This window comes from Inquilinus ginsengisoli, assembly GCF_050434925.1.
In the GTDB taxonomy this organism is placed as follows: Bacteria; Pseudomonadota; Alphaproteobacteria; order DSM-16000; family Inquilinaceae; genus Inquilinus; species Inquilinus ginsengisoli_B.
In genome coordinates this window covers 1,272,972-1,497,935 of record NZ_JBNDJK010000001.1, presented here as the reverse complement: position 1 = coordinate 1,497,935, position 224,964 = coordinate 1,272,972, and the positions used below count along the sequence as shown (strand labels likewise).

At 69.6% G+C, this 224,964-nt stretch carries 198 protein-coding genes, 1 riboswitch and 1 other annotated feature (2 of these 200 running past the window's edge); of the genes, 104 read left to right on the top strand and 94 right to left on the bottom strand.

From position 1 onward, the window contains the following. The 4 genes from QFZ27_RS07275 to QFZ27_RS07260 form a co-directional block, all read left to right on the top strand. Positions 1-236 carry the final stretch of an LON peptidase substrate-binding domain-containing protein gene (locus QFZ27_RS07275; RefSeq protein ID WP_429225428.1) on the top strand. The gene continues 424 nt to the left of window position 1, outside the view, so the window shows 236 of its 660 coding nt (coding positions 425-660); its start codon lies off the left edge, out of view; the stop codon is at positions 234-236. A gap of 123 nt (positions 237-359) precedes the next feature. After that, complete coding sequence (locus QFZ27_RS07270; protein WP_429232421.1) at positions 360-527, top strand: Trm112 family protein; 168 nt, start codon at positions 360-362, stop codon at positions 525-527. Positions 528-531: 4 nt separating this feature from the next. Continuing rightward, positions 532-921 carry a gamma-butyrobetaine hydroxylase family protein gene (locus QFZ27_RS07265; RefSeq protein WP_429225427.1) on the top strand — a complete coding sequence of 130 codons (390 nt, stop codon included), beginning with the start codon at positions 532-534 and terminating at the stop codon, positions 919-921. Then, positions 911-2,182, top strand: coding sequence for an adenylate/guanylate cyclase domain-containing protein (locus QFZ27_RS07260; RefSeq protein WP_429225426.1), 1,272 nt, complete (start codon positions 911-913; stop codon positions 2,180-2,182). The genes QFZ27_RS07265 and QFZ27_RS07260 overlap by 11 nt, the downstream gene beginning before the upstream one ends. Here the strand turns inward: QFZ27_RS07260 and QFZ27_RS07255 are convergent. Both QFZ27_RS07255 and QFZ27_RS07250 read right to left on the bottom strand, forming a co-directional pair. Continuing rightward, on the bottom strand, positions 2,169-2,981 hold the full coding sequence (locus tag QFZ27_RS07255; RefSeq protein WP_429225425.1) for a creatininase family protein: 813 nt from the start codon (positions 2,979-2,981) through the stop codon (positions 2,169-2,171). The two genes, QFZ27_RS07260 and QFZ27_RS07255, sit on opposite strands and share 14 nt — an antisense overlap. 12 nt (positions 2,982-2,993) lie before the next feature. Beyond that, a complete protein-coding gene (locus QFZ27_RS07250; RefSeq protein ID WP_429225424.1) occupies positions 2,994-3,386 on the bottom strand; it encodes a RidA family protein in 393 nt (130 codons plus the stop codon). A gap of 281 nt (positions 3,387-3,667) precedes the next feature. Between QFZ27_RS07250 and QFZ27_RS07245 the strand changes: the two genes are divergently transcribed. From QFZ27_RS07245 to QFZ27_RS07220, 6 genes are all read left to right on the top strand, one after another. Beyond that, on the top strand, positions 3,668-4,690 hold the full coding sequence (locus QFZ27_RS07245) for an ABC transporter substrate-binding protein (protein ID WP_429225423.1): 1,023 nt from the start codon (positions 3,668-3,670) through the stop codon (positions 4,688-4,690). Positions 4,691-4,706: 16 nt separating this feature from the next. After that, the gene (locus QFZ27_RS07240; protein WP_429225422.1) at positions 4,707-5,507 is read left to right on the top strand and encodes an ABC transporter ATP-binding protein; all 801 of its coding nucleotides are present in this window, start codon (positions 4,707-4,709) and stop codon (positions 5,505-5,507) included. After that, positions 5,504-6,361 (top strand): ABC transporter permease, encoded by an 858-nt coding sequence (locus QFZ27_RS07235; protein ID WP_429225421.1) that lies wholly within the window; start codon positions 5,504-5,506, stop codon positions 6,359-6,361. Before QFZ27_RS07240 ends, QFZ27_RS07235 begins: the two co-directional genes overlap by 4 nt. Before the next feature lies 1 nt (position 6,362). Continuing rightward, positions 6,363-7,703 (top strand): cytosine deaminase, encoded by a 1,341-nt coding sequence (locus QFZ27_RS07230; protein WP_429225420.1) that lies wholly within the window; start codon positions 6,363-6,365, stop codon positions 7,701-7,703. Continuing rightward, positions 7,700-9,106, top strand: coding sequence for an FAD-binding oxidoreductase (locus QFZ27_RS07225; protein ID WP_429225419.1), 1,407 nt, complete (start codon positions 7,700-7,702; stop codon positions 9,104-9,106). Before QFZ27_RS07230 ends, QFZ27_RS07225 begins: the two co-directional genes overlap by 4 nt. Before the next feature lie 293 nt (positions 9,107-9,399). Further along, positions 9,400-9,981, top strand: coding sequence for an NAD(P)H-dependent oxidoreductase (locus QFZ27_RS07220; RefSeq protein WP_429225418.1), 582 nt, complete (start codon positions 9,400-9,402; stop codon positions 9,979-9,981). Between the two features lie 81 nt (positions 9,982-10,062). Here QFZ27_RS07220 and QFZ27_RS07215 read toward each other — a convergent pair whose 3' ends face one another. Next, entirely contained in the window at positions 10,063-11,595 is a 1,533-nt protein-coding gene (locus QFZ27_RS07215) for a flavin-containing monooxygenase (RefSeq protein ID WP_429225417.1), read from the bottom strand. Between the two features lie 137 nt (positions 11,596-11,732). Here QFZ27_RS07215 and QFZ27_RS07210 point away from each other — a divergent pair, with 137 nt between their 5' ends. After that, positions 11,733-12,203 carry a pyridoxamine 5'-phosphate oxidase family protein gene (locus QFZ27_RS07210; RefSeq protein WP_429225416.1) on the top strand — a complete coding sequence of 157 codons (471 nt, stop codon included), beginning with the start codon at positions 11,733-11,735 and terminating at the stop codon, positions 12,201-12,203. After that, positions 12,200-13,531, top strand: a complete 1,332-nt coding sequence (locus tag QFZ27_RS07205; protein ID WP_429225415.1) for a GAF domain-containing protein — start codon at positions 12,200-12,202, stop codon at positions 13,529-13,531. Before QFZ27_RS07210 ends, QFZ27_RS07205 begins: the two co-directional genes overlap by 4 nt. Positions 13,532-13,611: 80 nt before the next feature. On the opposite strand, the gene QFZ27_RS07200 is transcribed toward QFZ27_RS07205, so the two are convergent. Both QFZ27_RS07200 and QFZ27_RS07195 read right to left on the bottom strand, forming a co-directional pair. Then, complete coding sequence (locus QFZ27_RS07200; RefSeq protein WP_429225414.1) at positions 13,612-14,685, bottom strand: FAD-binding oxidoreductase; 1,074 nt, start codon at positions 14,683-14,685, stop codon at positions 13,612-13,614. Between the two features lie 13 nt (positions 14,686-14,698). Further along, a complete protein-coding gene (locus QFZ27_RS07195; RefSeq protein ID WP_429225413.1) occupies positions 14,699-15,949 on the bottom strand; it encodes an aromatic ring-hydroxylating oxygenase subunit alpha in 1,251 nt (416 codons plus the stop codon). 111 nt (positions 15,950-16,060) lie between these two features. Next, a riboswitch (cobalamin riboswitch) is annotated at positions 16,061-16,274 on the bottom strand. A 178-nt stretch (positions 16,275-16,452) separates the two neighbouring features. On the opposite strand from QFZ27_RS07195, the gene QFZ27_RS07190 reads away from it, so the two are divergent. Together QFZ27_RS07190 and QFZ27_RS07185 are read left to right on the top strand one after the other, a co-directional pair. After that, complete coding sequence (locus QFZ27_RS07190) at positions 16,453-17,175, top strand: haloacid dehalogenase type II (protein ID WP_429225412.1); 723 nt, start codon at positions 16,453-16,455, stop codon at positions 17,173-17,175. A 29-nt stretch (positions 17,176-17,204) separates the two neighbouring features. Continuing rightward, positions 17,205-17,690 carry an Lrp/AsnC family transcriptional regulator gene (locus QFZ27_RS07185; protein WP_429225411.1) on the top strand — a complete coding sequence of 162 codons (486 nt, stop codon included), beginning with the start codon at positions 17,205-17,207 and terminating at the stop codon, positions 17,688-17,690. Positions 17,691-17,785: 95 nt separating this feature from the next. Here QFZ27_RS07185 and QFZ27_RS07180 read toward each other — a convergent pair whose 3' ends face one another. After that, complete coding sequence (locus QFZ27_RS07180) at positions 17,786-22,639, bottom strand: NAD-glutamate dehydrogenase (protein ID WP_429225410.1); 4,854 nt, start codon at positions 22,637-22,639, stop codon at positions 17,786-17,788. A 328-nt stretch (positions 22,640-22,967) separates the two neighbouring features. Between QFZ27_RS07180 and QFZ27_RS07175 the strand changes: the two genes are divergently transcribed. Both QFZ27_RS07175 and QFZ27_RS07170 read left to right on the top strand, forming a co-directional pair. Next, the gene (locus QFZ27_RS07175; protein ID WP_429225409.1) at positions 22,968-23,393 is read left to right on the top strand and encodes a hypothetical protein; all 426 of its coding nucleotides are present in this window, start codon (positions 22,968-22,970) and stop codon (positions 23,391-23,393) included. Between the two features lie 79 nt (positions 23,394-23,472). After that, positions 23,473-23,847, top strand: a complete 375-nt coding sequence (locus tag QFZ27_RS07170) for a YciI family protein (RefSeq protein WP_429225408.1) — start codon at positions 23,473-23,475, stop codon at positions 23,845-23,847. A gap of 6 nt (positions 23,848-23,853) precedes the next feature. Here the strand turns inward: QFZ27_RS07170 and QFZ27_RS07165 are convergent, their stop codons facing one another. Next, entirely contained in the window at positions 23,854-24,477 is a 624-nt protein-coding gene (locus tag QFZ27_RS07165; RefSeq protein WP_429225407.1) for a TetR/AcrR family transcriptional regulator, read from the bottom strand. 123 nt (positions 24,478-24,600) lie between these two features. Between QFZ27_RS07165 and gstA the strand changes: the two genes are divergently transcribed. The 10 genes from gstA (at position 24,601) to QFZ27_RS07115 (ending at position 34,932) form a co-directional block, all read left to right on the top strand. Next, positions 24,601-25,248 carry a glutathione transferase GstA gene (gstA, locus tag QFZ27_RS07160; protein WP_429225406.1) on the top strand — a complete coding sequence of 216 codons (648 nt, stop codon included), beginning with the start codon at positions 24,601-24,603 and terminating at the stop codon, positions 25,246-25,248. Beyond that, positions 25,248-25,628 (top strand): nuclear transport factor 2 family protein, encoded by a 381-nt coding sequence (locus QFZ27_RS07155; protein WP_429225405.1) that lies wholly within the window; start codon positions 25,248-25,250, stop codon positions 25,626-25,628. Before gstA ends, QFZ27_RS07155 begins: the two co-directional genes overlap by 1 nt. Positions 25,629-25,714: 86 nt before the next feature. Beyond that, complete coding sequence (locus tag QFZ27_RS07150; protein ID WP_429225404.1) at positions 25,715-26,467, top strand: ImuA family protein; 753 nt, start codon at positions 25,715-25,717, stop codon at positions 26,465-26,467. Beyond that, positions 26,382-27,917: a Y-family DNA polymerase gene (locus tag QFZ27_RS07145; protein ID WP_429225403.1), complete on the top strand. Its 1,536-nt coding sequence runs from the start codon at positions 26,382-26,384 to the stop codon at positions 27,915-27,917. Before QFZ27_RS07150 ends, QFZ27_RS07145 begins: the two co-directional genes overlap by 86 nt. A gap of 352 nt (positions 27,918-28,269) precedes the next feature. Further along, the gene (locus QFZ27_RS07140; protein ID WP_429225402.1) at positions 28,270-31,506 is read left to right on the top strand and encodes an error-prone DNA polymerase; all 3,237 of its coding nucleotides are present in this window, start codon (positions 28,270-28,272) and stop codon (positions 31,504-31,506) included. Positions 31,507-31,552: 46 nt separating this feature from the next. Further along, positions 31,553-33,103 carry a murein biosynthesis integral membrane protein MurJ gene (gene murJ / locus QFZ27_RS07135; protein WP_429225401.1) on the top strand — a complete coding sequence of 517 codons (1,551 nt, stop codon included), beginning with the start codon at positions 31,553-31,555 and terminating at the stop codon, positions 33,101-33,103. A 62-nt stretch (positions 33,104-33,165) separates the two neighbouring features. Then, entirely contained in the window at positions 33,166-34,170 is a 1,005-nt protein-coding gene (trpS, locus tag QFZ27_RS07130) for a tryptophan--tRNA ligase (protein WP_429225400.1), read from the top strand. After that, a complete protein-coding gene (locus tag QFZ27_RS07125) occupies positions 34,167-34,427 on the top strand; it encodes a TfoX/Sxy family protein (RefSeq protein WP_429225399.1) in 261 nt (86 codons plus the stop codon). Before trpS ends, QFZ27_RS07125 begins: the two co-directional genes overlap by 4 nt. A gap of 9 nt (positions 34,428-34,436) precedes the next feature. Beyond that, positions 34,437-34,676, top strand: a complete 240-nt coding sequence (relB, locus tag QFZ27_RS07120) for a type II toxin-antitoxin system RelB family antitoxin (protein ID WP_429225398.1) — start codon at positions 34,437-34,439, stop codon at positions 34,674-34,676. Beyond that, positions 34,651-34,932, top strand: coding sequence for a type II toxin-antitoxin system RelE/ParE family toxin (locus tag QFZ27_RS07115; protein WP_429225397.1), 282 nt, complete (start codon positions 34,651-34,653; stop codon positions 34,930-34,932). The genes relB and QFZ27_RS07115 overlap by 26 nt, the downstream gene beginning before the upstream one ends. A gap of 122 nt (positions 34,933-35,054) precedes the next feature. Here the strand turns inward: QFZ27_RS07115 and cysC are convergent, their stop codons facing one another. Genes cysC through QFZ27_RS07100 form a run of 3 tightly spaced genes read right to left on the bottom strand, consistent with a single transcriptional unit; the run spans position 35,055 to position 38,488 of the window. Beyond that, positions 35,055-36,950 carry an adenylyl-sulfate kinase gene (cysC, locus tag QFZ27_RS07110; RefSeq protein WP_429232420.1) on the bottom strand — a complete coding sequence of 632 codons (1,896 nt, stop codon included), beginning with the start codon at positions 36,948-36,950 and terminating at the stop codon, positions 35,055-35,057. Positions 36,951-36,952: 2 nt separating this feature from the next. Continuing rightward, the gene (cysD, locus tag QFZ27_RS07105; RefSeq protein WP_429225396.1) at positions 36,953-37,747 is read right to left on the bottom strand and encodes a sulfate adenylyltransferase subunit CysD; all 795 of its coding nucleotides are present in this window, start codon (positions 37,745-37,747) and stop codon (positions 36,953-36,955) included. Between the two features lie 3 nt (positions 37,748-37,750). Then, on the bottom strand, positions 37,751-38,488 hold the full coding sequence (locus QFZ27_RS07100; RefSeq protein WP_429225395.1) for a phosphoadenylyl-sulfate reductase: 738 nt from the start codon (positions 38,486-38,488) through the stop codon (positions 37,751-37,753). Between the two features lie 122 nt (positions 38,489-38,610). On the opposite strand from QFZ27_RS07100, the gene QFZ27_RS07095 reads away from it, so the two are divergent. Together QFZ27_RS07095 and QFZ27_RS07090 are read left to right on the top strand one after the other, a co-directional pair. Then, complete coding sequence (locus QFZ27_RS07095; protein WP_429225394.1) at positions 38,611-40,329, top strand: NADPH-dependent assimilatory sulfite reductase hemoprotein subunit; 1,719 nt, start codon at positions 38,611-38,613, stop codon at positions 40,327-40,329. Beyond that, positions 40,329-40,898 (top strand): precorrin-2 dehydrogenase/sirohydrochlorin ferrochelatase family protein, encoded by a 570-nt coding sequence (locus tag QFZ27_RS07090; protein WP_429225393.1) that lies wholly within the window; start codon positions 40,329-40,331, stop codon positions 40,896-40,898. Before QFZ27_RS07095 ends, QFZ27_RS07090 begins: the two co-directional genes overlap by 1 nt. 79 nt (positions 40,899-40,977) lie before the next feature. Here the strand turns inward: QFZ27_RS07090 and QFZ27_RS07085 are convergent, their stop codons facing one another. From QFZ27_RS07085 to QFZ27_RS07075, 3 genes are all read right to left on the bottom strand, one after another. Continuing rightward, a complete protein-coding gene (locus QFZ27_RS07085) occupies positions 40,978-42,459 on the bottom strand; it encodes a SulP family inorganic anion transporter (RefSeq protein ID WP_429225392.1) in 1,482 nt (493 codons plus the stop codon). Between the two features lie 67 nt (positions 42,460-42,526). Then, positions 42,527-42,582 (bottom strand) — a sequence feature (sul1 is cis-regulatory element that is thought to sense ions involved in sulfur or methionine metabolism; They are found in Alphaproteobacteria). 64 nt (positions 42,583-42,646) lie between these two features. Next, positions 42,647-43,096 carry a DMT family transporter gene (locus tag QFZ27_RS07080; RefSeq protein WP_429225391.1) on the bottom strand — a complete coding sequence of 150 codons (450 nt, stop codon included), beginning with the start codon at positions 43,094-43,096 and terminating at the stop codon, positions 42,647-42,649. After that, positions 43,096-43,617: a GNAT family N-acetyltransferase gene (locus QFZ27_RS07075; RefSeq protein ID WP_429225390.1), complete on the bottom strand. Its 522-nt coding sequence runs from the start codon at positions 43,615-43,617 to the stop codon at positions 43,096-43,098. The genes QFZ27_RS07080 and QFZ27_RS07075 overlap by 1 nt, the downstream gene beginning before the upstream one ends. Positions 43,618-43,719: 102 nt before the next feature. Here QFZ27_RS07075 and QFZ27_RS07070 point away from each other — a divergent pair, with 102 nt between their 5' ends. Then, the gene (locus QFZ27_RS07070) at positions 43,720-44,286 is read left to right on the top strand and encodes a helix-turn-helix domain-containing protein (RefSeq protein WP_429225389.1); all 567 of its coding nucleotides are present in this window, start codon (positions 43,720-43,722) and stop codon (positions 44,284-44,286) included. Positions 44,287-44,304: 18 nt separating this feature from the next. Here QFZ27_RS07070 and QFZ27_RS07065 read toward each other — a convergent pair whose 3' ends face one another. Further along, a complete protein-coding gene (locus QFZ27_RS07065) occupies positions 44,305-44,769 on the bottom strand; it encodes an Lrp/AsnC family transcriptional regulator (RefSeq protein WP_429225388.1) in 465 nt (154 codons plus the stop codon). Between the two features lie 132 nt (positions 44,770-44,901). Between QFZ27_RS07065 and QFZ27_RS07060 the strand changes: the two genes are divergently transcribed. After that, positions 44,902-45,330: a DUF2000 domain-containing protein gene (locus QFZ27_RS07060; protein WP_429225387.1), complete on the top strand. Its 429-nt coding sequence runs from the start codon at positions 44,902-44,904 to the stop codon at positions 45,328-45,330. Here the strand turns inward: QFZ27_RS07060 and QFZ27_RS07055 are convergent, their stop codons facing one another. Beyond that, positions 45,331-45,750, bottom strand: coding sequence for a lysozyme inhibitor LprI family protein (locus QFZ27_RS07055; protein ID WP_429225386.1), 420 nt, complete (start codon positions 45,748-45,750; stop codon positions 45,331-45,333). It abuts the gene before it with no gap. A 212-nt stretch (positions 45,751-45,962) separates the two neighbouring features. Here QFZ27_RS07055 and QFZ27_RS07050 point away from each other — a divergent pair, with 212 nt between their 5' ends. Next, positions 45,963-46,202: a YjiS-like domain-containing protein gene (locus QFZ27_RS07050; RefSeq protein ID WP_429225385.1), complete on the top strand. Its 240-nt coding sequence runs from the start codon at positions 45,963-45,965 to the stop codon at positions 46,200-46,202. A gap of 7 nt (positions 46,203-46,209) precedes the next feature. On the opposite strand, the gene QFZ27_RS07045 is transcribed toward QFZ27_RS07050, so the two are convergent. After that, the gene (locus QFZ27_RS07045; protein WP_429225384.1) at positions 46,210-48,168 is read right to left on the bottom strand and encodes a DUF5054 domain-containing protein; all 1,959 of its coding nucleotides are present in this window, start codon (positions 48,166-48,168) and stop codon (positions 46,210-46,212) included. Between the two features lie 26 nt (positions 48,169-48,194). Further along, positions 48,195-49,241: a LacI family DNA-binding transcriptional regulator gene (locus QFZ27_RS07040; RefSeq protein WP_429225383.1), complete on the bottom strand. Its 1,047-nt coding sequence runs from the start codon at positions 49,239-49,241 to the stop codon at positions 48,195-48,197. 223 nt (positions 49,242-49,464) lie between these two features. Here QFZ27_RS07040 and QFZ27_RS07035 point away from each other — a divergent pair, with 223 nt between their 5' ends. The 5 genes from QFZ27_RS07035 (at position 49,465) to QFZ27_RS07015 (ending at position 55,248) form a co-directional block, all read left to right on the top strand. Continuing rightward, positions 49,465-50,823 (top strand): extracellular solute-binding protein, encoded by a 1,359-nt coding sequence (locus QFZ27_RS07035; RefSeq protein ID WP_429225382.1) that lies wholly within the window; start codon positions 49,465-49,467, stop codon positions 50,821-50,823. A gap of 2 nt (positions 50,824-50,825) precedes the next feature. Continuing rightward, positions 50,826-51,758, top strand: coding sequence for a carbohydrate ABC transporter permease (locus QFZ27_RS07030; RefSeq protein ID WP_429225381.1), 933 nt, complete (start codon positions 50,826-50,828; stop codon positions 51,756-51,758). A 1-nt stretch (position 51,759) separates the two neighbouring features. Continuing rightward, a complete protein-coding gene (locus tag QFZ27_RS07025) occupies positions 51,760-52,584 on the top strand; it encodes a carbohydrate ABC transporter permease (protein WP_429225380.1) in 825 nt (274 codons plus the stop codon). Between the two features lie 160 nt (positions 52,585-52,744). Beyond that, on the top strand, positions 52,745-53,851 hold the full coding sequence (locus tag QFZ27_RS07020) for an ABC transporter ATP-binding protein (protein WP_429225379.1): 1,107 nt from the start codon (positions 52,745-52,747) through the stop codon (positions 53,849-53,851). Next, positions 53,848-55,248 (top strand): CehA/McbA family metallohydrolase, encoded by a 1,401-nt coding sequence (locus QFZ27_RS07015; protein ID WP_429225378.1) that lies wholly within the window; start codon positions 53,848-53,850, stop codon positions 55,246-55,248. The genes QFZ27_RS07020 and QFZ27_RS07015 overlap by 4 nt, the downstream gene beginning before the upstream one ends. 9 nt (positions 55,249-55,257) lie before the next feature. Here the strand turns inward: QFZ27_RS07015 and QFZ27_RS07010 are convergent, their stop codons facing one another. Next, the gene (locus QFZ27_RS07010; RefSeq protein ID WP_429225377.1) at positions 55,258-56,124 is read right to left on the bottom strand and encodes an alpha/beta fold hydrolase; all 867 of its coding nucleotides are present in this window, start codon (positions 56,122-56,124) and stop codon (positions 55,258-55,260) included. Positions 56,125-56,232: 108 nt separating this feature from the next. Between QFZ27_RS07010 and QFZ27_RS07005 the strand changes: the two genes are divergently transcribed. Beyond that, positions 56,233-56,682: a GNAT family N-acetyltransferase gene (locus QFZ27_RS07005; protein ID WP_429225376.1), complete on the top strand. Its 450-nt coding sequence runs from the start codon at positions 56,233-56,235 to the stop codon at positions 56,680-56,682. A 16-nt stretch (positions 56,683-56,698) separates the two neighbouring features. Here QFZ27_RS07005 and QFZ27_RS07000 read toward each other — a convergent pair whose 3' ends face one another. The 6 genes from QFZ27_RS07000 to QFZ27_RS06975 form a co-directional block, all read right to left on the bottom strand. Then, a complete protein-coding gene (locus tag QFZ27_RS07000; RefSeq protein ID WP_429225375.1) occupies positions 56,699-57,043 on the bottom strand; it encodes a hypothetical protein in 345 nt (114 codons plus the stop codon). Positions 57,044-57,055: 12 nt separating this feature from the next. Further along, positions 57,056-57,709, bottom strand: a complete 654-nt coding sequence (locus QFZ27_RS06995) for a hypothetical protein (protein WP_429225374.1) — start codon at positions 57,707-57,709, stop codon at positions 57,056-57,058. A 119-nt stretch (positions 57,710-57,828) separates the two neighbouring features. Continuing rightward, complete coding sequence (locus QFZ27_RS06990) at positions 57,829-58,458, bottom strand: DUF2272 domain-containing protein (RefSeq protein WP_429225373.1); 630 nt, start codon at positions 58,456-58,458, stop codon at positions 57,829-57,831. A gap of 12 nt (positions 58,459-58,470) precedes the next feature. After that, entirely contained in the window at positions 58,471-59,361 is an 891-nt protein-coding gene (locus QFZ27_RS06985; protein ID WP_429225372.1) for a hypothetical protein, read from the bottom strand. A gap of 343 nt (positions 59,362-59,704) precedes the next feature. Further along, the gene (locus tag QFZ27_RS06980; RefSeq protein ID WP_429225371.1) at positions 59,705-62,806 is read right to left on the bottom strand and encodes an efflux RND transporter permease subunit; all 3,102 of its coding nucleotides are present in this window, start codon (positions 62,804-62,806) and stop codon (positions 59,705-59,707) included. A gap of 23 nt (positions 62,807-62,829) precedes the next feature. Continuing rightward, positions 62,830-64,017: an efflux RND transporter periplasmic adaptor subunit gene (locus QFZ27_RS06975; protein ID WP_429225370.1), complete on the bottom strand. Its 1,188-nt coding sequence runs from the start codon at positions 64,015-64,017 to the stop codon at positions 62,830-62,832. Positions 64,018-64,256: 239 nt separating this feature from the next. On the opposite strand from QFZ27_RS06975, the gene QFZ27_RS06970 reads away from it, so the two are divergent. The 7 genes from QFZ27_RS06970 (at position 64,257) to QFZ27_RS06940 (ending at position 69,408) form a co-directional block, all read left to right on the top strand. Next, positions 64,257-65,177 (top strand): sulfite exporter TauE/SafE family protein, encoded by a 921-nt coding sequence (locus QFZ27_RS06970; RefSeq protein ID WP_429225369.1) that lies wholly within the window; start codon positions 64,257-64,259, stop codon positions 65,175-65,177. A gap of 3 nt (positions 65,178-65,180) precedes the next feature. Beyond that, on the top strand, positions 65,181-65,933 hold the full coding sequence (locus tag QFZ27_RS06965; protein ID WP_429225368.1) for a TIGR02186 family protein: 753 nt from the start codon (positions 65,181-65,183) through the stop codon (positions 65,931-65,933). A 25-nt stretch (positions 65,934-65,958) separates the two neighbouring features. Next, positions 65,959-66,462 (top strand): universal stress protein, encoded by a 504-nt coding sequence (locus tag QFZ27_RS06960; RefSeq protein WP_429225367.1) that lies wholly within the window; start codon positions 65,959-65,961, stop codon positions 66,460-66,462. 266 nt (positions 66,463-66,728) lie between these two features. Next, on the top strand, positions 66,729-67,706 hold the full coding sequence (locus tag QFZ27_RS06955; protein ID WP_429225366.1) for a magnesium transporter CorA family protein: 978 nt from the start codon (positions 66,729-66,731) through the stop codon (positions 67,704-67,706). A gap of 69 nt (positions 67,707-67,775) precedes the next feature. Beyond that, on the top strand, positions 67,776-68,048 hold the full coding sequence (locus QFZ27_RS06950; RefSeq protein WP_429225365.1) for an antitoxin: 273 nt from the start codon (positions 67,776-67,778) through the stop codon (positions 68,046-68,048). Next, the gene (locus QFZ27_RS06945; protein WP_429225364.1) at positions 68,045-68,452 is read left to right on the top strand and encodes a PIN domain-containing protein; all 408 of its coding nucleotides are present in this window, start codon (positions 68,045-68,047) and stop codon (positions 68,450-68,452) included. Before QFZ27_RS06950 ends, QFZ27_RS06945 begins: the two co-directional genes overlap by 4 nt. Positions 68,453-68,508: 56 nt before the next feature. Then, positions 68,509-69,408 carry a LysR family transcriptional regulator gene (locus tag QFZ27_RS06940; RefSeq protein WP_429225363.1) on the top strand — a complete coding sequence of 300 codons (900 nt, stop codon included), beginning with the start codon at positions 68,509-68,511 and terminating at the stop codon, positions 69,406-69,408. Here QFZ27_RS06940 and QFZ27_RS06935 read toward each other — a convergent pair. Continuing rightward, entirely contained in the window at positions 69,405-70,295 is an 891-nt protein-coding gene (locus QFZ27_RS06935) for a DMT family transporter (RefSeq protein WP_429225362.1), read from the bottom strand. The two genes, QFZ27_RS06940 and QFZ27_RS06935, sit on opposite strands and share 4 nt — an antisense overlap. Before the next feature lie 89 nt (positions 70,296-70,384). Here QFZ27_RS06935 and QFZ27_RS06930 point away from each other — a divergent pair, with 89 nt between their 5' ends. Then, positions 70,385-71,791 carry an aminotransferase-like domain-containing protein gene (locus tag QFZ27_RS06930; RefSeq protein ID WP_429225361.1) on the top strand — a complete coding sequence of 469 codons (1,407 nt, stop codon included), beginning with the start codon at positions 70,385-70,387 and terminating at the stop codon, positions 71,789-71,791. A 138-nt stretch (positions 71,792-71,929) separates the two neighbouring features. On the opposite strand, the gene clpA is transcribed toward QFZ27_RS06930, so the two are convergent. The 3 genes from clpA to QFZ27_RS06915 form a co-directional block, all read right to left on the bottom strand. After that, positions 71,930-74,269, bottom strand: a complete 2,340-nt coding sequence (gene clpA, locus QFZ27_RS06925; protein ID WP_429225360.1) for an ATP-dependent Clp protease ATP-binding subunit ClpA — start codon at positions 74,267-74,269, stop codon at positions 71,930-71,932. Between the two features lie 38 nt (positions 74,270-74,307). Continuing rightward, positions 74,308-74,646, bottom strand: a complete 339-nt coding sequence (gene clpS, locus QFZ27_RS06920; protein WP_429225359.1) for an ATP-dependent Clp protease adapter ClpS — start codon at positions 74,644-74,646, stop codon at positions 74,308-74,310. A gap of 169 nt (positions 74,647-74,815) precedes the next feature. Next, the gene (locus QFZ27_RS06915) at positions 74,816-75,349 is read right to left on the bottom strand and encodes a phasin family protein (protein WP_429225358.1); all 534 of its coding nucleotides are present in this window, start codon (positions 75,347-75,349) and stop codon (positions 74,816-74,818) included. A gap of 337 nt (positions 75,350-75,686) precedes the next feature. Between QFZ27_RS06915 and QFZ27_RS06910 the strand changes: the two genes are divergently transcribed. Continuing rightward, on the top strand, positions 75,687-76,790 hold the full coding sequence (locus tag QFZ27_RS06910; protein ID WP_429225357.1) for a D-alanyl-D-alanine carboxypeptidase family protein: 1,104 nt from the start codon (positions 75,687-75,689) through the stop codon (positions 76,788-76,790). Between the two features lie 140 nt (positions 76,791-76,930). Here QFZ27_RS06910 and pheT read toward each other — a convergent pair whose 3' ends face one another. The 4 genes from pheT to rpmI form a co-directional block, all read right to left on the bottom strand. Next, positions 76,931-79,333: a phenylalanine--tRNA ligase subunit beta gene (gene pheT / locus QFZ27_RS06905; protein WP_429225356.1), complete on the bottom strand. Its 2,403-nt coding sequence runs from the start codon at positions 79,331-79,333 to the stop codon at positions 76,931-76,933. A 26-nt stretch (positions 79,334-79,359) separates the two neighbouring features. Next, a complete protein-coding gene (pheS, locus tag QFZ27_RS06900; protein ID WP_429225355.1) occupies positions 79,360-80,436 on the bottom strand; it encodes a phenylalanine--tRNA ligase subunit alpha in 1,077 nt (358 codons plus the stop codon). 132 nt (positions 80,437-80,568) lie between these two features. Continuing rightward, positions 80,569-80,934, bottom strand: a complete 366-nt coding sequence (gene rplT / locus QFZ27_RS06895) for a 50S ribosomal protein L20 (RefSeq protein ID WP_309797710.1) — start codon at positions 80,932-80,934, stop codon at positions 80,569-80,571. Between the two features lie 18 nt (positions 80,935-80,952). Next, positions 80,953-81,153: a 50S ribosomal protein L35 gene (gene rpmI / locus QFZ27_RS06890; protein WP_342241424.1), complete on the bottom strand. Its 201-nt coding sequence runs from the start codon at positions 81,151-81,153 to the stop codon at positions 80,953-80,955. A 200-nt stretch (positions 81,154-81,353) separates the two neighbouring features. On the opposite strand from rpmI, the gene QFZ27_RS06885 reads away from it, so the two are divergent. The 8 genes from QFZ27_RS06885 to QFZ27_RS06850 all read left to right on the top strand — a co-directional run bounded on the left by QFZ27_RS06885 (position 81,354) and on the right by QFZ27_RS06850 (position 89,455). Then, the gene (locus tag QFZ27_RS06885) at positions 81,354-82,541 is read left to right on the top strand and encodes an aspartate aminotransferase family protein (protein ID WP_429225354.1); all 1,188 of its coding nucleotides are present in this window, start codon (positions 81,354-81,356) and stop codon (positions 82,539-82,541) included. Next, a complete protein-coding gene (argF, locus tag QFZ27_RS06880; RefSeq protein ID WP_429225353.1) occupies positions 82,534-83,451 on the top strand; it encodes an ornithine carbamoyltransferase in 918 nt (305 codons plus the stop codon). The genes QFZ27_RS06885 and argF overlap by 8 nt, the downstream gene beginning before the upstream one ends. Before the next feature lie 2 nt (positions 83,452-83,453). Continuing rightward, positions 83,454-84,362: an Hsp33 family molecular chaperone HslO gene (gene hslO, locus QFZ27_RS06875; protein WP_429225352.1), complete on the top strand. Its 909-nt coding sequence runs from the start codon at positions 83,454-83,456 to the stop codon at positions 84,360-84,362. 164 nt (positions 84,363-84,526) lie between these two features. Continuing rightward, positions 84,527-85,114, top strand: coding sequence for a hypothetical protein (locus QFZ27_RS06870; protein WP_429225351.1), 588 nt, complete (start codon positions 84,527-84,529; stop codon positions 85,112-85,114). A 99-nt stretch (positions 85,115-85,213) separates the two neighbouring features. Beyond that, the gene (gene galU, locus QFZ27_RS06865; RefSeq protein WP_429225350.1) at positions 85,214-86,083 is read left to right on the top strand and encodes a UTP--glucose-1-phosphate uridylyltransferase GalU; all 870 of its coding nucleotides are present in this window, start codon (positions 85,214-85,216) and stop codon (positions 86,081-86,083) included. Positions 86,084-86,125: 42 nt separating this feature from the next. After that, a complete protein-coding gene (locus tag QFZ27_RS06860; protein ID WP_429225349.1) occupies positions 86,126-87,448 on the top strand; it encodes a UDP-glucose dehydrogenase family protein in 1,323 nt (440 codons plus the stop codon). A gap of 35 nt (positions 87,449-87,483) precedes the next feature. Next, positions 87,484-88,875 carry a phosphoglucomutase/phosphomannomutase PgmG gene (gene pgmG, locus QFZ27_RS06855; protein WP_429225348.1) on the top strand — a complete coding sequence of 464 codons (1,392 nt, stop codon included), beginning with the start codon at positions 87,484-87,486 and terminating at the stop codon, positions 88,873-88,875. Between the two features lie 154 nt (positions 88,876-89,029). Further along, positions 89,030-89,455, top strand: a complete 426-nt coding sequence (locus QFZ27_RS06850) for a RidA family protein (protein WP_429225347.1) — start codon at positions 89,030-89,032, stop codon at positions 89,453-89,455. Between the two features lie 51 nt (positions 89,456-89,506). Here QFZ27_RS06850 and QFZ27_RS06845 read toward each other — a convergent pair whose 3' ends face one another. The 8 genes from QFZ27_RS06845 to QFZ27_RS06810 form a co-directional block, all read right to left on the bottom strand. Continuing rightward, entirely contained in the window at positions 89,507-89,656 is a 150-nt protein-coding gene (locus tag QFZ27_RS06845; protein WP_429225346.1) for a hypothetical protein, read from the bottom strand. Positions 89,657-89,791: 135 nt separating this feature from the next. Further along, positions 89,792-90,298 (bottom strand): GNAT family N-acetyltransferase, encoded by a 507-nt coding sequence (locus QFZ27_RS06840; RefSeq protein ID WP_429225345.1) that lies wholly within the window; start codon positions 90,296-90,298, stop codon positions 89,792-89,794. After that, positions 90,295-90,927, bottom strand: a complete 633-nt coding sequence (gene eda, locus QFZ27_RS06835) for a bifunctional 4-hydroxy-2-oxoglutarate aldolase/2-dehydro-3-deoxy-phosphogluconate aldolase (protein WP_429225344.1) — start codon at positions 90,925-90,927, stop codon at positions 90,295-90,297. The genes QFZ27_RS06840 and eda overlap by 4 nt, the downstream gene beginning before the upstream one ends. A 74-nt stretch (positions 90,928-91,001) precedes the next feature. Further along, positions 91,002-91,928 (bottom strand): sugar kinase, encoded by a 927-nt coding sequence (locus QFZ27_RS06830; RefSeq protein WP_429225343.1) that lies wholly within the window; start codon positions 91,926-91,928, stop codon positions 91,002-91,004. Positions 91,929-91,961: 33 nt separating this feature from the next. Continuing rightward, on the bottom strand, positions 91,962-92,981 hold the full coding sequence (locus tag QFZ27_RS06825; RefSeq protein WP_429225342.1) for an aldo/keto reductase: 1,020 nt from the start codon (positions 92,979-92,981) through the stop codon (positions 91,962-91,964). A 22-nt stretch (positions 92,982-93,003) separates the two neighbouring features. Beyond that, positions 93,004-94,002, bottom strand: a complete 999-nt coding sequence (locus tag QFZ27_RS06820; protein WP_429225341.1) for a Bug family tripartite tricarboxylate transporter substrate binding protein — start codon at positions 94,000-94,002, stop codon at positions 93,004-93,006. A gap of 130 nt (positions 94,003-94,132) precedes the next feature. Continuing rightward, entirely contained in the window at positions 94,133-94,870 is a 738-nt protein-coding gene (locus tag QFZ27_RS06815) for a FadR/GntR family transcriptional regulator (RefSeq protein ID WP_429225340.1), read from the bottom strand. An 86-nt stretch (positions 94,871-94,956) separates the two neighbouring features. Beyond that, positions 94,957-95,709 (bottom strand): SDR family oxidoreductase, encoded by a 753-nt coding sequence (locus QFZ27_RS06810; protein ID WP_429225339.1) that lies wholly within the window; start codon positions 95,707-95,709, stop codon positions 94,957-94,959. Positions 95,710-95,776: 67 nt separating this feature from the next. Between QFZ27_RS06810 and QFZ27_RS06805 the strand changes: the two genes are divergently transcribed. Further along, positions 95,777-96,553: a 2-keto-4-pentenoate hydratase gene (locus QFZ27_RS06805; protein WP_429225338.1), complete on the top strand. Its 777-nt coding sequence runs from the start codon at positions 95,777-95,779 to the stop codon at positions 96,551-96,553. A gap of 100 nt (positions 96,554-96,653) precedes the next feature. Continuing rightward, complete coding sequence (locus QFZ27_RS06800) at positions 96,654-97,724, top strand: linear amide C-N hydrolase (RefSeq protein WP_429225337.1); 1,071 nt, start codon at positions 96,654-96,656, stop codon at positions 97,722-97,724. Here QFZ27_RS06800 and QFZ27_RS06795 read toward each other — a convergent pair. After that, positions 97,721-100,141, bottom strand: a complete 2,421-nt coding sequence (locus tag QFZ27_RS06795) for a transketolase (protein ID WP_429225336.1) — start codon at positions 100,139-100,141, stop codon at positions 97,721-97,723. The genes QFZ27_RS06800 and QFZ27_RS06795 overlap by 4 nt on opposite strands. 167 nt (positions 100,142-100,308) lie before the next feature. On the opposite strand from QFZ27_RS06795, the gene QFZ27_RS06790 reads away from it, so the two are divergent. Both QFZ27_RS06790 and QFZ27_RS06785 read left to right on the top strand, forming a co-directional pair. Next, positions 100,309-101,628, top strand: a complete 1,320-nt coding sequence (locus QFZ27_RS06790; RefSeq protein ID WP_429225335.1) for a DUF1800 domain-containing protein — start codon at positions 100,309-100,311, stop codon at positions 101,626-101,628. Positions 101,629-101,632: 4 nt separating this feature from the next. Beyond that, positions 101,633-102,883, top strand: coding sequence for a DUF1501 domain-containing protein (locus tag QFZ27_RS06785; RefSeq protein WP_429225334.1), 1,251 nt, complete (start codon positions 101,633-101,635; stop codon positions 102,881-102,883). 14 nt (positions 102,884-102,897) lie between these two features. Here QFZ27_RS06785 and QFZ27_RS06780 read toward each other — a convergent pair whose 3' ends face one another. Beyond that, positions 102,898-103,104: a hypothetical protein gene (locus QFZ27_RS06780; RefSeq protein ID WP_429225333.1), complete on the bottom strand. Its 207-nt coding sequence runs from the start codon at positions 103,102-103,104 to the stop codon at positions 102,898-102,900. A gap of 165 nt (positions 103,105-103,269) precedes the next feature. On the opposite strand from QFZ27_RS06780, the gene QFZ27_RS06775 reads away from it, so the two are divergent. Beyond that, positions 103,270-104,793, top strand: a complete 1,524-nt coding sequence (locus tag QFZ27_RS06775; RefSeq protein ID WP_429225332.1) for a serine hydrolase — start codon at positions 103,270-103,272, stop codon at positions 104,791-104,793. Positions 104,794-104,848: 55 nt separating this feature from the next. On the opposite strand, the gene leuA is transcribed toward QFZ27_RS06775, so the two are convergent. The 5 genes from leuA to QFZ27_RS06750 all read right to left on the bottom strand — a co-directional run bounded on the left by leuA (position 104,849) and on the right by QFZ27_RS06750 (position 110,394). Further along, the gene (gene leuA, locus QFZ27_RS06770; protein WP_429225331.1) at positions 104,849-106,537 is read right to left on the bottom strand and encodes a 2-isopropylmalate synthase; all 1,689 of its coding nucleotides are present in this window, start codon (positions 106,535-106,537) and stop codon (positions 104,849-104,851) included. 291 nt (positions 106,538-106,828) lie between these two features. Beyond that, complete coding sequence (locus QFZ27_RS06765; protein WP_429225330.1) at positions 106,829-107,731, bottom strand: CE1 family esterase; 903 nt, start codon at positions 107,729-107,731, stop codon at positions 106,829-106,831. 2 nt (positions 107,732-107,733) lie between these two features. Then, complete coding sequence (gene moaB, locus QFZ27_RS06760; RefSeq protein WP_429225329.1) at positions 107,734-108,267, bottom strand: molybdenum cofactor biosynthesis protein B; 534 nt, start codon at positions 108,265-108,267, stop codon at positions 107,734-107,736. 159 nt (positions 108,268-108,426) lie between these two features. Continuing rightward, a complete protein-coding gene (locus QFZ27_RS06755) occupies positions 108,427-109,521 on the bottom strand; it encodes an acyltransferase family protein (RefSeq protein WP_429225328.1) in 1,095 nt (364 codons plus the stop codon). A gap of 18 nt (positions 109,522-109,539) precedes the next feature. Then, a complete protein-coding gene (locus QFZ27_RS06750) occupies positions 109,540-110,394 on the bottom strand; it encodes a uracil-DNA glycosylase (RefSeq protein ID WP_429225327.1) in 855 nt (284 codons plus the stop codon). 174 nt (positions 110,395-110,568) lie between these two features. On the opposite strand from QFZ27_RS06750, the gene QFZ27_RS06745 reads away from it, so the two are divergent. The 3 genes from QFZ27_RS06745 to QFZ27_RS06735 all read left to right on the top strand — a co-directional run bounded on the left by QFZ27_RS06745 (position 110,569) and on the right by QFZ27_RS06735 (position 113,143). Then, positions 110,569-112,215: an electron transfer flavoprotein-ubiquinone oxidoreductase gene (locus QFZ27_RS06745; protein WP_429225326.1), complete on the top strand. Its 1,647-nt coding sequence runs from the start codon at positions 110,569-110,571 to the stop codon at positions 112,213-112,215. Between the two features lie 84 nt (positions 112,216-112,299). Then, on the top strand, positions 112,300-112,713 hold the full coding sequence (irrA, locus tag QFZ27_RS06740; RefSeq protein ID WP_429225325.1) for an iron response transcriptional regulator IrrA: 414 nt from the start codon (positions 112,300-112,302) through the stop codon (positions 112,711-112,713). Further along, a complete protein-coding gene (locus tag QFZ27_RS06735; RefSeq protein ID WP_429225324.1) occupies positions 112,706-113,143 on the top strand; it encodes a VOC family protein in 438 nt (145 codons plus the stop codon). Before irrA ends, QFZ27_RS06735 begins: the two co-directional genes overlap by 8 nt. A 149-nt stretch (positions 113,144-113,292) precedes the next feature. On the opposite strand, the gene QFZ27_RS06730 is transcribed toward QFZ27_RS06735, so the two are convergent. After that, positions 113,293-113,763, bottom strand: coding sequence for a phosphatase PAP2 family protein (locus QFZ27_RS06730; RefSeq protein WP_429225323.1), 471 nt, complete (start codon positions 113,761-113,763; stop codon positions 113,293-113,295). Between the two features lie 171 nt (positions 113,764-113,934). On the opposite strand from QFZ27_RS06730, the gene QFZ27_RS06725 reads away from it, so the two are divergent. Next, the gene (locus QFZ27_RS06725) at positions 113,935-116,511 is read left to right on the top strand and encodes a penicillin-binding protein 1A (protein ID WP_429225322.1); all 2,577 of its coding nucleotides are present in this window, start codon (positions 113,935-113,937) and stop codon (positions 116,509-116,511) included. 331 nt (positions 116,512-116,842) lie between these two features. Here the strand turns inward: QFZ27_RS06725 and QFZ27_RS06720 are convergent, their stop codons facing one another. Next, positions 116,843-117,466: a hypothetical protein gene (locus QFZ27_RS06720; RefSeq protein ID WP_429225321.1), complete on the bottom strand. Its 624-nt coding sequence runs from the start codon at positions 117,464-117,466 to the stop codon at positions 116,843-116,845. Positions 117,467-117,639: 173 nt separating this feature from the next. Next, positions 117,640-118,935, bottom strand: a complete 1,296-nt coding sequence (glcF, locus tag QFZ27_RS06715) for a glycolate oxidase subunit GlcF (protein WP_429225320.1) — start codon at positions 118,933-118,935, stop codon at positions 117,640-117,642. A gap of 398 nt (positions 118,936-119,333) precedes the next feature. On the opposite strand from glcF, the gene QFZ27_RS06710 reads away from it, so the two are divergent. Continuing rightward, positions 119,334-119,978: a hypothetical protein gene (locus QFZ27_RS06710; protein WP_429225319.1), complete on the top strand. Its 645-nt coding sequence runs from the start codon at positions 119,334-119,336 to the stop codon at positions 119,976-119,978. A 37-nt stretch (positions 119,979-120,015) separates the two neighbouring features. Here the strand turns inward: QFZ27_RS06710 and QFZ27_RS06705 are convergent, their stop codons facing one another. From QFZ27_RS06705 to ykgO, 5 genes are all read right to left on the bottom strand, one after another. Further along, positions 120,016-120,270 (bottom strand): GlsB/YeaQ/YmgE family stress response membrane protein, encoded by a 255-nt coding sequence (locus QFZ27_RS06705; protein ID WP_429225318.1) that lies wholly within the window; start codon positions 120,268-120,270, stop codon positions 120,016-120,018. 70 nt (positions 120,271-120,340) lie between these two features. Next, positions 120,341-121,516, bottom strand: coding sequence for a glycolate oxidase subunit GlcE (glcE, locus tag QFZ27_RS06700; RefSeq protein WP_429225317.1), 1,176 nt, complete (start codon positions 121,514-121,516; stop codon positions 120,341-120,343). A gap of 28 nt (positions 121,517-121,544) precedes the next feature. Next, positions 121,545-121,877 (bottom strand): DHCW motif cupin fold protein, encoded by a 333-nt coding sequence (locus QFZ27_RS06695; RefSeq protein ID WP_429225316.1) that lies wholly within the window; start codon positions 121,875-121,877, stop codon positions 121,545-121,547. A gap of 16 nt (positions 121,878-121,893) precedes the next feature. Beyond that, positions 121,894-123,381 carry an FAD-linked oxidase C-terminal domain-containing protein gene (locus QFZ27_RS06690; RefSeq protein ID WP_429225315.1) on the bottom strand — a complete coding sequence of 496 codons (1,488 nt, stop codon included), beginning with the start codon at positions 123,379-123,381 and terminating at the stop codon, positions 121,894-121,896. A 134-nt stretch (positions 123,382-123,515) separates the two neighbouring features. Then, a complete protein-coding gene (gene ykgO / locus QFZ27_RS06685; protein ID WP_138893229.1) occupies positions 123,516-123,641 on the bottom strand; it encodes a type B 50S ribosomal protein L36 in 126 nt (41 codons plus the stop codon). Between the two features lie 251 nt (positions 123,642-123,892). Here ykgO and QFZ27_RS06680 point away from each other — a divergent pair, with 251 nt between their 5' ends. Further along, a complete protein-coding gene (locus QFZ27_RS06680) occupies positions 123,893-124,351 on the top strand; it encodes a c-type cytochrome (protein WP_429225314.1) in 459 nt (152 codons plus the stop codon). A gap of 52 nt (positions 124,352-124,403) precedes the next feature. On the opposite strand, the gene QFZ27_RS06675 is transcribed toward QFZ27_RS06680, so the two are convergent. From QFZ27_RS06675 to QFZ27_RS06655, 5 genes are all read right to left on the bottom strand, one after another. Beyond that, positions 124,404-125,576: a serine hydrolase domain-containing protein gene (locus QFZ27_RS06675; RefSeq protein WP_429225313.1), complete on the bottom strand. Its 1,173-nt coding sequence runs from the start codon at positions 125,574-125,576 to the stop codon at positions 124,404-124,406. Between the two features lie 100 nt (positions 125,577-125,676). Beyond that, positions 125,677-127,752, bottom strand: coding sequence for a calcium-binding protein (locus QFZ27_RS06670; protein WP_429225312.1), 2,076 nt, complete (start codon positions 127,750-127,752; stop codon positions 125,677-125,679). A 217-nt stretch (positions 127,753-127,969) separates the two neighbouring features. Next, positions 127,970-128,881, bottom strand: coding sequence for a c-type cytochrome (locus QFZ27_RS06665; RefSeq protein ID WP_429225311.1), 912 nt, complete (start codon positions 128,879-128,881; stop codon positions 127,970-127,972). A gap of 74 nt (positions 128,882-128,955) precedes the next feature. Then, on the bottom strand, positions 128,956-130,095 hold the full coding sequence (locus tag QFZ27_RS06660) for an alpha-D-ribose 1-methylphosphonate 5-triphosphate diphosphatase (protein WP_429225310.1): 1,140 nt from the start codon (positions 130,093-130,095) through the stop codon (positions 128,956-128,958). A gap of 109 nt (positions 130,096-130,204) precedes the next feature. Beyond that, positions 130,205-131,458, bottom strand: a complete 1,254-nt coding sequence (locus QFZ27_RS06655) for a winged helix-turn-helix domain-containing protein (RefSeq protein WP_429225309.1) — start codon at positions 131,456-131,458, stop codon at positions 130,205-130,207. Between the two features lie 104 nt (positions 131,459-131,562). On the opposite strand from QFZ27_RS06655, the gene QFZ27_RS06650 reads away from it, so the two are divergent. Next, positions 131,563-132,024 carry a GNAT family N-acetyltransferase gene (locus QFZ27_RS06650; protein WP_429225308.1) on the top strand — a complete coding sequence of 154 codons (462 nt, stop codon included), beginning with the start codon at positions 131,563-131,565 and terminating at the stop codon, positions 132,022-132,024. 31 nt (positions 132,025-132,055) lie between these two features. On the opposite strand, the gene aqpZ is transcribed toward QFZ27_RS06650, so the two are convergent. Beyond that, complete coding sequence (gene aqpZ, locus QFZ27_RS06645; protein ID WP_429225307.1) at positions 132,056-132,778, bottom strand: aquaporin Z; 723 nt, start codon at positions 132,776-132,778, stop codon at positions 132,056-132,058. Positions 132,779-133,381: 603 nt separating this feature from the next. On the opposite strand from aqpZ, the gene QFZ27_RS06640 reads away from it, so the two are divergent. From QFZ27_RS06640 to QFZ27_RS06630, 3 genes are read left to right on the top strand one after another with little or no spacing between them, the layout of a single operon-like run. Next, positions 133,382-134,179: a hypothetical protein gene (locus QFZ27_RS06640; RefSeq protein ID WP_429225306.1), complete on the top strand. Its 798-nt coding sequence runs from the start codon at positions 133,382-133,384 to the stop codon at positions 134,177-134,179. A 60-nt stretch (positions 134,180-134,239) separates the two neighbouring features. Next, on the top strand, positions 134,240-137,683 hold the full coding sequence (locus tag QFZ27_RS06635) for a DUF4781 domain-containing protein (protein ID WP_429225305.1): 3,444 nt from the start codon (positions 134,240-134,242) through the stop codon (positions 137,681-137,683). A gap of 2 nt (positions 137,684-137,685) precedes the next feature. Continuing rightward, the gene (locus QFZ27_RS06630) at positions 137,686-138,573 is read left to right on the top strand and encodes an immunity 49 family protein (RefSeq protein ID WP_429225304.1); all 888 of its coding nucleotides are present in this window, start codon (positions 137,686-137,688) and stop codon (positions 138,571-138,573) included. A gap of 118 nt (positions 138,574-138,691) precedes the next feature. On the opposite strand, the gene QFZ27_RS06625 is transcribed toward QFZ27_RS06630, so the two are convergent. Then, positions 138,692-138,886: a DUF4170 domain-containing protein gene (locus QFZ27_RS06625; protein WP_429225303.1), complete on the bottom strand. Its 195-nt coding sequence runs from the start codon at positions 138,884-138,886 to the stop codon at positions 138,692-138,694. 43 nt (positions 138,887-138,929) lie between these two features. Continuing rightward, positions 138,930-140,207 (bottom strand): isocitrate lyase, encoded by a 1,278-nt coding sequence (aceA, locus tag QFZ27_RS06620; protein WP_429225302.1) that lies wholly within the window; start codon positions 140,205-140,207, stop codon positions 138,930-138,932. A 163-nt stretch (positions 140,208-140,370) separates the two neighbouring features. On the opposite strand from aceA, the gene QFZ27_RS06615 reads away from it, so the two are divergent. The 3 genes from QFZ27_RS06615 (at position 140,371) to QFZ27_RS06605 (ending at position 144,363) form a co-directional block, all read left to right on the top strand. Then, a complete protein-coding gene (locus tag QFZ27_RS06615) occupies positions 140,371-141,819 on the top strand; it encodes a helix-turn-helix domain-containing protein (protein WP_429225301.1) in 1,449 nt (482 codons plus the stop codon). Positions 141,820-142,082: 263 nt separating this feature from the next. Next, positions 142,083-142,265, top strand: coding sequence for a YegP family protein (locus tag QFZ27_RS06610; RefSeq protein ID WP_429225300.1), 183 nt, complete (start codon positions 142,083-142,085; stop codon positions 142,263-142,265). A 148-nt stretch (positions 142,266-142,413) separates the two neighbouring features. Beyond that, positions 142,414-144,363 carry a bifunctional 2',3'-cyclic-nucleotide 2'-phosphodiesterase/3'-nucleotidase gene (locus QFZ27_RS06605; RefSeq protein ID WP_429225299.1) on the top strand — a complete coding sequence of 650 codons (1,950 nt, stop codon included), beginning with the start codon at positions 142,414-142,416 and terminating at the stop codon, positions 144,361-144,363. Between the two features lie 140 nt (positions 144,364-144,503). On the opposite strand, the gene QFZ27_RS06600 is transcribed toward QFZ27_RS06605, so the two are convergent. Continuing rightward, entirely contained in the window at positions 144,504-144,770 is a 267-nt protein-coding gene (locus tag QFZ27_RS06600; RefSeq protein WP_429225298.1) for a ribbon-helix-helix domain-containing protein, read from the bottom strand. Positions 144,771-144,823: 53 nt separating this feature from the next. On the opposite strand from QFZ27_RS06600, the gene QFZ27_RS06595 reads away from it, so the two are divergent. Next, a complete protein-coding gene (locus QFZ27_RS06595; RefSeq protein WP_429225297.1) occupies positions 144,824-145,450 on the top strand; it encodes a macro domain-containing protein in 627 nt (208 codons plus the stop codon). 85 nt (positions 145,451-145,535) lie between these two features. On the opposite strand, the gene QFZ27_RS06590 is transcribed toward QFZ27_RS06595, so the two are convergent. The 8 genes from QFZ27_RS06590 to pbpC all read right to left on the bottom strand — a co-directional run bounded on the left by QFZ27_RS06590 (position 145,536) and on the right by pbpC (position 152,902). Next, positions 145,536-146,078 (bottom strand): hypothetical protein, encoded by a 543-nt coding sequence (locus QFZ27_RS06590; RefSeq protein WP_429225296.1) that lies wholly within the window; start codon positions 146,076-146,078, stop codon positions 145,536-145,538. A gap of 9 nt (positions 146,079-146,087) precedes the next feature. Then, a complete protein-coding gene (locus tag QFZ27_RS06585; RefSeq protein WP_429225295.1) occupies positions 146,088-146,624 on the bottom strand; it encodes a hypothetical protein in 537 nt (178 codons plus the stop codon). Between the two features lie 6 nt (positions 146,625-146,630). After that, positions 146,631-147,170, bottom strand: coding sequence for a hypothetical protein (locus tag QFZ27_RS06580; protein WP_429225294.1), 540 nt, complete (start codon positions 147,168-147,170; stop codon positions 146,631-146,633). Then, complete coding sequence (locus tag QFZ27_RS06575) at positions 147,167-147,394, bottom strand: hypothetical protein (protein ID WP_429225293.1); 228 nt, start codon at positions 147,392-147,394, stop codon at positions 147,167-147,169. The genes QFZ27_RS06580 and QFZ27_RS06575 overlap by 4 nt, the downstream gene beginning before the upstream one ends. A 116-nt stretch (positions 147,395-147,510) precedes the next feature. Then, on the bottom strand, positions 147,511-149,040 hold the full coding sequence (locus QFZ27_RS06570) for a DHA2 family efflux MFS transporter permease subunit (RefSeq protein WP_429225292.1): 1,530 nt from the start codon (positions 149,038-149,040) through the stop codon (positions 147,511-147,513). Position 149,041: 1 nt separating this feature from the next. After that, positions 149,042-150,172 (bottom strand): HlyD family secretion protein, encoded by a 1,131-nt coding sequence (locus QFZ27_RS06565; protein ID WP_429225291.1) that lies wholly within the window; start codon positions 150,170-150,172, stop codon positions 149,042-149,044. Position 150,173: 1 nt separating this feature from the next. Further along, positions 150,174-150,650 carry a MarR family winged helix-turn-helix transcriptional regulator gene (locus QFZ27_RS06560; RefSeq protein WP_429225290.1) on the bottom strand — a complete coding sequence of 159 codons (477 nt, stop codon included), beginning with the start codon at positions 150,648-150,650 and terminating at the stop codon, positions 150,174-150,176. A gap of 128 nt (positions 150,651-150,778) precedes the next feature. Further along, the gene (gene pbpC, locus QFZ27_RS06555; RefSeq protein WP_429225289.1) at positions 150,779-152,902 is read right to left on the bottom strand and encodes a penicillin-binding protein 1C; all 2,124 of its coding nucleotides are present in this window, start codon (positions 152,900-152,902) and stop codon (positions 150,779-150,781) included. Between the two features lie 231 nt (positions 152,903-153,133). Here pbpC and QFZ27_RS06550 point away from each other — a divergent pair, with 231 nt between their 5' ends. After that, positions 153,134-155,125, top strand: coding sequence for a PAS domain-containing sensor histidine kinase (locus QFZ27_RS06550; RefSeq protein WP_429225288.1), 1,992 nt, complete (start codon positions 153,134-153,136; stop codon positions 155,123-155,125). A gap of 136 nt (positions 155,126-155,261) precedes the next feature. Next, the gene (locus QFZ27_RS06545; protein WP_429225287.1) at positions 155,262-155,648 is read left to right on the top strand and encodes a response regulator; all 387 of its coding nucleotides are present in this window, start codon (positions 155,262-155,264) and stop codon (positions 155,646-155,648) included. A 130-nt stretch (positions 155,649-155,778) separates the two neighbouring features. Here QFZ27_RS06545 and QFZ27_RS06540 read toward each other — a convergent pair whose 3' ends face one another. Genes QFZ27_RS06540 through QFZ27_RS06530 form a run of 3 tightly spaced genes read right to left on the bottom strand, consistent with a single transcriptional unit; the run spans position 155,779 to position 157,502 of the window. Further along, entirely contained in the window at positions 155,779-156,291 is a 513-nt protein-coding gene (locus tag QFZ27_RS06540) for a cupin domain-containing protein (protein ID WP_429225286.1), read from the bottom strand. Positions 156,292-156,308: 17 nt separating this feature from the next. Then, positions 156,309-157,040, bottom strand: coding sequence for an NAD-dependent epimerase/dehydratase family protein (locus QFZ27_RS06535; protein WP_429225285.1), 732 nt, complete (start codon positions 157,038-157,040; stop codon positions 156,309-156,311). A 15-nt stretch (positions 157,041-157,055) separates the two neighbouring features. Then, positions 157,056-157,502 (bottom strand): GNAT family N-acetyltransferase, encoded by a 447-nt coding sequence (locus tag QFZ27_RS06530; RefSeq protein ID WP_429225284.1) that lies wholly within the window; start codon positions 157,500-157,502, stop codon positions 157,056-157,058. A 68-nt stretch (positions 157,503-157,570) separates the two neighbouring features. On the opposite strand from QFZ27_RS06530, the gene QFZ27_RS06525 reads away from it, so the two are divergent. Further along, positions 157,571-158,050 carry a MarR family winged helix-turn-helix transcriptional regulator gene (locus tag QFZ27_RS06525; RefSeq protein WP_429225283.1) on the top strand — a complete coding sequence of 160 codons (480 nt, stop codon included), beginning with the start codon at positions 157,571-157,573 and terminating at the stop codon, positions 158,048-158,050. Here the strand turns inward: QFZ27_RS06525 and QFZ27_RS06520 are convergent. Beyond that, positions 158,047-158,670, bottom strand: a complete 624-nt coding sequence (locus QFZ27_RS06520; protein WP_429225282.1) for a hypothetical protein — start codon at positions 158,668-158,670, stop codon at positions 158,047-158,049. The genes QFZ27_RS06525 and QFZ27_RS06520 overlap by 4 nt on opposite strands. A gap of 117 nt (positions 158,671-158,787) precedes the next feature. On the opposite strand from QFZ27_RS06520, the gene sugE reads away from it, so the two are divergent. From sugE to QFZ27_RS06470, 10 genes are all read left to right on the top strand, one after another. Then, a complete protein-coding gene (sugE, locus tag QFZ27_RS06515; RefSeq protein WP_429225281.1) occupies positions 158,788-159,108 on the top strand; it encodes a quaternary ammonium compound efflux SMR transporter SugE in 321 nt (106 codons plus the stop codon). A 73-nt stretch (positions 159,109-159,181) separates the two neighbouring features. Continuing rightward, the gene (pseI, locus tag QFZ27_RS06510) at positions 159,182-160,228 is read left to right on the top strand and encodes a pseudaminic acid synthase (RefSeq protein ID WP_429225280.1); all 1,047 of its coding nucleotides are present in this window, start codon (positions 159,182-159,184) and stop codon (positions 160,226-160,228) included. A 7-nt stretch (positions 160,229-160,235) separates the two neighbouring features. Continuing rightward, entirely contained in the window at positions 160,236-161,627 is a 1,392-nt protein-coding gene (locus tag QFZ27_RS06505) for an FGGY-family carbohydrate kinase (RefSeq protein WP_429225279.1), read from the top strand. Between the two features lie 47 nt (positions 161,628-161,674). Beyond that, positions 161,675-162,373 (top strand): class II aldolase/adducin family protein, encoded by a 699-nt coding sequence (locus tag QFZ27_RS06500; protein WP_429225278.1) that lies wholly within the window; start codon positions 161,675-161,677, stop codon positions 162,371-162,373. 16 nt (positions 162,374-162,389) lie between these two features. Next, entirely contained in the window at positions 162,390-163,133 is a 744-nt protein-coding gene (locus QFZ27_RS06495; protein ID WP_429225277.1) for a lysozyme inhibitor LprI family protein, read from the top strand. After that, positions 163,130-163,837, top strand: coding sequence for a hypothetical protein (locus tag QFZ27_RS06490; protein ID WP_429225276.1), 708 nt, complete (start codon positions 163,130-163,132; stop codon positions 163,835-163,837). The genes QFZ27_RS06495 and QFZ27_RS06490 overlap by 4 nt, the downstream gene beginning before the upstream one ends. 105 nt (positions 163,838-163,942) lie before the next feature. Further along, positions 163,943-164,404: a PRC-barrel domain-containing protein gene (locus QFZ27_RS06485; RefSeq protein WP_429225275.1), complete on the top strand. Its 462-nt coding sequence runs from the start codon at positions 163,943-163,945 to the stop codon at positions 164,402-164,404. Positions 164,405-164,611: 207 nt separating this feature from the next. After that, a complete protein-coding gene (gene hpnI, locus QFZ27_RS06480; protein WP_429225274.1) occupies positions 164,612-165,760 on the top strand; it encodes a bacteriohopanetetrol glucosamine biosynthesis glycosyltransferase HpnI in 1,149 nt (382 codons plus the stop codon). Beyond that, positions 165,757-167,184 carry a hopanoid biosynthesis associated radical SAM protein HpnJ gene (hpnJ, locus tag QFZ27_RS06475; protein WP_429225273.1) on the top strand — a complete coding sequence of 476 codons (1,428 nt, stop codon included), beginning with the start codon at positions 165,757-165,759 and terminating at the stop codon, positions 167,182-167,184. Before hpnI ends, hpnJ begins: the two co-directional genes overlap by 4 nt. A gap of 430 nt (positions 167,185-167,614) precedes the next feature. Then, positions 167,615-168,934 (top strand): IS4 family transposase, encoded by a 1,320-nt coding sequence (locus QFZ27_RS06470; RefSeq protein WP_429225272.1) that lies wholly within the window; start codon positions 167,615-167,617, stop codon positions 168,932-168,934. Between the two features lie 101 nt (positions 168,935-169,035). Here QFZ27_RS06470 and QFZ27_RS06465 read toward each other — a convergent pair whose 3' ends face one another. Next, a complete protein-coding gene (locus QFZ27_RS06465) occupies positions 169,036-169,668 on the bottom strand; it encodes a hypothetical protein (protein WP_429225271.1) in 633 nt (210 codons plus the stop codon). A 335-nt stretch (positions 169,669-170,003) separates the two neighbouring features. Here QFZ27_RS06465 and QFZ27_RS06460 point away from each other — a divergent pair, with 335 nt between their 5' ends. Beyond that, complete coding sequence (locus QFZ27_RS06460; protein WP_429225270.1) at positions 170,004-171,413, top strand: PBSX family phage terminase large subunit; 1,410 nt, start codon at positions 170,004-170,006, stop codon at positions 171,411-171,413. 339 nt (positions 171,414-171,752) lie between these two features. On the opposite strand, the gene QFZ27_RS06455 is transcribed toward QFZ27_RS06460, so the two are convergent. The 4 genes from QFZ27_RS06455 to QFZ27_RS06440 form a co-directional block, all read right to left on the bottom strand. Further along, positions 171,753-173,990, bottom strand: a complete 2,238-nt coding sequence (locus QFZ27_RS06455; protein ID WP_429225269.1) for a calcium-binding protein — start codon at positions 173,988-173,990, stop codon at positions 171,753-171,755. 799 nt (positions 173,991-174,789) lie between these two features. After that, entirely contained in the window at positions 174,790-175,290 is a 501-nt protein-coding gene (locus QFZ27_RS06450; RefSeq protein ID WP_429225268.1) for a hypothetical protein, read from the bottom strand. A gap of 156 nt (positions 175,291-175,446) precedes the next feature. Further along, positions 175,447-176,643: a Tle-like phospholipase domain-containing protein gene (locus QFZ27_RS06445; protein ID WP_429225267.1), complete on the bottom strand. Its 1,197-nt coding sequence runs from the start codon at positions 176,641-176,643 to the stop codon at positions 175,447-175,449. 111 nt (positions 176,644-176,754) lie between these two features. After that, complete coding sequence (locus QFZ27_RS06440; RefSeq protein ID WP_429225266.1) at positions 176,755-178,266, bottom strand: cyclic nucleotide-binding domain-containing protein; 1,512 nt, start codon at positions 178,264-178,266, stop codon at positions 176,755-176,757. 397 nt (positions 178,267-178,663) lie between these two features. Here QFZ27_RS06440 and QFZ27_RS06435 point away from each other — a divergent pair, with 397 nt between their 5' ends. Both QFZ27_RS06435 and QFZ27_RS06430 read left to right on the top strand, forming a co-directional pair. Continuing rightward, positions 178,664-179,746, top strand: coding sequence for an LLM class flavin-dependent oxidoreductase (locus QFZ27_RS06435; RefSeq protein WP_429225265.1), 1,083 nt, complete (start codon positions 178,664-178,666; stop codon positions 179,744-179,746). A 152-nt stretch (positions 179,747-179,898) separates the two neighbouring features. Then, a complete protein-coding gene (locus QFZ27_RS06430; protein ID WP_429225264.1) occupies positions 179,899-180,153 on the top strand; it encodes a hypothetical protein in 255 nt (84 codons plus the stop codon). Between the two features lie 230 nt (positions 180,154-180,383). Here the strand turns inward: QFZ27_RS06430 and QFZ27_RS06425 are convergent, their stop codons facing one another. From QFZ27_RS06425 to QFZ27_RS06415, 3 genes are read right to left on the bottom strand one after another with little or no spacing between them, the layout of a single operon-like run. Continuing rightward, a complete protein-coding gene (locus tag QFZ27_RS06425) occupies positions 180,384-181,166 on the bottom strand; it encodes a 3-hydroxybutyrate dehydrogenase (RefSeq protein ID WP_429225263.1) in 783 nt (260 codons plus the stop codon). Positions 181,167-181,210: 44 nt separating this feature from the next. Continuing rightward, a complete protein-coding gene (locus tag QFZ27_RS06420) occupies positions 181,211-182,392 on the bottom strand; it encodes a DUF3734 domain-containing protein (protein WP_429225262.1) in 1,182 nt (393 codons plus the stop codon). 16 nt (positions 182,393-182,408) lie between these two features. Next, a complete protein-coding gene (locus tag QFZ27_RS06415) occupies positions 182,409-183,146 on the bottom strand; it encodes an acetoacetate decarboxylase (RefSeq protein ID WP_429225261.1) in 738 nt (245 codons plus the stop codon). A 376-nt stretch (positions 183,147-183,522) separates the two neighbouring features. Here QFZ27_RS06415 and QFZ27_RS06410 point away from each other — a divergent pair, with 376 nt between their 5' ends. The 4 genes from QFZ27_RS06410 (at position 183,523) to QFZ27_RS06395 (ending at position 187,844) form a co-directional block, all read left to right on the top strand. Continuing rightward, entirely contained in the window at positions 183,523-184,488 is a 966-nt protein-coding gene (locus QFZ27_RS06410; protein ID WP_429225260.1) for an amidoligase family protein, read from the top strand. Positions 184,489-184,881: 393 nt separating this feature from the next. Further along, on the top strand, positions 184,882-185,652 hold the full coding sequence (locus tag QFZ27_RS06405; protein WP_429225259.1) for an SH3 domain-containing protein: 771 nt from the start codon (positions 184,882-184,884) through the stop codon (positions 185,650-185,652). Positions 185,653-185,691: 39 nt separating this feature from the next. Next, on the top strand, positions 185,692-186,642 hold the full coding sequence (locus tag QFZ27_RS06400; protein WP_429225258.1) for an SH3 domain-containing protein: 951 nt from the start codon (positions 185,692-185,694) through the stop codon (positions 186,640-186,642). Positions 186,643-186,779: 137 nt separating this feature from the next. Further along, complete coding sequence (locus tag QFZ27_RS06395) at positions 186,780-187,844, top strand: DUF3616 domain-containing protein (RefSeq protein WP_429225257.1); 1,065 nt, start codon at positions 186,780-186,782, stop codon at positions 187,842-187,844. Between the two features lie 14 nt (positions 187,845-187,858). Here QFZ27_RS06395 and gshB read toward each other — a convergent pair whose 3' ends face one another. The 4 genes from gshB to rsmI all read right to left on the bottom strand — a co-directional run bounded on the left by gshB (position 187,859) and on the right by rsmI (position 191,189). Next, positions 187,859-188,812, bottom strand: a complete 954-nt coding sequence (gshB, locus tag QFZ27_RS06390) for a glutathione synthase (protein ID WP_429225256.1) — start codon at positions 188,810-188,812, stop codon at positions 187,859-187,861. Positions 188,813-188,820: 8 nt separating this feature from the next. Then, complete coding sequence (locus QFZ27_RS06385) at positions 188,821-189,639, bottom strand: SirB1 family protein (protein ID WP_429225255.1); 819 nt, start codon at positions 189,637-189,639, stop codon at positions 188,821-188,823. A gap of 211 nt (positions 189,640-189,850) precedes the next feature. Then, entirely contained in the window at positions 189,851-190,237 is a 387-nt protein-coding gene (locus QFZ27_RS06380; RefSeq protein WP_429225254.1) for a YraN family protein, read from the bottom strand. Continuing rightward, positions 190,227-191,189, bottom strand: a complete 963-nt coding sequence (gene rsmI, locus QFZ27_RS06375; protein ID WP_429225253.1) for a 16S rRNA (cytidine(1402)-2'-O)-methyltransferase — start codon at positions 191,187-191,189, stop codon at positions 190,227-190,229. Before rsmI ends, QFZ27_RS06380 begins: the two co-directional genes overlap by 11 nt. Before the next feature lie 59 nt (positions 191,190-191,248). On the opposite strand from rsmI, the gene QFZ27_RS06370 reads away from it, so the two are divergent. From QFZ27_RS06370 to QFZ27_RS06360, 3 genes are all read left to right on the top strand, one after another. Further along, a complete protein-coding gene (locus tag QFZ27_RS06370) occupies positions 191,249-192,388 on the top strand; it encodes a penicillin-binding protein activator (protein ID WP_429225252.1) in 1,140 nt (379 codons plus the stop codon). A gap of 84 nt (positions 192,389-192,472) precedes the next feature. Further along, positions 192,473-194,068 (top strand): CYTH and CHAD domain-containing protein, encoded by a 1,596-nt coding sequence (locus QFZ27_RS06365; protein ID WP_429225251.1) that lies wholly within the window; start codon positions 192,473-192,475, stop codon positions 194,066-194,068. A gap of 163 nt (positions 194,069-194,231) precedes the next feature. Beyond that, positions 194,232-194,864 (top strand): nucleotide-binding protein, encoded by a 633-nt coding sequence (locus QFZ27_RS06360; protein ID WP_429225250.1) that lies wholly within the window; start codon positions 194,232-194,234, stop codon positions 194,862-194,864. 261 nt (positions 194,865-195,125) lie between these two features. On the opposite strand, the gene QFZ27_RS06355 is transcribed toward QFZ27_RS06360, so the two are convergent. Both QFZ27_RS06355 and QFZ27_RS06350 read right to left on the bottom strand, forming a co-directional pair. Then, the gene (locus QFZ27_RS06355; RefSeq protein ID WP_429225249.1) at positions 195,126-195,515 is read right to left on the bottom strand and encodes a RidA family protein; all 390 of its coding nucleotides are present in this window, start codon (positions 195,513-195,515) and stop codon (positions 195,126-195,128) included. 21 nt (positions 195,516-195,536) lie between these two features. Continuing rightward, a complete protein-coding gene (locus QFZ27_RS06350; protein WP_429225248.1) occupies positions 195,537-196,421 on the bottom strand; it encodes a PhzF family phenazine biosynthesis protein in 885 nt (294 codons plus the stop codon). 257 nt (positions 196,422-196,678) lie between these two features. On the opposite strand from QFZ27_RS06350, the gene QFZ27_RS06345 reads away from it, so the two are divergent. Then, complete coding sequence (locus QFZ27_RS06345) at positions 196,679-197,575, top strand: LysR substrate-binding domain-containing protein (RefSeq protein WP_429225247.1); 897 nt, start codon at positions 196,679-196,681, stop codon at positions 197,573-197,575. A 143-nt stretch (positions 197,576-197,718) separates the two neighbouring features. Beyond that, the gene (locus QFZ27_RS06340; protein WP_429225246.1) at positions 197,719-198,492 is read left to right on the top strand and encodes a winged helix-turn-helix domain-containing protein; all 774 of its coding nucleotides are present in this window, start codon (positions 197,719-197,721) and stop codon (positions 198,490-198,492) included. A gap of 12 nt (positions 198,493-198,504) precedes the next feature. On the opposite strand, the gene QFZ27_RS06335 is transcribed toward QFZ27_RS06340, so the two are convergent. The 3 genes from QFZ27_RS06335 to QFZ27_RS06325 all read right to left on the bottom strand — a co-directional run bounded on the left by QFZ27_RS06335 (position 198,505) and on the right by QFZ27_RS06325 (position 200,233). Then, positions 198,505-199,245 (bottom strand): SDR family oxidoreductase, encoded by a 741-nt coding sequence (locus QFZ27_RS06335; protein WP_429225245.1) that lies wholly within the window; start codon positions 199,243-199,245, stop codon positions 198,505-198,507. 70 nt (positions 199,246-199,315) lie between these two features. After that, entirely contained in the window at positions 199,316-199,900 is a 585-nt protein-coding gene (locus QFZ27_RS06330) for a TetR/AcrR family transcriptional regulator (protein WP_429225244.1), read from the bottom strand. A gap of 57 nt (positions 199,901-199,957) precedes the next feature. Further along, entirely contained in the window at positions 199,958-200,233 is a 276-nt protein-coding gene (locus QFZ27_RS06325) for a hypothetical protein (RefSeq protein ID WP_429225243.1), read from the bottom strand. A gap of 647 nt (positions 200,234-200,880) precedes the next feature. Here QFZ27_RS06325 and QFZ27_RS06320 point away from each other — a divergent pair. The 4 genes from QFZ27_RS06320 to QFZ27_RS06305 all read left to right on the top strand — a co-directional run bounded on the left by QFZ27_RS06320 (position 200,881) and on the right by QFZ27_RS06305 (position 221,974). Continuing rightward, the gene (locus tag QFZ27_RS06320; RefSeq protein ID WP_429225242.1) at positions 200,881-206,859 is read left to right on the top strand and encodes a hypothetical protein; all 5,979 of its coding nucleotides are present in this window, start codon (positions 200,881-200,883) and stop codon (positions 206,857-206,859) included. Between the two features lie 567 nt (positions 206,860-207,426). After that, positions 207,427-213,432, top strand: coding sequence for a hypothetical protein (locus tag QFZ27_RS06315; protein WP_429225241.1), 6,006 nt, complete (start codon positions 207,427-207,429; stop codon positions 213,430-213,432). A gap of 484 nt (positions 213,433-213,916) precedes the next feature. Then, complete coding sequence (locus QFZ27_RS06310; protein ID WP_429225240.1) at positions 213,917-220,903, top strand: hypothetical protein; 6,987 nt, start codon at positions 213,917-213,919, stop codon at positions 220,901-220,903. Between the two features lie 165 nt (positions 220,904-221,068). Further along, entirely contained in the window at positions 221,069-221,974 is a 906-nt protein-coding gene (locus tag QFZ27_RS06305; protein WP_429225239.1) for an MBL fold metallo-hydrolase, read from the top strand. 136 nt (positions 221,975-222,110) lie between these two features. Here QFZ27_RS06305 and QFZ27_RS06300 read toward each other — a convergent pair whose 3' ends face one another. After that, on the bottom strand, positions 222,111-222,446 hold the full coding sequence (locus QFZ27_RS06300; protein WP_429225238.1) for a cupin domain-containing protein: 336 nt from the start codon (positions 222,444-222,446) through the stop codon (positions 222,111-222,113). Positions 222,447-222,752: 306 nt separating this feature from the next. Here QFZ27_RS06300 and QFZ27_RS06295 point away from each other — a divergent pair, with 306 nt between their 5' ends. Together QFZ27_RS06295 and QFZ27_RS06290 are read left to right on the top strand one after the other, a co-directional pair. Continuing rightward, complete coding sequence (locus tag QFZ27_RS06295; RefSeq protein WP_429225237.1) at positions 222,753-223,292, top strand: MarR family winged helix-turn-helix transcriptional regulator; 540 nt, start codon at positions 222,753-222,755, stop codon at positions 223,290-223,292. A 105-nt stretch (positions 223,293-223,397) separates the two neighbouring features. Continuing rightward, positions 223,398-224,964, top strand: the 5' portion of a protein-coding gene (locus tag QFZ27_RS06290; RefSeq protein WP_429225236.1) for a calcium-binding protein. Its footprint extends 152 nt past the window's final position; only the first 1,567 of its 1,719 coding nucleotides appear in the window; its start codon is at positions 223,398-223,400; its stop codon lies beyond the right edge, outside the window.

The following is a 224,964-nucleotide window of genomic DNA, read 5'->3' as shown; positions in this document are numbered from 1 at the left end:
TGGACCATGCCCTGACCGAGTATTTCCGCATCGCCGGCCTGTCCGCCGATTGGGAGGCGATCGGCCAGACGCCGGATGAGCGCCTGGTCACCTCGCTGGCCATGATCTGCCCGTTCGAGCCGCAGGAGAAGCAGGCGCTGCTCGAGGCGAAGGATCTCTGCGAGCGCACCCGAGTCATGCTATCGATCATCCGGATGGCGATCCATGGCGGCCATGCCGGCCGCGTGCGCCACTGACGGCCCCTGTTCCCGGACCCCCCTGCCATGACCGATATCCCCGATTCCGACAGCACCGCTGCCCCCGGCAGCCCGGCCCCCACCAGCCCCACCCCAACTGGCTTCACGGGGGTCGACCCGCGACTGCTGGAGATGCTGGTTTGCCCGCTGACCAAGTCGCTGCTGCGCTACGACGCCAAGGCGCAGGAGTTGATCTCGGACCAGGCGCGGCTGGCCTATCCGATCCGCGACGGCATCCCGATCATGCTGGTCGACGAGGCCCGGCCGCTCGACCCCGACGCGCGGCGCTGACCCCATGAGCTCGATGGGCAGCCCGCCCCTGACGGGCAGCGCCGCCCGGCCGGTCGAGATCCGGCTGAAGCGGGCCGAGCGCGTGTTGGAGCTGCGCTTCGACGACGGGCTGCACGTCACCCTGTCGGCCGAGCTGCTGCGTGTCGAGAGCCCGTCGGCCGAGGTGCAGGGCCACGGCCCGTCGCAGAAGACCATCGTCGGCGGCAAGCGCAACGTCGCGATCACGGCGGTCGAGCCGGTCGGCCACTACGCGGTGCGGCTGGTGTTCGACGACGGCCACGACACCGGCCTCTATTCCTGGACCTGGCTGCACGAGCTGGCGACCCGGCAGGACGAACTGTGGCGCGCCTATCTCGCCGCGCTGGAGGCGCGCGGCCTGTCGCGTGACCGATAAGGCCGGCGCCCTGCCCGCCGCGACCGCCGCCGCCCTGGCCGGGCTGCGGCGCTGGCTGGGCAACCAGGCGCTGATGGCCGGGGTGGTGCAGGATGTCGCCTGCGGCTTCGCCGACGGCCTGCTGGCCGCCGGCATTCCGCTGTGGCGGGCCTATCTCTCGGCCACCACCCTGCATCCGGAGATGGAGGCGTTCGGGCTGCTCTGGACCCGTGACGGCGGCCGGGAGCGGGAGGAGTATAGCCACGGCTCCTGGGGCCAGATCTCGAGCCCCAGCCCGATCTACGAGGCGGTGCTGGCCGCCCGGGAGGCCGCCGCCACAGATCCCGCCGGCGCCCAGGCCGAGGACATCGTGCGGCTGACCCGCTATCGGCTGGAGCGGGGCGAGGGGGTGGACCGCTACCCGATCCTGGCCGAGATCCACGCCGCCGGCGCCACCGACTATCTCTGCTTCATCCTGCCCTTCTCGTTCGACGGCACGCTGCACCCGCTGCGCACCGGCGCCTCGGTCACCCTGGCGACCGACCGGCCGGGCGGCTTCACCGCGGCGGAGGTGCAGGCGATCAGCGATCTGATCCCCGGCTTCGGCGCCGCCATCCGCATTGGCGTCGACCTCGCCGCCTTCCGCACCGTGCTGGGCACCTATCTCGGCCGCGACGTCGGCCGGCGGGTGCTGCATGGCGAGATCCGCCGCGGCTCGGTCGAGACCATCTCGGCCGCGATCCTGGTCGGCGACCTGCGCGGCTTCACTGCCCTGGCCGACGCCCTGCCGCAGGACCAGCTGGTCAGCATGCTGGACGATTATCTCGACGCGTTGGCGACGCCGGTCGAGGGCCATGGCGGCCAGGTGCTGAAATTCATGGGCGACGGCCTGCTGGCCACCTTTGCCTTCGCCGAGGGCGATCCGGCCGAGACCTGCGGCCAGGCCCTGGCCGCCGCGGTCGAAGCGCTGGACCGGATCGCCGCGATCAACCTCCGCCGGGCCGCCGAGGGAGTACCGGTGATGACGCTGGACGTGGCGCTGCATGTCGGCGACGTGCTGTACGGCAATGTCGGCTCGGGCCAGCGGCTGGACTTCACCATCATCGGCCCGGCGGTGAACGAGGCCGCCCGGCTGGAGAATCTGTGCGGCGTGCTGGGCGTGCCGATGGTGGTCAGCCGCCGCTTCGTCGAAGCCCTGGCGGCGCCGGAACGCTTCCGCTGCCTCGGCCTGCAGACCCTGCGCGGCGTGAGAGTCCCGGTCGAGGTGTTCACGCCGGCTTAGACTCGGCCTCCCACAGCCGCCCCAAATCGAAGCCGTGCACGTCGCGGCACAGAGCGACGAAGGCGGCGGCCTGGTGGTCGACCACCTGCCGCCCCTTCTCCGCCGTGGCATTGCCGGCATTGCCGACCGCGCCGCCGGGGTTCAGGTCCTGCGCCATCCAGCCGAACTGCGACACGCCATGCGCCCGCAGATGCGCGAACTCCTGGATGAACTCCAGCTGGGTCGACCGGAAATCCCCGGCCAGCTCCATCTTCACCAGGCCGGGGCGCAGATGCAGCATCACCGAGGTCTCCATGTCGCCGCCATGGATGCCGTAGGCCGCCTCCTCCGCCGGGAACAGCCCGTCCGGGTTGCCGAAGCGCGACCAGGCCGAATGCACCGCCAGCATGCCGTGCCGGACCCGCAGCTCGCGCGCTACCACGTCGAGGATCGGCACGTTGCCGCCATGCGAGTTGATCAGGATCAGCTTGGCGACCCCGGCCCGCCGCACGCTTTCTCCGATCTCGACCAGGTATTGCGTCAGCGTCTCCCAGGACAGGGTCAGGGTGCCGGGCGAGGCGATGTGCTCGTTCGACTTGCCGACCGCCTGGGTCGGCAGGAAGGTGACCGGCAGCTCTTCCGGCAGCAGCTCCAGCACCCGCCGCACCATGCCCTCGGCGATGCAGGTGTCGGTGTAGACCGGCAGGTGCGGCCCGTGCTGCTCGATGGCGCAGACCGGCTGCACCGCGATCCAGCCCTCTGCTCCCCCGTCGCGGAAGTCGAGCGTCGTCATCTCGTGCCAGTAGCGCTTCGGCAGCATCCGTAGGTCCTTTCAGGCGGCAGGGCCGGCAGCGATCACTTCCACCTCGACCAGGAACTCCGGCCTGGAGAAGCCGGAGACGATCATCAGGGTCGAGGCCGGGGGCGGGCCGGCGACGATTCGGTCGCGCACCGCCATGTAGCCCTTGAGATGCTCCCGCCCGGTGACGAAGGCGTTGATCCGGATGATGTGCGACAGATCCATCCCCGCCGCCGCCAGGATCGCCCGGATGTTGTCGAAGCACAGCTCGGCCTGGCCCTCGACCGTGGCCGGCACCGCCTCGTCCGGGCCGATGCCGAGCTGGCCGGAGCAGACCACCAGGCGACTGCCCGCCGGCACCTCGACGGCATGGCTGTAGCGGGCGAAGGGCGGCCGGATTCCGGCGGGGGTGATGGGGCGCGACAAGGGGATTCGTCTCCCGCAAAAGGCCAGGAACCGTAGGACTCCAGCCGGCCGGTGACAAGGTTGCCGGGTGCAAGAAATCTGGACTAGGCTGCCCAGTTGTTGGGCACCGGAGGGAAGGGCGTCGGCCGCGGCGCGCCGCCATCCGGGCGCTCGACGGGACCAATCTCCCGCGGATCGCAGGCTGGCCGCGGCAGCCCCAGGCCCTGGGGGTGGATGGCACGGCCGTTGCATCCTGTCGTCTTTGGCGCTGCGGCATAAAAAACGACATAGGGATCGGCTTCATGCAACTTTTCGGACGAGTCCTCGCTCTCGCCGTCGGCCTGGCGGCGGGAATGGCAGCCGGCGCGGCCTCCGCGGCCGACAAGGTCAGCTTCGGCACCAACTGGCTGGCCCAGGCCGAGCACGGCGGCTACTACCAGGCGGTGGCGGACGGCACCTACGCCAAATACGGCCTGGACGTCACCATCGTCATGGGCGGGCCGCAGGCCGCCAACCGGGCGCGCCTCGTCGCCGGCCAGATCGACTTCTTCATGGGCGGCACGCTGGACGCCTTCGATTCGGTCAAGGAAGGGGTGCCGGTGATCAACATCGCCGCCATCTTCCAGAAGGACCCGCAGGTGCTGATGGCCCATCCCGACCAGGGCATCGAGACCATCGCTGACCTGGCGAAGCTGGACACGCTGTTCCTGTCCGGCGAGGGCTACGACACCTATTACCGCTGGCTGAAATCGGCCTATCCCGGCTTCCGGGACGAGCAGTACAAGCCCTACACCTTCAACCCCGCCCCCTTCATCGCCGACCCGAAATCCGGCCAGCAGGGCTATCTGACGTCCGAGCCGCGGGACATCGAGAAGCAGGCCGGCTGGAAGCCCAAGGTCTTCCTGCTCGCCGACAACGGCTACGAGGCCTACTCCACCACCATCGCGGCGCAGCAGGCGATGATCGACCAGAACCCGGACTTGGTGCAGCGCTTCGTCGATGCCTCGATCATCGGCTGGTACAATTATCTCTACGGCGACAACAGCGCGGCCAACGCCCTGATCAAGAAGGACAATCCGGAGATGACGGACGAGCAGCTGGCCTATGGGCTCGAGCAGCTCAAGGCCCAGCACATCATCATCGCCGACGAGGCCGAGACCCAGGGCATCGGCTGCATGAGCGGGGACCGCTACCAGCGCTTCTACGACAGCATGGTCAAGGCCGGGGTGCTGGATGCCGGGCTGGATGTCAGCAAGGCCTTCACCAACCGCTTCGTGTGCAAGGGCGTCGGCCTCGATGTCTACAAGAAGCTGGCCGGCGGCTGAGGTGGATGCGGTCGCCTTGACCACGCCCGGGAACGGCGCCGCCGACGGGGTGCTGGTGTCGCTGGACGGGGTGTCGAAGCGCTTCGCCAGCGGCACCCTCGCCCTGTCCGCCCTGTCGCTCGACATCCGGGAGGGGGAGTTCGTCAGCCTGCTCGGCCCTTCGGGCTGCGGCAAGTCGACGGCGCTGCGGCTGATCGCCGGGCTGGGCGCCCCCTCCGCCGGCGCCATCCGCTGGCCGGGCGGCGGCGAGGGCGCGCCGGAGGGCGAGGTCGGCTTCGTGTTCCAGGAGCCGACGCTGATGCCCTGGGCCACGGTGTTCAAGAATGTCTGGCTGCCGCTGCGGCTGAAGGGCCTGTCGCGGGCGGTTTCGCGCGACCGGGTGATGGAGGCGCTGGCGATGGTCGGCCTCGACCGCTTCGCCGACGCCTATCCGCGCGAGCTGTCGGGCGGCATGAAGATGCGGGTGTCGATCGCCCGCGCCTTGGTCACCCGGCCCAAGCTTCTCCTGATGGACGAGCCCTTCGCGGCGCTGGACGAGATCACCCGGATCAAGCTGAACGACGACCTGCTGCGGCTGTGGCAGGGGCAGAACTGGACCATCGTCTTCGTCACCCATTCGGTGTTCGAATCCGTCTACCTGTCCAGCCGGATCGTGGTGATGGCGGCGCGGCCGGGCCGGGTGATCGAGGAGGTGGCGGTCGATGCCCCCTATCCGCGCGGCAACGAGTACCGGATGTCCACGCCTTACAACGAGCGCTGCCGCACCGTGTCGGACGCGCTGATGCGGGCGATCATGGTGGCGGCGGAGCAGCGATGACACAGATCGGGTTACAGGCCGAGGACGAGGCCGCCATCGCCGAGGCCCGGCGGGCCGAGCCCGGCCACATCCGGGCGCTGGCGGCGCGGATCGCGGTGCCGGTGATCGCCTTCGCCGCCTTCATCGCGCTGTGGCAATGGTACGTCGTGGCCTATCAGGTGCCGCGCTACATCCTGCCGGCGCCGACCGAGGTGGCGGCCACCATGGTCGGCGACTGGCCGATCCTGTCCTCGGCCCTGGCGGTGACGCTGACCATCACCTTCGCCGCCCTGGCCGCGGCCCTGGTGGGCGGCGTGACACTGGCCATCCTGTTCATCCAGTCGCGCTGGCTGGAGCTGGCCTTCTACCCCTATGCCGTGGTGCTGCAGGTAACGCCGATCGTGGCGATCGCGCCGCTGATCATCATCTACGCGCCGTCGACCGAATCGGTGCTGCTGATCTGCGCCTTCATCGTCGCCTTCTTCCCGATCCTGTCGAACATGACCCAGGGGCTGAAGAGCACCGACCACAACCTGTTGAATCTGTTCGAGCTGTACGGCGCCTCGCGCTGGCAGTCGCTGCTGCATCTGCGCATCCCGTCCGCCCTGCCCTATTTCGCCACCGGCCTGCGCATCGGCGGCGGGCTGGCGCTGATCGGGTCGGTGGTGGCAGAGTTCGCGGCCGGGTCGGCCGGCGCCCAGTCCGGCCTAGCCTTCCGCATCCTCGAGGCCGGGCGGCGGCTGAACGTGCCGCGGCTGTTTGCGGCGCTGATCCTGATCACCCTGACCGGCCTGGCGATCTTCGCCCTGACCAGCCTGGTGTCGCATCTGCTGCTGCGGCGCTGGCACGAAAGCGCCATCCGGCGGGAGAACTGAGATGGGCTTCTCCACGCTGCCCGAGGCCCGGCGCTACCGGCTGACCAACGCCACCGTGCCGGCCTGCCTGACCGAGGCTGCGGATCTGGTTCCCGACTCCGAGGGGCTGGCGCTGGCCGACCTGACAATCGACGGCGGCATCCTGGCCGCGATCCGCCCGGCCGGCCGCCCGGATCCGGAGAGTGACCCGAAGGGTCTGCCGGCGCTGGACCTCGATCGCGGCATGGTGTGGCCGGCCTTCGTCGAGGCGCACACCCATCTCGACAAGGGCCATATCTGGCCGCGCGCGCCGAACCCGGATGGCAGCTTCGACGGCGCGCTCACCGCCGTGCGAGGGGACCGGGCAGCGCACTGGTCGGCGGCGGATGTGCGCGCCCGCATGGAGTTCAGCCTGCGCTGCGCCTTCGCCCATGGTACGCGGCTGATCCGCACCCATATCGACAGCGACCCGCCGCAGCACCGCGTCTCCTGGCCGGTCTTCGCCGAGCTGCGCAAGGACTGGGCCGGACGGGTCGAGCTGCAGGGCTCGGCCCTGGTCGGCATCGACCGGGTGTTGGAAGACCCTTATTTCGACGATCTCAGCCATACAGTCCGCGCCCATGGCGGCATCCTCGGCGCCGTCACCTATCCGGTGGCGGGGCTGGAGGCCGGGATCGACCGGATGTTCCGCCATGCCATTGAGCACGGCCTGGACCTCGACTTCCACGCCGACGAAACCGGCGACCCGTCGGTGCGCTCGCTGGCGCTGATCGCCGAGGCCGCCATCCGCCACCGCTTCCGCGGCCGGGTTCTGGTCGGCCATTGCTGCTCCCTGGCCCGGCAGCCCGAGGACGTGATCGACCGCACGCTGGACCTGGTGGCCGAGGCCGGCTTGGCCGTGGTGTCGCTGCCGATGTGCAACTTGTACCTGCAGGACCGCCGCGCCGGGGCCACGCCGCGCTGGCGCGGGGTGACGCTGCTGCACGAGATGAAGGCCCGCGGCATCCCGGTGATGGTGTCCTCCGACAACACCCGCGACCCGTTCTACGCCTATGGCGATCTCGACGCGCTCGAGGTCTATGCCCAGGCGACGCGCATTCTGCATCTCGACCACCCGGTCGGCGACTGGCCGCGGGCGGTCGCGGCCACCCCGGCCGAGGTGCTGTGCCGGCCGGAGTTCGGCCGCCTGGCCGCGGGCGGCGGCGCCGATCTGGTGCTGCTGCGCGCCCGCAGCTGGACCGAGCTCCTGTCCCGTCCCCAGGCCGACCGGATCGTGGTCCGCGCCGGCCGCGCCGTCGACACCACCCCGCCGGATTATCGCGAGCTGGACGCGCTGCTGGCGCCCCAAGGAGAGCAGGCATGACCGATCTCGCCGCGCTGAAGCGCGACCTGGAGGGGCTGCGGGTCACCGACGACCCGGTGCTGGTGAAGCAGAAGAGCCAGGATTTCTTCTGGTACTCGCCGGTGCTGAAGCGGCAGTTGGAGCATGTCACCGGCGACCTCGTCGTCTCGCCGACCTCGGAGGCCGAGGTGGTGCAGGCGCTGAAGGCGGCTTATGCCCACGGCGTGCCGGTGACGCCGCGCGGCGCCGGCACCGGCAATTACGGCCAGGCCATGCCGCTGTCCGGCGGCATGGTCTTGAACCTGGCGCGGATGAACCGGGTGACGGCGATCCGCCCCGGCGCGGTGGCGGCCGAGGCCGGCGCCGTCCTGGCCCAGATGGATACGCAGACCCGGGCCAAGGTCGGGCAGGAGATGCGGCTGTTTCCGTCGACCTACCGGATGGCGACGATCGGCGGCTTCCTGGCCGGCGGCTCCGGCGGCGTCGGCTCGATCCGCTGGGGCGGCCTGCGCAACCTCGGCAACGTCATGCGGGTGCGGCTGGTGACGATGGAGGCGGAGCCGCGCATCCTCGACCTGACCGGCGAGGACCTGCTGAAGGCGCTGCACGCATACGGCACCAACGGCATCATCACCGAGGTCGAGATCCCGCTGGCGGCGGCGCCGGACTGGGTCGACGTCGTCGTCGGCTTCGACGACTGGATGGATGCGGTCCGCTTCGGCGAGGAGATCGGCCGGGCCGACGGCCTGCTGGTCAAGGAGATCGCGCCGGTCGCCGCGCCGGTGCCGCACGAGTATTTCCTCAAGCACCGGAAGTTCGTGCGCCCGGACCAGTCGGTGGTGCTGCTGATGGTGGCCGACTTCGCCATGGGCGGCTTCGAGGCCTTCATGAAGCGGTCGAAGGGCGAGGTGCTGTTCCGCGCCGACACCGCGACCGACGAGGAAAGGAAGGGCCTGCCGCCGCTGTACGAGCTGACCTGGAACCACACCACGCTGCGGGCGATCAAGATCGACCCGACCATCACCTACCTGCAGGTGCTGTACCCCTTCCCCGACCATCTGCGGTTGGTCGAGGAGATGACGAAGATATTCGGCGACGAGGTACCCGGGCATCTCGAGGTGATCCGCTTCGACGGCAACGTCACCTGCTCCGGCCTGCCGATCGTGCGCTTCACCACCGAGGAGCGCCTCGACGAGATCATCCGCATCCATGAGGACCATGGCTGCCTGATCTTCAACCCGCACCGCTACACCCTGGAGGAGGGCGGGATGAAGCGCACCGACGCGGTGCAGTTGGAGTTCAAGCGCGAGACCGACCCGCGCGGCCTGTTGAACCCCGGCAAGATGATCGGCTGGGACAACCCCGGCTACGACCTGAACTCCGGCCGCATCTACCTGTTCCCAGGCCTGCAGGCGACGGCGTGAGGATGGTCGACGGCTTACTCTCGGAAATAGATCGCTTTAAGTCCCCCCTCCCCTTGCGGGAGGGCGGCAGGGGGAGGGGCCTGCGCGCGTCCGCGCGCGAATGCGCAGGGCACCGAATTCGCCGTCCGTGCCGGTTTGCGACAGTCTGGGCCGGCTCGGGCCGAGAGAACCCCCTCCCCCTAGACCCCTCCCGCGAGGGGAGGGGGGCCTCAGAAGAGGCGGTGCGTGAAAGTCGCACAGCGATTTCGGGTGAGGGAGGGGCCCCGGCTTCCCCGCCAGGCGGCACCTGACCCATGCGCGTCCTGGTGCTGTTCGCGCATCCGGTCGAGATCAGCTTCCACGCCGCGCTGCACCGGGCGATGGTCGACGCGCTGCGCCGGGCCGGGCACGAGGTCGACGACTGCGACCTCTACGCCGAGGGCTTCGACCCGATCCTGACCCGAGAGGAGCGGCTGCAGTACCACGACCTGTCGGTCAACCGCCGTCCGGTGGAATCCTATGTCGACCGCCTGCTGCGGGCCGAGGCGCTGGTGATCATGGCGCCGGTGTGGAACTTCGGCTTCCCGGCGATCCTGAAGGGCTGGTTCGACCGGGTGATGCTGCCCGGCGTCTCCTTCGTGATGAAGGACGGAAGGGCCACTCCGAACCTGCAGCACATCCGGTCCTTGACCGCGGTCGTCTCCTATGGCGGCACGCGCTGGGCCTCGCTGCTGATGGGCGATCCGCCGCGCAAGCTGGTGCAGCGCTGGCTGCGCGGCCTGATCCGCCCCTGGGCGCCGGTGCGCTACCTCGCCCTCTACGGCATGAACCGCGCCACCGACGCCGACCGCGATGTCTTCCTGGCACGGGTGGTCGGGGCAGCGCAGCGACTCTAGGCTGGTGTCAGACCTCGACCGGCACGGTCTCGGGCTAGGAGGAGCAGGCGAAGATCCAGCCTTCGGCGATCTTCATTGGCCCTAGCGCGCGGCCTTTCTGATGAGATCCCGGAAGTCCCGTTCCTCTCTCGTCATCTCGGGCGAGCGGATCGCGCCGAACGCGGCCGCGGCCGCCCCAGCCCGCACCGGCGCGTCCTCGAGACTGTCCGGACCGGCCAAGCGGAAGGAAATCGGCGACAGCGGGCCGAAGAGCAGGGCCCGCTCAAGATCCGGATGGCGCTCGAGGTCAGGCTCCACCCCCGCGCGCCGGGCGAAGAGAATCGCCAGATCATGCATGCCGACGCTCTGCGGGCCGCCGCGCCTGGCTTGGCAGAGGGCGAGACCCGCTGCCAGCGCCTGCCGGCTCGGCGCTGGCACAATTCCGGCCCACGCATAGGCGACCCAGCGGGCTTGCAGCTCGATCACCGGATAGGCCGGCCCGATGATGTCGTAGAAGCCGACGCAGGCGAGGCCGTCGAGATCCGGATGGAATGTGTGGTCGCAGAGATCGATATGCGTGTCGTCGAGCCCCAGGCTGGCGACAATATCCGGTGCCAGGAAAGGCAGCGAAAGACGGTAGCCCGTGCCGAACAGGATCGCGTCGAAGCCCCTCGTGCTGCCGTCGGCGAACCGCACCTTGCGCCCGTCGATACCGTCGATCCAGGGACGGACCTCGATCCGGCCCTCCGCCACCAGCGGCAGGAAGCTTTGCGACTGGGAGATCCCGGCGGCAAAGACGTTCTCGTCGGGCGTCATTGCGCCGTACTGCTCGGGACTGCCGGCGACACGCATGATCGTCGTCTTCAGCCCAGCGGCGAGCGCGTGAGGCGGCAGGCTTTCGTCAGCGAGGGCCGCGGCCCGCGTGAACACCACGTGGTCGGCCGGCACGCCCGCCAGGAGTTTCGGCACAATGTAGCGCTGACGGCGGCAGCAGGCGGTGACGCTGTGGGCGCCGGAAAGGGCGATATCGGACGCGATCTCGAGGGCACTGATCGAGCAGCCGGCGACCAGGACGTCCTTGCCCCGATAAGCGAGCCCGCCGTCATACTGGCTTGAATGGGCCACGCCGAGCGCGCCCGCGAAGCCATCGAGCCCCGGCACCGGAGGGATGCTCGACGCCACATAGCGTCCGGTGGCGACGACAACCCGGATATAGCGCTCCGTCCGGACCTCGCCCTCATGGTTCGACCGGACACGCCAGCCGCCGCCCTCGGCCTTCCCCACCTCCTCGACCCGGGTCCGGAAGCGGATCCGGGTGGTCAGCCCGAACCGCTCGGCGTAGCGCTCCAGGTAAGCTTGCACGTCCTCCCGCCCCGGATAGACGGGGGTGCCTTCGACATAATCGAGATCCGAAAAGCTCGTCATGACGCGGCTGGTGTTGGTGCACATTCCCGGCCAGGTAGCGCTGAGCGGCGAGGTTGCGCTCCATTGGCCGCCGAGCCGGTCGGCTACTTCGAACAGAACGGGCTCGAAACCATGGGCCGAGAGCCAGCGTGCGACTGCAAGACCGGCCGGCCCGGCACCAATCACGGCGACAGCGCGAGGATCACTATCGCAGGCAGCGGTATCGTACATGGCGTATCTCCTTGAGCTCGATGCCCGGTGCTTACGCTCCCTCCGCCGTCTGAATTTCCTAAATCCTTCCTAAGTGCGGCGCGTGTTCCCCAAATGGCCGCCGACCGTCTATTCTCACCCTCCTGGGGGTCATTGGAATGAGCTTCGACCAGGATCTCGCCGTCTTCATGGTCAGCCCGGTAATGATCATCCTGGGCACCTGCGACGGCGCGCATTCACCGGACATCGGCCGGGCGGTCGGTGCCATGGCCAACCCCGCCAAGGGGCGGATCGACCTGGTGATTTCCCAATGGCAATGGCCAAAGACGGTGGCGAACATCCGCGAGACCGGGCGGTTGTCGGCCACCTTCGCCCGGCCATCGGACTATGCCTCCTACCAGGCCAAGGGGCGGGCTTCGGTCGTTCCTGCCACGCCGGAGCACCTCAGACACTCGGCGAGGTATGTCGAGGCCATGACGGCGACGTTGGAGGGCCTTGGCCTCGACCGATGGACGGTTGCACCATGGTTTGTCATCCGCGATCCGGTGGCACTCGCCTTCTCGGTCGAGGCCGTCTTCGTGCAGACCCCGGGCGCGCAAGCCGGGCAGTTGCTCGAACCGCAGCGATGATTCGGCTACGCGATCTCTCGGCCTGCTTCGAAGGCGTCATTCCGTCCATCATCGCCACTGCGGCAGCGGACGGCACGCCGAACATCTCCTATCTCTCGCACGTGACGCTCGTGGATGATGAACGGGTGGCCCTTTCGAACCAGTTCTTTTCGAAGACTGTCGCGAATGTGCAGGCAAACCCGGCGGCGGGTCTGCTTCTCGTCGACCCGCGCGATGGCGGGCAGTACCGACTGGACGTGATCTTCGAATGCTCGCTCAAGACCGGCGAGCTCTTCGAGGACATGGCGAGCCAGCTCCGTGCCACCAGCGCCCAGATCGGCATGGCGGAGGTGATGCGGCTCCGCAGCGTCGACGTGTATCGCGTGAGGTCCATCCGCGCCGTGGCGTTCCCCGCCACGGCCGCTGCCGCCCCGCTGTTGTCGGAGGCCAGCCCGCGGCTTACCGCCGCTGCCGCGATCATCCGCAGGATCTCCTTGGAGGCCGACCTCGGCTCCGTCATCGACGCGATCCTGGACGGGCTGCGCGACCTCACGGGCTGCGGCAATGGCATGGTGCTGCTGAAGGATCCTGCCGGCGATAAACTCGTCACGATTGGCAGTCGAGGCTACGAACGGACGGGTATCGGCTCGGAGGTTCCGCTCGGCGAAGGGGTCATCGGCATGGCGGCGACCGGACGCCGGCCCGTCCGGATCAGCGACATGAGCCGGGCTCGCCGATTCGGCTCCGCGATCCGAGCTTCATCCACGGATGAGAACCGCACGCGCATCATCCCGCTTCCCGGAATGCCGGACGCGATGAGCCATATCGCTCTGCCGATGATTGCACAAGGCGCGCTGCGGGGCGTGCTCTTTCTGGAAAGCGCCGAGCGGCTTGCCTTCACGAGGGAGGACGAGGCCGCGCTGGCCGTCGTCGCCGCCTGTGGTGCAGCCGCGCTCGCCCTCTCGGAAAGCGAGGGCGGGGACGGGCTGTCCAGCGCGGCACCGGCGGCAGGGAAGCCGACAGCGACGGGACGCCCTTTCCGCATCGTCCATCATGCCTATGATGACAGCGTCTTCATCGATAACGAGTACCTGATCAAGGGTGTCCCAGGGCGCCTGCTCGTTTACCTGCTCCGCCTGCATCTTCGTGACGGGCGCAGCGACTTCAGCAATCGCGAAATCCGCCTGGCGGACGAGTTGCGCCTGCCCGAGTTCAAGGACAACCTTGAGACCCGCCTGCTCCTGCTCCGACGACGGCTCGACGAGAAGGCGGCGCCTATTCGGCTGGTGCGTACCGGCCGCGGCCGGTTCAAGCTCGACCTCGCCGGGCCGCCGCACCTGGTCGAATAAGGGGCCATGGGTCTACACCGTCCGGCCCGCGCCGTGGAATCGGTGATCCGGTCGCTGCGGCTGGCTGGCGCCCGCCGCCCTTATACCTCCACCTCGACCAGCGCCGTCTCGGGCTGGGAGCAGCAGGCGAGAATCCAGCCTTCGGCGATCTCGTCGTCGGCGATGCCGCCATTGTGCTCCATCCGCACCTCGCCCTTCAGCTTGCGCACCAGGCAGGTGCCGCAGAGGCCCTGGCGGCAGGCGGTCGGGATGCGCAGGCCGCAGCCTTCCGCCGCCTCCAGCACGGTCTGGCCCGGCAGCACCGTGGCCTTGCGGCCGGAGCGGGTGAAGGCGACCTGCATCCCGTCCCCTGCAATCTCCGGCGGCGGCGCGATCGGGGCCGCGACCGGCACCGGCGCCGGGGTGGCACCGAAGCTCTCCTCATGCCAGCGCGCGCTGGGCACGCCGAGCGCGCCGGCCACATGCCGGGCCGCGTCCATGAACCGGTCCGGACCGCAGCAGAACACCGTCCGCCCGGCCAAGTCCGGGCACAAGGCGGACAGCAGAGCCTGCTCCAGCCGGCCGCTGGCCCAGCCTTCGCCCGCCGGCGCGCCGGTCACCACGAAGCGCAGCCGCAGGCCGGACGCCACCTCGGCCATGTAGCCCAGCTCCGACCGGAACAGCAGGTCCTGTGGCCGCCGGGCGAAATGGACATAGACCACATCGGTCTGCGGCGCGGTGTCGAACAGCCAGCGCGCCATCGACATCATCGGCGTGGCGCCGCTTCCGGCCGACAGGAACAGGTAGCGCTCGGCCGGGTGGTCGAGCAGCGAAAAGCGGCCGGTGGGGCCGTGCGCCGTCAGCGCGTCGCCGACCTTGAGCCTGTCGAACAGCCAGCGGGTGGCGACGCTGCCCGGCTGCACCTTGGCGGTGATCTTGGCGTGGTGCGGCCGCGACGGGGTGGAGGCCAGGGTGTAGGTGCGCAGCACCGGCTCCGGCCCCACCGGCAGCTCCAGCGTCACGAACTGGCCGGGGCGGTAGGAGAACCAGCTGCCGTCCTCCGCCTCGAAGCGGAAGGTGCGGACGTCGGGCGCCTCCTCGCGGATGCCGATGCAGCGCAGCCGCGCAGTCTTCGCGTTCCACAGCGCCGGCGTCGCGGTCAGAGGGCCTGGCACGTGCCTACGCCCCCTACGCCACGTCGCGGATCGAGGTGGCGCCGGTGCCGCCGCCGAGCCGGTGGGTGAGGGTGTCGGCGTACCAGTCGACAAACTGGATCACCGCGCCCTCATGCATCTTCGAATACGGCCCGGGCTCATAGGCCGGGGACAGGATGCCGCGCTGGTTCTCCTCGACGATGCGGCGATCCTCGTCATTGGTCGCGGACCACACCTCGGTCAGGGCCCTGAGGTCGTAGTCGACGCCCTCGACCGCGTCCTTGTGCACCAGCCATTTGGTGGTGACCTCGGTCTCGGTCGGGCTGATCGGCAGGATGCGGAAGCTCAGCGCATGGTCGGCCAGCAGATGGTTCCAGCTGTTCGGATAGTGGTACAGCAGCATCGAGCCGAGCTTGGTGGTCGGGAACTCGGCCAGCAGGCGGTTCACCGCGGGCTGGCCGCTCATGGTCATCGAATGGGCGTCGTTGATGAACGGCACCCGCATCACCCGGTACTGCATGTCGTCCGAGATCTGGTAACGGCTGGGCAGGCCGATCGCCTCGCAGCTCTGCCAGTGCTCGAGGATCTCGGGGTTCTCCTCCATCCCTTTCTGGCCGCTGGTCAGGGTCGGCTGGTCGGAGAAGACGCGGCACAGCTCCGGATGGTTGCCGGAGCAGTGGTAGCATTCGCGGTTGTTCTCCATCACCAGCTTCCAGTTGCCGCGCTCGATGATGGTTGAGCTGTGGGCGACCTTGGCCTCGGCCAGGAAATGCGGCGCCATATAGGGCTCGACCATGCGCCGGAACGGCTCGAAGTCGCGCGGCTGCTCGGCCAGCGAGATGAAGATCCAGCCGCCGACCTCGTGGCAGGCCACCGGCTTCAGCCCGAACTGCGCCGGGTCGATGTCGTTCATCATGTCGCGGGCGAAGATCAGCTTGCCCTCGAGGTCGTAGGTCCACTGGTGATAGGGGCAGACCAGCCGCGGGCGCGAGCCGCGCTCGTCGGTGCAGAGGCGCGAGCCGCGGTGGCGGCAGACATTGTGGAAGGCGCGGATGGCGCGGTCGCGGCCGCGCACCACCAGCACCGGATACTCGCCGATCTGCACGGTCAGGAAATCGCCCGGCCGCGTCACCTCGCAGGCATGGCCGATAAACAGCCAGTCCTGGTAGAAGATGTGCTCCAGATCCAGCGCGAGATAGGCGGGGCTGGTGTAGAAATCCCGCTTCAGGCTGAAGCCCGGTGCGCGGGACAGCAGATCCATCAACATGGCCGAACGCGCTTCCATACCCGACCCTCTCCTCTGGGCACGGTCGCAGATGTGGCATCCGGGTACGCGCGCTCGGAGACCGGACCGGCCCTTCGCGAACATGCCCGCCGACCGCCCACCGCGATCACCGAGACAAACTCCTTCGAGGCTGGTTTCCGGGCTCCGGCGGGCTTCTTGGCCGGTGCGGCGCCTTCCCGGATCGCTCCAGTGGCCCCTGCCGCACCTTACACCGCCGTTACCGTTGCGGGGGCAAGCGCCGGGTTCACACCGGCTTCCCAATTCTCCGATCCGCCGCTGCTCTGTTCCACAGCATCGGACCGGCACCTCTTGGCGGCGATCATGGCGCGACTCCGCGGCCCCGCACGCTCCAGAGCCGACACGCCATGACGCGGCTGCGACACGGCATTTTCTGCTGCGGCATGGCCGCGCTGCGCCAGCCTCTGCCGCCGCCGGATGCGAATGCGCAGCCCCTGCCGGCGTCGCCGGCGGATAATCGGGAGACCGGAACCGGAGGACGCACCATGACGCTGACCGATTTCAAGATCCTGACCTTCGACTGCTACGGCACGCTGATCGACTGGGAGACCGGCATGGTCAACGCGCTGGCGCCGCTGACCGCCCGCGCCAGGCAGCACCTGACCCGCGACCGGATCCTGGAGGCCCATGCCCGCCATGAATCGGCGCAGCAGCGCTGGACCCCGGCGCGGCGCTACAGCGAGCTGCTGGCGATCGTCTACAAGCGCCTGGCCGAGGAGTGGGGCGTGGCGGCGAGCTGGGAGGAGGCGCTGGCCTATGGCCGCTCGATCAAGGACTGGCCGGCCTTCGCCGACACCGCCGGCGCGCTGCAGTACCTGAAGAAGTACTACAAGCTGGCGATCCTCTCGAATGTCGACAATGCCAGCTTCGCCCTCAGCAACGTGCGGCTGCAGGTCGAGTTCGACGCCGTCTTCACCGCCGAGGACATCGGCAGCTACAAGCCCGCGGCCCGAAATTTCGACTACATGCTGGAGAAGCTTGGCGGCCTGGGCATCGCGCCAGGCGAGATCCTGCACACGGCGGAGAGCCTGTTCCACGACCACGAGCCGGCGACGGCGGCGGGCCTGGCCACCTGCTGGATCCACCGCCGCCACGCCGAGGGCGGCTTCGGCGCCACCATGAAGCCGGCGACCGAACCCAAGGTCGATTTCCGCTTCACCAGCATGGCGGAACTGGCAAAAGCTCACCAGGAAGCCTTGCGCGGTTAAATCCCGCGGCCGATCGGACGAGGGGAAGGATGGCGCCGAAGCTGGACCGGATCGACATCGCCATCCTGGCCCGGCTACAGGCCGACGGGCGGATCACCAACGCCGCGCTGGCCGAGGCGGTCGGCCTGTCACCCAGCCCCTGCCTGCAGCGGGTGAAGCGGCTGGAGGCGGCGGGCTACATCGCCGGCTACGGCGCCCGCATCGCGCTGGCGAAGCTGACCGAGACCGTGACCGTGTTCACCGAGGTGACGCTGAGCGACCACCGGCGCGAGGACTTCATCCGTTTCGAGGCCGGCCTCGCCATGGTGGAGGAACTGCTGGAGTGCCACATGGTCAGCGGCGGCTACGACTATCTGCTGCGCTTCCTGACCCGCAGCATCGCCCACTACCAGCAGGTGATGGAGGCGCTGCTGGACCGACGCCTCGGCATTGAGAAGTATTTCAGCTACATCGTCATCAAGTCACCGATCCTGCGCCAGGCCGCCCCGCTGCAGAAGCTGCTGCGGGGGGAGTGAGGGGCAACTGGCTTTGCGGAGAGCTGCCTTGCCCTTTTCCATCCTCCCCCTCCCCTTGCGGGAGGGGGAGGATGGAAAGGGCGGGCTGGAAAGACTCACCCCGTCGCCAAACCGCGCAAATTGCGGTTGGCGACGGCCAGCATCGACAGGTCGACCTGGTCCAGCGCCTTGAGCTCGGACACCAGCTGGTCGATCCGGTCGACCGGGGCGCGGCGGTGCCCGACCCAGGCCTCCACGACATCGGCCCCCGCCGCGCCCGCCGGCGCGTCCTGCAGCGCCCGCACCGCCAGGTCGGCCTGCAGCGTGTACAGGTCGTCGACGATCGCCCCGACCGCTTGCTTCTGCCAATGGTTGCTGGCCGGCATCCGGCTGGCGCCGTCGCGCAGCCAGGCCAGGCCCAGCCGGCGGCCGGTCTCGAAATAGACCGACGCCACCTCGCCGACGCCGCGCCCGGCCTGGTCGGCGATGCGGATGATGTCCATCCCCGCCGCCCACAGGTTCAACCGGGCGACACGGCGCGCCAGATCCTCCGGGAAGCCGGCATCGACGAAGCTCTGGGCGCGGGCGTCGATCACGGTGCGGGCGTCGTCGAAGATCGCGGCGTCCAGCTGACTCTCCAGCTCGGCCAGACCGGGCTTGAGATGCGCCACGTCCTGGCTGATGTTCAGGCCGCGACCCTGCTGGCGCAGGATCCAGGCGACGCTGCGCTCGATCAGCCGCCGCGTCGCCAGCATGGCGCGGATCTGGGCCTGGGCCTGGGCCTCGTTGTCCAGCGCCTCGACCGCCGCCCAGATGTCGCGCAGGCCGAAGCCGTCGCGCACGATCAGATAGGCGCGGGCGATGTCGGCCACGCCCATGCCCGTCTTGTCGACCAGCTCGGAGACGAAGGTGGCGCCGACCCGGTTCACCATGCTGTTGGTGACATGGGTGGCGACGATCTCGCGCCGCAGCCGATGCTGCGCGATGGCGTCCTTGAAGCGCTCGCGCAGTGCCGTCGGGAAGTACAGCACCAGGTCGTCGACCAGAGCCGGGTCGTCCGGCAGGTCGCTGGCCAGCAGCGCGTCGTAGATGTTGATCTTGGCATAGGCCAGGATCACCGCCTGCTCCGGCCGGGTCAGCCCCTCGCGGTTGCCTGAGCGCTGGGTCAGTTCCTCGTCGGTCGGCAGCATCTCGATCACCCGGTCGAGCTTGCCGGCCTTCTCCAGCCCGCGCATGAAGCGGGCCTGCTGGTCCAGCAGCTCGAAGCCTTCGCCGACAGCCAGCGACAGCGCCTGGCTCTGCAGGTAGTTGTCGCGCAGCACCAGGTGGCCGACCTCCTCGGTCATGCTCTCCAGCACCACGTTGCGCTGCTTCAGCGTCAGGTCGCCGGCCTGGACCACGGCGCCCAGCAGGATCTTGATGTTGACCTCGTGGTCCGAGGTGTCGACGCCGGCCGAGTTGTCGATGAAGTCGGTGTTCAGCTTGCCGCCCGCGCCGCCGGCGCCGATCCGGGCGAATTCGATGCGGCCGAACTGGGTGACGCCGAGATTGGCGCCCTCGCCGATCACCCGGGCGCGGACGTCGCGGCCGTTGATACGCAGCGCGTCATTCGCCTTGTCGCCGACATCGGCGTGGCTTTCGCGGCTGCTCTTCACATAGGTGCCGATGCCGCCAAAGAACAGCAGGTCGACCTGGGCCTTCAGCATCGTCTGCATCAGCTCGTTCGGCGTCACCGTCTCGCGCTCGATGCCGAAGCGGACGCGGATCTCGGGCGACAGCTTGACCGACTTCGCCTTCCGCTCGAACACGGCGCCGCCGGGCGACAGCTTCGCCTGGTCGTACTGGTCCCAGGAGCCGCGGCCGAGCTCGAACAGCCGCTTACGCTCGGCGAAGCTGGTCGCCGCGTCCGGATCCGGGTCGACGAAGATGTGCAGGTGGTTGAAGGCGCCCAGCAGGCGGGTGTGCTCGGACAGGATCATGCCGTTGCCGAACACGTCGCCCGACATGTCGCCGACGCCGACGCAGGTGAAGTCCTGGGCCTGGATGTCGGTGCCGAGCTCGCGGAAATGCCGCTTCACCGATTCCCAGGCGCCGCGGGCAGTGATGCCCATCTTCTTGTGGTCGTAGCCGGCCGAGCCGCCGGAGGCGAAGGCGTCGTCCAGCCAGAAGCCGTAATCCTGGCTCACCCCGTTGGCGATGTCGGAGAAGGTGGCGGTGCCCTTGTCGGCCGCGACCACGAGATACGGATCGTCCTCGTCATGCCGGACCACGCGCTCGGGATGCGTGGTCTCTCCGCCGACGATAGTGTCGGTGATGTCGAGCATGCCGCGCATCAGGATCTTGTAGCATTCGATGCCTTCGGCCTGGAACGCCTCGCGCCCGGCCGCGGCGGCCGGCGGCCGCTTCAGCACGAAGCCGCCCTTCGAGCCGACCGGGACGATGACGGTGTTCTTCACCATCTGCGCCTTCATCAGCCCCAGGATCTCGGTGCGGAAATCCTCGCGTCGGTCGGACCAGCGGATGCCGCCGCGGGCGACCTTGCCGCCACGCAGATGCACGCCCTCCATGCGCGGGCTGTAGACGAAGATCTCGCGCCAGGGCCGCGGCAGCGGCAGCTCCTCGAGCGATAGGCTGTCCAACTTCAGCGACAGGTAGGATTTCGGCCGGCCCTGGTCGTCGGTCTGGAAGTAGTTGGTGCGCAGGGTCGACCGCACCAGGTTCAGGAAGCGGCGGAGGATGCGGTCCTCGTCCAGGTTGGTGACCGCGTCCAGCGCGTGCTCGATCTCGACCAGCATGCCGCGGATCGCCACCTCGCGGTCGCCGGTCAGGTCCGGATCGAAGCGGGTGGTGAACATTCGGACGACGGCGCGCGTCGTCTCCGGATGCGCCACCAGCGTGTCCTCGATCGTCTCCTGGCTGAAGGCGAAGCGGGCCTGGCGCAGGAACCTGGCATAGGCGCGCAGCAGGGTGATCGACCGCCAGTCGAGCCCGCCGGCCAGCACCAGCCGGTTCAGCCGGTCGTCCTCCATGTCGCCGGTCCAGATCCGCTCGAATGCGGTCTGGAACACGGCCTTGAGGCGGTTCAGGTCGATCGCGTCGCCGCTGCGGCTGCGCATCTCGAAGTCATGGATCCAGACCGGGGGCTGGCCCGAGAGCGCGACCTCGGTCGGGAACTCCGACACCACCTTGAAGCCGAGATGCTCCAGCATCGGCAGCACGTCGGACAGCGGCACCGGCGTGCCGCGGTGGTACAGCTTGAAGCGCAGCTCGTTCGGCGCCGATTCGATCGGGCGGAACAGGTGCAGCCCGATCTCGCCGGCCTCGTCGATCTCCTCGATCCGCTCGATGTCGACGATCGCCGCCGCCGGCGGGGTCTCCTCGCGATAGCCGGCGGGGAAGGCCTCGGCATAGCGCCGCAGCAGGATCAGCCCCTGCTCCTCGCCCTTCTTGTCGACCAGCGCCGATTGCAGCAGGTCGGACCAGCTGCGCCCGGCCTCGACCAGCCGCTCCTCGATAACGTCGACCGGCTCGTCCGTGCCCTGGCCCGGCTCGCTCTTGATCAGGAAGTGGACGCGGGCATGCGCCCCCTCGGTCATCTGGGTGGTGAAGGCCGTGACCTTGCCGCCATAGGCCTTCTCCAGGATCTTCTGGATGCGGTAGCGCAGGTCGGTGTTGTATCGGTCGCGCGGCACGTAGACGAGGCAGGAGACGAAGCGCCCGAACGGGTCGCGGCGCACGAACAGCGCCGTCCGCTGCCGCTCCTGCAGGTGCAGCACGCCCATGCCGATGTCGAGCAGCTGCTCCTCGGAGATCTGGAACAGCTCGTCGCGCGGATAGGTGTCGAGGATGTGGCCCAGCGCCTTGCCGTCATGGCTGCGCGGGTCCATCCCGGCGCGCGCCAGGGTACGGCTGACCTTGGCCCGGAGATAGGGGATGTCGCGGGCGCTGCGGCTGTAGGCGACCGAGGTGAACAGGCCGACGAACATGTGGTCGCCCATCACCTCGCCGGCCTCGTCGAAGATCTTGACGGTGAAGACGTCGAGATGCACCGGCCGGTGCACCGTCGCCTTCAGGCTGGCCTTGGTGACGGTCAGCGGCGCGGTGCTGCGCAGCATCGACTGCGCCTCCTCCGACATCCGGTCGTAGCGGCGGGCGCCGTCGAACACCGAGACCTCGGCCTGGCGCAGGATGCCCAGGCCGCTGCCCGGCACGATCGCGATCTCGAGCCCGTCCTCGGTCCGGGCGAAGTCGTAGCGGCGATAGCCGAGGAAGGTGAAATGGTCGTCCTCGAGCCATTCCAGGAAGGCGATGATCTCGCGCGTCTCGCCCGGGTCGACCGGCAGCGCCTTGTGGTCGAGCTCCTCGAGCACGGTGCGGATCTGCTGCCGCATCCCGCTCCAGTCCTCGACCGCAGCGCGGACATCGGCCAGCACGCCGCGCAGCGTCGCCGCGATGCGGTCGAGCGTCGCCTGGTCGGTGCGCTCGTCGACCTGGACATGCATGAAGCTCTCGGCCGGCGTCCCCTCCGGCGCCGCGGCCGGGTCCTGCACGTCGGTCAGCCGGCCCTGGGCGTCGCGGGTGACGGCGATGATCGGATGCACCACCAGATGCACGGTCAGGCCGAGCTCGGACATCGCCGCGGTCACCGAATCGACCAGGAACGGCATGTCGTCGTTGATGATCTCGACCACGGTGTGCGGGCTGCGCCAGCCGTAATCGTCATAGACCGGGTTGAAGATCCGGATCTTGACCTCGCCCTTGCGGCGCTCGCCGCCGAACTGCAGCAGGCCTAGGGCGACGCTGTAGAGGGTGTCGGTGCCCTCGCGCAGCACGTCGTGCGGCGGCACGTTGCGGAAATACAGGCGGGTGAACCGCTCGGCCATTCCTCCCTTCGCCGGGTCGAGCCGCTGCTTGGCCAGCGCCACGACATCATCGACGATTTCGGCCTTGTGCTGATCGGCCTTTGACATCCTGCAGACTCCAGAGAGCGTGCGGCCCGGCCCCTCTCGAAACCATAACGGGCCGCATCAGGGCCCCAAGGGCATACAATCAACCCGGGTAAAAGGAAACCGCCGAACCGTGACGGTTCGGCGGCATCCTCCGGCGATTTTGTCAGACGATACGGGCGGTTAGGACATTCCAGGCCACAAAGTCTCCGCAATCCGGTCCGAAATAACCCATCGTCGGTGCGGAACGTTCGCTTCGAACGTCTTCTGGACGGCGGCCCCGCTTCGCCTGTATGGAAGAACTGTATTGGAAGAAATGATTCCGCCGCCAAAACGAGAAAGAGAGAGCGTGTTGTCGAACCGTCATCACTCCTCGCCGACCCTCTTCATCGCCCTCGCCGCGGCCGCCCTGCTGGGCGCCTGCCAGACCACCGGACAGCAGGCGCAGATCCCGCCCTATGATTTCCCGAAGGTGTCCAGCGCCTGGCATGACGAGGTCAGGGTCGTCTACACCGGCACGCTCCAGGTCGGCCGGCCCTGCTCCGTGCTGCGCCGCGACGACGGCAGCGAGGTGTCGATCCAGGGCAAGCCGGTCCCGGTCCGGATCGGCGACCGCATCACCATCTCCGGCCCGACCGCGAAATGGTCGCTGTGCCAGACGCTGGAGACGATCCGCGCCGACAAGCTCGACGTCATGACCAGCGCCTATCTGCCGGCCGCCGGCGGCACCGCCGTGACCGTGGCGCCCGGCGCCGTGGTCGTGCAGCCGATGCCCTGATCGCCGCCGGCATCACGGCATAGGGATTTTAACAGAGCGCAGGCATACTCCCGCCCGGGATACGGGAGGGAAGGCCCGGATGCTGTACGCCATTCTCTGCTACAATTCGGAAGAGGTCCTCGGCGCCTGGACGCAGGAGGAGGACGACGCGGTCATGGCCCGGCTCGACGTCGTCCACAAGCGCCTGGCGGCGGAAGGCAAGCTCGGCCCCGCCGCGCGGCTGGCCTTTACCAGCGCCGCGACCACGCTGATGAAGGGCCACCAGCCGCCCCTGGTGGTCGACGGCCCCTATGCCGAGACCAAGGAGCAGATGCTCGGCTTCTACGTGGTCGACTGCGACTCGCAGGACGAGGCGGTCGCCATCGCGCAGGAGCTGGAGCAGGCGAATCCCGGCCTCGGCGGCTATGAGATCCGCCCGGTCCGGCTGTTCCTGCCCGACGCCCGCCAGGGCTGACCGGCCTCAGGCAGCGCCGGCGGCGGCGCAGATCATCGCCACGCCCGAATCGGCAATCGCTTCCAGGATGGCGCGGGCCTCACCCGACCGGGCGCGCACGGCCAGCGAATGCAGCACCGCCGCGGCCAGCCGGGCGAGCGTGACGGGGTCGGCGCCCGCGCCGATCTCACCGCGGTCCCGGGCCAGGCGGAATCGCTCCTCCAGCTCCTGCTCGAAGGCGGCGAGGCTGCCGTGCAGCATCGCCCGCACGGCCGGGTGCAGCACCGCCTCCACCGCCGCCGTGCCGATCAGAAGGCAGCCGCGCGCCCCCGCCCGTTCGTCCAGATAGGTCGACAGCGCCGTGGCGTAGAGGATCCCGAGCCCCTCGCGCAGCGACCGGCCGGGATCGAGCGCCTGCCGGATCGCAACCAGGCTCTCGTCGCGATAGCGTTCGAGCGTCCGCAGATACAGCGCCTCCTTGTCGCCGAAGGCGCCGTACAGGCTGGGCCGGTTCATCGCCGTCGCCGCGCTCAGGGCATCCAGCGAGCTGCCGGTGAAGCCGCCTTCCCAGAACACGTCCCGCGCCCGCTCCAGTGCCGCATCCGGATCGTAGGCCCGCGGCCGGCCGCGCCTTCTCGGGACTTCGCTCATTTTTGTACTGCTTCGCAGGTTAAGCCTTGACTCTGCATTATCCTGCGGTACGGTACAAAAATAAATGCGCTTTCCGCGGCGGCCTCGAAGCCGCCGGGGAGAAAGAGGATCTGGGAGATGGCCATGAAGCTGTACATGCATCCGGGCGCCTGCTCGCTGTCGCCGCACATCGTGTGCCGCGAGCTGGGCCTGCCGGTGGAACTGGTCGAGGTCGACCGCGGGACGCACCGGACGGAGGACGGCGAGGATTATCTGCGCGTCAACGGCAACGGCTATGTGCCGGCGCTGGCCCTGGCGGACGGGCGGGTCCTGACCGAGGGGCCGGCCATCGTGCAGTATCTCGCGGATCTCCGCCCCGAAGTCGGGCTGCTGCCGCCACCCGGCAGCGTCGAGCGCGGTCGGGTCCAGTCCTGGCTGAACTTCATCTCCGCCGAGCTGCACAAGCCGATGGTGATGCTGATGCTCCCCGCCTACGCGCCGGCCCGGACCGCAGTGGCGGCGCTGGTGGACAAGCGCCTGGACTGGCTGGCCGGCCAGCTCGCGGGCCCGTATCTCACCGGCGACCGCTTCACCGTGGCCGATGCCTATCTGTTCGTCTGCCTGAACTGGTCGCCCTGGAACGGCGTCGACCTGGCGCGCCGGCCGGCCCTGGACGCTTTTCACCGGCGTGTCGCCGCCCGGCCGGCGGTGCAGGCGGTGCTGGCGGCGGAAGGGCTGGTGCAGCGCGATGACGGGTTCTTCGGCCCGCGCCCGGCCGAGGCGGCGCAGTGATGAGCGGCGAGGCGCCATCGGCGCAGGAGCGCGAGACCGCCGCCCTGATGCAGCGGTTCAACGACGTGTTCCAGCGCCATGACCCGGCCGCGCTGGCGGAGCTGGTGGCCGAGGATTGCGTGATCGAGAACACCCAGCCCGCCCCGGACGGCGCCCGCCATGTCGGCCGCGGCGCCTGCGTGGCGCTGTGGACACGAATCGCGACCGCGCCCGGGACCGGCTTCGACGTCGAGGACGTCGTGGTGGTCCGCGACCGCGCCATCATCCTGTGGCGCTATCGCTGGGGTGCCGACGGCCAGAGCTCGGTCCGTGGGGTCAACCTGATGCGCGGTCGCGACGGCCGCATCGTCGAGGCGCTGGGCAACGTCAAAGGGGCATGAGGAGCATGGCCGGGACTCGCGCGGCTTGACTCTCCGGGCCAGCGGTGGATTCATATTGGAACAAATACGGAACACTATGCCCCGCCATGTCTGCCCTCGCCGCCCTGCGCGAGCGCCTGAACCGATACGGATCCGCCGTCGAGGATCCGGGCGTCCTGCCGCTCGCTCTGCCTCCGATCGATGACCGCCTGCCGCGCGGCGGGCTGGCGCTCGGCCGGCTGCACCGGGTCGCCGGCGCCGGCGGCGACCCTGCCGGGGCGGCGGCCACCGGCTTTTCCGCGCGGCTGCTGGCCCGGCTGCAGCGGCGCGGGCCGGTGCTGTGGTGCGCCGCGGCCGACGATTTGTACCCGCCGGCCCTGGCCGCGCTGGGCCTGGCGCCGGACCGGCTGATCCTGGTCCGGCCGCGCGACGAGACCGGCGTGCTGGCGGTGGTGGAGGAGGCGTTGCGCACCCGCGGCTTCGGCGCCGTGCTGGCCGAGGCAGTACGCGCCGACCTGTTGGCCGAGCGGCGGCTGCAGCTGGCCTGCGAGTCGCACGGCACCACCGCCCTCCTGCTGCAGCGCCGGCCGATCATGCCGCGCGCCGGCAGCGACGGCATCGTCCGGGCCGGCGCCAGCGCCGCGATGACGCGCTGGACCGTGGCCCCGGCGCCGAGCGGCGGCACCGCCGCCTGGGTCGGGCCGGCGCGCTGGGAGCTGACCCTGACCCACAGCCGCGGCGGCCGGCCCGGCCGCTGGATCGTGGAGATCGAGGATGGGACGGATCGTCTCGCTGTGGTTGCCGAACTGGCCGATCACGCGACTGAGACTGTCGACACCCCGCGACGCCTGGCCGGCTGAGCCGGTCGCGATCGTCGAGACGGTCGAGCAGCGGCGCCAGGTGGTGGCGGTGGACGACCGCGGCTGGGCCGCCGGCATCCGGCCGCGGCAGAAGGCGACCGATGCCCGCGCCGTGCTGCCGGGGCTGGCCCTGATCCCGGCCGACCATGCCGCCGACGCCCGCGCCCTGGCCCGGCTGGTGCGCTGGGCCGGCCGCTACAGCCCCGCCGTCGCCCCCTGCCCGCCCGACGGGCTGTGGCTCGACATCACCGGCTGCGCCCATCTCTGGGGCGGCGAGGACGGGCTGGTCACCGACCTGGCCGCACGGCTGGAGCGCTGGGGCCTGCCGGCGCGCATCGCCGTCGCCGGCAGCTTCGGCGCCGCCTGGGCGCTGGCGCATTACGACAAAGCCGACCGGCGGATCCTGCCCGATGGCGCCGAGCGCGCGGCCCTGGCCCCCCTGCCCACCGCGGCGCTGCGGCTGGGCGAGGAGGAGGTGGCGGCACTGCAGCGGATCGGCCTGACCCGGATCGGCGAGCTGCTGGCGGCGCCGCGCCCCGGCCTGGCCCGCCGCTTCGGCGCCGGGCCGCTGCTGCGGCTGGACCAGGCGCTGGGCCGGGCGGAGGAGACGGTCGGCTTCCGCCGGCCGCCGACGCCCTGGTTCGCCCGCCTGGCCTTCGCCGAGCCGATCGGCACGCCGGAGGACCTGCAGCGCGCCATCGCCGCGCTGGCCGCCGATCTCTGCGCCCGGCTGGAGGCGCGGATGATGGGCGCGGCCCAGTTCACCACCGCCTTCCATCGGGTCGACGGCCGCTGCCAGAGCATCGCCATCCGCACCGCCCTGCCGGTGCGCGACCCGGCCCGGGTCAGGCGCCTGCTGGCCGACCGGCTGGACCGGGTCGATCCCGGCTTCGGGGTCGAGGTGGCGACCCTGCGCGCCGACCGGGTGGCTCCGGTCGGCGGCCGCCAGTCGGGCTTGAGCAAGCTGGAGGGCGAAGGGGCCGGCATCGGCGACCTCGCCGGCTTCGTCGATATCGTCGGCAACCGCATCGGCTTCGACCGGATCTGGCGCCCGGCGGCGGTCGAGAGCCACCTGCCCGAGCGCTCCGTCGAGCCCCGGCCGCCGCTGGCGCCGGATCAGAGCAAGCCCTGGCCACCCGGCTGGGTGCGGCCCCTGCGCCTGCTGCGCCGGCCGGAGCCGATCGAGGCGATCGCCCAGGTGCCGGACGATCCGCCGACCCAGTTCCGCTGGGCCGGCGCGACCCACCGGATCCGCCGCGCCGACGGGCCGGAGCGCATTGCCTATGAATGGTGGCGCCGGCCCCGGCCGCAGGACCGTGCCGAGCCCGACATGATCCGCGACTATTACCGGGTGGAGGACGAGACCGGCCGCCGCTTCTGGGTCTACCGCGCCGGCCTGTACCAGGAAGGCGAGACCGCCCGCTGGTTCCTGCACGGGATGTTCGACTGATGGCCGGGGTGGTCTCGCGGGCTCTGCCCATTTTGAGTCCCCCCTCCCCTTGCGGGAGGGGGATAGGGGGAGGGGGTTGCCGCAGCCCCGAGCCGGCACCTCGTGATCGTCAGCATCTGTGTTTACAGAGCACTTTCCTCTCACCGTCATTGGGAGGAGGCAAAGTCGACGAAGCAATCCAGGGGCTGGTGCGTGCGGCCTCTGGATTGCTTCGCTACGCTCGCAATGACGATGAGGGAAATTGTAAAGAAGCCCTCTTCGCGCGCGGACGCGCGCAGACCCCTCCCCCTGCCCCCCTCCCGCAAGGGGAGGGGGGACTTGGTAAGGGATCCCGGCGGAAGGCGGTCCCGCCATGACCGCCTATGCCGAGCTGCAGGTCACCACCAACTTCTCCTTCCTGCACGGCGGGTCGCATCCGGCGGAACTGGTGGAGACGGCGATCCTGCTGGGCCTGTCGGCCATCGCCGTGACCGACCGCAACTCCCTGGCCGGGATCGTGCGCGGCCATGTCGCCGCCAACCGCAACGAGAATCACCGCAAGGCCAGCCGCATTCCCTACATCGTCGGCTGCCGGCTGGACTTCGCCGACGCGCCGAGCCTGCTGTGCTATCCGACCGACATCGACGCCTATGGCCGCCTGTGCCGGCTGCTGACCGAGGGGAAGGGCCGGGCGAAAAAGGGCGAGTGCCTGCTGCATCATGCCGACCTGCTGCCGTTCAGCGACGGCCAGATCCTGGTGGCGCTGCCGCCCGACCGGATCGATGACGGCTTCGTCACCCATCTCGACCGGCTGCGCTCGGACATGGGCAAGCGGGTCTATCTGGCGGCCAGCCACCGGTATCGCGGCGACGACGCCCGGCGGCTGGAGGCGCTGCGGGAGGTGGCCTTCCGCACCCGGACGCTGCTGGTCGCCACCAATGACGTGCTGTACCACGTGCCGCAGCGGCGCCGGCTGCAGGACGCGCTCACCTGCATCCGCGAGCACTGCACCATCGACGAGGCCGGCTGGCGACTGGAGGCCAATGCCGAGCGGCACCTGAAGACACCCGACGAGATGGAGCGGCTGTTCCGCGACCATCCCTATGCGCTGGAACGGACCGTCGAGATCGCCGAGCGCTGCCGCTTCGACCTGGACGAGCTGGTCAAGAAGTACCAGTACCCCGAGGAGATCACGCCGGAGGGCGAGCCGGCCCAGGCCCGGCTGGAGCGGCTGACCCGGGAGGGGGCGGCCAGGTTGTATCCCCAGGGCGTGCCGGCCGGGCTGCGCGGCCAGATCGAGAAGGAGCTGGCCCTGATCGGCCGGCGCGACTACGCGCCCTTCTTCCTGACCGTGGCCGACATCGTCGCCTACGCCAACAGCCGGGGCATCCTGAACCAGGGCCGCGGCTCCGCCGCCAACAGCATCGTCTGCTATTGCCTGGGCATCACGGCGGTGAACCCGGTCGAGGTCAACCTGCTGTTCGAGCGCTTCATCAGCGAGGAGCGCCACGAGCCGCCCGACATCGATGTCGATTTCGAGCATGAGCGGCGTGAGGAGGTGATCCAGCACATCTACGAGAAGTTCGGTCGCCATCGCACCGCGCTGACGGCCACCGTCATCTGCTACCGCACCCGCGCCGCGGTGCGCGATATCGGCAAGGCGATGGGCCTGTCGGAGGACATGATCGGCGCCCTGTCCGGCTCGGTCTGGGGCTGGAGCATGAGCGGCCTGGACGAGAACCAAGTGCGCGAGGCCGGGCTGGACCCGGCCGATCCCCGGCTGCGCCTGGCGCTGGAGCTCGCGGTCGAGCTGATGGGCTTCCCCCGCCATCTCAGCCAGCACACCGGCGGCTTCGTCTTCGCCCGCAAGCGGCTGGACGAGCTGGTGCCGATCGAGAACGCGGCGATGGCGGACCGCACCGTCATCTGCTGGGACAAGGACGACATCGAGGCGCTGGGCATGCTGAAGGTCGACGTGCTGGCGCTGGGCATGCTGACCGCCTTGCGCCGCTGTTTCGACCTGATGCACGCGCATTATCCGGTGGCGTTCCCCGAACGCCCGAAGCTGGGCCGCCGGCCGGACGACAAGGCCGTCTTCGAGATGCTGAGCCGGGCCGATTCGATCGGCGTGTTCCAAGTCGAATCCCGAGCCCAGCAATCGATGCTGCCGCGGCTGAAGCCGAAGACCTATTACGATTTGGTGATCGAGGTCGCGATCGTCCGCCCCGGCCCGATCCAGGGCGACATGGTGCATCCCTATCTACGCCGCCGCGACGGCATCGAGCCGGTGAGCTATCCGAAGGAGGAGCTCAAGGAGGTGCTGGAGAAGACCATGGGCGTGCCGCTGTTCCAGGAACAGGGCATGAAGTTGGCCATCGTCGCCGCCAAGTTCACCCCGGCCGAGGCCGACAGCCTGCGGCGGGCGATGGCGACGTTCAAGAATGTCGGCACCATCCACACCTATGAGAGGCGCTTCGTCGAGGGCATGGTCGGCAACGGCTATGAGCGCGATTTCGCCGAGCGCTGCTTCAATCAGATCAAGGGCTTCGGCAGCTACGGCTTCCCCGAGGCGCATGCCGCCTCCTTCGCGCTGCTGGTCTATGAGAGCGCCTGGGTCAAGCACCACCACCCCGAGGTGTTCTGCTGCGCCCTGATCAACTCGCAGCCGATGGGCTTCTATGCCCCGGCGCAGCTGGTGCGCGACGCGCGCGAGCACGGCGTGGAAGTGCGCCCGGTCGACGTCAACCGCAGCGACTGGGACTGCACCCTGGAGCCGACCGGCGGCCAGGATCATGCCGTGCGTCTGGGCCTGCGCCTGGTGAAGGGGCTGAGCAAGGACGAGGGCGAAGAGATCGTGAAGCAGCGCGGCGCCGGCTACTCCACGCCGGCCGATCTGGCCCGCCGCGCCGGCGTTTCCTCCCGCGCCCTGAACCGGCTGGCCGAGGCCGCCGCCTTCGGCTCGATGGAGCTCGACCGGCAGCAGGGGCTGTGGGCCGTGGCCGGAGTCGAGGGCGAGGCCCTGCCGCTGTTCGCCGCCCGGCCCGCGCAGTTGGCGCTGTTCGAGGAAGAAGCGGCGGAGCTGCCCCCCCTGCCGCCGGGGCTTGAGGTGCTGGAGGATTACGCCACCACCGGCCTGTCGCTGACGAAGCACCCCCTGGCGCTGCTGCGGCCGGCGCTCACACGGCTCGGCATCGTCCCGGCCCGCAATCTGCGCGACGACCAGACCCGCGACGGCGCCCGCATCCGCATCGCCGGCATCGTGCTGTTCCGGCAGCGGCCGCAGACCGCCAACGGCACCATCTTCGTCACCGTCGAGGATGAGAGCGGTGCCGCCAACATCGTGGTCTGGTCGCAGGTGTCGGAGCAGCACCGCCGCGCCGTCTATGCCGGCCGCCTGCTGGCCTGCGAGGGCCGGGTGCAGAAGGTGGGCGAGGGCGAGCACCAGGTGATCCATGTCGTGGCCGAGCGCTTCGTCGACTGGACCGACCAGTTGCCGGTCCTGGCCCGCGGCACCGACCAGGTGGTGCTCGACCCCGGCCACCAGGCCCGCCCCCGCGCCGACGCCAGCCGCGGCCACCGGGTGACGCTGCGCAGCCGCGACTTCAAGTGAGAGAGCCGGCCTTCCCGCGGCCGTAAAACCCGGCTAAAGCTCGGCCATGTCACTGTTGCGCGGCATGGCGACGGTCGGGGGGTTGACGGCCGTCAGCCGGATCGCCGGATTCGTCCGCGATATCCTGACCGCCTCGCTGCTGGGCGCGGGGCCGATGGCCGACGCCTTCGTGATCGCGGTCAAGCTGCCCAACCTGGCCCGGCGCCTGTTCGCCGACGGTGCCTTCATGGTCACCTTCGTGCCGCAATACGCGGCCGAGCGGGGCGAGCGCGGCCGGGCCGCGGCGCTGGCCTTCGCCGGCGAGGTGCTGGCGGCGCTGCTGGCGGTGCTGATCCCGCTGACCCTGCTGGCCCTCTTGGCCATGCCCGCGATCCTGGCAGTGATCGCCCCCGGCTTCGTCGCCGACCCGGTGCGCGAGGCGCTGGCGCTGGACTATGCCCGGCTAGCCTTCCCCTACCTGCTGCTGATGTCGGTCTCGGCCCTGCTCGGCGGGGTGCTGAACGCGCAGGAGAAGCTGGCCCCCTTCGCCGCGGCGCCGATCCTGTTCAACCTGGTGCTGATCGCGGCGCTGCTGTTCGGCACGCAGTTGGCCGGGTCGCCGGGCCGGGCACTGGCGATCGGCGTCACCCTGTCCGGCATCGTCCAGCTGGCCTGGCTGGCGCTGGCCTGCCGCCGCCACGGCGTGTCGGTGCGGCTGATGCCGCCGCGGATCGGGCCGCGGCTGCGCCGCCTGGTGGTGCTGATGGGGCCGGGCGCGATCGGCACCGGCATCACCCAGATCCAGATGGTGCTGAACACCCTGATCGCCAGCTTCCTTCCGGCCGGCGCGGTCAGTGCGCTGTACTACGCCGACCGGCTGACCCAATTGCCCCTCGGCATCGTCGGCATTGCCCTGGGCACTGCCCTGCTGCCCACCCTGACCCGTCTTTTGGTCGAGGATCGGCCGCAGGATGTCGCGGCGACCCAGAGCCGGGCGATCGAATACGGGCTGCTGCTGGGGCTGCCCGCCGCCGCCGGGCTGATCCTGCTGGCCGGGCCGATCGTGCATGGGCTGTTCGAGCGCGGCGCCTTCGGGCCGGAGCAGACCGTGGCGGTGGCCGGGGCGCTCGCCGCCTATGCCGCCGGCATCCCGGCCTACATCCTGATCCGGGTGTTCTCGACCTTTTGCTTCGCCCGGCAGGACACGGCGACGCCGATGCGCACCGCGCTGGTCGCCACGGTCCTGGCCGTGGCCGGCGCCGCGCTGCTGATGCGCCCCCTGGGCCATGTCGGCATCGCGCTGGCGACCGCCGTCTCGGCCTGGGTCAATGCCGGCCTGCTGGCCTGGTCGCTGCGCCGGCGCGGCGCCCTGCCGGTCGATGCCGGGCTGCGCCGGCGCGGCGGGCGAATCCTGCTGGCGGCGCTGGGCATGGCGGCCGGGCTGCTGCTGGCCCGGCAGGGCACGACGGCCCCCGGCGGCACGGCGCTGGCCGCCCTGATCGCCGGCGGCGCCGCGCTCTACGCCGTCCTCTGCCTGGCTCTGGGCGCGGTCGATCGCGGCGAGCTGGCCCGGTTCCGCCGCCGCGGGCATCTGGCGGCCCCCAATCTAGACCGTTGACCCGGCTGTATCGCCCCGGCCATAAACCGAGCCTCCCCCACCCCTCTGCGGCATCGGCGGACATGAAGCGCATCTTCTCGGGCATCCAGCCCACCCACAACATGCACCTCGGCAACTATCTCGGCGCGGTGCGGAACTGGGTGGCGCTGCAGGACGGGGCGGAGTTCGAGACCATCTACTGCGTCGTCGACCTGCACGCCCTGACCCAGCCGCAGGACCCGGTCGAGCTGCGGGCCCATATCCGCGAACTGGCGGCGACGCTGCTGGCGGTCGGCATCGACCCGGCGCGCAGCATCCTGTTCGCGCAGAGCCAGGTGCCCCAGCACAGCGAGCTGGCCTGGCTGTTTTCCTGCGTCACCCCGCTGGGCTGGCTGCGGCGGATGACCCAGTTCAAGGACAAGGCCGGCAAGCAGCAGGACACGGCGATGCACGGCCTCCTGGCCTATCCCGTGCTGATGGCGGCGGACATCCTGCTGTACAAGGGCACGCACGTCCCGGTCGGCGAGGACCAGAAGCAGCATCTGGAGCTGACCCGCGACATCGCCCAGTCCTTCAACCAGCGCTACGGCGTCGAGTTCTTCCCGCTGCCGGAGCCGCAGATCCTGGGGTCGGCCACCCGGGTGATGAGCTTGCGCGACGGGTCGAAGAAGATGAGCAAGTCGGACGAGTCCGACTACAGCCGCATCAACATGACCGACGACGCCGACACCATCGCGCTGAAGTTCCGCCGGGCCAAGACCGACCCGGAGCCGCTGCCGGCCGAGGCGGCCGGGCTGGCGGGCCGGCCGGAGGCCGAGAACCTGGTCAACATCTACGGCGCCCTGGCCGGCAAGGATGTCGATGCGGTGCTGGCCGAGTTCGGCGGCGCGCCGTTCTCGACCTTCAAGGGCGCCCTCACCGACATCGCCGTGTCGGTGCTGGCGCCGATCGGCGGCGAGATGCGCCGGCTGATGGCCGATCCCGGCCATGTCGATGCGGTGCTGCGCCAGGGCGGCGAGAAGGCCGCCGCAATCGCGGCGCCGGTGCTGGCCGAGACGCAGGACATCATGGGGCTGCTGCGGCCGTGAGGGAGCGCCCGATCTCGTCCCTGCCCAATCTCGGGCCCAAGACCGCGGAGTGGCTCGCCGCCGTCGGCATCACCACCGAGACGGAGCTGCGCGCCATCGGCCCGGTCGAGGCCTGGCAGCGGCTGAAGGCGGCGCAGCCGGAGCTGATCACGGTCAACGCCCTCTACGCCCTGCACGGCGCGCTGACCAACCAGCACTGGGCCGCCCTGCCGCAGGAGCTGCGCGCCCTGCTGCGCAAGGACGCCGGGGTGGAGTGAGGCCGGCCGGTGGCCACCGGCCCGGAAAGCCCCTATACTAAGGGCATGAGCCGCGCCCTGTCCCCGATCGAGTCCGAGTTTGCCACGGTCGAAGAGGCCGAGGCCTATGACCGCTGGTTCCGCACCAAGGTGGAAGCGGCCCTGGCCAGCACGCAGCCCTCAGTTCCCCATGACGAGGCGATGGCACGCCTGCGCGCGCTGATCGACGAGAAGCGCCGCGCCCATGCTGCCCGTAAGCTGGAGCGCTGAGGCTCTCACCGATCTCGAGCAGATTCTCGGCTACATCGCCGAACGCAATCCCGCTGCCGCGGATCGATTGCTGGCCGTTGCCGCTGACACGGCAGAACGGCTGTCGGAGCATCCGTACCTCTATCGACCCGGCCGTGTCGCCGGAACGCGCGAGGCGGTGATCCACCCGAACTACATCATCGTCTATCGGGTCGGCCCGGCTGTCGTCGATATCCTGAGTGTTCTCCACGCCCGGCAAGCCTATCCGCCAAGCTGAGGCAATCTCAGCACCTTCCACATGTCATTGCCGGGCTTGACCCGGCAATCCAGGAGATGTCGACATCCTCTGAATGCCCGGGTCGCGCCCGGGCATGACAGAATGGGACGCTCGGGCTTACCTCAGATCGAAGGATCCGCGTCTTCCCCCGCGCGCTTGGGCGAGCCGGCGAAGCTGGTGATGGCGAAGGACTCCAGCAGGTCGATCGCGGCGTCGCGCGGCATGGCGCCGGTGTCGATCGTCAGATCCGGCGTCTCCGGCTCCTCGTAAGGCGCCGAGACTCCGGTGAAGCCCTGGATCTCGCCGCGGCGCGCCTTGGCATAGAGTCCCTTGGGGTCGCGCTGCTCGCAGATCGCCAGGTCGGCCTTGACGAACACCTCGCGGAAGCCGTCGCCGATCACGTCGCCGGCCAGCGCCCGGTGCCAGCGCTCCGGCGAGATCAGCGCCACGATCGCGATCAGCCCGGCATCGGCGAACAGCCGCGCCACTTCGGCCGCGCGGCGGACGTTCTCGGCCCGGTCCTCGGTCGAGAAGCCGAGGTCGCGGCCTAGGCCGGTGCGCAGCGAATCGCCGTCCAGCACGGTCGCCTGCCAGCCGCGGGCGAACAGGCGGGATTCGAGCGCCGTCGCCAGGGTCGACTTGCCGGCCCCGGACAGGCCGGTCAGCCAGACCACGCCGCCGGCATGGCCGTTGGCGATGCGCCGGGCCGCGGCATCGACCCGCCGCTCGGTCGGGAACAGCAGGCGGCTGTCGCCCGTGGCGTCGAGGATGGTGACGCCGCCGACCACGTCATAGCCGTCGAACAGCACGCCGCGGCCGGTGCCCGGCAGCTCGGCATGGCGGTCGAAGGCGATGGCGGTGCGGCCGACCACCTCGATCTCCGCGGTCTCGTTGCGCCGCACCAGCTCCGCCGTCCGGGTCTCCAGCGTGTGCACCTCGACCACATGGCCGATCCGCTCCACCGTCACCGTGTGCTCGGCCGTGGCCAGACGCAGCGTCAGCCGGGCGCCGGGGCGCAACGGCTCGCGCGCCAGCCAGAACAGGCGCAGCTTCAGCCGGGTCGCGCTCGCCGGCACCTCATCGACCAGGGTCGCGATCTGGCCGCGCTCGACGAACACCGGCGGGTCGAGCGTCAGCCCGACCGCCTGGCCGGCCTTGGCCGTGGTGATCTCGGACGCCGGCCAGCTCTCGATTGCGGCGATGCGCGCGACCTTACCCGAGGGGGCGAAGCGCAGGGTCTGGCCGACCGCCAGGGCGCCGCTCTCGATCCGGCCGGCGACGATGCGCCGCTCGTCGAACTTGTAGACGTCCTGCACCGGCAGGCGCAGCGGCTGGTCGGTCGGCGTCGGCGCCGCCTCCAGCCCGTCCAGCGCCTCGACCAGCGACGGCCCGTCATGCCAGGGCATCAGGGCCGAGCGGGTGGCGATGTTCTCGCCGTGCCGGGCGGCCACCGGCACCACCACAGAGGGGGTGATGCCGACGCTGCCGAGATAGGCCGAGATCTCGTCGACCACGGCCTGGTAGCGGGCCTGGTCGTACCCCACCAGGTCCATCTTGTTGATCGCCACCACCACCTGGGTGATGCCGAGCAGGCCGAGGATCAGCGCGTGGCGGCGCGACTGCTCCAGCGTGCCCTCGCGGGCATCGACCAGCAGCAGCGCCGCGTCGGAGCCGGCGGCGCCGGAGACCATGTTCTTGAGGAACTCGGCATGGCCCGGCGCGTCGATCAGCACATAGCGCCGACGCGGGGTGCGGAACTGCACCTCGGCCGTGTCGATGGTGATGCCCTGGTCGCGCTCCGACTGCAGCGCGTCGATCAGGAACGACCATTCGAACGGCATGCCGCGCTTCTTGCTCATCGCCTCGACCGCCGTGACGCGCTCGGGCCCGAGCGCGCCGGTGTCGTGCAAGAGGCGGCCGATCAGGGTCGACTTGCCATGGTCGACATGGCCGGCGATGACGACGCGCAGGGTGCGGGCGGCGGCCAGCGCCGGGTGCAGGGCGACGATTCCGTCCATGGTCACATGTACCCTGCGCTGCGGAGGCGCTCGAAGCCGTCCTCGGTCTCGTTGTCGATGATCCGGCCGGAGCGTTCGGAGACCTTGGTGGTCTCGAGCTCGGCGATGATCGCCTCGATCGTGTCCGCGTCGCTGGCCACCGGCAGGGTGATGTTCTTCTCGCCCAGCGAGCGGTAGCGCAGCCCGTCCCTGGCGAGGTACAGCGGCACGATCGGGATGCCCTCGCGCTGGGTGTAGCGCCAGACGTCGATCTCGGTCCATTTCAGGATCGGGTGGATGCGGACATGGGTGCCGGGCTCGAACCGGGTCTTGTACTGGCCCCAGAATTCGGCCGGCTGGTCGGCCACGTCCCAGGCGCCCTCGAAGCTGCGCGGGCTGAACACCCGCTCCTTCGCCCGCGTGCCCTGCTCGTCGCGGCGGATGCCGACGATGATGCCTTCGAAGCCCTCGCGCTGAATCACCGCCTTCAGGCCTTCGGTCTTGCGCGCCGCCGCCCGGGCCCCCGCCGCCAGGGTCGGGTCCATGTCCTCCTCCGGCGGGCAGTCCTCGATGATCAGCGGCAGGTTCCACTCGCGCACCAGCCAGTCGCGGAACTCATAGACCTCGGGCAGCTCCATATGGGTCTCGAGCTGGATCAGCGGGAACGGGACGTGGCCGAAGAACGCCTTGCGCAGCAGCCACAGGATCAGGGTGGAATCCTTGCCGATGGACCACAGCAGGGCCAGCCGATCGATACGGGCGAAGGCCTCGCGGAGGATGGTGATGCTCTCCGCTTCGAGTTCGTCGAGATGATTCATGGCCTAAAGGAACGTGACTGGGGAGGGATCGGCGGTGCGGTGGATACCGCATTCGGTCTTGTCTTGGCCAGACCAGCGGCCGGAGCGCGGGTCTGCACCCTGCGCGACCCGCTCGGTACAGGGCATGCAGCCGATCGACAGGAAGCCGTCGGCCTCCAACGGATGGCGGGGCAGATCGCGCGCCTCGAATTCCGCGGCGACCCGGTCGGGCGACCAGCCGGCCAGCGGGTTGATCTTGAAGCGGCCCTCATCGGCCGCCCATTCGACTGCCGGCAGATCGGCGCGGGTGAGCGCCTGGAACCGCTTGCGGCCGGTGATCCAGCTGCCGAAGCCGGACAGCGCCCGTTCCAGCGGCTCGACCTTGCGCAGCGCGCAGCACGCGTCCGGGTCGCGCTGGAACAGCAGCAGGTCGGGGTCTCGTCTGGCGATCTCAGCGGGGTCGGGCCTGACCGAGCGCACATCCTCAAGTCCGAGCTGCGCGACCAGCCGGTCGCGGTAGCGCAGAGTCTCGCCGAAATGCCGCAGCGTGTCGAGGAAGACGACCGGCGTGGCCGGCGCGACTTCGGCCACCAGGGCCAGCAGCACCGCGGATTCGGTGCCGAAGGACGACACCAGCGCGACCCGCCCGAGCCTGGGATCCGCCAGCACCTTTTCGATCAGCGCACACCCGTCCAGCCCGGCGAAATCGGCGGCGATCAGCTCCTGTTCGAGCTGCGAAGCGGCAGCGGCTGAAGCGGACATCGGATGCTCATGCTCGGCAATTGCTCCTATTTTACTGTAAAATAGAGCGCATTTGCTGGTTGACTGTGTGTGAATCCGGGGACTAATGTCAACCATCAATTGTGGATAGAACGCCGCCGCCGATGTCCGCCGAACACTCCGCCGCCCCCGCGGCTCCGCCGAAGCTTTCCGCCGTCGAAGGCGTGAAGGAACAGAGCCGATTCCTGCGCGGCGGCATCGCCGCCGACCTCCTCACCCCGGGTCCCTCGGTCACCGAGGAAAGCTATAACCTGCTGAAATTCCACGGCAGTTATGAGCAGTACGACCGCGACACCGCGACACCGCGGAAGAAGCAGGGGCTGGAGAAGGAATACCAGTTCATGGTCCGCGCCCGCATCCCAGGCGGGCGGCTCACGGCCGAGCAGTATCTGGCGCTCGACGCTATCGCCGACAGGTACTCCAACGGAACGCTGCGGATTACCACGCGCCAGGGAATCCAATTCCACGGTGTGCTGAAGGGAAACCTGAAGGCGACGATCGCCGACATCAACCATTCGATGCTGACCACCATGTCCGCCTGCGGCGATGTGGTGCGCAACGTCATGACCACCCCGGCGCCGATCCGCGACGCGGTGCATGCGCGGCTGGAGGCGGATGCCCGTTTTCTGTCGACGCGGCTGCTGCCGAAGAGCCGGGCCTATTACGAGCTGTTCCTCGACGAGGAGAACCAGACCCCGGCCGAATCGGTGGACGAGCCGCTGTACGGCACCACCTATCTGCCGCGGAAGTTCAAGATCGGCCTGGCCACGCCCGAAGACAACTCGATCGACCTGCTGACGCAGGATCTCGGCATCCTCTCGGTGTTCGAGGGCGACCAGCTGGTCGGGTACAACCTCAATCTCGGCGGCGGCCAGGGGCTGACCCACACCAAGGCCGGCACCCATGCCCGCATGGCGTCGCCGATCGCCTCGGTCGGCCCGGGCGAGCTGCTGCAGGGCGCCGAGGCGGTGATCCGGCTGTACCGCGACCACGGTAACCGCGCCGACCGCAAGCGCGCCCGGCTGAAATACGTGCTCGACGACATGGGGCTGGACTGGACCCGCAAGGAGCTGGAGCGCCAGTTCGGCCGGGTCCTGGCCGACCCGCTGCCGCACGGGCCGTTCCAGGTGCCCGACCATCTCGGCTGGCACGAGCAGGGCGACGGCCGCTTCTGGCTGGGGCTGCCGGTGGCCAGCGGCCGGATCGAGGACGGCCCGAAGGTGCGGCTGCGCACCGCGCTGCGCGCCCTGTTCGAGAACTGGGCCAAGCCGTCGGTGCTGACGCCGCAGCAGGACATCCTGATCGCCGATATCGCCGCCAATGAGCGCGACGAGATCGAGGCGCATCTGCGCGCCCACGGCGTGGTCTTCGCCGAGGACCTGACCGCCGTGCGCCGCTGGACCCTGGCCTGCCCGGCCTTGCCGACCTGCGGCCTGGCGCTGTCGGAGGCCGAGCGCATCCGTGAGCCGCTGGTCGATTCGATCGAGGACGCGCTGCGCAAGCACGGGCTGATCGAGGAGCGGATCAGCATCCGCATCACCGGCTGCCCGAATGGCTGCGCCCGCCCCTATGCCGGCGACATCGGCCTGGTCGGCCGCACCCCCGGCACCTTCGCCCTGTTCCTGGGCGGCGATTTCGAGGGCACCCGGCTGAACGCCAAGCTGACCGAGAAGGTGCCCGAGGCGGCGATCGCCGACACGCTGGACCCGCTGTTCGGCGCCTTCGCCCGCGACCGGCTGCCGGGCGAGGGCTTCGGCGACTGGTGCCACCGCCAGGGCAACGACGCGCTGGCCACCCTGCTGCCCGGCGGGAAGGCGCTCTGATGCTGCCGATCACGCTGTGCCCGGAGGCGGTGCCGGTCGCCCTGGTCGGGCAGGGCGACAAGGCGGTGCGCCGCCTGGCCCAGTTGGACGAAGGCGGCTTCACCGTCACGGTCTTCGCCGACGATCCCTCGGCCGACCTGGTGCTCGCCGCCGGCGACCGGCTGCGGCGGCGGTTGCCGACCGCAACTGATCTCGGCGCCCAGCGCCTGCTGTTGGTGGCCGATCTGGACGAGGCCCGCGCCGCCGACCTCGCCCTCCTGGCCCGCCGCCTCGGCCTGCTGGTCAATGTCGAGGACCGCACGGCGCTGTGCGATTTCCACCTGCCGGCGATCGTGCGCCGCGGCGACCTGGTGGTGGCGATCTCGACCGGCGGCCACAGCCCGCGCCTCGCCGGCCGGCTGCGGCTCGCGGCCGAGCGGCTGATCCATCGCGACTGGGGCATCCGCCTGGCCCAGCTGGGCCTCTTGCGCTCCGAGCTGCGGGCCCAGGGCAAGGGCCCGACGGAGATTTCCCGCGCGGTCGATTCGGTGATCGACCGCGAAGGCTGGCTCGGCCGGCCGGGGGCCTGAGGGGCCCCACCAGGCTTACACACACGCAGCCGGATCCATGGGGCAGGGGTCCGATACCAACGGAGCCCCTCGAACCGTGTCAGTGCGGCGGCGCCGATGCGGCCGCTTCCTTGTCGTGCACGGCGAAGCGCTCGACCATGGTGGCACTGGCCGCGTTCAGGCCGACGACCTCGACCTCGCGACCGTGCCGGCGCGCCTTCAGCACCACGCGGTCGAGTGCGCCGACGGCCGAGATGTCCCAGAAATGCGCGTCGCCGACATCGATGATGATTCTCTCGACCGGCTCGATCACGTCGATGGATTCCGCGAAGGTCCCGGCGGAGGCGAAGAACACCTGCCCCTCGACCCGGTAGGTCCGGACCGTCTCGTCCGGCGAGAGCGTCGAGGTGACGCGGCTGAGGCGAGACACTTTGCCGGCGAAGAACACGCCGGACAGCAGCACGCCGACCAGCACGCCGATCGCCAGGTCCGAGGTGGCGACGACCGTGGCCACCGTCGCCAGCATCACCACCGAGGAGGGCACGGGATTGCTGCGCAGCCGGACCAGCGAGCGCCAGGAGAAGGTGTTGACCGACACCATGATCATGACGGCGGTCAGCGCCGCGACCGGGACGATGGCCAGCAGGTCCTGCAGCGCGACCAGCAGCACCAGCAGGAAGCCGCCCGCCACCAGGGTCGAGAGGCGGCCGCGCGCGCCGGAGGAGACGTTGATCACCGACTGGCCGATCATGGCGCAGCCGCCCATGCCGCCGAACAGCGCCGAGGCGATGTTGGCGACGCCTTGGCCGGAGCATTCCCGGTTCTTGTTGCTGGACGTGTCGGTCATGTCGTCGACGATCTGGGCGGTCAACAGCGATTCGAGCAGCGCGACCGCCGCGAGGGTCAGTGCGACCGGCAGCAGGATGCGCAGGGTCTCCAGCGTGAACGGCACTGAGGGCAGACCGAAGGCCGGCAGGGACGACGGCAGCTCGCCGAGATGCGCCACCGTGCGCACGTCGAGCCGGAACACGACCGCGACGACGGTAACCATGGCGATCGCCACCAGGGGCGACGGGATGGCCCGGGTGACCCGCGGGAACAGGTAGATGATGGCGAGGCCGAGCGCGATCAGCCCGTAGGTCGCGGGCGGCACGCCGACCAGCTCCGGCAGCTGGGCCAGGAAGATCAGGATGGCCAGCGCATTGACGAAGCCGGTCATCACCGACTGGGAGACGAACCGCATCAGCCGGCCAAGCTTCAGGAAGCCGGCGAGGATCTGGAAAACACCCATCAGGATCGTGGCGGCGAACAGGTACTGCACGCCGTGGTCGCGGACGAGGTCGGTCATCACTACGGCGGTCGCGGCCGTGGCCGCCGAGATCATGGCCGGCCGGCCGCCGGCGAAGGCGATCACGATGGCGATCACGACCGAGGCGAACAGGCCGATCTTCGGATCGACGCCGGCGATCACGGAGAAGCCGATCGCCTCCGGGATCAACGCCAGGGCCACGACGATGCCGGACAGGACGTCGCCGCGGATGTTGGAGAGCCAGTCGCGGCGGAGGGCCGAATGTGTGTTCATAAGGGTACCCGCAATAGACATGCGCTCGCCGCCGCGATGTCGCGAGGACGGCCAGTGAGGTCATTTGCGTTGTCCGGCGGATCGGCGGCCGGAAGAGCCACCCGGGATTTCACCGGGTCCAGTCGAATGGCCCTACATACCGCCGCGCATACTGCATTGCAATATCGCCACTTCGCGACCAGGGCGGTCAGACACCCCGGCGAGCGATCAGGAAGGCCCCGACAGCCAGCAGGACGGCCCCGATCAGGGGCGTGGCGTTCGCCTGAAGCGTCGGGGCGTCGGGCTTCAACTGGTCCGCCGCCAGCCCGGCCACCAGCTGGCTCGCCACCAGGATGGCGATGGTGGGTGCCGCCCCCAGCCGCTGATAGCCGAGGATTCCGGCGAAGACGAAGAACGAGCCGAGCAGCCCCGGCAGGAACGCCCAGGAGCGCAGGGCCGACACCGCCTCGGCCACGCCGCCCATGCCGTTGCGGAGCAGCAGCAGGGTCAGCAGCGCCGTCAGCCCGACGGCGGAGTTGATTACCAGCGCGATCAGCACGGTCGAGGCCGACAGCGTGATCCGGACCATCAGCAGGTTCTGCAGCACCAGGCACAGCCCGGCCGAGACCAGCAGCGCGACCGTCGGGGCGGCGCCCATCAGGCCCGCCCGTCCGGACCGATGCGGCCGTCGAGCCGCAGTTGCAGGAAGGCCAGGTCGAGCCAGCGGCCGAACTTCGTCCCGACCTCGCGCAGCACCCCCGCCGGCTCGAAGCCGAGCGATTCGTGCAGCCGGATCGAGCCGGCGTTGCCCGCCTCGATGCCGGCGACCATGACGTGCTTGCCCAGGGCCTTCGCCCGGAGGATGAGCGCCAGCATCAGGGCCTTGCCGACTCCGCCGCCGCGCCGGTTGCGGTGGACATAGACCGAATGCTCGACGGTGTGGCGATAGCCGTCCCAGGCGCGCCAGTCGCCGAAGGAGGCGTAGCCCGCCACCCGGCCGTCGTCATCGACCGCCACCAGAACCGGGTAGCCGAGGCGCCGCCGCTCCACGAGCCAGGCGGCGCGGTTCGCCGCATCGACCACGGTCTCGTTCCAGATCGCGGTCGTGTGGACCACGGCGTCGTTGTAGATCGCCAGGATGCCGGCGATGTCGCCAGCCTCGGCGTCGCGAATGCGCATCTCACCCTCACGACAATGGACAGCCCGTAGATTGAGCCTCCTCGCTGCATTCGTCCATTTTAGTGATACGCATTGCTCATATGGTCCACTATAGTAGCACGCATGGTGAGCTCCGACGGCATCGACCGGCGCATCGGCGCCCGCATCCGGATCGAGCGGGACAGCCGCGGCTGGTCCCTCTCCGACCTCGCCGCGCGCGCTGCCGTCTCTCGCGCCATGGTGTTCAAGGTGGAAAGGGGCGAGAGCAGCCCGACGGCCAGCCTGCTCGGCAAGCTGTCCGGCGCCTTCGGCCTCAGCATGTCGACGCTGATGGCGCGGGCCGAGATGCAGCAGGGCCGGCTGTCGCGGCGGCCCGACCAGCCGGTGTGGACCGACCCGCAGACCGGCTATCTGCGCCGGCACGTGTCGCCGCGCACCGACCTGCCGCTCGACCTCGTGCGGATCGAGCTGCCGGCCGGGCGGGAGGTGCCGATGCCGGCCTCGGCCTATGCCTTCCAGCGCCAGCTGATCTGGGTTCTCGAGGGCGCGCTGGTGTTCGTCGAGGGGACGGCGCGGCACGAGATGCAGGCCGGCGACTGCCTTGAGCTCGGCCCGCCGGTCGACTGCATCTTCCGGAATGAGAGCGATCGCCCCTGCACCTACGCCGTCGTGGTGCTGCGCCAGCCTTGACCCCGGAGGGGTCCGGCCTCAGGCCTTGTCCAGCGGGAAGCCCCTGAACGGCTTGATCTCCTTCAGCACGAACATCGTCTGCATCTCCTTGATCCCGGGCAGCCGGCGTACGACCGCCATGGCGAAGTCGGCGTAGCTGTCGAGATCCGGGGCCACGACCTGCAGCAGGAAGTCCGAATCGCCGGCGATGCTGTAGCAGGCGACCACCTCCGGCAGCTGCCGGACGCTCTCCGAGAACTCCTCCGCCTCCGCCTCGCTGTGGCTGTCGATCCTGACCCGGATGAAGGCGAGCACGCCGAGGCCGATCCGCCGCCGGTCCAGCAGTGCCGCATAGCCCTGGATGACGCCGCCCTCCTCCAGTTGGCGGACACGGCGCCAGCAGGGCGAGGTCGACAGCCCGACTTCGGCCGACAGCGCCTGGTTGGTCAGCCGGCCGTCCTGCTGCAGGGCGCCCAGGATGCGGAGATCGACCGGTTCGAGCATGATCTACCTTGAAGAGGATTTATCTTGGTAGACCCTACCAGAGAGCCAGATAGAACAGCGCAAGGATAGGCAGGATCGACCAGCCGGCAGGATGTATCCTGCCGGGCAGAAGAGATTCTCCTGAAGGCCGCCATGACCCAAGACCTCCGCCTCGCGATCGTCGTGAACCCCGACCTCCCGCTCGGGCTGATCGCCAACACCGCCGGCGCCATCGCCATCGGGCTGGGGGCCCGGCTGCCGGCCCTGGCGGCGCGGCAGTTGACCGACCGTCACGACCGCACCATCGACATCAGCTCGAACCAGCCGGTGCCGGTGCTGCAGGCCGACGCGGCGGCGATCCGGGCGCTGCTGCTGAAGGCGCTGGCACAGCCGGACGAGGGGCCGGGCGAGCGGGCGGTGGTGCCGTTCCCGGCCTTCGCCCGGTCGCTGCATGCCTATGCCGAATACGAGGCCGCCTTCCCCGGCCGCGACCTGGGCGAGGAGGCGATCGACGGTCTGGGCCTCGCCGGCCCGGCGAAATGGGTGAAGTCGCTGACCGGCTCGCTCAGGCTGCTGCGGTGATCAGTTCGCCCCCGGGACCGGGCAGCTCATGTCGCCTTCCTCGCAGTTGAGATAGGTCTTGAAGTCCTCGATCCGGCTCTTGGTCTGGCCGTCCAGGCACATCGCATGGATCATCGGCGCGGCGGTGCCGCCCGCGACGGCGGACTCCTGGAAATTGCACTCCGCGTCGCGGAAGGCGACCCAGGCCCGCTGCGTCGCCACCAGCAGCCTGGTCTTGTCCGCGTCGTCCTTCAGCCGGGCCGTGATCTCCTTGTAGAGCTTGTTCAGCTCGGCATCCGACGTCTTGAACGCCTTGCCGTAGCATTCGTTCAGATCCGCCTGGCCCTGGGCGCTGTCGCAGTCATCGGCCCGTGCGCGGGTCGGGCCGATGACGGCCGCAACCGCCAGCAGGGCGACGAGACCGGCGAGTGAAGCACGCATGGACGATCTCCCTATCCTCGGCAGGAATTCCGCTGTCATGCGCGATTCGTAGCGGCTTCCAACGCGGACTGCCAACAGGGAGTCGGCTGCGGCCGAAACATCGATCGGCCCGCCCGCTCCGTCCTGCGGCCGACGGCGTGCGTGTGACGCCGGTGACAGCGGTCCCCTGCCCGAGCGGGCCATGGTGGGATCGGCATCCAAGGAGGTCCGAGATGACCATGATCGTTTCACCCCGCGAGTCGCGGGCAACCGCTCCGGCCGCCCGGCCGGCGATCCTGACCACAATCGTCGTTCGCGGCGTCGCCTGGGTCCGGCAGCGGCTTCGGCTGCGGCGGGATACGGCGAAACTGCTGGCGCTCAGCGACCACCTGCTCGCCGATCTGGGCGTTCGCCGCGACCAGATCGGGCTCGTTGCGCGCGACGCCTGCCAATCGGAGCACAGATCGCGGTGACCGGGCCTCAGCCGCCGGCCGTCACCCGCAGCCGGAAGCGGAACTGCAGCGTGCCCTCGCACCACATCGGGAAGTTGGTGCCCCATTTGTTGTTGTGCAGGTTGGTCCGCACGCCGCCGGAGAAATCCGGCAGGCCCGGGGCGAAGGGCATGAAGGGCGAGGCGGCCGGCGCCGCCAGCGGTGCGTCGAGCGATTGAAGATCGAGGACGCTGCCGTCCGCCAAGCGGCCGCGGATGCCGGACACCGCCTGCAGCTGGCCGCCACCCCTTGGTGTGATGCGATCGGCCGGCTGCCACAGCCCCATCTTGCGGAAGTCCCAGCCTTCGACCCCGGCCGGGGTGAAGCCCAAGAAGCTCGCCTCCGGCATCCGGTTCGCCGGCTTGTCGCGCAGCACCAGGAAGAGGTCGAGCCCGCCCCCGGCCGCCACGATCCGCAGCTCCGCCCGGCGCGGGGCGCCGAACATGGCATGCGCCTCCGCCGGCAGGTCCAGCAGCAGCGTCGCCCCCGATCCATCCTGCGCCAGCCCGGCCAGGTGCGGCCGCCAGGCGGCGGAGCGCGCGGTCCGCGCCCGCTCCAGCCCCGGCTTGCCATGGTCCAGCAGCGCCCATTCGAGCCGCTGCGTCAGATAGAACTGCATATGCGCGGCGACGTCGGCCGCGTCATAGCTTTCATAGCCATAGGCGATCACGCTGCCGCCGATCCCCTCCAACATCCGGCCGTCCGGCGCGGTGAGCGTGGCGATGGTCCCGGTCGCCCCGTCGACACCCAGCCGCCAGTCGCCGGCCCGGACCTCGACAGATCCGGCCGCCGTCGTCTCCGCCGCGACCGGGTCGCCCGGCCGCAGCTCGGCCAGGGCCTGCTCCGCCGCCGGCCGGTCGGCCGGGGACAGCGCCTCCACTGCGGCACCGAGATAGCCGCGCTGCTCGGCCCAGGAGCTCTCGGCGAAGCGGAAGCGCGGGTCGCGCTGCCGCGCCGCCTCGAAATCCGGCCGGTCCCAGGCGTCCTCGTCGCGCAGGAAGGTCTTCACGTCGACGCCGCAGGTGTGCTCGGCGACCATGGCCAGGCGCCGGCCGAAGGCCAGGCGGCTCGCGTCCAACCCCTCCTCCGCGAACCGGTCATAGACTCGCTGCAGCGCCAGGAACCGCGCGGTCTTGTCCGGATCGCTGGCGCTGCCATGGATCCAGCTGTCGCCGATCTCGCGGTCCACCACCGGGAAGCGCTCGCGCTGCGGCCAGACCGCGGCAGCGAAATCGTCCAGGGTCGAGGCCCGGATCGTGGCGCCCGGATTTGCTGCCCGCAGCTCGCGATGACATTCCACCGCCGCCGAGATCCCCTGCGGCCCGACATTGTCCGAGGTGTGGGCGAAGCTCAGGCCCTGGTCCATCCCCTCGGGGAAGAAGGTGGCGCCGTAGCTGCTCTGATAGGCCACCAGCACCTCCTCGCCCGACGGCGCGCGCCAGCGGAACAGCGGCGGCACCTCCGGCAGGGTCGAGGCCGCGTTGACGCCAATGTGCAGGAAGCGGATGCCGGCCTCGGCCAGGATCGGCACGATGCCCAGCGGGTGGCCCGGCACGTCGGTCATCTTGGCGGCGACGGTGCTGGTGCCGAAGCGGCGGTCCAGCGCCTGCGCATAGGACAGCCCGGCGCGGAACAGCGCCGGCGACATCAGCTCGGTGTGGGTGGTGAAGGGCAGGCCGTGCCAGCGGATCAGCCCGCGCTCGATCGCCTGCTCCAGCCGCCGCACCTGGTCGCGCGGCTGGGTCTCGAGATGGTCCCAGATCAGCCAGGCGCCGGTGGTCCAGACGAACATGCGCTGCGCCGGATCCTCGGCGAAGAAATGCTCGCCGGTGTCGATCGCGCGCGGGATGAACACCTCGTGGTATTCCCGCCGTACCGTCTCGGCCAGCTGGGTGAAGCCGATGTCGAGATGCGTCTTGAAGACGAGGTGGATCGTCCGGCCGGTCATCGTCTCATCCATGATGGCGTGATGGGTCAGCCCACGGTGCTGCGGACGACGAGCTTGGTGCGGATCGTCTCGACCAGCGGCGGCGCGGCCCGGTTCTGCAGGCGGTGCAGGATCAGCCGCACCAGCGCGGCCACCCGCTCATCCACATCGATCTTGATGGTCGTGAGGTCGTAGCTGCGCCAGGCGGCCTGGTCGATGTCGTCGAAGCCGACGACGCTGACCTCCTCCGGCACCTTCCGGCCCAGGGCATGGCGCAGCGCGTCGAGCGCGCCGAAGGCGCTGACGTCGTTGGCGGCGAACACCGCCTCGGCGCCCGGCCCGCCGCGGAACAGCTCAATGGTGGCGTCATGGCCGCGCTGGTAGCTGAAATCGCCCTCCACCACCGCGGCCGGCGGCAGGCCACGCGCCGCCAGCACCTGCTGCAGCGTGCGCAGCCGCGCCGTGTTGGCCTGGGCCTTGGGGTTGCCGGCCAGATAGGCGAAGAGCCGGCGACCGAAGCCGGACAGAAGAGCCACCGCCTGCTCGATGCCGTCGCGCTGCAGCACCCGCAGGCAGTCGAAGCGGTGCATCCCCGATTCCGGCAGCGGTCCGGGGTCGGCGGCCTCGTTCGGATAGTCGACATAGACCGGCACCGCCTGGTCGAAGGCGCGGTGCAACTGGTCCGGCGGCACGTTCTCGGTGAACACCACCACGCTGTCCGGGTTGTAGGCCCGCATGTAGGACAGCAGCTTCGGGTCCAGGCTGCGGTCGATCCGGGTCTTGAACAGCAGCGTGGCGAAGCCGCGGTCCTGCAGCGCCGTGGTCAGCGCGTCGATCTCGAGGCTTTCCCAGGGGCTGCAGACATGCGGCACGATCACCCCGACCAGATGCGACCGCTGCGTGGCCAGAGCCCGGCCGGCCATGTTCGGGATGTAGTTCATCTCCTCGGCGATGCGCAGCACCAGCGCGCGCTTGTCGGCCCGCAGCGGCGCCTTCGGGTTGAACGCCCGCGAGACCGCGGCGCGCGACACCTTGGCCCGGTCCGCCACGATCTCGGCGATGGATTGTCCCCTGGGCTGGTCCTCTCGTGCCACCTGTGCCTCAACTGAAATCGCTTTCATCCACACTGGGCAGACGGCTTGGGGCTGTCAAGCATGGTTGCGCGGGAATTTGGCTGAATCCCTCGCATCCACGAGTGGATGCGGAGACATCCAAGGATCAGAGCGATCCCGATTGACGGAAAACTGAAAGCGTGTTCACTTCTGCTCGAAGCCGCATCCCGCCTGAAGGATGCGCCGCCATGGGAGGACACAGCGCATGACCGCACATCGCCTGGGGATTCTCGCCGCCGGCCTGCTCGCGACCCTGTCCTGGGGCGCGCCGGCACACGCCGCCGACCTGTCGATCGTCTGCCGCTGCGTCGAGGGCGGCGTGAACACCGAGCTGGCGACCTGGATCAAGACCTGGGTCATCCCGGAATTCGCCAAAAGCCCGGCCGGCGCCGGCAACACCGTGACGCTGAAGAGCTTCGGCGGCACCGATGAGCAGCTGACGCAGCAGCTGGCGCTCGACTTCTCCACCGGCGCCGGGGCCGACGTCTCCAGCTTCGACGGCTTCCTGATCCCCAGCTTCGTCGAGGGCGGCCTGCTGAAGCCGCTCGACGAGATCGCCGGCTCCGAGGTCGATGGCTGGGACGGCTGGCCGCACATCTCGGCCGGCGCCCAGGCGCTGATGTCCTACCAGGGCAAGCGCTACGGCCTGGCCGAGGGCACCGATGTCCGCGTCATCTACTACCGCCGCGACGTGTTCGCTAAGGCCGGGCTGAAGGCCGAGGGCTGGCAGCCGGCCGGCTGGGACGAGCTGCTGACCACCGCCCGCGCCCTGAAGAAGGCCGATCCGGACAGCTTCCCGCTGCAGATCAATGCCGGGGTCTCGATGGGCGAGGCCACCACCATGCAAGGCTACTACCCGCTGCTGCTCGGCGCCGGCGAGGCGCTGCAGGACAAGGACGGCAAGTGGATCACCGGCAGCCCGGCGATCCTGGCGGCGCTGACGCTGTACAAGACCATCTATGTCGACGAGAAGCTGGGCGATCAGCGCGCCCAGCTGCTGGCCGACGGCCGCAACCGCAGCTTCGCCAATTTCCGCGACGGCAAGACGGCGATGCTGGTCGAGGGCGACTGGTTCTACCGCTCGGTCACCGCCCCGGGCAGCGAGTTCGCCGTCGCCGACCGCGACAAGACGATGGGCTGGGCCAAGATCCCGGCCGAGGCCGCGGGCCGCGGGCTGGACGGGCGCGACTTCGTCACCATCTCCGGCGGCACCGGCTTCGTGCTCAATCCGAACACCCAGAACCCGAAGCAGGCCTGGGCGCTGCTGGCCTTCATGAACAGCCAGAAGGCGCTGGCCGCCTATCAGGGCTTCGAGGAGCGGATCCGCATCCGCGACGACGTGCCGGTGCCGAAGTCGACCTTCCTGCAGGACACCGCCAAGGCGCTGATGCCGATCACCACGGCCCGGCCGAACGACCCGAACTACGACAAGGTCTCGGCCGAGCTGCAGCGCATGACCGAGGCCGTGGTCTCCGGCAACGCCACGCCGGAGGAGGCGATGGCGCGTTACGGCGCCGCCGTGAAGAAGATCGTCGGCGAGGCTAACACCGCCAGCAAGAGCTGAGGATGGCGGCACGAGGCCTGCCCACGACACGCGCCACGCTGCTCTCTGCCCGGTCGGGGGCCGCCTTCATGGTCCCGGCCGGGGTGCTGGTCGGGCTGTTTGTCGTCGTCCCGTTCTTCTGGATCATCGCGGTCAGCTTCACCAACCGCACGCTCTTGGGTCGCACCGCGCTGCACCCGGACTTCGTCGGGCTGCAGAACTACCTCTCGCTGTTCGACGCCGGCGCGTTCTTCGCCCCCGGCGAGTTCGGCGCCTCGCTGATCCTGACCGTGCAGTTCGTGCTGCTCTCGGCCCTGATCGGCCAGGCGCTGCTGGGGCTGCTGCTGGCATGGCTGCTGCAGAATATCCATCCGGCCCTGAAGGCCGCTGTCCAGGCGGCGGTGGTGGCGGCCTGGATCCTGCCGGAGGTGGTGATCGGCTTCGCCTGGTTCGCCTATCTCGACCGCGACGCCGGCACGCTGAACGGCATCCTCGGCACGCTCGGCCTGCCACGGCCGGATTGGCTGCTGGAGATGCCGTTCCTGGCCATCGTCGTGTTCAACACCTGGCGCGGCACCGCCTTCTCGATGATGCTGTTCTCCTCGGCGCTGCAATCGATCCCGCCGAGCTATTTCGAGACCGCGAACGTGGTCGGCGCCTCGTCCTGGCAGAAGCTGCGTGACATCGCCCTGCCGCTGATCCGCGGCCATGTCGTGACCGACCTGATCCTGGTGACGATGTGGACCTTCAACGTGTTCACGCCGTTCCTGCTGACCGGCGGCGGCCCGTCCTTCCGCACCGAGATCCTGTCGATCTACACCTACCAGCTGGCCTTCAAGCATTTCGAGTTCGGCCGCGGCGCGGCGGTCGGTGTCGTCATCATGCTGATCAACCTGGCCTTCGCGCTGGTCTATCTCGGCCTGGCGCGGCGCCGCAAGGCCGCGGCGGAGCATTGAGATGGCGCTGCGCCCCCTCCTCCTCCGCATCCTGTTCGCCGGCTTGGCGGCGCTGATCGGCCTGGTCTTCGCCCTGCCGCTGCTGTGGTTCGTGCTGGCACCGTTCAACGCCCGGGCCGAGCTGGGGCTGGCGGTGCCGGACCCGTTCACCCTCGGCAACTTCGCCAAGGCGTTCGAGAACGGCTTCGCCATGCGGGCGCTGCTGAACAGCCTGATCCAGAGCGTCGGCGGCGTCGCCCTGGTCACCGCCGCGGCGACGCTGGCGGCCTATGCCATGTCGCGCGCGCCGGTGCCCGGCAAGGGCCCGATCACCTACCTGCTGCTGCTGTTCTCCTCGGTCGTCTCCGGCTCCGCCGCCATGGTGCCGATCTTCCTGATCGTCAGCGCCATCGGCCTGGTCGACACCCATGTCGCGGTGATCCTGGTCTTCGCCGGCGGCCTGCTGCCGACCGCCATGTTCATCCTGCGCGACTTCATCGACGGGCTGCCGCGCACCTATGAGGAATCGGCGCTGGTCGCCGGCGCCTCGCCGCTGCGCGCCTTCTTCGACGTCGCCCTGCCGGTGATCCGCCCGGGCGTCGTGGTCGTCGCCGTCTGGGCCTTCGTGCAGATCTGGGGCAGCTTCCTGATCCCCTTCGTCCTGCTGCGCAGCGAATCCCGCATGCCGGCGGCGCTGGCGATCTACTCCTACTATTCCGAGGCCGGGACGCCGGTCGTCACCCTGCTCTCCGCCTATGCCGTGGTCTATTCGGCGCCGGTGGTGGCGCTGTATCTCTTCGTCAGCTGGAAGTTCGGGTTCCGATTCTTCGGCGGCATCAAATCATGAGAGACCATCCGACAATGCTACTGGTGCGGCCGTCTGGCGGCGGTTTCTGCGCTTCCGGTGCTCACGGACCCAAACGTCCGCTGCGCGCCGGTTCTCGAAACCACCACCAGCCGACTCACACCAGCGCATTCTCGAATCGTCTCGGCGAGCGGGAGATGTCATGGCGTCGGTGACCTTGGAGCGCGTGCAAAAGGCCTTCGGCGACCTGACCGTGGTGCGCGACATCGACCTCGACATCGGCGATGGCGACTTCGTCTGCTTGCTCGGGCCCTCGGGCTGCGGCAAGACCACGACGCTGCGCATGGTGGCGGGGCTGGAGCAGCCGACCGCCGGCCGCATCCTGATCGGCGGCACGGACGTCACCCGCAAGCCGCCGAGGGACCGCAACCTGTCGATGGTGTTCCAGGACTATGCCCTCTACCCGCACATGTCGCTGGGCCAGAACATCGGCTATCCGCTGAAGGTCCGCGGCGCCCCCGTCGAGGCCCGGCGCGGCCGGACCCAGGAGGTGGCCGACATCCTGCAGATCGGCCATCTGCTGGACCGGCTGCCGTCGCAGATCTCCGGCGGCCAGCAGCAGCGCGCCTCGCTGGCCCGGGCCCTGGTGCACCCGTCCCAGGTCTATCTGTTCGACGAGCCGCTCTCCAACCTCGACGCCAAGCTGCGGCTGGAGGCGCGGGCCTTCCTGAACCACCTGCAGCGCGACATCGGCATGACCGCGATCTACGTCACCCATGACCAGGCCGAGGCGATGGCGCTGGCCACAAGAGTGGCGGTGATGGAGGCCGGCGAGGTGGTGCAATACGCCCCGCCGCTCGAGGTCTATCGCCGCCCGGCGACCACCTTCGTCGCCGGCTTCGTCGGCAACCCGCCGATGAACCTGGTGCCGGTCGAGGCCGTCCTGCATGACGGCGCGGCGCTGCTGTCGGCCGACGGGCTGCAGGCCCCGCCCCTGCCGCTGTGGGACGCCCTGGCCCGGGCGATCGACCGCGGGGGCAAGCTGACGCTCGGCATCCGGCCGGAGCATCTGCGCGTCGCCGGGGACGACGATTGGCATCTCTCCGGCGAGCTGTTCGCCAATGAGGGGATGGGGCCGGAAAGCCTGGTCACGCTGCTGCTGCCGGGCGACCGGCGCGTCACCGCGCGGATCTTCGGCGACGATCCGCTGAGCCTCGGCCGTGACGTCCGGCTCGGCTTTCGGGCCGAGGATGCGGTGGTCTTCGACGCCGAGGGGCGCCGCATCCCCGGCGCGCGGGAAGAGCCGTGACCCAGGCGCTGACCGTCCGGGTGACGGCGACGGAAGGGCCCTACCGTCCGGTGCCGGTCGAGATCCCGCCCGGCACCACCCGGATCGACGTCGCCATGGCCTATGCCAAGGCCGGCGACTGCATCATCGATCTCGGCCTGATGGATCCGCGCGCCACCGCCTTCCCCAGCCCGGCCGGCTTCCGCGGCTGGAGCGGCGGCGCCCGCGACGCTTTCTTCGTCGCCACCGACGACGCCACGCCGGGCTATGTGCCGGGGCCGATCCCCGCCGGGACCTGGACCATCCTGCTCGGTCTCTACCGCGTGCCGCCCAGCGGCGCCGAGGTGGCGCTGACCATCCGCCTCGACGATGCACCGCGCCCCGCCTGGTCGCCCGAGCCGGCGGCCGACGCGCGTCACCCGGCGCCCGGCTGGTACCGCGGCGACCTGCACTGCCACACCCGTCACAGCGACGCCCGCGGCGGGCCGGAGTTGCTGCACGAGGCGGCGCGGCAAGCGGGGCTGCGCTTCCTGGCCGTGACCGACCACAACACCACCACCCAGCGCCGCTATTTCGCGCCACGAAGCAGCCGGGACCTGGTCTTCATCCGCGGCGAGGAGGTCACCACCGCCGAGGGCCACGCCAACGTCTTCGGTGCCGAGGGCTGGATCGATTTCCGGCTGACCGCACCGGCCGATGCGCACCTTCTGGCGGAGGCGGTGCGCCGCGCCGGCGGCCTGCTGTCGATCAACCACGACAAGCCGCCGATCCCGTGGCGGCACGAGCTGCCGGCGGTGGACTGTATGGAGGCCTGGCAGTCGCACTGGTTCGCCGGCAACTGGATCTCGCTGGCCCGCTACGACGAGCGGCTGCGGGAAGGCCGGCGCATCTCCCTGATCGGCGGCAGCGACTGGCACCAGCCGGCGGCGCTGGCCCCGTCCGGCCCGCTCGGCCTCGGCCGGCCGGCCACGGCACTGTGGCTGCCGGAGCTGTCGGAGAGGGCGGTGCTGCGGGCGCTGCGCGCCGGCCACGGCTATGTCACCGAGGCGCCGGACGGGCCGCATCTCGCCGTCACCGCCGGCGGCGTGCCGATGGGCGGCACCCATTCCGGCGGTGGCGACTGGACCGTCGAGGCGGAGATCCGTGGCGCGGCCGGTGACCGGCTGGTCTGGGTCGATGCCGGCGGCACGGTCGCCGAGCAGAAGATCCCGGCGGAGGACTGGACCGCCCGGCTGACCCTGCCCTCGCCCGACCGCTTCCTGCGCGCCGAGATCGTCGCCGCCGCCAGCCGCCCGCGGCTCGAGGCCGAATTCCTGCAGACGCTGGACGGCCGCAGCCTGCCGGCCGGCGTCACCCGCGGCGACATCGCGGCCCAGGAGCTGCGGCGGGCGCTGGGCAATCCGATCTATGTCGGGTGAGGCGGAGCCCTACTCGAACATCCCCTTTGGCGTCTCGCCCTTGAGGAAGGGTTCGATCACCGCCACCAGCAGGTCGGTCTGGCCGATCACCGCGGTGTGCGAGGTCGCCGGCAGCACGGCGAGGCGCGAGGCCGGCAGCGGCTGGCCCATATCGCCCATGCCGCCACCGCCGAGCAGCCGGAACAGCGCCACCGAATGCTCCAGCGTCGCGACGTCGGCGTCGCCGGTGATGATCAGCACGGGGGTCTTCAGCGCCTTGACGTCGGCGCCCCACGCCATCGGCTCCTTCTCCAGCGCGATCAGCTTGCGCACCAGCTCGGGGAAGCCGTCGGGGTTGGCGGCGAGCTTGCGGTACGCCTCGGCGAACACCGGCATGTCGACGAACATCTCCACCGTCATCTGCGGGATGAACTCCCGGAACGCCGGCTGCCAGCCCTCGACGTCATAGGCGACCGAGGCGGCGACGAGCTTGTTCACCCTGTCCGGATGGCGGATGGCCAGCTGCAGCCCGGCCGCGGCGCCCATCGAATAGCCGAACACGTCGGCCTTCTTCAGGCCCACCGCATCCATGAAGGCGGCCACGTCGTCCGCAAGGGCGGGATAGGTGATCGGCCGGTCGATGTCGGTGGTGCGGCCATGGCCCTGGAATTCGAGCGCATAGACCTTGCGGGTCTCGGCCAGCTTCGGGATGATCGCGCCCATCGACGGGATGTTCATATAGGCGCCGTGCAGCACCACCAGCGGATCGCCGCTGCCGGAGACTTCGTAGTAGACCTGCATGCCGTTGACCTCGACGCGGGCACCCGCCGGTGGGCCCTCGGCAAAGGCCGGGCCGGCGACGAGCAGGGCTGCGGCCATCAGGACGGTGCGGATCATGGGACTATCCTCTCCAACACGTGCGGTTTCGCTGACGCTGTCGATAAGACGAAGCACCCCTGCCCCGATGCGACAGCGCCGGGCCGAAATTTTTGCGGTCGCCTCCAGATGGTGATCCGCATTCGCCCGGCACGGCCGGAGGACCGGGATGCGCTCGGGGCGCTCAAGCTCCGCGCCTCGCTGGCCTGGGGCGATCATGTCGAGGAATTGAAGGCGCTACCCGAGGCGCGGCAGGTTCCGGCCGAGCACCTGGCCTCGGTCTTCGTCGCCGAGCTGGACGGCGGGATCGCCGGCTTCGCCACGGTCCTGCCCCGCGGCGACGGCGAGGCCGAGCTGGAGGACCTGTTCGTCGATCCACACTCCTGGCGCTGCGGCATCGGCGCCCGGCTGGTGGCCGAGGCCGAGCGGCGGGCCAAAGCGCTCGGCACCCGCTCGCTGCATGTGATCGCCAGTGAGCGGGCCCACGCCTTCTACGAACGCTGCGGCTTCCGGGTCGTCGGCACGGCCATGACCGCTTTCGCCCCCGCCCCGGAGATGCGGAAGACCCTCGCGCGCTGACCGCCAGCCCAGCCGGCTACACCAGGGCCACGCCCACCGCCGTATTGATCACGTCCCGGACCGCGCCGATCACCGCATTGATGATATCCTGGATCTCCTTCAGGATACGGTTGGCGAATCTGACGATCACCGAGGCCGCCGCGTCCAGCAGCGCCGCCACCTCGACATCCGCGATGTCCTTCGTGAAGGTGCCATCGGCGAGCCGCCCCCCGGTCACGGCGAGGCTGCGGGCGATCGACGCCATAGTCGGGATGACATGCTGCTCGATATCGGCGACGACACCCCGGAACGAGAGTTCGGCCTGCCCGGTCAGGGCGGCCAGGATTTTCCGCGTCGCGCTATCCAGGCGAGAGTTCGGCATGGGATTCACTCCTCACTCATTGCCCAGCGGCTTGATGTCTCGCTCAGCGCCAACGAGTTCGTTGAGGCTGATGGCGACTGCACTGACGAGCGGAGCGTCGCTTTGCCCGGGCGATAGGATGTTGAAGATCGGCGGCGCCGAGAAGAGGGTCGTGCAAAGCGCCAGCTTCGCCGATCGATTGCATCGCAGCTGGTGCTGGCTTCGCAGCCGCTCCATGTTGTTCTGAGCGAGCCGCACCAGGATCGTGATGCAGCTGGCGTTGTCTGCCTCTCCCTGCGCGGACGCTGCGGAGATCGACTGCGCGATCTGATCCCCCAGGGGGAGCTGGGCCTTCTTTGCCGCCTCCAACGCACGGCCGCAGGGAACGCCGCCGCTCAGGCTCTCCGAACGCATCCGGATCACCGCCAGGCGCGCTTCGAAGTCGGCATATTGGAAGGCGTGCTCGTCGTAGTAACCATTCGGTGTGCCGGCGACCATCTGCATCTCCGCCACGAACCGGAAGAAGTCGGACTGCAGGGCGCTGGCCTGGATATCGATGTCGCTGCTGTATGGCGCCGTGAGCTGGACCGTGCACCCCGCGACAAGAGCGATCGCCACGATGCCCATCAGTAGGCGGCGCACCCTTGCAGCCAGGCATGCGGAGAAAGCGAATTGTGAATTTCCCATCGATCTCTCCCGAATTCATTTTCGGTCGTCAAATAAAATTTTGATAAATCGCTATCATTAGAATAAAATTCAGCGATTAAACAAATCGATCTCTGGATCAGCAAGAGAAGATAATTTACCTAGAGAGTATTTTTGATCACGCCGATGAAGTTGCGTCGCCCGTCCTTGATTCGTCCCTGGGAATCCAGCTTGTATGTCGTCCGGGTCACCGCCTGTGAAACGTTTCCGCCGATGACGTCGACTTCGCCGTCGCGGATCGCGGTGACGATGTCGGAATGGCTGCAGAAGCTGCCTGCCGTGCCCTCGCGGATCTTCTTCAGCTCCCTTCTGGCCTCGGCGAAGGTCGATGGCGGTGTGCGGCAGTCATCGCCGGTCCGGCTCGCCCAGAGGAGATCGCCGATGCCGGGCGCGGTGACGCCGGGATTCTCGACCGAGAGCCCCGGGAACCGTCCCGAATCGATCTTCGAGACGTAGATCGAGTGGTTCTGGTGGGAGGGAAAGCGCTCGCCGGAGCCAGCCTCGATGAAGCAGAACGAGATGAAAGCCGCCGACCATGCCGGAGGATCCCTGCCATCCCGATCGATGTCGATCGACTGCCAGTAGTCTCCGACGAAGGTGAAGAACGGAGAGTCTGCCTCCATGTTGCGGCTGGCAAACCCCGCCCGGCCACCGTCGATCGCGACGCGTGGTCCGCCCCAACGATCCCATTCCGTTCGCGCCACCCTGGCCAGATCGTCAACGAAGGCCATTCCCACCTCCCCTCAGACGAAGTCGCCCACCGAGCGAGACCATGTCCGTGCCTCTAGCTTTACCCGCCGGGTCTCGAGCGCGGCCTTCAGGTTCTGCACGCGCTGGGGCTCTCCGTCGCCGCCGACCTCGAGCAGGGCTTCGAACGGCTTTCTGGCGCGGAGCGCCGCCTGCAGATCGTCGAAGCCAGCGCGTCCCTGGTGCCTGACATCCATCACGATGCAGCACTGGTCGGCGCCAACGCCGTCCAGCCTCAGCCGCCGGTCCGCTTCCTTCACGAGGCGACGGGCCGTATTGATCATGTGCTGCACCTGCAGCAGCCGCACATCCGGGTGGTGGCCGGTCCAATGGATCAGCTTGGCCGCGGCGATGACCTCGGCGTCCTCGACATCGTCGAGCGTGGGGTTGAGGAAGAGCTGCAGCGGCTCAGTCGAATCCGAGTCCTCCAGGGGGACGATCCTCGCCTCCTCGACCTTGACGATGCGTCCCCCCTGGACCTCGAGATTCGGGAAATAGTCCTCGACCTCGGGCCGCTGCAGCATGTCACGAAACCAGCGGACGAAATCGCCGTCCGGGACATGAGCGGCAAACTGCCCGAACCCGAAAGTGAACCGCGCGCGATCGAAGGTGTTCAGCGAGATAAAGCTCTGCCCTTCGCAGATCGCCGTCGGTTCGATGAAATCGCACCAGAAGGGATGGACGGCCTCGAAGTCCCTGGCCACGTAGAGGAGCTCTCTGGCCTCCTCCGATCCGAAGAAACCGCGGTCGTTCGACAGCCCGAACCGCTCCACGCCGGTATTCCTGTTGCGGAACCGGACCTTCGAGCCGATTGCGAAGGCTTTGCCGCTGTCGGCCCGCGCCGAGAAATGCCTGCCGTCGCGCATGATGTCGAAATGAATGGCCATGAGGCCCCCCGAATGCGCAAACCCAATGAATTCTGAATGCATCGGCATCGGCTCAGCAGCCACAGAAAAGACTGCCGACGATAGCCAAACCTTTTCATATATTATATGCGGCCAGCAACAAGATTACCAGCAGGCATATTTTCACGGAAACTTCAGATCATCTGTCAGCGCTCTTGGAACAATTGAATCAGACACTTCAGCCCGTGGTCCTGCCGCGATACATCAATCCGCACGACGGGCGCGCGGAATCGCTGTCTATGGTCTGAGGTCGTACAGAGCCATGCCACGCTCTGCGCTCTCGAGGCTTTACCGCAAGCGTCGCGCCGAGCGCGCGCCGCCCCGCCTACTCCGCCGGCTTCGGGTGGGCCGGCGGCTCGTCCTCCTCGACCACGCGGTGATGGTCACGGGCGAGGTAGGTGTAGACCATCGGTACCACGAACAGGGTGAACAGCGTGCCGATCGACATGCCGGACGCGATCACCAGCCCGATCGAGAAGCGCGCCGCGGCGCCGGCGCCGCTGGCATAGAGCAGCGGCACCACGCCCAGCACCATCGCCGCCGTGGTCATCAGGATCGGCCGCAGGCGGATCGCCGCCGCCTGCTCGATCGCCTCGCGCCGCGCCAGCCCCTGCTCCTCCTGCAGCTTGTTGGCGAACTCCACCATCAGGATGCCATGCTTGGTGATCAGCCCGACCAGCGTGATCAGCCCGATCTGGGTGTAGATGTTCAGGCTGGCCCCGTTGAGCTGGAGGATCGAGCCGACATTCAGCACCGCCAGCGCGCCGAAGATCGACAGCGGCACCGACATCATGATGATCAGCGGGTCGCGGAAGCTCTCGAACTGCGCCGCCAGCACCAGGAAGATCACGATCACGGCGAAGGCCATGGCGATCATCACCGTGTTGCCCTCGGTGATGTACTGCCGCGAATCACCCTCGTAGTCGTAGCTGACGCCGCGCGGCAGGATCCGATCCGCGGTCTGCTGCAGGAAGGTCAGCGCCTGGCCGAGGGTGACGATCACCGGGGTCGGCACCGCCTGGATGGTCGAGCTGTTGAGCTGGTTGAACTGGGTGTAGGAGTTCGCCGTCGCCTGGGTCTTCAGCGTCACCACCGAGGATAGCGGGATCAGGTCGCCGCCGGCGGTGCGGACGAAGTACTTGTTCAGCTCCTCCGGGTTCAGCCGGCTTTCCTGCGCGACCTGCGGGATCACCTTGTAGCTGCGGTTGTCGCGGTCGAAGCGGCCGATGTCGTTGCCGCCGAGCATGACGTTCAGCGTGGTGCCGATGTCGTTCATGTTGATGCCCAGCGCTGCCGCCTTGTTGCGGTCGATCTCGACCGACAGCTCCGGCCGGTCGAAGGCCAGGGTGGCGTTGGCGAACAGGAACATGCCGCTCTTCCGCGCCTCGTTGGCGATCTGCTGCGCCATCTCGTAGACCAGCTGGGGCGAGCCCGGGGCCTTGATCACGAACTGCACCGGCGGGCCGCCGCCGGAGCCGGGCAGGGCCGGCGGCGAGGTGGCGAAGCCCTCGACCCCGGCGATGTTGCCGACGATGCCCTGGACCTGGGCCTCGATCTCGGCGCCGCTGCGGGTGCGCTCGCCCCACGGCTTGAAGGTCATGCCGCCGAAGCCGGACGCCAGCGAGCCGGCGCCGTTGACCGCGAAGATCGCGTCATGCTCCGGCACCGCCTGCAGGTCCTTGATCAGCTTGTCGCTGAATCGGTTCATGTATTCCAGATTGGCGTAGCGCGGGCCCTCGAGGATCATGAAGACGAAGCCCTGATCCTCCTTCGGCGCCAGCTCGCTCGGCGTCTTCCAGAACAGAAAGGCCGAGGCGGCGAGCAGCACGACCGCCAGGAACACCGTCACCGGCCGATAGTTCAGCGAGTTGTGCAGCCGCCGGTGGTACCAGCCCTGCAGCCCGTTGAAGAAGCGGTCGACCGTGCGCTGGAACCGGCCGACGCCCGCGCCATGTGGCTTCAGGAGCTTGCCGGTCATCATCGGCGACAGGGTCAGCGCGACGATGCCGGAGATGATGACGGCGCCGGCCAGGGTGAAGGCGAATTCGCGGAACAGCGCCCCGGTCAGACCGGTGGCGAAGCCGATCGGCACATAGACCGCGGCCAGGGTGATGGTCATCGACACCACCGGCCCGGCGATCTCTGCCGCGCCCTTCAGCGCCGCCTGCCGGGGCGTCAGCCCCTCCTCGATGTGGCGGTGGATGTTCTCGACCACCACGATGGCGTCGTCGACCACCAGGCCGATCGCCAGCACCATAGCCAGCAGGGTCAGCGTGTTGATCGAGTATCCCAGCGCGTAGAGGCAGAACAGCACGCCGATCAGCGACAGCGGGATGGTGACGACCGGGATGACGACGGCGCGGAACGAGCCGAGGAACAGCAGGATCACGACCACGACGATCGCCACCGCCTCGGGGATGGTCTTGCCGACCTCCCAGATCGAGGATTCGATGAACTCGGTGGCGTCGTAGACGATCTCGCCGCGCATGCCCTCCGGCATCTGGCGCTCGATGTCGACCATCGCCGCGCGCACATTGGCCGCCGTGGTCAGCGGGTTGGCCGCGGGCGTCGGGTTGATGGCGATGAAGATCGCCTCACGGCCGTTGAAGGTGACGCGGGCGTCATAGCTCTCGCTGCCCAGCTCGACCCGGGCGACGTCCTTCAGCCGGACGATGTTCGACCCGTCCGACCGCACCACTAGGTCGCCGAAGGCCTCGGCCGTGCGCAGCGTGGTGTCGGTGCGGATGGCGAAGGTGACCAGCTCGCCCTCGGTGCGGCCCGGCGCCGACTGGAAGTTGTTGGCCCGGATCGCCGTCACCACATCGGCCGCCGTCACCATGTGCGCGGCCAGCCGGATCGGGTCGACCCAGACCCGCATGGCGAAGCTCTTGGCGCCCAGGATCTCGGCCTCGGCCACGCCCTCGGTGGTCGACAGCTGCGGCTGCACCACCCGGGTGATGTATTCGGTCACCTCCTCCGGCGACATCCGGTCGCTGTCCAGCGCGATGTACTGGATCGCGATCTCCTGGCCGGTGCCCTTCACCACCACCGGGTCCTTCGATTCGTCCGGCAGGTCGTTGCGGACCTGCTGCACCTTGGTCAGCACCTCGGTCAGCGCTGCGTCCGGGTTGGCGTTCAGCTTCATGTGCACCGACACGGTGCTGACGCCCTGGACCGAGGAGGAGGTGACGTAGTCCAGCCCTTCCGTGCTGGCCACCGACTGCGCGATCGGGGTGGTGATGAACCCCTGCATCAGGTCGGCGCTGGCGCCCGGATAGGCCGTGGTGATGGTGATCACCGTCTCTTCGGTCTTCGGGAACTGGCGCACCGGCAGGGTGGCCAGGCCCTGCAGGCCGAGCAGCAGGATCAGCAGGCTGACCACCGAGGCCAGGACCGGCCGGCGGATGAAGATCGAGGTGAAGTTCATGGCGCCCCCCTTCCCGGCCGGTCCTAGGATCCGGCCTGCGGCGGACGGGTGGGATCGACCGAGTTGTCGATCACCACCGGGAAGCCGTTCTGCAGCTTGAGCTGGCCGGAGGTGACGACCTGGTCGCCCGCCTTCACCCCTTCGACGATCTCGGCGACGTTGCCCTGGCGCTTGCCGACCCGGACGAAGACCTGCTCGACCGCCAGCTGCGGTCCGGCCGGCGGCTGGCTCCCGTCACCGGAAGCCGCCGGCTTCTCCGCGGGCTGATCCGCCGGCTGCTGCTGGCCGACCTCGGCCTGCTTCTCGCGAATCACGAAGACGGTGTCGCCGTAGAGGCTGAAGGTGATCGCGGTCTGCGGCACGGTCACCACATTCGGCCGCTCCGGCAGGATCAGCCGGACATTGGCGAAGAAGCCGGGGCGCAGCTTGAGGCCGGGATTGTCGATGGTGGCCCGCACCTTGACCATGCGGCTGGCGGCGTCGACCACCGGCTCGATGCCGCTGACCTCGCCGCGGAACACCTCGTCCGGGAAGGCGTCGGCCCGCACCTCGACCTTCTGGCCGTGGCTGATGCGGCTGAACGCCTGTTCCGGCAGGGTGAAGTCGGCATAGACTTGGTCCAGGCGTTGCAGCGTCACCAGCGCATCGCCGGGGCCGACATAGCGGCCGATGTCGATCTTGCGGATGCCGACGATGCCGGCGAAAGGCGCCGTCACCGCCTTCTTCTCGATCACCGCCTGGGCGCGGGCGATCTGCGCCTGGGCCTTCAAGAGCTCGGCATTGGCGGCGTCGAGATCGGCCTGCGGAGCGTTGCCGCGGGCCCGCAGCGACGAGACACGGTCCAGGACCCGCTGCGCCAGGTCCATGGCGGCCTGGTACAGGCGCAGATCGGCCTGATCGATCGAATCATCCAGCTGCACCAGCCGCTGCCCGGCCTGGATCGTGTCGTTCGGCTTGAAGTCGATCGACTTGACCGTGCCCGCGACCTCGGAGGCGAGCTCGATGCCCTCGACCGCCGAGACGCTGCCGATGCCTTCGAGATAGTCGGTCCAGGTCTTCGCCTCGGCCTTGGCGGCGGAGATCGGCACCGGCGGCATCTGCTGATTGGCGAAGATCTCCGCCACGATCTGGTCGCGCTTGAAATTCATGCCGACGAGCGCGCCGACGACGACGATCAGGGCAATCCCGACCAGGACGAAGCGGAGGATCATGCGCAATTCCGTCCCCAGGGCCCGCGTTGATCATACGGGCTCATGCTGTGAATCAAAAAGCGCAGCACCATACACTAGACGGCTGGGTCCAACCTAACCGGAAGCATACATTCATGTACGGCATGGATAACCGAGAGGTTCATGCCATTGCGGCATCGCCGCGCCGCGGCCGCCATCAGCCTTCGCATCGGCTCATTCACCGACTAAGGTGCGGCTGAGACTGGACGGGACCCCGCGCCATGCAAGTCTATCTGCCGATCGCCGAGGTCTCGGTGAACGCCCTGCTGATTCTCGGCATGGGCGGGCTCGTCGGGTTCCTGTCCGGCCTGTTCGGCGTCGGCGGCGGCTTCCTGATGACGCCGCTGCTGATCTTCATCGGCATCCCGCCGGCGGTCGCAGTCGGCACTCAGGCGAACCAGCTGGTCGCGGCCAGCGTGTCCGGCATGCTGGCGCATCTGCGGCGTGGCAATGTCGACCTCAAGATGGGGCTGGTGCTGCTGGCCGGCAGCGTCGTCGGCAGCGTGCTGGGCGTGCGGCTGTTCAGCCTGCTGCAGCTGCTGGGCCAGATCGACCTCGCCATCAACCTGTTCTACCTGCTGTTCCTGGGCACGGTCGGCGCGCTGATGCTGGTCGAGAGCCTGCGGTCGATGCTGCGCCGCCGCCGATCGCCCGGGCAGCGGCGCAAGCTGCACAAGCACGGCTGGTTCCACGGCCTGCCGTTCAAGACCCGGTTCCCGAAATCGCGGCTGTACATCAGCGCCCTGGCACCGATCGCGATCGGCGCGCTGGGCGGCTTCCTGACCGCGATCATGGGCATCGGCGGCGGCTTCATCCTGGTGCCGGCGATGATCTACGTGCTTGGCATGCCGGCCTCGCTGGTGGCCGGCACCTCGCTGTTCCAGATCATCTTCACCACTGCCCTGGTCTGCTTCCTGCAGGCGCTGCAGAACCAGACGGTCGACGTGCTGCTGGCCCTGCTGCTGCTGGCTGGCGGCGTGATCGGCGCCCAGTTCGGCACCCATGCCAGCGGCCGGCTGCGCGGCGACCAGGCCCGCGCCCTCCTGGCGACGCTGGTGCTGATCATCTGCGTCAAGGTCGGCTTCGACCTGTTCGGCACGCCCGCCGACCTGTTCACCGTTGCCATGCGCCGGGGGGGCTGAGCCGTGCCGCGCCTCCTCCTCGCCGCCGCCATCTGGGCCGCGGCGCTGACCTTCTGCCGGCCCGGCATCGCCCAGGACCTGGTGGCCGACCTGTCCGACCATGTCATCGCCATCAACACCGGCTTCACCGGCACCAAGGTGCTGCTGTTCGGCGCCACCGAGGGCGACGGCGACGTGGCGGTGGTGGTGCGCGGCCCGGGCGACCGGGCCACGGTGCGCGAGAAGGACCGCGTCGCCGGCATCTGGCTGAACCATGCCAGCCTGAAGTTCAACGGGGTGCCCGGCTTCTACGCCGTGGCCTCGAGCAAGCCGCTGGAGCAGCTGGCGCCGCCCCCGGTGCTGGAACGAGCCGGCATCGGCCTGAAATACCTGCAGCTGGCGGTCAGCGAGGACGACCGCGAGGCCGGGCCCGAGGCCATCGCCGCCTATCGCGACGCGCTGATCCGCGGCCTGCAGCGCGAAGGCCTCTACGTCGTCGAGACCGGCCAGATCAGCTTCCTCGGCGGCCGGCTGTTCCGGACCCGGATCGAATTCCCAGCCAACGTCCCGACCGGCCAGTACCAGGTCGAGACCTATCTGTTCCGCGGCGGCCAGGTGGTCGACGCCCAGACCACGCCGCTGATCGTCGGCAAGGTCGGAATGGGCGCCGAGATCTACGAATTCGCCCAGGACGAGCCGGCGCTGTACGGGCTGGCCGCCATCATCGTCGCCGTCGCCTCCGGCTGGCTGGCGAGCGTCGTCTTCCGCCGCCCGTGATGCGTTCCCATCTATCGAGGGTGCCATGACCGACAACGCCCCAGAGACCCCCAAGCAGGAGCTGCCGCGCATCTTCCTCGTCGTCGTCGACGACAGCGAGGAGTGGCGGGCGGCGCTGCGCTATGCCTGCCGCCGGGCCCAGCACACCGGCGGCCGGGTGGCCCTGCTGCACGTCATCAGCCCGAGCGAGATCCAGCATTGGGGCGCGATCGAGGACGTGCTGCGCGAGGAAGCGCGGCACGAGGCCGAGCAGCGGCTGCAGCGGGTGGCGCGCGAGGTCAACCAGTTGACCGGCACCATCCCGATCCTGCACATCCGCGAAGGCGCGGCCCGCGACGAGCTGATGGCCCTGATCGCCGAGGAGCCGTCGATCTCGATCCTGGTGCTGGGCGCCGACACCGCCTCCTCCGCCGGCCCCGGTCCGCTGGTCCAGTACCTGACCAGCAGCCGTGCCATCGCCAAGCTGCGGATCCCGCTGACCATCGTGCCGGGCCATCTGACAACCGACGCGATCGACGCCCTGAGCTGACGCGCCTCTCCTCCGCAAGGCCGGCAGCTTGACGGCGCCATCTCGCAGTGGCATCCGAGCGTGACGGGTGCCGGCAGGCCCTGCCTTCGATGAATCGAGACATGGACGAGCCAGACAGTCGTCCCGACCGGGACGAACCACAGAGGCGACCCGACCGGATCGCCCCGCCAGGGAACGGACGGCCCAGCGCCGCGCCGGCCGAAGGGCTCCGCTAGACATCGCGGCCCCGGCCCGGCGATGCGCCGGCCCGCAGGGGACAGACCGCGATGCTGCGCATCTACACGCTTTCGAACGCCCGTTTCGTTACGATCGACCCGTCGGAGGGCGCCGCCTTCCCTTCGGACATGGTCTGGATCGACCTGTTCAACCCGACGGCCGAGGAGGAGCGGCTGGCCGAGGGACAGCTCGGCCTGTTCCTGCCGACCCGCGAGGAGATGCAGGAGATCGAGGCGTCGAGCCGGCTGTACCAGGAGGATGGCGGCATGTTCATGACCGCCAGCGTGCTCTACGCCACCGAGACCGACGCGCCCGGCACCGCCCCGATCACCTTCGTGCTGAAGGGCCAGACCCTCATCACCATCCGCTATGCCGAGCCGAAATCCCTGGCCGGCTTCATCGCCCATGCCGAGCGCCAGCCGATGCTGTGCCCCTCCGGCTCGGCCACGCTGATCGGCCTGCTCGAGGCCATCGTCGACCGCACCGCCGACATCCTGGAGCGGGTGGCGGGCGAGGTCGACGTCCTGTCGCAGCGCATCTTCAAGGTGCATGAGGCGGTGCATAAGCGCACCACCAACGAGGAGCTGGAGGCCAATCTCAAGCAGATCGGCCGCAGCCAGAACCTGGTGTCGAAGGCGCGCGAGAGCCTGGTCAGCCTGGCCCGGCTGCTGAGCTTCCTGGCGGTCGGCGACGCCACCAAGGACAAGGTGTTCCGCACCCATCTGAAGAGCCTGAGCCGGGACGTGGCGTCGCTGACCGACCACGCCACCTATATCGGCAACAACATCACCTTCCTGCTCGACGCCTCGATGGGGATGATCAACATCGAGCAGAACGCCATCATCAAGATCTTCTCGGTCGCCGCCGTGGTGTTCCTGCCGCCGACGCTGGTGGCCAGCATCTACGGCATGAACTTCGAGATCATGCCCGAGCTGAAATGGGCGGTCGGCTACCCCTTCGCCCTCGGGCTGATGGTGCTGTCCGCGGTGCTGCCCTACTTCTGGTTCAAGCGGAAGGGGTGGCTGTAGGACAGCCCCTTGCCTTCGGGCTCGGCTGTATATATCTACGTATATACTCATGCCGGACCGGAGGCTGACTTGCCTGAAACCCGCATCGCCAAGCTGTTCAGAAACGGCGCCAGCCAAGCCGTCCGACTGCCCGCGGAGTTCCGCTTTGATGGGGACGAAGTCTATGCCACCCGGGACGAGCGCACCGGCGACGTGGTGCTGTCCAGCCGGCCCGGCGCCCGCAGCTGGGCCGAATTCTTCGAGCTGATGCGGTCGATCGAGGTGCCGGACGACTTCATGACCGAGCGTCCGATGAACGTTCTGCCGCAGGAGCGCGACCTGTTCGGCGAAGAAGGATCGTGACCCTCCTCCATATGCTGGACACGGACACGGCCAGCTACATCATCAGGGGCCGTGCCCCGGCCATCGAGACGAAGCTGGCCGCAATCCCGCCTTCCCGCGTCTGCATTTCGGTAATGACCCGGGCCGAGCTGCTGTACGGCCTGAAGCGTTTGCCGGCCGGTCACCGACTCAGCCTGGGGGTACGGCAGTTTCTGAAGCTCGTCCGGGCACTGCCCTGGGATATCGATGCGGCGGAACACTATGCCGATATCCGCCACCAACTGGTGATGTCGGGCCAGCCGATCGGCGAGATCGACATGATGATCGCGGCGCATTCGCTATCGGCCGGCGCCCTCCTCGTCACCAACAACACCAGACACTATGCGCGGATCAAGGCGCCGCTGACCCTGGTGAACTGGACATAATCGGCATAGACGTCGCGAGATGGCACCATAACCATCCATATCGCCTGGATATGCCGATGATCGAGCTGCGCCATCTCCGCTACTTCGTCGCCGTGGCCGAGGAGGGGCATGTCACCCGGGCGGCGGAGCGGCTGGGCATGCAGCAGCCGCCGCTGAGCCAGCAGATCAAGGCGCTGGAGCAGGCGCTGGGCGTGCCGCTTTTCCGTCGGCTGCCGCGCGGCGTGCAGCCGACCGAGAGCGGCCTGGTGCTGCTGGCCGAGGCCCGCGCGATCCTGGCCCAGCTCGACCGCGCGCTGGAGACGGTGCGGCGCACCGGGCGCGGTGAGCAGGGGCGGGTCGCCGTCGGCTTCACCAGCTCCGCCGCCTTCCACCCCTTCGTCTCCGCCGCCATCCGCGGCTTCCGCGAGGCTGCGCCGCAGGTCGAGATGGCGATGGAGGAGAGTAGCACCGGCGAGCTGGTCGAGGCACTGCGGCTGGGCCGGCTGGACGCCGCCTTCATCCGCTCGCCGGTCGGCGACGCCGCCGGGATCACGGTCGAGCCGCTGCTGGACGAGCCGATGGTCGCGGTGGTGCCGACCGGCCACGCGCTGGCCGCCGGGCCAGACCCGATCCCGCTGGCGGCGCTGGCCGAGCAGCCCTTCGTGCTGTACCGCCGCCCGACCGGGCCGGGCCTCTATGATTCGATCATCGCCGCCTGCCGCACCGCCGGCTTCAGCCCGCGCATCGTGCAGGAGGCGCCGCGGCTGGTGTCGACGCTGAGCCTGGTCGAGGCCGGGCTCGGCGTGTCGATCATTCCGGCCTCGATGGCCCGGCTGGACGCCGGCGGCGTCGCCACCCTGCGCCTGGCCGCGCCCCTGGTCGCGCCGCTGCACCTGGCCCGCCGCGATGCCGAGCCGCTGGGCGCGGCCCGGCGCTTCGTCGAGCATGTCCGGCAGATGGCCGAGACGGAGGGCTAACGCGAGAAGCGCTTGGCCCCGGCGACGCAGAGAACGACCGCCGCCGCGCAACCCACCAGCCCCCAGCCGACCGGCTCGTGCAGCAGGGTCGCGGCCAAGGCCAGGCCGAAGAAGGGCTGCAGCAGCTGCAGCTGGCTGACCGCAGCGATGCCGCCCAGCGCCAGGCCGCGATACCAGAATATGAAGCCGATCAGCATGCTGAACAGCGAGACATAGGCCAACGCCAGGAGCGCCGGCCAGCCGACCGCGGCCCAGGAGGACGGCCAGGTCAGCAGCGATGCCGGCAGCGACAGCGGCAGCGAGAGCAGCAGCGCCCAGGAGATCACCTGCCAGCCGCCGAGCCGGCGCGACAGCCGGGCGCCTTCGGCATAGCCCAGGCCGCAGGCCAGGATCGCGGCCAGCATCAGCCCGTCGCCGAGCAGCGAAGCCTCGCCCCCCTGGCGCAGCGCATAGCCGCCGACGATCGCGGCGCCGAGCACGGAGAAAGCCCAAAAGGCCGGGCGCGGCCGTTCGCCGCCGCGCAGCACGCCGAACACCGCCGTCGCGATCGGTAGCAGGCCGACGAAGACGATGGCGTGGGCCGAGGTGACATAGCGCAGTGCCAGCGCGGTCAGCAGCGGGAAACCAACCACGACGCCGAGCGCCACCACGACCAGCGGCACGATGTCCGACCGCTCCGGCCGCCGCGGCCGCAGCGCCAGCAGCATCGCCGCGCCGAGCAGCCCGGCGATCGCCGCCCGCGCCACGGTCAGGAACAGCGGGTCGAGGTCGAACACCGCCACCCGCGTCGCCGGCAGCGAGCCGCTGAAGATGAGCACGCCGAGCAGGCCGCTGATCCAGCCCGCCGCCGCCTCGTTCGAAGGTTCGATCGTTCGTGTCGCTTCCATGCCGCCGACCATGACGTCCAGCGACGAGACCGGCCAGAGATGGTAGAGTACAGTTTAACTGAACTGTCCTGGTCCAGAGCCCGGTACGGATGCTCGATCTCGTTCCCGCGCCGCGTGGCGGCACCACCCTCGTCTCGACCGTGATGGACACCATCCGGCAGCGGATCGAGAGCCGTGCTTTGGCGCCAGGCGCCAAGGTGCCGTCGATCCGCCGCCTGGCCGAGGCGCTGGGCGTGTCGAAATCGACCGTGGTCGAGGCCTATGACCGGCTGGCGGCGGAAGGCGCGATCGCCGCCCGCCCCGGCTCCGGCTTCTATGTCGCCCGGAAGGCGCAGCCCCTGACCCTGGGCGAGCCCGGCCGGCGGCTGGACCTGACCATCGACCCGCTGTGGATCGCCCGCCAAGCGCTGGAGGATACGGACAGCCCGACGCTGAAGCCGGGCTGTGGCTGGCTGCCGGCGGACTGGATGCCCGACCCGGCGATCCGGCGGGCCCTGCGCGGCCTGGCCCGGTCGGAGGGCGCGGGCCTGGTCGACTATGATTCACCGCTCGGCTTCGCGCCCCTGCGCCGGCATCTGGCCGGAAGGCTGGCGGAGCGTGGCATCGCCGCCGAGGCCGGGCAGATCCTGCTGGCCGACGGCGGCACCCAGGCGATCGACCTGATCGGCCGATTCCTGCTGGAGCCGGGCGACACCGTGCTGGTCGACGACCCCTGCTACTTCAACTTCCTCGGCGTGCTGCGCGCCCACCGCGCCCGGGTGATCGGCGTGCCGCGCACCCCGGCCGGCCCCGACCTGGACGCCTTCGCCCGCGCCGCGGCGGAGCACCGGCCGAAGCTCTACGTGACCAACGCCGCCCTGCACAACCCGACCGGGGCCAGCCTGGCGCCGCAAGTGGCGCACCGGCTGCTGATGCTGGCCGAGGCGCATGACCTGGTGGTGGTCGAGGACGACATCTTCGCCGATTTCGAGTCGGAGCCGTCGCCGCGCCTGGCCGCGCTGGACGGGCTGCAGCGGGTGATCCATATCGGCAGCTTCTCCAAGACCCTGTCGGCCGCGGTGCGCTGCGGCTTCATCGCAGCCCGGCCGGACTGGATCGAGGGGCTGACCGACCTCAAGCTGGCCACCAGCTTCTCCAACGGCGCCCTGGCGGCGCGGCTGGTGCACCGGCTGCTGACCGACGGCAGCTACCGCCGCCATGTCGAAGGGCTGCGCGGCCGGCTGGCGCGGGCGATGGGCGAGACTGCGCGGCGGCTGGGCACGCTGGGCCTGGTCCCCTGGGTCGAGCCGCGCGGCGGCATGTTCCTGTGGGCGGCGCTGCCCGACGGCCTCGATTCGGCCGAGGTGGCGCGCCGCGCCCTGGCCCGCGACGTGGTGCTGGCACCGGGCGACGTGTTCAGCCCGTCCCGCAGCGCCGGCCGCTACCTGCGCTTCAACGCCGCCCAATCCGCCAGCCCGCGGATCTTTGCGGTGCTGGAGGAGGCGATGCGGGGGTGACCGGCCCCAAGGTTGGGTTCGCGGTAGCGAACCCAACACTCGACCGGAGCCAGGTCGGGTTCGCGGCCGCGAACCCGACCTGCACAAGAAAAGGGCGCCCCGCAGGACGCCCCTTTGCTTTCCGCGCCGAGCCGCCGATCAGGCCAGCTCGGGTTCCTTGGCCGCGTCGTCGGAGGAGACCGGGGCGGTCGGGTTCTCGATGTACTCGAACGCCAGATTTTCACCATCCGCCGCCACGTCGACCCGGACCTGGCCGCCCTTGACCAGCTTGCCGAACAACAGCTCGTTGGCCAGCGGCTTCTTGATGTGCTCCTGGATCACCCGGGCCATCGGCCGGGCGCCGTAGAGCTCGTCATAGCCGCGCTTGACCAGCCACTGCCGCGCCGCCGAGGACAGCTCGATGGTGACGTGGCGGTCGGCCAGCTGGGTCTCGAGCTGGATCACGAACTTGTCGACCACCTGGGCCACGATCTCCGGCGTCAGATGGCCGAAGGCGATGGTGGCGTCCAGCCGGTTGCGGAACTCCGGCGTGAACATCCGGTTGATCGCCTCCGTGCCCGCATCGTCCTTGCGGCTGGCGCCGAAGCCGATCGACTGCTTGGTCAGCTCGGTGGCGCCGGCATTGGTGGTCATGATCAGGATGACGTTGCGGAAATCGACCGACTTGCCGTTGTGGTCGGTCAGCTTCCCGTGATCCATGATCTGCAGCAGGATGTTGAACACATCCGGATGCGCCTTCTCGATCTCGTCCAGCAGCAGCACGCAATGCGGGTGCTGGTCGACCGAATCGGTCATCAACCCGCCCTGGTCGAAGCCGACATAGCCCGGCGGGGCGCCGATCAGCCGGCTGATCGAGTGCCGCTCCATGTATTCCGACATGTCGAAGCGGACCAGCTCGATGCCGAGCAGCTTCGACAGCTGGCGCGCCACCTCGGTCTTGCCGACGCCGGTCGGGCCGGAGAACAGGTAGTTGCCGATCGGCTTCTCCGGCTCGCGCAGCCCGGCGCGGGCCAGCTTGATCGCCGCCGACAGGGCGTCGATCGCCTGGTCCTGGCCGAACACCAGCGTCTTCAGGTCGCGGTCCAGCGTCTGCAGCAGCGCCTTGTCGTCGCGGCTGACGCTCTTCGGCGGGATCCGGGCGATCTTCGCCACCACCGCTTCGACGTCGCGCATGCCGATGGTCTTCTTCCGCCGCGACGGCGGCAGCAGCATCTGGGCGGCGCCGGCCTCGTCGATCACGTCGATCGCCTTGTCCGGCAGCTTGCGGTCGCCGATGTAGCGGGCCGACAGCTCCACCGCGGTGCGGATCGCATCCGCGGTGTAGCGCACCTGGTGGTGCTTCTCGTAATAGGTCTTCAGCCCCTGCAGGATCTTGACCGTGTCCTCGATCGTCGGCTCGTTGACGTCGATCTTCTGGAACCGGCGCACCAGGGCGCGGTCCTTCTCGAAGTAGTTCCGGTATTCCTTGTAGGTGGTCGACCCGATGCATTTCAGCGCGCCCGAGGCCAGGGCCGGCTTCAGCAGGTTGGAGGCGTCCATCGCCCCGCCCGAGGTGGCGCCGGCGCCGATCACGGTGTGGATCTCGTCGATGAACAGCACCGCGCCGGGCAGGTTCTCCAGCTCGTTCATCACCGCCTTCAGCCGCTCCTCGAAATCGCCGCGGTAGCGGGTGCCGGCCAGGAGCGCGCCCATGTCGAGGGCGAAGATGGTGGCATCGGCCAGCACCGGCGGCACCTCGCCGTCGACGATGCGGCGGGCCAGGCCCTCGGCGATCGCGGTCTTGCCGACCCCGGGGTCGCCGACATAGAGCGGGTTGTTCTTCGAGCGGCGGCAGAGGATCTGGATCGTCCGCTCGATCTCGGCCTCGCGGCCGATCAGCGGGTCGATCTTGCCCTTCGACGCCTTCTCGTTGAGGTTGACGCAATAGGTCCTGAGCGCCTCCGAGCCCTTCTTCACGACCTTCTCCGCCTGCGCATCCTCGTCGGCGCCCGAGACCGGGCGCGATTCCCCAGCCCCAGCGCTCGGCCGTGCCGCGCCCGAGGCGCCGGCCTTGGCGATGCCGTGGCTGATGTAGTTGACGGCGTCGAAGCGGGACATGTCCTGCTCCTGCAGGAAGTACACCGCGTGGCTCTCGCGCTCGGAGAACAGGGCGACCAGAACGTTGGCGCCGGTCACCTCCTCCCGCCCCGAGGATTGGACGTGGATCGCGGCGCGCTGCAGCACGCGCTGGAAGCCGGCGGTCGGCTTCGCGTCCTCGATCCCGTCGATCTTCAGGGTTGCGAGCTCGGTGTCGATGTAGCCAACGAGATCGCGGCGCAGCTTTTCGAGATTGACGCCGCAGGCCCGCATCACGGCCACGGCATCCTGGTCTTCGGACAGCGCCAGCAACAGGTGTTCGAGCGTGGCGTACTCATGCCGTCGCTCATTGGCGAAAGCGAGGGCCCTGTGCAGCGTCTGCTCCAGATTCCGCGAGAGCATCGGTCGTCCCCATGCCGGAGGGCCCGCCAGACCTCTGGTCAGGCCTTCTCAAGAATACATTGTAGAGGATGCTGATTGCGGCGCGCGAAGTCCATCACCTGTGCCACCTTCGTCTCCGCCACCTCGTAGGTGAAAACGCCGCAGACGCCCACACCCCGACGGTGAACATGGAGCATGATGGTGGTGGCCTCCTCGCGGTTCTTCGCGAAGAAGCGTTCCAGGACATGGACGACGAACTCCATCGGCGTGTAATCGTCGTTCAGCATCAGGACCTTGTACATGGACGGCTTCTTCGTCCGCGTCCTGGTCTGAACGACAACCCCCGTGCCGGCGTCGTTGCCGCCTCCTCGATCATCCTTCCGTTCGGTGTCGCTCATGGATATGGGATGCGTGCTGCCGGTTTTGAACCCGACCATGATGATAGTGCCGCCGGGCCCGGAGTTGTAGGCCCGCGATGCGGAAAGGTGCGGATGGCTGAAATGCGAACGGCCCCGGCGACAGATGTCGCCGGGGCCGTCGGGCCGCTGATCCGGGGAGGAAGACGGATCAGGCAGCCAGCGGCTTGGACAGGGTCTCGACCGCGACGTTGACGCGGGCGGCGATCGGCGCCACGGCGTCGTTGGTCACCTTCAGGCTCAGCTCCGACAGCTTGCTGCTCTCGGCGACGAAGCCGTCGAAGGCGGTCTTGGTGTAGGTCGACTGCAGGTCGACGACCTGACGCAGGGTCTTCGCGGCGAACAGCGAGCGGGTCGCCTCGGCGGCCTGCTCGGCGGCGCCGTGCTGCAGGGCGAACCAGGCGCGGGTCAACTGCTCGGTGCCCTGGGCGAAGATGGCGGCCGACGCGAACACGGCGTCGACATTGCCCTTGGCGAACGCGACCAGGTCGTCGACGTTCTTGGTCGCGGCCTTGGCGGCCTTCTCGAACTGGTCCTTGGACAGGGCGAGGCCCTGGGCGACATTCTTCTCGACGGCGGCCTGGCTGGCCTTGACGGTGTCAGTCATGGTGTCCCTCACGGTCTCGATGTTGGTGTCGACGGCGGCGAGCTTGCTCGTGCCGGCACGGCTCTTGGCGGTGGTCATGGCGAACGGCTCCTCATGCTTCGCAACCGACTGTCGCCGCGCGGGGCGCCGCCCAGTCATGCTGCACTGCAACATGCCGCGTATATGAGCAGATCGATTCGATCTGTCAACGTTTTTGTGCACTGCAACATGCCGGACATATGGCGGGCCGCAGCCAAGGCCGTTGCCTCGCGATCGGCGATGCTGGCAGGATATCTGCAACCTTGCAGTTGCCGGGGGCCGGCATCTTTTTGCCGTGTTCACGAATTGGTTTATGGACAAAAATCAACGACTTAAATTAGACTTCTGAAATCACGCTTGAATCAAGATCCGCAAGCGGCGTGGGCGGGGGGTCGGCATGGCAGGTTTCGTTGCGCGATCGGCGGCGGTTTTTCTCGCCTGCTTCGCTTTGGCGCTTCTGCCCGCCCGGGCGGAGGCGGCGCCGCGCTATGCGGCCTATGTCATCGACGCACGCACCGGCGAGGTGCTGCACGAGGAGAATGCCAACGCGCGGCTGTACCCGGCGTCGCTGACCAAGCTGATGACTCTGTACCTGACGTTCCGCAGCCTGCAGAGCGGCGATCTCACGCTCGACACGCGGCTGGCGGTCTCGTCCTACGCCGCCTCCCAATCGCCGACCAAGCTGGGGCTTCCGACCGGGTCCCGCATCCGGGTCGAGGACGCGATCCTCGGCCTGGTCACCCAGTCGGCCAATGACGCATCGGTGGTGCTGGCCGAGGCGATTGGCGGCAGCGAATCCCGCTTCACCAACATGATGACGCAGCAGGCGCGGGCGCTGGGCATGAGCCGCACCAACTTCACCTCGACCAACGGCCTGCCGGACCCGGACAACGTCTCGACCGCGCACGATATGGCGGTGCTGGCCCGGGCGCTGATCAACGACTATCCGCAGTACTACCCCTATTTCGCGACCAAGAACTTCCGCTATCGCGGCCGCAACTTCCCGAACCACAACCGGCTGATGCAATCCTATGCCGGCATGGACGGGATGAAGACCGGCTATATCCGGGCCGCGGGTTACAATCTGGTGGCGTCGGCCGTGCGCGGCCGCACCCGGCTGATCGGCGTGGTGTTCGGCGGCACCAGCCCGATCGCCCGCAACGCCCGGATGGCGGAGCTGCTGGACGAGGCCTTCGAGTCGCATGATGGCACCGGCGCCTATGTCGCCGAGGCGCCGGCCGCGGCGACGCCGCGGGTGGCCTCCCCGGCGTTCCAGCCGCCAGTGCCGGACCGCCGGCCGGACGTGCTGGACGAGCCGCTGCTGGCCGCGGCCGACGGCGAGGGCGATGCCGAGGATGACGGCGCTGTCGGCACCGACGGCATCGGCGCCATGATCGCGATGCACGCCCGCCCCCGGGCACAGCGCGTGGCCTACGAGCCGGTGCCGAGCGCCCTGGCCGACATCCCCCTGCCCAAGCCCCGGCCCTTGCGCCGCCGCTGACGGAGCCACTCTCCCCAACTGTCATCACCGGGCTTGACCCGGTGATCCAGAGACTGTCGACGGCGGCGCGGGCCCCCACCTGTCATTGCCGGGTCAAGCCCGGCAATGACAGGTGGGGGACGGAACGGGCAGCGTCTATCCTACCCCCGCAGCGTGCCGCCCTGCTTCTCGACCGCGGCGACGATCTTCCTGCCCACGGCCTCGATCGCCTCGTCGGTCAGGGTGGCCTCGACCGGCTGCAGCGTCACCGCCAGCGCCAGCGACTTGCGGCCTTCCGGCACGCCCGGGCCGCGATAGATGTCGAACAGGACGACATCGGCGACCAGCGCCTTGTCCGCGCCCTTCGCCGCCTTGAGGATGCGGTCCGCCGGCACCGCCTCCTCGACCACGAAGGCGAAGTCGCGCAGCACCGGCTGGAACGCCGCCAGCTTCAGCAGCGGCTTGGCCGTGCCGGCCTTCTTCTTCGGCTGCGGCACGGCGTCGAGGAAGACCTCGCAGCCGACCACCGGCCCGTCGACGCCGAGCGCCGACAGCACCGCGGGGTGCAGTTCGCCGAAATGCGCCAGCACCGTCGGGCCCAGCCGCAGGCAGCCGGAGCGGCCCGGGTGGTACCAGTCCGGCGCATCGGTCGAGACCGCGAGGTTGGCGACCGGCGCGCCCGCAGCCTCCAGCGCCGCGATGGCGTCGGCCTTGGCGTCGAACACATCGGCCGGCCGCGGCGGCTGCGCCCAGTGGCGCGGGCCGCTCGATCCGGCGCGGATCGCGGCGGCGACCATGGCCTGGCCGGTCTCGGTGGCGTCGCGATAGGCCGGGCCGATCTCGAACAGCGCCACGTCGGGCAGGCCGCGCGCGGCATTGCGGCCGGCGGCGCGGATCAGGTTCGGCAGCACCGAGGGCCGCATCGTGTCGAGATCCGACGCGATCGGGTTCAAGAGCTTCAGCCCGGCGTTCTGGAAGCCGAACCAACCGGCATCGCGCCCGTCCATGAAGGACCAGGTCACCGCCTCGTCCAGGCCGCGGGCCGCCAGGGTTCGCCGCACCAGCTCGCGCGACTTCTGCGCCGGGCTGAGCGCCGGCTGCGTCAGCGTCGTCAGCTTCGGCAGCGGCACCGCCGGGATCGCGTCGTAGCCATTGACCCGCAGCACCTCCTCGACCAGGTCGGCCTCGCCCTGCACGTCGCCGCGCCAGGACGGCACCGCAGCCTCGATCAGCCCGTCGGGGCCGTCCGAGACGCCGAAGCCGAGCGCCGACAGGATCTCCGTCTGCCGGTCGCGCGGCACCACCACGCCGCCCAGGCTCTCGACCCGGGCCGGGCGCAGCGTCAGGGTGCGGCGCCAGTCGGGCTCACGCCCGGCGATCACGAGCTGGGAAGCCTCGCCGCCGCACAGCTCCAGGATCATCCGGGTCGCCTGCTCGATGCCGACCACGACCGCCGCCGGGTCGACGCCGCGCTCGAAGCGATAGCGCGCATCGCTGGTGACGCCGAGCGCCCGGCCGCTCATCGCCGTGCGCACCGGGTCGAACAGCGCCGCCTCGAGGATCACCTCGGTGGTCTGCTCGGACACGCCGGTCGTGGCGCCGCCCATGATGCCGCCGAGGCTGAGCGGGCCGCTATCGTCCTCGATCACGGTGACGCCGGGCGGAAGGGTGTAGGTCTTGTCGTTCAGGGCCGCCAGCGTCTCGCCGCCCTGCGACAGGCGCAGCCGCAAGCCGCCGCGGACCTTGCCCTGGTCGAAGACGTGCAGCGGCCGGTTGCGATCGAAGGTGAAGTAGTTGGTGATGTCGACCAGCACCGAGATCGGCCGCAGGCCGATCGCCTTCAGCCGCGCCTGCAGCCAAGCCGGGCTGGGGCCGTTCCTGACGCCGCGGAACACCCGGGCGGCAAACATCGGGCAGGCCGAGGCGGCGTCGGCCGGGAAGTCGAGGCCAATGGTCAGGTCGGTCTTGAAGCGGCCCTCGACCGGCGTCTCGTCGAGCGGCTTCAGCGTGCCGAGCCCGGCGGCGGCGAGGTCGCGGGCGATGCCGCGGATGCCGGCGCAGTCCGCCCGGTCCGGGGTCAGCCCGATCTCGATCACCGGGTCGTCCAGGCCGCCCCAGGCGGCGAAGGAGGCGCCGAGCGGCGCATCCTCCGGCAGCTCGATGATGCCGTCATGCTCGTCCGACAGGCCGAGCTCGCGCTCCGACACCAGCATGCCGTTCGAGGCTTCGCCGCGGATCGTCCCGGCCTTGAGGTCGACCTTGGTGCCCGGGATGTAGGAGCCGGCCGGCGCGAACACGCCCTTCATGCCGGTGCGGGCGTTGGGCGCGCCGCACACCACCTGCACCTCGCCGCGGCCGGTGTCGACGATGCACACCCGCAGCCGGTCGGCGTTCGGGTGCTGCACCGCCGATTTGACATAGGCGATGGTGAAGGGCGCCAGCTCGGCGGCCGGGTCCTCGACGCCGTCGACCTCGAGGCCGAGGCTGGTCAGCGTGTCGGTGATCTCGCCCAGCGATGCCGTGGTGTCGAGATGGTCCTTCAACCAGGACAGCGTGAATTTCATGATCTCGGCCTCGTGCGGCGGGCGGTCTAGCGGGTCAGGCCGGTGGCCAGCGAAGGCACGTCGAGCGGCCCGAAGCCGTAGTGCTTCAGCCAGCGCAGATCGGCCTCGAAGAAGGTGCGCAGGTCGGGGATGCCGTATTTCAGCATCGCCGGCCGTTCGATCCCCATGCCGAAGGCGAAGCCCTGGTAGCGGGTCGAGTCGATGCCGCAGGCGTCCAGCACCTTCGGATGGACCATGCCGCAGCCGAGGATCTCGAGCCAGTCGCCGTAATTGCCCAGCTTCAGCTCGCCGCCCTTGCGCGAACAGCCGATATCGACCTCGGCCGACGGCTCGGTGAAGGGGAAGAAGCTGGGACGGAAGCGGATCGGCAGGTCAGGCACGTCGAAGAAGGCGCGGCAGAACTCCAGCAGGCAGCCGCGCAGATGGCCCATATGGATGGCCTCGTCGATCACCAGCCCCTCGATCTGATGGAACATCGGGGTGTGGGTCTGGTCGTAATCCGAGCGGAAGGTCCGGCCCGGCGCGACGATCCGGATCGGCGGCTGCTGCGACAGCATGGTGCGGATCTGCACCGGCGAGGTATGGGTGCGCAGCACCGCCGCCTTCCCGTCCGGCCGGTCCGGCAGATAGAAGGTGTCGTGCATCTGCCGCGCCGGATGCTCCGGCGGGATGTTCAGCGCGGTGAAGTTGTGCCAGTCGTCCTCGATGTCCGGACCTTCGGCGACGGTGAAGCCCATCTCGGCGAAGATCGCGATCATCTCGTCGCGGGTCTGACTGATCGGATGGATCCGGCCGGTCCGCTCCGGCCGCACCGGCTGGGTGACGTCGACCGTCTCGCGCGCCAGCCGGGCGTTCAGCGCCGCACGCTCCAGCTCCGCCTTGCGGGCGTCGAGCAGGGCGGTGATTTCGTCCTTGGCCACATTCAGCGCGGCGCCGAAGGCCTTGCGCGCCTCGGGGTCGAGGTCGCGCAGCCCCGCCATCAGGCCGGTCAGGCTGCCCTTCTTGCCCAGCGCCGCGACCCGCACGGCGTCCAGGGCCGCAAGATCCGGGGCCTGGGCCAGCGCCGCGGCCACGTCGCGCTTCAGCGTCTCTACCTGTTCCATCGCCTGGCAATCCTCGATGGTCGTACCGGTTGTCCGGTGTCCGGCAACCGGCCATGAAAAAAGGGGCCGAGCCCTCAGGCCCGACCCCCGCTTCCTTTCGCTTTATCCAGTCCCGCCGGGGCGGGACAAGGATCAAGCGGCGTTCTTGAGCGCGGCCTGGGCCTGATCGACCAAGGCCTTAAACGACTCCGGCTCGCGCGTGGCGATGTCGGACATGACCTTCCGGTCGATGTCGATGCCGGCCAGCTTGATGCCGTGCATGAACTTCGAATAGGTCAGGCCGTGCTCGCGCACGCCAGCGTTGATGCGCTGGATCCACAGGCCGCGGAAGTCGCGCTTCTTGTTGCGGCGGTCGCGGTAGGCGTATTGCAGCGCCTTCTCGACCTTCTCGATCGCGACGCGATAGTTGGTCGAAGCGCGGCCTCGATAGCCCTTGGCGAGCTTGAGGATCTTCTTGTGGCGGGCGTGGCTGGTGACGCCGCGTGAAACTCGTGCCATTGCTCAGCGCTCCTCTGCTCAGCCGTTAACCAGGAGATAGCGCTTCACCTTCGTCGCGTCGGCGTCGCACATGATCTTGGTGCCCTGGTTCCGCTCCTTGGCTGCCTTGGTCTTGGTCAGCAGGCGGTGGCGGCGGTAGGCGGAGTTGTAGCGGACCTTGCCGGAGGCGGTCAGCCGGAAGCGCTTCTTGGCGCTGGAATGGGTCTTCATCTTGGGCATTTTCGGTCCTTCCGACGGAAGAATGTGGATGGGTGGTTGGGCATGCCCCGGGGATCGGACCCCGGCCTCGCCACCCGAACGAAGCGCGCGTTATAACGGCACGGGCGCGCGTTGACAAGCGCCGCATAAGCTGGGCTTAGTCGCTGCCTTCCCGCAACCACGAGACTCTGACCGAGACTCACTCGCAGCGAGCCCGTCCCATGATTCCCGCCGTAATGCCGACCTATGCGCGTGCCGACCTCGCCTTCGAGCGGGGCGAAGGGGCGTATCTGTTCGGGACCGACGGGCGACGATACCTGGATTTCGCGGCGGGGATCGCGGTCGTGGCGCTGGGCCACTGCCACCCACATCTGGTGAAGACGCTGCAGGAGCAGGGTGCGAAGCTCTGGCACACCTCGAACCTGTATCGGATCCCGGAGGGCGAGCGCCTGGCCCAGCGGCTGGTCGACGCCACCTTCGCCGACACGGTGTTCTTCACCAATTCCGGCGCCGAGGCCTGGGAAGGCGCCGCCAAGCTGGTGCGCAAGTATCACTACACCCGCGGTAACCCGAAGCGCTGGCGGATCATCACCGTCACCAACAGCTTCCACGGCCGCACCCTGGCCGCGATCTCGGCCGCCAAGGGCGAGAAGCTGATCAAGGGTTTCGGCCCGCTGGTCGACGGTTTCGACCAGGTTGCCTGGGGCAACATGAACGAGCTGCGCGCGGCGATCACCGACGAGACCGCGGCGATCTGCATCGAGCCGATCATCGGCGAAGGCGGCATCAAGGCGGCGACGCCGGAGTATCTGCGTGAGCTACGCCGGGTCTGCGACGAGTTCGGCCTGCTGCTGTTCTTCGACGAGATCCAGTGCGGCTACGGCCGGACCGGCAAGTTCTTCGCCCATGAATGGGCCGGAATCACGCCGGATGTGATGTGCGTCGCCAAGGGCATCGGCGGCGGCTTCCCGCTCGGCGCCTTCATGGCGACCGAGGAGGCGGCCTGCGGCATGACCCCGGGCACCCATGGCTCGACCTATGCCGGCAACCCGCTGGCAACGGCGATCGGCAACGCGGTGCTCGACATCGTCCTGGCCGACGGCTTCTTCGACCGGGTCGAGCGCACCGGCCGGCAGTTGAAGGCCGAGCTGGAGGCGCTGGTGGCGCGCCATCCGGGCGTGCTGGAGGAGGTGCGCGGCACCGGGCTGATGCTGGGCCTGAAATGCGTGCAGAAGAGCGACGAGCTGGTCCCCGAGCTGCGCGCCGCCGGCCTGCTGACCGTGGGCGCCGCCGAGAACGTCATCCGCATCCTGCCGCCGCTGACCATCGGCAAGGCGGAGATCGCCGAGGCGGTGTCGATCCTCGACCAGGTCTGCACCACCCGGGCGAAGGCGGTGGCCCATGGCTGATATCAAGCACTTCACCGACCTGCACCACCTGCCCAAGGCCGACCTCCGCCGGATCATCGACCGGTCGATCGAGCTGAAACGCACCGACCCGCGCGGCAATGCGTCGAAGCCGCTGGCCGGCCGCACCCTGGCGCTGATCTTCGAGAAGCCGTCGACCCGCACCCGCGTCTCCTTCGAGGTCGGGATGCGCCAGCTCGGCGGCGAGGTGGTGATGTTGACCGGCACCGAGATCCAGCTCGGCCGCGGCGAGACCATCGGCGACACCGCGCGGGTGCTGTCGCGCTATGTCGACATCATCATGCTGCGGACCTCGGACGAGGACCGGCTGCGCGAGATGGCCGAGAACGCCACGGTGCCGGTGATCAACGGCCTGACCGACGAGACCCATCCGTGCCAGCTGATGGCCGATGTGATGACCTTCGAGGAGAAGCGCGGGCCGATCGCCGGGCGCGTCGCCGCCTGGACCGGCGACGGCAACAACGTCGCCCGGTCCTGGATCCGTGCCGCCGGCATGTTCGACTTCGAGCTGCGCCTGGCCTGCCCGGACGAGCTGTCGCCGCCGGCCGACCTGATCCAGTGGGCGCATCGCGAAGGCGCCCGCATTTCGGTCGGCACCGATCCGGAGACCACAGTGCGCGGCGCCGACCTGGTGGTCACCGACACCTGGGTGTCGATGGGCGACAAGGACGCGCCGTCGCGCCACAACCTGCTGCGGCCGTACCAGGTCGATGAGCGGCTGATGGCGCAGGCCAAGCCCGACGCCCTGTTCATGCACTGCCTGCCCGCCCATCGCGGCGAGGAGGTGACGGACGGGGTGATCGACGGCCCGCAATCCGTGGTCTGGGACGAGGCGGAGAACCGCCTGCACGCCCAGAAGGGCATCCTGCTGTGGTGCCTGGGGGCGTTGTGACGATGGTGCCGGTCACGACCGGGGGGGATGACCTCATCCTCCCCTTCCAGATCGAGGCGTCGGGGCTGCGCGGCCGGCTGGTCCGGTTCGGCCCGCTGCTCGACGACATCCTCGCCCGCCATGCCTATCCCGAGCCGGTCGCCCATCTGCTGGCCGAGACGGTGGTGCTGACCGCGCTGCTGGCCAGCGCCCTCAAATACGAGGGCGTGTTCACCCTGCAGGCCAAGGGAGATGGGCCGGTGCGGCTGGTGGTGGCCGACGTCACCGCCGACGGCGCGGTCCGCGCCAACGCCATGTTCGACGAGGCCCGCCTGGTCGAGCCCGACTCCCCGGACACCGCCACCACGGTGCCGGCGCTGCTGGGCAAGGGCCACCTGGCCTTCACCGTCGACCAGGGCCAGGACACCGAGCGCTACCAGGGCATCGTCGACCTGTCCGGCGAGACGCTGTGGGAATGCGTCCAGCATTATTTCCGCCAGTCCGAGCAGCTGCAGGCCGGCCTCCGCTCCGCCGTCCGGCACGGCGAGACCGGCTGGCGCGGCGGCGGCATCATGCTGCAGCGCCTGCCCGATCCCGACAAGCAGGTGCCGACCGACCGCGAGGACGACTGGCGCCGCGCCATGGTGCTGCTCGGCTCCGCCACCGATGACGAGCTGACCCAGCCGGCCCTGTCCGGCGAGGCGCTGCTGTTCCGCCTCTATAATGAAGACGGCGTCCGGGTCTTCCCGCCGCAGCCGATGCGCTTCTCCTGCCGCTGCTCGCGCGAGCGGGTGGCGTCGATGCTGAAGTCGATGCCCAAGGCGGAGATCGAGAGCCTTGCCGTCGACGGCCGGGTCGAGGTCGCCTGCGAGTTCTGCAACACCCGCTACGATTTCGACCGGGACCAGCTCGCGGCGCTGTACGCGGGCTGAGAGCCTGCCTCACTTCGGCCACCGATCGCATCCAAATGTCATGCCCGGCTTGACCCGGCATCCAGAGACTGTCGAGACCTTCTGGATTGCCGGGTCAATGGCGATCAGGAAAGCTCCAGCCTGGAGCGTTTGCTCTCAAGCGTGTCCTTGACCTGGAGACTCCGATGCCCCACCCGACCCGTCGCAGCCTGTTCGCCGGCGCCGGCCTGTTGCTGCTCGCCGCCTGCGGCGGGCCGGAACTGGCCAGCGTGGCGCCGGTGTCCTTCGCCGGCCGCCCGCCCATCCGGCTGAACCTCGCCCGCATCGACACCGTCGACCGGTCGGTGCCGGCCGCGACGCAGTCGGCGCAGAGCTCGGCGGCGCAGAGCCCGGCCGCGGCGATCCACGGCTGGGGCGCCGCCCGGTTGCAGGCCGGGGGCCGCGCCGGCGCCGGCCAGTTGATCATCCAAGAGGCCAGCCTGACCCGGGAGCCGCTGGCGACGCAGGGCGGACTGACCGCGATGTTCCGCGACCAGCCCTCGCAGAAGCTGACCCTGCGGCTGACCGCCCGGCTCGAGGTCGGCGCCGTCGGCAACATCACCGGCGGCTATGCCGATGTCCGGGTCGAGCGCTCGACCACCGTGACCGACGGCTCCAGCGTTGCCGACCAGAGCCGCGCCGAGGCCGGCCTGCTGCAGGACGGCATGAACGAGTTCGACCGGCAGTTCGAGGCCAACATAAGGCAATATCTGGCGCCTCTCATGCTGCCGTAACGCCGGACACCGCCCGATTTCCCTTTCGTCCCGCTCTGTGGCACAAGGCAGGATGTGAAGCGTTCATAGCGGGTGTTCCGAGTTTCAGAGAAGGCATTCATGTCTGAACCCGTCAAGGTCGCCGTCTTCCCCGTCGCGGGTCTCGGCACCCGGTCGCTGCCCGCCACCAAGGCAGTGCCGAAGGAGATGCTCTGCGTCGTCGACAAGCCGGTGCTGCAATACGCGGTCGAAGAGGCCAAGGCCGCCGGGATCGAGGAGTTCGTCTTCGTCTCCAGCCGCGGCAAGACCGCGCTGGAGGACCATTTCGACGAGAATGCCGAGCTCTACGCCTCGCTGGAGGCCCGCAAGAAGGTGGAACAGCTGAAGGCGGCGCGCGACGCCGAGCTGCCGCCCGGCCAGTTCAGCTTCGTCCGCCAGGCCCAGCCGCTGGGCCTCGGCCATGCCGTCTGGTGCGCCCGCCACCTCGTCGGCAACCGGCCCTTCGCCGTGCTGCTGCCGGATGAGATCTTCAAGTGCCGGACCGCGCTGCTGGCGCAGATGGTGAAGGCCTATGGCGCCCATGGCGGCAACCTGATCGCGGTGCGCGAGGTGCCCAAGGCCCAGACCTCGCGCTACGGCATCCTGGCGATCGGCCAGGACGACGGCACGGTGGCCGAGGTCACCGGCCTGGTCGAGAAGCCGAAGCCGGAGGAGGCCCCGTCCGACCTGTCGATCGTCGGCCGCTACATCCTGCAGCCGGAGGTGTTCAGCCATCTCGACCGGCAGGAGCGCGGCGCCGGCGGCGAGATCCAGCTGACCGACGCGATGGCCCGGCTGATCGGCAGCCAGCCCTTCCACGGCGTGCGCTTCGAAGGCGACCGCTTCGACTGCGGCGACAAGGTCGGCTTCATCGCCGCCAACCTCGCCTATGGGCTGGACCGGCCGGACCTGTCCGCCGCCCTGCGCGAGGCTGTTTCCCGTTATCTGTGACCCGGCCGGCCCGACCGGCGGCCTATTGGAGTAAGCGGCCCTATGCGCATCGCGATGATCGGAAGCGGCTATGTCGGCCTCGTCTCCGGCGCCTGCTTCTCGGAATTCGGCCATGACGTCGTCTGCGTCGACAAGGATCCCGGCCGGATCGAGCAGCTCAAGCGCAACGAGATGCCGATCTATGAGCCGGGTCTCGACGTGCTGGTGGCGAAGAACGCGTCCGCCGGCCGGCTGTCCTTCACCACCGACCTGGCGGCGGCGGTCGACGGCGCCGATGCGGTGTTCATCGCCGTCGGCACGCCGAGCCGGCACGGCAACGGCCACGCCGACCTGACCTATGTCTTCGCCGCGGCCGAGGAGATCGCCCGGGCGCTGACCGGCTATACCGTCATCGTCACCAAGTCGACGGTGCCGGTCGGCACCGGCCGCAAGGTCGCCGAGGCGATCCGCAAGGCCCGGCCGGACGCCGATTTCGACATCGCCTCCAACCCCGAATTCCTGCGTGAGGGCTCGGCGATCGGCGACTTCATGCTGCCCGACCGCGTGGTCATCGGCACCGAAGGCGAGCGCGCCGGCAAGGTCCTGTCCGACGTCTACCGGCCGCTATACCTGATCGAGCGGCCGATCGTGGTCACGGCGCTGGAGACGGCGGAGCTGATCAAATACGCCGCCAACAGCTTCCTGGCGATGAAGGTCACCTTCATCAACGAGGTCGCCAATCTGTGCGAGCAGGTCGGCGCCAATGTCCATGACGTCGCCCGGTCGCTCGGCCTGGACAACCGCATCGGGCCGAAGTTCCTGCATCCCGGCCCAGGCTATGGCGGGTCCTGCTTCCCCAAGGACACGGCTGCCTTCGTGCAGAACGCGCGCGAGGCCGGAGCCCGGCAGCACCTGATCGAGACCGTCATCGAGGTCAATGAAGCACGCAAGGCCGAGATGGCGGAGCGGGTGATCGCGGCCTTCGGCGGCAGCGTCGCCGGCCGGGTCATCGCCGTGCTCGGCCTCGCCTTCAAGCAGAACACCGACGATATGCGTGACGCCCCGAGCCTGACGGTGGTGCCGATGCTGCAGCGGGCCGGGGCCAAGATCCGCGCCTATGACCCGGCGGCGATGAAGGAGGCGCGCAAGCTGCTGACCGACATCGACTACACGGCCGGCGCCTATGAGGCCCTGCATGGTGCCGACGGCGCCGTGGTGCTGACCGAATGGAACGAGTTCCGCGCCCTCGACCCGGCGCGGATGATCAAGCTGATGGGCGGCCCGGTCTTCGTCGACCTGCGCAACGTCTACAAGCCGGCGGACATGCAGGCCGCCGGCTTCAGCTACCACAGCATCGGCCGCCCGGTTCCGGGCTCGGCCGGCTGACACCACAAGACCCTTCCGAGGACCGTGCCCCGATCATGACCCATAGCTTCCACCCGACCGTCCTGCGCGAATACGACATCCGCGGCGTCATCGGCAAAACCCTGAACGCCGCGGATTATCGGGCTGTGGGCGCCGCCTTTGGCACCATCGTCCGGCGCAAGGGCGGCCGGCAGGTGGTGGTCGGCTATGACGGCCGGCTGAGCTCGGTGGAGCTGGAGGCGGCGCTGGTCCAGGGCCTGGCCTCGACCGGGATCGAGGTCGTTCGCGTCGGCCTCGGCCCCACGCCGATGTTGTATTTCGCCCAGAAGCACCTGGACGCCGATGCCGGGGTGATGGTCACCGGGTCGCACAACCCGCCGGACTACAACGGCATCAAGATGGTGCTGCGCTCCGGCCCGGTCTATGGCGACCAGATCCTGGAGATCGGCCGCCTGGCCACGGCCGGCGACCTGGAGACGGGCGCGGGCCCGGTCAGCGACCTCGACCTGCGCGACCTCTATGTCGAGCGGTTGCTGCGCGACTATGACGGCACCCGCGACCTGACCGTGGTCTGGGACAACGGCAACGGCGCCGCCGGTGAGGTGCTGCGCCGCCTGACCGCGACGCTGCCGGGCAAGCACATCCTTCTGTTCGACGACATCGACGGCCGCTTCCCGAACCACCATCCGGATCCGACCATCCCGGACAACCTGGTGGCGCTGCAGGCCAAGGTGGCTGAGGTCGGGGCCGATATGGGCATCGCCTTCGACGGCGACGCCGACCGCATCGGCGCCATCGACGGCCAGGGCCGGATCATCCCGGGCGACATGCTGGTGGCGGTCTATGCCATCGACGTGCTGCCGCGCTACCCCGGCGGCACCGTGATCGCCGACGTCAAGACCAGCAAGACCGTGTTCGACGCGATCACGAAGCTGGGCGGCACGCCGCTGATGTGGAAGACCGGCCATTCGCTGATCAAGGCGAAGATGGCCGAGGTGAAGTCACCGCTGGCCGGCGAGATGTCGGGCCACATCTTCTTCGCCGACAAATGGTACGGCTTCGACGACGCGCTCTATTGCGGCGTGCGGCTGGTGGCCCAGGTCAGCCGCAGCGGCGGCACCCTGGCGGCGCTGCGCGACACCTTCCCCACCACCGTCTCGACCCCCGAGGTGCGCTTCCAGATCGATGAGAGCCGGAAGTTCGCGGTGATCGACGAGGTCATGGCCCGGCTGCGCCGGTCCGGCGCCGACGTCAACGACATCGACGGCGCCCGGGTGACCACGGCGGACGGCTGGTGGCTGCTGCGCGCCTCGAACACCCAGGACGTGCTGGTGGCCCGCGCCGAAAGCGGCGACGAGGCCGGGTTGGAACGGCTGAAGGCGCAGATCGTCGACCAGCTGCAGCAGAGCGGCCTGGCCGAGCCCAGCTTCACCGCCTCGGCGCATTGAGGGTCAGCCCGGGCCGTCCAGGCGCCGGCATCGAGTCACAAGACGAGGGCTTGGATCGTCTTGGGATATGGACGAAGCGATGCAAGCATCACTTCGCGTCCAGGAATCCCGCGCCCGGACTCGATGTCCGGAGCGCCTCGAACCGGAGACCGCCATGTCCGCCGCCACCGACGACGCCGCCTTCACCCTGAGCAACCCCGAGGGCCTGTACGATCCCTCGGCCAATGGCTATTCCCACCTGGCTGAGGTTCCGGCCGGCACACGCCTCGTCTTCGTCGCCGGCCAGGGCGGGGAAAACGAGAAGGCCGAGCTTTCGCCGGATTTCCGGGCGCAGGTCCGGCAGGCCTTCGCCAATCTCCGCATCGCGCTGCAGGCCGCCGGCGCCGGGCCGCGCGACGTCGCCAAGCTGACCGTCCTGATCGTGGATCACACGGAAGCGAAGCTGCACGACCTCGGCGCCGAGCTCGACCATACCTTCGGGCCGGGGAAGAAGCCGACCTGCACGCTGATCCCGGTGCCGCGCCTGGCGCTGGACGCCATGCTGTTCGAGGTCGAGGCGGTGGCCGCGCTGCGGGGCTAACCTCCAGGCAAGGCGGCCGGTCGGGTTCGCCAAAGGCGGATCCGACCCCGGCTATTGCTCCGCGACGGGCCGTGGCGCACGCAGGATGTGGCGCCAGAGCGTCCCGCGGAGATAGCGGTGGCAGATGATGAAATAAGCGATGATCAGAACGAACAGCACGAGCGCCGGAAAACCGTTTAGGGCAAAGCCGTTGCTGGTCAATCCGCCCGTCAGCCAGCCGATGAGATAGCCGAGCCCGAAAACACCGTGAAAGCATCAAGGATATAGGCGATGACGACCCGCCACGTGGCCGGCTTCCGTTCCGTGCTCATTGAATTGCCCCCTTCGCGGCGCTCCCTACCCAATCCCCCTGAGCCGGGCCATGGCCAGGGCATCGACATAGGCGCCGTCGCGATAGGCATAGGCGCGCAGCACGCCTTCCTCGACGAAGCCGAATTTGCGGTAGAGGGCCTGGGCCGGCGCGTTGTCGGTCCAGACCGTCAGTTCCAGCCGCTTCAGGTCCAGCCAGTTGTCGGCAGTGTCCACCAGCGCCGCCATCAGCGCCGTGCCGACGCCGCGGCCGGCGAAATCGTCATGCACGCCCATGCCGATCGATGCCGCATGGGACCGGCGGCCCTTGCCGAGGTCGAGCCCGGCATCGCCGATGATCCGCCCGTCCAGCTCGGCCACGATGTGCGGATTGTCGGATGGCCGCGTCTCCAGCCATTTCCGCACCGCGTCGATCGACGGGTAGCGGGGCCGCAGCGTGCCCCAGCGGAAACGCGGCTGGCTGTGCATTTCGTGCAGCCCGATCGCATCCTCGATCCGGCTGGCCCGCAGCGTGACGGCGGGCGCCTCGCTCACGCCTCCTCCTCGCCCCGGGCGATGGCCACGGCGCGGCGGGCGCGGGCGGCGACCGCCGCCCAGTCGCCGGCCGCCGCCTCGGCCTTGCCGGCGATCCAGGTGCCGCCGACCACAGCCACGTTCGGCAGCGACAGATAGGCCCGCAGGTTGGATTCGCGGACGCCGCCGGTCGGGCAGAAGCGCATGCCGGCGAAGGGGCCGGCCAGGGCCGACAGCGCCGACTGGCCGCCGTAGATCTCGGCCGGGAAGAACTTCAGCACGCCGTAGCCGAGGTCGCGCGCGGCCATGATCTCCGACGGGGTCACCGCGCCGGGCAGGAACGGGAAGCCTTCCGCCGCCCGCGCCAGGGCTGGGGTCAGGCCGGGGCTGACGCCGAACACGGCGCCCGCCCTGCGCGAGGCCTCCAGATCGGCCGGGGACAGCACGGTGCCGGCGCCGACGATCGCGCCCGGCACCTCCGCCGCCATGGCGGCGATGACCTCGAGCGCGGCCTTGGTGCGCAGCGTCACCTCCAGCACCGGCAGGCCGCCCTCGACCAGGGCGCGGGCCAGCGGCACCGCCGCCGCCACCGTCTCGACGGTCAGCACGGGGATGATCGGGGCGCGGGCGATGATGGCGTCGACGGTCATGGCAGGTCTCGATCGGGGTCATTCGGGTTGCGCCGCAGCATAGCAAATTGCGGCGGCCGGACGAGAGCCGAAGATCAGGCGGAGGGGCCGCCGGCGAAATCCGGCATGGCCTTGCGCGGCACCACGGCGCCGCGATGGGCGATCACCGCCGCGGCCAGGCGATGGCCGCGCAGCGCCGAGGCTGCCGGGTCGCGCCCGGCGAAGCGGCCGGCCAGGTAGCCGGCATTGAAGCTGTCGCCGGCCGCGGTGGTGTCGACCGGGGTCACAACCTGCGGCACCGGCACCGACACGGTGCCCTCGGCTGTGGCGATGTGGCAGCCCTCGCCGCCGCTTTTCACCACGACCTCGCCGACGCCATAGCCGCGCAGCCGGGCGATGGTGGCCTGCGCGTCGGCGTCGCCGAACAGCGCCTGCTCGTCGTCGAAGGTCGGCAAGGCGTGGCTGGCCAGCGCCAGGAACCGCGCGAACACCGCCTGCGCCTTGGCCTTGTCGGGCCAGCCGCGCGGCCGATAGTTGCCGTCGAAGGCGATTCTCGCGCCCCTGGCCTTGGCCACCGACAGCGCCGCGTGGAAGACGTCGCGGCCGCGGTCGCTGTACAGCGACAGGGTGATGCCCGAGAAGTACAGCATGTCGTAGCCGGCCAGCGTCTCGGCCAGATCCGTGGCGCCCGGCAGCTCGAACATCTCGCGGGCCGGTGCCCGGTCGCGCCAGTAGTGGAAGGTCCGTTCGCCCTTGTCGTCGGTGCGGATCATATAGAGGCCGGGCACGCGGCCGGGCAGGCGCGGCACCAGCCCGGTCCCCACCCCTTCCGCCTGCCAGCGGGCCAGCATCTCGTCGCTGTACGGGTCGTCGCCCAGGGCGGTGACATAGTCGACCGCGACGCCCTGGCGGGCGAGGTACACCGCGGTGTTCAGCGTGTCCCCGCCGCTGGCCAGCTGGGCGTCGCCGCCCGGCTTCACCGCGATCTCGATCATGCACTCGCCGATCGACGCTACCCGCATATCCCACACCCTTCCCGGCTCACGGCCGGTCCATCACGGTGTCGGCGCGTCCGCTCGAATCAAGTTTTCCGATTTCAGATCCGACCACAGCCCGGCGGGAATAGGGTAGCGGAAATTCTCGACGTTGCGCGTGACCTGCTCGGGCGACAGCGCGCCCGGGATCACCGAGGCGACGCTGGGATGGCCGAGCGGGAACTGCAGCGCCGCCGCGGCCAGCGGCACGCCATGCGCGGCGCAGACCCGCTCGATCCTGCGGCAGCGCTCCAGCTCAACCGGCGTCGCGTCGCGGTAGTTGTACTTGGCGCCCGCGACCGGACCGGTGGCGAGGAGGCCGGAGGCGAAGACGCCGCCGATGACGATGCCGGCGCCGTGCCTCTCGCACAGCGGGAATTCCTCGGCCAGCGGCTCCTGGTCCATCAGCGTATAGGGCATGGCCACCAGGAAGGCGTCGAGATCGGCGGCGTCGAGCAGCTTCGGGATCATGCCCATGACGTTGATGCCGGCGCCGACTGCGCCGATCACGCCGGAGGTTTTCAGCTGCTCCAGCGCCCGCCAGCCGGAGGCGGAGAGCCGATCGAGATGGGCCCGCACCCGGGCGTCGGTGGGGTGGTGCAGCAGGTCGAGGTCGTGGATCAGCAGCAGGTCGATCCGCGGCAGCGTCAGCCGCGCCCAGATCTGCTCCATCGCCCGCATGATGCCGTCATAGCCGTAGTCGAAGACGACGTCGAAGGGCAGGCCGCCGGCCCATTTCTCGGAGTGGAAATGCTCCGGGTCAGGCGACGGCTTGAGCCAGCGCCCGACCTTGCTGGAGACGCGGAACTCGCCGCGCGTCTGGCCGTGCAGGAAGCTGCCCAGCCGGTGCTCGGCCAGACCGAGCCCGTACCAGGGCGCGGTGTCGAAATAGCGGATGCCGGCATCCCAGGCCGCCTGCAGCGTGGCATGGGCCTGGGGCTCGGGCACCGTGACGAAGAGCTCGCCGAGCGCCGCCGTGCCGAAGCCGAGCGTGGTCACCACGACATCGGTGCGGCCCAGGCGGCGGGTGTCGATCGGCATCGGCGGAGCTCCTGTCGAGTGTCTACTGAGAATCCGCGGCGCCGGAAGCCTCGACGATCGGGGCCCATTTCGCCAGCTCGGCCGTCACATGCTTGGCCAGCTCGTCCGGGGTGGAGCCGACCACGGTGGCGCTGAGTTCGGCCAGGCGCGGCTGCGTGGCCGGGTCCTTCACCGCCTTGACCGCCGCGGCGTTCAGCCGGTCGATCACCGGCTGCGGCGTGCCGGCCGGGGCGAAGATCGCGTTCCAGGTGTAGGTCTCGTAGCCCGGCACCCCTGCCTCTTCCATCGTCGGCAGGTCGGGGAAGCTGGCCGAGCGGGTCTTGGTGGTGACCGCCAGCGGCCGCAGCGTGCCCGCCTTGAGGAACTGGGTCGAGGACGGCAGGTTGTCGAACATGATCGGGACCTGGTTCGCCACCACGTCGTTCAGCGCCGGCCCGGCGCCGCGATAGGGGACATGGATCATGTCGACGCCGGCCAGGCTCTTGAACAGCTCACCCGACAGGTGCAGCGGCGTGCCGATGCCGGAGGAGGCGTAGCTGTACTCGCCCGGCTTGGACTTCAGCAGCGCGATCAGCTCCTGCACCGACTTGACCGGCAGCTCGGGGTTGACCTCGAGCACGTTGGGCACCAGCACCAGCAGCGAGACCGGTGCGAAATCCTTCACCGGGTCATAGGGCATCTGCTTCATGACCGCGGGGTTCAGCGCATGGGTCGCGATCGTGCCCATCAGGATGGTGTAGCCGTCCGGATCGGCCTTGGCGACCGCGTCGGCGCCGATATTGCCGCCGGCGCCGGCCTTGTTCTCGACGATCACGGTCTGGCCAAGATCCTCGGTCATCTTCTCGGCGATGATGCGGGCGATCAGGTCGGTCGAGCCGCCGGCCGCGAACGGCACCACCAGCGTCACCGTTCGCGACGGGAAGGCGTCGGCCGCCGAAGCCATGCCGGCCGGCAGCGCGAAGCAGGCTGTCAGTCCCGCGAGCAGGACGGTTCGTCGGAACAGCCCGTTCAGCTTGGTCATGCGTCTCCCCCTCTATCGATCGTCGGATGATGCGATTGTTGTTGATTCGGGCACGGCGCTGGACCGCGCCCGGCCGGCCGCGATTGTCGCGGAGGACAGCGGCGCTGGCAACCCGCGCTGCCGGCCCCGTCTACACTGGGGCTTCGGCGGCGATGGCTGTCTCGGGACTGGCCGCCTCCAGCTCGCGGGCGCTCTGGTTCATGATGAACTGCATCGCCTTCCGCGCCGCCCGGGCGTCGCCCGCGGCGATGCCCTCATAGACCGCGCGGTGGTCGCCGACCGCCAGCGGGAAGGCCCGGTTGCGCCGCGCCTGGGCCTGGAAGCTCATGGTCAGCAGCGGGCCGAGAATGGTGCTCAGCCGCTCGATCAGCGCGTTGCGGCTGGCGGCGAAGACGGCGAGGTGGAAGCGGACATCGGCGCGGTAGAACGCGTTCGGGTCCTCTCCGGCCTTCTCCATCTCGTCCAGCGCCTCCTGGATCAGCGCCCGGTCCTCGGGCTGCGACCGGCGGGCCGCCAGCTCCGCCGCCGCCGGCTCGATCGCCCAGCGCAGCTCGACCAGGTCGCGCCGGAAGCTCGGGATCAGCGCCTCGGGCGAATGCCAGCCGAGGATGTCGGGGTCGAGCAGATTCCAGGCCTCGCGCGGCCGCACCCGGGTGCCGGAGCGGCGCCGCGGCTCCACCAGCCCCTTGGCCGCCAGCACCTTCACCGCCTCGCGGATCGCCGAGCGGCTGGCACCGTAAGTCTCGGCCAGCTCGCCTTCGCTCGGCAACGTATCTCCGGGAGGGATCTGGCCGCCGACGATCCGGGCGCCGATATCGTGGACCACCCGGCCGTGCAGGCCGGCGGAAGGATAACCGTTTTTCTTCATGCCGCGGTCTTCGACCTTCTTTGGATCCTGGACCATTGTCGCCGAAATCTCCCGCGTTGCAATGATTTGACAAAAATGAGGTGGGATCAGCGCCCCCCCGACACGTCGATCGTGGTCGCCGTCATATAGGACGCCGCGTCAGATAATAGGAACAGAACCGCCTCGGCAATCTCCTCCGGCCGGCCGATGCGGCCGATCGGGATGGTCGGCGCGACGGCACCGAGCACGGTCTTGCCGCCGACATGATCGTCGTTGATGTCGGTGTCGGTCAGTCCCGGGCGCAGGCCGACGACTCGGATGCCGTCAGCCGCCACCTCGCGCGCCAGGCCGGTGGTGAAGGAATCGACCGCGCCCTTGGAAGAGGCGTAGGCCACCTCCTGCGGCAGCCCGCCATGGCGGGCCGCGACCGAGGAGATGTTGACGATCACGCCACCCGGCCCGCCCTGGCGCCGCGACATCCGCCGGATCGCCTCGCGGCTGCAGTAGAACAGGCTGAAGACGTTGGTGGCGTAGACCGCGGCCAGACCCTGCGGGTCGTCCATCGCGTCGATTCGGGTCACCGGGCCGATCACCCCGGCGTTGTTGACCAGGGCGGTGACCGGGCCGAGCGCCTGGTCGATCGCCGCGAACATCGCCGTCACCGCGGCGCTGTCGCCGACATCGGCGGCGAAGGCCGCGGCCTCGCCGCCGACCGCCGCGATCTCGGCCACCAGCGCTTCCGCCGCCGCGCGCGACCGGCCGTAATTGACCGCGACGCGCCAGCCCCGGGCGGCGCCCAGGCGGGCGATCGCGGCACCGATTCCCCGTCCGGCGCCGGTGACGAGCAGCACCCCGGTCATGGCATCCTCCCTCTTGTCCGACGAATAAGCGTAGCATGAGGATAAAAGCCCGACCAAGGAGTGCGCGATGGACCTCCAGGCTGCCGCCGACATCCTCGCCGGCCACCGGCTGCGACCCGGCGCCTTCCCCGGCCTGCCCGAGGCGCTGCACCCGCCCGACCTCGCCGCCGCCCGCCGGCTGCAGGATGCGGTGCATGAACGGCTGTCGGCCCGGCTGGGGCCGCGAATCGGCTGGAAGATCGGCTGCACCACCGCGGTGATGCAGCGCTTCCTCGGCATCCCGGAGCCCTGCGAGGGCGGCATTTTCCAGGCCAATGTCCAGGACAGCCCCGGCCGCTTCCCGGCGACGGCGCACCATCGGATCGGCGTCGAATGCGAGATCGCGGTCCGCATCGGCCGCGACCTGCCGCCGGGGGAACATGGGCATGAGGCGCTGGCGGCGGCAGTGCAATCGGTGCTGCCGGCGATCGAGGTGGTCGACGACCGCTACGCCGATTTCGCCGCGCTCGGCGCGCCGACCTTGCTGGCTGACGACTTCTTCCAGGCCGGCTGCGTGCTGGGCTCGCCGGTCGCGGATTGGCACGGCCTGGACCTGGCCGCCCTGTCCGGCCGGATGCTGGTCGACGGTGCCGAGGTCGGACGTGGCCACGGCCGCGACGTGCTGGGCCATCCGCTGGCGGCGCTGGCCTGGCTGTCCGCCACCCTGGCCCGCCGCGGCGGCCGGGGCCTCATGGCCGGCGAGATCGTGCTGCTGGGCAGCCTGGCTCAGACGCAGTGGATCAAGCCCGGCGCCCGGATCACGATCGAGATCGAAGCGCTGGGCCGGGTCGAGATGGCGGCATGAGCCCGTGACTGGATGCTCGCCCGCCCTCCGAACAACTTGACGGCGGGGCCGGATCGGCGCTGGGCTGGACCGCGTGTCGCTTCCAACGGAGGGAGCCGCGATGCGGATCGTTTCCCTGGTCGCCGGCGCCGCCTTCTGTCTCGCGGCGGTCCCGGCTGAGGCCTGCACCACCTTCTGCCTGCTCGATGGCGGCCGCGTGGTGGTCGGCCGGAACTATGATTTCGAGATCGGCGACGGGCTGATCCTCGTCAACAAGCGCGGTGTCGAGCGTCGGTCCGGGATCGCCGGCCAGCCCGCGGCACAATGGGTGTCGCGCTACGGCAACCTGACCTTCAATCAGTTCGGCCGCGATTCCCCGACCGGCGGCGTCAACCAGACCGGACTGGTGGTCGACGTGCTGTGGCTGGACGGCACGCGCTACCCCGATGCCGATGCACGCCCCACGCTTGGCGTGCTGGAATGGATCCAGTATCTGCTCGACACCAAGGCGAGCGTGGCCGAGGTGCTGGCCGGGGCCGGGGCCGGGGCCGAGGCTGTCAGGGTCAGCGGCCGGGTGCCGGTGCATTACTTCATCGCCGATGCCGGCGGTGCCGCTGCGACGCTGGAATTCCTGGACGGCAGGCTGGTGGTGCATGCCGGCCCCGAACTGCCGATCCCGGTCTTGACCAACAACCGCTACGACCAGTCCGCCGCCTACGCCGCAGACAAGACAGGCGGCCTGCCGCCTGCCGGCGCAGCCTCCCTCGCCCGCTTCACCCGCGCCACTGCCGGCATCGCCGCCCCGACGGGTGGGACCGATCCAACCGATCGCGCCTTCGCCGTGCTGGCCGATGTCGCCCAGGGGCCCTGGACGCGCTGGAGCATCGTCTATGATCTGAGCCGCCGGCGGATCCACCTGCGCACCAGCGCCAACCCGGCACGCCGCAGCATCGACTTGGCCGGCCTGGACTGGTCCTGCCGCACGCCAATGAAGATGCTGGACATCGATGCCGGATCATCGGGCGATGTCACCGCCGGTTTCGCCGACTATACCGCGGCGGCCAATGAGGATCTGCTACGCCGCAGCTATCGCGGCACATCCTTCATCGGCGACGTGCCGGACGCCGTGATCGCGGCCGATGCCCGTTGGCCCGAGGGATCGCGCTGCACCGAGGCCGCGACGCTCCATTAGCGTCCCAGAAGTGCGGCGGCGCAGGCGTCGAGGATGGCGTCGGCGTCGAGGCCGTATTTGCGGTACAGCTGCGGGATGGTGCCGGACTGGCCGAAATGTTCGACCCCCAGCGGCTTGACCCGGTGGCCATGCACGCCGCCGAGCCAGGACAAGGTTGCCGGGTGCCCGTCCAGCACCGTGACCAGCGCCGCGTCGGGCGCCAGCGGCGCCAGCAGCCGCCGGGCCAGGCAGGGCTCGACCGGATGGCCGGCGCGCACCGCCGCCAGATCGGCATGCCAGCCGGCATTGAGGCGGTCGGCCGAGGTCACCGCCAGGAGGCCGGCGCCGGGGATGTCCTCCAGCACCTGCTCGAAGGCGGCGATCGCCTCCGGCGCCACGGCACCGGTGTAGACGATGGCCAGCGAGGCGCCCGGCGCCGGCTCGCGCAGCCAGTAGCCGCCAGCGATCACCGCCTGGCGCAGATCTTCGGTCATCTCCCGCTTCGGCTGCTGCAGCGGCCGGGTCGACAGGCGCAGATAGACCGAGCCGCCGTCGTGGTCGCGCACCCAGTCGCCGGTCGCCGGGTCGGACCCGTCGCGCTGCATGTAGTCGAAGCCCCAGGCCATCACCGCCACCAGCTCGTCGACATAGGCCGGCTCGAAGCTGGCGAGGCCGTCCTGGGCCATGCCGATCAAGGGCGAGCTGATCGACTGGTGCGCCCCGCCCTCCGGCGCCAGGGTCAGGCCCGACGGCGTCGCCACCAGCATGAAGCGGGCATCCTGGTAGCAGGCGTAGTTCAGCGCATCGAGGCCGCGGGCGATGAACGGGTCGTACAGGGTGCCGACCGGCAGGAGCCGCTCTCCGAACAGCGAATGGGTCAGGCCGAGCGCGGCGAGGTTGATGAACAGGTTGTTCTCGGCGATGCCCAGCTCGACATGCTGGCCGTCCGGCGACATGCCCCAGCGCTGGGCCGAGACCACCTTCTGCTCCTTGAACACGTCGGCGCGGCCGTGCCGGTCGAAGATGCCGCGGCGGTTCACCCAGCCGCCGAGATTGGTCGAGACGGTGACGTCGGGCGAGGTGGTGACCACGCGCTCGGCCAGCATGTCCTCGCGCTTGGCCAGCTCGCCCATGATCCGGCCGAAGCCCTCCTGGGTCGACATGGTCTCGGCCAGGGCGACGTCGAGCGCGGCCGGCACCGGGATCCGCGCCGCCTCGAAGCGCCGCCGCCCCTCGGCGGCGAAGGGCACGTCGGCGAGGAAGGCGCGCAGCTCGTCGGCCAGGTCGTCGATGCCGGCGAAGGGCTCCCACTCCCGGCCCTCGGGCACGCCCTGGCTGGCCTGGAAGGCGGCCATCTGCTCCGGATTCATCAGCCCGGCATGGTTGTCCTTGTGCCCGGCGAAGGGCAGGCCGAAGCCCTTGATGGTGTAGGCGATGAACACCGTCGGCACGTCGTCGGCGATGCCGCGGAAGGCCGCCAGCACCGTTTCCATGTCGTGGCCGGCCAGGTTGGTCATCAGCGCGCCCAGCGCCGCATCGTCATGGTCGGCCAGCAGCTCGGGGATGCCCGCTATGCCGCCGATATCGGCCAGCAGCTGCCGCCGCCAGGCCGCGCCGCCCTGGTACACCAGGGCCGAGTAGAGCGGGTTCGGGCATTCGTCGATCCAGCGCCGCAGCGCCTCGCCGCCCGGGCGCCGGAACGCGGCCTCAAGCAGCCCGCCGTATTTCAGCGTCACCACCCGCCAGCCCATGTTCTCGAACAGCTTGTCGATGCGGGCGAACAGGCGCTCGGTGACGATCGAATCCAGGCTCTGGCGGTTGTAGTCGATCACCCACCAGACGTTGCGGACGTCGTGCTTCCAGCCCTCCAGCAGGGCTTCGTAGATGTTGCCCTCGTCGAGCTCGGCGTCGCCCAGCAGCGCCACCATGCGGCCGCCGGCCTTGGCCTCGCGGCCCCATTCCTTCAGCGCCACATAGTCCTGGGCGATCGAGGCGAACAGCGTCATGGCGACGCCGAGCCCGACCGAGCCGGTGGAGAAGTCGACGTCGTCGGCGTCCTTGGTGCGCGACGGGTAGGACTGGGCCCCGCCGAGCGAGCGGAAGGCCTCGAGGTTCTCGCGGGTCTGCTGGCCCAGCAGGTACTGGATGGCGTGGAACACCGGGCTGGCATGCGGCTTCACCGCCACCCGGTCGCGCGGCCGCAGCACGTCGAGATACAGCGCGGTCATCACCGTGACCAGCGAGGCGGAGGAGGCCTGGTGGCCGCCGACCTTGAGCCCGTCCGGGCTGGGCCGCAGGTGGTTGGCGTTGTGGATCGTCCAGGCGGAGAGCCAGAGGATCTTCTTCTCCAGCGCCTTGAGCAGGCGCAGCCGGTCCGTCGCCGCCGCGCCGTCCGCCTCGATGCGCGCGTCACGCACCTTGCGACCAACCGTCCCCATCGCCCGATACCCTCGCCCTGCTGCGGATTGGAGCCTACCTTAATCAGCACGTCAGTGAACCGGACGCAACGGCGGCGCGCTCCCACCGGAACGACGCCGCCCGACGGAATCCCGCCGCCCTGCCGTGCAGGGCGGGAGGGGGCGTTCGAGAGCGGAGACGGAGGACCATGTCTCTCGTCCAGGCGGCGATCGCCGCGAATCGCTTCGGGTTCGGCGCCCGGCCGGGACAGCTCGAGACCCTCGCCGACAACCCCTGGGACTGGCTGCGGGCACAGATCCGCCAGCCGGCGGCGCCGGCCGGCGACATGCCGCTGACCAAGGCCGGCCTCGAGATCCTGATCGCGGTACAGACCGCGCCGGACGAGGAGAGCCGCAAGCCGCACCAGGAGGAGGCACGGGTGCTGCGCGACCGCGACCGGGTGGCGCACATCCAATCGGCAGTGGCCAGCGACACGCCGTTTCGCGAGCGGCTGGTCAAGTTCTGGACCAACCACTTCACCGTCGCCTACGTCCAGAGCTACGTCATCCCCTTCGGCGGCGCCTATGAGAACGAGGCGATCCGGCCCTATGCGACCGGCAGGTTCCGCGACCTGCTGGGCGCGGTGGTGAAGCACCCGGCGATGCTGTTCTATCTCGACAATGCCCGCTCGGTCGGGCCGAACTCGAAGGGCGGCAAGCAGGCCGGGCTGGGCCTGAACGAGAATCTGGGGCGGGAGCTGATGGAGCTGCACACGCTGGGCGTCGACGGCGGCTACACCCAGGCGGATGTGCGCGCCCTGGCGATGATCCTGACCGGCTGGACGCCCGGCCGCGGCAAGGACCCGCCGGGCACCGTCTTCGCCTTCCGTCCCAGCGGTCACGAGCCCGGGCCGAAGACCTTCCTGGGCCGGACCTATCCGCAGGCCGGCCAGGACGAGGGCGAGGCGGCGCTGGACACCCTGGCGGCGCACCCGGCGACCGCCCGGCACATCGCCACCCAGCTGGCCCGCCACTTCATCGCCGACGACCCGCCGCAGGCCGCGGTCGACCGCCTGGCGAAGACCTTCCTGGACACCAAGGGCGACCTGGCCGCGGTGTCCGAGGCGCTGATCGACAGCCCCGAGGCCTGGTGGCCGGTGCGGAGCAAGTTCAAGTCGCCCCTCGACCTCGTGGTCTCGGCCGCGCGCGGCTTCGACCTGACCGAGGTCGGTACGGCGGCGGTGAACTGGACCCGCCGGCTGGGGCAGAAGGTCTACGATGCGCCGTCGCCGCAGGGCTGGCCGGACCGCGAATCGGACTGGCTGGCGCCGGAGCTGGTGATGCAACGGATGGAATGGAGCTATCAGGTGATCCCGCGCCTCGTCGCCGACCAGTCGCCCCTGCCCTTCGTCGAGGCGCTGCTGGGCCCGACCCTGTCGGAGCAGACCAAGGCCGTGCTGCGCGGCGCGCCGAGCCAGCGCGAGGGCATGGCCCTGGCGCTGCTGAGCCCGGAATTCCAGAGGAGGTGAGAGGATGGATCTGACCCGACGCCATCTTCTCGGCGGCTTCGCAGCCACGGCCGCGGCGACGGTGCTGCCGGCCCGGCTGCTGCTGGCCAAAGCGCCGATCGAGCAGCGCTTCGTGCTGATCATCCTGCGCGGCGCCCTGGACGGGCTGGCCGCCATGCCGCCCTATGCCGACCCTGACCTGAAGGCGCTGCGCGGCGCCCTGGTGCCGCCCGATCCCGGCCGGGAGGGTGGCATGGTCGATCTGGACGGGCGCTTCGCCCTGCATCCAGGCCTGGCCTCGCTGAAGGACTGGTACACCGAGGGCAGCTTCCTGCCGGTGCACGCCGTGGCCTCGCCCTATCGCGACCGGTCGCATTTCGACGGCCAGGACCTGCTGGAGACCGGCGCCGCCCGGCTGGACGGCACCCGCGACGGCTGGCTGAACCGCACGCTGGGCCTGATCGGCGCCACCGACCGGCGCTTCGGCATCGCCTTCGCCGAGGACATCCCGCTGGTGCTGCGCGGCACCACGCCGGTGACCTCCTGGCTGCCGGACAGGCCGGCCACCCTGCCCCCAGGTTTTCCCGACCTGGTCGCCCGGCTGTACGACCAGGACCCGGCGCTGCACGCCGCCTATGCCTCCGGCCTCGACACCACCGCCTTCGGCCGGCAGATCCAGGGCATGGTGCAGACCGCGTCCGCCTCGGGCCCCGCTTCGCCCGCCCAGGGCGCGATGGCCGGCGGCCCGATGGCGCCGGCTGCGGCAGGGGCGGACCTGCAGCTGGCCGAGGCTGCCGGCCGGTTCCTGGCCGACCCCACCGGCTCGCGCATCGCGGTGATGGATCTGTATGGCTGGGACACCCATGTGCAGCAGGTGAAGCGGCTGGACCGGCTGCTGGCCGCCTATGCCGCGACGCTGCAGGCGCTGCGCAACGGGCTTGGCGAGGCCTGGAAGCAGACCGCGATCCTGACGGTGACGGAGTTCGGCCGCACCGCCGCGGTCAACGGCTCCGGCGGCACCGACCACGGCACCGGCTCGGTCGCCTTCCTGACCGGCGGCGCGGTGCATGGCGGACGGGTGCTGGCCGACTGGCCGGGGCTCTCCGGCGACAAGCTGTACCAGGGCCGCGACCTGGCCCCGACCACGGATCTGCGGGCCGTGGCCAAGGGCGTGTTCCGCGACCATCTCGGCCTGCCGCAGGACGCGCTGGACCGCGTCATCTTCCCCGGCAGCGCCGACGCGACGCCGATGCGGGAGCTGGTCCGGCGGGCGTGAAGGGGGCCGGCCCGCTATTCGTCGAGCTTGCCCAGCCCGATGGTGGCCAGCAGCACGCTGCCGTCATTGGTCAGCGCCCACTTGCCCTGCCGCTCCTCGATCAGGCCGCGGGCCTGCAGGCCCAGGCGGACATGATCGGCGACGCCGGTCTCATGGCGGTGGACCCGCCCCAGGGCTTCCGTCTCCTCGGCGGACAGGTCATCGGGTCGAAGCTGTGGCATTCCTTCCTCCTACGTCCGATCGCGGGCGGACAACGCCGCCATGGCGCGCCGTGAAGACCGGGTACAGGATAGCCTGACGCTCCGCCCCCCGATCCATGGAAAGGGCGGCGCCGCATTTTTTTCGCGATGCCGACGGGACACAGATTACGCGGGAAGATTTCAGCCATGACACATTTGATCATCCGGCCGGCCGACGGGCTGCTGACCGTGACGATGATGGCGGGGCCGATGGCCGCCGCGCCGGTGAGCCGGCCCGAGGTCGAGGCGCTGCTGCCCGCCTTCGAGGCCTATGCCAGCAGCACCATCCAGCGGTGGCAGATGCCCGGCGTCGCCATCGGCATCGTCGCCGACGACCAGTTGGTCTACGCCAAGGGCTTCGGCGTGCGGGTGCTGGGCGGCAACGACCCGGTCGACGCCGACACCGTGTTCCAGATCGGATCCACCACCAAGGCCTTCGTCGCGGCGACCGAGGCGATCCTGGTCGACGAGGGCAAGATCGGCTGGATGGACCGGGTGATCGACCACGACCCGAGCTTTCGCCTGTCCGATCCCTGGGTGACGCGCGAGTTCCGGGTGATCGACCTGCTGGCCCAGCGCAGCGGCCTGCCGCCCTATGTCATCGGGGAGATGGTGGGGCTGGGCTATGCGGCCGATGAGATGCTGGCGGCGCTGCGCCATGAGCCGGTGAGCGGCTTCCGGTTGACCTTCGGCTACCAGAACGTATTCCACCTGGAGGCTGCGCGCCTGGTCGCCGCCGCGTCGGGCGCGCCGTCCTGGGAGGCCTTCCTGTCCGACCGCGTCCTGCAGCCGCTGGGCATGCTGTCGACCACCGCGACCGAGGACGGAATCCTGCGCAACCCAAACCACGCCAGCGGGCATGCCCCGGCGGACGGCACGATCCGGCCGATCCCGCTGCTGCCGAACTTCTACGCCGTCGGTGCCGCCGGCAACCTGAACTCCAGCGTCAACGACATGTGCCGCTGGCTGCGGCTGCAGATCAATGGCGGCGAACTGCAAGGCCGGCGGATCGTCGGGGAAAAGGCGCTGAAGCACACGCGGATCCCGCAGATCCCGATCTCGCCCATCGCCAGCTACGCCTCGGGCTGGGTGGTGTCGTCCCTGCAGGGCGGCCGCGTGGTCTGGCACAATGGCAGCACCCCCGGCTTCGGCAGCCATGTCGGCTTCGATCCCGAACGCCGGGCCGGGATCGTCGTGCTGACCAGCCTGGGCGGCAAGAGCCCGCCCGGCGATGCCATCGCGATGCGCTTCCACGACCTGCTGCAGGGCAACCCCGAACGGGATTACGGCAGCGATATGCTGGCGGCTGCCGACGCCGGCATCGCGGCCGAGGCGAAGGCCTATGTCCACCCCGTCCCGGCCATCCCGCCGCGGCCACTGCAGGACTATGCCGGCACCTATGAGGAGCCGGCGCTGGGTCCGGCGACGGTCTCGGTCGACGGCGACCATCTGGTGCTGCCGCTGGGGCCGAACCGGATGCCGATGACCGTGCGGCCCTGGTCCGGCGATGTCTTCAGTTGGCACCTGCCGGCCGGGGACGCCCGCCTGGCCGGAAGCGACCCCGCCGGCAAGGTGGTGTTCCGGACCAAGGCCGATGGCAGCATCGCCGGATTCAAGCTGCTGTTCCGCGAGGATTCGGCCGAGCGCAGCTTCACCCGCCGCCCGTCATGAGGGCGTCGGCATGCCCCGAAGCCCCCTTCCGATTCGGGAAGGGGGCTTCGGACCCTCAGGCCGCGCCCTTGCGGACGCCGCGGTTGACCGCGCTGGCCACGGCCTTGAGCGAGGCCATGACGATGTTGCTGTCGATGCCGACGCCGAACAGCGTCCTGCCGCCGACCCGCGCCTCGACATAGGTCGCGGCGGCCGAGTCGGAGCCGCTGCGCAGCGCGTGCTCGCGGTAGTCGGCGATGTCGACGTCGACCCCGGTCTCGCGGCGGAGCGCATCGACGAAGGCGTTGAGCGGCCCGTTGCCCTCGCCCCGGATGGTCTTCTCCACCCCGTCGATCTTGACCTGCGCCTCGATGTGGCGCTCGCCGCGGCCGGTCGGCAGCGTGGTGTGGCCGGTCACCTCGACCCGGCCGGGGGTCAGGTACTCCTGCTCGAACTCGTGCCAGATCACCTTGGACGAGATCTCCTTGCCGGTCTCGTCGGCCAGCTTCTGGATCACCTGGCTGAACTCCACCTGCAGCTTGCGCGGCAGGTCGAGGCCGTGGTCGGTCAGCAGCAGATAGGCGACGCCGCCCTTGCCGGACTGGCTGTTGACCCGGATCACCGCCTCGTAGCTGCAGCCGATGTCCTGCGGGTCGATCGGCAGATACGGCACCTCCCACAGCCCGCTGTTGCTCTTCTCCATGGCCGCGAAGCCCTTCTTGATCGCGTCCTGGTGCGATCCGGAGAAGGCGGTGAACACCAGCTCGCCGCCATAGGGGTGGCGCGGATGCACCGGCAGCTGGTTGCAGTATTCGACGGTGCGGACGATCTCGCCGATGTCGTGCAGGTCGAGCTCGGGGTCGACGCCCTGGGTGAACATGTTCAGCCCCAGCGTGACGATGTCGACATTGCCGGTGCGCTCGCCATTGCCGAACAGCGTGCCCTCGACCCGGTCGGCGCCGGCCATCAGCGCCAGCTCGGTCGCGGCGATGCCGGTGCCGCGGTCGTTGTGCGGATGCACCGACAGGATGAAGCTGTCGCGCCGGGCGAAGTTGCGGTGGCACCATTCGATCTGGTCGGCATAGACGTTCGGCGTCGCCATCTCGACCGTCGCCGGCAGGTTCAGGATCGCCTTCCGGTCCGGCGTCGGCTGCCAGGCGTCGAGCACGGCGCCGCAGATGTCGCGGGCGTAATCCAGCTCGGTGCCGGTGAAGCTTTCCGGCGAGTACTGGAACACGATCTCGGTCTCCGGCACCGTCGGCACCAGCTCCTTGATCAGCTTCGTCCCGCGCACCGCGATGTCGGTGATGCCGTCGCGATCCAGGCCGAACACCACCCGGCGCTGCAGCGTCGAGGTCGAGTTGTAGAGATGCACGATCGCCCGCTTGGCGCCGCGGATGGCGTCGAAGGTGCGGCGGATCAGTTCCTCGCGCGACTGGGTCAGCACCTGGATGGTGACGCCGTCGGGGATCAGGTTGTTGTCGATCAGGTGGCGGACGAAGTCGAAATCGGTCTGCGAGGCAGCGGGGAAGCCGACCTCGATCTCCTTGAAGCCCAGGCCGACCAGCAGGTCCCACATGCGCTGCTTGCGGTCGGTCCCCATCGGCTCGATCAGGGCCTGGTTGCCGTCGCGGAGGTCGACCGAGCACCAGATCGGCGCGCGGTCGATGACGCGGTTCGGCCATTGCCGGTCGGTCAGCGCCACGGTCTGCACCGGGCGGTACTTGTCGATCGGCATTGCGGGTTTGGGTGACGTCACGGACATCGGATTTCTCTCTCGCACCGGCCGGCGACGGCCGGAATAAGGATAGGGCGAATTCACGACGGGCGCATGACATGGATGCGCCAAGGGCCGCCGGGCGCGCGATGCGCCGCTCAGCGGCCGGTGATAAGTCGCAGCAGATCCCGGTTGGTGCGGGAAAACGCCTGTCGAGAAGATCGGTCGGGGGTCATGGAAAGGATCCGGAGAAGGGGTCGCAGCAGCTTCGGTTCGACGCCCCTCTGGGCGCCGATCAGATAAGTCGAAGCGTGCTTAGCCGGATCACCATGCCCCCACCTAAGGGGCGGGCGGCCGCTCTGTCAACTGAATCCGCTGGTCGGTGACCCGGTCGAAGAAGCCGGTGATGGCCGACCCGGTGCCGTCCGGCCAGCCATGCGAATAGGGCCGGCGGCGGTTGAAGGTCGACGGCAGGTCGCAGAACACCACCGGATCGGCGATGTCGCCCTTGCCCCAGCGCTTGCAGCGGAAGGTGGCGCTGGCATCGACCGGGGTGGCGGCCAGCCGGTTCTGGACGATGCGCTTGTCGCGCTCGGTGATGCCCTGGCTGTAGGGCACCATGTTGTCCTTCGGGTTGTGCAGCAGGATCGCCGCCACCTGGCCCTGGCAGGGCCGGACGCTGCCGATGCCGCCGGCCACCACGGCGGTGGCGCGGAACACCCCGGCGCGGCCGCAGGACAGGTCGTTGACGAAGCTGCCGCCCATCGAATGGCCGGCGGCGAAGATCTGGGTCTGGTCGACGCACAGCGTCGCCTTCAGCCGGGCCAGCAGGGTGTCGACATAGGCCATGTCGCGGTCCGCCCGGCCGCCCCAGCCGCCCTGCGCCTGCGGATAGACCACGATCGCCGGCCGCGCCGCCGGGCCTTCCAGGTCGAAATAGGTGCGCACCTTCTCGGCCGTGCCGGTGCGGCCGTGGAAGGCCAGGATCAGCCGGGTCGGCACCGATTTGTCGTAGCCGGGCGGCAGGTCGACGATGTAGCGCCAGGACGCGCCCTGGAACTTCAGCGACAGCCGCCCTTCCGCGGCGGGAAGGCCGCAGCCGCTGGTCGGAAGCGGCTGCAGCTGGGCCAGGTTGGCGCCCGGCGACGCGGGCCGGGTGCCGTTGCCCGGCGCCACGCAGGCGGCCACGACGAGAAGGCAGGCGAAGGCGGCCAGCCGGCCGGCGCGGAGGAGGACGTGCATGGTCATTTCTCGCGGAGGCGCGGCATCAGCTCGACGAAATTGCAGGGCCGGAACCGGTTGTCGAGCTGATCCTTCAGGATCATGTCCCAGGCGTCGCGGCAGGCGGAGGGCGAGCCCGGCAGCGCGAACAGATAAGTGCCGCCTGCGACGCCCGCGGTCGCCCGGCTCTGGATCGTCGAGGTGCCGATCTTGTCGTAGGACAGCCAGCGGAACAGCTCGCCGAAGCCGGGGATGTGCTTCTCATAGACCGCGTGGAACGCCTCCGGCGTCACGTCGCGGCCGGTGACGCCGGTGCCGCCCGTGGCGATCACCGTGTCGATCTCGGGATCGGCGATCCAGGCCCTCAGCTGCGCCTCGATCGCCGCCTGGTCGTCCTTGACGATGCGCCGGTCGCGCACCGCATGGCCGGCCGCGGCGATGCGCTCGGCCAGCGTGTCGCCGGACTTGTCGTCGGCGGCGCTGCGGGTGTCGGATACGGTCAGCAGCGCGATGTTGACGGCAATGAACGGACGCGACTCGTCGATCCGGCCCGGCATGCGTTCCCCCCATCGCCGCCCCCGCGGCTACTCACAACTCACCACCAGCGTCAGCCCAAAGCAGCGTCGGCCCAAAGAACCGCAACAATCGGCCAGCCGGCCCCCGGGGGCCGGCGGGACCCTTGGGCACTCCCTGTTTCGGTCAAGCCTGTGTCTCAGTCAAGCCTGCTGCTCCCGCCGGGTAGCCCGAGCGGCCGACAATCGCGAGATCAGCCGCCGGGAGGCGCGGAGCAAGGGCTGCTCGATCACCCGATAGAGCACAGCACCAGCGATCAAAGATACGACAACGGCCAAAATGACAAAACCCAAGCCGACCTCGCCCCCGATCCGGGTCCAGATCTTGATCAGAACGCCAATGACGATCAAGTGGGTCAAATAGATCGAATAGGACCAATCGCCGAGACGTTCGAAGAATCGGACAACCATGCCTGCCATTGTCGGCAAACCAAGACCCGCATAGACCATCAGCAGTGATGGTACCCCCCATTCCAGAAAGCGTGTTTGCTCGGATCCCAGCCCATCAATCCCGATCCAGGAAAACACGAGAACGGCCAGGCCGAATGCCGCCAGTGACTGGAACCATGCCGGCGAACCATACGTCCGGTAAACCGCATAGATCACCATCCCCGAGACGAATTCGAAGACCAATGAAGAGCTTAAAAATTTTCCAATCGCCGTTTCTGGATAAACCGCCAATCCGACAATAAATAGGCAAATAAATATAGCTGCCATGGCGATAATTCTGTTTCTTGAACTGAACCCGATCAGCATCGCAAAAATAAGATAAAACAGCATTTCATAATTAAGCGTCCAACCAACCAAAAGGATCGGCTGAATCATATTTTCAGTGCGGAAATACGGTATGAAGAATAAAGATTTTAGGATTGTTTCATGGTTTACCACTGTATTCCTAAATATACTCGGAACAATAATCCCCGCTATCGCCAATGTGACTGTATACAACCAATATGTCGGCACTACTCTTGCAACCCGATTCGCTAGAAATGTTATAGCGTTCCGTTCTCTTCCGGTCTTACTATCACTGACCATCATCATCACAAAGCCGCTAATTACAAAAAACACATCCACCCCCGCCGCCAGCGGGATGTATTGATTCAGAAGGTCTTGCTGATTGACGCTGATCAAGTATGCCTGGATTGAATGAAGCAGTACAATTGCCGATGCAGCCAAACCACGAAAGATCTGGATACTTTGCAATTTATTTTGATTTTTAGACATCCACACCCCCACCATTATCCGCTGTATATCCTACTATAGACAACCCAACTCCACCATCCGGTGCTTCAGCACCAGCAGGTCGCGCCAGACGTCGCGCTTCATGCCGGGCTGCCGCAGGATGAAGGCCGGGTGGTAGATCGGCATGGTCGGGACCGGCGCCGGCAGGTCCGGAAAGGACCGGTCGAACCAGCGGCCATGGATCCGGGTGATGCCCTCGCGCGTCGCCAGCAGCGCCGCGGCCGAGGTGCCGCCGGCGCAGAGCAGGATCTTCGGCCGCATCAGCGCGATGTGGCGCTCGATGAAGGGCAGCGAGATGGCGATCTCCGCCGCGTTCGGCTGGCGGTTGCCGGGCGGGCGCCAGTTGACGATGTTGGAAATATAGACGGTGGTGCGGTCGAGCCCGATCGCAGCCAGCATGCGGTCCAGCAGCTTGCCGGACTGGCCGACGAAGGGCTTGCCCAGCCGGTCCTCCTCCGCCCCCGGCGCCTCGCCGACGATCATGATGTCGGATTCGGGGTTGCCGTCGGCGAACACCATCTGGGTGGCGGTGGCCTTCAGCCCGCAGCCGTCGAAGGCGGCCAGCGCCGCGGCCAGTTCCTCCAGCGTATTGCAGCCGGCGGCGATGCGGCGGGCGTCGCCGGTGGCGGCGTCGCTGCCCGGCAGCACCGCGGCGGCACTGACCGCGCGAACGGGCTGGGCGGGGACAGGCTGGACCGGCTGCGGCGGCGGCGCCATCTGGACCGGAGCCGCCGGCGCCGCGGCCTTGCGCGGCCGGCCGAGCGCGCCCGGATCGTCGCCGATCGTCTCGTCGACGCCGGCATCCTGGTACCATCTCAGCAGGGCGATGATCTCGGCGGGCTGCACGGCTGATTCGCTGATCCTGTCCATGCGCTAGAAGCCGCGGCACCGCCCGGCCTGTCAACCCCGGCGGCCGGCCTGACGCAGCGTCCGCGGGGCCCAGCGCGTCGCAACCGGAGCCAAAGCCGACGCGACATGATCGGCCATTCGATTCCCCGGATGCATTTCTGTAGCATGCCGCCAACCAAACGACAGGAACGCGCGATGGAACGCGAATCGATGGAGTACGACGTCGTGATCGTGGGCGCGGGGCCGGCGGGCCTCGCGGCGGCGATCCGGCTGAAGCAGAAGGCGGCGGAGACGGGGCGCGAGGTCAGCGTCTGCGTGCTGGAGAAGGGGTCGGAGGTCGGCGCCCACATCCTGTCGGGCGCGGTGCTGGACCCGCGGGCCCTGAACGAGCTGATCCCCGACTGGAAGGACAAGGGCGCGCCGCTGGACACCCCGGTGGCGCAGGACGAGTTCCACTACTTCACCGGGGTCAGCAGCTTCCGCCTGCCCAATTTCGGGCTGCCGAAGGAGCTGCACAACCGCGGCAACTACATCGTCAGCATGGGGCTGGTGACGCGCTGGCTGGCGCAGCAGGCCGAGGCGCTGGGGGTGGAGATCTATCCCGGCTTCGCCGCGGCCGAGGTGCTGTACCATGAGGACGGCTCGGTCAAGGGCGTGGCCACCGGCGACATGGGCATCGGCAAGGACGGCGAGCACACCGGCAACTACACGCCGGGCATGGAGCTGCACGCCAAATACACGCTGATCGGCGAGGGCGTGCGCGGGTCGCTGGCCAAGATCCTGATGGAGCGCTTCACCCTGCGCGCCGATTGCGACCCGCAGACCTTCGGCCTGGGCGTCAAGGAGCTGTGGGAGGTGAAGCCGGAGAAGCACCGGCGCGGCCTGGTGCAGCACGGCTTCGGCTGGCCGTTGGACAATGAGACCTATGGCGGCAGCTGGATGTACCATTTCGGCGAGAACCTGGTCTCGATCGGCTACGTCGTCGCGCTCGACTACAAGAACCCGTACCTGTCGCCGTTCGAGGAGTTCCAGCGCTTCAAGACCCACCCGCTGGTCCGCCCGGTGCTGGAGGGCGGCAAGCGCCTGGCCTATGGCGGCCGCGCCATCAACGAGGGCGGGCTGCAGTCGATCCCGAAGCTGACCTTCCCGGGCGGCTGCCTGATCGGCTGCTCCGCCGGCTTCGTCAACGTGCCGCGGATCAAGGGCAACCACACCGCGATGAAGAGCGGCATGGTCTGCGCCGAGGCGGTGTTCGACGCCCTGGCCGAGGGCCGCGAGGGCCATGACGAGGTCACCGCCTATCCGGAGCGGCTGAAAGCCAGCTGGGTGTGGCAGGAGCTGACGGTGGTGCGCAACTGCCGCCCGGCCTTCCGCTGGGGCACGATCCTGGGCACGCTGTATTCCGGCATCGAGCTGTGGACCCGCGGCAAGCTGCCCTGGACCCTGCGCCACAAGCATGCCGACAACGAAACGCTGCGCCCGGCCGCGCAGTCGAAGAAGATCGACTATCCCAAGCCGGACGGGGTGATCACCTTCGACCGCCTCTCCTCGGTGTATCTGTCGAACACCAACCACGAGGAGAACCAGCCGTCGCATCTGAAGCTGAAGGACCCGTCGGTCCCGATCGCCTATACCCTGAAGGTATTCGACGAGCCGGCGCAGCGCTACTGTCCGGCCGGGGTGTACGAGGTGGTGCGCAACGAGGACGGCAGCGATCCACGCTTCGTGATCAACGCGCAGAACTGCGTGCACTGCAAGACCTGCGACATCAAGGATCCGAAGCAGAACATCGTCTGGGCCGTGCCGGAGGGCGGCGGCGGTCCGAACTACCAGATGATGTGAGACGCGGATCGATCCCCGGCGCCGGGGTGTTGTTCCCCGGAGCCGCACAGATTATGGTGCGAAGGGGATCATTGCAGGACCAGAATGACGGACGCCCACGACACCGTCCCGGTCGACCGGCTGCTCGAGGCCGGGTTGCGGCCGACCCGCCAGCGCGTGGCGCTGGCGCAGCTGCTGTTCGACGGCGGCGACCGCCATGTCACCGCCGAGGCGCTGCATGGCGAGGCGCTGGCCGCCGGCCAGGCCATGGCGCTGGCCACCGTCTACAACACCCTGCACCAGTTCACCGAAGCCGGGCTGCTGCGCGAGGTGGTGGTCGAGGCCGGCCGGTCCTATTTCGACACCAACATCCGCGACCACCATCACTTCTACCACGAGGCCACGGGCGAGCTGCGTGATGTCCATGGCGAGGCGGTGGTGGTCTCGGCGCTGCCCAAGGCGCCGGCCGGCACCCGCATCGCCCGGGTCGACGTGGTGATCCGCCTCACGGATGAGTGACGGTCCCGAGGTCAAGGCCGCCGCGCCGCACATCGACGGGCTGCTCGAGACCTCGCTCTACGTCGCCGACCTGGACCGCGCCGCCGCCTTCTACGAACGGGTGCTGGGCCTGGGCGTGATGCTGCGCAGCCCCCGTCTGGTGGCGCTGGATGCCGGCCGCCAGGGCGTGCTGCTGCTGTTCCTGGCCGGCGCGACCTCCGCGGATGTGGTCGAGGCCGGCGGCACCATTCCGGGGCATGAGGGCACGGGGCGGCTGCACATGGCCTTCGCCGTGCAGGATCTGGACGCCTGGCGTGCCCGGCTGGCCGAGGCCGGCGTGGCCCTGACCGGCGAGATGGCCTGGCCGCGCGGCGGCACCAGCCTGTACTTCTCCGACCCCGACGGCCACGTCATCGAGCTGGCCACGCCCGGCCTGTGGCCGAATCGCTGAGAGACCGCCTGTGAATGCTACTGGCGCGGCCGCCTGACGGCGGCTTCTGCGCTTCCGGCGCTCACGGACCCAAATGTCCGCTGCGCGCCGGTTCTCGAAACCACCGCCATTCGACTCACGCCAGCGCATTTCCAAACGGCCTCTGACGGTCACGCCGGCGCCAGCCGGCGCGGCCGGCGGAGCCGTGCCATGATCCTGGCCGTGAAGACCGAGACGCCGCCCAGCGCCAGCCCGACCAGCACGTCCCCGACCGTATGGCCGCCCAGGGTCACCATGACGGCGGCGACCGCCAGGATCAGCCCCGCCGCTGCGGCGATGCGCCCCGGCGACCAGCGCGGCCAGAGCAGCGCCGCCAGCGTCGTCACCGCGACCACGACGAGGGCCGAATGGCCGCTGGGCAGCACCAGCCCGACCTGGCCGAACCCCTCCGGATGCCGGTCGACCACCACCCGCGCGGCCGTGACCAGGGCGATCGCGACGGCCAGCGCGGTCAGGCTGAACACGGCCAGCCGCCAGCGGCCGCGGGCGATGGCCACGGCCGCGACGATGACCTGCAGCGGCACGACGACGTACCACCAGCCCAGCAGGGCAAGCGACAACAGGAGGACCATCGGGTTCATGCCGCCATGATCCCATGCCCGGCATCGCCGATGAAGAGGCCATGGTCGGCAGGCCGCATCGCCCTAACTGAGTATGACGTGCCCCCGCATGGCATCACCGAGCAGAAGGCGTTTCCGATTCGCCGGCCGACCGGTTAGTAAGAGACGCCCTGGGACCAATGAACCGCCCGCATGTCCGCCAGCTTTTCCGTCGCCGCCGTCCTGCTGAAGCTCCTGGTCACCACCGCCGGACCCGAGCTGCATCTGCCTGACGCGGGCCAGCTCGCCGCCTATCAGCCGCCCGAGACCACCCGGATCTACGCCGCCGACGGGTCGCTGTTGCGCGAGTACTATGTCGAGAACCGGGTGGTGGTGCCGCTGTCGGCCCTGCCGCCCTATCTGGTGCAGGCCTTCATCTCGGCCGAGGACCAGAACTTCCGGCGCCATCACGGCGTCGACCCGTCCGGCCTGGCCCGCGCCATGGTGGCCAACATCAAGAACCTGCGGCACGGCCGCCGGCTCGAGGGCGGGTCGACCATCACCCAGCAGGTGGCCAAGAACCTGCTGCTGACCAACGAGGTCAGCGCCTTGCGCAAGGTGCGCGAGCTGATCCTGGCCTTCGAGATCGAGCACGACTTCTCCAAGGAACAGATCCTGGAGCTGTACCTCAACGAGATCTATCTCGGCCGCGGTGCGTATGGGGTCGGCGCGGCCTCGGCCCGCTATTTCGGCAAGCCGCCGGCCGAGCTGTCGCTGTCCGAAGCGGCGTTCCTGGCGGCGCTGCCGAAGGCGCCGAACAACTACAATCCGATCACCCGGCCCGAGGCCGCCCGCACCCGCCGCGACTACGTGCTGGACCGCATGGCCCAGGACGGCGCCATCACCGCCGAGCAGGCGGCGGCGGCCAAGGCCGAACCGCTGGCGGTGCGCGCCCAGGCGCCGCTGGAGACGGTCTACGCCCCCTATTTCGCCGAGGAGGTACGCCGATCGCTGCGCAAATCCTTCGGCAATGACCAGCTCTATCGCGGCGGGCTGGCGGTGCGCACCACGCTCGACCCGCGGCTGCAGCTCTTCGCCGACCGGGCCCTGCGCGCCGGGCTCGAGCGCTTCGACCGCAACCGCGGCTGGCGCGGGCCGATCACCAACATCTCGGCGATGCTGGACCTGCCGGCTTCGGCCCAGGCGGTGGCACAGGCCGAGGCCGCCCAGGCGCCGGCCCAGCCGGCCGCCACACCCCCGGCGCAGCAGGGCCGGCTGCTCGGCGCGCTGTCGGCGATGGGCGTGCGCCTGCCGGACGAGCAGCAGCAGGCAGCCCCCGCGGTCGCCCCGACCGCCGCGCCGAAGGACGGCCGCCCGGTGTGGCAGCGCTTCCTGACCGGCATCGACCGGCCGGCCCAGATCGACGGTTGGATCCTGGCCGTGGTGCTGGAGGTCGACCGCCAGGCCGCCACCATCGGTCTTGAGGACGGCAGCCAGGGCCGCATCGACCGCGCCGACGTGACCTGGGCCCGCAGGGTCGAGAACGGCCGCGTCGGGCGGCAGGTCGGCGGCGCCGACGACGTCCTGGCCAAGGGCGACGTGATCTGGGTGCAGCCGGCCAAGGCCTCGGGGCCGCAGGTCGCCGCCTATTCGCTGCGCCAGGTGCCGGAGGTGTCGGGGGCGCTGGTCGCCATCGACCCGTTCACCGGCAAGGTGCTGGCGATGTCGGGCGGCTTCGACTTCTCGCTCAGCGAGTTCAACCGCGCCACCCAGGCGCAGCGCCAGCCGGGCTCGGCCTTCAAGCCCTTCGTCTACCTCTCGGCGCTGCAGCACGGCTACACCCCGTCCAGCCTGGTTTACGACACGCCGATCTCGGTCGACCAGGGCCAGGGCGGCACCCGCTACCGGCCGCGCAACTACGGCGGCGGCTTCATCGGCCTGGCCACGCTGCGCTCCGGCGTCGAGCGGTCGCGCAACGTCATGACGGTGCGCCTGCTGGTCGAGATGGGGCTGCAACCGATCAAAGAGACGGCGGAGGCGTTCGGCATCTACCAGAACATGCCGCTGTACCCGGCGATGGGCCTGGGCGCCGGCGAGACCACGCCGCTGAAGCTGACCACGGCCTATGCCACCATCGCCAATGGCGGCTACCAGATCAGCCCCTATCTGATCGAGCGGGTGCAGGACCGCGACGGCCGCAGCCTGCGGCAGCCGGGCGTGGTGGGGCCGGACCGGGCCGACTGCATCCCCTGCGCCGTCACCGGCTGGACCGGACAGCCGGCGCCGGCGCAGCCGCGCGGGCAGGTGCTGGACGACCCGATCGCCAACTACCAGATGATCTCGATCCTGCAGGGCGTCACCCAGCGCGGCACCGCCGCCCGCCTGGCCGGACTGGGCCTGCCGCTGGCCGGCAAGACCGGCACCACCAATGATTCGAACGACGTCTGGTTCGTCGGCTTCTCGCCGCGGCTCGCGGTCGGCATCTATGTCGGCTACGACAAGCCGCGCAGCCTGGGCGCCGGTGCCACCGGCGGGTCGATCGCGGTGCCGATCTTCAGCGACTTCATCCAGGACGCGCTGGCCGGGCAAGATCCCGGTGCCTTCGCCGTGCCGTCCGGCGTCAGCTTCGCCTATGTCGACCGCCGCAGCGGCTATTCGGCGGAGCCGGGCGGGTCGGACGTGATCATGGAGGCGTTCCGCCCCGGCACCGAACCCGGCCCGGCGCCGGTCGCCGACACCTTCGGCGAGACCAGCCAGGACGCGCTGACCGGCACCGGCGGGCTGTATTAGCGGAATGAGTTGAGGCCGGGCGTCCTGTGACGCCGGCGGGTGAAAGCGGGCCTCACCCGGAGAGCGAGACCTCTTCAGGATATTGCCGTTCGAGCCGATCCGCCCCTTCTGCTCTTCCCCTCTCCTAGCTCGCGGGAGGGGGTTTCACCATCAGGCCGGGCCGAACTCTGACGCTTCGGCCACGACGGCAAGGCCTGTCCTCTGCGCATTGGCGCGCGGACGCGCGCAGACCCCTCCCCCAACCCCCTCCCGCAAGGGGAGGGGGAGTGTGGAAGGCTGCGTTCGTTGGTGCTGAAAGTGGGCCGACGGATGAGCTGCGACGCGCGGCGACTCACCCCGTGTCCGGCGGCTTGCTGCGGCCGGGAGCCGCAGCGCGAGGCTTGGGCGGGTCCGCGGGCGGATCGTCGTCGTCCGACGGCAGGAAGCCCAGCTGCTCCATGGCCTCGTCGGCCATCTCCAGCCACTGCTTCACCTGCACCGGGAAGCCCCAGCGCCGGCACAACGCCGCGACCGCGACCTCCGCCCGGCTGGCTTCGATCAGCTCCACCACCTCCGGCCGCTCCAACTGCTCGCGCACCTCGGTGACGCGGCGCTGGATCTCCTCATTGTCCTTCGACACCTCGTAAGCGGCCGCCAGCATCGCCAGCTTCACCCGCAGATCGTGGAAGTCCTCCTGCGCCGCCTCACGCTTCGCCGCGGCCTTGCGACGCTCGTCGACCTGACGCGACAGCTTGTCCTTGAGCAGCAGGGTCAGCCGCACCGAGCGCGCGACGGTGGCGATCCGCTGGCAGTAGTCGGCACCGGGCTGCGGCGCCTGCAGCGCTTCCTGCTGCGTCGCCCGGGCGATCGACATCTGGATCTCGACCAGCTCCGCCACCACGCACAGATCCGCCGCCCGCTCCTCCTGCGGAGCGGCCGAGGCCTCCGTGGCCGAATCGGTCTGCGCCTTGTTCATGGAACATAGCATGAACACACGAGACCGATAATACTACTTCGGTCGCATTCTCCTTTTCTGTCAAAGAGTTACGAGATCCCGCTTTCGCGCGGATGACAGGCTTGGGATTCCGAAAGGTCCCTCAATCAAGCAGCATATCTGCGCTTTGACGATGGTTCATCGACCCGCCGGCATCAGGCGGCGTCCGGCAGCGCGGCCGGCTTCGGGCCGCCGGTGGCCCAGTCCAAGAGCTCGACCGTGTGCACCACCGGCAGGGCGGTGCCGAGGCCGATCTGGGTGATGCAGCCGATATTGCCGGCGGCGACGATCGCGGCCCCGGTGCTCTCCACCGCCCGCACCTTGCGGGCCCGCAGCTCGTCCGCGATCTCCGGCTGCAGCAGGTTGTAGGTGCCGGCCGAGCCGCAGCAGAGATGACCGTCCGGCACCTCGCGCAACTCGAACCCCGCGGCGGCCAGCAGGCGGCGCGGCGGCGCCGCGATGCGCTGGCCGTGCTGCATCGAGCAGGCGGAGTGATAGGCCACCACCTGGCCGGTCGGCCGCGCCGGCGGGTTCAGCCCGACCTCGTCCATCAGCTCGGTGATGTCCTTGGCCAGGGCCGAAATCGTCGCGGCACGCCCGGCCCAGGCCGGGTCGGCGCGGAACATGTGGCCGTAATCCTTCACCGTGGTGCCGCAGCCCGAGGTGTTGACGACGATGGCGTCGAGGCCGCTTTCCGCCACCTCGCGGCCCCAGGCCTCGATATTCGTCCGGGCCGAGGCCAGCGCCGCCTCCTCCCGCCCCATATGGTGGGTCAGCGACCCGCAGCAGCCGGCGCCCGGCGCCACCACCACCTCGACCCCATGGCGGGTCAGCAGGCGGATCGTGGATTCGTTGATCGCCGGGTCCAGCACCGTCTGGGCGCAGCCGGACAGCAGCGCGACCCTCCGCTTGCGCGGCCCCTCGGCGGCGAAGACCTGCGGCCGGTCGACCGGGCTGCGCCGCGGCAGCCGGCGCGGCGCCAGGGCCAGCATGGCACGCAGACGCTTGGGCAGCAGCCCTGCGACCGGCCGGGCCGCGATCGCCCCGATCAGCGCCAGGCGAAACAGCCGCGGCCGCGGCAGCACCGCCGCCAGCAGCGCCCGAAGCGCGCGGTCGGCCAGCGGCCGGCGATAGGTCTTCTCCACCACCGCCCGGCCGTGGTCGACCAGATGTGCGTAGTGCACGCCCGACGGACAGGTGGTCATGCAGGACAGGCAGGACAGGCAGCGGTCGAGATGCTTGGCGACGCTGGCCGGCGCCGGGCCGCCGCCCTCCAGCATCGACTTGATCTGGTAGATCCGGCCGCGCGGGCTGTCGAGCTCGTCACCCAGGATCGTATAGGTCGGGCACGTGGCGAGGCAGAAGCCGCAATGCACGCAGCTGCGCAAAATCTGCTCCGAGACCGCATTGTCCGGATCGGCCAGCTGCGCCAGCGAGAAATGAGTCTGCACCCGCACCCTCCGTCGTTGCGCCGACATTAGCCCGCATCTCCCACACTGCCTATGGCCTGCGCCGGTTCAAGACGCCGGCAGGGCAGGAGGCGCGCGCGGCGCGATGCAGCGCATCGGGCAAGCGCGGCGACGCACCCTGCCGGCGTCTTCAACCGGCCCGAAGGGTTGCCTTTCGGCGGGCGCCTGCGGCCCCGGGCGGCTCGACCGTATGTCCCGATACGCTCTTCGCCGCCCGGAACCGCATTCACCTCGCCGAAAGGCAACGCAGGCCATAGGCAGTGTGGGAGATGCGGGCTGGCCCGCGGCCCGGCGCCAAGGGAACCCGGCCGATGCGGCGGCCGGCATTGTCAACCGGCATACCGGTTAGTACGGTGGCCGCAAAGACCGGGAGGATGACGATGGTTCGGTTGCGCTTCGCCCTGCCCCTGGCCCTGCTGGGCCTGTCCGGCGCCGCCTGGGCCGGAGGGCCGGTGACCCAGGACATCGCCCTGGGGCAGACGCCGCAGGACGCCGCTGCCTTCGCCGGGCAAACGGTGACCTTCGCCGCGCCGGGCGAGGCGCCCTGGACCGGCCTGGTCGCCGCGGCGCGGCCGGGCGACGGCACGCTGCTGCTGCAGTTCACCCCGCCGGCCCAGGGCAACCGGCTGTATTCGGTGGCCGAGACCGTGCGCTTCGAGGCCGGCGGGCCGCGCAGCGCCGAGGACGCGCTGGCGCCGCTGCAGGCCCGATTCGGCGCGCCGGCGGCGGTGTTCGATCAAGCTGGAAAGCAGGTCGCGGTCTGGCGCTTCGTCGGCGGCAAGCCGGCGGCGGCGAGCGTCGACGTCGCCTCGGACTGCTCGCCTTATACGGCGGCGGTCGTGTCAGGGCTGCGGCCGATCGGCTGGCCCGGCAGCTGCGGCGAGGTGGTGTTCGCGACGGTGGAGCTGGCGGCGGACGGGGTCCCGGCATCGCTGCGGGTCACCCATGCCGACACCGATGCCGCACAGACGCTGCAGCCGCGCCGCGGCGAGCCCTATGCGCATCTGGCGAAGTCGGTCCGATAGGGAAAACGGTGCGGCCCGTCGCAGGGCCGCACCGGTGTCAGGCCGCCCTGCGGCCGGCGATGACCCGATAGATGATCAGCAGCACGATCGCGCCGACGACGGCGAGGGCGAATTGCCCGAAGCCGGTCTCGGGGACGATCCCGAGCTGGCGGCCGAGCCAGCCGCCGACGAAGGAGCCGGCGATGCCCAGGAGGATCGTGATGATGAAGCCGCCGGGGTCTCGCCCCGGCATGAGGAATTTCGCGATCAGGCCGACCACGAAGCCGATGATCAACATCCACAGGAATTCCATGGAACCTCCGCCGTGCAAGAGATGCGCGTGACCATAACCCGCGATCTGGCCCGAGGTTTCCGATCCTGTCTCAAATGATCATCCGCCCCGGCGACAGGATGCCCTTGGGATCGAAGGATTCGCGCACGCGGCGCTCCAGCGCCGCCAGCGCCGGCGGCTGCGGCTCGAACACCGGCAGCGCCGCGCGCAGCCGGGCCGGCGCCCGGACCAGGGTGGCGTGCCCCCCGCCCGCGGTCGCAATCGCGGCCCGGATCGCGGCGGCCCCCGCATCGCCATCCGCGGGAACGGCGATCCAGACCAGCCCGCCGCCCCAGTCGAAGTAATGCGCCCCGCCGGCAGCGGCGGCGATTCGCGGCCCTGCGGTCGGCGCCACCGAGACCCGCCACACTGCACGGTCGTCACCCGTGAACGGCGCGGCATCGCGGATCCGGCGCCACAGATCGACCGATTCGCCCGAGTCGAGCACGACGATCGGGCCGGCATCCCTCAGCAGTTGCGACAGCGACGCCACCCGGCTGTCGACCGAGGGGCCGAAGCCCTCGACCCGGACCAGGCTGCGCGCTGCATCACCGAGAATGCCGGCCGGCAGATGGGCGGCGCCCGAGACCTCATAGGGGCTGGTCAGCGCCCGGGTCAGCACGGCGACACCGGCGGCATTGTCCAGCCCGGCGATCGCCAGGGTCCGCACCGTCTCCGGCGCCGGCAGCACCTTGACCGTGATCCGGGTCATGGCGGCCAGCGTGCCGAACGCGCCGGTCAGCAGCTTCGGCAGGTCGTAGCCGGTGACGTTCTTGACCACCCGCCCGCCGGATCTGAAGGCCTGGCCGCGGCCGGAGACGGCCTCGATGCCCAGCACGTGATCCCGCGCGGCCCCGGCCTTGAGCCGCCGCGGCCCCGAGAGGTTGCAGCCGACGACGCCGCCCAGCGTGCCGACGCCGGCCGGGCCGCCATAGAGCGAGCCGAGATCCGGCGGCTCGAAGGCCAGGGCTTGGCCGCAGGCGGCCAGCGCCGCCTCGATCTCCACCATCGGCGTGCCGGGACGGGCGGTCAGCACCAGCTCCTCCGGCTCATAGACCTCGATCCCGGCGAGACCGGAGAGGTCGAGCGCATGCGCCGCCTGCACCGGCCGGCCGAAGCCGCGCTTGCTGCCGCGGCCGGCCAGTTCCAGCGGCACCGCGCCGGCCAGGGCCCAGCGGACGATCTCGACCACCTGGTCGTCGGTCTCGGGCTTCAGCGTCTCGGTCATGGGAGATCTCCGGCTTCGCCCCGTCCCGTCAATCGACGATGAAGAGCCTGGCTCCCGTGCGGGTCGAGGAGCGGTGGGCGGCGTCGCCGAAATCGGAGACCTGATAGCTCATGCCGGCGGTGAGCGTGAATCTGCGCCCATCCTTCAGCTCGGTGTCGAGCTCACCCTCGAGAACATAAAGGACGTGGCCCCGATCGCACCAGTGATCAGCCAGGTACCCAGGCGTGTACTCGACCATGCGCACGCGCAGATTGCCGATATCGAGGGTGCGCCAGAAGGCCTTCCCGGTCTGGCCCGGATGTTCGCTCGGCGACATCCGGCTCCAATCCGTCACCGTAAAGGGCAGCGGCGGGATTTCCATTTCGGATTCTTTCCGGTCAGAAGCGCGGCAGATCGGGGAAGCGCGTGGCGCCGTGGTGGATGTGCACACGCCCCAACTCGGCGCAACGATGCAGGGTCGGGAACACCTTGCCGGGGTTGAGCAGCCCGTCCGGGTCGAAGGCGCATTTTAGCCGCTGCTGCTGCGCCAGGTCCTCCGGCCCGAACTGCACCTCCATCAGGTCGCGCTTCTCGACCCCGACGCCGTGCTCGCCGGTCAGCACCCCGCCGACCTCGACGCACAGCCGCAGGATGTCCGAGCCGAACTCCTCGGCCTTCTCCAGCTCGCCCGGGACATTGGCGTCGTACAGGATCAGCGGGTGCAGGTTGCCGTCACCGGCATGGAAGACGTTGGCGACGCGCAGCCCGTGGCGGCGCGACATCTCCTGCATCCGGGCCAGCACCTCGGGCAGGCGCTTCCGCGGGATGGTGCCGTCCATGCAGTAATAGTCGGGGCTGATCCGGCCGACCGCCGGGAAGGCGGCCTTGCGCCCGGCCCAGAAGCGCAGCCGCTCCTCCTCGCTGCGGCTGACCACGCAGATCGTGGCGCCGCAGTCGCGGCCGATCGATTCGACCCGCTCGATCAGGTGGTCGACCTCGGCCTCCGGCCCGTCCAGCTCGCAGATCAGCAGCGCCTCGACATCCAGGGGATAGCCGGCATGGACGAAGGCCTCCGCCGCATGGATGGCGGGCTTGTCCATCATCTCCAGCCCGCCCGGGATGATGCCGGCGCCGATGATGCGGGCGACGCAGTCGCCGCCGGCCTCGGACGACGGAAAGCCCATCAGCACCGCGCGCTGGGTCGCCGGGCGGCGCAGCAGCCGCACCGTCACCTCGGTGACCACGGCCAGCAGCCCTTCCGAGCCGGTGAGCACGCCGAGCAGGTCGTAGCCCGGCGAATCGAGGTGCTTGCCGCCGAGGCGCAGCACGGTGCCGTCGATCAGCACCACCTCCAGCCCCAGCACATTGTTGGTGGTCAGCCCGTATTTCAGGCAGTGCACGCCGCCGGAATTCTCGGCGACATTGCCGCCGATCGAGCAGGCGATCTGGCTGGACGGGTCGGGGGCGTAGTAGAAGCCGGCATGGGCGACGGCGTTGGTGATGCCGAGATTGGTGACCCCCGGCTGCACCCGGGCGCAGCGGTTGTCGAAGTCGATCTCGAGCACCTTGTTGAACTTGCCGAGGCCGAGCAGCACGCCGTCCTCGAGCGGCAGGGCGCCGCCGGACAGCGAGGTGCCGGACCCGCGCGGCACCACCTTCACCTCCAGCTCGTGGCATTTGCGCAGCACCGCCGAGACCTGCGCCGTGGTCGAGGGCAGCACCACGATCATCGGCAGGGTGCGGTAGGCGGTCAGCCCGTCGGATTCGTAGGCGCGGCGCTCGCTCTCCGCCGTGATCACGCCTTCGCCCGGCACGATCGCGCGCAGCGCCGCGGCGATCTCCTCGCGGCGCGCCATGATTGCGGCATCGGGGACTGGCATCTTCATCGGCGGGACCTCCGCCGCGGACGATAAGAAGGCCGGGCCCATCCGGCAAGCTCGGCCACCAGGTCCAAAGGCCGCAAAATCAAAAGGCCGCGTCCGGGGACACGGCCTTCGACTGACTCAAGGAGCGGCTGAAATCAGCCCTGGCGCGCCTTGAAGCGCGGGTTCTCCTTGTTGATGACGTAGACACGGCCCTTGCGGCGGACGACGCGGCAAGCGCGGTGGCGGGTCTTCAGGGTCTTCAGCGAGTTCGCGACTTTCATGATCCATATCCCATGCGGCAGCGCCGGCGCCGCCGGGAGCACGGGCTCGCGGGCCGGAATTCAAGGCGCGGACCATAGTGGCCGACCCGCACCCTGTCAACCACGCGCGTGGCGCATGGCAGGCGTAACCCTGCGGCACGTCGCAGCGAACGGAAGCGCGGTGCGTGAACAGGCTGGCGATCGCAACAATTCCTCCAGCATACTCGCGCCCATCATCGCCGGACCGGCACCCACCCGAGGGGGAAGGCACCATGCGTTCGTTGAAGTTTGCCGTGATCACCGCCGCCATCGTCAGCTGCGGCGCCGCCATCGCCTGGGCGGCCACGCCCGAGGAGGTGGTGACCCAGCGCGAGGATGCGATGAAGACCTACGGCGCCAGCGTCAAGACCCTGACCGGCTTCGTGCGCGACAACCAGGGCACGATCGACGACGTCAAGGCGGCGACCGCGAAGATGGCGGGGGTGAGCGCCAACCTGCTGGCCCTGTTCCCGGAAGGCACCGCGGTCGGCGTCGGCAAGAGCGCGGCGAAGCCGGAAATCTGGGCCAACTGGGCCGATTTCCAGACCAAGGTGAAGGCCAACCACGACGCCGTCGCGGCGCTGGACGCCGCCGCCCAGGCCGGCGATGCGGCCAAGGTGAAGGCTGCCTTCCCGGCCGTCGGCCAGTCCTGCGGCGCCTGCCACGAGACCTATCGGGTGAAGAAGAGCTGACGGTCACGCACCGCACGAGACCCGAGGCTTCCGGCCTCGGGTCCTTCCTTGCCTACCCCACAGCCTGCGCGATCGCCCGGAAGCCGACCAGCAGCCGGTGGTCGAGCGCGTCGTCGACGGCCGCAGGCTGCGACGACATCTTGGCGATGACCAGTTCCGCCGCGCGGTCGACATAGATCCACTGGCCGTGGATGCCGATGCCGCAGACCACGTCGCGCCCGGGCCCCGGCACATACCATTGGCTGCGGTAGCGCCCCTGCGGCGCCAGCTGCGCCAGGTCGCCACGCGCCCAGGCCTGCGGGTCGCCGTTGTCGAGGATGTCGTCGACCCAGGCCTTCGGCACCACCTGGATGCCGCCGACGCGTCCGTCCCGCCGCATCAGCTCGCCGATCCGGGCCAGGTCGCGCAGGGTCATGCCGATGCCGCCGGCGGTGCGCGGCGCGCCCAGCCGGTCGAGCGTGATGTAGCCGTCCGCCTCCGCCCACATCGGCCGCCACAGCAGCTCGGACATCAGCGCGGCGAAGCGCATGCCCGAGGCGCGCTCGCAGATCCAGCCCAGCATGTCGGAGTTGGGCGAGACGTAGTGGAAGGTCTCGCCGTGCCGGCTGCCGTCGGGCGGCAGGCCGGCGATGAAGCCGTGCAGGTCGTTGTCCCGCGCCACCTCGCTGGGCGGGTTCCAGCCCATGGCGACGCGGTAGCGGGCGACGTCGCCGGCCGGGTCGAGATAATCCTCGACGAAGCGGATGCCGACCGTCATGTCCAGCACATGGCGGATGGTGGCGCCGGCATAGGCCGACTCCGCCGCCTCCGGCACATAGGCGGTCACCGGCGCCGCGGGGTCCAGTTGGCCGCGACCGACCAGGATGCCGGCGATCAGGCCGGTGATCGACTTGCTGATCGAGAAGACGATGTGCTGCGTCTTCGGGTCCATCCCGGGGGCGTAGTGCTCGGCCACCATCGCGCCGCGATGCAGCACCAGGATGCCGTCGGTGTCGCTGTCGGCCATCAGCCGGGCCACCGACCCGCCCTGCCCCGGCACCGCTATCCGGTCCAGATCCAGCGCCGGCCCGGGCTTCAGGCAGGCGGCGAAGTCGCCGCGGGAAATCTCCGCCACCGGCACCAGCCGGCGGACGTTGCGGAAGCCCCAGCGGCTGTACGGCGCCTGGCGCCAGTTGGCGAGCGTCGCCTCGGGCGCCGGCTCGTTCGTCTGCAGCTCGATCACCATCGCCGTCCCTGTTTCTTCGCCCCGAGGGGTCGCCGCCTTGGGGCGACGGTCCTACCCTAGACGAAGTCGGTGCCGGAGCGCACGGGGGGTGATCGCCCCCCTACAGCACGAAGTCCGCCGCGGCAAGGGTGTGGTCCGAGCCGACGTTGATGGCGAAGTCCGCCACCTTGTCGCCGTTGCCGTCGGCATAGACCACCTGGATCGACCCGGAGGTGACGATGCGGATCTCGCCCGCATGGCCGGTGAAGCCGCCGGTGCCGATGCTGAAATCGATGCCGATCGCCGACAGGTCGATCTTGTCCCCGGTCGAGAAGTCGGCGATGACGTCCTTGCCGAGGCCCGACGCGGCGCTGTCGGACAGCGCCGTGTAGACGAAGCGGTCGTCGCCGGCCCCGCCCTTCAGCGCATCGCCCCAGCCGCCGCCGGTGAGCACATCGTCGCCGGCCATGCCCCAGAGCGTGTTGGCGTTGGCGTCGCCGGTCAGCGCGTCGGACTGGGCGGACCCGATCACCTGTTCGATGCCGGCCAGCGAATCGCCCGTGGCGTCGCCGCCCGAACAGGCGCCGGTCGCCAGGTCGATCGCCACCGCGGCGGCCGAGCCGGCATAGCTGGCCGTGTCGATGCCGGTGCCGCCGATGATCGTGTCGGACCCGGCCCCACCTTCGAGCGTGTCGTTGCCGTCGCCGCCGTCGATTTCGTCATTGCCGGCGCCGCCCAGGAGGGCGTCGTTGCCGGCCTCGCCGAAGACCTTATCGTCACCGGTGCCGGCATCGACCGAATCATTGCCGGTCCCGCCATGAATGGTGTCCACGCCGTCGCCGCCGACCAGCCGGTCGGCACCGTCGCCGCCGTCGAGGCTGTCATTGCCGCCCTCGCCGGAGAGCGAATCGTCGCCGCCGCGCCCGGCCAGGACGTCGTCGCCGGAGCGGCCGGCGAGGATGTTGCGGCCGTCGTCGCCGCCCAGCGAGTCGGCGAGGCTGGTGCCGTAGACGTTCTCGATCCCGGTCAGCGTGTCGCCGGTGGCGTCGCCGCCCGCGGCGGTGTGCGCCAGCAGATCGATCGTTACCGCCCCGGTCGAGGCATAGAGGGCGGTGTCGATCCCGGCGCCGCCGGCCAGGGCATCGGCGCCGGCGCCCCCGATCAGCACGTCGTCCCCGGCGCCGCCGTCGAGCTGGTCGGCCGCGGTGCCGCCGTCGAGCCGGTCGTTGCCGAGGCCGCCGAATAGCACATCGGCGCCGCCGAGGCCGTTGACCGTGTCGTTGCCGTCGCCGGCGGTGACCACGTTGCGGTCGTCGCTGCCGACGATCAGCAGGTTGGACAGCCCCCCGATCACCATCAGATGCGCCGGCAGGCCGACCGGACCGCCCGGGAAGCCGAGGTCGATCTCCTCGATGCCGCTCAGCGAATCGCCCTGCAGCACCAGCAGCGTGTCCCACAGCGGGGTGAAGGCGATGATGTCGTAGCCGTCGCCGCCGTCGATCACCTCGCCGGCGACATACTCCGCCCCGTCCATGTAGCCGATCAGGTCGTTGCCGTCGCCGCCCTCCAGCCGGTCGGCGGCGCCGCCGCCATAGAGGGTGTCGTCGCCCGCGCCGCCCTGCAGCAGGTCGGGCCCGTCGCCGCAGCCGCAGCTGCCGGAACCCGGCTCGAAATCCCCCGCGAGCATGTCGTCGCCGTCGCCGCCGACCAGCGTGTCGGCGCCCTCGTCACCGACCAGCAGGTCGGCGCCGGCCTGCCCGGACAGCAGGTTGTCGGCGGTATCGCCGTAGAGGCTGTCCTCGCCGGCGCTGCCGGTGACGTTCTCGATCCCCGCCAGGGTATCGCCCTCGGCATCGCCGGCCGAACCGGTGCCCAGATAGAGATCCACGGTCACCGGCTTGCCGCTGGTGCTGTAGTCGGCGGTGTCGATGCCGTCGCCGCCGGTCAGCGCATCGGGCCCGAGGCCGCCGCGCAGCAGGTCGTCGCCGGTGCCGCCGTCGAGCTGGTCGGCGCCGTCGCCGCCGTCGACCACGTCGTTGCCGGCGCCGGCCAGGACGAAGTCGTCCCCGCCCACCCCGCTCAGCGTGTCGTCGCCCGACAGGTCGAGCTGCACGCCGTTGGCGCCGGGCGGCACCACGACGGAATCGCCAAGGCCGTAGATGTAGTCGGGATCAACGGTGCCGGTGTAGGTGGCCACGGTATCGCTCTCCGATCAAATGCAAGGCGGCGCGCCGTGGGCACAGCGGAACGGTCTCGGCCGTGCTCGCTGCCCGGGCGGCATGTCGCGGGGTGAAGGCGGAAGGCGCCGGATGGAATGGTGGCGCCGCTCAATACGACGGAAATGTTCCTAAAATTGCGCGAATCGCGACACTATAAGTGATTCCCCGGACGGAAACCATCGCTGCGCTTGGCCGTCAAGGCAGCGGCTTCAGGCTCTTGAGATAGGTGGCGATCGCCTCGCGGTCGGCGGGGACGAGCTTGCTGGTATCGTTGCGGATCACCTCGACCATGGCACCGCCGGCGAAGTCCCCGTCGGGGGTGGCGCCGGTCTCCAGGTAATAGGCGATGTCCTTGTCGCTCCACCCGCCGATGCCGTGCTCCGGGTTCGGGGTGATGTTCGGGATCTTGCCGTCGCCGTCCGGCGCCTGGGGGTTGCCGGCGAAGGGGCTGTACCAGTTCAGCCCGCCCAGCATGTCGCGCGGCGTGTGGCATTCGCCGCAATGGCCGAGCACGCGGACCAGATAGGCGCCGCGATACCATTCGGCGGACTGGCCGGCCGGCACCAGGAACGGCCCTTCGGCGAAGTTCAGCAGGCGCCAGCCCGGCAGCAGCATGCGCCAGGAATAGGGCCAGCCCAGCTCATGCGGCCTGTTCGGCTGCGGCACCGGCGGGACGCTGCGCAGATAGGTCCAGAGGTCGGAGAGATCGCCATCGGTGATGCCGGTATAGGAGGTGTAGGGGAAGGCCGGATAGTAGTCATCGCCCGAAGGCGACACGCCCTGGCGCAGGGCCCGCCGGAAATCCTCCTCGCTCCACTTGCCGAGGCCGGTGTCGGGGTCCGGGGTGATGTTCGGGGTGTAGAAGGTGCCGAAGGCGGTCTTCAGCGCCCGGCCGCCGGCCAGCGGCCTGGCGGCGTCGCCGGCCGCTGTGTGGCAGGCGGCACAGCCGCCGGCCGCGAAGACATAGGCGCCGCGCACCACCGGGTCGGGGGAGGCCGGGTCGGGCGCAGCCGGGGCAGGTGCGGCCGGGTCGGCCGTCTGGGCCACGGCAGCCGATCCGAAAGCGAGCAACAGGCCCAAGGCCATCAGAACCGGGAACGGACGCATGCTGGCCTCCGGAACGCGAACGGGCGATTCAGCCCTTATAACCCGCCCCCTCGCCTCAGCCTGCTACTCCGGTGTCATGCGACTCTTTCGCCCTCGCGCCAGACGGCGCGCACCACCGGCACGCCGTCGACCAGCCGGACGCGCAGCAGGTCGGCGCGCAGCCCGGGCTCGATCCGGCCGCGATCCTCGAGACCGGCGGCGCGGGCCGGGTTGATCGTCACCGTCGCCAGCGCCTGCGGCAGGGCGATGCCGCCTTCGGCCAGGGTGAAGGCGCCGTGCAGCAGGCTGACCGGGACATAGTCCGAGGACAGGATGTCGACCAGCCCCTCGCGCGCCAGCTCGCCGGCCGAGACATTGCCGGAATGGGATCCGCCGCGGACCAGGTTGGGCGCGCCCATCAGGATCTGCAGCCCGTGCTGCCGCGCGGCGCGGGCGGCGGCCAGGGTGGTCGGGAATTCCGACACCACCATGCCCAGCGCCGCCGCCTCCTCGACATGGGCGACGGTCTCGTCGTCATGGCTGGCGATCGGCAGGCCGCGGCCGCGGCCGATCGCGGCCAGGGCGTCGCGGTTGGTGACGCCATGGGTGCGCGAGGCGGCGATCCGCTCCGCCGTCTGGGCATCGATCTGCTCGTCGGTCATGCCGAGCATGCCCTTATAGATCTCGCGGTACTTGACGAGATCGGAGAACTGGCGGTGGCCGGGCGCGTGGTCCATCACCGACATGAACTGCACCAGCGGGTCGTCGCGGAACGGCTCGAACAGCTGCAGCACATGCGCCTCGGTGACCTCGCAGCGCAGATGCAGGAAATGCTCGGCCCGCAGCATGCCGCCGGACTGGGCCTGGCGGATGCCGTCGACCATCGGCCGCAGCGTCTCCAGCCGATCCTCGCCGTTGCGGCCGCCAACCAGCGCCAGCGCGTCGAACACCGTGGTGATGCCGGCCGCCGCCACCTGGGCGTCATGCGCCATCACCGCGGTCACCGCCGGCCAGCGAACGCCAGGCCGAGGCGTGTAGTGGCGCTCGAGATGATCGGTGTGCAGCTCGACCAGGCCGGGCAGCAGGTAGTCACCCTCGAAATCGACCGCGCCGGGCGGGCTGGCCGCATCCCGGTCGAGATCGACGATCCGCCCGCCGGCGACGGCGACGCTGCCGGTCAGCACGGCCTCCGCGGTCACGATCCGCGCATGGGCGACGATCAGATCCCCCGCCATACCCCGTCCTTCTCTTCCGCTTCCGCACGATCGGTCCGACGGGCGTGCCCGCGCGGCCTTATATGGGCGCGAGGGCCGGCATCGCAACGCCGGTCCTCGCGCGGCGCCCTTATGCCCCGCGCTTTGCGACCCTTTGATGACTCACGGATGACAGCGTCGATTTGGCCTCCGGCCAGGTCACGCGCTCGACTCCGGCGAAGCGGCGGATGCGGTCGAGCTGCGTCTCCAGCCGGCGCTGCCGGGCCTTGCTGGACCGCACCTTCGGCTCCCACCACAGCCCGGCGACGGCGAGGTCGCCGCTGTCGCGCCTGGCCCGCATGTCGATCCGGCCGACCAGGCGGTCGCCTTCCAGGATCGGGAAGACATAATAGCCCCAGCGGCGCTTCGCCTCCGGCACGAAGGCCTCGAAGCGGTAATCGAAGCCGAACAGCCGCTCCAGCCGCTGGCGGTTGCGGATCACCGGGTCGAAGGGCGACAGCACCCGCAGCACATCCGGCGCCGGCGCCGCCGCGGCCAGCCGGGCCTCGATGTCGGCAAAGGTGAAGGACACGGCGGCCTTGCCGTCCGCGCCTTCGACATGCGCCACGCACAGCGCGCCGCTGCGGGCCTGGCGGTCGCACCACTGCTCCGCCTCGCGGATGGTGATCAGGTCCCAGAAGGCAGCGATCTCGCCCGGCCGGGCCATGCCCAGCCGCTCCAGCGCCGAGCGGCAGGCCCAGTCGATCACCTCCTCGGGATCGGGCGCCGGGCCGCGATGCGGCTCCGGGATCACCCGCTCGGTCAGGTCGTAGACCTTCTGGAAGCCCTCGCGCCGCGCCACCGCCAGCACGCCGGTGCGCCACAGGAACTCCAGCGCCATCTTCGACGGCGTCCAGTCCCACCAGCCGCCGGAGGGGCGCTGCCGCTCCTCCTCGAAGCTGCGGGTCAGCAACGGCCCTTCCGTCGCCACCCGGTCGCGCACCTGCTGCAGCACCTTCGGGAAGTCCGGCCCGGCCTCATTCCACCAGCGGCTGGTGGCGGCGCGCGCCTGCACATCGGCGAAGCGCCGCGACCAGTAGGGGAAGAACCGGGTCGGGATCAGCGAGGCATCGTGGGTCCAGCCCTCGAACAGGCCGCGGGTCTTCTCCACCAGCCGCGGCAGCTGGGTCTGGGCGTAGCCGTGGCGGCGGGCGAACAGGATCATGTGATGCGCCCGCTCGACCGTGTTGATGCTGTCGACCTGGACGAAGCCGATGCGGTCCACCACCGCCTGGCAGCCCTCCGCCGTCAGCCGGCCGAGCGGCGGATCGGACAGGCAGTGCAGATCGAGAAACAGGCGCCGGGCGTCGGCGTTGGCGATGGTGAGTGGAGCGGAGTCGGCCATGAACGATACGAGAACATAGCCGCCCACGGCCAGGCAAGAGGAAAGCCCTTCGCGCACTGCCGCCGACGGCTATAGTCGGGTCGAAACGACCGAGGTTCCGCATCGTGACCGCCACCCTCATCGCCCTGGAATCGCCGCGCCAGGACGCGGTGCTGGACCTGATCCGCCAGTCCGACGCCCTGATGGCGAGCCTGTACCCGGCCGAGAGCAACCACATGCTCGACATCGCCTCGCTGGAGCAGCCGGAGGTGCGCTTCTTCGTGGCCCGGCGCGAAGGCCGGGTGGTCGGCTGCGGCGCCCTGAGGATCGGCAGCGACGGCCAGGCCGAGCTGAAGCGCATGTTCGTCGACCCCGCCACCCGCGGGTTGAAGGTCGGCCGCGACCTGCTGGCCCGAATCGAGGACGAGGCCCGCGGCCTCGGCATCCGGCTGATCCAGCTGGAGACCGGCATCCATCAGCCGGAGGCGATCGGCCTGTACCGCCGCTTCGGCTACCGCGACTGCGGCCCGTTCGGCGGCTACGGGCCCGACCCGCTGAGCCTGTTCATGGAGAAGGCGCTGGGCTGACGCTCCGGCAGAGCGTCAGCCCAGCTTCGGCTTACTCCGCCGGAGCGCCCGGGATGGTCGGGGCCGCGCTGACCGCGGCTTCGGGTTCGGTCAGGAAGCGGCCGACCAGGCCGCCGATCAGGCCGCCGATGATCGGCGCGACCCAGAACAGCCAGAGCTGCTGCAGCGCCAGGCCCTGGGCGATCAGCGCCACGCCGGTGCTGCGCGCCGGGTTCACCGAGGTGTTGGTGACCGGGATCGAGATCAGGTGGATCAGGGTCAGCGCCAGGCCGATCGCGATCGGGGCGAAGGGCGCGGTCGCCGGGCTGCTGACGACGCCGACGATGACGACGAGGAACACCGCCGTCAGCACGATCTCGGAGACCAGGGCCGCCGTCAGGCCGTAGCCGTCGGGCGATCCGGCGCCGTAGCCGTTCAGGGCGAAGCCCTTGGTGATGTCGAAGGCGGGATTGCCGGAGGCGATGACGAAGATGACCCAGGCCGCGATGATCGCGCCGACCACCTGGGCCACGACATAGGGCACGACGTCGCCCGAACCGGTCTTGCCCGCGGCCCACAGCCCCACCGTGACCGCAGGGTTGAAGTGACCGCCGGAGATCCGGCCCAGGGCGAAGGCGCCGGTCAGCACGGTGAGGCCGAAGGCCGCGGCGACGCCGCCGAACCCGACATGCGATCCGGCCAGGACCGCAGTGCCGCAACCGCCGAGGACGAGCCAAAATGTCCCCAACGCCTCGGCAAGGACTCGCTTGAGCATAGAGGTTCCCTCCACTCGATCTCCTACCGCCGCTGGTGGCGAGGAGAATCAAAGCGCCAAGATATAGCGCGATGTAATATCAGGCAATAAAATGACTTTTAGGCGATATTGAGCTTTTCTCTCCAGTGCGGCTGCAATAGCCGGCGCGATGAATTCAGCCGTGACGCGGTGACGGATATTCGGCCGGCCAGTGTTGGGGCGACACTCGTCGGCGCAATCCGAATTCCCGATATTTGTCCGGCAAGACACAGAGACATTTCGCCGAGACAAGAGTCCTTCGGACATTGGTCGATGACAATCCCCCGCCTGCGCCGCCTGGAGCTTCCGGCGAGATGGCCGAAAGGCAGGTTGGTTTATTCGAATGGGAGACGAGCGGATCCTCAGCCATGGCCTGCCATCGATTACGAGGCCGGCCTGGGCCGCGGCCGGAGGCCGTGAACGTTGCGGAACATTCCCCTTGGTCCGGGGTTGCTGTAGACATTCTGGGGGAAAATCCGGAATTCTATCCTGGCTTAGGCTGGGAAAATAACGCGCGGCCCTCATCGGCCGACGCCGAGCAGGCCAGAGCCTGCCTGTTGGGGCGCCCAGTGTGTGGAGGTGTCGATGTCGCTCACGGTCACCTATAAGGACAACAAGTTCTCGCTGGTGGGGAAGGACGGGCGGACCTATGACGTGTCCGCGGCCCAACAACAGCAATGGCAGCAGACCCTGAACGGGCTGGCCACGCAGCATGGCCTGAAGGATGCGCAGGACCTGCTCAGCAAGGGCACCGTGGCGGTGCCCGAAGCCGGCGATTCGCAGTGGCGCATGGCCACCGAGGCCGGCATCGCGCCCCGGGACATCAATGCCAGCGTGGTGGCGCTGAACGAGCATATCGGCAACCCGGATCTGATCCAGACCTATCATGAGGGGGACCTGAAGCCCGATTTCATCATGCTTCCAGTGCCGCCGGAGGAGGAGCCGATCCTCGGCTCGGATGCGCCGGCCGGCATGCCCGCCCCCACGCCGGGCAACACCAAGCCGGCGGACTTCGCGCAGATGCTGGCCAAGGAGCCCGACGAGAAGAAGCGCGCAGGCCTGATCGACGGCTATTTCAAGGCGGCGGCGAGCGACCCGAAGACGGCGGTAAACGACCTGAAGAAGGCGGTGAACGACCTGCTGCAGCTGGATTTCGGCAAGGACAGCAAGGGCAACGACATCAACCCATCGGTGCGGCAGGAGATCATCCGCACCTATGTCGAGGGCAAGAAGCCGGGCGAGCAGTTGCAGGCGCTGAAGGATCTGGCGGAGGTCAACTGGAAGGACGACGTCGCGGTCGATACCGAGATCCTGGCCGTGGCCAAGGAGCTCGGGTTCTCGCGCGACCAGATCGGAACCATCAACGAGGGCGTCAAGGAGTAAGCAGGCCGCTGCCGGCGGCCCTGCCCCGTTCCTGCCATCGTTCGCGGACAGAATCGTTGCATGTCACCCCGCATCGAGTCGCTCGGCACCGCCCCGACCCGGCCCGGCCCCGCGCAGCGCGGGGTCGATTTCGCCAGCGCGGTCCAACGGGCCCGGGCCGCTCCGCCGGCTGAGCCACCGCCGCAGAAGGCCGCTCCGCCCGCCCCGACGGACAGCGCCCCGGTCGTGCCGGTCGTCAGCGCAGATCGCCGGGGCCGGATCGACGAGTGGGTCGAGCACCATTCCGACGCCAATGGCGGCTTCCTCGGCTTCGGCCAGACCGAATCCCATGAGCATGTCCGCAACGCGCTGAACGGGCAGTCGACCGAGCTCCGCGGCCTCAACGCCGACGAGCAGCGCTATCTGCTGGACCGCATGCTGGACCGCTGGTCCGACGGCAAGGGCGGCGGGCTGGGGCAGGCGTCCAGCCTGGCCGATTCGCTGGGCGACACGCCGCAGCTGATCAGCGTGGTCGGCGAGCGCTTTGCGCTGCGCGCCGCCGCCCTGATGCGGCAGCCGGCCGGCAACGGCTCCGGCGACGATCCGCACAGCAAGGCCCTCGCCCTGGTGCTGGGGACGGTGCAGGCCACCTCCGGCGACCTGAACGAGACGCCCTCGACCCTCTCGGCGCTGCGACGTACCGTCGTCTCCCTGGGCCCGGAGAACGCCGCGGATTTCATGAAGGCGCTCGCCTCCCGCGGCGGTGCCGACGGCATCCAGGCGATGGCCCGGCAGCGGATCCTCACGGCCGTGAACGACGGCCCGCCGAGCCAGGCCGTCAGCGCCACGGTCCAGGCCGTCTTCGCCCAGACCACGCCGTTCGACATCGACAAGCGCGACGGCCTGCGGCAGGAGATGGCGCAGGCCTTGGCGCGCGAATGGTTCCCGGACAATGCCGGGCAGCGGGATGCGGAGGCCAGGCGGCTCGACGGCATCCTCGGCACCCATCAGGGCCAGGTTCTGCTGTTCGGCAACGGCAATGACGGCAAGATCGGGCTCGACGGCCGAGTCGGCGCGCTGGCGACGATCCATGGCGACCCCAGCATCACCGCCGACACGCTGAAGCGGACGGAGGATCCCTGGACCAACCAGGCGATCGTCGGCCCGCAAGCGCAGGACAACGCGAAGCAGGTCTTCGTCGCCCGCGGCGACGACCCGCAGACCCTGCAGGGCACCGACCTGGACAACACCGTCGGCTACGCCATGGGCTTCCCGCCCACGCTGCCGAAGGACATGTCGCCGGAGGAGGCCCAGGCCAAGATGGTCCAGGGCCAGTTCTCCTATTTCGCCGAAGGGCCCGGCAAGGACACGGTGGGCAAGGTGGTCGCCCAGATCCGCGCCGTCGGCGGCGACAATCCCCAGGTCACCGCGCTGCCGATCCTGTATTCCAGCAATGCCTCGGGCCCGGTGCAGCTGCAGCTGTTCCGGGTGCAGACCGCGTCCGGCGACAAGTTCGTCGACAATGCCGGGCGCAGCTACGACAGCTTCGACAACTGGAAGGCCAACAACCAGCTGCCGCCCGGCGACGTCACCTACCCGACCAACGGCCATCTGACCCTGAAGGCGGACGGCACGGTGGACCTGTCGCACGGCAACACGCCGAAGACGGTCGACACGACGTGGGAGGAGGTGAAGAGCGTCTTCGACGGCGTCGCCCTGGTCGGCGGCATCATCGCCGGCGGCGCCCTGATCATCGGCAGCGGCGGCACCGCGACGCCGATCCTGGTCGGGATCGGCGCGGCGGCCGGGGGCTGGGGCGTGTACCAGACCGGCAGCGAGCTGATCGACCGGTCGCAGCACGGCCAGTCGATCAACCCCTTCACCGACGGCGACGCCCGGATGCTGTGGCTGGGCCTGGCCGCCAACGGCACCGGCATCGCCGCCTTCGCCAGCGCCGGCGCGCTGACCCGCCTGGCCGGCGCCGGGGTACGGCTGAGCCCGGCGGCGGCCCGGGTGATCGGCACCAGCCAGGCGGTGGCCAACACCGCCAATGCCGGCGCCTTCGTCAACATGGGCATCCACCTGACGGCGAATTGGGGATCGATGACGCCGGAGCAGCGGGCGCAGGGCCTGCTGGCCATGGGCTTCTGGGGCGCCACCATCGGCGTCGGTGCCCGCCAGGCCCGGTCGCCGGGCGAGATGTTCAACCCGGCGGCGCTGACCCGGCGGCTGACCGCCGCCTATGAGCCGCCGGTGGTGCGAACCAGCGAGCTCGAGGGCAACCGGGTCGCCATCGTGCGCGACCCGAAGACCGGCGACTACACCATCAAGGCCGGGCAGCAGGCGACCGACGCCGACATCGCACTGCACCGCGACGTTGCCCGGATGATGGCTCAGAGCCGGGGGCTGCAGGGCCTGATCCGCAGCCGGCTGGGCGAGCCCAAGCCGGGCACGCTGGCCTATTCGGTCAAGTACGAGGGCATCAAGCTCGACCGCCGGCTGGCCGACCTGCAGCGCCGGCTGGACGATCCGTCGCTGACGCCGCAGCAGAAGGACGCGCTGCGGGGCGACATCCAGACCACCCGGGTCTATCTCGACCAGCACAACGAGTCGCTGGGCCGGATGATCACCGACCCCGGCCAGGCCGATGTCGAGGCGCCCAGCACCGGCCAGGCGCGGGCCGAGGAGATCCAGCCCGGACTGGGCGACGCGATCGACAACAGCCCCTGGGCCGGCAAGGGTTACTATTTCCGGACCACCGGGCCGGAGACGGTGCCCGAGATCGTGCGGGTGGACGCCTATGACAGCAGCCATCCGCGGCTGGGCCTGGTGAAGGGCGATGACGGCGTCTACCGGATCCAGGAGGTGACCACAGGCAACCTGCCGACCTACGCCCCGGCCATCGCCGGCAACGCCGTGCCGAAGATCACGCTGTCGACAGGGCTGAACCTGGAACAGCAGCAGAGCCTCAAATCCGCCCTGGCCGCCCGCGACAAGGCGGTGCTGGAGCGCGATGCCGCCACCGACCCGGCGGTCCAGAACGCCAAGGGCCAGGAGGTGGTGAACCAGAGCACCGAGATCGGCGAGCTCGGCGGCATGAGCTACGTGGCGCAGAACTATCGCGGCGCCACGCTGGAATATGGCGGCCCGGGATCCGGCTCGCGCCCCGGCGACTTCGATCAGGTCTATCGGCAGGCGCTGCCGGACGGCAAGATCCGCTTCGTCGTGGTCGAGGCCAAGGGCGGCGGCTCGCCGCTCGGCACCCGGCTGGTCAACGGCCAGGTGGAGACGCAGGGCACGGCCGAGTACTTCGCCGCCATCGCCTACAACATGCGCCACAACATGACCGGCCCGGCGGCGACCACCGGCAAGGATCTGTCGAATGCCTACCGCTACGGCAAGACCGCGGATGGCAAGCCGGCGGAGATCGTCTATCTGACCGTCAGGACGCCGATCAGCCAGGCGCCCGGCGGCGGCGCCGCGGCACCGGTGGCGACGGCGAAGCAATTCGATCTGGGGGCCTGACGATGACCGACGGCAAGGACGGGGACAGCGCCGGCTTCGTGGCCCGGCACCGGCCCGGCCGCGACCGCGGCGCGCTGGCGGCGCAGGCGGAGGACCGGGCCGACGAGATCCCGATGCTGCGCGGCAGCCTGGCCGAACGCCCCAACAACCTGGTGCCGCTGACCGAGGAGACCCTGGCCCTGGCCGGGCTGCGCCAGCTGCTGGGGCCGGAGGACGAGGTGCCGGTGCTGCTGCGGCTCGGCGCACGGGCAGCGATGGCCGCGGGCGCGACGGTGGCGCCGGGCGTCTCGCTGCGGGTCGATCTCGGCCCGCCAGGGCCGGTCGAGCTGCCACGCGGGCGGGAGCGGCCGACCGGGCTGACTCCGCGCCGGCTGGTCGAGGCCTGCCATGCCGCCCTGGCCACCCGCGACCGGATCGCGCTGGACCTGTTCGCGCAGGTGCCGGTCGACCGCATCGCGCGTCAGCCGCCGGCTGTGGAGGAGCGGATCTACGGCCTGGCGCATGCCCAGGGGCTGCAGGCCCTGCTGCGCGGCGATGCCGCCGGAAACCAGCTGCTGCTGCAGGCGATCCAGGGCTGCAACGATTCCGGGCTGACGCCCGCCGCACGCGACTATGCCCAGTTCATCGTGTCGCCGGAGATCGAGCTGGCCCTGCTGCATCGCGACCCGGATGCCGCCGGCTTCGACCAGGCGCTGCGCAATGCCCTGGTGCTGCACCGCCGCTACTGGGTGGAGATCCAGGCCAATCCCGGAGAATCGCAGGACAGCGACCCAGCCGGCCTCATCGCCCTCGGGCCCCTGGCCTGGGCGGCGATGCGGCACGACCAGGACCTGCCGGTCGGGATCCGGTCGGACTACCTGCCGCGCGGCGTGGTCGAAGGCGCCGTATGAGAAGCGGCCCGGCCGAACGGATCGGCCGGGCCTGAGCGGGTCTTCCAAGGGTCGGCTTCGTGGAGAAAGGGCCGGGCGGTGCGCCCGCGCCGCCCGGCCGGTCGCGGATCAGAGAGCCCTACCGGGCGCCCTCATGCGCGATGGTGTAGCGCTGATGCGCGTTGCTGGTGGTGGCCGAGGCCAGCTGCCGCCAGGCGTGCAGCGCCTCGTCGTAATCCTCGAACGGGCCCTGCAGGCTCTCCGTGCCGTCGATCAGCCGGTCGAAGCGGGTGTCGGCGTATTCGCCGCCGATGATCCAGAAGCGGTGCGTCATGGTCCTATCCTCCGTCGGAGCACTATTGGGCGGGCGCAGGTGATCAATGGAACTGGGCGGCTTCGGTCGATTCGCCGAGCGCGGTGGTCGACGCCTTGCCGCCGGAGATGGCGAGGCTGACGGCGTCGAAATAGCCGGTGCCGACCTCGCGCTGGTGCTTGGTCGCGGTATAGCCATTCGCCTCGGCCGCGAACTCCGCCTGCTGCAGCTCGGAATAGGCGGCCATCTGCCGCTCCTTATAGCCGCGCGCCAGCTCGAAGGTGGCGAAGTTCAGGCTGTGGAAGCCGGCCAGGGTGATGAACTGGAACTTGTAGCCCATGGCCCCCAGCTCACGCTGGAACCTGGCGATGGTGGCGTCGTCCAGATTGGCCTTCCAGTTGAAGCTGGGCGAGCAGTTGTAGGACAGCAGCTTGCCCGGGAACTGCCGGTGGATGCCCTCGGCGAAGCGCCTGGCCTGGCCGAGATCGGGCTTCGAGGTCTCCATCCACAGCAGGTCGGCATAGGGCGCGAAGGCCAGGCCGCGGGCGATGCAGTACTCCATCCGGTTCTCCGGCTTGATCGGATGGAAGCCCTCCTCGGTGCGCTGCGTCCGGTCGATGAAGGGATGGTCGCACTCGTCGATGTCACTGGTGATCAGCTTGGCGCTCTCCGCATCGGTGCGGGCCAGCAGCACGGTCGGCACGTCCATCACGTCGGCGGCGAGGCGGGCGGCATTGAGGGTGCGGATGAAGCTGCGGATCGGCACCAGCACCTTGCCGCCGAGATGCCCGCACTTCTTCTCCGACGCCAGCTGGTCCTCGAAATGCACGCCCGCGGCGCCGGCCTCGATCATCGCCTTCATCAGCTCGAAGGCGTTCAGCGGCCCGCCGAAGCCGGCCTCGGCATCGGCCACGATCGGCGCGAACCAGTGCCGCCTGGCGCCGCCCTCGGCATGCTCGATCTGGTCGGCGCGCTGCAGCGTGCGGTTGATCCTGCGCACCGCCTCCGGCACCGAATCCGCCGGGTACAGGCTCTGGTCCGGATACATCTGGCCGGCGGTGTTGGCGTCGGCCGCGACCTGCCAGCCGGAGAGGTAGATCGCCTCCAGCCCGGCGCGCACCTGCTGCATCGCCTGGGTGCCGTTGGTGGCGCCGAGCGAGTTGACGAAGTCGCGCTTGTGCATCAGCTCCCACAGCCGCTCGGCGCCGAGCCGGGCCAGCGTGTGCTCGATCCGGACCGATCCGCGCAACCGGTCGACATCGGCCGGGGCGTAGTCCCGGACGATGCCGTCGAACCGGCCGGGCTGGGTTCGGATCGGGGTCGGAGAGTCGAGGGGAGCCATCCTGTAAATCCTTTTCATTCCGTTCCGGACAGCGCGCCATCATGCGCTGCGGTGATGGGAATGATGTTGGATCCGGCTCCAGGCAGCGTCAACGCGACGTTGAGCGTGAAAGAGAAATGTTGTAAATCTTGTTGATACAAATTTTGTAAACTGGAGAAGATCGATGGCTGCGCGCAAGCCGATGCTGGGGCACAAGGTCCGGCGGCTGCGGCGCGACCGCGAGGTCAACCAGGCGCAGCTGGCGGAGCGGCTGGGCATCTCCGCCTCCTATCTCAACCTGATCGAGAGCAACCAGCGGCCGGTGACGGTCGAGATCCTGCTGAAGCTGGGCCAGATCTTCGACCTCGACCTCGCCAGCTTCGCCGAGGACGAGGGCGAGCGGCTGGTCGGCGGCCTCAGTGAGGTGTTCGGCGACCCGCTGTTCGCGACGCCGCGGCCGGGCACGGCCGGGCTGAAGCGGCAGGACATCATCGACCTGGCCGCCCAGGCGCCGGCCGCGGCCGAGGCGGTGCTGGCGCTGTACCAGGCCTATCGCGAGGGGCGGGAGACGCTGCGCCTGCTGGCCGAGCAGCGATCGGCGCCGGACGGCGCGCTGGCCGAATCCGCCTCGCCGCTGGACGAGGTGCGCGACTGGGTGCAGGCGCATGGCCACCATTTCCCGGAGCTGGAGACGGCGGCGGAGGAGATCTGGCAGGCCGGGGCGATCGAGCCCGGGGCCCTGTTCCCGGGGCTGATCCGCTACCTGGACGAGGAGCTGACGCTGCGGGTCAAGGTGATGCCGGTCGAGGTGATGGGGCCGGTGCGCCGGCGCTACGACCGGCACGGCCGCCGCATCCTCCTGTCCGAGATGCTGCCCTTGCCCAGCCGCAGCTTCCACCTGGCGGTGCAGATCGCGCTGACCAAGTACCGGGCGCTGCTGGATGAGATGGTGGCGCCGGTCGGCTTCTCCGGCCCCGCGGCGTCGCGGCTGGGCCGCATCGTCCTGGCCAACTATCTGGCCGGGGCGGTGATGATGCCCTATGACCGGTTCTGGCGGGCGGCGACGGCGCTGCGCTACGACATCGAGGTGCTGCAGAGCCGGTTCGACGCCAGCTTCGAGCAGGTCTCGGTCCGCCTGACCACGCTGCAGCGCCAGGGTGCCAAGGGCGTGCCGTTCTTCCTGATCCGCAGCGACAAGGCCGGCAACGTCTCCAAGCGCCTCGGCGCCACCAACTCCGCCTTCGCCCGCATGGGCGGCGCCTGCCCCTTGTGGATCCTGCCCGACGCCTTCCGCTCGCCTGGGCGGGTCCAGACCCAGGTGGCGGAGCTGCCGGACGGCAGCCGCTGGTTCACCATCGCCCGCACCGTGTCCAAGCCCGGCGCCGGCTTCCGCGCCCAGGGGCAGAGCTTCGCTTTGGCGCTGGGCTGCGAGATCGCCCATGCGGCGCAGCTGGTCTATGCCGACGGCATCGACCTCGCCTCCGACGAGGCGGCGGCGCCGATCGGGCTGCATTGCCGGCTGTGCGAGCGGCCGGACTGCGACCAGCGCGCCTTCCCGCCGCTGAACCATGTGCTGTCGGTGGACGAGAATCTGCGCGGCGCCACGCCCTACCAGTTCACGCCGGCGGCGTAATGCCAACCCTCATTGATGATGACCCATGTTCCTCACCGTCATGGCGAGCCCCGAAGGGGCGTGGCCATCCAGGATGGTGGGGTTGGTTCCGCCTGCAGGACTGGATGGCCACGCTTCGTTCGCCATGACGAGGAAGGGGCGGGAGTCGTCCTCGATAGGGATCGGTATAATAACTTGCCGACCGCCAAGAAAGCCGCTTGCGAATATTAGGATATCGCGATCAAACTGCCGGGCGAATGTCTCAATCCCGGAGGGGACGACCCATGGCGCACAAGTTCGAGATTTACAAGGACAAGGCCGGCGAGTTCCGGGTGCGGTTCAAGTACAACTCCGAGACGATCTTCTCGACCGAGGGCTACTCCAGCAAGGCCTCGGCCAAGAACGCCATCGAGTCGATCAAGAAGAACGGCCCGGACGCGCCGACCGACGACACCACCACCAGCTGACCACGGCGGCCGGGCGAGGCGGCCCACGCCCCGCCCGGTGCGGCCCGGTCGCGCCCAGGGCGAGCAGCACCGGCTGGACCTCGCCATCCTCTAGGAAGCGTCACCGGCTTCGCTCTAGACTGCCGCGTCCCAGCCGCAGGAGCGCCGCATGCCCGACCTCACCCGCCGCACCACCCTGAAGGCGGGCGTCGCAGCCGCCGCGATCGGCCTGGCCCCGGCCGCGCTGCGCGCCGCGGCGCCGAAGCTGAAGCTGCGGATCCTGGAAACGACGGACCTGCATGTCGCCGTCTTCCCCTATGACTACTACCGCGACAAGGGCGACGACACGATGGGCCTGGCCCGCACCGCCGCGGTACTGGCCGCCGCCCGGGCCGAGGCCGGCAACGTCCTGCTGTTCGACAATGGCGACGTGATCCAGGGCAACCCGATGGGCGACTACATCGCCTATCAGCGCGGCCTGGACGGCGGCGCGGTGCACCCGATCGTCAAGGCCATGACCCTGTTGGCCTATGACTGCGGCACCATGGGCAACCACGAGTTCAACTACGGGCTCGACTATCTCGGCAAGGCGATGATGCAGGGAGCGAACTTCCCCCTGGTCTGCGCCAACCTGCTGAAGACCGACGGCAGCCCCTATCTGCCGCCGTACAAGATCCTGGAGCGCAGCCTGAAGGACGATGCCGGTGCCGCGGTGCCGGTGAAGATCGGCGTCATCGGCTTCGTGCCGCCGCAGATCATGCAATGGGACCAGGGCCATCTCGACGGCCATGTCACCGCCACCGATATCGTCGATGCGGCGAAGCGCTATGTCCCCGAGCTGCGCAAGGCGGGCGCCGAGCTGGTGGTGGCGCTGTGCCATTCCGGCATCGCCGGCGGCAAGCGCGAGGGCGGCGAGGAGAACGCGGCCCTGTTCCTGGCCGAGGTGCCGGGCATCGACGTGATCCTGACCGGCCACCAGCACCTGGTGTTCCCCGGCCCGGACTTCGCCGGCATCGACGGCGTCGACGCCGAGCGCGGCACGCTGCACGGCGTCCCGGCGGTGATGGCCGGGTTCTGGGGCAGCCATCTCGGCATCATCGACCTGGAGCTGGAGCGCGACGGCGCCGCCTGGAAGGTCGCGGCCTTCAAATCCGAGGCGCGGCCGATCTACCAGCGCAAGGACCGCAAGGTGACGCCGCTGGTCGAGTCGAAGCCGGAGATCCTCGCGGCAGCGCAGCCGGAGCATGACGCCACCCTGGCCTATGTGCGCCAGCCGGTGGGCGAGATCTCGGCCCCGATCACCAGCTACTTCGCCCTGGTGGCTGACGACCCGTCGGTGCAGATCGTCAGCCAGGCCCAGCTCTGGTATGTCGCACCGCTGCTGGCCGGCACCCCGGCGGCGGGGCTGCCGCTGCTGTCGGCCGCGGCGCCGTTCAAGGCCGGCGGCCGCGGCGGGCCGGACTATTACACCAGCGTCCCGGCCGGGCCGATCGCGATCAAGAACGTCGCCGACCTGTATCTGTATCCGAACACGGTCCGGGCGGTGCGCATCTCCGGCGCCATCGTGCGCGAGTGGCTGGAGCGGTCGGCCGGCATCTTCAACCGGATCGACCCGGCGAAGACCGAGGAGCAGCCGCTGATCGACCCCGGCTTCCCGTCCTATAATTTCGACGTGATCGACGGGGTGACATACAAGATCGACCTGACCCGGCCCTCGCGCTACGACGGCGACGGCAAGCTGGTGGCGCCGGATTCGCACCGCATCGTCGATCTTCGGTTCCAGGACAAGCCGATCGACGAGACGCAGGAGTTCGTCGTCGTCACCAACAACTACCGCGCCGGGGGCGGCGGCAGCTTCCCGGGGCTCGACGGCAAGAACATCGTGGTCGAGGCGCCGGACACCAACCGCGACGTGCTGGTGCGCTTCATCCACGAGCAGGGCCGGATCGACCCGACCGCCGACGGCAACTGGAGCTTCGCGTCGCTGCCGAAGTCGGTGGTCGTCACCTTCCCCGGCGCCCCCGCCGCCGCCCAGTCGGTGCCGACCGGCCTGACCATCGAGCCGGCGGGCGATGCCGGCGACGGCTTTGCCAAGTACCGGCTGGTGTTCAATGGGTAGGAGGGGAACAGAAGCAGCAATCTGAAAGGATTCTCCCCTTGTTGTCATTGCCGGGCTTGACCCGGCAATCCAGAAGATGTCGATGCTCTCTGGATGCCCGGGTCAAGCCCGGGCATGACAGATTTTAGTTCGGTTATTGCTCAAGCTGGCCGGGCGCGCTTCGAAGTCAGAAACGTTCTGGTCGCCGCTTCGCCCTGGTCGAGGTCGACGAACGGACCTGCCCGACGCTGATCGATCAGCGATCGGAGAGCCTGAAGTTCCACCTCATGCATCTCGCTGTCGCGCCGCAGCATGTCGAGTCCGCGCCGGAAAACCGCGCTGAGACTCGGGGACTGCCCGCTGTCGACGAGACCACGGGCATAGGCTTCCTGGTCGTCGCTCAGCGAGATCCAGATCTTGACGGTCATCGTCGCCTCCTGCCGTCCTATATTACCAAGCAACACTGCCCAAGGGGTCCGCGATGAAGATCGTCCTGGCCGCGACGGAGAACCAGCTCGCCGACGCCTGGGAGAAGGCCTTCGCAGGTCTCGGCGACGTCGATGTCCACCGCGGCTCGATCTTCGACGTCGCCTGCGACGCCGTGGTCAGCCCGGCGAACAGCTTCGGCTTCATGGATGGCGGCATCGACGCGCTGTATGTCGACCGGTTCGGGGTCGAGGTCCAGACCCGGCTCCGCCGCCTGATCCTGGACCGGCACCATGGCGAACTGCTGATCGGCGGCGCCGCGGTGGTCGAGACCGACGACTCCGCCCAGCCCTTCCTGATCGCCGCGCCGACCATGCGGGTGCCGATGGTGCTGGGGCCGGAGACGGTCAATCCCTATCTGGCGACCCGCGCCGTGCTGCTGCTGGCCCGGAACGGCACCGCTCCGACCGGGGAACGCCTATCGGAATGCCTGCGGACCATCGCCTTCCCCGGCATGGGAACCGGCGTCGGTCGCGTCCCGGCCGAAATCTGCGCCCGGCAGATGCGGGTGGCGGTAGACGAATTCCTGCTGGAGGGCTACCGGATGCCGACGAGCTGGGCGGAGGCCAGCGAACGCCACCAGCGTCTGTACACCGACCGACCGACCCGGCTGCAGTATTGACCGCGCCGGCCAGGAACTCCTCAGACACAGATCGATCACGAGCCGGATCGCGGCCGCGGCGTGTCAGGATCCGGTCCGGTTCCGACTACGCCGGAACCCGGCCTTGAGGCATAGATCCGCCGAAACGACGTAGGTCGGGGGAGATTCTCCCCCGCGCCCCGAACTCGTCGGCTCGAAGATGCTGTGGCAATCGATATAGCCGGACGCCAGGGCCCGCGCGTGCAGGGGAGAGCCGGTCGTCCAGGCGATAAGCCACGGCGATGAGAAACCAGGCCGAGGCCAGGATCGCCATGATCCGCCACCATTGGTTTTCCTTCAGTCCGAGCACCGGCCTTCGCCGTGGGCGCCGTCGTCCCACATTGACGACGACGGCGATGACATGGACTACGGGAAACAAGGCGGGCAACGACAGGATGACGATGGCGACAGCCGGCATGATCTTCACCACGTCGGCATGCATGGCCAATCGGATATCGGCCTCCCAAAGGTTGGAGATGACCCAGCCGAAACAAAGGAACCCGAGCGCATCCAGCAGAAGCCATGCGGGGACAATCCACCAGGGAACCTTGGCCCCCGGATGGACGTGCCAGGACGCCAGACGGGCAAGGAAGCCGCCGCCGCTCGTCATCAAGTCCCCTCAACCCGACGGGCGCGGGGTGTCGAAGTCCGGCTCAATCCGGCTGCGCTTGAACCCCGCCTTGCGGCACAGATCAGCCGACAGCGCGTAGGTCGCACTGGCTCGGTTCGGCCTCAGCCGGTCAAAGACGCTGTCGCATTCGATGTAGCCGGCCGCCGCAGCTCGTTCTCGCAACGGAGTGCCGATCGTCCAGTCGGCGACCCAAGACAAAGGGATCGCACCGAAGATCAGCACCGTCAGGAGCAGCCACCATTGTTTTTCCCGCAGCCCGAGCACGGGCTTCCGTCGACGATGCGCCCGAATGGCCAGCCAACCGATGGTGTGCGCGGCCGGAAAACCGAGGCCGAGCAGCATGATGAAGCCGCCGGGATTCATGATGTCCAGCAAATCGGCGCGTTGCGTCAGGCCCGCATCGGCCTCCTGGAGCCTGTAGACGGCCCAACCGAACGTGAAGAGGCCGAGAGCGTCCAACAAAAGCAAAGCCGGGATGGAGATCCACGGCTTCCTGATACCCGACTCGGCACGAGAGGAGGCCATTGTCCGTCACCACCTCGGCCCCAGAAGGCCACGCCACGGGCCGGAGTTGAACCCCGGGTTGTCATGATAGAATTGCCCGAGAATACGCTGACCGCGGGCTTTCCGCGCCTCCTCCTCAGCCATCTGCTGGAAGGCCCGATCGAGCGCCATCGCAATGGAACCTGAGATGTTGAAGGCGTCCGCCAAGTCACCCAGCACCTTGCCGACGACCAAGTCGACGACGATCGTAATGCCGACGACCGTCACAGCCGGGAGAATTGTCAGCGCGGGGATGGACGCGACGCCGAAAGCGACGGCGCTGGACAGGGCCGCGACCATGGTTCCGGTCAGGACGTTGCCGAAGACCTGGCTGAGCGTCTGCTCCCCCATCAGATAGCGGATGATCTCCATCGGCACCAGGACGACGATGGTGATGACGACGTTCACCGCGGCCCCTGCCGCCCGTGCCACTTGGGTCAGGCCGTAGGCGACCACCTTCGGATTCGTGGTCAGATAGCGGCTGGCGCCGAGCACCTTGCGCAGGCCCGCATAGCCCCTGAAGGTCACATAGGTCCGACCGTTGATCTCCCTTTGGTATAGTATCTCCCGTTCAGTCCCAACTCCCGCAGCAGTTGCACGCCCGACGTGGCGTCCCGCAGCAAGGGGATGACGCCCGACAGGTCAAGCGCCTTGCGCGTCACGGTCTTCAGAGAGTTGTCCGCGTCGATCAGCGTCCTGGCCAGATCCTCGACGCTGATGACAACCGCTTCAGCCTCCTTGCGGTCGGCCATGCGGATCGCATAAGGCGTTCCCGTACCTGGTCCCATCAGCCCCTCCATCGCCGTGCCGACCGAACCTACATACCCGGCACGACGATGGGAGGCCAGTCCTGCGAGATGGGCGGCCGTCAGTCCGCGTGCACCTGCACCGCCGGCGCGGCGGTGCCGCGCTTGGGCTTGCGCAGCAGGATCAGCAGCGGGATCGCCGCGATCGCCAGCACCATCAGCAGCTTGAAGTCGTCGATATAGGCGATCAGCGTCGCCTGCTGGTTGACCACCTGGTCGATCATGGCGCGGCCGGTCAGGGTGCCCGGCGACATCATGTCCGGCAGCTGCTGCACCGCCGGGCTGAAGGCGGTGACGTGCTCGCCCAGCAGCTGGTGGTTGGTCTGGATGTTGCGGGTCAGGAGCGCGGTAACGACCGAGATGCCGATCGAGCTGCCGAGGTTGCGCGACACGCTGTAGATGCCGGCGCCCTCGTCGAGGAACAGCCGCGGCAGGGTCGAGAAGGCCATGGTCGACAGCGGCACGAAGACCAGGCCCAGCCCGGCGCCCTGTACCAGCCCGTCGATCATGAACTCGGTCGAGGAGATGTCGAGATTGTAGCCGCTCATCCGCCATAGCGAGCCGATGATCATGCCCAGGCCCAGCAGCAGCAGCAGGCGGGTGTCGACCTTGCCGATCAGGCGGCCGACCACCATCATCGCCACCATGGTGCCGATGCCGCGCGGGCCCATCACCAGCCCGGCCGTCACCACCGGATAGCCCAGCATGGTCTGCAGGAACGGCGTCGCCAGGGCCATGATCGAGTAGTACAGCGACCCGACGATCGCCATCACCACCATGGCGACCACGAAGTTGCGGTCGGTGAACAGCGCCGGCCGGACGAAGGGCGCCTCCGCCGTCAGCAGATGCACGACGAAGAGGTAGAAGCCGAGCGCCGCCAGCACCAGCTCGATGATGATCTCGAGCGAGTTGAACCAGTCCTGGTCCTGGCCGCGGTCGAGCATCATCTGCAGCGCGCCGATGCCGAGGCTGAGGAAGGCGAAGCCGAGCCAGTCGAAGCGCTTGGCCGCCTGCTTGCCGGTGTCCGGCATGAAGACCAGCACGCCGGCCAGCGCCAGGGCGCCGATCGGCACGTTGATGTAGAACACCCAGCGCCAGGAATAGTGGTCGGTCAGCCAGCCGCCGAGCACGGGGCCCAGGATCGGCCCGACCATGACGCCGACGCCCCAGATCGCCATGGCCTGGCCGCGCCGCTCCGGCGGGTTGATGTCGATCACCGTGGCCTGGGACAGCGGCACCAGCGGCGCGCCGAACACGCCCTGCAGCAGCCGGAAGCCGACGATCTCGGTGACGTTCTGGGCCAGGCCGCACAGCACCGAGGCGCCGACGAAGCCGATCACGGAGATCACGAACAGGTTCTTGCGGCCGATCCGGCTGACCAGGGCGCCGGTGACCGGCGTCATGATCGCCGCGGCGACGATGTAGGAGGTCAGGACCCAGTTGATCTGGTCCTGGTTGGCGCCGAGATTGCCTTGCATGTAGGGCAGGGCGATGTTGGCGATGGTGGTGTCCAGCGCCTGCATGATGGTGGCCAGCATCACGCAGACCGTGATCATCCCGCGATGGGGGACGCTGTCGCCGGGGGCTGCCATCTCACTGCGCTCCGAACGCCGTGCCTCCGAGGAAGGGCAGGCCGCGGGCATGGCCGGTGTCGATCGCGACCTCGGTGCTCATGCCGGCGCGCAGCTGCGGCTTGCCGGCGGTGTCGACCAGGACGCGGACCGGGATGCGCTGGGTGACCTTGACCCAGTTGCCGCTGGAGTTCTGCGGCGGCAGCAGCGAGAACTCGGCGCCGCTGGCCGGGCTGAGGCTGTCGACGCGGCCGGTCCAGGTAACGCCCGGATAGGTGTCGACCGTGACCTCGACCGGCTGGCCGACCTTGACGTTGGTCAGGTCGGTCTCGTTCAGGTTGGCGTCGATCCAGACCTTGTCGGAGCGGACGATCGCCAGCACCGGCGACCCGGCGGTGACATAGGCGCCGGGCAGCACCGCATCGGCCTTGGCGGCGATGCCGGGGAACGGCGCCTTGACCTGGGTGTGGTCGAGGTCGAGCTGCGCCTGGTCGCGTCGGGCCTGGGCCTGGCGGTAGGGCGGGTACTGGTCCAGCGTCAGATCGGGGTTGCCGCCCAGCTTGGCCAGGGTCATGCCGATCTGCGACTGGGCGACGTCGACATTGCTCTTCGCCACATCGAGCGCCTGGCGGGTGTCGTCGAGGGCGGATTGCGAGGCGTTGCCGTTCTTCGCCAGCGCGGCGATCCGGTCATGGTCTTTCTGGCGATAGTCCTGGGTGGTGCGGGACTGCTCCAGCACCGCCTGCTGCTCCACCAGATTGGCCTTGATGCCCTGGAAGTCGAAGGCGGATTGGCGCATGTCGGCCTCGGCCTGCTCCAGCGCGTAGCGCGGGGCGCGGTCGTCGATCCGGAACAGCACCTGGCCGGCCTGGACCGGCTGGTTGGTGGCGACGTCGATGCCGACCAGCCGGCCCGAGACCTCGGGCGCGATCGACACCGTGTCGGCATGGACATAAGCGTTGTCGGTGCCGGCGTAGCGGCCGCCCATGGCATAGAGAGCCACGCCCACCACCGCGATCACCAGCGGCACGCCGGCCAGCAGCACAAGGCGCAGCCCGTGCCGGCGCGGCCTGGCCGGCAGCGCGATCGGCGGCGGGGCGTCGCTCGCCTGCAGCGAGGGCTTCAGGGTGGTGTCGTTGCTTCCGTCCGGCATCTCAGCACCGCTTGGCGGCATCGGCCGCCGGTTCATCGGGGTCACAGGTCAGCTTGGTCTTGAGGATCTGCAGGTCGCCGATCAGCCGGGCCATGACCTCTGCCGGCAGCCGGGCGCTGTAATCGTCCTGCCACTGCGCGATCAGGGCCTCGAGCTGGTCGACGATCGGCCGGGCGGGCGGCAGCAGATGCAGCGAATGGGCGCGCCGGTCGTTCGGGTCCCGCCGGCGCTCGACCCAGCCCCGGGTCTCCATCCGGTCGATCAGGCCGGTGACGGTCATCTTCTCGACGTCGAGCAGCTCCGCCAGCCGCGCCTGGGTGATGCCGGGATTGCGGTCGAGCATGATCAGCACCCGGTATTGCGGCCGGGTCAGGTCGAGACCGGCCGCCCGCACCCGCTCGTCGAAGCGGCGGCGCAGCAGTTGATCGAGATCCTTGATCAGGGTGTAGAGGCTGACGAGGGGCTTGATCTCGCTCATGGACTAAGTGACCTGACTGTAAGGTAACTTACTATATGGTTAATGACCGACCGGTGCAAAGGACCGATCCATGGTCAGGACGCAGAGCTGTCGATAGGAATTCGCGCAGCAGCGGCGGGACGGCTACCTCAGCGCAGCCACACCCGGGCAGTGGCAGTGGCGCCGGTCGCGTCGATCACGGTGATCTGCGCCGCGCCCGGCCCCGGCGGCGTCCAGTCGGCGTCGCGCTTCAAGGGCGAGGACGGGATCGGCCTTCCGTCGACCATCCACAGGAACGGCCGGCGCCCGCCGATGGCGACCAGGGACAGCGAGCCGAAGCGGTCGCCGTCCTGCGGCCGTTCCACCGCCGCACCATCGGCCGGGAAGGCGATGGCCAGCGGCTCGAGCCCGGCCAGCGACGGCAGCGGCGCCAGCGTGACGGGCCCGGCGGCCAGCCGCTTCAACCGTGGCGGCAGGTCTTCCGCCCGCAGCACCGGCGTGCCGGACGGCGCCTGGCCTACCACGTCGCGGGCCGGCGGCGGCAGCAGGGCGAAGGCGCGGAACAGCAGCGGCGCCGCGGTGTTGCGGCCAAAGCGGTCGGGGCTGGGCGACCCATCGGGCCGGCCGACCCACACGCCGATCGTGTGCTCGGCGTCGAAGCCGATCGCCCAGGCATCGCGGAAGCCGTAGGAGGTGCCGGTCTTGAAGGCGATGCGGCGGCCGTCGCGCGTCAGCCCGGGATCGGCCATTGCCACCGGCGGCGGCGCCGAGGCGAGGATATCGGTGACGTACCAGGCGGCGGAGGGGTCAAGGATGTGCGGCCCGTCATGGCCCGAGGGCGGGGCGTCGGCGCGCCAGACCAGGTCCGGCAGGATGCCGCCGCGGGCGATGCCGGCATAGAGGCGGACGAGGTCGAGCAGCGTGGTGCCGCCGCCGCCCAGCGCCACGGCCAGGCTGGGCAGCACCGTCGGGTCGTCGAAGCGCAGCGGCGCGCCGGCCTGGCGCAGCCTGGCGGCGAAGCGGGCCGGGCCGACATGGTCCAGCATCTGCACCGCCGGGATGTTCAATGAGCGCTGCAAGGCCTCGCGGACCGAGACCTCGCCGGAATAGCCGGGGTCGAAATTGGTCGGCGCGTAGTCGCCGAAGCGCATCGGCAGGTCCAGCACCACCGTTTCCGGCAGGATGATCCGGTCCTCGAAGCCCATGCCGAAGATGAAGGGCTTCAGCGCCGAGCCGGGCGAGCGCACGGCGCGGGCGAGGTCCATCTGGCCGTCGCGCCGCTCCTCGAAGAAGGTCCCGGAACCGAGATAGCCGGCCACCCGCCCGGTCGCGTTCTCCACCACCACCGCCGCCAGGTTGCTGCTGGCGTCGAGGCCTCGGAGCGACCGGCCGGCCAGCTCCTCCAGCCCCGCCTGCAGCCGGCCGTCGATGGTGCTGCGCAGCACCTCGCGGCCGCGGTCCTCGGCCAGCAGCCGTTCGGCCAGATGCGGCGCCCGGAACGGCAGCGGCTGCCGGGCGGCGGGGGCCGGCTGCTCGGTCGCCTCGCGCGCCGCCTCGGGGTCCAGCGCTCCGGCCGCGGCGACGCGCAGCAGCACCCGGTCGCGCGCCGCCCGCGCCGCCTTGGGGAAACGGTCGGGCCGCAGCCTTGTGGGTGATTGCGGCAGCGCCACCAGCAGCGCCGCCTCGCCGGGGGTCAGCAGCTTCGGCTCCTTGCCGAAATAAGCCAGCGAGGCCGCCCGCACGCCTTCGAGATTGCCGCCGAACGGCGCCAAAGTAAGGTAGATGCCAAGGATCTCGTCCTTGGAGTAATGAGCCTCGAGCTGCAGCGCCCGCGCCATCTCGATCAGCTTGGAGCCGAGGGTGCGCGGCCGCGGCTCCAGCAGCCGCACCGCCTGCATGGTCAGGGTCGAGGCGCCGGAGACGACGCCGCCATGCCGGACCATCTGGCCGAAAGCGCGCGCGGTCGACAGCGGATCGACGCCGAGATGCCGGTAGAAGCGCTTGTCCTCATAGACCTGCAGCAAGGCGAGGTAGAGCGGCGACACGTCGTCGACCGTCGCCTGCAGCCGCCAGCTGCCGTCGCGGGCGGTGAAGGCGCGCAGCAGTTGCCCATCCTTGTCAAGCACGATGGCCGAGCGGTCGAGATAGCGGTCGAGCGCCGGCGGGTAGCGCGCGTCGAGCCAGAGCGCGGTGCAAACGAGCAGCGCGGCGAGGGCGATGCCCGCCCCCGCCCCGATCGCGATCTTTCGCCAAATGCCCCGAGCCGTCGTCATCCCGCCATTCTAGCGCAGCCGGTGGCGGATTCATGGCCGGAGCGAGGAGAAGGGAGAAGGAACGCCGTACCAGCCGCATCTCCGGGCGATGCATGGATTTCCATGTGGTGCGGCCGTGGCTATGGCAAGATCAGAATGGCCTGCGACCTCGTCGGTCCGGAAAGCGGGGACACGTGCCGGACGGAGCGTTGACGGCCGCTGGCGTTCTTTGTCCGGCGGGAGCAGCGGATCATGGTTGCAGTTCCTTCCCAGCAGGGCCTGGCGATCGACATCGACGTCCATGAGAGGACCGTCGCGGCATTGCGCGACCGGGAGCGGGAGCTCTCGCACCTCGTGGACATGGTCCCGAGCCACGTCTGGCGTCTGCAGCCCGACGGTGAGCCGACCTTCTTCAACAAGCGCATGGTGGATTTTCTCGGCCTGGACGTGGCCGATACGGATAAGCCGGGAATGACCCGGCTGGCGGCGATGATCGAGGCCACGGTCCATCCGGACGACGCGGCGGCGTTCGCGGACGCGCTCGGCCGTTGCCTGCAGACCGGCGAGCCCTTTGCCATGAGGTATCGGCTGCGCCGTGCCGACGGCGTGTATCGCTGGATGTCGAGCCGTGCGGAAGCAATGCGGGACCAGGATGGACGCATCATCCAATGGTACGGCCTGTGTCACGACATTGACGATCAGATGCAGGTGGAAGAAGCGCTTCGTCAGGGCAAGCAGCAGCTTCAGGAAACGATGGACGCCGTGCCGATCCGCATCTGGAGCGCGACGTCCACAGGCGGGCCGGTCTACTTCAACAAGAGATACCGGGACCACCTCCATTCGGTCGTTCCGCACCTTATGGATGTCGAGGAGCCGCGCATCGACACGCTGCTGCAGGAGCTGGTTCACCCCGAAGACGCCCCTGAGGTGATGCGCGTGCTGCAGGACACGTCCACAACCGGCGGCGCCGGCCTGATGCGGTTTCGCTGGCGTGAAAAGGATGGCGCCTATCGCTGGGCGGAGTGCCGGGTGGAGCCCCGGCGCGATCAAAGCGGAGCGATCGTGCAATGGTACGGGGTTTCTCTCGATATCGACGATGAGGTGCGTGCACGGGAGGGGTTGCGCGACCGGGAGCGGGAGCTCTCACAATTCGTCGACATGGTCCCGATCTACCTGTGGCGGCTGACGCCGGAGGGCGAGCCGAACTTCCTCAACAAGCGCCTGATAGATTTTCTCGGCCTCGATCTCGTGGATGCGGACATGCCCGGCACGAGCCGGTTGGGAGCCTTCATCGCGGCCGCGGTCCATCCCGATGATGCCGCCGGCCTGGGTCAAGCGCTTAATCGCTGCTTCATCACCGGCGAGAGCTTCTCGATGAAGTATCGCCTGCGTCGGTCGGATGGCGTCTACCGCTGGATGGAGGGCAGCGCGGAGCCGATGCGGGATCAGGGCGGGCGCATCGTCCAATGGTACGGCCTGTGCCACGACATCGACGACCGGCTGCATGCCGAAGATGCGTTGCGTCGCGCCTCCGACAAGCTGGCGCGGGCGACCCAGGCGGCAAGCCTGGCCGAGCTGTCGGCCTCGATCGCGCATGAGGTGAACCAACCGCTGGCGGCGATCGTCGCCAATTCCCACGCCTGCCACCGCTGGCTGTCCGCCGAGCCTCCAAATCTCGAACGCGCGAAGATCACCGCCGAACGCATCACCCGTGACGCCAACGCGGCCGCGGATGTCATCAGCCACGTCCGTGCCTTGTTCCGCCGCACACCGCACGCCAGGTCGCCGGAAGACGTCAACCGGCTGATCGGTGAGGTCTGCCGGCTGATGGCCGACGAGATCGCGGCGAAGGGCATCCGTGTCAAGACGGCTCTCGAGCCGGAGCTGCCGCCGGTCGCGCTCGATCGGGTCCAGGTGCAGCAGGTGCTGGTCAATCTGATCCGCAACGGGGTCGAGGCGATGGACGCCGTGGTTGACGGCGCGCGCTTGCTTCAGATCCACTCCTGCTGCGAGGGCGCCAACGCGATCCGCATCGAGGTTCGCGACGCCGGGACGGGGTTCAAGGATCCCGAGCGCGTCTTCGAGCCGTTCTTCACGACCAAGCAGGATGGCATGGGCATGGGGCTGCCCATCTGCCGTTCGATCATCGAAGCGCATGGCGGCCGTCTCTGGACCGCCAGCAACGAGACATGCGGGGCGACCGTCGCCTTCACGCTGCCGCTGGCGGCAGGCGAGCCGGGATGAGCCCGAGCCAGCTCGGGGAGCTGCTGGATATCCCTGGAATGGCGAACCGCGCCCGTTGCCGCCGCCGATCTCATGGGGATCGCCGAGAGGCTGGACATGCTGGTTACGCATTCGCGCCGAGCGGAAGGAGCCGAGCGTGAGCGAGCCTAGATCCGTCGTGGCAATCGTCGATGACGATCCGAGGCTGCTGGAGTCGCTGGAGGAGCTTCTGGAGTCCGCGGGCTACGCTTCCCGCAGCTTCTCGTCGGCCGGTTCGCTGCTGATCAGCGGGCTGTCGGGCCTGGACCTGCTGATCACCGACGTCGGGATGCCCGGCATGGACGGCTTCGAGCTTCGAGATCTGGTCAGGAAGGTGCGTCCGGAACTGCCAGTGTTTCTGACCACCGGCCGCCACGAAATCGCGGATCAGGACCGAGCCCGGGGCATCGGCGGGTTCTTCCGCAAACCCTTCGACGCCAAGGTGCTGCTCAAGGCCGTCGGCGACGCCTTACGCAAACGAGACAGGGAGGGTCATGCAGACTGACCAGCCGCTCCTGCGGAGATCGGCACCGGCATCGCCGCAGCGGAGGAAGCGGAGCAACCGCTCGTCATCATCGTCGATGAGCAGCCGTCCGTCCGGGAGGCGTTGTCGAAGCTGACGGCCATCCGGCGGCTTATTTCTCCGGGATGACCAGCGGACCGCAATTATCGTCGGCGACGAAGACGGCGAGGATCTGCGCCGGCTCGGTGGCGCTGGCGTTCTCGGCGAAGAGATGCAGCACCCCCGGCGGCTCGAACCAGGTGGTGCCCGGACCGAAGATCTGCGGCGGGCCGCCGGCGAGCTGCGATCGCACCGCGCCCCGGATCACGAAGGCGGTGACCGAGCCGGGATGGCGGTGCGCCGGGGTGTAGGCACCGGGGGGGAAGTCGACCGTGACGGTGGTGATCGACTTGCCGGGCACGTTCGGCAGCGCCTCGCAGGACAACGGCTTCACCACCGTCGCCGGCCGGGTGCCGGGTGTTGCACCGGCTTCGGCCTGGGCATGGACATGGGCCGGCATCGCCGGAGCGGCGGGACCAACGGCCGGCCGGCTCCCCCACACCGTCGCGGCCACGATCACGGCCGCGCCGCCGGCCACCAGCAGCATCAGCCGCATCGGCTGCGGGCCGGGATGCAAAGCGGACATGGTTTCCTCCGACGGGATCAGCCAGGGGCGCGGAACCCGGCGTCCCAGCCGAGCTCGCGCACCGCCTTCTCGACCAGGGCCGGGCCACCCGGCTCGGCGATGTTGAAGATGCCGCGCCGGCCGCGGTCAACCGCCAGCAGCGCCGCCTGCGCTGCGGCGTCGACATGCACCGAGCCCAGCGCCGGCGGCGCATCGACGCCGGTGCCCGGGCCGTAGAATTGGCCGTAGCGCAGCACGACGCCCTCAAACGGCGGCGTGTGCAGCACCTGCGTCTCCAGCGCCGCCACGCCGTCGATGCTGACCCGCCGCGGGTTGTCGGGCGACCGGTCGAGCGGATGATCCTCGCCATAGGGCGGCGTGCCCGGCCGGTAGACCCAGGCGATGCTCTGGGCGATCAGTCGGCGGGCGCCGGCCTCCCGCGCCGCGGCGACCAGGTTGCGCGTGCCCTCGCTGCGGATCCGGGCGTTGCGCGGCGCGGCCTCGGCCATGCGCGCGGGGTCGAGGCCGGGTGGCAGGTCGGTCAGCTGGTGGATCACCACCTCCGGCCGCGCTGCCGTGACGGCGCGGTACAGCGCCAGGGTGTCGAACACGTCGACCACCACCGGCTCGGCGCCGAGCCGCCGCAGCGCCTCGGCCTTGGCCGGGTCGCGGGTGGTGCCGAAAACCTGGTGCCCGGCATCGCGCAGCAGCGGCACCAGGCGGCGGCCGACGGCACCGCCGGCGCCGGCGAGAAAGATCCTGGACGGCATCGTATCCTCCTGGTCTCAGGCCAGCTTCAGACCGAAGCGCAGCGCGCCGGCGAGCAGGCCACAGCGGTAGTAGAAGCGGTGGCCCAGCACATTGGTCAGCGGCGTGTCCAGCACCAGCCGGGCGCAGCCGAAGGCCTTTCCCTCCTCCGCCAGCCAGTCCATCAGCCGGGCGCCATGGCCACCGCTGCGTTCGGCCTCGTCGGTGACCAGGTCGTCGACATAGAGATGCGGACCGTAGACCAGGTTCTCCTGCACCCGAAAGCCGGCCAGCGCGATGGGTTTGGTGCCGCGCCACAGCGCCACCAGCCGGTATCCGGCCGCGGCCTGGAAGCGCCAGCGCGCCACGAGCTCGGCCTCCGACTCCAGATGCGGCCGCAACTGCCGCATCAGCGGCCAGCAAGCGGCGACGGCGGCCTCGTCCTCGACGGGGCGAAGATCCACGAATTCGGCGGCGACCGTCATGGCGATGGCTCTTTCGGGAGACTCGGGATAATATCAGAGCACGAATAACTTATAAGAGCTCTGACACTATGGTCAAGCGCGGCGAGGGCCCGGCGATCCCGCGCCCGGGCGAGGGCAAGCGGGGCGAGGCCGGGTATTTCGGCTATCTGCTGCGCCAGGCCAGCGGCACCTATCGGCTGCGGATGGAGCGCGCGCTGGCCGATCTGGAGGTGACGCCGCCGCAATTCACCATCATGACCATGGTCGCGGCCTATCCCGGCCTGTCCGGCGCCGACCTGGCGCGGCTGACCCTGCTGACGCCGCAGACGGTCAGCGTCATCGTCGCCAATCTGGAGCGCGCCGGGTCGGTGGCACGACGGCCGCACCCGGTGCATGGCCGGATTCAGACCCTGGAGATCACCGATGGCGGCCAAGCGCTGCTGGCCCGCTGCCGCGAGCGGGTGCAGGTGCTGGAACGGGCCTTGGCCGCCGGGCTGTCGCCGGAGGAGGAGGCCGTGATCCGCCGCTGGCTCACGGCGGTGGCGGCCGAGGCCGGGGAGCCGGACTAAGCGGCCGACGGATGCAGCTCGGGCCGGTAGCCGGCGGCGAGGACGGCGACGCTTGGCAGCGGGGTCAGTAGGCCGACTTGGCCGGAGGGCCGGGCGCGGCCCTCACCGTAGCCCGAGAGCGCCCAGCGGCGCAGCCCGTCGCCCAGCACCAGCCAGGCGCCGCCGGGATCGTCGGGCAGCGTCACCATCGCCCCGTGCGGCAGGTCCGCCGCCGGGTGCGGCACCACGCGCTGGCGGCGGGTGGCGGGGTCGATCCGGGCGGGATGCAGCACCCGGTCCATGGCGTCGGCCAGCGGCGGCACGGCCAGCCCCTCGGCCCGGGCCCAGGCGGCGCGCCAGGCATTGTAGGCCTCGCGCCGGCATTCGGCGCAGGGCCGGTGCCCGGCGGCGATCGCCACCGCCTCGTCCAGGAAGAACAGATGGGTCCAGCGGTTCGGCTGCATTACCGGCCGCCACCACCCCTTGAACGCCAGCCGGCAGCACATCCAGCGGGTGGTCGACCAGGGCCGGCGGATGCGGCCCTCGGCATCGTGGATCACGCCGCGATTGCCCAGCATGGTGCCGCGGGCGGGGTCGGCGACGATCTCGCCGAAGGGCGTGACGCGGTTGCGATGGGCCATGAGGGCATCATGGCATGGCCGCCATGCCTCGCCAGCGGATTGCGACTATACCGGCTGGTCGGTATGGCCTCGAACCATGAGCACGCCCGACATCCTGACTTTCAAGGAGGTGCCGCCATGGCTTGGGTGATCCTGATCATCGCCGGGGTGTTCGAGATCGGCTGGGCGATCGGCCTGAAATACACCGAGGGCTTCTCGCGCCTGTGGCCCAGCCTGGCGACCGCGGCGGCGATGATCGTCAGCCTGGTGCTGCTGGGCCTGGCGCTGAAGACGCTGCCGATCGGCACCGCCTATGCGGTGTGGACCGGCGTCGGCGCGGTCGGCACCGCCATCCTCGGCATCTACCTGTTCGGCGAATCGGCCGATCTCGCCCGGCTGGCCTGCATCGGCCTGATCGTCGCCGGGATCATCGGGCTGAAGCTGGTGACGCCGCACTGACGAGGGACTGGACCTTCGGACCAGCCTGGGCTCAACTGGCGCCGTTTCAGCAAGCCATACCGGGGTCGCCCGCATGCAGGAGATTTCCATCGCCGGCCGCCGGATCGGGCCCGATCACCCGCCCTATGTGATCTGCGAGCTGTCGGGCAACCACAATGGCGAGCTGGCCCGGGCGTTGCGGATGATGGAGGCGGCGAAGGCCACCGGCGCCGATGCGGTGAAGCTGCAGACCTACACCGCCGACACCATCACCCTGGACCATGACGGCGACCAGTTCCGGATCAAGGGCGGGCTGTGGGACGGCCAGCGCCTGTACGATCTGTACCAGGAAGCCTCGACCCCCTGGGACTGGCACGAGGCGCTGTTCGCCAAGGGGCGCGAGCTGGGCATCACCGTGTTCTCCAGTCCGTTCGACAAGACCGCGGTCGACCTGCTGGAGGGGCTGGGCGCCCCGGCCTACAAGGTCGCGTCCTTCGAGGTGGTGGACCTGCCGCTGGTCGAATACATCGCCAGCAAGCGGAAGCCGATGATCATCTCCACCGGCCTCGCCAATCTCGGCGAGATCCAGGAGGTGATCAACACCGCGCGCAAGGGCGGCGCCGACGGGCTGGTGGTGCTGCACTGCATCAGCGCCTATCCGGCGCCGATGGAGGACGCCAACCTGCGCACCATCCCGAACCTGGCCGAGACCTTCGGCGTGATCAGCGGGCTGTCCGACCACACCATGGGCACCGCCGCCTCGGTCACCGCGGTGGCGCTGGGCGGGTCGGTGATCGAGAAGCACTTCACCCTGGCCCGCGCCGATGGCGGCCCGGATTCAGCCTTCTCGCTGGAGCCGGCGGAGTTCACCCGGCTGGTCGAGGACTGCAAGGCGGCCTGGGCCGCGCTGGGCGCCATCCGCTACGACCTGAAAGGCTCCGAGGCCGGCAACATCGTCTATCGCCGCTCGCTCTACGTCACCCAGGACGTCAAGGCCGGCGAGACGCTGACCGAGGCCAATGTCCGGTCGATCCGCCCGGGCTACGGCCTGGCGCCGAAGCACCTGCCGGAGATGCTGGGCCGCCGCGCCGCGCGGGACTTGGCGCGCGGCGAGCCCTTCGCCTGGTCGATGGTGGAATAGGACGCGCATGTCCGTCGTCGCGGTGCTCGATGTCGGCAAGACCAATCTGAAGCTGCTCGCGGCCACGCCGGAGGGGGCAGTGCTGGAGGCAGTGCGCACCCGCAACCTGTCGCGGCCGGGCCTGCCCTACCTGCATGTCGACCTGGCGGCGATCGAGGCCTGGTTGCTGGGCGCGCTGGGCGAGCTGGCCCGCCGCCACCGTCTGGCCGCCTTCGTCGCCACCGGCTACGGCACCAGCGGCGTGCTGGTCGACGAGTCCGGCCCGGTGCTGCCGATGATGGATTACGAGGCCGCGGCGCCCGGCTGGCTGGACGCGGCCTATGCCGCCGAGGGGCCTGATTTCGCCGAGACCGGCTGCCTGGTCGACCCCGGCGCGCATCGCCTGGCCAAGCAGATGCTGTGGCTGGAGCGCGACTTCCCGGACGGCTTCGCCCGCGCCCGCTGGCTGCTGACCCTACCGCAGTATTTCGCCTGGCGGCTGGGCGGCGTGCCGGCCAGCGAGATCACCACCCTGGCGGCCCAGACCCATCTGTGGAACCCGGCGGCGGCCGGCTTCACCGCCATCGTCCGGCGCCGCGGCTGGGACCGGCTGATCCCGCCGCGCCGCAACGCCTGGGACGTGCTGGGCACGATCCGGCCCGACTTCGCCGCCGCGCACGGGCTGCCGCCGGATCTCGCTTTGCTGTGCGGCGTGCATGACAGCAACGCCAACTACCACCGCTTCCTGGCCGCAGGCCTCGGCGACGTACCGCTGCTGTCGACCGGCACCTGGATCATCGGCTTCCGGCCGGGGCTGCCGCTGGACCGGCTGGACCAGCGCCGCGGCATGGTCGCCAATGTCGATGTCGACGGCCGGCCGATCGGCTGCACCCTGCATATGGGCGGCCGGGAGTGGGAGCGGATCGCCGGCCCGGACCCAGCCGAGGCGACCGCCGCCGACCTCGCCGCCCTGGTCGCCGCCGGCACCATGGCGCTGCCGGGCTTCGCCGAGGGCGACGGGCTGTTCCCCGGCCGGGCCGGGCGCGGCGAGATCACCGGCCCGGCGCCGGCGGGACCGGCCGGCCGCGCCGCGCTGGCGACGCTGTACACCGCGCTGAGCTGCGCCACGGCGCTGGACCTGCTGGAGGCGCGCGGCCGTGTGATCGTCGATGGTGGGGTCGCCGCCAACCCGATCTTCGCGCCGCTGCTGGCGGCGCTGCGGCCGGGCGACCGGGTCGAAACCTCGGCCGAATCGGACGGCAGTGCCATCGGCGCGGCGCTGCTGTGGGCCCGCAACCAGGGCCGATCCGTGCCTGCCGTGCCGCTGCAGCCGGCCGCCGCGCTCACCCTGCCCGGCCTCGCCGCCTATGCTGGGCGCTGGCGGACGCTGGCTGGCGCGCCCGGCGTCCCGGCGCTATAGATCGGACGTATCGCCGCCCACCAACCAACCCAGCCGAGGAAACCCCTATGTCCGCGCTCACCCATCTCGCCCTGCGGCAAGGCATCATCGACACCTGCCGCGAGATGAACGCCAGCGGGCTGAACCAGGGCACCTCCGGCAACGTGTCGCACCGGATCGAGGGCGGCATGCTGGTCACCCCGACCAGCCTGCCCTACGCCCAGATGCAGCCCGAGGACATCGTCGAGATGGCCTTCGACGCCAGCTATGAGGGCCGCCGCATGCCGTCCTCGGAATGGCGCTTCCACCGCGACATCCTCAAGAATCGCACTGATATCAACGTCGTGCTGCACACCCATTCGGTGTTCTCGACCACGCTGGCGGTGCATGAGAAGGGCATCCCCTGCTTCCACTACATGGTCGCGGTGGCCGGCGGCATCGACATCCGCTGCTCGCCCTATGCCTGCTTCGGCACGCAGGAGCTGTCGGACCATGCGCTGACGGCGCTGGAGGGCCGCACCGCCTGCCTCTTGGGTCATCACGGGCTGATCGTGCTGGCGGACAGCTTCGCCCAGGCGCTTTGGCGGGCCACCGAGGTCGAGGTGCTGGCGAAGATGTATGTCCACGCCCTGGCGATCGGCGAGCCGCCGCGGCTGACCGAGACCCAGATGGCGCAGGTGATCGAGCAGATGCGCCGCATGAGCTACGGCCAGGCGCCGGATCTCGATAATGTCGGCGATACGCCGCGGCCGCGCAGCGTCGCCTGAGGCTTGACGGGACGTGATGAGGGTGACCGCCGTCGCGCTGGCCCTGGTCTGTCCGGCGCTGGCCGCGGCGGCCGAGGCACCGTCGCTCGACGCCCAGGTGATCGCGGCGCGGAGCGGGGCGAAGAACGACGTCGCCCTGGTGCTGATGGTCACCGGCGACGGGCTGGACCCGAGCGCCCTGCCGATCGATGCGGAAGGCTGCGACGGCAGTGGCTATGCCCGCACCGACGACCCGCAGGCGATCGGCTGCTACCGGATCGCGCTGACCGAGAACGGCAAGCCCGTCGGCGGCCTGTCCTACGACCTGATGCTCAACCGCGGCACCACCGCCACCCTGGCGCTGCGCTACCGCACGCCGGTCGAGAGTCCCGTCGCCCGGACGCTGCGGATCGACATCTCCTTCAAGCTGGGGGACGAGGTGGTGCGCAACCGCCCGGCGGAGGTCGCCATGGAGGGCATCCCCGGCGACGCCTTCGCCGACGCGGACAACCCCTGGGCGCCGCTCTACGCCTTCCAGGACCGGCGGCTGAACGCGATCTATGACGGCGTGATCTCGAGCCCGAAGGTCGCGGACGACGCCGAGCTGAGGCAGCTGATCGTCCAGGCCGAGCGGGACTGGATCGCGCTCAAGCAGGCGGATTGCGCGGCGCCCCTGTCCACGACCTCGGAGGAGGCGGACCAGTGCCGGACGCTGCACACGGTGGTCCGGCTCGACCAGCTGGCGGCGCTGCAGCACAGCCTGGCCGAGGCCAGACCATGAGGCGGGCTGCGTCCCTGCTGGCCGTGCTCCTCCTCCCGGCCCTGCCGGCGCAAGCGGAGCAGGTGCTGACGCTGGAGGCGCTGTCGGCGAAGCTGGCGCCGGACCGGACCGATGTGCTGCTGCGCCTGGTCGACGACAGCGGCGTCGGCGTGCTGCGCCCGGAGGGGCAGTGCGACAGCGGCCAGCCCGGGATCGGCGAGGCTGCGTCCGGCTGCTATGCCGTGACCATCGCCGAGAACGGCGCGCCGGTCGCCCGCTATGCCTACCGCATCCTGGAGACCCGCGGCACCGACAGCTTCCTGCTGCTGACCTGGCCGTCGGCCGCCGCGGGCGAGCGGCGGGTCAGCCTGCGGGTCGACTATAATGGCTTCTATAACCACGACCCCGAGTCGGTGCTGCCGCTGTCCGACACCGACAACGGCGCGCTGGACCCGGACGACCCGTTCGAGACCCTGCACCGGATCTACGCCGGCAAGCTGAAGGCCTTCGCCGCCGAGCTGGCCGACAACCCGCCGGTCGACGATGCCTTCGCCGCCCGGTGGCGCAAGGCCTTCCTGCCGGCGCAGCAGCAATGGTCCCGCTTCGCCGAGAGCGACTGCGTGGTCGCCGCGCGGCTGGCGGGCGAGGCCGCGGGCAGCCGCTGCCTGGCCGACCGGGCGATGGACCGGATCGACTGGTTGGAGGGCAGATCCGCGCCGGAGTGACGGCGCAGCGAACGCCCTGGTTCCTGCCGCATTTGAGGAATAACTTCCCGCCTCGGACCCTTATCTCGGTCTGCACCTCCGCGACCGCGAGACTGGAGAAAAGTCATGCGTTCATTCCGCCTGCCCGTGACCGTCGCCGCCGCCCTCCTGCTGGCCGGCCCGGCTTCCGCCCAGGACATGCAGGAGCTGCTGGGCCAGGCCGGCAAGGCGCTGGACCAGGCCGGCCGCCGCGTGCAGCAGGGCTATGAGGACACCGCCAAGGCGATCGACGAGGCCATCGCCAACCCGCAGGACCCGACCCACGGCTCGCTGGCGACCCGGCTGATCCGGTCCGACGTGCTCGATTCGGCCCAGCGCCCGATCGGCGAGGTCGCCGATTTCGTGATCGCGCCGAACGGCCAGGTGCTGCTGGCGATCATCCGCATCGGCGGCACGCTGGGCGTCGGCGGCCGGCTGGTCGCGGCCGATTACGGCCAGCTGGAGCCGGTGCTGCTGAAGGGCCGCCCGGCCTTCGTCTTCAAGGGCGACCTCGGGGCGCTGCCGGATTACAAGGTCGCCACCAACTAAGCCGGGTCGGCCGAGAGACCCCCTCCCCCTAACCGCCTCCCGCGAGGGGAGGGGGGACTCAAGAGGGCTGTCCGAAGCCCGCCTTACGACTGTGGCAATTTTGGGTTTCCCTAAATCGGCCCGGCCGCCTAGCTTGCGCATCGTCCTTCCCGGACGATGGCGGCCTGTCCCGAGTCCGGATGGGCGGCAAGCGCGGGCACGGAACGTATGGTGCATGTCCTGGCGATCGCGGTCCTGGTCCTGGCGGTGTTCGGGTGTCTCTACCTGGGCGCGGCCATCCTGCTGACCGGCCGCCACGCCAAGCGGCGCCCGCCCGCCCCCGGCGCCTTCCCGTCGATCACCGTGATCAAGCCGCTGCACGGCGTCGAGCCCGGGCTGTTCGAGAACCTGGCCTCGTTCTGCGCCCAGGACTATCCCGGACCGGTGCAGATCCTGCTCGGCGTCGCCGATCCGCGCGACCCGGCGATCGTGGTGGTGGAGCAGCTGCGCCGCGCCTTCCCGCAGGCGGTGCTGGAGCTGGTCGTCGATCCGCGCCGGCACGGCTCGAATCGGAAAGTCTCCAACCTGATCAACATGGCGGAGCGGATCCGCCACGAGGTCGTGGTGTTCTCCGACAGCGACGTGCGGGTGCCGGCCGACCATCTGCGGCAGATGGTGGCGGAGCTGCGGGCCCCCGGAGTCGGCTGCGTTACCTGCCTGTATCACGGGGTGCCGACCGGCGGCGTATGGTCGCGGCTGATCGGCCTGGGCATGGACACGCATTTCACCCCGAGCGTGATCGTCGGGCTGGGCCTGCGCCTGGCGCGGCCCTGCATCGGCACCACCATCGTCATGGGCCGCGACATGCTGGCCGAGATCGGCGGCCTCAAGGCCTTCGCCGACCTGCTGGCCGAGGACCATGCGATCGGCGCCGCGGTGTGGGCCGCCGGCCGCAAGGTCGCGGTCTCCACCCAGCTGATCGGCCATCTGTGCAGCGAGGCCTCGGCCACCAGCCTGTGGGCGCATGAGCTGCGCTGGGCCCGCACCATCAAGAGCATCGACCCGCTCGGCTATGCCGGATCGCTGGTCACCCACCCCCTGCCCCTGGCCCTGATCGCCTGGGCGCTGGGCGGCGGCTGGCCGGCCCTGGCGGTGGCCGGGCTGGCGCTGCTCGGGCGGATCGCCTTGTGCATCCGCTTCGAACGCGCCTACTCTCTGCCGCCGCGCCCCACTTGGTTGATTCCGGCGCGCGACCTGCTGGCCTTTGCGGTTTTCGTCGTGAGCTATCTCGGCTCCGGCGTGAACTGGCGGGGCCATCTGTATCAACTCGTACCAGACGGCACCTTGGTGACGGATCGAAGGCCACCCTCCCCATGACGATGAAGACGTTGTTCCTGCAGGCGCCCTCCTTCGACGGTTTCGACGGCGGCGCCGGGTCACGCTACCAGGCCAAGCGCGAGATCAAGTCCTTCTGGTACCCGACCTGGCTGGCCCAGCCGGCGGCGCTGGTCGAGGGCTCGAAGCTGATCGACGGCCCGCCGTCGCGCACCAGCCCGGCCGCGGTCGCCGCGCAGGCCAAGGATTACGACCTCGCCGTCCTGCACACCTCGACCCCGTCCTTCGCCTCCGACGTGAAGATGATCGAGGCGCTGAAGGCGGTGAACCCGAACCTGAAGGCCGGCCTGGTCGGCGCCAAGGTGGCGGTCGACCCGAACGGCAGCATGGCCGGGTCGCCGCTGATCGACTTCGTCGCCCGCAACGAGTTCGACTTCACCATCAAGGAGGTCGCCGATGGCCGCGACCTGTCGAAGATCGACGGGCTGACGTACCGCAACGCCGAGGGCGTGGTGGTGCACAACCCGGAGCGCGCGATCCTCGAGAACATGGATTCGCTGCCCTTCGTCAGCCCGGTCTACCACCGCGACCTGGTGATCGAAGACTATTTCATCGGCTATCTGAAGCACCCGTATCTGTCGATCTACACCGGCCGCGGCTGCAAGTCGCGCTGCACCTTCTGCCTGTGGCCGCAGACCGTGGGCGGGCACCGCTACCGCACCCGCAGCGTCGGCCATGTGATCGACGAGATCCGCTGGGCGAAGCAGACGATGCCGCAGATCCGCGAGTTCTTCTTCGACGACGACACCTTCACCGACGACCTGCCGCGGGCCGAGGCGATCGCCCGCGAGCTCGGCAAGCTCGGCATCACCTGGTCGTGCAACGCCAAGGCCAACGTGCCGCGCGAGACCCTGAAGGTGATGCGCGACAACGGCCTGCGCCTCCTCCTGGTCGGCTATGAATCCGGCAACCAGCAGATCCTGTTCAACATCAAGAAGGGCATGCGGATCGAGGTCGCCAAGCAGTTCACCAAGGACTGCCACGAGCTCGGGATCCAGATCCACGGCACCTTCATCCTGGGCCTGCCGGGCGAGACCAAGGAGACGATCCAGGAGACCATCCGCTTCGCCACCGAGATCAACCCGCACACCATCCAGGTGTCGCTGGCCGCCCCCTATCCGGGCACCTTCCTGTACAATCAGGCGGTGGAGAATGGCTGGCTGGACGCGGACCATGCCGAGCTGGTGGATGAGAAGGGCGTGCAGATCGCGCCGCTGCACTACCCGCATCTGAGCCATGGCGAGATTTTCCACTCGGTGGAGGATTTCTACCGGCGCTTCTACTTCCGCGCCCCGAAGATCGCCTCGATCGTCGGCGAGATGGTGCGCAGCCCGGAGATGATGAAGCGCCGCCTGCGCGAGGGTGTGGAGTTCTTCCGGTTCCTCAAGGAGCGCAAGGCGGCCTGAGGCGGAGGAGCGCACGTCCCGCGGGGCGAGACCTCTTCGGAATACCGCCATTCGAGCCGATCCATCCCTCCTGCTCTCCCCCTCCCCTCGCGGGAGGGGGCAGGGGGAGGGGGTTTTCACCATCAAGGCCGGCCGTCTGACGCTTCGGTCACGATGCCAAGGCCTGTCCTCTGCGCATTCACGCGCGGACGCGCGCAGACCCCTCCCCTCAACCCCCTCCCGCAAGGCTAGCGTGCGCACACATCTTTTTGTTGCAGCAGGCGAGGCGTTGTGCTGGCTGGAGGTGGGGGCTTGAACGCTCTGAATCGTCTGTGATTCTATCCCTGCTGTTGTTGATTCGGGAGGGGTCGGCGATGGCGAGCGAGGGGCTGGGATACTTCAGGGACCACCGCCTGGAGCAAAGGGGGGGTGGATCCTGGAGCGCCTTTGCATGCGCCTCACCGCGACCATGCGCCAACTCGCCGACAACCGCGCCGAAATGGTCGCGACCACGCGGTTCTTCCGCAATCCCAAGGTGACTGCGGCCGAGATCGTCGCCACCGCCGCGGCGCAGACCGCGGTGGCGGCTGCCGGCCGGCACGTCCTGCTGATCGAGGACACGTCCGAGATCAACTTCGAGGGCAAGGCCGGCCGCAAGCGCGGCCTCGGGCGGGTCGGCAACGGCCGCGACGTCGGCCTGTTCGTCCATCCCGCCATCGCCGTCGATGCCGCCGACGGCACCCTGCTGGGGCTGGCCGGAGCGACCCTTTGGCGGCGCCACAAGGCCAAGGCCGAGGACTATCAGGCGCAGCCCATCGAAACCAAGGAAAGCCACCGCTGGATCGCGACCGTCAGGACCGCCCGCGCCGTCTTGGCCGAGACCCCGCTGGCCACCGTCGTCGCCGACCGCGAAGCCGACATCTACGAACTCTTCGCCCGCCTTCCCGAGGCCGGCCCCGATGGTCTGCACACCCATCTGCTGGTGCGCTGCCATCATGACCGGGCGCTCGCCGGCCAGGGGCGCAAGCGGCCGCGCCTGCACGACACCGTCGCCGCCTGGCCCGAGGCCGGGCGGATCGGCTTCGACCTCGACGCCCGGCCCGGCCGCCCGGCGCGCCATGTCTCCCTGGCGGTCCGCTTCGGCTCCGTCCGTCTGCGCCAGCCCGCCACCGGCGCCGATCCCAAAGACCCGCGCGACCTCACCCTCAACCTGGTCGAGGTCAGCGAGATCGACCCGCCGCCCGGCCAGACACCGATCCTCTGGCGGCTCTACACCAGCCATGTCGTGACCACCCTCGACCAGGCCGTCGCCGTGGTCGAGCTCTACCGCCGGCGCTGGATCGTCGAGCAGGTGTTCCGCACCCTCAAATCCCGGGGCATCGCCATCGAGGACAGCTTCATCGCCGATGGCGATGCCCTTGAGAACCTCGCCGCCACCGCCTTGATCGCCGCCATCCGCGTCATGCAATGCGTCCACGCCCGCGGACAGGCCGGCGCCCTCATCCCGGCCGCGCGAGTGTTCCGACCAGCCGACATGCCTGTCCTGAAGGCCTTGGTCCGATCCCTCGAAGGCAAGACCCTGAAGCAGAAAAACCCGTTCCCGCCCGAAACCCTCGCCTGGGCCTCCTGGCTGATCGCTCGCCTCGGAGGCTGGAAGGGGTATGCCTCCGAGCGTCCCCCAGGACCCATTACCATGCACAACGGCTTCCAACGCTTCGACGCTATCGCCATCGGCTTCGCCCTCGCTCAGCCTCGGCCACCTGGCAACTGAAAGATGTGTGCTCACGCTAGCCTCGCGGGAGGGGGAGTGTGGAAGGCTGCGTTCGTTGGTGCTGGAAGTGGGCCGATGGGTGAGCTGCGACGCGCGGCGACTCACCCCGTATCCGGCTTCTTGGGCCTGCGGCCGGAGGCCGGGCGAGGCTTGGGCTGATCCTCGGGATCGTCCTCGCCGTCCTGCGGCGGTATGAAGCCGAGCTGCTCCATGGCCTCGTCGGCCATCTCGAGCCAGCGCTCCACCCGCACCGGCAAGCCCCAGCGCCGGCACAAGGCGGCCACTGCGACCGGGGCCCGGCAGGCTTCGATCAACTCCGCCACCTCCGGCCGCTCCAGCCGCTCGCGCACCTCGGCGACGCGGCGCTGGATCTCCTCATTGTCCTTCGACACCTCGTAGGCCGCCGCCAGCATCGCCAGCTTCACCCGCAGATCGTGGAAGTCCTCCTGCGCCGCCTCGCGCTTCGCCGCGGCCTTGCGACGCTCGTCGACCTGCCGGGACAGCTTGTCCTTGAGCAGCAGGGTCAGCCGCACCGAGCGCGCGACCGTGGCGATCCGCTGGCAATAGTCGGCGCCGGGCTGTGGCACCTGCAGCGCCCCCTGCTGCGTCGCCCGGGCGATCGACATCTGGAGCTCGACCAACTCCGCCAGCACGCGCAGATCCCCCTCTGCCGCCGGAGCGGCCGGGGCTTCCGAGATCGAATCGGTCTGCGCGGTGTCCATAGAACGCACCATGAACATGATCACAGATTAATACAAGAGTACAATGTGTTAACAGACTCCACCCCGATGCCGGCACAAGCAGCGTCGCTGGATCGCCCGATCGAATGTTCTCTATTTGTTCTTGACGCGACGCCGCGTCACGCCGCATGATTCGGGCAGAGTCGAAGAGTTGCGCCCGCCCGGCCCCGCCGCGGCGGGCTTTTTCATGCGAGGTCGGGATGCGGAGGAATGCGACCAGGAGCAGGACGGGCTGGAGCGATGTCGCCGGGCAGCTTCACAGCAACGCCGGGGCGGCGGTCCTCTTCTCCCGCTTCGATCACGGCGACGCCAGGAGGCGGGCCGGTGAGATGCCGAACAGGCCCGAAACCCTGATCCTGTGCTTCGAGACAGCGGCCGGGCGGCGGCGACGGGGGGAGCCCCTGCCGGAGCCGATGCGCCGGCTGACCGGCGCGGCCGAGGCCCGGCTGTCCCCGGGCGCCGCCACCGGCCGCGCCGCGGCCGACCGGCTGGGGTTGGACCGGGCGTACCGGGATTTTCGCGACCTGGACGAAGCGCCGGCCGCCCTGCCCGCACCCGACCTGCCGCCCGCCTTCGAGCCGTTGCTGGAGCCGTCGCGCTACAAGGCCGCGTTCGGCGGCCGCGGCTCGGGCAAGTCGCATGCCTTCGCCGAGCTCTTGGTGCGGCGCTGCATCGAGGCGGCGCCGCTGCGGGCGGTGTGCATCCGCGAGGTGCAGCGCTCGCTCGACCAGTCGGTGAAGCGGCTGATCGAGGACAAGATCCAGGCGCTGGACCTGGGCGCGGCCTTCACGGTGCAGGCCGACCGCATCCTGACGCCCGGCGGCGGCCGGATCATCTTCCAGGGCATGCAGAACCACACGGCGGAGAGCATCAAATCGCTCGAGGGCTATGACATCGCCTGGGTCGAGGAGGCGCAAGCCCTGTCGATCCGCAGCCTGGACCTGCTGCGCCCGACCATCCGCAAGCCGGGATCGGAGCTGTGGTTCTCGTGGAACCCGACCCGGGCGGATGACCCGGTGGATGCGCTGTTCCGCGGCGGGACGCCGCCGCCCGGCTCCCTGCTGGTGCCGGTGAGATATTCCGACAACCCGCATTTCCCGGAGGTGCTGCGGGTGGAGATGGAGTGGGACCAGGCGCGCGACCCGGACAAGCACCAGCATGTCTGGCTCGGCGGCTACCAGACCTTCAGCGAGGCCCGGGTGTTCAGGAACTGGAAGGTGGAGGCGTTCGACACGCCGGCCGATGCCCGCTTCCTGTTCGGCGCCGACTGGGGCTTCGCCCGCGACCCGACGGTGCTGGTGCGCTGCTTCGTCCAGGGCCGGACGCTGTTCGTCGACCACGAGGCCCATCAGGTCGGCTGCGAGATCGACCGGACGCCGGCGCTGTTCGACACCGTGCCGGGGTCGCGGCGCGGCCCGATCATCGCCGACAGCTCCCGGCCGGAGACCATCAGCTACATGCAGCGCAACGGCTTCGGCAGCATCGCCGGGTCGACCAAGGGGGCCGGGTCGGTCAAGGACGGGGTCGAGTTCCTGAAGGCGCACGACATCGTGGTGCATCCGCGCTGCCGCCACCTGATCGACGAGCTGGCGCTGTACAGCTATCGCACCCATCCGAAGACCGGCGAGATCCTGTCCGAGCTGGAGGACCGCGAGAACCACGCCGTCGACGCCCTGCGCTATGCCGTCGAGGGGCAGCGGCACAGCACCTATGACAGCTCGATGAAGTGGGTGGGGTGACGGGTGTCGGCTGATCAGCGAGCGCGGGACACTGCGGATGGGAATCCGGGCTTGTCGAGCATCAGCCTCCGATCGCCCATGTCACCCTAATTCTTCTGTCTCAGTCCAGGGGTGCAGTCCAGAGGGCTCGGGCGTGCCAAGAGCCCGACTTCCTTCATGTCTGGTAGCCAGCTCCAGGCTGGGCCGACCGAGAAAGGCGGAAGTCGGGCCCAAGGCGGCTGAATGACCGCTCCGATTGAAGGTGGACGTAGGGTGAGACCGCCATCAAGGATGGGAGACGGAGAAAGTGGAGGTGCGGTGGCGCAGCCGACCGCACCTCCACGCTCGATTCTGACCGCCCTATAAAACGAAATCCGCCGCGGTCAGGGCCGGAGCGTCGATCAAAGCGATCGACAGGTCCGCCTGGCCGTCGCCGTCGATGTCGGCACCGATCACGGTGACCTGCCCGCCGCTGTCAACGACGCGCAGCTGTCCGGCCTGGCCGGAGAAGGCGGCGGCGCCGATGAAGGTAAAGGCTGTGTCGCCGTTGCCGCCGTCGCCATCGGCATCGATGGCACCGAGGTCGATCCTGTCGCCCTCGGCCGATGAGAAGTCGGCGACGACGTCGCGAGTGTCGAAGCCGGGGACAGAGTCGCCGGCCGCGGCGAAGGCGAAGTTGTCGGCGCCGGCCTGGCCGTACAGCGTGTCGGCGCCCGCACCGCCCGAGATCCGGTCGTCGCCCGCGCCTCCGACCAGGCGATCGGCGCCGTCGCCGCCGGTCAGACCGTCGGTCCCGGCCCCCCCGCGCAGCACATCGTCGCCGGCAAAGCCGTCCAGATCATTGTCGCCGGCGTCACCGATGAGCGTGTCGTCGAAGTCGCTGCCCCACACGATCTCGATCCCGGTGAACTGGTCACCAGCGGCATCGCCTCCGCTGGCCGTGCCGGCGGCGAGGTTGATCGACACGGCGCCAGACGAGAGCTCGTAGGAGATCAGGTCAACGCCGTCTCCGCCATCGAGCGTATCGGCTCCCGCGCCACCGTGCAGGTCGTCATCCCCGGCGCCGCCTGCGATGACGTCCGCGCCATCCTGGCCGATGAGCCAATCTGCTCCCGCGCCCCCGTCTATGACGTCGTTTCCGCCCAAGCCGATGAGCCGGTTCGCCGCCGCATTGCCGGTCAGGCTATCGTCGAAGCCGCTGCCGAAGACATCCTCGATGCCGATCAACTGGTCCCCTGCGGCATCGCCGCCGCTGCCGGCACCGGTGGCGAGGTTGACCGAGACCGCGACAGATGAGTCGTCGTAGTAGACCTCGTCGATGCCGTCCCCGCCGTCGAGCTCGTCGGCCCCCGCGCCGCCATGCAGGATGTCATCGCCGGTGTCCCCGAAGAGGCCGTCGTCGTCGGCCGCGCCGTCGAGCGTGTCGGCGCCGGCGCCGCCGAGGAGCAGGTCGGATCCGCCACGCCCGCGCAGGAAGTCGTCGCCGGCGCCGCCGTTGATTCCGTTCGACAGGTCATTGCCGAAGAGCTGGTCACCGTGGGTCGAGCCGATCAGGCCCTCGATGCCCGCCAGGGTATCTCCGGCAGCATCGCCCCCGCCGGCCGTGCCGGCGAGCAGGTCGACCGCGACGGCGGCAGACGAATCGCTGTACAGGGCGACATCGAAGTTGCCGGCCCCGCCATCGAGGGTATCGGCGCCCGCGCCGCCGTCGAGGCGATCCTCTCCTTCAAGGCCGATGAGCGTGTTCGCGGCCGCATCGCCGGTCAGGGTGTCGTTCAGCTGGCTGCCGCTGACGCCTTCGATGCCGGTCCACGTGTCCCCAGCAGCGTAGCCTCCTTCCGCCTGGCCGGTGGCGAGGTTGACCGTGACGGCGGCATCCGAATTGAGATAGGCGATGATGTCGATGCCATCCCCGCCCCGGAGCGTGTCGGCGCCCCAGCTGCCATGCAGCTCGTCATCACCTGCGCCGCCATCGATGACATCGTCGCCTTGCATGCCGATGATCCGGTCGTTGCCGGCTAGGCCTTCCAGCGTGCTCGCACCCGCGCCGCCAACCAGGAAATCATCGTGCGCGGAGCCCCGAAGATTCTCGATGCTGATGAGGATGTCGCCTTCGGCTTCACCCCCGCTGGCCGTGCCGTTCGCGAGATCGATCGACACGCCGGCGGCCGCGAAGTCATAGCGTGCCGTATCGATCCCGTCGCCGCCGTCGAGACGGTCCGCGCCGACGTCGCCCAGCAGGCCGTCGTCACCGTTCCCGCCCCTCAGAGTGTCGTCGCCGGTATGGCCCCAAAGCTGATTGCCGCCGGCATTGCCGACGAGCGTGTCGTTGAAGCTGCTGCCGATCACGCCTTCGACGTTGAGGAATATATCCCCGGCGGCATGGCCGCCGCTGGCGGCACCGGTGGCGAGATTGATCGATACGGCGGCGTTCGAGGCGGTATAGGAGATCCTGTCATCGTCGCCGGCCCCGCCATTGATAATGTCGGCCCCCGCGTGACCCCATATCCAGTCATTGCCGCCCAGGCCGTTGATGATGTCGGTACTGCTGGTGCCGTTGATGACATCGTTGCCCGCGGTTCCGTTGATGATGGCCATGGTCAAATCCTCCCCTTCAGGCTAATGCCCCGCAGAGGCGGAGCAACGGTGACAGCTGTGAACGGATGCGCACACCGGCGTTGCGGGATGCCAGGAGCTGCGTCGGTTTAGAACCAAATGCGCAGGCGGCGCGCCGGGAAAGGCTGGCTTAACCCCACCCCCTTGATCGTATGCAAGGACGTGCTAACGCTTGGCGGCAACGCCTGAATGCATTCGCTGACTAACATCGGCAGGTCAGACCAACCATGAAATACGTGAATATGTATACAAGACAATTCTCCCAGGCACACCAAAAAATGCCTCGGCGAAGAAAATCTAGGAAATCCCTGCTTTCCGGTAACGAGCATTTAACATAAAAAATAACATATATTTGCGCATCTTGTTCTAGATCGGCTAGGAAGCTATTGGAGTGACATCAATCGTATATTTTGCAATTTAACGTGCGTCAGTCGATTTTGTCGTTGGACTGGTTCAAAGAGTTAGGCGTCCATTCACGGAAGCCTCCTGTCTGCAGGGATGGCCCCCTTGATTCAAACAGGACCCGCGATCATCGCCCAGGCCGGCTCAAATCTCCGCCCCCGCGGCATGCCCGTGCCGCGGCAGCGGCTTCGTCCTATGGCGCATCCCGGCCAGGCCAATTCGATCCGGCAGGCAGGGCGCGAGATCGTCATCCGCCGAACTCGGGCAAAGAGCACGACGTCGCCGGCCGTGAGCGGATGGTCGGAGACGACTTTGATTGGACTGCACCCCCGACAGACACAGAAGCATCAGGATGAGATGGGCGATCGACGGAGGGGCCTCACCGGCGCGCCAGCGACAGATCCGTCGTCACCCTGGGCACGCCGTGCTCCCCGCTATCGGTCACCAGGATCCGGAGCCGGTCGGGACCCAGGCTGACGATCCGCATATCGGCCATCATGTGGCCGTTGACCGGCTGGGGCCAGTTGATGAGGACATCGATCGCCGGGCCTGCCAGCTGGCCGGTCAGCCGCGCCGGCCCGACCTTCGAGCCGGTATAGGTCCCGGTCATCCGGCCGGTCTGGGGATCGAGGGACAGGTCGGCGCTGACCGACCGCGAGAAGATCAGATAGGCCCAGCAGGTTCCGTCCAGCCCGATCCGGTTCGGCTGCCGTTGCAGCACCTCGAAGTCGCACCTCACCTCTCGCGGCGCGGCGGCGGGGCCGTCCGCGACCACGCCCTCGGCATCGAAGGAGCCGGTGTACCGATCGAGAGGCGCGGCGGCTGCCGACACCGTGAGCATCGCAGCGACGCCCCCCGCCAGGCATGAGAGCTTGGGCATGTCCTCACCCTCCTTCCGCCGTCAGGACGCCGCGCCAGCTCAGCGCATCGACCCCCGGAACGCAACATACAACGACCCAAGGGCCGACGCGGACGGTCGCGGGTGACGGCAAGGCCACGGGAGGACATTGGCGCGACCGCCGTCAGCCGCCGGCGATCAATCCGGGCGGCCCGGACCTTCTTCACCCCGGTTCGATCCATCCTTGCGCGCGTCCGCCAGCACGCGCTCCAGGGACCGGGGGGGTATGCCGGTCAGCGACGTCAGCCAGGCGCCGAGGGCAATCCGCTCGTCGGCGAGAGCAATGGTCTCATCGAGACCGGCCGATGCCGCAGCCGGCTCATCGTCCCTTGTTCCCTCTCCGATACCGTCCAGCCAGCCGTTCACGTCGGCCATCAGACGATCGTAGTCCCGGTCCAGATCGGTCGCTTCGGCGGCTTCGGCCGGCGGCGGCGCGGATCGCGCCGGAGCGAGCGGCGGTGGGGCCGGCCGACGAAGCCGAACCGGTTTCGGGATCGCAGGATCGCGGATGCCATCCCGCAGGTCCGCAGCTGCGCGGTCCGCCGGAACCGCACCGGGCCGGAACACGGGGTGACTGGCGATCCTTTCGGTGAGGGACGGGCCGGAGCTGGGGACGTTTCCCAGCCTCGGGGCCGAATTGCCGATCCGGGTCGCCGGCCAGGAGGCCGACAGCATCCATGGCTGCTTCGCCAGATCGCCCTGAGGCAGGGCATCCCGGATCGCGTCGATGCCGTGGGTGGGGTCGCGCGCGTCGGGGGTCAGCTCCCGCACCTCGCCGACATAGCCCTTGCCGTAGGTCCCGACGAAATCGCCCCTGACATTCAGGCACAGCCCGACGGGCGCGCCTTTCCGCCGGGCCCGGATCGAGCGCGCCATCTGCCGCGGCTTGAAGACGTTGAAGGCCGACGCCTTGAGATGCGCCTCCATCCCGGGGCCGTTGAGCGAGACGAACGGACGGCCGGACCACGCGCCGACCACCTGCGCCAAGGCGCCGCCGAGGGAATGGCCCACGATCGAGACCGGCTTGCCGCCGCAATTCTGCTCGGCCCACCGCACCAGCTTCTTGGCCGAGCCCGCCATGTTGGGGACGACGAGGACCGCGATGCGGGCGTTGGCCGAGCTCTGGGAGACCGGAGCGTTCATCGGCCCGCCCTTGGTTCCGGAAAAGGCGACGATCACCTCCTCGTCGCCTTCGAAGACCGATCCCTGGAAACCGTTGCCGTACCAGGTCGCCGTCTCGGTCTTGCGAACGCGCCAGCGGCCGGGCACGTGGCCCTCGGGATCGTTCTGGTACGCCGCATCGGCGATATCGAGATAGTCGCGGATGGTTGCCATGGGACCGGATGATGTCTGCGATGGGTGATCCAGAACTGCCGCCGGCCTGTTGCTGCAGTGTGTCCGTCCCGAGCCGGATGGTGACAGCTGCAACTAAGGCCCGCGGCACGGTCACAGGTCGAACAGGTGCCGGATCCGTGCGGCCAGGCCGGGCGCCGACGCGGCGGCCTGGCCGTGGCCCTGCTCGAGGCGATGCCGCTCGCTGGCGGTGCGCCGGGCCAGGAGGGTGCCGAGCTCCTCGGCGATCCCCGGGCGGTCCCGCAGCAGCGGGGCCAGGCCGTCCTGGGTGATCTCGTAGGCGACGACCGGCGTCAGGGCGCGGATCGTGCCGGGCTCGCCCTCGCCGGTCAGCAGGCCGCCTTCGCCGAAGAAGTCGCCGGGCGCCAGGCGCCGCAGCTCCGTCCCGAGGCCATGGTCCTGCCGGGTGTCGGTGGCGACGCCGCTGCGCACGATCATCAGCGATGTCAGCACCGCCCCCTGCTCGACCAGGGTGTCGCCGGGGCGGAAGCTGCGGCGGGTCATGGTCGCGGCCAGCGCGTCCTTCTCGTCCTCGGTCAGGGCATCGAACAGCGCGATGGAGTCGAGCAGGCGCTGCGGCGTGCTGCGGCGACGGGCCGGCACGTCCCCGGGCTTCGCCGGCGCGGGGGCGGCGACCAGCGCCTCGGAGGCCGAGGCCAGGCACAGCCCGCCCGCCCTGGCATGGCGCCAGATCAGGTCGTAGATCTCGCTCTTCGCCCTGCCGGTGGCCGACAGGTCCGCCACCCGGAACGACAGCTCCAGCTCGACCGCATCCGCATCCAGCGCCGTCACCAGCACGCCCGGCTCGGGGACCGGCAGGATCGCATCGCTGCTGAGCAGCACCGAGCGCATCACCTCCGCCATCGCCGACGGCATCGTGGTCGGCTGGAACCGCACCCTCAGCGACGCGCCATGGCTGCGCTCCGGGCTGCTGAGATTGGTCAGCCGCGCCTTCGCCAGGTCGCTGTTGGGGACGATGACCAGGTCGTTGGCGCCGCTGAGCAGATGGGTCGCCCGCCAGTTGGTCTCCACCACCCGGCCCTCGATGCCGCTGCCCAGCACCAGCCAGTCGCCGATGCCGTAGGGCCGGCTGAGGTTCAGCGCGATGCCGGAGAACACGTCGCTCAGCGTGCTCTGCAGCGCCAGGCCGAGGATGATGGCGAACACGCCGGAGGTGGCGATCAGCGTCCCGACCGGCGCGTCGAAGACATAGGCGACGACCGACAGCAGGGCGCCGACATAGATGATGCCGACCACCAGGTCCTGCAGCAGCCGCCCCTCGCGCGGCTGCTGCTCGAAGATCAGGAAGACGCGGACGATGCTGATCAGCGACCAGGCCGCGTTGGTCCACCAGACCACCTTGGCCAGGCCGACGAAGACGCGCTGCAGGTTGGAGGCGGTGTCCGGCCCCGGCCGGTAGGGCACGATGTCGTGGTACAGCAGCAGGGCGGTGAGCGCCGCGAAGAAGGCGAGCTGCCCGACCAGCCGCCGGGTCGGGCGGTGGCGCAGCACGATGCGCGTCACCACGGCGCCGATCACGGCGAGCACGCCGGTCTGCACGATCGGATCCCGGATCACGTCGAGGGTATCGGTGATGCCGGGCATCAGAAGGACCCGCGCTGCGCTTCGGCCGGGCGGCCGACGCCGGGCGGCCCCTCGTCCAGCAGCGCGAACCGCGCATTCCGATGCCAAGCCGACATTGCCCGTCTCCTGCGCGGCGGGAGCCCGCACGGGCGGGTGCCGTGCCACTGCTTCCGATCGCGATCGGCGTACCGATTGCCGCCGAAGAGACTAGGCGAGCCGGGGGCCGGGATGAATCGTCCATCCCGGCACGTCGCGCTATGCCAAGGTATTGGAAGACGCCCGTGTCCCGTCGCCTCGGAGGCCCCATACCAAGGTATCCCCGCCGCAGCCGAACGCAGGGGGTGACCAGCACTGCTGTGGAATGGTGGCCGGCAACCGGCACCGGTACCGTGGCTTCCGATCCCGCGGAGGATCCGACATGGGAAGCCAGAAGATGTTCCGGCAAAGCGACTTTCAGCTTCGGACGATCAAGTTCGGCGTGTTCGATCATCTCGATGATTCGGGCCACGATGTCGGCGAGCAGTACCGGCATCGCCTGGACCTCGCCGAGGCCTGCGACCGGGCGGGCTTCTGGGCCTATCACGTGGCCGAGCATCACGGCACGCCGCATGGCCTGGCCCCCGCGCCGAACATGTTCCTGTCGGCGATGGCCCAGCGCAGCAGCCGGCTGCGGCTGGGGCCCCTGGTCATGCTGCTGAACCTGTACCACCCGCTGCGGGCGTTCGAGGAGATCTGCATGCTCGACCAGCTGAGCGGCGGGCGGCTCGACCTCGGGATCGGCCGCGGCGCCTCTCCGATCGAGATGGAATTCTTCGACGTCGACCCCGCCGAGGCCCAGGACCGCTACCGCGAGGCCACGGAGATCATCCTCAAGGCCATGCAGGTCGACCGGCTGGATCATCACGGCCGCTATTTCGACCTGAAGGACGTGCCGATCACCCTGTCGCCGGTACAGCGGCCGCATCCGCCGCTGTGGTACGGCACGGCCAAGCCGGACAGCGCGGCCTGGGCGGCCGAGGAGCAGGTCAACCTGGCCTGCATCGGCACGGCGTCGACCGTGCGAGGCATCACCGATGCGTACCGGTCCCGCTGGGCCGAGACCGCGGCGCCCGGCGCCGCCCCGCCGCTGCTCGGGATGGTGCGGCATGTGGTGATCGCCGACAGCGATCGCGAGGCGATGGACCTGGCCGGCCCCGCCTATGCGCGGTGGGCCGACTCGCTGATCTATCTGCACAGGGCCCGCGGCATCGTCCCGCCGCCGGGGCTGTCGATCCCGTTTGCCGAGGCGGTCGAGAGCGGACGGTGCATCGCCGGTTCCGCCGCCACCGTGCGCGACGCGCTGCTGCGGCAGGCCATCGAAGCCGGGGTGAGCTACGTCATGTCGCTGCTCGCCTTCGGCGACCTGCCCCCGGAGGCTTCGCTGCGGACGGTCGCGTCGATGCAGGCGGAGATCATGCCCGCCTTCGAAGTCCCGGATGCAGGCGCTTCGTCGCGCGGCTGACGGCACGGATGTCAGGGGCGCCGCCAGCCGGGCCGGCGGCCGCGGTCCGGCCTTGCCGCGGCCCGATCAAAGCCATGTTCCCCGGGCATCACTGCAGCGCCCGGCGGGATGCGGCGACGATCCCGACGCCGGGGCTGAGGGAGGGGCATCCGATGCGTGCGACCCGTTTCGTCATCACCCTGCTGGCCGTGCTGGCGCCCGGCAGCGCGGTGGCCATGACCACCTATGTCTACTGCATCAACGACCGGATCGAGGTCGACCCGCGCGACCCGCAGCAGATGCGCTCCGACCGCGGCGATTCGGAGATCTGCATCATCGGCCCGTCCTTCGATTTCGGGCCGGATGCGCGGCGCTGGGTCGAAGCCAATCTGCGCGCCGGCGTCGGCGGGGCCTGCACCTGCAAGTGACACATCTTCGGGCCTGATTATTCCGGCATTCCGGCTTGGCGTTCTTCAAATCTGGGAGCGTGCGCTCTTCATCCCGGCCCATCAGGCGGCTGTAGTCGGCGACATCCGCCCCCAGCACCGCCGCCAATCGTCGTTCCACCGCTCGATGCTCAATTCAGTCCCCAGGCTGGAGGGAGTGCCATGGCCGGTCAGGGCTCGATTGCTCGGAACTCGTCGGAGGGCCTGGTGCGCTATTGGGCGGTCCAGCCGCCATCGACCGACACGCTGGTGCCGGTGATCTGCTCGGCCGCGGCCGAGCACAGGAAGGCGACGGTGCCGCCCAGCTGCTCCGGCGTCACGAAGGTCATCGAGGGCTGCTTCTCGCCCAGCAGCTGCCGCGCCGCGTCCTCCTGGCTGATGCCCTTCTCGGCCGCGATCGCGCCGATCTGCTTCTCGACCAGCGGGGTGCGCACCCAGCCCGGGCAGACCGCGTTGCAGGTGACGCCGGTGCCCGCCGTCTCCAGCCCCACCACCTTGGTCAGCCCGATCAGCCCGTGCTTGGCCGCGACATAGGCCGCCTTGTGCGCCGAGGCGACCAGGCCATGGGCGGAGGCGATGTTGACGATCCGGCCCCAGCCCTGGCTCTTCATCTGCGGCACCGCGGCGGCAATGCCGTGGAAGGCGGCTGACAGGTTGATCGCCAGGATCGCGTCCCACTTCTCGGCCGGGAACGTCTCGACCGGCGCGGTGAACTGGATGCCGGCGTTGTTGACCAGGATGTCGACCCGGCCGAGCTTCTCGACCGTGGCGGCGACCAGGCCGCGCACCGCGTCGCCCTTCGACATGTCGGCGCCGTCATAGACCGCGCGCACCCCGTGCTCGCGCTCGATGCCGCTGCGGATCGCCTCGATCTCGCCGGCGTCGCCGAAGCCGTTCAGCACGATGTCCGCGCCTTGCCCGGTCAGCACCCGGGCGATGCCCAGCCCGATGCCGCTGGTCGATCCGGTGACGATCGCTACCTTGCCCTTCAACATGGTGATGGTCCTTGTGGGAGGTGGGAATGAAGACGGAAGCGGGGTCATTCCCCGCGATGGATGTCGTGGGTGACGACGCCGATCTCCGGCGACGGCCGGTCCAGCCGGCGCGGATCGGCCAGGGTGCGGCGGATGTCGTCGAGGCCGCTCTGCCAGTGCTCGCGCATCGCGTCCAGCCCGAACTCGTAGTCCTTGGAATGGCCCTCATAGGCCTTCGACTGGTAGATCAGGTGGACGATGTTGTAGGCGCGGTGGCAGGCCAGATCCGCGATCGCCTTGATCTCCGGGTCCTGCTTCGCCGCCTGCGGTATTCGTTGCATCACCGTCTGCAGCGCCTGGCGCATCTTCTGCATCTGCAGCATGTGATTGGTAATGGCGCGGGTGCGGCTGGAGTACTGGATGTCCTTCTGCCGGCTCGACACCTCCATCAGGTCGTCCGGCATCCGGCCCTTGGCCGACCACAGGTCGACCTGGAAGGTCAGGGTGTCGCGCCGCGGCTCGGTCGAGAGCACATAGGACAAGGGCGTGTTCGAGACCACGCCGCCGTCCCAATAGTGCTTCCCCTCGATCTCGACCGCCGGAAAGCCGGGCGGCAGGGCGCCGGAGGCCATGAAGTGCTCCGGCCCCAGCTTCCGCTCCGCCGTGTCGAAGTAGACGAAGTTGCCGCTGCGGACATTGACCGCGCCGACGCTGACCCGCATGTCGCCGGAGTTCAGCCGGTCGAAATCGACCAGCCGCAGCAGCGTGTCGCGTAGCGGGCTGGTGTCGTAGAAGCTGGTGGCGGCGTCGCCGGCGAAGGGCGACAGGTAAGGCGGCGGGAAGCGCGGCTTGAAGAAGCCGGGTTGGCCCTGGAACAGCGCCCGCATCGCCGCCGCGGTGTTGTGCGCCGGGCGGAGATCCACGGCGAAGGGCAGCGCCGCCTCGGCCAGTCCGCTGGTCACGGGCCATCTCGCGGGGGCGGCGCAGATCGTCTCCCACAGCTCGCGCAGCCGGTCGACGCGCTGGGATTCAGGGGATCCTGCGATCACCGCGGTGTTGAGCGCGCCGATCGAGATGCCGGCCAGCCAGGTCGGCTCGATCCCGGCCTCGTGCAGCCCCTCATAGACCCCGGCCTGGTAGGCGCCCAGCGCACCGCCGCCCTGCAGCACCAGGGCGACGACGTCGTAGGGCGGCACCTCGATATGCCCGGGGGCGCTGCGCGCCTGCTTCCGTTTCACGCCACGCATTCGGCAATCTCCGGCATCAGGCGAGGTAGTCGTGCATGACGGTGCCGAGGCCGAGCGTCAGGTCGGCGACCAGATGCTTGGCCGACAGCACCTCCAGCACCGGCAGCTCGGCGACCGGCGCCAAGGCATGCGGATAGAGGTCCAGCGCCGCCGGTCCGGTCCAGGCGCCCTTCACGGTCACATCCTCGAGATAGTACCGCACCAGCTCGCAGATCCGCGGGCTGCCGTCGACATGCGGGATGATCTTGAGCAGGAAGTTCGGCGCGCCCAGGCCCCTGGCCTCGGCGGCGAGGTCCAGGGCGCGGTGCTTGTAGCCCATGGTGCCGGTGGCGATGCGGACCGAGCCGTAGTTCAGCGTGCCGACCAGCGTGTCGGTCTCCACCGCCAGGGTCGGCTGGGCCAGCTTCTTCGGAAAGCCCCACAGCTCGCGCCCGCCGGCGATCGGCGGGTGGTCGTTCAGGAACATCTGGCGGGTGTAGCCGCCGACCTGACCCTGGTACCGCACCGGGATCACTTGGCCGCTCTCGGTGTAGTCGCCGAAGCCGGTCGAATCCGGCATGCGGATGAACTCGTAATTCACCACCGGCTCGACGATCTCCAGCGGCTCCGGCACCACCCGGCGCAGCGCCTCCGGATCGGTGCGGTAGCGGATGATGAAGTACTGGCGGTCGACGAAGCGGTACGGCCCCGGCGGGAAGGCCGGGCTGGTCAGCGGCATGGCGAAGGCGGTCTCCCGCACGGTCCTGGCATCCATCGGCGTACTCGAAGAGAACGGCAAACCGCATCGTCACAGCCTGACGTCGCGACGCGATTGCCGATTTTGTTGAAGATTGCTGCGGCGCGAACCTGGTCGCGGCAGGGGCGGCCCGCGCCGCGTGGGCGGCGCCTGGAAACGAGAGGAAGCATCGTGGATCCCGGGCCCCTCCACCATTGTGCCGACCGCCAGTCCGGCACGCCGAAGGATGGGACATCCTGGCCCTTGGCACAGGTCGGCCTGGCCGGGGCCGCCAAGGTCGACCCGCGATATCGAAGCCATCGCGATCAGCGCGACCCAACGCCCCATCGCCTTCACCACGCGCCCCCGCCGCCCATATGAGCCTGGAGTTCCCGCCTCGAACCGATGGGGTCCCGTGCCGCCCGCCGAATCCGCCTCGTTCCAGCCGCTGCCCGACCCGGCACCCCAGCCCCCGCGCCTGGTCGGGGTCGAGGCCGAGTTCATGGGGCCCTCCGCCCGCCGCGCGGCGCAGGCCCTGGCCGCGGGCGTCGGCGGTGAGGTCGTCGCCGAGGACGCCCATGCCTTCGCGGTGCGGGGCAGCGCCCTGGGCGACCTGGCGGTGGAGCTGGACCTGCGCTACGCCCATCCGCAGCGCCACGGCATGACCCTGCCGGTGCGGATCGGGCCGAAGGCCGCCGCCGGCCTGGGATGGCTGGTGTCCGGCGCGGTGCCGCGCGAGCTGATCGTGCCGCCGCTGCCGGTCGAGCGGCTGGCCGAGGTCGACCGCATCCTGGATCTGCTGCGCGCGGCAGGCGCCCATGGGCGCGGCGCCACGGCCTTCGGATCGCTGGGGCTGCATTTCAACATCGACGCGCCGGCCGCGGATTTGCCCAGGATCACCGCGGTGATGCTGGCCTTCGGACTGATGGAATCGCGGTTGCGGCGGGAGATCGCGCAGGGGCAGCGGCGGCTGGAGCGGCATCTGCCGCCGCCCTACCCGCCGGAGTTCCTGCACCGGATCGCGGCGCCGGGCTACCGGCCCGGCCAGGCCCAGCTGGTCGACGACTACCTGGCCGCCAACCCGACCCGCGACCGCGGCCTGGACCTGCTGCCGCTGCTGCTGGGGCTGGACCCGGCGCGGGTGCGGGCCAAGCTGCCCTACGAGAAGATCGCCGCCCGCCCGGTGTTCCACTTCCGGCTGCCGCAGGCGCATCCCGGCGAAGCCGGCTGGAGCATCGCGGCGGACTGGAACCGCTGGGTGGCGGTGGAGCGGCTGGCGGCGGATGGGGAGAGGCTGGCCGCGACGGCGCGGGCCTATCGCGCCGGGGAGGCTTGGGGCGATGGGACCGGTCCGCTCGCGGAAGCCGTCTTGCCCGGCTGAAGGGTCGCCGGCCGGCCGCGGCCCGGCGTGTCAGGAGACAATCGCGGTTGAGTGCTTTACCAACCCGACGAACTTATCGGACCTCCATCCTCACGAAGGAGGTCGACGCACTTCGTAGAGAACCGCACCGCGGGATGGCGACGCCCATGTGGATGGTTGCGCAAAACCAGGCTGTATGGTATTAATTAACTGGTTACTCGTTTCGATTTTTCTTTTTATTTTCACCACGTCGCTGTTTGCCAGATATCGATTTCTCTCGGGAAAGGTCTCGGCCAACCGGCTGTGCATCCCAACGAAACAGCTAGGCCGAGATGGGCCGGCGCAGCGCCGGCGACATCGTCCAATCCCAGACCCGGTCGCCGGCAGGCAGCGGTGCATCGATAGGGGGTGCAATTGTCGATCGTCACCGGGCCGCCGGCCTCCGCCACCCGCAACCAGGCAATCAGACCGGAACTGCGCGCCCTCTTGGACGCCGCCGCGCTGGCGGTCGGGGTGGACGCGATCTACGTCGTCTCCGGTGGCCAGCCCGCCATCGGCGAAGGAACGCGCCGGACGGGCTCCACACGCCACGATCACGGATGGGCCGCCGACATCAAGCTGTTCGTCGGCGGCGTCGTACAGTCATTCACCGACACATCGGGCGGACCGGTGGTGGCAGACTTCGTGACCGCCGCTGCGGCGCGTGGCGCCATCGGCATCGGCGCGGGCGTCACGTATATGGGAAACCAGACCATCCATGTCGGCTTCGGCACCTCCGTCAACGACCACACGAAGCTGACCTGGGGCGCCCGCGGCCGGTCGGCCAACGCGCCGCAATGGCTGCGGCAGGCGGCGCAGGCAGGCTGGGCCGCGTCCGCCGGCCATCCCCCTGCGCCGGCTGCAGGCCATGGCGTTCGCACGATGGGACACCACGAGGTCGTCGCACGCGGCGGCCTGAACCTGCGCGGCGGCCCGGGGACCAACTTCCCCTCCACCCGGACATTGCCGCTGGGAACCACGCTCGATGTCATGGCGGTCGACCCGATCGCGCCGGAATGGGTGCGGGTCGACCTGGAAGGCGACGGCCTGCTCGACGGGTATGTCCACTCGGCCTTCCTCGCCCCCATCGCCGCGCCCGGCGGCAGCGAAGCCGCCGAAGAGCCCGGCGACGACGGGATCGGCTAGGCCAGCCCCGACGGAACCGCGTCCATCCAGGAGACGAACATGCCGACGGCGGACGATATCCGATGGTTCAAGCAGCAGTTCCGGCCCCAGATCGAAGGCGTGCTGCCCGGCACGCCGTTCGACCTGGACATGCTCGTCGCGATCGCATGCCAGGAGACGGGCTTCATCTGGTCGGTCCTGCGCAAGGTGCCGCTGCCGCTCGACCAGATCCTTGCGCTCTGCGTGGGCGATACGATCGACTACCAGGGGCCGGGCAAAGGACGACAGGCCTTTCCGCGCAACAAGGCTGCCCTGGTCGCGGAAACCGACGGGCAGCAGATGTTCGACATTGCGCGCAAGGCGCTCGAGGACATGGCCGTCCATGTCCCCGGCTACAGCGGCGTCGTTCAGAACCCCGATAAATTCTGCCATGGCTTCGGGGTATTCCAGAGAGACCTGCAGTTCTTTGGACAGGACCCGGGCTATTTCCTGAACCAAAACTATCAGATGTTTTCGCATACGCTCGACCATTGCTTGCTCGAGCTGCGCAGAGGCCTCAATATCCGAGGTTACGAAGCCAAGACCAGCCTCACCGATTTCGAGTTCACCACCGTCGCCATTGCCTACAACAAGGGTAGCTACAATACGAAGAAGGGCCTGAAGCAGGGCTATTTCGACGGCAATAAATATTATGGCGAGTGGATATTCGACTATGTCCAGCTGTCGCGGACCGTCGATGCGGCGGCAGCCGCCGATGTCGGGCCCGGCCGCCACGCCGTCGTCGCCCGCGACGGGCTGAGACTGCGCGGCGGGCCCGGCACTGACTTCCCCTACAGCCGGACCTTGCCGTTGGGGACCGAGTTGACCGTGGTCTCGGTCGAGTCCGGGAACCCTGACTGGGTCTGTGTCGATCTCGAAGACGACGGCCTTCTCGACGGCTATGTCTTTGCCGCCTTCCTGGCGGCGGCGACCGGGCCGCACGGCGGAGAAGACGTGCCTGAGCCGGAATGAACGTCATCCGCAGATCCTGGTGACCCCTGCCGGTACCTGCCGCCCGGCCGCAATGCCTCGGCCGAACAACGAGCTTATCCATGGCATCCGTGAGGAGGGCTGAAACGATGCGGTCGTCTTGGCTGAAACGACGTGTGATGGTCGGCCTGATGCCGGCCGCCGCGATCGCGATCCATCTGGCTCTGGCTGCGGGAGCACCATCGATTGCCCATGCCGACGACCCCCTGAAGGTATCGGGCAAGCTTGTCGGCAAGATCAAGGACGGCGAGTTCAAGAAATCGGAAGATGTCAGCGGCCTTGCCTGTGCAGGCGATCCCGGCATGTACCCGCGCATCTGCCTTCTGGTCGATGACGAGAGCCAGGGCGCTCAGGTGGTGATCCTGCACAAGGATCATCTCGTTGCCGGCGATTTCATTCCGCTCATCAACGACAGCTTCAAAGGCAAGCCCCTCGAACTGGATGCCGAGGGCGTCGCCTACGCCGACGGGCTTTTCTATGTCATCGGCTCGCATGGCAGGCCTCGCCACGGCGACCCGTCCGAGGAGACGATGAACGCGACCAGGGCCGCGGCAACCCGCCATGTCTTTCGTATCAAGTTCGAAGCGGCGGCCATCAACCTGGACACCGGCAAGATCAGCACGGACCCGAAAATCGATGACGACCACGGCAAACTTGCGGGCTTGATTTCAGGCAACGCCAGCCTTGCACCGTTCTACGACAAGGCCCTGGAGGACAACGGCCTGACGATCGAAGGCGTCGCAGCCCGTGGCCTGATGCTCTATGCAGGATTGCGCGCGCCCGTGCTCGACGATGGTAGCGCCCTCATCGTTTCAGCACCCATCAGCGAGCTTTTCGACAGCGCCCAGGGCCAGCTCACCCTCGATCCCGTGATGCTGGAAAAGGACACCCTCGGTAAGCCCCGCGGCATCCGTGACCTTGTCGCCTTCGGTGACGGTTTCCTCATCATCGCGGGGCCGGCTCAGGATCCGGACTCGAGCCACAAGATCGCGCGCGGCGACTACGCCATCTACCGCAAGGACGGCTCGCGCCCGCAGAAGATGGAGTTGGAGGCCTACGGGACGGAGACGAAGCCGGAAGCCCTGCTCGTGATGGAGAAGACGGACCAAGCCTTGACTGGCCTCATCCTGTTCGACGGACCGAAGGAGGGCGAGCCGCGGCTTGTCGAGATCCGGACCCAGTAACCTCTCGCCCCGCCCTACCCCTTCATCCCCGCCCGGCGGGCCTCGATCGCGTCCCACAGGACGGCTTCGATCTTGACCCCGTCCAGGCGGTTGATCTCGTGGATGCCGGTCGGGGAGGTGACGTTGATCTCGGTCAGGTAGTCGCCGATCACGTCGATGCCGACGAAGATCTGGCCGGTGGCCCGCAGATCCGGGCCGATGCGGGCGCAGATCTCGCGCTCGCGCTCGGTCAGCGCGGTCTTCTGGGCGCGGCCGCCGACATGCAGGTTGGCCCGCGCCTCGCCCTCCGACGGCACGCGGCTGACGGCGCCGACCGGCTCGCCCTCGACCAGGATGATGCGCTTGTCGCCCTGGCGGATCTCCGGCAGGTAGCGCTGGATCATGATCGGCTCGCGGTACATCCGCTCATAGACCTCGAGCAGCGCCACCAGGTTCTCGTCGTCCGGCCGGATGCGGAACACGCCGGCGCCGCCATTGCCGTAGAGCGGCTTGACGATGATGTCGCCATGCTCGCGCCGGAAGGCGCGGATCTCGTCGCGGTCGGAGGTGATCAGGGTCGGCGGCATCAGCTCCGGATAGTGCGTGACCAGCAGCTTCTCCGGCGCGTTGCGCACCTCGCGCGGGTCGTTCACCACCAGGACGCGGTCGGCGACATGCTCCAGCAGATGCGTCGCGGTGATGTAGCCCATGTCGAAGGGCGGATCCTGGCGCATCAGGATGACGTCGACGGCGCCGAGATCGACCGTCTCCCATTCGGCGAAGCTGAAATGGTTGCCGCGCACCGCCTGCACCGTCAGCGGCCGGGCCTTGGCGGTGAGACGGCCGTCGCGCAGCGACAGGGCCCGCGGCAGGTAGTGCCACAGGCGGTGGCCGCGCGCCTGCGCCTCCAGCGCCATGGCGAAGGTCGAATCCCCGCCGATGTCGATGGTCTCGATCGGGTCCATCTGGATGGCGACGGCAAGGCCCATGATTGCTCTCAATTGAGACTGGTGCGGAAGGACTGGAGCAGGATCGCGGCCTCGTGCCGCTGGACCTCCGGCTCGCCGGGGGCGGAGACGTAACGGTCGAGGGCGTCGATCGCGGCGCGCATGTTGCCGAGCCGGGCGTAGAGGATGCCGGATTCGCGCAGCAGCGGCGCATGCAGCGGGGCGAAGCGGCGCATCGCCTCGATTACCGACACCGCCTTGGCGAAGTCGCCGGCGCGGATGTGGCGGACCTTCAGGTTGTTCTGCAGCCGGAGCAGTATGTCGCGGTCGGACACCGGCTCGTAATGCTCGGGCATCAGCTCGGCGCCGGCGTCGAGCACGGCCTTCAAGAGGTCGCGCAGCTCGCCCGGGCCGCGATTCATGCCGGCATGGAACGGGTCGAGGATGGTGCGGGCGCCGCCGGCGTCGAGCCGTACCAGGAAATGGCTCGGGAAGTTCAGCCCGACCATGGTCCAGCCTTGGGCCCGCGCGACGTGCAGATAGAGGATGCCGAGCGTCACCGGCAGGCCCTTCCGCCGGTCGATCACCCGCATCAGATTGGCGTTCTGCAGGTCGTCATAGCTGTCGAGGTCGCCGGCATAGCCCCAGCGCCGCGCCAGCACCGCGGTCATGGCCTCGGAGGGCGGCAGCCGCTCGGCCTCGCGCGTGACGTCGCCGACCAGCTGGTCGAGGTGGCGACGATACCAGTCGAACCCGACGCCGCGCGGCCGGTCGAGCGCCGCCAGCGCCAGCGCCGCCTCGGCGAGATCGATGGCGTCGTCCGGCTGAGCGCCGGCGCGGTCGAGTATCGACTGGATCGTCGGGTCCATAGGTTCTGACTTAGCCCGACTCCGTCGCTGATTCCACTACCGATCGAACCGGCTGCCGGGTGAAATCTCCGAACCACCCCCCTTCTGTCATTGCCGGGCTTGACCCGGCAATACCAGGGGCCACCCGGAGCGGCTTCGACATCTCTGGATGCCCGGGTCAAGCCCGGGCATGACAGTTTGTAGAGATATGCTCGCTCACCCGATGGCCCTGCTACCGATCGACCTGCCAGGCGTCGGCAATATGGACAGGCCAGCGCCAGGGCCGCACCACCACCAGATCGAAGCGCAGGTCGTGGTCCCGGGCGTAGCGCGGCTGCTGCGCCAGGAACAGCGTCGCCGCCCGCTGCAGGCGCTCGCGCTGGCGCGGCTGCAGGGCCAGGAGGCCGGCGGTGAGGTCGGGCCGCGCCTTGACCTCGACGAAGGCGACGGTGCGGCCGCGCCGGACGACGATGTCGACCTCGCCGAGCGGCGTCTTCAGCCGCCGCGCCAGGATGCGCCAGCCCTTGGCCCGCAGCAGCCACGCCGCCGCTTGCTCGGCCTTGAGGCCGAAGATCTCGGCCCGGCGGCGGGAGTCGTCGCGGGGCGCGTTATTTCTCATCGTCGGCGAGATCGAGCGCCAGGCGGTAGACCTCGCGCTTCGGCTCCCCGGTCGCCGCCGCCACGGCCTCGACCGCGTCGCGCAGGCTCATGCTGGCCAGGGCGCGGCGCAACTGGCCGGAGAGGTCCTCCTCGCTCGGTCGCGCCGCTTCGCCGGGCGGGCCGATGACGATGACGATCTCGCCCTTGGGCGGCCCGGCCTCGGCGTAATGCGCCGCCAGCTCCGGCAGCGGGCCGCGCCGCACCTCTTCGAACAGCTTGGTCAGCTCACGCGTCACCGCCGCCTCGCGGTCGCCCAGCACCGCCGCCAGATCGGCGAGGCACTCCGGCAGCCGGTGCGGCGCCTCGAACAGGATCAGGGTGGCGGCGATCGGCGCCAGCTCGGCCAGGAAGGTGCGACGGGCGGCGGATTTCGGCGGCGGGAAGCCGGCGAACAGGAAGCGGTCCGACGGCAGGCCGGACAGCAGCAGCCCGACCAGCGGCGCCGAGGCGCCCGGCAGGCAGGTCACCGCCAGCCCCTGGTCCCGCGCCGCCCGGGCCAGCTTGTAGCCGGGATCGGAGATCAGCGGCATGCCGGCGTCGGAGACCAGCGCGATCGCCTCACCCTCGGCGATCCGGCGCAGGATCTTCGGCCGCATCTCGGCGGCGTTGTGCTCGTGATAGGGAATCAGCCTGGTGCGGATGCCGTGGATCGACATCAGCCTGCCGGTCGTGCGGGTGTCCTCGCAGGCGATCGCGTCGGCGCCGCGGAGCAAATCCAGCGCCCGAAGCGTTATGTCGGCGGCATTGCCGATCGGGACCGCGGTCAGGTACAGGCCCGGCGCGGGTTTGTTCGACGCCGGTTTGCTCGGCTCCGGTTTACTCGGCGATGCAGCGCCGGTAGGGTCGGCGGCAGAGGGCCGCCGCTGCCCGGCGCCGCTGGATGGTCGAGAGTGAGGGGGCGTCCGTGACAATATTTGCGACAATCGCAGGGGGATCGATGGGCCGGGGTCGGTCGAGGCTGAACCGCCTCGTGCGTCTTGCAGGCGCCGCCGCGATGGCCGCGGCGCTCGCCGCCTGCGCCCAGACCGTACCGAGGCCGACCCCGATCACGCAAGCGCCGACGCTGGCGCCCAACGCGCCGACCCGGCCGGATGACGGCGTGCTGCGGGTCGGGCTGCTGCTGCCGCTGTCCGGCGGCAGCGCTTCGCTGGGCGAGGCGATGCAGCGCGCGGCGCAGATGGCGGTGTTCGACACCGGCACCCAGGTCGAGCTGCTGCCGCGCGACACCGGTGACAACCCGGCCACCGCCGGCGAGGCCGCGCGGTCGGTGATCGCCCAGGGCGCCGACATCATCCTCGGGCCGCTGTTCAGCAAGTCGGTCAGCCCGGTGGCGCAGCAGGCCCGTTCGGCCGGCATCAACGTCGTCGCCTTCAGCACCGACACCGCCCAGGCCGGCGGCAACGTGTTCCTGATGAGCTTCCTGCCGCAGCAGGCGATCGACCGGATCGTCGGCTACGGCGCCAGCCAGGGCATGCGCCGCTTCGCGCTGCTGGCGCCGCGATCGGCCTATGGCCAGATCGTCAGCCGGGCGCTGACCGAGGCCGCCGTCAAATACAATGTCGAAGCGCCGGTGATCGAGCTGTACGACAGCAAGCTGTCCGACCCGACGGAGCTGCAGCAGAAGCTGCAGGCGACCCAGGTCGACGCCGTGATCGTGGCCGATGTCGGCAACCGGCTGAGCGTGGTGGCGCCGATGCTGGGCTATTCCGGCATCACCGCCAAGCTGATGGGCACCGGCCAGTGGGACGACCCGCAGGTCAACCGCCAATCCTATCTGGCCGGCGCCTGGTACGCCGCGCCCGATCCGTCGCGCCGCGCCGATTTCGAGAGCCGCTACGCCCAGCAGTTCGGCGGCCCGCCGCCGCGGCTGGCGACGCTGGCCTATGACGCGGTGGCGCTGACCGCGTCTCTGGCCAGCCAGCCGGCTTCCGGCAACCCGTTCAACGCCACGGCGCTGCAGGACCCGAACGGCTTCGTCGGCATCGACGGCATCTTCCGCTTCGGCCCGAACGGGCTGGTGCAGCGTGGCCTGGCGGTGCTGGAGGCGCAGCCGACCGGGCCGACCGTGGTCGAATCGGCGCCGGACAGCTTCTCCGGCGCCGCGTTCTAGGACCTTTTAGGCATTCTCCGGGGCGGTGTTTTAGGATAGGTACGGGGCTCCGGCGTCGTCGACGCCGCGAGCCGGGAGATGCCGATGTCGATCGTTCAGCCGAGCCGGCCGAACGAGCAGCCGGGCGGCGGCGGGCTGCCCCCCGAAGCCCCCGTCGAGATCGAGCTGAAGCTGCGCGTGGCGCCTGGCGACCTCGACCGGTTGCGCGGCGCCGATGTGCTGACGCGGATCGCGGCCGGGCCCGGCACCACCCGGTCGCTGACCTCCTTCTACTACGACACGCCGGACTGCGCGCTGCAGCGCCGCGGCATCACCCTGCGGGTGCGCCGCATCGGCCAGCGCTTCGTCCAGAGCCTGAAGACCGAGCGCCGCGGCGACGGCCTGGCCCGTGGCGAGTGGGAGGTGGCGCTGCCGGCGATGGCGCCGGCGCCCGACGCCTTCGACGACCCGGAGGCGAAGTCCCTGCTGGACGGCGTCCCGGTCGAGGCGCTGACCCATCTGTTCACCTCGCGCATCCAGCGCGAGACCCGGATCCTGTCGCTGCCGGATGCGGTGGTCGAATGCGCCTTCGACACCGGCACGGTCGAGACCCGCGACGCCAGCGACCCGGTGGCCGAGGTCGAGCTGGAGCTGAAAGAGGGCCGCGCCGCCGCCCTGTACCGGCTGGCGCTGTCCTTCCTGGACGAGGTGCCGCTGCGGGTCAGCGAGGTGACCAAGGCGGAGCGCGGCTATCGCCTGGTGGCGCGCCGCCCGCCCGGGGTGATGTACGACCCGAAGACGCCGGTGACCTCGCGCATGACGGTGGACGAGGCGATCGCCACCGTGCTGGCCCGCTGCCTGCGGCACTGGACCGCCAACGAGGCGGCGGCCGAGGATGGCGGCGACCCCGCCGGCGTGCACCAGATGCGGGTGGCGCTGCGCCGGCTGCGCTCGGCCCTGACCCTGTTCAAGAAGACCGTGCCCTCGCCGACGCTGGACTGGCTGCGCGACGAATCGAAATGGCTGGCCGGCGCGCTGGGCCCGGCGCGCGACTGGGACGTCTTCCTGGGCGCCACCATCGAGCCGCTGGACACGATGCGGCCGGACGACCCCGGCATCGGCGCCCTGCGCGCCGCGGCGCAGCGCCAGCGCGAGGCCGGCTATGCCGCGGTGCGCCAGGCCCTGGCCGATCCGCGCTGCGCCCGGCTGCACCTGACGCTGGGCGAGTGGCTGGAGCGGCGGGGCTGGCGCGACCATGCCTCGACCGCGACGCTGACCGCGCTGGTCGAGCCGATCGACGGGCTGGCCGGGCGGCTGGTCGCCGGGGCGCACCGCAAGGTGGTGACCCGCGGCCGCCACCTCGCCCGGCTCGACCCGCCCCAGCGGCACGAGGTGCGGATCGCGCTGAAGCGGCTGCGCTACGCCATGGACTTCTTCCGGCCGCTGTATCCGGACAAGCGGGCCAAGCCCTTCGCGGCGCAGCTGTCGAAGCTGCAGGACGCCTTCGGCCATCTCAACGACGTCGCCACCGCCGAGGCGCTGCTGCAGCGCGTGGCCGCCGATTCCGCCGACCCGGCGCTGCATCGGGCCGCCGGCATGGTGCTGGGCTGGCACGCCCGCGGCGCCGAATCGACCGAGCCGGAGCTGCTGGCGCAATGGGACGCCTTCCGCGCGGTCAGGCCGTTCTGGACGAAGGAGTGACGGCGCTGCGTCCGCCCCTCGCCGTCATTGCGAGGAGCCGAAGCCGACGAAGCAATCCATGCTTCCGCTCTTGCCGCCCTGGATTGCGTCCCCCGGCTCAAGGCCGGGGTCGCAATGACGGAATGGGAAATTGCAGAATGACCGCGCCAATGGGGGAACCGGCATGATTTCCGTGCTCGTCGCGAACACCAAGGGCGGCTGCGGCAAGACCACGATCGCGACGACGCTGGCCTCGGCCTTCGCCGGGCAGGGTCATTTCACCGTCCTGGCCGATGTCGACCGCCAGCATTCCAGCCTGGACTGGGCCAGGCGGCGGCCGGATGCCGCCCCGGCCCTGGCCGGGCTGGACTGGGCGAAGTCGGACTTCGATGTGCCGAAGGACGCCGAGCGGCTGGTGATCGACGCCCCGGCGGCGCTGAAGATGAAGGATGTCGAGGCGCTGCTGAAGATCGCCGATGTGATCGTCCTGCCGGTGCTGCCCTCGGCCTTCGACGAGGGGGCGACCCGGCGCTTCCTGACCCGGCTGGAGGAGCTGAAGCCGATCCGCAAGAGCCGCGCCGCGGTGGCGATCGTCGGCAACCGGATGCGGGTGCGCACCCGCGCGGCGGCCCAGCTGGACGCCTTCCTGGGCGGGCTGGGCCACACGGTGGTGTCGCGCATCCGCGACAGCGCCGCCTATACCGACGCCGCGGCCGACGGCCTCAGCGTGTTCGACCTGCGCGGCCGCCGCGCCGAGGACCTGCGCGCCGACTGGGCGCCGCTGCTGCGCCATATCGAGCAGGCGGGGGCGGGCTGAGCAACGACATCGGCTGAAAGCAAAATGAGTCCCCCCTCCCCTCGCGGGAGGGGGTTAGGGGGAGGGGGTTTTCGACGTCAGGGCCGGCCCGAAACCTGGCGATTGGATTCCCACGGTGAAACCTCTCCTGTGCCCATTCGCGCGCGGACGCGCGCAGACCCCTCCCCCTGCCCCCCTCCCGCAAGGGGAGGGGGGACTAAAAGGAGAGGCATCAGCTATTCTGAAAAGATCCCGCCAGGCGGGAGAGGCAACGCGAAGCCCTCACCCCTGCGCCGGCAGCCGCGCCGTGGCTTCGATCTCGACGCGCATATGCGGCTGCACCAGCTGGGCGAAGATGGTGGTGTTGGCCGGGCGCGCCGCGTCGCACTGGCGGCGGATGATCGGCACGATGCGCTCGAACTCGGCCTGGCTGGTGACGTAGATCACCACCCGCACCAGATGCTCCAGCCCCGCCCCCGCCTGGCCGAGCGCCCAGGCGATGTTGCGGAAGCAGTTCTCGCACTGGCTCTCGACATCCTCCGGGAAGGAGAAGTCGGTGGCGTCGAAGCCGGTGGTGCCGGAGACGAAGACCCAGCCATCGGCCACCACGGCGCGGGCGTAGCCGGCGCGGTCCTCATAGGGCGAGCCGGTGAAGATGCGGGTTCCGATCATAGTCTGTCCTTTCGGTGAAAATCAGAGATACAGCGCGCCGCCGGCGACGGTGACGCAGCGGCCGCGCAGCTCAACCCGGCCGTGTCCCAGCCGCACCGCGATGCGGCTGGGCCGGCCGAGCGCATGGCCCTGCTCGATCGCGACCTCGCCGGACGCCGGCACCAGGCCGCGTTCGGCGAGATGCCAGGCCAGGGGACCGGCGGCGCTGCCGGTCGCCGGATCTTCCCACAGCCCGACGGTCGGGTTGAAGAAGCGGGCATGGGCCGCGGCCGAAGCGTCGATCGGGTCGAGGCTGTACAGGTAGCAGCCCTGCGCCCCGGCGCGGCGCAGCTCCGCCAGCAGCCGGGCGGCGTCCGGGCCGGCCGCCGCCACGGTCGCACGGTCGCAGGCCTGGACCAGGAGATGCCCTGCGCCGGTCGAGACCGTGCGGGCGCCGGGCAGCAGGTCGCCGCCGCGCAGCCCCAGCGCCGCCGCCAGCGCCGCCGGGTCGGGATGCTCCGCCAGCGCCTTCGGCTCGCCCTGGGTCAGACCGATCGCGGCGAGCCTGCCGCCCCGGGCCTCGACCGCGACCGGCAGGAGCCGGCCGCCGAGCTGCTGGGTGAGCGCCACGCCGTCGCCGAGCGGGCCGAGCCGCCCCGATTCTGCCAGCCACCACCAGGCGCCGAGCGCGTTGTGGCCGGCGCCCGAGACCTCGGCCCCGGCCGGGGTGAAGGAGCGCAGCCGGGCCGCAGCGCCGGGCTCGGTCGGCGCCAGCAGGAAGGTGGTCTCGGACTGGTTGAGCTCGCGCGCGATCCGGCGCAGCAGGGCGTCGTCGAGCCCGTCCGCCTCCGGCACCACGGCCAGCGGATTGCCGGCCAGCGGTTCGTCGGCGAAGACATCGACCAGATGGAACGGGACGGTCATCATGGCACGGCCTTGAATTGGTCTCAGGATCCGGCGGCATCATTTCGTTGCAACGGCGCCGGATCCAAGCGAGAAGTCCTCAGCATTATTGAGAAAAGCTCAACCGGTGCCTTGCGAATGGATGTTCGGTTCCTTGCCCGTCATGGCGAGCGAAGCGTGGCCATCCGGGGGCCGGTGCGAGCCACCCTGGATGGCCACGCCCCTGCGGGGCTCGCCATGACGGGGTTAAAGTTTCGGCTCTCTGATATCGGGAGGTCGTGATGCCCCTGCCCTCCCTGAACGCGCTGCAGGCCGCCGAGGCGGTGGGACGGCTCGGCTCGCTGTCCCGCGCCGCGGCGGCGCTGGGCGTGACCGCGAGCGCGGTGAGCCACCGGCTGCGCGGGCTGGAGCAGCAGCTGGGCCTCGGCCTCTTCGAGCGCGGCGAGGCCGGGCTGGTGCCGACCGCGGCCGGGCGGCGCCTGCTGCCGGGCCTGAGCGAAGGTTTCGGGCGCATCGCCGCGGCGGTGGCCGAGGCGACGGCGCAGGAGCGCGGCACCGTGACCGTCACCTGCGGCCTGGCCTTCGCCGCGAAATGGCTGGTGCCGCGGCTGGTCGGGCTGGCCGTGCGCCACCCGGAGCTGGAGGTGCGGCTGGTCACCACCAGCCGGCTGGTCGAGTTCGACCGCGAGGACGTCGACCTGGGCATCCGCTTCGGCCGCGGCCGCTGGCCCGGCCTGAAGGCCGAGCTGGTGGCGCCGCAGCCGCTGATCCCGGTCGCGAGCCCTGCGATCGCCGCCGCCCTGGCCGATCCATCGACTGGCCCGGGGGTGCCGCTGATCGAGGACGAGCAGAGCCTGTTCGGCTGGGATGCCTGGCTGGCGGCCGGCGGGCCGGCGACCGGCGGCCCCGCCAGCCTGGCCGGCCATCCGCGCCGGCGCTTCCCCGACGCATCGCTGGCGGTCGAGGCCGCCCTGGCCGGCCACGGGCTGTGGCTGGCCTGGCCGCTGCTGGTCGACGACGCGCTGCAATCCGGCCGGCTGGTGCATGCCTTCCCAGACCGGATCGAGGCCGGCCTGGGCTACTGGCTGGTCTCCACCCCCGCCCGCTGGCGCCGCCCGGAGGCCGCCCGGTTCCGCGCATGGATCACCGGCACGATCGGGGAGCGGCAGCCGGGCTGACTGTCGCGCGGTGAGACCTGGCCGTGCGGCATGCCGGTGGTGCGACGACATGGACCGTAACGTCCGCTCGTAGGTTGCCGAACGGCAGGCGCAAGCATCTTGGCAGCGGCCGGAAGTCTCCGGACTGTGGAGCGTCTCCCATCATGAACATCGATACCCCGGTAACCCAGGCGACCGACGTCCTGGCAAGCTTCGGGAGTGAATATCCGACACGAATCCTGGTGATCAAAGGCGACCCGGTCACCGCAGGCTCGATCGCCGGCTATCTCGACCGCTACGGATTTCGAGTCCGAACGACATCGAACCTGCAGGACGGGCTGCGCGGCCTGGCCGCGAGGGGGCCGGATCTGGTGATCCTGCATCTCTGCCGGGCCGAGGGGCTGGAGACGCTGCGCGCGATCCGGTCGCAGTCCGACGTCCCGGTGATCACCATCACCCAGGACGACGAGCTCGACCGCGTGCTGAGCCTCGAGCTGGGCGCCGATGACTGCATCACCGCCCCCGTCGGGCTGCGCGAGCTCGTCGCCCGGGTGCGGGCCGTGCTGCGGCGGCGGCTGGTCGCCTGGCCGGGACCGGGAGGCGGGCCGGATCGGGACCGTGGCCGCGTCCGCTTCGGCGGCTGGGTCCTCGACCGCCGCCTCCGCAGCCTGACCGATCCGGCCGGGTCGCCGGTCAGCCTGTCGAAGGGCGAGTATGCGCTGCTGGTCGCCTTCATCGACGCGCCGCAGAGGCCGCTCTCGCGCGTGCAGCTGCTGCAGGCCACGCGCCTGCACGAGGACATCTTCGACCGGTCGATCGATGTCCAGGTGCTGCGGCTGCGGCGGAAGCTGGAGGCCGACCGGGGCGCGCCGCGGCTGATCAAGACCGAGCGCGGCGTCGGCTACGTCTTCACCGCGTCCGTCGAGCATCTCTCCTGAGAATTACTGGCGTCAGAGCACGAAGCCGCCGTCGATGGTGAGGCTGGCGCCGGTCATGTAGCCGGACTCGTCGCCGGCGAGATAGGACACCAGCGTCGCGACCTCCCGCGGCTGGCCGACGCGGCCCAGCGGCACCATCCCGGTCAAGGCGGGGATATGCCCTTCGGTCATGTCCGTGTCGATCGGCCCCGGCTGGATGTTGTTGACGGTGATCCGGCGCGGCGCCAGGTCGAGGGCGATGCCCTTGACCATGGTGGCCACCGCCGCCTTGGTCATGGCGTAGACGCTGCTGCCCCGGATGCTGGCCCGGATCGCCGTATTGCTGCCGATCGTGATCACCCGGCCGCCGTCGCGCATCTGCGCCGTGGCCGCCTGGATCGCCAGGAACACGCCGCGGATGTTGATGGCGAGCATCCGGTCGAGGTCCTCCAGGCCGAACGCGTCGACCGTGGCCAGGCGCAGGATGCCGGCATTGACCACCACGGCGTCGATCGGGCCGAAGCGCTGAACCGTCCGCGCCACCGCGGCGCGGATCGCCGCCGGGTCGGCGCTGTCGGCCTCGACCGCCAACGCCCGGCCGCCGCCTTCCTCGATGGTCCGGACCAGCTGCTCCGCCTTGTCCGGCCGTGAGACATAGGTCAGGGCGACCGCGAACCCGTCCTGGACCAGCCGCGTCGCGGCCGCGGCGCCGATGCCGCGCGACCCTCCGAACACCAGCGCCACCTTCTGCCGAACCGCCATGTCGTCGCTCATCTTCGCGTCCATTCTTGACTGATTGGTCCATAATTGATCATGACAAAGCCGGCCGGAGCCGGCCGGCCTTCTATCGTGCCGTCAGGCGATCGATGGCGAAGGCCGCCATCCGGCGCAGATCCGCGAGCCCGGCGCCGCCGCGCGCGGCAAGCTGCAGCCCGGTCATCGTCATCCCGACGAAATCCGCGGCATCCCCGGCGTCGATCTCCCGGGCGATCTCGCCGCCCGCCTGGCCTTCGCGGATACGCTCGACCAGCCGGGCCCGCAGCGGCGCCGCCGCCTTCGCCCCCAGCACGGCGACATCCGGATCGGACGCGCCGAACTCGCCGACCGAGCCCACGCCCATGCAGCCGAGGCCCCGCAGCGCGTCATCCTCGGCGATCAGGCCGAGCAGCAGGTCGCGAAGGCCGGCCAGCGGCGAGGCGGGGGCGCGCAGCCGCTGCAGATGGCCGGCGACCGTGCCCTGCTGATAGGCCTCCAGCGCCTCGAGATACAGCCGCCGCTTGTCGCCGAAGGCGTTGTAGAGGCTCTGCCGGCCGATCCCCATCGCCTGGACCAGGTCGTCGGTCGAGGTCGCGGCGAAGCCGCGGGCCCAGAACACCCGCATCGCCCGCTGCAGCGCGTCGTCGCGATCGAATTCTCGTGGTCTCACCATGCGATATGGATAAGGATTATGGACTAATCAGTCAATAACGATCCAGCCGGGATCCGATCAGAGTTCGCGGTCACGCGGGCATCTGCCGTCGGCAAGCAGCCCGTCAGTGCGGAATAACGCAGCGAGTCCGCATGACAAGTAACGGCCGAGCTGTGCCATCGGATCGCCAAAGGCAAAACGACGATCGAGCGTCACGATCAAGACCCCGTCGAAGCCAGAATCCGGACCCGCGGCTGTCGTCGAGATAACAGGCGGTTCGATCGCGACCGGCCAGGGCCAGGGGCTCACGGGGGACAGCAACGATCCGGGCAGTTGCTCATTGCTGCCCTGCAACACGCTTCCGGTCGACAGCTACGGGGTCGTGGTCCCGAGTACACCGCCGATGTCGGCAGCTCCTTCCTCAGCCAGTCCGCCAGCGCAAGAGCCGCCTACCGCTTCTCACGGCGAGGGGCGTCGACGATTATCCGGGCCTGCTTCGATCTGGCGATCATCAGCCTTCAGCCGTGAGCGGAGATGAGGCCAGGCACTCGCGCGGCGCCTCTGTGACAGCGAAATGAAACCGCCGCCGTTGATTGTCGAGCCGGCCATGGGGTTCTGTCTCGACAGCAAAGCAGCGCTGGAGGGCCAAATACTGTCAAATGATAGACCCTTGGCCGGATCTGGACCCATCGATTCACCCCAACTGGATCTATGGCCGGGATACGTACGGCAATAGCCTTCGCTCGGCCGCGCCTGTGGGATGAGCGGTGACATTTGAGCGGGGGGCTTAGGGGATCATGGCGGAAAGATTGTCCGGGACAGGCTTCAGGCCTGGCGCGAGCCTGGCCGACGACGCGGTGGCGAGGCTTTCCGGCGCCCCGAGCCGCCGGGCGCAGGCATCAGCCGCGAGCCCGGCAGCCTTCGGAGCAGCGCCGCCACGTCAACCTGTCCTGCATCGCCGCCTGGTCGCCGGGCTGCTGGGAACCGCAGCCTGGCTCGCCATGCCGGACCCGGCCGCGGCGCAGAGCTGCCCGCAGGGCATCTACTACGACTGCGTCTTCGGCACCGCGGGACAGGGGGGCGGGACGGATTTCGGTGGCCCGGGCGGCCCGGGAGGAACGGTCAACGCGCCGACGGTCTCGGCCACGAGCGCGGCTGAGGCTCCGTCCGGCGACAACCTGCCCGGCTTCCTGGCCTTGGGCCAAGGGGGGGCCGGAGGGACCGGCGGAGGGAACAGCGACGGCGCCGGGGGCGTCACGGGCGGCGTCGGCGGCGGCGGCGGTGCGGTCACCGGCATCGTCGGCATCATCCTGGCCGGCGCGACTGCGAATGCCGTCACCGCGACCACGGCGGGTGACAGCTCGCCCGGCGCCTATGCCATCAGTCTCGGCGGCCAAGGCGGTCTCGGCGGCTATGTAGACACCGGCCTGGGTGGTGACAGCAAGAGCGGCGCGGGCGGCGCGGGCGGAGCGGCCGGTGAAGTCGTTGTCGGCGGCGATATCGGCGACGCCTCGGTCGGCCTGACCGCCATCATCACCACCGGCGGCACCTCCTCTCCCGGCATCGTCGCCCAGTCCGAGGGCGGTGGCGGCAACGGCGGCGGCGGCGGAAATGGCCACTTCAGCGGTGGGAACGGCGGGAACGGTGGCGCTGCGGGCGCGGTGACGGTCACCGTCGGCAATGGCTCCGTCATCACGACGACGGGGGATAGTTCCGTCGGCATCCTGGCGCAGTCTCTCGGCGGGGCAGCCGGTTTGGGTGGAGCAGGAAACAACGACAGCGGCGGCACGGGCGGCACGGGCGGCGATTCGGGCACCGTGACGGTGAACAACAGCGGCTCGATCAGCACCCAGGGCCAGACGGCCCATGGCATCGTCGCACAGTCGCTGGCCGGGGGCGGTGGATCCGGCGGCGCCTCCTGGGGTCTCTTCCACTCCAACGGCGGCTCGGGGGCCACAGGCGGTACCACTCTGGGAGTTGGCGTCGAGAACAACGGAACGATCGCGACGTCCGGCCCGAACGCGCATGGCGTTCTGCTTCAATCCATCGGCGGCGGCGGCGGCGCCGGCGGCGGCGCCAGCGGTCCGATCTCCAGCCTCGGCGGCAGCGGCAGCACCGGGGCCGCCGGCGGCACGGTGGATTTCACGTCGAGCGGCATGATCACCACCAACGGCATCTCGTCGATCGGCGCGCTGGGCCAGTCGATCGGCGGCGGCGGCGGCGACGGCGGCGGCGCAACCGGCGGTTCCGTCACCCTTGGCGGCAGCGGCGGGACGGCGGCGAGCGGCGGACAGGTCACCGCCTCGCTCAACCAGGGCACGGCCATCCAGACGACGGGCGACAACGGCGTCGGGGTGGTCATGCAGTCGATCGGCGGCGGCGGCGGCAATGCCGGCCATGCTGCCAGCGGGTCGATCTTCACATCCTTCGCGGTCGGCGGCACCGGCGGAAAGGGCGGCGGCGGCGGCAATGCCACCATCGCCGCGAACGGGGCGACGATCGTCACCCAGGGGTCCAAGGCACCGGGCCTGATTGTGCAGTCGATCGGCGGCGGCGGCGGCAACGGCGGCCAGGCCTTCGCCGGTTCGATCGGGGTCGGTTTGGACGCGTCGGTGGCGATCGGCGGCGCGGCCGGGGCGGGCGGCAATGCCGGCACGGCGGCCGTCACCGTGGCGAACAGCGCGATCGCCACGGGACAGGCGTCGGCGCTGGTCAACGGCGTGGGCAGCGGTCCGTCCTCCAACGCGCTGCCGATCGACAGCATCGGCGTGCTGGTCCAGAGCATCGGCGGCGGCGGCGGGACCGGCGGCACGGCGGTCGCGAAAGCCGTCTCGATCGCCCCGCCGACGGGCGACGACACGGCCTCGCTGTCCATCGCCACGTCCTTGGCCGGGCAGGGCGGATCCGGCAATGAAGGCGGGTCCGCGCAGTTCTCCCTGTCGAACGGCGGCAGCATCGTCACCAGCGGCGCGGGCTCGACCGGCGTACAGGTCCAGAGCATCGGCGGCGGCGGCGGCGAGGGCGGCGATTCCTCGGCGATGGCGGCGGTGCTGGGCTATGGGGCGAACGGCGCGCCCAAAGACACGCAATCGCTCGGAATGACGCTCAGCTTCATGGTCGGCGGCACAGGCGGCAGCGGCAGCAGTGGTGGAGACGTAGAGGTCGCGGTCGGCGGTACCGTCTCCGGCGGGGCGGATCAGGGCGGCAGCGCCCCGACCTCCATCGTCACCTATGGCGATTATGCCGACGGGATCAAGGCGCAGTCGATCGGCGGCGGCGGCGGCAATGCCGGCTTCGGCAGCGGCAGCACCCAGGGCTTCGGCACGTCGGCGACCACGTCGCTGAGCGTCACCCTCGGGTCGAAGGGGGGAACTGGCGGCGACGGCCAATCGGTGACCGCCGACCTGTATGCCGGCAACGGCATCCTGACCTATGGATCGAACGCCATGGGCCTGCTGGCCCAGTCGATCGGCGGCGGCGGCGGCTCCTCCCAGGGCGGGTCGTTCAACGTCGTCCAGAGCTTCTCGGGGGACGACAAGACCGTCAAGCCGGGGGGCAATTTCAACCTGGGCGGCAATGGCGTCAGCGGCGGCACCGGCGGCACGGTGACGGTCGATGTGGCGGCCCCGATCATTACCTATGGCGGCGACGCGACCGGCGTGCTGGCGCAGTCGATCGGCGGCGGCGGCGGGGTCGGCGGCTCGGCCGGCTCCGACGCATCCACGGACAACCCGATCGTCACGGCCTTGCAGGCCCGTGAGTTCGGCAGCGACATCTCGGCCACCTTCGAGGGCCTGAACAACAGCGGTTCGGTGCCGGCCGTGAACGTCACCCTGGGCCTGTCGATCGGCGGCACCGGCGGGTCGGGCGGTACCGGCGGATCCGTCACGGCCGGGCTTTCGGCCCCGGTCGCGACCTCCGGCGACTGGGCCCAGGGCGTCGTCGCGCAATCGATCGGCGGCGGCGGCGGCAAGGGCGGCACCGCGGCCGCGACCGGCACCGGCAATTTCGCCGAGATCTCGACGAATTTCGTCCATGCCATCGGTGGAACCGGCGGCAGCGGCGGCGACGGCGGCGTCGTGCAGATCAATTTCGACCAGGGCGTATCCGTGGCCACGGGCGCACCCAATGCGCAGGGCAACGTCATCGGCGGGTTCGCCGCGGCCGCCGTGGTCGGGCAGAGCATCGGCGGGGGCGGCGGCATCGGCGGCGACGGAACCGACGTCGCCACCGGCACCATCACGGTGGGCGGCGCGGTCCAGGGCAGCAGCAACAACGACGACACCGGCGGCGGCGGCAATGGCGGCACCGTGAATTTCGCCAGTTCGAACAGCAGCACGGCGAACATCACCACCGCCGGCGCCGCGGCCGACGGCGTGGTGCTGCAGTCGGTCGGCGGCGGCGGCGGCATCGGCGGCGCCGGCTCCTCCTTCTGGTCCCAGAACGGCGGACCCCAAATGCCGGGCCAAGCCGCGGGCGGTTCGCCGAACCAGCCGCTGAAGCTCAATGTCGGCGGCGGCGGGAAGGCCAATGGCGACGGCGAAGCCGTCACCTTCGATTCCAGCAACGGCTCCGTCGCGATCTCGACATCGGGCTACAGCGGCTTCGGCATCCTGGCGCAGAGCATCGGCGGCGGCGGCGGCCTGGTCAGCGCCAATCGCAGCACGTCGACCCAGATCACCGAAGTCGGCGGGCTGGGCACCGGCAATGGCGGGCCGGTCAATGTGACCCTCGGCGGCGGCAGCCAGATCAGCACCTCCGGCACCGGCGCGTTCGGCATCTTCGCCCAGTCGGTGGGCGGCGGCGGCGGCGCCCTCCGGGTCATCGGCTACCCGGGCGACGTCCCCGGGCTGGCGACCGGTTACACCAACGGGAACAATACACCACAGTTCAACCCCTCCACCGGCAATGGCGGCGCGGTGAACGTCACGATCGATCAGGGCGCTTCCATCAACGCGAGCGGGCCGGGCTCGATCGGGATTTTCGCGCAGAGCGTCGGCGGCGGCGGCGGGCTGATCACCAACGGCAACGGGATGTTTGCGGGCGTCCCCCTGATTGGCCATGGCAGCGGCAGCGCTATCGGCGGCCCCGTCACGGTGACGGTGAACGGCTCGGTCTCGGCCACGGGTCAGAACGGGATCGGTATCTTTGCCCAGGTCGCGGGCTACGGAACCTCGATCCAACGCGCGAATGTGCAGATCAACAACTACGACAACGTGGGCACCACAGTCTCCGGCGGTACGGGATCAGGCAGCGCGGGCGTCTGGATCGACACTCCGGCGAACGGTCAGTTGGCCTATGTCACGAACGACTGGGGCACGATCACGACGGCCGACGGAAGCAGCGGCACGGCGATCATGGTCACCGGTGGCGGACAGGTCGCCATCGCCAACAACAGCGGCAACGTCGACGGCACCCCCATCACTGGCACCATCATCGGCAGTGTCCTCACCAATGGAGGCCAGATATGCAATAACGGTACCTGCTACACCCCCAGCAGCCTCAATAACAAGGGCACGTGGATGGCTGGTTCCGAAGCACAGGTCAACGTCATCAACAGCGGCATCGTCAATCTCGGCCTGCCGGGCGAGCTGCGAAATACCCATGTCACCGGGGATTTCATCCAGACCCGGGAAGGCCGGCTGGGCGTGACCGTCGACTCGCTCAACAAGACGGCCGGCCACCTGCAGGTCGACGGCACGGCAACGCTGGACGGCAAGATCGTGCCGACGGTGCTGACGCTGCTGCCGGGCGCGCTGCCGGTGGTGACCGCGGGGCACCTCACCTCTACCGCCGACGGGCTGGACGCGATGCTGTTCCATTGGGACACGGCCCAGTCCGGCAACACCCTGACCCTGGCGCCACGGTCGGACTTCAAGCCCGGCGGCGTGGCGCTGAACGGCAGCCAGTCCTCGCTGGCCGGCTATTACGGCCGGGCCTGGGACAATGGCGACAAGGCCTTCGCCACCCGCTTCGCCCAGCTGTCGACGATCAACGACCGCAGCGACTACAAGGCGGCGCTGGATGCCTGGTCCAGCAAGGCGGCGCATGCCCAGTCGATCGCCCTGGCCAATTCGGCCGGCACCATCCTCGGCGCGGCGATGAGCTGCCCGGTCTTCATCGACGACAGCGTGCTGCTGGGCGAGGACAACTGCGCCTGGGCCAAGGTCACCGGGCGCTGGACCGACCAGTCCTCCACCAGCGACACCCAGGGCTATTACGTCTCGGGCACCACCTACCGGATCGGCGCCCAGCACGAGATCGCCCCCGACTGGTATCTCGGCGCCTCCTTCGGCTTCGGCCAGAGCTGGGCGCGGATGGATGGCGGCTCCTCCGGCAACGGCGACACCTATGACGGGTCGGTCACGGTGAAGCGGGTCATGGGGCCGTGGCAGTTCGCCGGCTCGGTCGCCTTCGCCGGCGGCTCGTTCGAGGCCGACCGGCGGGTCGACATCCCCGGCATCGCCAGCGAGACGCTGAAGAGCGATCCCAGCATCTTCCTGGCCGGCGGCCGGCTGCGCGCGGCTTACGAGTTCGCCTTCCAGGACTGGTACATCCGGCCCTATGGCGATCTCGACGTGGTCTACACCGACCTGCCCGGCTTCCAGGAGAAGGGCGACGACCTCTACGCGCTGGATGTGCGCGGCAGCAGCAAGACCAGCGTGGCGCTGTCGCCGATGGTGGAGTTCGGCGGCCGGCTCGACCTGGATACCGAGACCGCGCTGCGGGCCTATATCGCCTTCGGCATGAGCTACCAGCCGGACAATACCCGGACGATCCATTCCAGCTTCGCCGGGGCGTCCTCGGCCAACGGCACCTTCAGCGACCGGATCGACTCGCCGGACGTGCTGGGCCGGATCGATGTCGGGCTGCAGCTGTTCCGGGCCGGCGGCTTCGAGCTGAAGGGCGAGTACACCGCCGATATCGGCGGCGCCTTCCTCAGCCAGTCCGCCAGCGCAAGAGCCGCCTACCACTTCTGACGGCGAAGACCATCAGCGAGCCGGGCCGCGGGGGAAACCCGCGGCCCGGCCTGCTTCGATCTGGCGATCATCAGTCTCCCGGCCGTGAGCGGAGAGGAGGCCAGGGCACTCGCGCGCCGCCTCTGTGACAGCGAAATGAAACCGCCGCCGTTGATTGTCGAGCCGGCTATGGGATTCTTGTCTCGACAGCAAAGCAGCGCCAGAGGGCCAAATACTAGCAAATGATAAGTCCTTGGCCGGATCTGGACCCATCGATTCCCCCCAACTGGATCTATGACCGGAATACGTAGGGCAATAACCTTCGCCTCGGCCGTTCCCGTGGATGAGCGGTTTGCATTTGAGCGAGGGGTTGGGGGGATCATGGCGGAAAGATTGTCCGGGACAGGCTTCAAGCCTGGGGCGAGCTTGGTCAACGACGCGGTGGCGAGTCTTTCCGGTGCCCCGAGCGGCCGGGCGCAGGCATCAGCTGCGAGCCCGGCAGCCTTCAGAACGGCGCCGCCACGTCAACCGGTCCTGCATCGGCGCCGCCTGATCGCCGGGCTGCTGGGAACCGCAGCCTGGCTGGCCATGCCGGACCCGGCCGCGGCGCAAAGCTGCCCGCAGGGGATCTACTACGACTGCACCTTCGGCACCACAGGAGCGTCGGGTGGGTCCTTCGGCGGTCCCGGCAGCGCGGGAGGAACGGTCAACGCGCCGACGGTCTCGGCCACGAGCGCGGCTGAGGCTCCGTCCGGCAACAGCCTGCCCGGCTTCCTGGCCTTGGGCCAAGGGGGCGTCGGAGGGGTCGGCGGATCCAACAGCGACAGCGCCGGAGGCGTCACGGGCGGCGTCGGCGGCGGCGGCGGTGCGGTCACCGGCACCGTCGGCATCATCCTGGCTGGCGCGACTGCGAATGCCGTCACCGCGACCACGGCGGGTAACAGCTCGCCCGGCGTCTATGCCGTCAGTCTCGGCGGGCAAGGCGGCATCGGCGGCTATGTAGAGACCGGCCTGGGTGGTGACAGCTCCGGCGGCGCGGGCGGCGGGGGTGGCGCAGCCGGTGACGTCGTTGTCGCTGGCGATATCGGCGACTCCTCTGTCGGCCTGACCGCCATCATCTCGACCGGCGGCACCTCCGCTCCCGGCATCGTCGCCCAGTCCGAGGGCGGCGCGGGCGGCGACGGCGGCACCGGAGATGGTGAGAAATTCAAGGGCGGGGACGGTGGGAACGGCGGCGCCGCGGGCGCGGTGACGGTCACCGTCGGCGACGGCTCCGTCATCACGACGACAGGGAACAGTTCCGTCGGCATCCTGGCGCAGTCTCTCGGCGGGGCAGCCGGCCTGGGGGGATACGGAAACAACGACAGCGGCGGCACGGGCGGCACGGGCGGCGATGCGGGCACGGCGACGGTAAACAACAACGGCTCGATCAGTACCCAGGGCCAGGCGGCCCATGGCATCGTCGCACAATCGCTGGCCGGGGGCGGCGGATCCGGCGGCGCCTCCTGGGGTCTCTTCCACTCCAACGGCGGCACCGGGGCCGCAGGCGGCACCTCCGACCAGGCCAGCGTGGAGAACAACGGTACGATCACGACGATCGGCCCGAATGCGTTCGGCGTCCTGCTTCAGTCCATCGGCGGCGGCGGCGGCGCCGGCGGCAGCGCCAGCGGCGTGATCGCGAATGTCGGCGGCAGCGGTGGCTTCGCGGCCGACGGCGGCACCGTGAGCTTCACGGCAGGCAACGGCGAGCCCTGGACCACGAGTGACGACAGCATCACGACCAGCGGCATCTCCGCCATCGGTGTTCTCGGCCAGTCGATCGGCGGCGGCGGCGGCGATGGCGGCGGCGCGTCCGGCGTTGCCGTGACCATCGGCGGCACCGGCGCGGGCGGTGGCAACGGCGGATGGGTCGTCGCCGCGCTCGACCCCGGCTCGCAGATCAGCACGTCGGGCGACGGGTCCGCCGCCGTCGTGATGCAGTCGATCGGCGGCGGCGGCGGCAACGCCGGCAATGCCGCAACCGGGGGGCTGTTCGCCGGGGTCACGATCGGCGGCGCGGCCGGTGACGGAGGCAATGGCGGACCGACCCAGATCACGTCGACCGGGACGACGATCACGACCGCCGGCTCCAAGTCGCCCGGCCTTGTCGCGCAGTCGGTCGGCGGCGGCGGCGGAAACGGCGGCCAGGCCTTCGCCGGCTCGATCGGACCCGGCTTTGCGGCCGACGTGTCGGTCGGCGGTACGGCCGGCGCCGGCGGGGCCGGCGGTACGGTCGAGGTCGCGATGACGGGCGGCTCGATCGCGACGGGCCAGGATCAAGGGCTCACGGGCGACAGCAGCGATCCGAGCAGCTGCTCATCGCTGCCCTGCAACACGCTTCCGGTCGACAGCTATGGGGTTGTGGTCCAGAGCATCGGCGGCGGGGGCGGTCTCGGCGGGTCGGCGATGTCGAAGGCCGTGGCCATCGCGATCCCGGTGACAGGCGCCGGCAGCCAGGTCGGGGTGGCCGCTTCAGTGGCCCTGGGCGGGAAAGGCGGCAGCGGCGGCGCCGGCGGAACCGCGCAATTCTCGCTGTCGAACGGCGGCACGATCACCACCAACGGCCAGGGATCCACGGCCGTGCTGGTCCAGAGCGTCGGCGGCGGCGGCGGCGCCGGCGGCGACTCCTCCGCGAGCGCCGCAGTGCTGGGATATGGTGCGTTGTCGGTCCCCAAGGGCGCGAACTCGGAAGGCTTGGGGATCACCGTCTCGATGGGCGGCAGCGCCGGTGGCGGCGGTGCGGGCAGCGCGGTGGGAGTCGCGCTGGGCGGCACGGCCACATGGGACCAGACCCAGAATCAGGGCCAGGGCGGTTTCGACCTCACCCCCGACCAGGGCCTCGCCCCGACCGCCATCGTCACCTATGGCGACTTCGCGGACGGGCTGAAAGCGCAATCGATCGGCGGCGGGGGCGGCGATGCCGGGACCGGCAGCGGCAACACGCAGGACTTCGGCACCGGAGCCAGCGGGGCGGTCAAGGTCACCTTGGGCTCGACAGGCGGGTCCGGAGGCGCCGGCGGCGACGTGCAGGCCAGTCTCTTCGCCGGAAACGGCATCACGACCTATGGTTCGGGGGCGGTCGGCATGCTGGCGCAGTCGGTCGGCGGCGGCGGCGGCACGTCCCAGGGCGGCTCCTTCAGCCTCGCCCAGACCTACACGCCAAGCACGGATGACGACGAGCCGAAGGCCCCGACCATCAAACCGAGCGTGACGGTCGACCTCGGCACCACGGGCGCCAGCGGCGGTGCCGGTGGTGACGTGGCGGTCAGCGTGCAGGCCCCGATCACCACCTATGGCGGTGATGCGACCGGCGTGCTGGCGCAGTCGATCGGCGGCGGCGGCGGGCTCGCCGGATCGGCCGGGGCCGACGCCTCGGCGGACAATCCGATCCTTCCCGACCTGAAGGCACGGCAACTGGTCAGCCAGGTCGCGAACTTCTTCGACGGCAAACCGCCCTCGATCAGCACGGCCTTCACTCTCTCGATCGGCGGAACCGGCGGGGCCGGCGAGACCGGCGGCACGGTTTCGGTGGATTTGTCGGCCGCGATCAGCACAGCGGGGGATTGGGCGAACGGCGTTGTCGCGCAGTCGATCGGCGGCGGCGGCGGCAAGGCCGGAACCGCCGCCGCGACCGGCACTGGGCCGTCCGATCAGATCTCGATCGATCTCACGCATCTCGTCGCCGGGAAGAGCGGCAGCGGCGGCGACGGCAACACCGCTGCCGTGAATCTGGACCAGGGCAATCCGAACATCGGCACTGCGGGATTCGGCGCAGCAGCGGTGGTGGTCCAGAGCATCGGCGGCGGCGGCGGCATCGGCATCGACGGTTCCGACCGCGCGACGGGCGAGATCGCCGTGGGACAGAGCCGCAGCGGCAATAAGGGCGCCAGCGGCGACGGCGGTGCGGCGCAGGTCATCGACACGAACTCCAATTCCTCCACCATCGCCACCAGCGGTCAGGCGGCCGACGGCGTGATTCTGCAATCGATCGGCGGTGGTGGCGGGATCGCGGGTGCCGGCAGCAGCGTCTTCGACACGTCGTGGAGCCCGTCGGGTACGCTGAACCTTTCGGCAGGCGGCGGCGAGGACGGCGACGGCGTTGGCGGCACAGTGACGTTCACGTCCCAGCCAAGCCTCGCGATTTCGACGACAGGCAACAATTCATCCGGAATCCTGGCGCAAAGCATCGGCGGCGGCGGCGGCATCGTCACCAGTCAGCCGGCCGCAAGTTCAGTGGACTTGTCCATCGGCGGCTGGAACAGCAGCGGCAATGGCGGATCCGTCACGGTGCAGAGCGGCCCGATCACGACAGGAGGCATAGGCGCGCAGGGCATAGGCGCGCACGGCATCGTTGCGCAATCGATCGGCGGCGGCGGCGGCGTCATCCGCCTCGTGAACGCCGCCGGAGACACCCCGCAGTTGCAGGCGGACATTCCCTACAGCTTCGGGAACGGGCATGCGAGCAGCGGCTCGGGTGGGGATGTGACCATCACGGTTCCCGAATACGGGGACATCAATGTCATGGGAGCAGGCGCAATCGGCATTGTCGCGCAATCGATCGGCGGCGGTGGCGGGCTGATCCAGGACGGCAGCGCGATCTATGCCGGCTCGGTCGCCACTTCCACCAGCAACTCGGGCGGAGCCATCACGATGAGCGTGAATGCTTCCGTTACCGCGACGGGTCAGAACGGAATTGGTATCTTCGCGCAGAGCACGGGCAGCGCTGCCGGGACGAAGAACGCTGCCGGCTCGACAGGCCGCACCGACATTGTGATCAACAACTACGGCAATCTGGGCACGACCGTGTCCGGCGGCACCGGATCGGGCAGCGTGGGTGTCTGGGTCGACACGCCGGCGAACAGTCCGACGGCCTGGGTGACGAATGACTGGGCCACGATCACGACGGGCAACGGGACCAGTGGCACGGCCATCCAGGTCACCGGTGGCGGACAGGTCGCCATCGCCAACAACAGCGGCAACGTCGACGGCACCCCCATCACTGGCACCATCATCGGCAGTGTCCTCACCAATGGAGGCCAGATATGCAATAACGGTACCTGCTACACCCCCAGCAGCCTCAATAACAAGGGCACGTGGATGGCTGGTTCCGAAGCACAGGTCAACGTCATCAACAGCGGCATCGTCAATCTCGGCCTGCCGGGCGAGCTGCGAAATACCCATGTCACCGGGGATTTCATCCAGACCCGGGAAGGCCGGCTGGGCGTGACCGTCGACTCGCTCAACAAGACAGCCGGCCACCTGCAGGTCGACGGCACGGCGACGCTCGACGGCAAGATCGTGCCGACGGTGCTGACGCTGCTGCCGGGCGCGCTGCCGGTGGTGACCGCGGGGCACCTCACCTCCACCGCCGACGGGCTGGACGCGATGCTGTTCCATTGGGACACGGCCCAGTCCGGCAACACCCTGACCCTGGCGCCACGGTCGGACTTCAAGCCCGGCGGCGTGGCGCTGAACGACAGCCAGTCCTCGCTGGCCGGCTATTACGGCCGGGCCTGGGACAATGGCGACAAGGCCTTCGCCACCCGCTTCGCCCAGCTGTCGACGATCAACGACCGCAGCGACTACAAGGCGGCGCTGGATGCCTGGTCCAGCAAGGCGGCGCATGCCCAGTCGATCGCCCTGGCCAATTCGGCCGGCACCATCCTCGGCGCGGCGATGAGCTGCCCGGTCTTCATCGACGACAGCGTGCTGCTGGGCGAGGACAACTGCGCCTGGGCCAAGGTCACCGGGCGCTGGACCGACCAGTCCTCCACCAGCGACACCCAGGGCTATTACGTCTCGGGCACCACCTACCGGATCGGCGCCCAGCACGAGATCGCCCCCGACTGGTATCTCGGCGCCTCCTTCGGCTTCGGCCAGAGCTGGGCGCGGATGGACGGCGGCTCCTCCGGCAACGGCGACACCTATGACGGCTCGGTCACGGTGAAGCGGGTCATGGGGCCGTGGCAGTTCGCCGGCTCGGTCGCCTTCGCCGGCGGCTCGTTCGAGGCCGACCGGCGGGTCGACATCCCCGGCATCGCCAGCGAGACGCTGAAGAGCGATCCCAGCATCTTCCTGGCCGGCGGCCGGCTGCGCGCGGCCTATGAGATCGCCTTCGCCGACTGGTACATCCGGCCCTATGGCGATCTCGACGTGATCTACACCGACCTGCCCGGCTTCGAGGAGAAGGGCGACGACCTCTACGCGCTGGATGTGCGCGGCAGCAGCAAGACCAGCGTGGCGCTGTCGCCGATGGTGGAGTTCGGCGGCCGGCTCGACCTGGATACCGAGACCGCGCTGCGGGCCTATATCGCCTTCGGCATGAGCTACCAGCCGGACAATACCCGGACGATCCATTCCAGCTTCGCCGGGGCGTCCTCGGCCAACGGCACCTTCAGCGACCGGATCGACTCGCCGGACGTGCTGGGCCGGATCGATGTCGGGCTGCAGCTGTTCCGGGCCGGCGGCTTCGAGCTGAAGGGCGAGTACACCGCCGATATCGGCGGCGCCTTCCTCAGCCAGTCCGCCAGCGCCCGCGCCGCCTACCACTTCTGACGGCGAGGGCCATCGGCAATGGACCGGGCCGCGGGGGAGACCCGCGGTCCGGTCTTTGTGCCAAGCGACCTGCCGCCAGCGGGATGGTGGATGCCAGCCGGGCATCCACGGATACAAAACTGCAGCACGACGACAGATTATTGCGTTAATAAGAACTTAACTTTCGGCCTATATTCTTGACACTAGGTAGTGTGTCGGCAATGTATCATTGATCAATAAAATTCGTTCTATTGTGATAGCACAATACGAGCGGCAGAATTAATAAAGATAAAACCAAGTGATGGTCGGAAGAGGGGAAGGTATGGTTGGGAATCTCGAGTTGACGGGATCTGATACAGCAGATCCCGCTTGTAGATTAATGGCGGCCTTTCGTAGTGGCGCCTTTCAACTTGCCGGACATCTTCCGATCATGAGCTTCGATTCTACGCCCCGCGCCGGCCTGAGCCGCCGGGCCACAGCAGCCATATAATCAGTAGGGGTCGCCATGATGCGAGGGATCGATGCCTGCTTGGCAGGCCGGCCGACGACGTTGCGCGCCCTGCTGCTGGGCACGGCCGCCTGGCTGGCCGTTCCCGGCAGCGCCGCGGCGCAGCAGAGCTGCGGGGTGCAGAACAACAGCTACACCTGCACCGTCGCCGGGGGCACCTACACGTCCCCCGGCGTGGGCACGAGCGAGCCCGCCGGCAACATTTCCGCCGGCCAGAATCTGGTCGTCAACTCCTACGCCACCTTCAACGTCGTGCTCACGAACAGCAGCGACACCGTGCTGGGCTATTCCGCCTACGGAACGGGCGATACCAACGGCATCATCATCGACAACCAGGGGACCATCACGGCATCCGCGAGCTCGGGCTCCTACTCCCAATACGCCTTCGGCATCTGGGCACAACAGGGCGCCGGCTCCGGCAACTCCGGAGGCAACACGAATTCGGGCCTACAGATCATAAACAGCGGGTCCATCTTCCTGGAGCCGACGCAGGGGACGATCGGGAGCGGAGCGGCAATCTGGGCCAGCGACGAGGGTGGCGCCGGAGCGTCGGGAGGCGCTGGTGGTTCCTCGTCGGGCGCGCAGATCAACAACTCCGGAGGGATTGTCGCGACGGCCACAGGTCAGTTCGGCTTCGCCGGCCTCCAGGCTTTCTCCTTTGGCGGCGACGGCAGCTCGGGCGGCCCCGGCAACGGCGGAGGCGCCGGCGGCAATGCCGGCTACGCCTACGTCACGAATATCAACCCCATCTCCGTCGACTGGACCTGGCAAGGCGCCGGGACCACCAGCTACGGCGTCTACGGCATACAGGCACAGTCCCAGGGCGGCAACGGCAACTGGAATTCGAGCTCCCCGGGCGGCAATGGTGGCGACAGCGGGATCGCCACGGTCAAGCACGCGGGTGGAGACGTCATCGTGACGATGAGTGGCACGCCGCCTTCCGCGCAATCGGCCTATCTCGGCGCCGGTATCATGGCCGCGGCATTCGGCGGATCGGGCGGCCTGGGGCCGGAGAGTGGTGGCGATGACAACAAGGCCGGCGGCAATGGGGGAGCCGTCGCCGGGGCCACCATCCAGGTGAGTGGGAATGCGGGTGTCAGCACAACCGGCGACAAGCTGCCCGGTCTTCTGGTGTATGGCGTGGGCGGCGCCGGCGCACTGAGCGGCTGCCAGTACGGCGCCGACTGCAACCCGGACCAGTCGTCGGGGCACAACAATGGCGGTAACGGCGGTGGTGTCGTGCTGCCGTCGGACGTGGTCTCGGTAGAGGCCGAGTTCGGGGCGATCCCGATCGCCACCGCCGGCACGGACTCGGCGGGCGTCGCGGTCGTGCTGCAGGCCGGTGCCGGGGGCGCGGGCGGATCCGAGGTCGACTTCAGCCACGCGGACGGCGGTGCCGGCGGGAATGGCGGCAACGTCCAGTCGACGGCCAATATCAACTTCGTCGGCGTTTCTGGCTCGCCCATCAACGTGACCACCAGTGGCAGCACCTCGCCCGGGATCCTCGTGGCCAGCATCGGCGGCAACGCCGGCAATGCCGGCGATGCCCAGGGGACGATCGGAAGTGCCTTTGGCGGCAATGGCGGTGCAGGTGGTTACTCCGCCGGCGTGACCGTGGCGCTGGCGTCCACCACCATCTCGACGCAGGGCACAAACTCCCCCGGCATCGCCGTGCGATCGGAGGGCGGCACCGGCGGCACCGGCGGCTTCGGTGGAGCCGGGATCGGCGAAGGCGGAGGCGGTAGCGGCGGCAGCGGCGGCAATGGCGGCGCTCTGTCGATCTGGCTCGACGGCGCCTCGTCGATCAAGACGCAGGGATCCAACTCCTTCGGCATCCTGGCGCAAAGCTTCAGCGGTGCCGGCGGCAATGGCAACGGTGAGACCGGCGACGGCGGCGGCGGCGGCAATGGCGGCGTCGGCGGCGACGCCGGCAATCTGACGATCACCAACGCGGGCACGATCACCACGGCGCAGGCCACCGGCATCGTCGCGCAATCCATAGCCGGCGCCGGCGGCAGCGGCGGCAGCTCCTACGGGGTCTTCGGCAGCAGCGGCGGCACCGGCGCCTCGGCCGGCAGCGTCGGGACGATCGATGTGTCGAATACGGGGTCGATCATCACGAGCGGCGCGGGTGCGAAGGGCATCCTGGCGCAGTCTCTCGGCGGCAGCGGCGGGGTTGGCGGCGATGCAAGCGGCGGGCTGTATACCGTCGGCGGCAGCGCCACCAGCAATGTCTTCGAGATCGCCGGGAACGACGTCACCTTCAGCGTGACCGGTGGCAGCGTCGCGACCAGCGGACTCTCCGCCTTCGGCCTGCTGGGCCAGTCGATCGGCGGCGGCGGCGGCGACGGCGGCGCTGGATCGGGCCTGGGCGTCGCGGTGGGCGGCGCCGGCGGCGCTGGCGGCGGCGGCGGCACGGTCCAGGCGACGCTCGACACCGAATCCCAGCTCACCACATCGGGCGACAATGCGGCGGCGGTGGTGATGCAGTCGATCGGCGGCGGCGGCGGCAATGCCGGCAACGCCAGCAGCGCGGGGCTCTTCGCCACGGTCGCCATCGGCGGCGCGGGCGGCGACGGCGGCTCCGGCGGGTCGGCGAGCATCACGATGGACACTGCGACGATCGGCACCTCCGGGTCGAAGGCGCCCGGCCTGGTGGCGCAGTCGATCGGCGGCGGCGGCGGCACCGGCGGCAGCTCGATGGCCGGCTCGGTCGGGCCGGGCTTCTCGGCCGCGGTGGCGGTCGGCGGCTCGGGCGGCGGCGGCGGCGACGGCGGCACGGCGTCGGCCACCGTGGTGGGCAGTCTCATCTCGACCGGCCAGGATGACTTCCTGGTCAAGGGCGGCACCGTGACCAACGGGCACTGCGGCACGGTGCTCTGCAATACGCTGCCGATCGACAGCTTCGGCGTCGTGGTGCAGTCGATCGGCGGCGGCGGCGGTCTAGGCGGCAACGCCTCGGCCGAGGCGCTGGCGATCGCGGTGCCGCTGGACCCGACGGGCAACCAGGTGGGCGTCGCCGTCAGTGCCGCGATGGGCGGGACCGGCGGCACCGGCGGCTCGGGCGGGACGGCGCAATTCGGCTTGTCGAATGGCGGTTCGATCGTGACCCGCGGCCAGGGCTCGACCGGGGTGCTGGTGCAGTCGATCGGCGGCGGCGGCGGCGCCGGGGGCGATTCGTCCGCCTCGGCCATGGTTCTGGGGTACGGGCAGACCGTGCCGGAAGGCGCCGCTTCCCTGGGCGTCGCGGCGACCATGCAGATCGGCGGGTCCGGCGGCGGGGCCAACGATGGCGGCGAGGTGCTGGTGGCGATCGGCGGCACCGTCTCGAACGGCACGCTGCAGCAGGATGCCGGCGGCAGCGCCGGGACCTCCATCGTCACCTATGGCGATTACTCGAATGGCGTGACGGCGCACTCGGTCGGCGGCGGCGGCGGCAATGGCGGGTTCGGCGGCGGCACCACGCAGGAGTTCGGCACCGGGTCCAGCACCGCGATCGCCGCGAATCTCGGCTCCACCGGCGGCGGCGGCGGCGCGGGCGGCGAGGTGCAGGTGTCGCTGTTCGAGGGCAGCAGCATCACGACCTACGGCTCGGGCTCGGTCGGGATGCTGGCGCAGTCGCTGGGCGGCGGCGGCGGCGCGTCTCAGGGGGCGTCGATGAACGTCGCCCAGACCTTCTCCATCGGCAACGTCACCTACAAGCCGGGCCTGAATCTGGGCCTGGGCGTCACCGGTGGCGGTGGCGGCGACGGCGGCAACGTCACGGTCGATGTCGGGGGCGAGGTCGCCACGGATGGCGGCGACGCGACCGGCATCCTGGCGCAGTCGGTCGGCGGCGGGGGCGGCTTGGGCGGGACGGCAGGGTCCGACGGCTCGGCCGACAATCCCATCATCGATCTGTTCACCGCCCGCCAGGCGGAGAGCAACATCAACGACTACTTGAAAAAGGGCTCGGTTCCGTTCGACACCACCCTGGCCCTGTCCATCGGCGGCGCGGGCGGCGGCGGCGGCCAGGGCGGCACCGTGGAGGTCGACCTTTCCGCGGCCGTCGCGACGGCGGGGGATTGGGCGAACGGCATCGTGGCGCAGTCGATCGGCGGCGGCGGCGGCAAGGGCGGCAGCGCGGCCGCGGCCGGGACGGGCGGCGTGCCCGAGATCACCGTCAACCTGGCGCTGGCTCTCGGCGGCCAGGGCGGCGGGGGTGGCGACGGCGGCGACGTGACCGTCAACCTGGACCAGGGCGCCGCGCTCGCCACCTCCGGCTATGCGGCGTCCGCCATCATCGCGCAGAGCGTCGGCGCCGGCGGCGGCATCGGCGCCGACGGCTCCGACTCGGCCACCGGCTGGATCACGGTCGGCGCCTCGACCGGCGGCAAGGGCGGCGTGGGTGGCGACGGCGGCTCGGTGCTGGCTCAATACGACAACACCGACGGCACCAGCATCGCGACCGCCGGGGATGCGGCGGACGGCATCGTGCTGCAGTCGATCGGCGGCGGCGGCGGCGTCGCCGGCGCCGGCAGCAGCCTGTTCGGCTCCGCCTTCGGCAGCAGTGCCAGCGGATCGATGCAGCTCTCCGTCGGCGGCGGCCAGGACGCGAATGGCGACGGCGGCAGCGTGCTGCTGACGCCGGTGATCTCCACCAGCAATCCGCTGAATGTCACGACCACCGGTGACTACGCCTTCGGCGTGCTGGCGCAGTCGATCGGCGGCGGCGGCGGTATCGGAACCGTGCAGCCGAGCACCGGGTCCGTGACGACGCAACTCGGCGGCAATGCCTCGGGCGGCGCCGGCGGCAGCGTCGAGGTGACGGGCAACGACCTGAACATCACGACGACGGGTGTCGCGGCGCATGGCATCGTGGCGCAGTCGATCGGCGGCGGCGGCGGCGTGATCCGCGTCGCCGATCCCGATCCCGGCGTGCCGGCCGTCTCGACGAGCTGGACCGGCCCGCGGTCCTCGGCCGGCGCGGGCGACGGCGGTGCCGTCACCGTCTGGGTCGACAACAACGCCCAGGTCAATGTCTCGGGTGCCGGCGCGGTCGGTGTGCTGGCGCAGAGCATCGGCGGCGGCGGCGGCCTGGCCATCGACGGCAATGCGGTTTTCGCGGGAAGCACCTCGAACGGCAATGGCGGTTCCGGCGGCAGCGTCACCGTCAACGTCGACGCGAACGGCGCCATCGCGGCCACCGGGGACAACGGGATCGGCATTTTTGCACAGAGCACTGGAGCCAATGGCGCCGGAAGCTCCACGACTGTGTTTCTCGGCGACTTCGTGTCGGTCACTGGCGGCGGCGGCACGGCGGCGATGCCCGGCCAGATCGGCAGCAGCGGTATCCAGATCGACGGCGCCGCTGGCGGCTCCGTGAGCCTGCAGCCGGGCGCGACGATCACGACGGTGTTGGATACGGCGGGCACCGCGGTCATCGCCACGGGCGGCGGGCAGGTGTCGGTGGACAACGAGGAAGGGCAGATCACCGGTTCGCTCTACACCAATGGCGGCCAATTCAGCCAGAACGGCACCTACAACGCCGGTCCGATGGTGGAGGCCGCATCGGTCACCAACACCGGCACCTTCAATCTGGGCCTGCCGGGCGAGTTGCGGAGCACCAGGGTCACCGGGGATTTCATCCAGACCGGTGAGGGCCGGCTGGGCGTGACCGTCGACTCGCTCAACAAGACGGCCGGGCACCTGCAGGTCGACGGCACGGCAACGCTGGACGGCAAGATCGTGCCGACGGTGCTGACGCTGCTGCCGGGCGCGCTGCCGGTGGTGACCGCGGGGCACCTCACCTCCACCGCCGACGGGCTGGACGCGATGCTGTTCCATTGGGACACGGCCCAGTCCGGCAACACCCTGACCCTGGCGCCGCGGTCGGACTTCAAGCCCGGCGGCGTGGCGCTGAACGGCAGCCAGTCCTCGCTGGCCGGCTATTACGGCCGGGCCTGGGACAATGGCGACAAGGCCTTCGCCACCCGCTTCGCCCAGCTGTCGACGATCAACGACCGCAGCGACTACAAGGCGGCGCTGGATGCCTGGTCCAGCAAGGCGGCGCATGCCCAGTCGATCGCCCTGGCCAATTCGGCCGGCACCATCCTCGGCGCGGCGATGAGCTGCCCGGTCTTCATCGACGACAGCGTGCTGCTGGGCGAGGACAACTGCGCTTGGGCCAAGGTCACCGGGCGCTGGACCGACCAGTCCTCCACCAGCGACACCCAGGGCTATTACGTCTCGGGCACCACCTACCGGATCGGCGCCCAGCACGAGATCGCCCCCGACTGGTATCTCGGCGCCTCCTTCGGCTTCGGCCAGAGCTGGGCGCGGATGGATGGCGGCTCCTCCGGCAACGGCGACACCTATGACGGCTCGGTCACGGTGAAGCGGGTCATGGGGCCGTGGCAGTTCGCAGGCTCCGTCGCCTTCGCCGGCGGCTCGTTCGAGGCCGACCGGCGGGTCGACATCCCCGGCATCGCCAGCGAGACGCTGAAGAGCGATCCCAGCATCTTCCTGGCCGGCGGCCGGCTGCGCGCGGCCTATGAGATCGCCTTCGCCGACTGGTACATCCGGCCCTATGGCGATCTCGACGTGATCTACACCGACCTGCCCGGCTTCGAGGAGAAGGGCGACGACCTCTACGCGCTGGACGTCCGCGGCAGCAGCAAGACCAGCGTGGCGCTGTCGCCGATGGTGGAGTTCGGCGGCCGGCTCGACCTGGACCCGGAGACCGCGCTGCGGGCCTATGTCGCCTTCGGCATGAGCTATCAGCCGGACAACACCCGGACGATCCATTCCAGCTTCGCCGGGGCGTCCTCGGCCAACGGCACCTTCAGCGACCGGATCGACTCGCCGGACGTGCTGGGCCGGATCGATGTCGGGCTGCAGCTGTTCCGGGCCGGCGGCTTCGAGCTGAAGGGCGAGTACACCGCCGATATCGGCGGCGCCTTCCTCAGCCAGTCCGCCAGCGCCCGCGCCGCCTACCACTTCTGACGGCGAAGACCATCAGCGAGCCGGGCCGCAGGGGAGACCCGCGGCCCGGTCGCCGAATGACGAAACCTATCCCCCGGTATGGCTCGTCCTCTCCGTCGACCCAATCGACCGCAAACACGCCTCGCCGTAGCGTCGCCGATGTCGGGCGTTCAGCAGGAGGCGAGCATGTACCTGGACAAGACCCCCGGTGGACCGGGACCCGAGGAACTGGTTCTGTCGCGCTACGCGCTGCCGGTCGGCGAGATCGACGTCATGGTGGTCAGCGACGGGGTGATATCGATCTCGGCCGAGGCGATGGCCACCAACGCCGACCCGGCCGTCCGGTCGGCCTGGCTGCGCGAGAGGCTCCAGACCGTGGTGATGGATTGGGCACTGAACGAGGTCGTGGTCCGGAGCGGCGACCGGACCATCCTCATCGATTCCGGGCTGGGGATGGAGGCCCCGAACTTCCCGCGAACCGGGCGGTGGTCGTCGCGGCTGGAGGCCGCCGGCGTCGACCTGGCGTCCGTGACCGATGTGGTGCTGACCCATATGCATTTCGACCATGTCGGCGGGCTGCTCGTCGACGGGGTGCAGGATCAGCTGCGTCCGGACGTCCGGATCCACGCGTCGGCCGCCGAGGCCGAGTTCTGGCAGGCGCCCGATTTCTCGCGCACCGCTATGCCGGGGCCGTTGGCGGACATGATCCGGTCGGCCGCCGCGCGGTTCCTGGCCCAGTATGGCGGCAAGCTGCAGACCTTCGAGACGGACTACGAGGTCGCGCCGGGGGTGGTCGTCACCCGCACCGGCGGCCACACCCCCGGGCACAGCGTGGTGCGCCTGGCATCCGGCGGCGACCGCCTGACCTTCGTCGGCGACGCCATACTCCCGCACGGCTTCGAGCACCTCGAGTGGCACAACGGCTTCGAACACGACCCCGAGGAGGCGGTTCGCGTCCGGGCCCGACTGCTACGGGAGCTGGCGGCGACCGGCGAGCCGATCCTGGCCACGCACCTGTCGTTCCCGTCGGTCTGCCGGGTGGCGGCCGTCGGCGCAGGCTATCGCTGGGTGCCGGCCTTGTGGAATTACTGACCCTGATCGGGTCGGGCAGACGACGGCCCCGTCGCTGCCTCCACGTCCAGCCATATCGGCTCGGAGACATGGCCGGCGGGGTCGTCAAAGGAGATCATCTTCGGCATGGTGGCTCCCGTCGGGTCCCGGTGTCGCGTCAGGCCAGCGCCTGCACGATGGTGTCGCTGGGATGGATGCCGATCAGCTCGAGCCGCCCGGTGCCGGTGTTCTCGAAGCGGTGCGGCACGTTGGCGGCGGCGACGACGATGTCGCCCGGATAGCCCTTCGTCGTCTCGCCGCCGACGGTGAACTCGGCCTCGCCCGCCCGGACGATCCAGGTCTCGGGATAGGGGTGGACATGCAGCGCCGACCCCTGCCCCGGCGCGGCGTCGACCAGGAAGCACGACACCGCGCTGCCGAACTCGCGGCCCTCGAAGCGGACGGTCCGGCTCTGGCCCGGCTGCGGCTCCTGATGGCGACGGACCTGGAACATTCGGGGGCTCCTCCCTTGCGCGCCGACGGTGTCGGCGAAATATCTTCTCGAGAAGATATATGGTCAAGATATCTTCTCGTCAAGATACCTTGGCTGGGTGCCGCGGAAGGCGTATGTGTGGGCTGTGGTATGGCGCAGTTTTCTAACTGTCATGCCCGGGCTTGACCCGGGCATCCAGAGATGTCGAAGCCGTTCTGGGTGGCCCCTGGATCGCCGGGTCAAGCCCGGCGATGACAATAAAAGTTGAGCGCAACCTTCTCGACCACAATCAAGGGTTCAGCCGGACAACAGTGTATGAGAACAGGGATGACGGACGAGGCAGACAAGACCGGCGCGGACCATGTCGACCGGCTGCGCCGGCAATGGGCGCGGGAGTTGCCCGATCTCGACACCGAGCCGATGGCGGTCCTGGGGCGGGCCTACCGGCTGTCGAATCTGGTGCGCGCCGGCATCGAGGCGACCTTCGCCGGCTTCGGCCTCGACCGCGGCGAGTTCGACGTGATCGGCACCCTGCGCCGGTCCGGGCCGCCCTACCGGCTGACTCCGACCGAGCTGTACACCGCGCTGATGATGTCGTCCGGCGGCCTGACCCACCGGCTGGACCGGCTGGAGAAGGCGGGGCTGGTCCGGCGCGAGAAGTCGCCGCAGGACGGGCGCAGCGTGCTGGTGGTGCTGACCGAGGACGGCGCGGCGCGGGCCGAGGCGGCGTTCCGCGCCGACATGGAGAATGAGGCCGCCGTCCTGCAGGCCCTCGACCCGCAGGAGCGAGCGGCGTTGGCGGCCCTGCTGCGCAAGCTGATCGCCGGCATCGAGTCCGATCCGGCGCGCAGCGGTGGCCCGGGCTGAAGCCAGATGTCGGCGACATCCTTGGCTATGCGCTGACGGAGACTCCTGTAAGCTGCCCCGAGTCTGGGATTTTCAACAAAACTCCGCAATCTCGGGGAGGCTGCCTTGGCGAACTACTTCTTCAACGTGGACGGGCCGGAGGTGGGTTCGGTCGGCCCGGGCGAGCAGGCCGTTGTCGGCAATCTCGCCTTTTTCGACACCACCGACACCGTGACCGGCGCGGTGGGCGCGCTCCTAGGCTTCGCGATCGCCGGGGACATCGTCCTGAACCTGACCGGCTATGCCGGCATCACCGGCTTCGCCACCCTCTCGCCGCAGAGCTTCGGCGGCACGATCAACCTGACGATCGGGCAGGATTTCTATACCGGCAACGCCGCCGGCGCGCTGCTGACCGTCCTCGCCCTCGCGGATGTCCAGGTGATCCTGAACGCCAGTGCTCTCGACTCCGCCAGCGCGGTGCTGCTGCGGTCCTTCTCGGGCACGGCCGATATCCTGACCGGGGGGGACGGCAATGACCACCTCGCGGGCGCGGGCGGCGCCGACCAGCTGAACGGCGGCGCCGGCATCGATGCCGCGCGCTACGACCTGTCGCCGGGCGCGGTGACGGTCGATCTGGCCGCCGGCACGGGCATCGGCAGCGACGCCCAGGGCGACGCCTACACCAGCATCGAGGCCGCCACGGGGTCGGCCTTCAACGACCGGCTGCTCGGCGATGCCGGCACCAACTTCCTGGTGGGCCTCAACGGCGACGACACGCTACGCGGCGGCGCCGGGGCCGATGTCCTGGACGGCGGCGCCGGCTCGGACTTCGTCAACTACCAGGGGTCGAGCGCCGAGGTCTTCGTCGACATCCAGAACGGCCTGATCTTCAGCGGCGACGCCACGGGCGACCAGCTGACCAGCATCGAGAACATCTACGGCTCCAGCTTCAGCGACACCCTGGCCGGCGACGCCGGCCGCAACATAATCGGCGGCGAGGGCGGTGCCGACCTCATCGACGGCCGTGGCGGCGACGATGCGCTGGCGGGCGAGGCCGGCAACGACATCCTCAACGGCATGGACGGCAATGACCGGCTGGTCGGCGGCGACGGGACCGATAGCCTGTCCGGCGCAGCCGGCAACGATTCGATGGATGGTGGCGCCGGCAATGACGGTGCCTTCGGCCATGCCGGCAACGACAGCATCACCGGCGGTGCCGGTGCCGACCAGCTTGATGGCGGCGACGACAATGATTTCCTGGAGGGCGGAGCAGACGCCGACTCGCTGACCGGCGGCGCCGGCATCGACACGGCGAGCTATGCAGGCTCGGGCGCCGGCGTGATCGTGGTGCTCGGCGGCGCCTCCAGCGGCGGCGATGCCCAAGGCGACACGTTGGCCGGCATCGAGCAGGTGATGGGCTCGGGCTTCGCCGACACGATCACCGGCGACGCCGGCGCCAACACGCTGTGGGGCCTGTCCGGCGATGACGTGCTGACCGGGGGCGCCGGCGCCGATGTGCTGAAGGGCGGCGCCGGCAACGACCACTTCTCCTATGGCGCGACCGGCGACAGCACCCTTGCGGCCGCCGGCCGGGACACGATCACCGACTTCACCACCGGCGACCGGATCGATCTGTCCGCGATCGATGCCAATGGCGCCGGCCCCGGCAACACCGCCTTCACCTTCGGCACCG

What these genes read in the sequence shown, in the direction of transcription:
- QFZ27_RS06335 (WP_429225245.1), bottom strand. Translation starts at nt 199,245, where the DNA reads ATGAGCGACGACATGGCGGTTCGGCAGAAGGTGGCGCTGGTGTTCGGA.
- QFZ27_RS07045 (WP_429225384.1), bottom strand. Translation starts at nt 48,168, where the DNA reads ATGACCGGCCGGACGATCCACCTCGTCTTCAAGACGCATCTCGACATC.
- eda (WP_429225344.1), bottom strand. Translation starts at nt 90,927, where the DNA reads ATGACCGTCGACGCCATCATCGCCCGCGCCCCGATCATCCCCGTGCTG.
- QFZ27_RS06930 (WP_429225361.1), top strand. Translation starts at nt 70,385, where the DNA reads ATGCTCGATCTCGTTCCCGCGCCGCGTGGCGGCACCACCCTCGTCTCG.
- QFZ27_RS06595 (WP_429225297.1), top strand. Translation starts at nt 144,824, where the DNA reads ATGAAGATCGTCCTGGCCGCGACGGAGAACCAGCTCGCCGACGCCTGG.
- QFZ27_RS07225 (WP_429225419.1), top strand. Translation starts at nt 7,700, where the DNA reads ATGACCGATCTCGCCGCGCTGAAGCGCGACCTGGAGGGGCTGCGGGTC.
- QFZ27_RS07255 (WP_429225425.1), bottom strand. Translation starts at nt 2,981, where the DNA reads ATGCTGCCGAAGCGCTACTGGCACGAGATGACGACGCTCGACTTCCGC.
- QFZ27_RS06870 (WP_429225351.1), top strand. Translation starts at nt 84,527, where the DNA reads ATGCCCCACCCGACCCGTCGCAGCCTGTTCGCCGGCGCCGGCCTGTTG.
- cysD (WP_429225396.1), bottom strand. Translation starts at nt 37,747, where the DNA reads ATGAATCATCTCGACGAACTCGAAGCGGAGAGCATCACCATCCTCCGC.
- QFZ27_RS06380 (WP_429225254.1), bottom strand. Translation starts at nt 190,237, where the DNA reads ATGAGAAATAACGCGCCCCGCGACGACTCCCGCCGCCGGGCCGAGATC.
- QFZ27_RS06710 (WP_429225319.1), top strand. Translation starts at nt 119,334, where the DNA reads ATGGTTCGGTTGCGCTTCGCCCTGCCCCTGGCCCTGCTGGGCCTGTCC.
- QFZ27_RS06490 (WP_429225276.1), top strand. Translation starts at nt 163,130, where the DNA reads ATGAGGCGGGCTGCGTCCCTGCTGGCCGTGCTCCTCCTCCCGGCCCTG.
- QFZ27_RS06535 (WP_429225285.1), bottom strand. Translation starts at nt 157,040, where the DNA reads ATGCCGTCCAGGATCTTTCTCGCCGGCGCCGGCGGTGCCGTCGGCCGC.
- QFZ27_RS06350 (WP_429225248.1), bottom strand. Translation starts at nt 196,421, where the DNA reads ATGATGACCGTCCCGTTCCATCTGGTCGATGTCTTCGCCGACGAACCG.
- QFZ27_RS06550 (WP_429225288.1), top strand. Translation starts at nt 153,134, where the DNA reads ATGGTTGCAGTTCCTTCCCAGCAGGGCCTGGCGATCGACATCGACGTC.
- rpmI (WP_342241424.1), bottom strand. Translation starts at nt 81,153, where the DNA reads ATGCCCAAGATGAAGACCCATTCCAGCGCCAAGAAGCGCTTCCGGCTG.
- QFZ27_RS06635 (WP_429225305.1), top strand. Translation starts at nt 134,240, where the DNA reads ATGTCACCCCGCATCGAGTCGCTCGGCACCGCCCCGACCCGGCCCGGC.
- QFZ27_RS06800 (WP_429225337.1), top strand. Translation starts at nt 96,654, where the DNA reads ATGCGGATCGTTTCCCTGGTCGCCGGCGCCGCCTTCTGTCTCGCGGCG.
- QFZ27_RS06850 (WP_429225347.1), top strand. Translation starts at nt 89,030, where the DNA reads ATGTCCGCCGCCACCGACGACGCCGCCTTCACCCTGAGCAACCCCGAG.
- QFZ27_RS06455 (WP_429225269.1), bottom strand. Translation starts at nt 173,990, where the DNA reads ATGGCCATCATCAACGGAACCGCGGGCAACGATGTCATCAACGGCACC.
- QFZ27_RS06810 (WP_429225339.1), bottom strand. Translation starts at nt 95,709, where the DNA reads ATGACCGGGGTGCTGCTCGTCACCGGCGCCGGACGGGGAATCGGTGCC.
- QFZ27_RS06985 (WP_429225372.1), bottom strand. Translation starts at nt 59,361, where the DNA reads ATGGCCATTCATTTCGACATCATGCGCGACGGCAGGCATTTCTCGGCG.
- QFZ27_RS06340 (WP_429225246.1), top strand. Translation starts at nt 197,719, where the DNA reads ATGAACATCGATACCCCGGTAACCCAGGCGACCGACGTCCTGGCAAGC.
- QFZ27_RS07005 (WP_429225376.1), top strand. Translation starts at nt 56,233, where the DNA reads ATGGTGATCCGCATTCGCCCGGCACGGCCGGAGGACCGGGATGCGCTC.
- QFZ27_RS07220 (WP_429225418.1), top strand. Translation starts at nt 9,400, where the DNA reads ATGCGCGTCCTGGTGCTGTTCGCGCATCCGGTCGAGATCAGCTTCCAC.
- sugE (WP_429225281.1), top strand. Translation starts at nt 158,788, where the DNA reads ATGGCTTGGGTGATCCTGATCATCGCCGGGGTGTTCGAGATCGGCTGG.
- QFZ27_RS06605 (WP_429225299.1), top strand. Translation starts at nt 142,414, where the DNA reads ATGCCCGACCTCACCCGCCGCACCACCCTGAAGGCGGGCGTCGCAGCC.
- pheS (WP_429225355.1), bottom strand. Translation starts at nt 80,436, where the DNA reads ATGGAACAGGTAGAGACGCTGAAGCGCGACGTGGCCGCGGCGCTGGCC.
- QFZ27_RS07180 (WP_429225410.1), bottom strand. Translation starts at nt 22,639, where the DNA reads ATGTCAAAGGCCGATCAGCACAAGGCCGAAATCGTCGATGATGTCGTG.
- QFZ27_RS06320 (WP_429225242.1), top strand. Translation starts at nt 200,881, where the DNA reads ATGCCGGACCCGGCCGCGGCGCAGAGCTGCCCGCAGGGCATCTACTAC.
- QFZ27_RS07205 (WP_429225415.1), top strand. Translation starts at nt 12,200, where the DNA reads ATGATTCGGCTACGCGATCTCTCGGCCTGCTTCGAAGGCGTCATTCCG.
- QFZ27_RS07010 (WP_429225377.1), bottom strand. Translation starts at nt 56,124, where the DNA reads ATGATCCGCACCGTCCTGATGGCCGCAGCCCTGCTCGTCGCCGGCCCG.
- QFZ27_RS06960 (WP_429225367.1), top strand. Translation starts at nt 65,959, where the DNA reads ATGACCGACAACGCCCCAGAGACCCCCAAGCAGGAGCTGCCGCGCATC.
- QFZ27_RS06995 (WP_429225374.1), bottom strand. Translation starts at nt 57,709, where the DNA reads ATGGGAAATTCACAATTCGCTTTCTCCGCATGCCTGGCTGCAAGGGTG.
- QFZ27_RS06560 (WP_429225290.1), bottom strand. Translation starts at nt 150,650, where the DNA reads ATGAGCGAGATCAAGCCCCTCGTCAGCCTCTACACCCTGATCAAGGAT.
- rplT (WP_309797710.1), bottom strand. Translation starts at nt 80,934, where the DNA reads ATGGCACGAGTTTCACGCGGCGTCACCAGCCACGCCCGCCACAAGAAG.
- QFZ27_RS06420 (WP_429225262.1), bottom strand. Translation starts at nt 182,392, where the DNA reads ATGCGTGGCGTGAAACGGAAGCAGGCGCGCAGCGCCCCCGGGCATATC.
- QFZ27_RS06520 (WP_429225282.1), bottom strand. Translation starts at nt 158,670, where the DNA reads ATGGCCCATCGCAACCGCGTCACGCCCTTCGGCGAGATCGTCGCCGAC.
- QFZ27_RS06680 (WP_429225314.1), top strand. Translation starts at nt 123,893, where the DNA reads ATGCGTTCGTTGAAGTTTGCCGTGATCACCGCCGCCATCGTCAGCTGC.
- QFZ27_RS07050 (WP_429225385.1), top strand. Translation starts at nt 45,963, where the DNA reads ATGACCATGATCGTTTCACCCCGCGAGTCGCGGGCAACCGCTCCGGCC.
- QFZ27_RS07090 (WP_429225393.1), top strand. Translation starts at nt 40,329, where the DNA reads ATGCTGCCGATCACGCTGTGCCCGGAGGCGGTGCCGGTCGCCCTGGTC.
- QFZ27_RS07195 (WP_429225413.1), bottom strand. Translation starts at nt 15,949, where the DNA reads ATGGAAGCGCGTTCGGCCATGTTGATGGATCTGCTGTCCCGCGCACCG.
- QFZ27_RS06440 (WP_429225266.1), bottom strand. Translation starts at nt 178,266, where the DNA reads ATGCCCGGCATCACCGATACCCTCGACGTGATCCGGGATCCGATCGTG.
- QFZ27_RS06460 (WP_429225270.1), top strand. Translation starts at nt 170,004, where the DNA reads ATGCCGAACAGGCCCGAAACCCTGATCCTGTGCTTCGAGACAGCGGCC.
- QFZ27_RS06935 (WP_429225362.1), bottom strand. Translation starts at nt 70,295, where the DNA reads ATGGAAGCGACACGAACGATCGAACCTTCGAACGAGGCGGCGGCGGGC.
- QFZ27_RS07025 (WP_429225380.1), top strand. Translation starts at nt 51,760, where the DNA reads ATGGCGCTGCGCCCCCTCCTCCTCCGCATCCTGTTCGCCGGCTTGGCG.
- QFZ27_RS06640 (WP_429225306.1), top strand. Translation starts at nt 133,382, where the DNA reads ATGTCGCTCACGGTCACCTATAAGGACAACAAGTTCTCGCTGGTGGGG.
- QFZ27_RS06755 (WP_429225328.1), bottom strand. Translation starts at nt 109,521, where the DNA reads ATGGTGGGGGTGTGGATGTCTAAAAATCAAAATAAATTGCAAAGTATC.
- QFZ27_RS06430 (WP_429225264.1), top strand. Translation starts at nt 179,899, where the DNA reads ATGCGTGCGACCCGTTTCGTCATCACCCTGCTGGCCGTGCTGGCGCCC.
- aceA (WP_429225302.1), bottom strand. Translation starts at nt 140,207, where the DNA reads ATGGCTCCCCTCGACTCTCCGACCCCGATCCGAACCCAGCCCGGCCGG.
- QFZ27_RS06415 (WP_429225261.1), bottom strand. Translation starts at nt 183,146, where the DNA reads ATGGATGCCAGGACCGTGCGGGAGACCGCCTTCGCCATGCCGCTGACC.
- QFZ27_RS06820 (WP_429225341.1), bottom strand. Translation starts at nt 94,002, where the DNA reads ATGACCAAGCTGAACGGGCTGTTCCGACGAACCGTCCTGCTCGCGGGA.
- pbpC (WP_429225289.1), bottom strand. Translation starts at nt 152,902, where the DNA reads ATGACGACGGCTCGGGGCATTTGGCGAAAGATCGCGATCGGGGCGGGG.
- aqpZ (WP_429225307.1), bottom strand. Translation starts at nt 132,778, where the DNA reads ATGCTCAAGCGAGTCCTTGCCGAGGCGTTGGGGACATTTTGGCTCGTC.
- QFZ27_RS07265 (WP_429225427.1), top strand. Translation starts at nt 532, where the DNA reads ATGAGCTCGATGGGCAGCCCGCCCCTGACGGGCAGCGCCGCCCGGCCG.
- QFZ27_RS07070 (WP_429225389.1), top strand. Translation starts at nt 43,720, where the DNA reads ATGGTGAGCTCCGACGGCATCGACCGGCGCATCGGCGCCCGCATCCGG.
- QFZ27_RS06540 (WP_429225286.1), bottom strand. Translation starts at nt 156,291, where the DNA reads ATGTCCGCTTTGCATCCCGGCCCGCAGCCGATGCGGCTGATGCTGCTG.
- QFZ27_RS06600 (WP_429225298.1), bottom strand. Translation starts at nt 144,770, where the DNA reads ATGACCGTCAAGATCTGGATCTCGCTGAGCGACGACCAGGAAGCCTAT.
- trpS (WP_429225400.1), top strand. Translation starts at nt 33,166, where the DNA reads ATGAAGCGCATCTTCTCGGGCATCCAGCCCACCCACAACATGCACCTC.
- QFZ27_RS06975 (WP_429225370.1), bottom strand. Translation starts at nt 64,017, where the DNA reads ATGATCCTCCGCTTCGTCCTGGTCGGGATTGCCCTGATCGTCGTCGTC.
- QFZ27_RS06500 (WP_429225278.1), top strand. Translation starts at nt 161,675, where the DNA reads ATGTCCGCGCTCACCCATCTCGCCCTGCGGCAAGGCATCATCGACACC.
- QFZ27_RS06395 (WP_429225257.1), top strand. Translation starts at nt 186,780, where the DNA reads ATGGTCGGCCTGATGCCGGCCGCCGCGATCGCGATCCATCTGGCTCTG.
- QFZ27_RS06425 (WP_429225263.1), bottom strand. Translation starts at nt 181,166, where the DNA reads ATGTTGAAGGGCAAGGTAGCGATCGTCACCGGATCGACCAGCGGCATC.
- QFZ27_RS06665 (WP_429225311.1), bottom strand. Translation starts at nt 128,881, where the DNA reads ATGCGTCCGTTCCCGGTTCTGATGGCCTTGGGCCTGTTGCTCGCTTTC.
- QFZ27_RS06915 (WP_429225358.1), bottom strand. Translation starts at nt 75,349, where the DNA reads ATGACCACCGCCAAGAGCCGTGCCGGCACGAGCAAGCTCGCCGCCGTC.
- QFZ27_RS06730 (WP_429225323.1), bottom strand. Translation starts at nt 113,763, where the DNA reads ATGAACCCGATGGTCCTCCTGTTGTCGCTTGCCCTGCTGGGCTGGTGG.
- QFZ27_RS06590 (WP_429225296.1), bottom strand. Translation starts at nt 146,078, where the DNA reads ATGACGAGCGGCGGCGGCTTCCTTGCCCGTCTGGCGTCCTGGCACGTC.
- QFZ27_RS06980 (WP_429225371.1), bottom strand. Translation starts at nt 62,806, where the DNA reads ATGAACTTCACCTCGATCTTCATCCGCCGGCCGGTCCTGGCCTCGGTG.
- QFZ27_RS06780 (WP_429225333.1), bottom strand. Translation starts at nt 103,104, where the DNA reads ATGCCACAGCTTCGACCCGATGACCTGTCCGCCGAGGAGACGGAAGCC.
- QFZ27_RS06750 (WP_429225327.1), bottom strand. Translation starts at nt 110,394, where the DNA reads ATGGACAGGATCAGCGAATCAGCCGTGCAGCCCGCCGAGATCATCGCC.
- QFZ27_RS06735 (WP_429225324.1), top strand. Translation starts at nt 112,706, where the DNA reads ATGAGTGACGGTCCCGAGGTCAAGGCCGCCGCGCCGCACATCGACGGG.
- QFZ27_RS07155 (WP_429225405.1), top strand. Translation starts at nt 25,248, where the DNA reads ATGAGCGGCGAGGCGCCATCGGCGCAGGAGCGCGAGACCGCCGCCCTG.
- QFZ27_RS07030 (WP_429225381.1), top strand. Translation starts at nt 50,826, where the DNA reads ATGGCGGCACGAGGCCTGCCCACGACACGCGCCACGCTGCTCTCTGCC.
- galU (WP_429225350.1), top strand. Translation starts at nt 85,214, where the DNA reads ATGTCTGAACCCGTCAAGGTCGCCGTCTTCCCCGTCGCGGGTCTCGGC.
- QFZ27_RS06775 (WP_429225332.1), top strand. Translation starts at nt 103,270, where the DNA reads ATGACACATTTGATCATCCGGCCGGCCGACGGGCTGCTGACCGTGACG.
- QFZ27_RS07095 (WP_429225394.1), top strand. Translation starts at nt 38,611, where the DNA reads ATGTCCGCCGAACACTCCGCCGCCCCCGCGGCTCCGCCGAAGCTTTCC.
- glcE (WP_429225317.1), bottom strand. Translation starts at nt 121,516, where the DNA reads ATGACCGAGACGCTGAAGCCCGAGACCGACGACCAGGTGGTCGAGATC.
- clpA (WP_429225360.1), bottom strand. Translation starts at nt 74,269, where the DNA reads ATGCTCTCGCGGAATCTGGAGCAGACGCTGCACAGGGCCCTCGCTTTC.
- QFZ27_RS06485 (WP_429225275.1), top strand. Translation starts at nt 163,943, where the DNA reads ATGCGTTCATTCCGCCTGCCCGTGACCGTCGCCGCCGCCCTCCTGCTG.
- murJ (WP_429225401.1), top strand. Translation starts at nt 31,553, where the DNA reads ATGTCACTGTTGCGCGGCATGGCGACGGTCGGGGGGTTGACGGCCGTC.
- QFZ27_RS06830 (WP_429225343.1), bottom strand. Translation starts at nt 91,928, where the DNA reads ATGCGGGTAGCGTCGATCGGCGAGTGCATGATCGAGATCGCGGTGAAG.
- QFZ27_RS07210 (WP_429225416.1), top strand. Translation starts at nt 11,733, where the DNA reads ATGAGCTTCGACCAGGATCTCGCCGTCTTCATGGTCAGCCCGGTAATG.
- QFZ27_RS06300 (WP_429225238.1), bottom strand. Translation starts at nt 222,446, where the DNA reads ATGTTCCAGGTCCGTCGCCATCAGGAGCCGCAGCCGGGCCAGAGCCGG.
- QFZ27_RS06790 (WP_429225335.1), top strand. Translation starts at nt 100,309, where the DNA reads ATGTCTCTCGTCCAGGCGGCGATCGCCGCGAATCGCTTCGGGTTCGGC.
- QFZ27_RS06695 (WP_429225316.1), bottom strand. Translation starts at nt 121,877, where the DNA reads ATGGAAATCCCGCCGCTGCCCTTTACGGTGACGGATTGGAGCCGGATG.
- QFZ27_RS06765 (WP_429225330.1), bottom strand. Translation starts at nt 107,731, where the DNA reads ATGCACGTCCTCCTCCGCGCCGGCCGGCTGGCCGCCTTCGCCTGCCTT.
- gstA (WP_429225406.1), top strand. Translation starts at nt 24,601, where the DNA reads ATGAAGCTGTACATGCATCCGGGCGCCTGCTCGCTGTCGCCGCACATC.
- QFZ27_RS06910 (WP_429225357.1), top strand. Translation starts at nt 75,687, where the DNA reads ATGGCAGGTTTCGTTGCGCGATCGGCGGCGGTTTTTCTCGCCTGCTTC.
- QFZ27_RS06465 (WP_429225271.1), bottom strand. Translation starts at nt 169,668, where the DNA reads ATGGTGCGTTCTATGGACACCGCGCAGACCGATTCGATCTCGGAAGCC.
- QFZ27_RS07140 (WP_429225402.1), top strand. Translation starts at nt 28,270, where the DNA reads ATGACCGCCTATGCCGAGCTGCAGGTCACCACCAACTTCTCCTTCCTG.
- moaB (WP_429225329.1), bottom strand. Translation starts at nt 108,267, where the DNA reads ATGCCGGGCCGGATCGACGAGTCGCGTCCGTTCATTGCCGTCAACATC.
- QFZ27_RS06795 (WP_429225336.1), bottom strand. Translation starts at nt 100,141, where the DNA reads ATGGGGACGGTTGGTCGCAAGGTGCGTGACGCGCGCATCGAGGCGGAC.
- QFZ27_RS07020 (WP_429225379.1), top strand. Translation starts at nt 52,745, where the DNA reads ATGGCGTCGGTGACCTTGGAGCGCGTGCAAAAGGCCTTCGGCGACCTG.
- irrA (WP_429225325.1), top strand. Translation starts at nt 112,300, where the DNA reads ATGACGGACGCCCACGACACCGTCCCGGTCGACCGGCTGCTCGAGGCC.
- hpnJ (WP_429225273.1), top strand. Translation starts at nt 165,757, where the DNA reads ATGACGATGAAGACGTTGTTCCTGCAGGCGCCCTCCTTCGACGGTTTC.
- QFZ27_RS07065 (WP_429225388.1), bottom strand. Translation starts at nt 44,769, where the DNA reads ATGCTCGAACCGGTCGATCTCCGCATCCTGGGCGCCCTGCAGCAGGAC.
- QFZ27_RS06575 (WP_429225293.1), bottom strand. Translation starts at nt 147,394, where the DNA reads ATGGCCGACCGCAAGGAGGCTGAAGCGGTTGTCATCAGCGTCGAGGAT.
- QFZ27_RS06330 (WP_429225244.1), bottom strand. Translation starts at nt 199,900, where the DNA reads ATGGTGAGACCACGAGAATTCGATCGCGACGACGCGCTGCAGCGGGCG.
- QFZ27_RS06660 (WP_429225310.1), bottom strand. Translation starts at nt 130,095, where the DNA reads ATGGCGGGGGATCTGATCGTCGCCCATGCGCGGATCGTGACCGCGGAG.
- QFZ27_RS06385 (WP_429225255.1), bottom strand. Translation starts at nt 189,639, where the DNA reads ATGGACCCGACGATCCAGTCGATACTCGACCGCGCCGGCGCTCAGCCG.
- QFZ27_RS06505 (WP_429225279.1), top strand. Translation starts at nt 160,236, where the DNA reads ATGTCCGTCGTCGCGGTGCTCGATGTCGGCAAGACCAATCTGAAGCTG.
- QFZ27_RS06355 (WP_429225249.1), bottom strand. Translation starts at nt 195,515, where the DNA reads ATGATCGGAACCCGCATCTTCACCGGCTCGCCCTATGAGGACCGCGCC.
- QFZ27_RS07100 (WP_429225395.1), bottom strand. Translation starts at nt 38,488, where the DNA reads ATGTCCGCTTCAGCCGCTGCCGCTTCGCAGCTCGAACAGGAGCTGATC.
- QFZ27_RS06470 (WP_429225272.1), top strand. Translation starts at nt 167,615, where the DNA reads ATGCGCCTCACCGCGACCATGCGCCAACTCGCCGACAACCGCGCCGAA.
- QFZ27_RS06365 (WP_429225251.1), top strand. Translation starts at nt 192,473, where the DNA reads ATGTCGATCGTTCAGCCGAGCCGGCCGAACGAGCAGCCGGGCGGCGGC.
- QFZ27_RS07035 (WP_429225382.1), top strand. Translation starts at nt 49,465, where the DNA reads ATGACCGCACATCGCCTGGGGATTCTCGCCGCCGGCCTGCTCGCGACC.
- QFZ27_RS06725 (WP_429225322.1), top strand. Translation starts at nt 113,935, where the DNA reads ATGTCCGCCAGCTTTTCCGTCGCCGCCGTCCTGCTGAAGCTCCTGGTC.
- QFZ27_RS07060 (WP_429225387.1), top strand. Translation starts at nt 44,902, where the DNA reads ATGACCCAAGACCTCCGCCTCGCGATCGTCGTGAACCCCGACCTCCCG.
- QFZ27_RS06610 (WP_429225300.1), top strand. Translation starts at nt 142,083, where the DNA reads ATGGCGCACAAGTTCGAGATTTACAAGGACAAGGCCGGCGAGTTCCGG.
- QFZ27_RS07145 (WP_429225403.1), top strand. Translation starts at nt 26,382, where the DNA reads ATGGGACGGATCGTCTCGCTGTGGTTGCCGAACTGGCCGATCACGCGA.
- QFZ27_RS06570 (WP_429225292.1), bottom strand. Translation starts at nt 149,040, where the DNA reads ATGGCAGCCCCCGGCGACAGCGTCCCCCATCGCGGGATGATCACGGTC.
- QFZ27_RS06655 (WP_429225309.1), bottom strand. Translation starts at nt 131,458, where the DNA reads ATGGCCGACTCCGCTCCACTCACCATCGCCAACGCCGACGCCCGGCGC.
- QFZ27_RS06860 (WP_429225349.1), top strand. Translation starts at nt 86,126, where the DNA reads ATGCGCATCGCGATGATCGGAAGCGGCTATGTCGGCCTCGTCTCCGGC.
- QFZ27_RS06815 (WP_429225340.1), bottom strand. Translation starts at nt 94,870, where the DNA reads ATGAAGAAAAACGGTTATCCTTCCGCCGGCCTGCACGGCCGGGTGGTC.
- QFZ27_RS06625 (WP_429225303.1), bottom strand. Translation starts at nt 138,886, where the DNA reads ATGACGCACCGCTTCTGGATCATCGGCGGCGAATACGCCGACACCCGC.
- QFZ27_RS07080 (WP_429225391.1), bottom strand. Translation starts at nt 43,096, where the DNA reads ATGGGCGCCGCCCCGACGGTCGCGCTGCTGGTCTCGGCCGGGCTGTGC.
- QFZ27_RS06530 (WP_429225284.1), bottom strand. Translation starts at nt 157,502, where the DNA reads ATGACGGTCGCCGCCGAATTCGTGGATCTTCGCCCCGTCGAGGACGAG.
- QFZ27_RS06970 (WP_429225369.1), top strand. Translation starts at nt 64,257, where the DNA reads ATGCAAGTCTATCTGCCGATCGCCGAGGTCTCGGTGAACGCCCTGCTG.
- QFZ27_RS06295 (WP_429225237.1), top strand. Translation starts at nt 222,753, where the DNA reads ATGACGGACGAGGCAGACAAGACCGGCGCGGACCATGTCGACCGGCTG.
- QFZ27_RS06705 (WP_429225318.1), bottom strand. Translation starts at nt 120,270, where the DNA reads ATGGAATTCCTGTGGATGTTGATCATCGGCTTCGTGGTCGGCCTGATC.
- QFZ27_RS06675 (WP_429225313.1), bottom strand. Translation starts at nt 125,576, where the DNA reads ATGGTGATCGAGCTGCAGACGAACGAGCCGGCGCCCGAGGCGACGCTC.
- QFZ27_RS06310 (WP_429225240.1), top strand. Translation starts at nt 213,917, where the DNA reads ATGATGCGAGGGATCGATGCCTGCTTGGCAGGCCGGCCGACGACGTTG.
- QFZ27_RS07245 (WP_429225423.1), top strand. Translation starts at nt 3,668, where the DNA reads ATGCAACTTTTCGGACGAGTCCTCGCTCTCGCCGTCGGCCTGGCGGCG.
- QFZ27_RS06885 (WP_429225354.1), top strand. Translation starts at nt 81,354, where the DNA reads ATGATTCCCGCCGTAATGCCGACCTATGCGCGTGCCGACCTCGCCTTC.
- QFZ27_RS07000 (WP_429225375.1), bottom strand. Translation starts at nt 57,043, where the DNA reads ATGCCGAACTCTCGCCTGGATAGCGCGACGCGGAAAATCCTGGCCGCC.
- QFZ27_RS06955 (WP_429225366.1), top strand. Translation starts at nt 66,729, where the DNA reads ATGCTGCGCATCTACACGCTTTCGAACGCCCGTTTCGTTACGATCGAC.
- hslO (WP_429225352.1), top strand. Translation starts at nt 83,454, where the DNA reads ATGGTGCCGGTCACGACCGGGGGGGATGACCTCATCCTCCCCTTCCAG.
- QFZ27_RS06345 (WP_429225247.1), top strand. Translation starts at nt 196,679, where the DNA reads ATGCCCCTGCCCTCCCTGAACGCGCTGCAGGCCGCCGAGGCGGTGGGA.
- pseI (WP_429225280.1), top strand. Translation starts at nt 159,182, where the DNA reads ATGCAGGAGATTTCCATCGCCGGCCGCCGGATCGGGCCCGATCACCCG.
- QFZ27_RS06940 (WP_429225363.1), top strand. Translation starts at nt 68,509, where the DNA reads ATGATCGAGCTGCGCCATCTCCGCTACTTCGTCGCCGTGGCCGAGGAG.
- QFZ27_RS06305 (WP_429225239.1), top strand. Translation starts at nt 221,069, where the DNA reads ATGTACCTGGACAAGACCCCCGGTGGACCGGGACCCGAGGAACTGGTT.
- QFZ27_RS06615 (WP_429225301.1), top strand. Translation starts at nt 140,371, where the DNA reads ATGGCTGCGCGCAAGCCGATGCTGGGGCACAAGGTCCGGCGGCTGCGG.
- QFZ27_RS07190 (WP_429225412.1), top strand. Translation starts at nt 16,453, where the DNA reads ATGACGCTGACCGATTTCAAGATCCTGACCTTCGACTGCTACGGCACG.
- QFZ27_RS06450 (WP_429225268.1), bottom strand. Translation starts at nt 175,290, where the DNA reads ATGCCCAAGCTCTCATGCCTGGCGGGGGGCGTCGCTGCGATGCTCACG.
- QFZ27_RS07115 (WP_429225397.1), top strand. Translation starts at nt 34,651, where the DNA reads ATGCTGCCCGTAAGCTGGAGCGCTGAGGCTCTCACCGATCTCGAGCAG.
- QFZ27_RS06990 (WP_429225373.1), bottom strand. Translation starts at nt 58,458, where the DNA reads ATGGCCTTCGTTGACGATCTGGCCAGGGTGGCGCGAACGGAATGGGAT.
- QFZ27_RS06525 (WP_429225283.1), top strand. Translation starts at nt 157,571, where the DNA reads ATGGTCAAGCGCGGCGAGGGCCCGGCGATCCCGCGCCCGGGCGAGGGC.
- argF (WP_429225353.1), top strand. Translation starts at nt 82,534, where the DNA reads ATGGCTGATATCAAGCACTTCACCGACCTGCACCACCTGCCCAAGGCC.
- QFZ27_RS07185 (WP_429225411.1), top strand. Translation starts at nt 17,205, where the DNA reads ATGGCGCCGAAGCTGGACCGGATCGACATCGCCATCCTGGCCCGGCTA.
- QFZ27_RS07235 (WP_429225421.1), top strand. Translation starts at nt 5,504, where the DNA reads ATGACACAGATCGGGTTACAGGCCGAGGACGAGGCCGCCATCGCCGAG.
- pgmG (WP_429225348.1), top strand. Translation starts at nt 87,484, where the DNA reads ATGACCCATAGCTTCCACCCGACCGTCCTGCGCGAATACGACATCCGC.
- gshB (WP_429225256.1), bottom strand. Translation starts at nt 188,812, where the DNA reads ATGGGCCTTGCCGTCGCCATCCAGATGGACCCGATCGAGACCATCGAC.
- QFZ27_RS06825 (WP_429225342.1), bottom strand. Translation starts at nt 92,981, where the DNA reads ATGCCGATCGACACCCGCCGCCTGGGCCGCACCGATGTCGTGGTGACC.
- QFZ27_RS06720 (WP_429225321.1), bottom strand. Translation starts at nt 117,466, where the DNA reads ATGAACAAGGCGCAGACCGATTCGGCCACGGAGGCCTCGGCCGCTCCG.
- QFZ27_RS06360 (WP_429225250.1), top strand. Translation starts at nt 194,232, where the DNA reads ATGATTTCCGTGCTCGTCGCGAACACCAAGGGCGGCTGCGGCAAGACC.
- QFZ27_RS06785 (WP_429225334.1), top strand. Translation starts at nt 101,633, where the DNA reads ATGGATCTGACCCGACGCCATCTTCTCGGCGGCTTCGCAGCCACGGCC.
- QFZ27_RS06435 (WP_429225265.1), top strand. Translation starts at nt 178,664, where the DNA reads ATGGGAAGCCAGAAGATGTTCCGGCAAAGCGACTTTCAGCTTCGGACG.
- QFZ27_RS07230 (WP_429225420.1), top strand. Translation starts at nt 6,363, where the DNA reads ATGGGCTTCTCCACGCTGCCCGAGGCCCGGCGCTACCGGCTGACCAAC.
- QFZ27_RS06495 (WP_429225277.1), top strand. Translation starts at nt 162,390, where the DNA reads ATGAGGGTGACCGCCGTCGCGCTGGCCCTGGTCTGTCCGGCGCTGGCC.
- QFZ27_RS06400 (WP_429225258.1), top strand. Translation starts at nt 185,692, where the DNA reads ATGCCGACGGCGGACGATATCCGATGGTTCAAGCAGCAGTTCCGGCCC.
- QFZ27_RS06805 (WP_429225338.1), top strand. Translation starts at nt 95,777, where the DNA reads ATGGACCTCCAGGCTGCCGCCGACATCCTCGCCGGCCACCGGCTGCGA.
- ykgO (WP_138893229.1), bottom strand. Translation starts at nt 123,641, where the DNA reads ATGAAAGTCGCGAACTCGCTGAAGACCCTGAAGACCCGCCACCGCGCT.
- QFZ27_RS06630 (WP_429225304.1), top strand. Translation starts at nt 137,686, where the DNA reads ATGACCGACGGCAAGGACGGGGACAGCGCCGGCTTCGTGGCCCGGCAC.
- QFZ27_RS07215 (WP_429225417.1), bottom strand. Translation starts at nt 11,595, where the DNA reads ATGTACGATACCGCTGCCTGCGATAGTGATCCTCGCGCTGTCGCCGTG.
- QFZ27_RS07170 (WP_429225408.1), top strand. Translation starts at nt 23,473, where the DNA reads ATGCTGTACGCCATTCTCTGCTACAATTCGGAAGAGGTCCTCGGCGCC.
- QFZ27_RS07085 (WP_429225392.1), bottom strand. Translation starts at nt 42,459, where the DNA reads ATGAACACACATTCGGCCCTCCGCCGCGACTGGCTCTCCAACATCCGC.
- cysC (WP_429232420.1), bottom strand. Translation starts at nt 36,950, where the DNA reads ATGGACGGAATCGTCGCCCTGCACCCGGCGCTGGCCGCCGCCCGCACC.
- pheT (WP_429225356.1), bottom strand. Translation starts at nt 79,333, where the DNA reads ATGAAATTCACGCTGTCCTGGTTGAAGGACCATCTCGACACCACGGCA.
- QFZ27_RS07055 (WP_429225386.1), bottom strand. Translation starts at nt 45,750, where the DNA reads ATGCGTGCTTCACTCGCCGGTCTCGTCGCCCTGCTGGCGGTTGCGGCC.
- QFZ27_RS06445 (WP_429225267.1), bottom strand. Translation starts at nt 176,643, where the DNA reads ATGGCAACCATCCGCGACTATCTCGATATCGCCGATGCGGCGTACCAG.
- QFZ27_RS06565 (WP_429225291.1), bottom strand. Translation starts at nt 150,172, where the DNA reads ATGCCGGACGGAAGCAACGACACCACCCTGAAGCCCTCGCTGCAGGCG.
- clpS (WP_429225359.1), bottom strand. Translation starts at nt 74,646, where the DNA reads ATGAGCGACACCGAACGGAAGGATGATCGAGGAGGCGGCAACGACGCC.
- hpnI (WP_429225274.1), top strand. Translation starts at nt 164,612, where the DNA reads ATGGTGCATGTCCTGGCGATCGCGGTCCTGGTCCTGGCGGTGTTCGGG.
- QFZ27_RS07150 (WP_429225404.1), top strand. Translation starts at nt 25,715, where the DNA reads ATGTCTGCCCTCGCCGCCCTGCGCGAGCGCCTGAACCGATACGGATCC.
- QFZ27_RS06690 (WP_429225315.1), bottom strand. Translation starts at nt 123,381, where the DNA reads ATGAAGATGCCAGTCCCCGATGCCGCAATCATGGCGCGCCGCGAGGAG.
- QFZ27_RS06585 (WP_429225295.1), bottom strand. Translation starts at nt 146,624, where the DNA reads ATGGCCTCCTCTCGTGCCGAGTCGGGTATCAGGAAGCCGTGGATCTCC.
- QFZ27_RS06315 (WP_429225241.1), top strand. Translation starts at nt 207,427, where the DNA reads ATGCCGGACCCGGCCGCGGCGCAAAGCTGCCCGCAGGGGATCTACTAC.
- QFZ27_RS07075 (WP_429225390.1), bottom strand. Translation starts at nt 43,617, where the DNA reads ATGCGCATTCGCGACGCCGAGGCTGGCGACATCGCCGGCATCCTGGCG.
- QFZ27_RS06745 (WP_429225326.1), top strand. Translation starts at nt 110,569, where the DNA reads ATGGAACGCGAATCGATGGAGTACGACGTCGTGATCGTGGGCGCGGGG.
- leuA (WP_429225331.1), bottom strand. Translation starts at nt 106,537, where the DNA reads ATGTCCGTGACGTCACCCAAACCCGCAATGCCGATCGACAAGTACCGC.
- QFZ27_RS07165 (WP_429225407.1), bottom strand. Translation starts at nt 24,477, where the DNA reads ATGAGCGAAGTCCCGAGAAGGCGCGGCCGGCCGCGGGCCTACGATCCG.